At 52.3% G+C, this 230,686-nt stretch carries 234 protein-coding genes, 3 tRNA genes and 1 pseudogene (2 of these 238 only partly in view); 147 read left to right on the top strand and 91 right to left on the bottom strand.

From position 1 onward, the window contains the following. Positions 1-169, bottom strand: partial view of an MBL fold metallo-hydrolase gene (locus DG177_RS05625; protein WP_337658546.1) — the beginning only. It extends 788 nt beyond the left edge of the window; only the first 169 of its 957 coding nucleotides appear in the window; it begins with the start codon at positions 167-169; its stop codon lies beyond the left edge, outside the window. A 58-nt stretch (positions 170-227) separates the two neighbouring features. Then, on the bottom strand, positions 228-2,045 hold the full coding sequence (gene typA / locus DG177_RS05620; RefSeq protein WP_108810590.1) for a translational GTPase TypA: 1,818 nt from the start codon (positions 2,043-2,045) through the stop codon (positions 228-230). A gap of 307 nt (positions 2,046-2,352) precedes the next feature. Between typA and DG177_RS05615 the strand changes: the two genes are divergently transcribed. Continuing rightward, a complete protein-coding gene (locus DG177_RS05615; RefSeq protein WP_108810589.1) occupies positions 2,353-3,312 on the top strand; it encodes a bile acid:sodium symporter in 960 nt (319 codons plus the stop codon). A gap of 10 nt (positions 3,313-3,322) precedes the next feature. Here DG177_RS05615 and DG177_RS05610 read toward each other — a convergent pair whose 3' ends face one another. Beyond that, complete coding sequence (locus DG177_RS05610) at positions 3,323-5,830, bottom strand: FtsX-like permease family protein (protein ID WP_108810588.1); 2,508 nt, start codon at positions 5,828-5,830, stop codon at positions 3,323-3,325. Then, the gene (locus DG177_RS05605; protein ID WP_108810587.1) at positions 5,827-6,552 is read right to left on the bottom strand and encodes an ATP-binding cassette domain-containing protein; all 726 of its coding nucleotides are present in this window, start codon (positions 6,550-6,552) and stop codon (positions 5,827-5,829) included. The genes DG177_RS05610 and DG177_RS05605 overlap by 4 nt, the downstream gene beginning before the upstream one ends. A gap of 33 nt (positions 6,553-6,585) precedes the next feature. On the opposite strand from DG177_RS05605, the gene DG177_RS05600 reads away from it, so the two are divergent. The 3 genes from DG177_RS05600 (at position 6,586) to DG177_RS05590 (ending at position 9,379) form a co-directional block, all read left to right on the top strand. Beyond that, a complete protein-coding gene (locus tag DG177_RS05600; protein ID WP_337658545.1) occupies positions 6,586-7,275 on the top strand; it encodes an arylesterase in 690 nt (229 codons plus the stop codon). A gap of 179 nt (positions 7,276-7,454) precedes the next feature. After that, entirely contained in the window at positions 7,455-8,660 is a 1,206-nt protein-coding gene (locus DG177_RS05595) for a toxic anion resistance protein (protein WP_108810585.1), read from the top strand. Between the two features lie 5 nt (positions 8,661-8,665). Continuing rightward, on the top strand, positions 8,666-9,379 hold the full coding sequence (locus tag DG177_RS05590) for a hypothetical protein (protein WP_108810584.1): 714 nt from the start codon (positions 8,666-8,668) through the stop codon (positions 9,377-9,379). A 24-nt stretch (positions 9,380-9,403) separates the two neighbouring features. Here DG177_RS05590 and DG177_RS05585 read toward each other — a convergent pair whose 3' ends face one another. From DG177_RS05585 to DG177_RS05575, 3 genes are all read right to left on the bottom strand, one after another. Continuing rightward, positions 9,404-9,739 carry a PilZ domain-containing protein gene (locus DG177_RS05585; RefSeq protein ID WP_337658544.1) on the bottom strand — a complete coding sequence of 112 codons (336 nt, stop codon included), beginning with the start codon at positions 9,737-9,739 and terminating at the stop codon, positions 9,404-9,406. Positions 9,740-9,858: 119 nt separating this feature from the next. After that, positions 9,859-10,950: a TIGR03032 family protein gene (locus tag DG177_RS05580; protein ID WP_108810582.1), complete on the bottom strand. Its 1,092-nt coding sequence runs from the start codon at positions 10,948-10,950 to the stop codon at positions 9,859-9,861. 55 nt (positions 10,951-11,005) lie between these two features. Beyond that, a tRNA-Gln gene (locus DG177_RS05575) sits at positions 11,006-11,079 on the bottom strand. 168 nt (positions 11,080-11,247) lie between these two features. On the opposite strand from DG177_RS05575, the gene DG177_RS05570 reads away from it, so the two are divergent. Further along, positions 11,248-12,360 (top strand): Ppx/GppA phosphatase family protein, encoded by a 1,113-nt coding sequence (locus DG177_RS05570; protein ID WP_108810581.1) that lies wholly within the window; start codon positions 11,248-11,250, stop codon positions 12,358-12,360. Beyond that, on the top strand, positions 12,357-13,031 hold the full coding sequence (locus DG177_RS05565) for an SAM-dependent methyltransferase (RefSeq protein WP_108810580.1): 675 nt from the start codon (positions 12,357-12,359) through the stop codon (positions 13,029-13,031). The genes DG177_RS05570 and DG177_RS05565 overlap by 4 nt, the downstream gene beginning before the upstream one ends. Before the next feature lie 195 nt (positions 13,032-13,226). On the opposite strand, the gene DG177_RS05560 is transcribed toward DG177_RS05565, so the two are convergent. The 3 genes from DG177_RS05560 to DG177_RS05550 all read right to left on the bottom strand — a co-directional run bounded on the left by DG177_RS05560 (position 13,227) and on the right by DG177_RS05550 (position 18,359). Continuing rightward, positions 13,227-13,985: a DsbA family protein gene (locus DG177_RS05560; protein ID WP_337658543.1), complete on the bottom strand. Its 759-nt coding sequence runs from the start codon at positions 13,983-13,985 to the stop codon at positions 13,227-13,229. Between the two features lie 120 nt (positions 13,986-14,105). Then, positions 14,106-15,509: a M48 family metalloprotease gene (locus DG177_RS05555; RefSeq protein WP_108810579.1), complete on the bottom strand. Its 1,404-nt coding sequence runs from the start codon at positions 15,507-15,509 to the stop codon at positions 14,106-14,108. Positions 15,510-15,683: 174 nt separating this feature from the next. Then, entirely contained in the window at positions 15,684-18,359 is a 2,676-nt protein-coding gene (locus DG177_RS05550) for an Rne/Rng family ribonuclease (RefSeq protein ID WP_108810578.1), read from the bottom strand. Positions 18,360-18,892: 533 nt separating this feature from the next. On the opposite strand from DG177_RS05550, the gene DG177_RS05545 reads away from it, so the two are divergent. The 5 genes from DG177_RS05545 (at position 18,893) to DG177_RS05525 (ending at position 26,081) form a co-directional block, all read left to right on the top strand. Then, positions 18,893-20,140, top strand: coding sequence for an N-acetylmuramoyl-L-alanine amidase (locus DG177_RS05545; RefSeq protein ID WP_108810577.1), 1,248 nt, complete (start codon positions 18,893-18,895; stop codon positions 20,138-20,140). A gap of 130 nt (positions 20,141-20,270) precedes the next feature. Continuing rightward, positions 20,271-22,808, top strand: a complete 2,538-nt coding sequence (locus DG177_RS05540; RefSeq protein ID WP_108810576.1) for a PBP1A family penicillin-binding protein — start codon at positions 20,271-20,273, stop codon at positions 22,806-22,808. Between the two features lie 243 nt (positions 22,809-23,051). Beyond that, complete coding sequence (locus DG177_RS05535) at positions 23,052-23,837, top strand: outer membrane beta-barrel protein (protein WP_108810575.1); 786 nt, start codon at positions 23,052-23,054, stop codon at positions 23,835-23,837. A 124-nt stretch (positions 23,838-23,961) separates the two neighbouring features. Then, the gene (gene lepA, locus DG177_RS05530; protein WP_108810574.1) at positions 23,962-25,767 is read left to right on the top strand and encodes a translation elongation factor 4; all 1,806 of its coding nucleotides are present in this window, start codon (positions 23,962-23,964) and stop codon (positions 25,765-25,767) included. A gap of 98 nt (positions 25,768-25,865) precedes the next feature. After that, positions 25,866-26,081: a hypothetical protein gene (locus tag DG177_RS05525; RefSeq protein ID WP_108810573.1), complete on the top strand. Its 216-nt coding sequence runs from the start codon at positions 25,866-25,868 to the stop codon at positions 26,079-26,081. Between the two features lie 110 nt (positions 26,082-26,191). On the opposite strand, the gene DG177_RS05520 is transcribed toward DG177_RS05525, so the two are convergent. The 5 genes from DG177_RS05520 to DG177_RS05500 all read right to left on the bottom strand — a co-directional run bounded on the left by DG177_RS05520 (position 26,192) and on the right by DG177_RS05500 (position 31,033). After that, a complete protein-coding gene (locus DG177_RS05520; protein WP_443216407.1) occupies positions 26,192-26,968 on the bottom strand; it encodes a class I SAM-dependent methyltransferase in 777 nt (258 codons plus the stop codon). 163 nt (positions 26,969-27,131) lie between these two features. Further along, a complete protein-coding gene (locus tag DG177_RS05515; RefSeq protein ID WP_337658542.1) occupies positions 27,132-27,695 on the bottom strand; it encodes a DUF7282 domain-containing protein in 564 nt (187 codons plus the stop codon). Positions 27,696-27,815: 120 nt separating this feature from the next. Further along, positions 27,816-28,466 carry an SOS response-associated peptidase family protein gene (locus DG177_RS05510; protein ID WP_108810571.1) on the bottom strand — a complete coding sequence of 217 codons (651 nt, stop codon included), beginning with the start codon at positions 28,464-28,466 and terminating at the stop codon, positions 27,816-27,818. 363 nt (positions 28,467-28,829) lie between these two features. Further along, entirely contained in the window at positions 28,830-29,705 is an 876-nt protein-coding gene (locus DG177_RS05505; RefSeq protein ID WP_108810570.1) for an OmpA family protein, read from the bottom strand. Between the two features lie 563 nt (positions 29,706-30,268). Continuing rightward, a complete protein-coding gene (locus DG177_RS05500) occupies positions 30,269-31,033 on the bottom strand; it encodes an SDR family oxidoreductase (protein ID WP_108810569.1) in 765 nt (254 codons plus the stop codon). A gap of 125 nt (positions 31,034-31,158) precedes the next feature. On the opposite strand from DG177_RS05500, the gene DG177_RS05495 reads away from it, so the two are divergent. The 3 genes from DG177_RS05495 (at position 31,159) to DG177_RS05485 (ending at position 33,487) form a co-directional block, all read left to right on the top strand. Then, on the top strand, positions 31,159-32,025 hold the full coding sequence (locus DG177_RS05495; protein WP_108810568.1) for a LysR family transcriptional regulator: 867 nt from the start codon (positions 31,159-31,161) through the stop codon (positions 32,023-32,025). 201 nt (positions 32,026-32,226) lie between these two features. Continuing rightward, positions 32,227-32,802: a DUF2585 family protein gene (locus DG177_RS05490; RefSeq protein ID WP_108810567.1), complete on the top strand. Its 576-nt coding sequence runs from the start codon at positions 32,227-32,229 to the stop codon at positions 32,800-32,802. Positions 32,803-32,953: 151 nt separating this feature from the next. After that, positions 32,954-33,487, top strand: a complete 534-nt coding sequence (locus DG177_RS05485; protein WP_108810566.1) for an FxDxF family PEP-CTERM protein — start codon at positions 32,954-32,956, stop codon at positions 33,485-33,487. A 50-nt stretch (positions 33,488-33,537) separates the two neighbouring features. Here the strand turns inward: DG177_RS05485 and DG177_RS05480 are convergent, their stop codons facing one another. The 4 genes and pseudogenes from DG177_RS05480 to DG177_RS05465 all read right to left on the bottom strand — a co-directional run bounded on the left by DG177_RS05480 (position 33,538) and on the right by DG177_RS05465 (position 35,956). After that, entirely contained in the window at positions 33,538-33,807 is a 270-nt protein-coding gene (locus DG177_RS05480) for a hypothetical protein (RefSeq protein WP_108810565.1), read from the bottom strand. Positions 33,808-33,812: 5 nt separating this feature from the next. Further along, positions 33,813-34,022, bottom strand: a pseudogene (locus DG177_RS17865) (mechanosensitive ion channel family protein); the annotation flags it as partial. Between the two features lie 43 nt (positions 34,023-34,065). Next, positions 34,066-35,463: a class II fumarate hydratase gene (fumC, locus tag DG177_RS05470; RefSeq protein WP_108810564.1), complete on the bottom strand. Its 1,398-nt coding sequence runs from the start codon at positions 35,461-35,463 to the stop codon at positions 34,066-34,068. 7 nt (positions 35,464-35,470) lie between these two features. Then, the gene (locus DG177_RS05465) at positions 35,471-35,956 is read right to left on the bottom strand and encodes a ClpXP protease specificity-enhancing factor SspB (protein ID WP_108810563.1); all 486 of its coding nucleotides are present in this window, start codon (positions 35,954-35,956) and stop codon (positions 35,471-35,473) included. A 126-nt stretch (positions 35,957-36,082) separates the two neighbouring features. Between DG177_RS05465 and hisB the strand changes: the two genes are divergently transcribed. The 4 genes from hisB (at position 36,083) to hisF (ending at position 38,883) form a co-directional block, all read left to right on the top strand. Then, positions 36,083-36,676 (top strand): imidazoleglycerol-phosphate dehydratase HisB, encoded by a 594-nt coding sequence (hisB, locus tag DG177_RS05460; protein WP_108810562.1) that lies wholly within the window; start codon positions 36,083-36,085, stop codon positions 36,674-36,676. A 94-nt stretch (positions 36,677-36,770) separates the two neighbouring features. Beyond that, on the top strand, positions 36,771-37,391 hold the full coding sequence (gene hisH, locus DG177_RS05455) for an imidazole glycerol phosphate synthase subunit HisH (RefSeq protein WP_108810561.1): 621 nt from the start codon (positions 36,771-36,773) through the stop codon (positions 37,389-37,391). Continuing rightward, entirely contained in the window at positions 37,388-38,113 is a 726-nt protein-coding gene (gene hisA, locus DG177_RS05450; RefSeq protein WP_108810560.1) for a 1-(5-phosphoribosyl)-5-[(5-phosphoribosylamino)methylideneamino]imidazole-4-carboxamide isomerase, read from the top strand. Before hisH ends, hisA begins: the two co-directional genes overlap by 4 nt. 2 nt (positions 38,114-38,115) lie before the next feature. Beyond that, entirely contained in the window at positions 38,116-38,883 is a 768-nt protein-coding gene (gene hisF / locus DG177_RS05445; protein ID WP_108810559.1) for an imidazole glycerol phosphate synthase subunit HisF, read from the top strand. A gap of 322 nt (positions 38,884-39,205) precedes the next feature. Here hisF and DG177_RS05440 read toward each other — a convergent pair whose 3' ends face one another. Then, positions 39,206-39,751, bottom strand: coding sequence for a hypothetical protein (locus tag DG177_RS05440; RefSeq protein WP_108810558.1), 546 nt, complete (start codon positions 39,749-39,751; stop codon positions 39,206-39,208). A gap of 296 nt (positions 39,752-40,047) precedes the next feature. Between DG177_RS05440 and DG177_RS05435 the strand changes: the two genes are divergently transcribed. From DG177_RS05435 to DG177_RS05410, 6 genes are all read left to right on the top strand, one after another. Beyond that, on the top strand, positions 40,048-40,461 hold the full coding sequence (locus DG177_RS05435; RefSeq protein ID WP_108812797.1) for a PEP-CTERM sorting domain-containing protein: 414 nt from the start codon (positions 40,048-40,050) through the stop codon (positions 40,459-40,461). 154 nt (positions 40,462-40,615) lie between these two features. Then, a complete protein-coding gene (locus DG177_RS05430) occupies positions 40,616-40,933 on the top strand; it encodes a phosphoribosyl-ATP diphosphatase (protein WP_108810557.1) in 318 nt (105 codons plus the stop codon). Between the two features lie 3 nt (positions 40,934-40,936). Beyond that, on the top strand, positions 40,937-41,317 hold the full coding sequence (locus DG177_RS05425) for an HIT domain-containing protein (protein ID WP_108810556.1): 381 nt from the start codon (positions 40,937-40,939) through the stop codon (positions 41,315-41,317). A 53-nt stretch (positions 41,318-41,370) separates the two neighbouring features. After that, positions 41,371-42,804 (top strand): sodium-dependent transporter, encoded by a 1,434-nt coding sequence (locus tag DG177_RS05420; protein WP_108810555.1) that lies wholly within the window; start codon positions 41,371-41,373, stop codon positions 42,802-42,804. Positions 42,805-42,807: 3 nt separating this feature from the next. Further along, complete coding sequence (locus tag DG177_RS05415) at positions 42,808-43,011, top strand: DNA gyrase inhibitor YacG (RefSeq protein ID WP_108810554.1); 204 nt, start codon at positions 42,808-42,810, stop codon at positions 43,009-43,011. Between the two features lie 99 nt (positions 43,012-43,110). Beyond that, a tRNA-Phe gene (locus tag DG177_RS05410) sits at positions 43,111-43,186 on the top strand. A 427-nt stretch (positions 43,187-43,613) separates the two neighbouring features. On the opposite strand, the gene DG177_RS05405 is transcribed toward DG177_RS05410, so the two are convergent. Genes DG177_RS05405 through DG177_RS05395 form a run of 3 tightly spaced genes read right to left on the bottom strand, consistent with a single transcriptional unit; the run spans position 43,614 to position 46,119 of the window. Next, entirely contained in the window at positions 43,614-44,396 is a 783-nt protein-coding gene (locus tag DG177_RS05405; RefSeq protein WP_108810553.1) for an SDR family NAD(P)-dependent oxidoreductase, read from the bottom strand. Positions 44,397-44,400: 4 nt separating this feature from the next. After that, a complete protein-coding gene (locus DG177_RS05400; RefSeq protein WP_108810552.1) occupies positions 44,401-44,802 on the bottom strand; it encodes an antibiotic biosynthesis monooxygenase in 402 nt (133 codons plus the stop codon). 9 nt (positions 44,803-44,811) lie between these two features. Beyond that, positions 44,812-46,119, bottom strand: coding sequence for a cytochrome P450 (locus DG177_RS05395; protein WP_337658540.1), 1,308 nt, complete (start codon positions 46,117-46,119; stop codon positions 44,812-44,814). Between the two features lie 109 nt (positions 46,120-46,228). On the opposite strand from DG177_RS05395, the gene DG177_RS05390 reads away from it, so the two are divergent. The 3 genes from DG177_RS05390 to DG177_RS05380 all read left to right on the top strand — a co-directional run bounded on the left by DG177_RS05390 (position 46,229) and on the right by DG177_RS05380 (position 49,695). Next, positions 46,229-46,819 carry a carboxymuconolactone decarboxylase family protein gene (locus tag DG177_RS05390; RefSeq protein ID WP_337658539.1) on the top strand — a complete coding sequence of 197 codons (591 nt, stop codon included), beginning with the start codon at positions 46,229-46,231 and terminating at the stop codon, positions 46,817-46,819. A gap of 18 nt (positions 46,820-46,837) precedes the next feature. Then, entirely contained in the window at positions 46,838-48,109 is a 1,272-nt protein-coding gene (locus tag DG177_RS05385) for a cytochrome P450 (RefSeq protein ID WP_108810551.1), read from the top strand. A 317-nt stretch (positions 48,110-48,426) separates the two neighbouring features. Beyond that, entirely contained in the window at positions 48,427-49,695 is a 1,269-nt protein-coding gene (locus DG177_RS05380) for a cytochrome P450 (RefSeq protein ID WP_108810550.1), read from the top strand. Between the two features lie 234 nt (positions 49,696-49,929). On the opposite strand, the gene DG177_RS05375 is transcribed toward DG177_RS05380, so the two are convergent. The 10 genes from DG177_RS05375 to DG177_RS05330 all read right to left on the bottom strand — a co-directional run bounded on the left by DG177_RS05375 (position 49,930) and on the right by DG177_RS05330 (position 66,081). Further along, the gene (locus DG177_RS05375; RefSeq protein ID WP_337658538.1) at positions 49,930-50,961 is read right to left on the bottom strand and encodes a sugar kinase; all 1,032 of its coding nucleotides are present in this window, start codon (positions 50,959-50,961) and stop codon (positions 49,930-49,932) included. A 2-nt stretch (positions 50,962-50,963) separates the two neighbouring features. Beyond that, the gene (locus DG177_RS05370; RefSeq protein ID WP_108810549.1) at positions 50,964-51,620 is read right to left on the bottom strand and encodes a bifunctional 4-hydroxy-2-oxoglutarate aldolase/2-dehydro-3-deoxy-phosphogluconate aldolase; all 657 of its coding nucleotides are present in this window, start codon (positions 51,618-51,620) and stop codon (positions 50,964-50,966) included. A 23-nt stretch (positions 51,621-51,643) separates the two neighbouring features. After that, the gene (locus DG177_RS05365; protein WP_108810548.1) at positions 51,644-52,399 is read right to left on the bottom strand and encodes a glucose 1-dehydrogenase; all 756 of its coding nucleotides are present in this window, start codon (positions 52,397-52,399) and stop codon (positions 51,644-51,646) included. 32 nt (positions 52,400-52,431) lie between these two features. Continuing rightward, positions 52,432-53,718 (bottom strand): MFS transporter, encoded by a 1,287-nt coding sequence (locus tag DG177_RS05360; RefSeq protein WP_337658537.1) that lies wholly within the window; start codon positions 53,716-53,718, stop codon positions 52,432-52,434. Further along, the gene (locus tag DG177_RS05355; RefSeq protein WP_337658536.1) at positions 53,715-54,089 is read right to left on the bottom strand and encodes a cupin domain-containing protein; all 375 of its coding nucleotides are present in this window, start codon (positions 54,087-54,089) and stop codon (positions 53,715-53,717) included. Before DG177_RS05355 ends, DG177_RS05360 begins: the two co-directional genes overlap by 4 nt. A 1-nt stretch (position 54,090) precedes the next feature. Further along, on the bottom strand, positions 54,091-56,265 hold the full coding sequence (locus tag DG177_RS05350; RefSeq protein ID WP_108810547.1) for a heparinase II/III domain-containing protein: 2,175 nt from the start codon (positions 56,263-56,265) through the stop codon (positions 54,091-54,093). Next, on the bottom strand, positions 56,262-58,511 hold the full coding sequence (locus DG177_RS05345; RefSeq protein WP_108810546.1) for a chondroitinase-B domain-containing protein: 2,250 nt from the start codon (positions 58,509-58,511) through the stop codon (positions 56,262-56,264). Before DG177_RS05345 ends, DG177_RS05350 begins: the two co-directional genes overlap by 4 nt. A 236-nt stretch (positions 58,512-58,747) precedes the next feature. Beyond that, entirely contained in the window at positions 58,748-61,783 is a 3,036-nt protein-coding gene (locus DG177_RS05340; protein ID WP_108810545.1) for a TonB-dependent receptor, read from the bottom strand. A gap of 309 nt (positions 61,784-62,092) precedes the next feature. Continuing rightward, on the bottom strand, positions 62,093-62,833 hold the full coding sequence (locus DG177_RS05335) for an FCD domain-containing protein (RefSeq protein WP_108810544.1): 741 nt from the start codon (positions 62,831-62,833) through the stop codon (positions 62,093-62,095). A 149-nt stretch (positions 62,834-62,982) separates the two neighbouring features. Continuing rightward, complete coding sequence (locus tag DG177_RS05330; RefSeq protein ID WP_108810543.1) at positions 62,983-66,081, bottom strand: TonB-dependent receptor; 3,099 nt, start codon at positions 66,079-66,081, stop codon at positions 62,983-62,985. A 433-nt stretch (positions 66,082-66,514) separates the two neighbouring features. Here DG177_RS05330 and DG177_RS05325 point away from each other — a divergent pair, with 433 nt between their 5' ends. Beyond that, complete coding sequence (locus DG177_RS05325; RefSeq protein WP_108810542.1) at positions 66,515-67,261, top strand: SDR family oxidoreductase; 747 nt, start codon at positions 66,515-66,517, stop codon at positions 67,259-67,261. A gap of 195 nt (positions 67,262-67,456) precedes the next feature. On the opposite strand, the gene DG177_RS05320 is transcribed toward DG177_RS05325, so the two are convergent. Further along, entirely contained in the window at positions 67,457-68,824 is a 1,368-nt protein-coding gene (locus tag DG177_RS05320; protein ID WP_337658535.1) for an alkaline phosphatase PhoX, read from the bottom strand. Between the two features lie 493 nt (positions 68,825-69,317). Here DG177_RS05320 and DG177_RS05315 point away from each other — a divergent pair, with 493 nt between their 5' ends. From DG177_RS05315 to DG177_RS05275, 9 genes are all read left to right on the top strand, one after another. After that, positions 69,318-70,415, top strand: a complete 1,098-nt coding sequence (locus DG177_RS05315; protein ID WP_108810541.1) for an ATP-binding cassette domain-containing protein — start codon at positions 69,318-69,320, stop codon at positions 70,413-70,415. 2 nt (positions 70,416-70,417) lie between these two features. Then, positions 70,418-71,518 (top strand): ATP-binding cassette domain-containing protein, encoded by a 1,101-nt coding sequence (locus DG177_RS05310; RefSeq protein ID WP_108810540.1) that lies wholly within the window; start codon positions 70,418-70,420, stop codon positions 71,516-71,518. Then, positions 71,518-72,393: an ABC transporter permease subunit gene (locus tag DG177_RS05305; protein WP_108810539.1), complete on the top strand. Its 876-nt coding sequence runs from the start codon at positions 71,518-71,520 to the stop codon at positions 72,391-72,393. The genes DG177_RS05310 and DG177_RS05305 overlap by 1 nt, the downstream gene beginning before the upstream one ends. A 71-nt stretch (positions 72,394-72,464) precedes the next feature. Beyond that, complete coding sequence (locus DG177_RS05300; RefSeq protein WP_337658534.1) at positions 72,465-73,241, top strand: carbohydrate ABC transporter permease; 777 nt, start codon at positions 72,465-72,467, stop codon at positions 73,239-73,241. Positions 73,242-73,270: 29 nt separating this feature from the next. Beyond that, the gene (locus DG177_RS05295; RefSeq protein WP_108810538.1) at positions 73,271-73,543 is read left to right on the top strand and encodes a DUF2160 family membrane protein; all 273 of its coding nucleotides are present in this window, start codon (positions 73,271-73,273) and stop codon (positions 73,541-73,543) included. Between the two features lie 24 nt (positions 73,544-73,567). Beyond that, positions 73,568-75,319, top strand: a complete 1,752-nt coding sequence (locus tag DG177_RS05290; protein ID WP_337658533.1) for an ABC transporter substrate-binding protein — start codon at positions 73,568-73,570, stop codon at positions 75,317-75,319. A 178-nt stretch (positions 75,320-75,497) separates the two neighbouring features. Continuing rightward, positions 75,498-75,968, top strand: a complete 471-nt coding sequence (locus tag DG177_RS05285) for a MarR family transcriptional regulator (RefSeq protein WP_108810537.1) — start codon at positions 75,498-75,500, stop codon at positions 75,966-75,968. Beyond that, positions 75,965-76,726, top strand: coding sequence for an enoyl-CoA hydratase-related protein (locus DG177_RS05280; protein WP_108810536.1), 762 nt, complete (start codon positions 75,965-75,967; stop codon positions 76,724-76,726). Before DG177_RS05285 ends, DG177_RS05280 begins: the two co-directional genes overlap by 4 nt. A 330-nt stretch (positions 76,727-77,056) precedes the next feature. Further along, positions 77,057-77,812, top strand: a complete 756-nt coding sequence (locus DG177_RS05275; RefSeq protein WP_108810535.1) for an SDR family oxidoreductase — start codon at positions 77,057-77,059, stop codon at positions 77,810-77,812. 35 nt (positions 77,813-77,847) lie between these two features. On the opposite strand, the gene DG177_RS05270 is transcribed toward DG177_RS05275, so the two are convergent. The 3 genes from DG177_RS05270 to DG177_RS05260 form a co-directional block, all read right to left on the bottom strand. Further along, entirely contained in the window at positions 77,848-78,483 is a 636-nt protein-coding gene (locus tag DG177_RS05270) for a TetR family transcriptional regulator (RefSeq protein ID WP_108812788.1), read from the bottom strand. Positions 78,484-78,550: 67 nt separating this feature from the next. Continuing rightward, complete coding sequence (locus DG177_RS05265) at positions 78,551-79,456, bottom strand: VOC family protein (protein ID WP_337658532.1); 906 nt, start codon at positions 79,454-79,456, stop codon at positions 78,551-78,553. 206 nt (positions 79,457-79,662) lie between these two features. After that, positions 79,663-81,525 carry an outer membrane protein assembly factor BamB family protein gene (locus DG177_RS05260; RefSeq protein ID WP_108810533.1) on the bottom strand — a complete coding sequence of 621 codons (1,863 nt, stop codon included), beginning with the start codon at positions 81,523-81,525 and terminating at the stop codon, positions 79,663-79,665. Positions 81,526-81,662: 137 nt separating this feature from the next. Between DG177_RS05260 and DG177_RS05255 the strand changes: the two genes are divergently transcribed. The 3 genes from DG177_RS05255 (at position 81,663) to DG177_RS05245 (ending at position 87,164) form a co-directional block, all read left to right on the top strand. Beyond that, on the top strand, positions 81,663-82,700 hold the full coding sequence (locus DG177_RS05255; RefSeq protein ID WP_337658531.1) for an alpha/beta fold hydrolase: 1,038 nt from the start codon (positions 81,663-81,665) through the stop codon (positions 82,698-82,700). A gap of 4 nt (positions 82,701-82,704) precedes the next feature. Beyond that, on the top strand, positions 82,705-84,018 hold the full coding sequence (locus tag DG177_RS05250) for a dipeptidase (RefSeq protein WP_337658530.1): 1,314 nt from the start codon (positions 82,705-82,707) through the stop codon (positions 84,016-84,018). Between the two features lie 194 nt (positions 84,019-84,212). Then, complete coding sequence (locus DG177_RS05245) at positions 84,213-87,164, top strand: TonB-dependent receptor domain-containing protein (protein ID WP_108810531.1); 2,952 nt, start codon at positions 84,213-84,215, stop codon at positions 87,162-87,164. Positions 87,165-87,357: 193 nt separating this feature from the next. Here DG177_RS05245 and DG177_RS05240 read toward each other — a convergent pair whose 3' ends face one another. Both DG177_RS05240 and DG177_RS05235 read right to left on the bottom strand, forming a co-directional pair. Further along, positions 87,358-89,064: an N-acyl-D-amino-acid deacylase family protein gene (locus tag DG177_RS05240; RefSeq protein WP_337658529.1), complete on the bottom strand. Its 1,707-nt coding sequence runs from the start codon at positions 89,062-89,064 to the stop codon at positions 87,358-87,360. A gap of 3 nt (positions 89,065-89,067) precedes the next feature. Beyond that, positions 89,068-89,466 (bottom strand): MAPEG family protein, encoded by a 399-nt coding sequence (locus tag DG177_RS05235; RefSeq protein ID WP_108810530.1) that lies wholly within the window; start codon positions 89,464-89,466, stop codon positions 89,068-89,070. 231 nt (positions 89,467-89,697) lie between these two features. Here DG177_RS05235 and DG177_RS05230 point away from each other — a divergent pair, with 231 nt between their 5' ends. The 3 genes from DG177_RS05230 to DG177_RS05220 all read left to right on the top strand — a co-directional run bounded on the left by DG177_RS05230 (position 89,698) and on the right by DG177_RS05220 (position 92,586). Next, positions 89,698-90,975, top strand: a complete 1,278-nt coding sequence (locus tag DG177_RS05230; protein WP_108810529.1) for a membrane dipeptidase — start codon at positions 89,698-89,700, stop codon at positions 90,973-90,975. 184 nt (positions 90,976-91,159) lie between these two features. Further along, a complete protein-coding gene (locus tag DG177_RS05225; protein ID WP_108810528.1) occupies positions 91,160-91,468 on the top strand; it encodes a helix-turn-helix transcriptional regulator in 309 nt (102 codons plus the stop codon). Between the two features lie 197 nt (positions 91,469-91,665). Continuing rightward, entirely contained in the window at positions 91,666-92,586 is a 921-nt protein-coding gene (locus DG177_RS05220; RefSeq protein ID WP_337658528.1) for a hypothetical protein, read from the top strand. Here DG177_RS05220 and DG177_RS05215 read toward each other — a convergent pair. After that, on the bottom strand, positions 92,522-93,499 hold the full coding sequence (locus tag DG177_RS05215; RefSeq protein WP_108810526.1) for an MBL fold metallo-hydrolase: 978 nt from the start codon (positions 93,497-93,499) through the stop codon (positions 92,522-92,524). The two genes, DG177_RS05220 and DG177_RS05215, sit on opposite strands and share 65 nt — an antisense overlap. Before the next feature lie 255 nt (positions 93,500-93,754). On the opposite strand from DG177_RS05215, the gene DG177_RS05210 reads away from it, so the two are divergent. From DG177_RS05210 to gdhA, 32 genes are all read left to right on the top strand, one after another. Next, complete coding sequence (locus tag DG177_RS05210) at positions 93,755-94,156, top strand: DoxX family protein (RefSeq protein WP_337658527.1); 402 nt, start codon at positions 93,755-93,757, stop codon at positions 94,154-94,156. After that, the gene (locus DG177_RS05205) at positions 94,153-94,593 is read left to right on the top strand and encodes a MarR family transcriptional regulator (protein ID WP_108810524.1); all 441 of its coding nucleotides are present in this window, start codon (positions 94,153-94,155) and stop codon (positions 94,591-94,593) included. The genes DG177_RS05210 and DG177_RS05205 overlap by 4 nt, the downstream gene beginning before the upstream one ends. Beyond that, positions 94,590-95,378: an acyl-CoA thioesterase domain-containing protein gene (locus DG177_RS05200; protein ID WP_108810523.1), complete on the top strand. Its 789-nt coding sequence runs from the start codon at positions 94,590-94,592 to the stop codon at positions 95,376-95,378. Before DG177_RS05205 ends, DG177_RS05200 begins: the two co-directional genes overlap by 4 nt. A gap of 307 nt (positions 95,379-95,685) precedes the next feature. Continuing rightward, the gene (rpsL, locus tag DG177_RS05195; RefSeq protein WP_067198316.1) at positions 95,686-96,057 is read left to right on the top strand and encodes a 30S ribosomal protein S12; all 372 of its coding nucleotides are present in this window, start codon (positions 95,686-95,688) and stop codon (positions 96,055-96,057) included. Positions 96,058-96,081: 24 nt separating this feature from the next. Beyond that, positions 96,082-96,552 carry a 30S ribosomal protein S7 gene (rpsG, locus tag DG177_RS05190; protein WP_108810522.1) on the top strand — a complete coding sequence of 157 codons (471 nt, stop codon included), beginning with the start codon at positions 96,082-96,084 and terminating at the stop codon, positions 96,550-96,552. A gap of 151 nt (positions 96,553-96,703) precedes the next feature. Continuing rightward, positions 96,704-98,797 carry an elongation factor G gene (gene fusA, locus DG177_RS05185; protein WP_108810521.1) on the top strand — a complete coding sequence of 698 codons (2,094 nt, stop codon included), beginning with the start codon at positions 96,704-96,706 and terminating at the stop codon, positions 98,795-98,797. Positions 98,798-98,950: 153 nt separating this feature from the next. Then, on the top strand, positions 98,951-100,141 hold the full coding sequence (tuf, locus tag DG177_RS05180; protein WP_108810520.1) for an elongation factor Tu: 1,191 nt from the start codon (positions 98,951-98,953) through the stop codon (positions 100,139-100,141). 125 nt (positions 100,142-100,266) lie between these two features. Then, entirely contained in the window at positions 100,267-100,578 is a 312-nt protein-coding gene (gene rpsJ, locus DG177_RS05175) for a 30S ribosomal protein S10 (RefSeq protein ID WP_108810519.1), read from the top strand. Positions 100,579-100,793: 215 nt separating this feature from the next. Next, the gene (gene rplC / locus DG177_RS05170; RefSeq protein ID WP_108812785.1) at positions 100,794-101,648 is read left to right on the top strand and encodes a 50S ribosomal protein L3; all 855 of its coding nucleotides are present in this window, start codon (positions 100,794-100,796) and stop codon (positions 101,646-101,648) included. Between the two features lie 3 nt (positions 101,649-101,651). Then, positions 101,652-102,278 (top strand): 50S ribosomal protein L4, encoded by a 627-nt coding sequence (gene rplD / locus DG177_RS05165; RefSeq protein ID WP_108810518.1) that lies wholly within the window; start codon positions 101,652-101,654, stop codon positions 102,276-102,278. Further along, a complete protein-coding gene (locus DG177_RS05160) occupies positions 102,271-102,579 on the top strand; it encodes a 50S ribosomal protein L23 (RefSeq protein WP_108810517.1) in 309 nt (102 codons plus the stop codon). The genes rplD and DG177_RS05160 overlap by 8 nt, the downstream gene beginning before the upstream one ends. A 1-nt stretch (position 102,580) precedes the next feature. Then, positions 102,581-103,417, top strand: a complete 837-nt coding sequence (gene rplB, locus DG177_RS05155) for a 50S ribosomal protein L2 (RefSeq protein ID WP_108810516.1) — start codon at positions 102,581-102,583, stop codon at positions 103,415-103,417. A gap of 2 nt (positions 103,418-103,419) precedes the next feature. Further along, the gene (gene rpsS / locus DG177_RS05150; protein WP_108810515.1) at positions 103,420-103,695 is read left to right on the top strand and encodes a 30S ribosomal protein S19; all 276 of its coding nucleotides are present in this window, start codon (positions 103,420-103,422) and stop codon (positions 103,693-103,695) included. Continuing rightward, positions 103,695-104,078 (top strand): 50S ribosomal protein L22, encoded by a 384-nt coding sequence (gene rplV, locus DG177_RS05145; protein WP_108810514.1) that lies wholly within the window; start codon positions 103,695-103,697, stop codon positions 104,076-104,078. Before rpsS ends, rplV begins: the two co-directional genes overlap by 1 nt. Before the next feature lie 3 nt (positions 104,079-104,081). Further along, on the top strand, positions 104,082-104,777 hold the full coding sequence (gene rpsC, locus DG177_RS05140) for a 30S ribosomal protein S3 (RefSeq protein ID WP_108810513.1): 696 nt from the start codon (positions 104,082-104,084) through the stop codon (positions 104,775-104,777). Positions 104,778-104,801: 24 nt separating this feature from the next. Further along, positions 104,802-105,233 carry a 50S ribosomal protein L16 gene (gene rplP, locus DG177_RS05135; protein WP_108810512.1) on the top strand — a complete coding sequence of 144 codons (432 nt, stop codon included), beginning with the start codon at positions 104,802-104,804 and terminating at the stop codon, positions 105,231-105,233. A gap of 4 nt (positions 105,234-105,237) precedes the next feature. Next, positions 105,238-105,450 carry a 50S ribosomal protein L29 gene (rpmC, locus tag DG177_RS05130; protein WP_108810511.1) on the top strand — a complete coding sequence of 71 codons (213 nt, stop codon included), beginning with the start codon at positions 105,238-105,240 and terminating at the stop codon, positions 105,448-105,450. 9 nt (positions 105,451-105,459) lie between these two features. After that, on the top strand, positions 105,460-105,771 hold the full coding sequence (gene rpsQ / locus DG177_RS05125) for a 30S ribosomal protein S17 (RefSeq protein WP_108810510.1): 312 nt from the start codon (positions 105,460-105,462) through the stop codon (positions 105,769-105,771). A gap of 61 nt (positions 105,772-105,832) precedes the next feature. Continuing rightward, positions 105,833-106,201, top strand: coding sequence for a 50S ribosomal protein L14 (gene rplN, locus DG177_RS05120; RefSeq protein ID WP_108810509.1), 369 nt, complete (start codon positions 105,833-105,835; stop codon positions 106,199-106,201). A gap of 2 nt (positions 106,202-106,203) precedes the next feature. Then, positions 106,204-106,527: a 50S ribosomal protein L24 gene (rplX, locus tag DG177_RS05115; RefSeq protein ID WP_108810508.1), complete on the top strand. Its 324-nt coding sequence runs from the start codon at positions 106,204-106,206 to the stop codon at positions 106,525-106,527. After that, complete coding sequence (gene rplE, locus DG177_RS05110) at positions 106,520-107,098, top strand: 50S ribosomal protein L5 (protein ID WP_108810507.1); 579 nt, start codon at positions 106,520-106,522, stop codon at positions 107,096-107,098. The genes rplX and rplE overlap by 8 nt, the downstream gene beginning before the upstream one ends. A gap of 67 nt (positions 107,099-107,165) precedes the next feature. Continuing rightward, complete coding sequence (gene rpsN / locus DG177_RS05105; RefSeq protein WP_108810506.1) at positions 107,166-107,471, top strand: 30S ribosomal protein S14; 306 nt, start codon at positions 107,166-107,168, stop codon at positions 107,469-107,471. A 12-nt stretch (positions 107,472-107,483) separates the two neighbouring features. Continuing rightward, the gene (gene rpsH / locus DG177_RS05100) at positions 107,484-107,879 is read left to right on the top strand and encodes a 30S ribosomal protein S8 (RefSeq protein ID WP_108810505.1); all 396 of its coding nucleotides are present in this window, start codon (positions 107,484-107,486) and stop codon (positions 107,877-107,879) included. Then, a complete protein-coding gene (gene rplF / locus DG177_RS05095; protein ID WP_108810504.1) occupies positions 107,879-108,412 on the top strand; it encodes a 50S ribosomal protein L6 in 534 nt (177 codons plus the stop codon). The genes rpsH and rplF overlap by 1 nt, the downstream gene beginning before the upstream one ends. A 3-nt stretch (positions 108,413-108,415) precedes the next feature. After that, complete coding sequence (gene rplR, locus DG177_RS05090; protein ID WP_108810503.1) at positions 108,416-108,769, top strand: 50S ribosomal protein L18; 354 nt, start codon at positions 108,416-108,418, stop codon at positions 108,767-108,769. Between the two features lie 2 nt (positions 108,770-108,771). Then, positions 108,772-109,509 (top strand): 30S ribosomal protein S5, encoded by a 738-nt coding sequence (gene rpsE / locus DG177_RS05085; protein ID WP_108810502.1) that lies wholly within the window; start codon positions 108,772-108,774, stop codon positions 109,507-109,509. A 6-nt stretch (positions 109,510-109,515) separates the two neighbouring features. Continuing rightward, positions 109,516-109,695: a 50S ribosomal protein L30 gene (gene rpmD / locus DG177_RS05080; RefSeq protein ID WP_108810501.1), complete on the top strand. Its 180-nt coding sequence runs from the start codon at positions 109,516-109,518 to the stop codon at positions 109,693-109,695. A gap of 45 nt (positions 109,696-109,740) precedes the next feature. Beyond that, the gene (gene rplO, locus DG177_RS05075) at positions 109,741-110,295 is read left to right on the top strand and encodes a 50S ribosomal protein L15 (RefSeq protein ID WP_108810500.1); all 555 of its coding nucleotides are present in this window, start codon (positions 109,741-109,743) and stop codon (positions 110,293-110,295) included. 181 nt (positions 110,296-110,476) lie between these two features. Next, on the top strand, positions 110,477-111,850 hold the full coding sequence (gene secY, locus DG177_RS05070) for a preprotein translocase subunit SecY (RefSeq protein WP_108810499.1): 1,374 nt from the start codon (positions 110,477-110,479) through the stop codon (positions 111,848-111,850). Between the two features lie 43 nt (positions 111,851-111,893). Beyond that, positions 111,894-112,544 (top strand): adenylate kinase, encoded by a 651-nt coding sequence (locus DG177_RS05065; RefSeq protein ID WP_108810498.1) that lies wholly within the window; start codon positions 111,894-111,896, stop codon positions 112,542-112,544. Positions 112,545-112,625: 81 nt separating this feature from the next. Beyond that, positions 112,626-113,237 (top strand): polyketide cyclase, encoded by a 612-nt coding sequence (locus DG177_RS05060; RefSeq protein ID WP_108810497.1) that lies wholly within the window; start codon positions 112,626-112,628, stop codon positions 113,235-113,237. A 130-nt stretch (positions 113,238-113,367) separates the two neighbouring features. Further along, positions 113,368-114,723 (top strand): NADP-specific glutamate dehydrogenase, encoded by a 1,356-nt coding sequence (gene gdhA / locus DG177_RS05055; protein ID WP_108810496.1) that lies wholly within the window; start codon positions 113,368-113,370, stop codon positions 114,721-114,723. A gap of 102 nt (positions 114,724-114,825) precedes the next feature. On the opposite strand, the gene DG177_RS05050 is transcribed toward gdhA, so the two are convergent. Beyond that, on the bottom strand, positions 114,826-115,569 hold the full coding sequence (locus DG177_RS05050; protein ID WP_108810495.1) for an autoinducer binding domain-containing protein: 744 nt from the start codon (positions 115,567-115,569) through the stop codon (positions 114,826-114,828). Between the two features lie 4 nt (positions 115,570-115,573). Here DG177_RS05050 and DG177_RS17650 point away from each other — a divergent pair, with 4 nt between their 5' ends. Continuing rightward, positions 115,574-116,461, top strand: a complete 888-nt coding sequence (locus DG177_RS17650; protein ID WP_337658526.1) for a helix-turn-helix transcriptional regulator — start codon at positions 115,574-115,576, stop codon at positions 116,459-116,461. A 193-nt stretch (positions 116,462-116,654) separates the two neighbouring features. Here the strand turns inward: DG177_RS17650 and DG177_RS05035 are convergent, their stop codons facing one another. Further along, entirely contained in the window at positions 116,655-118,109 is a 1,455-nt protein-coding gene (locus tag DG177_RS05035) for a hypothetical protein (RefSeq protein WP_108810493.1), read from the bottom strand. Positions 118,110-118,389: 280 nt separating this feature from the next. Between DG177_RS05035 and rpsM the strand changes: the two genes are divergently transcribed. The 5 genes from rpsM to DG177_RS05010 all read left to right on the top strand — a co-directional run bounded on the left by rpsM (position 118,390) and on the right by DG177_RS05010 (position 123,119). After that, complete coding sequence (gene rpsM, locus DG177_RS05030; protein ID WP_108810492.1) at positions 118,390-118,758, top strand: 30S ribosomal protein S13; 369 nt, start codon at positions 118,390-118,392, stop codon at positions 118,756-118,758. 48 nt (positions 118,759-118,806) lie between these two features. Continuing rightward, a complete protein-coding gene (rpsK, locus tag DG177_RS05025) occupies positions 118,807-119,196 on the top strand; it encodes a 30S ribosomal protein S11 (RefSeq protein ID WP_066745015.1) in 390 nt (129 codons plus the stop codon). Between the two features lie 103 nt (positions 119,197-119,299). Further along, the gene (locus DG177_RS05020; RefSeq protein ID WP_108810491.1) at positions 119,300-120,358 is read left to right on the top strand and encodes a DNA-directed RNA polymerase subunit alpha; all 1,059 of its coding nucleotides are present in this window, start codon (positions 119,300-119,302) and stop codon (positions 120,356-120,358) included. A gap of 82 nt (positions 120,359-120,440) precedes the next feature. After that, a complete protein-coding gene (gene rplQ, locus DG177_RS05015) occupies positions 120,441-120,863 on the top strand; it encodes a 50S ribosomal protein L17 (RefSeq protein ID WP_108810490.1) in 423 nt (140 codons plus the stop codon). A 99-nt stretch (positions 120,864-120,962) separates the two neighbouring features. Beyond that, the gene (locus tag DG177_RS05010; RefSeq protein WP_108810489.1) at positions 120,963-123,119 is read left to right on the top strand and encodes a prolyl oligopeptidase family serine peptidase; all 2,157 of its coding nucleotides are present in this window, start codon (positions 120,963-120,965) and stop codon (positions 123,117-123,119) included. 25 nt (positions 123,120-123,144) lie between these two features. On the opposite strand, the gene gyrB is transcribed toward DG177_RS05010, so the two are convergent. Further along, the gene (gene gyrB / locus DG177_RS05005) at positions 123,145-125,643 is read right to left on the bottom strand and encodes a DNA topoisomerase (ATP-hydrolyzing) subunit B (protein WP_108812783.1); all 2,499 of its coding nucleotides are present in this window, start codon (positions 125,641-125,643) and stop codon (positions 123,145-123,147) included. A 171-nt stretch (positions 125,644-125,814) separates the two neighbouring features. Between gyrB and DG177_RS05000 the strand changes: the two genes are divergently transcribed. The 16 genes from DG177_RS05000 to DG177_RS04925 all read left to right on the top strand — a co-directional run bounded on the left by DG177_RS05000 (position 125,815) and on the right by DG177_RS04925 (position 138,791). Then, positions 125,815-126,249, top strand: a complete 435-nt coding sequence (locus tag DG177_RS05000; RefSeq protein ID WP_108810488.1) for a GxxExxY protein — start codon at positions 125,815-125,817, stop codon at positions 126,247-126,249. 3 nt (positions 126,250-126,252) lie between these two features. Next, a complete protein-coding gene (locus tag DG177_RS04995) occupies positions 126,253-126,654 on the top strand; it encodes a hotdog fold thioesterase (protein ID WP_108810487.1) in 402 nt (133 codons plus the stop codon). A gap of 56 nt (positions 126,655-126,710) precedes the next feature. Further along, positions 126,711-127,226: a hypothetical protein gene (locus DG177_RS04990; RefSeq protein ID WP_337658525.1), complete on the top strand. Its 516-nt coding sequence runs from the start codon at positions 126,711-126,713 to the stop codon at positions 127,224-127,226. 41 nt (positions 127,227-127,267) lie between these two features. Next, entirely contained in the window at positions 127,268-128,848 is a 1,581-nt protein-coding gene (locus DG177_RS04985) for an AMP-binding protein (protein WP_108810485.1), read from the top strand. 213 nt (positions 128,849-129,061) lie between these two features. Beyond that, entirely contained in the window at positions 129,062-129,748 is a 687-nt protein-coding gene (locus DG177_RS04980; protein WP_108810484.1) for a PEP-CTERM sorting domain-containing protein, read from the top strand. 129 nt (positions 129,749-129,877) lie between these two features. After that, a complete protein-coding gene (locus tag DG177_RS04975) occupies positions 129,878-131,524 on the top strand; it encodes a tetratricopeptide repeat protein (protein ID WP_108810483.1) in 1,647 nt (548 codons plus the stop codon). A 73-nt stretch (positions 131,525-131,597) separates the two neighbouring features. Beyond that, the gene (guaA, locus tag DG177_RS04970) at positions 131,598-133,157 is read left to right on the top strand and encodes a glutamine-hydrolyzing GMP synthase (protein ID WP_108810482.1); all 1,560 of its coding nucleotides are present in this window, start codon (positions 131,598-131,600) and stop codon (positions 133,155-133,157) included. 20 nt (positions 133,158-133,177) lie between these two features. Then, positions 133,178-133,570 (top strand): hypothetical protein, encoded by a 393-nt coding sequence (locus DG177_RS04965; protein WP_108810481.1) that lies wholly within the window; start codon positions 133,178-133,180, stop codon positions 133,568-133,570. 30 nt (positions 133,571-133,600) lie between these two features. Then, a complete protein-coding gene (locus DG177_RS04960; RefSeq protein ID WP_108810480.1) occupies positions 133,601-134,608 on the top strand; it encodes a zinc-binding dehydrogenase in 1,008 nt (335 codons plus the stop codon). Next, the gene (locus tag DG177_RS04955; protein WP_337658524.1) at positions 134,598-135,404 is read left to right on the top strand and encodes an endonuclease III domain-containing protein; all 807 of its coding nucleotides are present in this window, start codon (positions 134,598-134,600) and stop codon (positions 135,402-135,404) included. Before DG177_RS04960 ends, DG177_RS04955 begins: the two co-directional genes overlap by 11 nt. Then, entirely contained in the window at positions 135,401-135,814 is a 414-nt protein-coding gene (locus tag DG177_RS04950; RefSeq protein WP_337658523.1) for a GNAT family acetyltransferase, read from the top strand. Before DG177_RS04955 ends, DG177_RS04950 begins: the two co-directional genes overlap by 4 nt. 104 nt (positions 135,815-135,918) lie before the next feature. Then, positions 135,919-136,377 carry an AAC(3)-I family aminoglycoside N-acetyltransferase gene (locus tag DG177_RS04945; protein WP_108810478.1) on the top strand — a complete coding sequence of 153 codons (459 nt, stop codon included), beginning with the start codon at positions 135,919-135,921 and terminating at the stop codon, positions 136,375-136,377. Between the two features lie 114 nt (positions 136,378-136,491). Beyond that, entirely contained in the window at positions 136,492-136,860 is a 369-nt protein-coding gene (locus DG177_RS04940) for an ArsC family reductase (RefSeq protein ID WP_108810477.1), read from the top strand. A 34-nt stretch (positions 136,861-136,894) separates the two neighbouring features. Further along, entirely contained in the window at positions 136,895-137,437 is a 543-nt protein-coding gene (locus DG177_RS04935; protein WP_337658521.1) for a metal-dependent hydrolase, read from the top strand. Beyond that, positions 137,404-137,688: a DUF427 domain-containing protein gene (locus tag DG177_RS04930; protein WP_108810475.1), complete on the top strand. Its 285-nt coding sequence runs from the start codon at positions 137,404-137,406 to the stop codon at positions 137,686-137,688. Before DG177_RS04935 ends, DG177_RS04930 begins: the two co-directional genes overlap by 34 nt. Positions 137,689-137,765: 77 nt before the next feature. Next, the gene (locus DG177_RS04925) at positions 137,766-138,791 is read left to right on the top strand and encodes a glycerophosphodiester phosphodiesterase (RefSeq protein WP_337658520.1); all 1,026 of its coding nucleotides are present in this window, start codon (positions 137,766-137,768) and stop codon (positions 138,789-138,791) included. Here DG177_RS04925 and DG177_RS04920 read toward each other — a convergent pair. Then, positions 138,773-139,999 carry an MFS transporter gene (locus DG177_RS04920; RefSeq protein ID WP_108810473.1) on the bottom strand — a complete coding sequence of 409 codons (1,227 nt, stop codon included), beginning with the start codon at positions 139,997-139,999 and terminating at the stop codon, positions 138,773-138,775. The genes DG177_RS04925 and DG177_RS04920 overlap by 19 nt on opposite strands. 125 nt (positions 140,000-140,124) lie before the next feature. Between DG177_RS04920 and panB the strand changes: the two genes are divergently transcribed. The 5 genes from panB to DG177_RS04895 all read left to right on the top strand — a co-directional run bounded on the left by panB (position 140,125) and on the right by DG177_RS04895 (position 145,273). Next, positions 140,125-140,997 (top strand): 3-methyl-2-oxobutanoate hydroxymethyltransferase, encoded by an 873-nt coding sequence (panB, locus tag DG177_RS04915; RefSeq protein ID WP_108812781.1) that lies wholly within the window; start codon positions 140,125-140,127, stop codon positions 140,995-140,997. A 155-nt stretch (positions 140,998-141,152) separates the two neighbouring features. Beyond that, a complete protein-coding gene (locus tag DG177_RS04910) occupies positions 141,153-141,938 on the top strand; it encodes a tetratricopeptide repeat protein (protein ID WP_337658519.1) in 786 nt (261 codons plus the stop codon). Then, positions 141,938-143,284, top strand: coding sequence for an outer membrane protein assembly factor BamB family protein (locus DG177_RS04905; protein WP_108810472.1), 1,347 nt, complete (start codon positions 141,938-141,940; stop codon positions 143,282-143,284). The genes DG177_RS04910 and DG177_RS04905 overlap by 1 nt, the downstream gene beginning before the upstream one ends. Positions 143,285-143,314: 30 nt before the next feature. Then, entirely contained in the window at positions 143,315-144,706 is a 1,392-nt protein-coding gene (gene der / locus DG177_RS04900; protein WP_108810471.1) for a ribosome biogenesis GTPase Der, read from the top strand. A 129-nt stretch (positions 144,707-144,835) separates the two neighbouring features. Further along, positions 144,836-145,273: an Hpt domain-containing protein gene (locus DG177_RS04895; RefSeq protein ID WP_108810470.1), complete on the top strand. Its 438-nt coding sequence runs from the start codon at positions 144,836-144,838 to the stop codon at positions 145,271-145,273. A 2-nt stretch (positions 145,274-145,275) separates the two neighbouring features. Here DG177_RS04895 and bfr read toward each other — a convergent pair whose 3' ends face one another. From bfr to DG177_RS04875, 4 genes are all read right to left on the bottom strand, one after another. Continuing rightward, on the bottom strand, positions 145,276-145,752 hold the full coding sequence (bfr, locus tag DG177_RS04890) for a bacterioferritin (protein WP_108810469.1): 477 nt from the start codon (positions 145,750-145,752) through the stop codon (positions 145,276-145,278). Positions 145,753-145,870: 118 nt separating this feature from the next. After that, entirely contained in the window at positions 145,871-146,041 is a 171-nt protein-coding gene (locus DG177_RS04885; protein ID WP_108810468.1) for a (2Fe-2S)-binding protein, read from the bottom strand. Positions 146,042-146,107: 66 nt separating this feature from the next. Beyond that, complete coding sequence (locus DG177_RS04880) at positions 146,108-147,358, bottom strand: DUF418 domain-containing protein (protein WP_108810467.1); 1,251 nt, start codon at positions 147,356-147,358, stop codon at positions 146,108-146,110. 42 nt (positions 147,359-147,400) lie between these two features. After that, positions 147,401-148,075 (bottom strand): nitroreductase family protein, encoded by a 675-nt coding sequence (locus DG177_RS04875; protein ID WP_108810466.1) that lies wholly within the window; start codon positions 148,073-148,075, stop codon positions 147,401-147,403. Positions 148,076-148,300: 225 nt separating this feature from the next. Between DG177_RS04875 and DG177_RS04870 the strand changes: the two genes are divergently transcribed. Next, positions 148,301-149,089 (top strand): Coq4 family protein, encoded by a 789-nt coding sequence (locus tag DG177_RS04870; RefSeq protein WP_337658518.1) that lies wholly within the window; start codon positions 148,301-148,303, stop codon positions 149,087-149,089. Positions 149,090-149,103: 14 nt separating this feature from the next. Here the strand turns inward: DG177_RS04870 and DG177_RS04865 are convergent, their stop codons facing one another. Both DG177_RS04865 and DG177_RS04860 read right to left on the bottom strand, forming a co-directional pair. Continuing rightward, complete coding sequence (locus DG177_RS04865; RefSeq protein WP_108810464.1) at positions 149,104-149,526, bottom strand: hypothetical protein; 423 nt, start codon at positions 149,524-149,526, stop codon at positions 149,104-149,106. Between the two features lie 50 nt (positions 149,527-149,576). Next, a complete protein-coding gene (locus DG177_RS04860; protein ID WP_337658517.1) occupies positions 149,577-150,074 on the bottom strand; it encodes a hypothetical protein in 498 nt (165 codons plus the stop codon). Between the two features lie 82 nt (positions 150,075-150,156). On the opposite strand from DG177_RS04860, the gene DG177_RS04855 reads away from it, so the two are divergent. Then, complete coding sequence (locus tag DG177_RS04855) at positions 150,157-150,486, top strand: hypothetical protein (protein WP_337658516.1); 330 nt, start codon at positions 150,157-150,159, stop codon at positions 150,484-150,486. A gap of 29 nt (positions 150,487-150,515) precedes the next feature. Further along, complete coding sequence (locus DG177_RS04850; RefSeq protein WP_108810462.1) at positions 150,516-152,045, top strand: FAD-binding protein; 1,530 nt, start codon at positions 150,516-150,518, stop codon at positions 152,043-152,045. A 4-nt stretch (positions 152,046-152,049) separates the two neighbouring features. Here DG177_RS04850 and purL read toward each other — a convergent pair whose 3' ends face one another. Then, positions 152,050-154,350, bottom strand: a complete 2,301-nt coding sequence (gene purL / locus DG177_RS04845) for a phosphoribosylformylglycinamidine synthase subunit PurL (RefSeq protein WP_108810461.1) — start codon at positions 154,348-154,350, stop codon at positions 152,050-152,052. A gap of 128 nt (positions 154,351-154,478) precedes the next feature. On the opposite strand from purL, the gene DG177_RS04840 reads away from it, so the two are divergent. The 3 genes from DG177_RS04840 (at position 154,479) to DG177_RS04830 (ending at position 156,064) form a co-directional block, all read left to right on the top strand. Next, positions 154,479-155,201, top strand: a complete 723-nt coding sequence (locus DG177_RS04840) for an SDR family NAD(P)-dependent oxidoreductase (protein ID WP_108810460.1) — start codon at positions 154,479-154,481, stop codon at positions 155,199-155,201. Between the two features lie 13 nt (positions 155,202-155,214). Continuing rightward, positions 155,215-155,814, top strand: a complete 600-nt coding sequence (locus tag DG177_RS04835) for a DsbA family protein (RefSeq protein ID WP_108810459.1) — start codon at positions 155,215-155,217, stop codon at positions 155,812-155,814. 70 nt (positions 155,815-155,884) lie between these two features. Next, entirely contained in the window at positions 155,885-156,064 is a 180-nt protein-coding gene (locus DG177_RS04830; RefSeq protein WP_108812778.1) for a DUF1289 domain-containing protein, read from the top strand. A gap of 39 nt (positions 156,065-156,103) precedes the next feature. On the opposite strand, the gene DG177_RS04825 is transcribed toward DG177_RS04830, so the two are convergent. Together DG177_RS04825 and DG177_RS04820 are read right to left on the bottom strand one after the other, a co-directional pair. Further along, positions 156,104-156,511: a DUF2177 family protein gene (locus DG177_RS04825; protein ID WP_108810458.1), complete on the bottom strand. Its 408-nt coding sequence runs from the start codon at positions 156,509-156,511 to the stop codon at positions 156,104-156,106. 28 nt (positions 156,512-156,539) lie between these two features. Continuing rightward, positions 156,540-157,199, bottom strand: a complete 660-nt coding sequence (locus tag DG177_RS04820) for a hypothetical protein (protein ID WP_108810457.1) — start codon at positions 157,197-157,199, stop codon at positions 156,540-156,542. 161 nt (positions 157,200-157,360) lie between these two features. Here DG177_RS04820 and DG177_RS04815 point away from each other — a divergent pair, with 161 nt between their 5' ends. The 5 genes from DG177_RS04815 (at position 157,361) to queA (ending at position 160,870) form a co-directional block, all read left to right on the top strand. Continuing rightward, positions 157,361-157,600 (top strand): exodeoxyribonuclease VII small subunit, encoded by a 240-nt coding sequence (locus DG177_RS04815; RefSeq protein ID WP_443216432.1) that lies wholly within the window; start codon positions 157,361-157,363, stop codon positions 157,598-157,600. A 2-nt stretch (positions 157,601-157,602) separates the two neighbouring features. Then, a complete protein-coding gene (locus tag DG177_RS04810; RefSeq protein ID WP_108810456.1) occupies positions 157,603-158,505 on the top strand; it encodes a farnesyl diphosphate synthase in 903 nt (300 codons plus the stop codon). 36 nt (positions 158,506-158,541) lie between these two features. Then, positions 158,542-159,045, top strand: a complete 504-nt coding sequence (gene coaD / locus DG177_RS04805) for a pantetheine-phosphate adenylyltransferase (protein ID WP_108810455.1) — start codon at positions 158,542-158,544, stop codon at positions 159,043-159,045. 133 nt (positions 159,046-159,178) lie between these two features. Then, positions 159,179-159,832, top strand: a complete 654-nt coding sequence (locus tag DG177_RS04800) for a peptidylprolyl isomerase (RefSeq protein ID WP_108810454.1) — start codon at positions 159,179-159,181, stop codon at positions 159,830-159,832. 9 nt (positions 159,833-159,841) lie between these two features. Continuing rightward, positions 159,842-160,870, top strand: coding sequence for a tRNA preQ1(34) S-adenosylmethionine ribosyltransferase-isomerase QueA (queA, locus tag DG177_RS04795; RefSeq protein ID WP_108810453.1), 1,029 nt, complete (start codon positions 159,842-159,844; stop codon positions 160,868-160,870). Positions 160,871-160,877: 7 nt separating this feature from the next. On the opposite strand, the gene DG177_RS04790 is transcribed toward queA, so the two are convergent. Then, positions 160,878-161,672, bottom strand: coding sequence for a hypothetical protein (locus DG177_RS04790; RefSeq protein WP_337658515.1), 795 nt, complete (start codon positions 161,670-161,672; stop codon positions 160,878-160,880). Between the two features lie 52 nt (positions 161,673-161,724). Next, entirely contained in the window at positions 161,725-162,072 is a 348-nt protein-coding gene (locus DG177_RS04785) for a BufA1 family periplasmic bufferin-type metallophore (protein WP_108810451.1), read from the bottom strand. A gap of 150 nt (positions 162,073-162,222) precedes the next feature. On the opposite strand from DG177_RS04785, the gene tgt reads away from it, so the two are divergent. The 8 genes from tgt to DG177_RS04745 all read left to right on the top strand — a co-directional run bounded on the left by tgt (position 162,223) and on the right by DG177_RS04745 (position 170,302). Then, positions 162,223-163,350, top strand: coding sequence for a tRNA guanosine(34) transglycosylase Tgt (gene tgt / locus DG177_RS04780; protein ID WP_108810450.1), 1,128 nt, complete (start codon positions 162,223-162,225; stop codon positions 163,348-163,350). Further along, the gene (locus DG177_RS04775; protein WP_108810449.1) at positions 163,350-166,076 is read left to right on the top strand and encodes a bifunctional [glutamine synthetase] adenylyltransferase/[glutamine synthetase]-adenylyl-L-tyrosine phosphorylase; all 2,727 of its coding nucleotides are present in this window, start codon (positions 163,350-163,352) and stop codon (positions 166,074-166,076) included. The genes tgt and DG177_RS04775 overlap by 1 nt, the downstream gene beginning before the upstream one ends. Further along, on the top strand, positions 166,073-166,534 hold the full coding sequence (locus DG177_RS04770; protein ID WP_108810448.1) for a redoxin domain-containing protein: 462 nt from the start codon (positions 166,073-166,075) through the stop codon (positions 166,532-166,534). The genes DG177_RS04775 and DG177_RS04770 overlap by 4 nt, the downstream gene beginning before the upstream one ends. 68 nt (positions 166,535-166,602) lie before the next feature. Beyond that, positions 166,603-167,355, top strand: coding sequence for a ferritin-like domain-containing protein (locus DG177_RS04765; protein WP_337658514.1), 753 nt, complete (start codon positions 166,603-166,605; stop codon positions 167,353-167,355). A 146-nt stretch (positions 167,356-167,501) separates the two neighbouring features. Then, a complete protein-coding gene (locus tag DG177_RS04760) occupies positions 167,502-168,173 on the top strand; it encodes a M23 family metallopeptidase (RefSeq protein ID WP_337658513.1) in 672 nt (223 codons plus the stop codon). Between the two features lie 160 nt (positions 168,174-168,333). Then, the gene (erpA, locus tag DG177_RS04755) at positions 168,334-168,687 is read left to right on the top strand and encodes an iron-sulfur cluster insertion protein ErpA (RefSeq protein ID WP_108812775.1); all 354 of its coding nucleotides are present in this window, start codon (positions 168,334-168,336) and stop codon (positions 168,685-168,687) included. Positions 168,688-168,698: 11 nt separating this feature from the next. After that, positions 168,699-169,487 (top strand): exodeoxyribonuclease III, encoded by a 789-nt coding sequence (gene xth, locus DG177_RS04750; RefSeq protein WP_108810446.1) that lies wholly within the window; start codon positions 168,699-168,701, stop codon positions 169,485-169,487. 44 nt (positions 169,488-169,531) lie between these two features. Continuing rightward, positions 169,532-170,302: an alpha/beta hydrolase gene (locus DG177_RS04745; protein ID WP_337658512.1), complete on the top strand. Its 771-nt coding sequence runs from the start codon at positions 169,532-169,534 to the stop codon at positions 170,300-170,302. A 29-nt stretch (positions 170,303-170,331) separates the two neighbouring features. On the opposite strand, the gene DG177_RS04740 is transcribed toward DG177_RS04745, so the two are convergent. Next, positions 170,332-171,486, bottom strand: coding sequence for a GNAT family N-acetyltransferase (locus tag DG177_RS04740; RefSeq protein WP_108810444.1), 1,155 nt, complete (start codon positions 171,484-171,486; stop codon positions 170,332-170,334). Between the two features lie 190 nt (positions 171,487-171,676). Here DG177_RS04740 and DG177_RS04735 point away from each other — a divergent pair, with 190 nt between their 5' ends. Next, the gene (locus tag DG177_RS04735; RefSeq protein WP_108810443.1) at positions 171,677-172,771 is read left to right on the top strand and encodes a fatty acid desaturase; all 1,095 of its coding nucleotides are present in this window, start codon (positions 171,677-171,679) and stop codon (positions 172,769-172,771) included. 2 nt (positions 172,772-172,773) lie between these two features. Here DG177_RS04735 and lptG read toward each other — a convergent pair whose 3' ends face one another. Continuing rightward, positions 172,774-173,862 (bottom strand): LPS export ABC transporter permease LptG, encoded by a 1,089-nt coding sequence (gene lptG, locus DG177_RS04730; protein WP_337658511.1) that lies wholly within the window; start codon positions 173,860-173,862, stop codon positions 172,774-172,776. A gap of 42 nt (positions 173,863-173,904) precedes the next feature. Then, entirely contained in the window at positions 173,905-175,113 is a 1,209-nt protein-coding gene (lptF, locus tag DG177_RS04725) for an LPS export ABC transporter permease LptF (protein WP_108810442.1), read from the bottom strand. A gap of 123 nt (positions 175,114-175,236) precedes the next feature. Here lptF and DG177_RS04720 point away from each other — a divergent pair, with 123 nt between their 5' ends. Genes DG177_RS04720 through DG177_RS04705 form a run of 4 tightly spaced genes read left to right on the top strand, consistent with a single transcriptional unit; the run spans position 175,237 to position 178,079 of the window. Then, positions 175,237-175,719 carry a DUF2141 domain-containing protein gene (locus DG177_RS04720; protein WP_108810441.1) on the top strand — a complete coding sequence of 161 codons (483 nt, stop codon included), beginning with the start codon at positions 175,237-175,239 and terminating at the stop codon, positions 175,717-175,719. A 35-nt stretch (positions 175,720-175,754) separates the two neighbouring features. Beyond that, positions 175,755-176,729, top strand: coding sequence for a diacylglycerol kinase family protein (locus tag DG177_RS04715; protein ID WP_108810440.1), 975 nt, complete (start codon positions 175,755-175,757; stop codon positions 176,727-176,729). A 15-nt stretch (positions 176,730-176,744) separates the two neighbouring features. After that, a complete protein-coding gene (locus DG177_RS04710; RefSeq protein ID WP_108810439.1) occupies positions 176,745-177,647 on the top strand; it encodes a hypothetical protein in 903 nt (300 codons plus the stop codon). 36 nt (positions 177,648-177,683) lie between these two features. Then, positions 177,684-178,079 carry a cupin gene (locus DG177_RS04705; protein ID WP_108810438.1) on the top strand — a complete coding sequence of 132 codons (396 nt, stop codon included), beginning with the start codon at positions 177,684-177,686 and terminating at the stop codon, positions 178,077-178,079. A 10-nt stretch (positions 178,080-178,089) separates the two neighbouring features. Here DG177_RS04705 and DG177_RS04700 read toward each other — a convergent pair whose 3' ends face one another. The 3 genes from DG177_RS04700 to DG177_RS04690 all read right to left on the bottom strand — a co-directional run bounded on the left by DG177_RS04700 (position 178,090) and on the right by DG177_RS04690 (position 180,454). Then, positions 178,090-178,884: an enoyl-CoA hydratase-related protein gene (locus DG177_RS04700; protein ID WP_108810437.1), complete on the bottom strand. Its 795-nt coding sequence runs from the start codon at positions 178,882-178,884 to the stop codon at positions 178,090-178,092. A 21-nt stretch (positions 178,885-178,905) separates the two neighbouring features. Beyond that, positions 178,906-180,105 carry a serine palmitoyltransferase gene (gene spt / locus DG177_RS04695; protein WP_108810436.1) on the bottom strand — a complete coding sequence of 400 codons (1,200 nt, stop codon included), beginning with the start codon at positions 180,103-180,105 and terminating at the stop codon, positions 178,906-178,908. 103 nt (positions 180,106-180,208) lie between these two features. Beyond that, positions 180,209-180,454 (bottom strand): phosphopantetheine-binding protein, encoded by a 246-nt coding sequence (locus DG177_RS04690; RefSeq protein WP_108810435.1) that lies wholly within the window; start codon positions 180,452-180,454, stop codon positions 180,209-180,211. Positions 180,455-180,640: 186 nt separating this feature from the next. Here DG177_RS04690 and DG177_RS04685 point away from each other — a divergent pair, with 186 nt between their 5' ends. Continuing rightward, positions 180,641-181,159, top strand: coding sequence for a Pycsar system effector family protein (locus DG177_RS04685; protein WP_108810434.1), 519 nt, complete (start codon positions 180,641-180,643; stop codon positions 181,157-181,159). A 9-nt stretch (positions 181,160-181,168) separates the two neighbouring features. Here DG177_RS04685 and DG177_RS04680 read toward each other — a convergent pair whose 3' ends face one another. The 5 genes from DG177_RS04680 to DG177_RS04660 form a co-directional block, all read right to left on the bottom strand. Further along, entirely contained in the window at positions 181,169-182,359 is a 1,191-nt protein-coding gene (locus DG177_RS04680) for a cytochrome P450 (RefSeq protein ID WP_108810433.1), read from the bottom strand. A gap of 69 nt (positions 182,360-182,428) precedes the next feature. Beyond that, positions 182,429-183,355, bottom strand: coding sequence for an NAD-dependent epimerase/dehydratase family protein (locus DG177_RS04675; protein WP_337658510.1), 927 nt, complete (start codon positions 183,353-183,355; stop codon positions 182,429-182,431). 24 nt (positions 183,356-183,379) lie between these two features. Next, the gene (gene proB / locus DG177_RS04670) at positions 183,380-184,489 is read right to left on the bottom strand and encodes a glutamate 5-kinase (RefSeq protein WP_337658509.1); all 1,110 of its coding nucleotides are present in this window, start codon (positions 184,487-184,489) and stop codon (positions 183,380-183,382) included. After that, complete coding sequence (obgE, locus tag DG177_RS04665; protein WP_108810431.1) at positions 184,486-185,559, bottom strand: GTPase ObgE; 1,074 nt, start codon at positions 185,557-185,559, stop codon at positions 184,486-184,488. The genes proB and obgE overlap by 4 nt, the downstream gene beginning before the upstream one ends. 84 nt (positions 185,560-185,643) lie before the next feature. After that, a complete protein-coding gene (locus DG177_RS04660; RefSeq protein WP_337658508.1) occupies positions 185,644-186,942 on the bottom strand; it encodes an aromatic ring-hydroxylating oxygenase subunit alpha in 1,299 nt (432 codons plus the stop codon). A gap of 233 nt (positions 186,943-187,175) precedes the next feature. Between DG177_RS04660 and DG177_RS04655 the strand changes: the two genes are divergently transcribed. Further along, on the top strand, positions 187,176-187,574 hold the full coding sequence (locus DG177_RS04655) for a hypothetical protein (protein ID WP_108810430.1): 399 nt from the start codon (positions 187,176-187,178) through the stop codon (positions 187,572-187,574). Between the two features lie 54 nt (positions 187,575-187,628). Here DG177_RS04655 and DG177_RS04650 read toward each other — a convergent pair whose 3' ends face one another. After that, the gene (locus DG177_RS04650; protein WP_108810429.1) at positions 187,629-188,351 is read right to left on the bottom strand and encodes a LuxR C-terminal-related transcriptional regulator; all 723 of its coding nucleotides are present in this window, start codon (positions 188,349-188,351) and stop codon (positions 187,629-187,631) included. Positions 188,352-188,766: 415 nt separating this feature from the next. On the opposite strand from DG177_RS04650, the gene DG177_RS04645 reads away from it, so the two are divergent. Both DG177_RS04645 and DG177_RS04640 read left to right on the top strand, forming a co-directional pair. Next, positions 188,767-190,194: a hypothetical protein gene (locus DG177_RS04645; RefSeq protein WP_337658507.1), complete on the top strand. Its 1,428-nt coding sequence runs from the start codon at positions 188,767-188,769 to the stop codon at positions 190,192-190,194. A 27-nt stretch (positions 190,195-190,221) separates the two neighbouring features. Further along, positions 190,222-190,998 carry a hypothetical protein gene (locus DG177_RS04640; RefSeq protein WP_108810428.1) on the top strand — a complete coding sequence of 259 codons (777 nt, stop codon included), beginning with the start codon at positions 190,222-190,224 and terminating at the stop codon, positions 190,996-190,998. Between the two features lie 4 nt (positions 190,999-191,002). Here DG177_RS04640 and DG177_RS04635 read toward each other — a convergent pair whose 3' ends face one another. The 3 genes from DG177_RS04635 to DG177_RS04625 all read right to left on the bottom strand — a co-directional run bounded on the left by DG177_RS04635 (position 191,003) and on the right by DG177_RS04625 (position 194,318). Further along, a complete protein-coding gene (locus tag DG177_RS04635) occupies positions 191,003-191,407 on the bottom strand; it encodes an antibiotic biosynthesis monooxygenase (protein WP_108810427.1) in 405 nt (134 codons plus the stop codon). Beyond that, positions 191,404-192,015 carry a WHG domain-containing protein gene (locus DG177_RS04630; protein ID WP_108810426.1) on the bottom strand — a complete coding sequence of 204 codons (612 nt, stop codon included), beginning with the start codon at positions 192,013-192,015 and terminating at the stop codon, positions 191,404-191,406. Before DG177_RS04630 ends, DG177_RS04635 begins: the two co-directional genes overlap by 4 nt. 164 nt (positions 192,016-192,179) lie before the next feature. Next, positions 192,180-194,318, bottom strand: coding sequence for a molybdopterin-dependent oxidoreductase (locus DG177_RS04625; RefSeq protein WP_108810425.1), 2,139 nt, complete (start codon positions 194,316-194,318; stop codon positions 192,180-192,182). Positions 194,319-194,473: 155 nt separating this feature from the next. On the opposite strand from DG177_RS04625, the gene DG177_RS04620 reads away from it, so the two are divergent. Continuing rightward, positions 194,474-195,319, top strand: a complete 846-nt coding sequence (locus DG177_RS04620; protein ID WP_108810424.1) for a methyltransferase domain-containing protein — start codon at positions 194,474-194,476, stop codon at positions 195,317-195,319. Between the two features lie 221 nt (positions 195,320-195,540). On the opposite strand, the gene DG177_RS04615 is transcribed toward DG177_RS04620, so the two are convergent. The 7 genes from DG177_RS04615 to DG177_RS04585 all read right to left on the bottom strand — a co-directional run bounded on the left by DG177_RS04615 (position 195,541) and on the right by DG177_RS04585 (position 200,947). After that, a complete protein-coding gene (locus DG177_RS04615; RefSeq protein WP_108810423.1) occupies positions 195,541-195,966 on the bottom strand; it encodes a hypothetical protein in 426 nt (141 codons plus the stop codon). Positions 195,967-196,120: 154 nt separating this feature from the next. After that, complete coding sequence (locus DG177_RS04610; RefSeq protein ID WP_108810422.1) at positions 196,121-196,750, bottom strand: DUF3885 domain-containing protein; 630 nt, start codon at positions 196,748-196,750, stop codon at positions 196,121-196,123. 151 nt (positions 196,751-196,901) lie between these two features. Next, entirely contained in the window at positions 196,902-197,717 is an 816-nt protein-coding gene (locus DG177_RS04605; protein WP_108810421.1) for an alpha/beta fold hydrolase, read from the bottom strand. 520 nt (positions 197,718-198,237) lie between these two features. Further along, the gene (locus DG177_RS04600) at positions 198,238-198,747 is read right to left on the bottom strand and encodes a hypothetical protein (protein ID WP_108810420.1); all 510 of its coding nucleotides are present in this window, start codon (positions 198,745-198,747) and stop codon (positions 198,238-198,240) included. A 169-nt stretch (positions 198,748-198,916) separates the two neighbouring features. Then, positions 198,917-199,573, bottom strand: coding sequence for a TIGR02453 family protein (locus tag DG177_RS04595; RefSeq protein WP_108810419.1), 657 nt, complete (start codon positions 199,571-199,573; stop codon positions 198,917-198,919). A gap of 96 nt (positions 199,574-199,669) precedes the next feature. Then, positions 199,670-200,356, bottom strand: a complete 687-nt coding sequence (locus tag DG177_RS04590) for a hypothetical protein (RefSeq protein ID WP_108810418.1) — start codon at positions 200,354-200,356, stop codon at positions 199,670-199,672. 135 nt (positions 200,357-200,491) lie between these two features. Then, positions 200,492-200,947, bottom strand: a complete 456-nt coding sequence (locus DG177_RS04585; protein WP_108810417.1) for a biopolymer transporter ExbD — start codon at positions 200,945-200,947, stop codon at positions 200,492-200,494. Positions 200,948-201,152: 205 nt separating this feature from the next. On the opposite strand from DG177_RS04585, the gene DG177_RS04580 reads away from it, so the two are divergent. The 4 genes from DG177_RS04580 (at position 201,153) to DG177_RS04565 (ending at position 204,228) form a co-directional block, all read left to right on the top strand. Beyond that, complete coding sequence (locus DG177_RS04580) at positions 201,153-201,905, top strand: TylF/MycF/NovP-related O-methyltransferase (RefSeq protein ID WP_108810416.1); 753 nt, start codon at positions 201,153-201,155, stop codon at positions 201,903-201,905. 190 nt (positions 201,906-202,095) lie between these two features. Beyond that, on the top strand, positions 202,096-202,785 hold the full coding sequence (locus DG177_RS04575; protein ID WP_108810415.1) for a glutathione binding-like protein: 690 nt from the start codon (positions 202,096-202,098) through the stop codon (positions 202,783-202,785). A 2-nt stretch (positions 202,786-202,787) separates the two neighbouring features. Next, the gene (locus tag DG177_RS04570; RefSeq protein ID WP_108810414.1) at positions 202,788-203,417 is read left to right on the top strand and encodes a DsbA family protein; all 630 of its coding nucleotides are present in this window, start codon (positions 202,788-202,790) and stop codon (positions 203,415-203,417) included. Positions 203,418-203,445: 28 nt separating this feature from the next. Then, positions 203,446-204,228 carry a crotonase/enoyl-CoA hydratase family protein gene (locus tag DG177_RS04565; RefSeq protein WP_108810413.1) on the top strand — a complete coding sequence of 261 codons (783 nt, stop codon included), beginning with the start codon at positions 203,446-203,448 and terminating at the stop codon, positions 204,226-204,228. A gap of 3 nt (positions 204,229-204,231) precedes the next feature. Here DG177_RS04565 and DG177_RS04560 read toward each other — a convergent pair whose 3' ends face one another. Both DG177_RS04560 and DG177_RS04555 read right to left on the bottom strand, forming a co-directional pair. After that, complete coding sequence (locus DG177_RS04560) at positions 204,232-204,666, bottom strand: thioesterase family protein (RefSeq protein WP_108810412.1); 435 nt, start codon at positions 204,664-204,666, stop codon at positions 204,232-204,234. Between the two features lie 30 nt (positions 204,667-204,696). After that, positions 204,697-206,124, bottom strand: coding sequence for an MFS transporter (locus tag DG177_RS04555; RefSeq protein WP_108810411.1), 1,428 nt, complete (start codon positions 206,122-206,124; stop codon positions 204,697-204,699). Positions 206,125-206,347: 223 nt separating this feature from the next. On the opposite strand from DG177_RS04555, the gene DG177_RS04550 reads away from it, so the two are divergent. From DG177_RS04550 to DG177_RS04525, 6 genes are all read left to right on the top strand, one after another. Beyond that, positions 206,348-207,775 (top strand): glycosyl transferase family protein, encoded by a 1,428-nt coding sequence (locus DG177_RS04550; RefSeq protein WP_108810410.1) that lies wholly within the window; start codon positions 206,348-206,350, stop codon positions 207,773-207,775. A gap of 5 nt (positions 207,776-207,780) precedes the next feature. Further along, positions 207,781-208,851 carry a hypothetical protein gene (locus DG177_RS04545; protein WP_108810409.1) on the top strand — a complete coding sequence of 357 codons (1,071 nt, stop codon included), beginning with the start codon at positions 207,781-207,783 and terminating at the stop codon, positions 208,849-208,851. Between the two features lie 101 nt (positions 208,852-208,952). Beyond that, entirely contained in the window at positions 208,953-209,867 is a 915-nt protein-coding gene (locus DG177_RS04540; RefSeq protein WP_108810408.1) for a TSUP family transporter, read from the top strand. Beyond that, complete coding sequence (locus DG177_RS04535) at positions 209,864-210,637, top strand: TIGR02186 family protein (RefSeq protein WP_337658506.1); 774 nt, start codon at positions 209,864-209,866, stop codon at positions 210,635-210,637. Before DG177_RS04540 ends, DG177_RS04535 begins: the two co-directional genes overlap by 4 nt. A gap of 110 nt (positions 210,638-210,747) precedes the next feature. Further along, the gene (locus DG177_RS04530; protein WP_108810407.1) at positions 210,748-212,460 is read left to right on the top strand and encodes a helicase HerA domain-containing protein; all 1,713 of its coding nucleotides are present in this window, start codon (positions 210,748-210,750) and stop codon (positions 212,458-212,460) included. Between the two features lie 128 nt (positions 212,461-212,588). Next, positions 212,589-213,026 (top strand): hypothetical protein, encoded by a 438-nt coding sequence (locus DG177_RS04525; RefSeq protein WP_108810406.1) that lies wholly within the window; start codon positions 212,589-212,591, stop codon positions 213,024-213,026. A 346-nt stretch (positions 213,027-213,372) separates the two neighbouring features. Here DG177_RS04525 and DG177_RS04520 read toward each other — a convergent pair whose 3' ends face one another. The 7 genes from DG177_RS04520 to DG177_RS04490 form a co-directional block, all read right to left on the bottom strand. After that, the gene (locus DG177_RS04520; RefSeq protein WP_108810405.1) at positions 213,373-213,777 is read right to left on the bottom strand and encodes a GxxExxY protein; all 405 of its coding nucleotides are present in this window, start codon (positions 213,775-213,777) and stop codon (positions 213,373-213,375) included. A 44-nt stretch (positions 213,778-213,821) separates the two neighbouring features. After that, the gene (locus DG177_RS04515; protein WP_108810404.1) at positions 213,822-216,713 is read right to left on the bottom strand and encodes a valine--tRNA ligase; all 2,892 of its coding nucleotides are present in this window, start codon (positions 216,711-216,713) and stop codon (positions 213,822-213,824) included. Between the two features lie 31 nt (positions 216,714-216,744). Then, positions 216,745-217,416: an enoyl-CoA hydratase/isomerase family protein gene (locus DG177_RS04510; protein WP_337658505.1), complete on the bottom strand. Its 672-nt coding sequence runs from the start codon at positions 217,414-217,416 to the stop codon at positions 216,745-216,747. Beyond that, complete coding sequence (locus tag DG177_RS04505; RefSeq protein WP_337658504.1) at positions 217,413-219,422, bottom strand: S9 family peptidase; 2,010 nt, start codon at positions 219,420-219,422, stop codon at positions 217,413-217,415. Before DG177_RS04505 ends, DG177_RS04510 begins: the two co-directional genes overlap by 4 nt. A 124-nt stretch (positions 219,423-219,546) precedes the next feature. After that, positions 219,547-220,113, bottom strand: coding sequence for a DUF2497 domain-containing protein (locus tag DG177_RS04500; RefSeq protein WP_108810401.1), 567 nt, complete (start codon positions 220,111-220,113; stop codon positions 219,547-219,549). A gap of 97 nt (positions 220,114-220,210) precedes the next feature. After that, the gene (locus tag DG177_RS04495; RefSeq protein ID WP_108810400.1) at positions 220,211-221,674 is read right to left on the bottom strand and encodes a TolC family outer membrane protein; all 1,464 of its coding nucleotides are present in this window, start codon (positions 221,672-221,674) and stop codon (positions 220,211-220,213) included. 43 nt (positions 221,675-221,717) lie between these two features. Beyond that, positions 221,718-222,371 carry a protein-L-isoaspartate O-methyltransferase family protein gene (locus DG177_RS04490; RefSeq protein WP_337658503.1) on the bottom strand — a complete coding sequence of 218 codons (654 nt, stop codon included), beginning with the start codon at positions 222,369-222,371 and terminating at the stop codon, positions 221,718-221,720. Between the two features lie 253 nt (positions 222,372-222,624). Here DG177_RS04490 and DG177_RS04485 point away from each other — a divergent pair. Further along, positions 222,625-222,698: transfer RNA gene (locus DG177_RS04485), tRNA-Cys, on the top strand. A 277-nt stretch (positions 222,699-222,975) separates the two neighbouring features. On the opposite strand, the gene DG177_RS04480 is transcribed toward DG177_RS04485, so the two are convergent. Next, the gene (locus tag DG177_RS04480) at positions 222,976-223,872 is read right to left on the bottom strand and encodes an AraC family transcriptional regulator N-terminal domain-containing protein (protein ID WP_108810399.1); all 897 of its coding nucleotides are present in this window, start codon (positions 223,870-223,872) and stop codon (positions 222,976-222,978) included. A 166-nt stretch (positions 223,873-224,038) separates the two neighbouring features. On the opposite strand from DG177_RS04480, the gene DG177_RS04475 reads away from it, so the two are divergent. From DG177_RS04475 to DG177_RS04465, 4 genes are read left to right on the top strand one after another with little or no spacing between them, the layout of a single operon-like run. Beyond that, positions 224,039-224,773, top strand: a complete 735-nt coding sequence (locus DG177_RS04475; protein ID WP_108812768.1) for an SDR family NAD(P)-dependent oxidoreductase — start codon at positions 224,039-224,041, stop codon at positions 224,771-224,773. Between the two features lie 30 nt (positions 224,774-224,803). Then, complete coding sequence (locus tag DG177_RS17645; protein WP_337658502.1) at positions 224,804-224,956, top strand: hypothetical protein; 153 nt, start codon at positions 224,804-224,806, stop codon at positions 224,954-224,956. After that, entirely contained in the window at positions 224,953-225,417 is a 465-nt protein-coding gene (locus tag DG177_RS04470) for a nuclear transport factor 2 family protein (protein WP_337658501.1), read from the top strand. The genes DG177_RS17645 and DG177_RS04470 overlap by 4 nt, the downstream gene beginning before the upstream one ends. After that, complete coding sequence (locus tag DG177_RS04465; RefSeq protein ID WP_108810398.1) at positions 225,410-226,258, top strand: ergot alkaloid biosynthesis protein; 849 nt, start codon at positions 225,410-225,412, stop codon at positions 226,256-226,258. The genes DG177_RS04470 and DG177_RS04465 overlap by 8 nt, the downstream gene beginning before the upstream one ends. Before the next feature lie 98 nt (positions 226,259-226,356). On the opposite strand, the gene DG177_RS04460 is transcribed toward DG177_RS04465, so the two are convergent. Both DG177_RS04460 and DG177_RS04455 read right to left on the bottom strand, forming a co-directional pair. Beyond that, complete coding sequence (locus DG177_RS04460; protein WP_337658500.1) at positions 226,357-226,869, bottom strand: hypothetical protein; 513 nt, start codon at positions 226,867-226,869, stop codon at positions 226,357-226,359. Positions 226,870-226,927: 58 nt separating this feature from the next. Further along, positions 226,928-229,090, bottom strand: a complete 2,163-nt coding sequence (locus DG177_RS04455; protein WP_108810396.1) for a penicillin acylase family protein — start codon at positions 229,088-229,090, stop codon at positions 226,928-226,930. 338 nt (positions 229,091-229,428) lie between these two features. Here DG177_RS04455 and DG177_RS04445 point away from each other — a divergent pair, with 338 nt between their 5' ends. Further along, on the top strand, positions 229,429-229,716 hold the full coding sequence (locus DG177_RS04445; RefSeq protein ID WP_108810394.1) for a hypothetical protein: 288 nt from the start codon (positions 229,429-229,431) through the stop codon (positions 229,714-229,716). Between the two features lie 76 nt (positions 229,717-229,792). On the opposite strand, the gene DG177_RS04440 is transcribed toward DG177_RS04445, so the two are convergent. Beyond that, a complete protein-coding gene (locus tag DG177_RS04440) occupies positions 229,793-230,560 on the bottom strand; it encodes a glutathione S-transferase N-terminal domain-containing protein (RefSeq protein WP_108810393.1) in 768 nt (255 codons plus the stop codon). Between the two features lie 20 nt (positions 230,561-230,580). Continuing rightward, positions 230,581-230,686 carry the final stretch of an alpha/beta fold hydrolase gene (locus tag DG177_RS04435; protein WP_108810392.1) on the bottom strand. Its footprint extends 938 nt past the window's final position, so the window shows 106 of its 1,044 coding nt (coding positions 939-1,044); its start codon lies beyond the right edge, outside the window; its stop codon occupies positions 230,581-230,583.

Below are 230,686 nucleotides of genomic sequence, written 5' to 3'. Positions count from 1 at the left end.
GATCATCGGCAATCGGACCACCGGAGCCGAGAACTTGCAAGGCAACGGGATTGTCGCGACACGCTTTGTTGTCGGCGACCCTATCCGTGCCGGCAGTTGTGTTGTTGGAGCAGGATATAAGTGCGACTGACGCCGTCAATAAGACGCCCAGATCCAAGAGTTTTTTCATTGTTGCTAACATGTGCTGATGATGATCCATCACAGCGCATGATGCAACAATTGTTGCGCTAAGCTGCTTCCGCCTTGCGTGCCGCTTTCTTGCGATCATTGGGATCGAGATGGCGTTTGCGCAGGCGGATATTTTTAGGTGTCACCTCAACCAGCTCGTCATTGTCGATATAGGCAATTGCCTGTTCGAGCGTCATGATCTTTGGCGGGGTGAGACGTACGGCGTCATCTTTACCGGTTGAGCGGAAATTGGTCAGCTGCTTTGATTTCATTGGGTTGACGTCGAGATCACCCGGTTTCGCATTTTCGCCAATGACCATGCCTTCGTAGACCGGAGTCTGGCCGCCGATGAACAATATGCCGCGTTCTTCCAATGCGTTCAGCGCATAGGACATCGCGGTGCCAGTACCGTTTGAAACCAGCACACCGACAGGACGCCCTTCGATCACGCCTTTATACGGACCGTATTTTTCGAACAGACGGTTCATCAGACCGGTGCCACGTGTGTCGGACAGAAACTCGCCATGATAACCGATCAGACCGCGTGATGGTGCAGAGAAGGTGACGCGAGTTTTGCCGCCGCCGGAAGGACGCTGTTCGGTCAGCTCGGCCTTGCGGCGTTGCATTTTCGAAACGACGGTGCTGCTATGTTCGTCATCGACGTCGATGACCACGGTTTCATAGGGTTCCTGGCGCTCGCCATTTTCTTGACGATAAAGAACACGTGGGCGCGAGATGGAAAGTTCAAAACCCTCGCGGCGCATGGTTTCGATAAGAACGCCCAGCTGCAATTCGCCGCGACCGGCAACTTCAAAGCTATCTTTCTCATCACTTTCGGTGATTTTGATCGCTACGTTGGATTCCGCTTCGCGCAAAAGACGATCGCGGATGATACGGCTGGTCACCTTGTCGCCTTCACGACCGGCCATGGGACTGTCATTAACCGCGAAGTTCATTGAAAGTGTCGGCGGATCAATTGGTTGTGCGGCAATCGGTTCGGTGACCGAGGGATCGCAGATGGTGTTGGCAACCGTTGCTTCGGTGAGGCCGGCCAGCGAGATAATGTCTCCGGCTTTGGCGCTTTCCACGGGGACGCGCTCCAGTCCGCGAAAGGCCATGATCTTGGTCGCGCGACCTGTTTCAACGACATTGCCATCCATATCAATCGCATGAATTGGTGCGTTCAGGTCAATTTTCCCGCTTTCAACCTTACCCGTCAGGATACGGCCAACGAAGTTGTCGCGGTCGAGCAGGGTGACGAGAAATTTAAAGTCCGCATCCGGGTTCACATCCGGCTCTGGCACATGCTCGACAATCTTGTCGAAAAGTGGCGACAGATCACCTTCGCGAACTTCGGGTGTATCACCAGCATAACCATTGCGACCGCTGGCGAATAGTGATGGGAAATCCAGCTGTTCGTCATTGGCATCAAGATTGACGAAGAGATCGAATACTTCATCGAGTACTTCTTCTGCACGGCCATCCGGGCGGTCAATCTTGTTGACGACAACGATGGGTTTCAAACCAAGTGCCAGCGCTTTGCCGGTCACGAATTTCGTCTGCGGCATTGCGCCTTCAGCACTGTCGACGAGCAGAATAACGCCATCAACCATCGAAAGAATACGCTCCACTTCGCCTCCAAAGTCAGCGTGACCCGGCGTATCGACAATATTGATTCGCGTGCCTTTCCACTCGACACTGGTACATTTGGCGAGAATCGTGATGCCGCGTTCTTTTTCCAGATCGTTGCTGTCCATGGCGCGCTCTTCGACCCGTTCATTGTCACGGAATGTACCGGACTGGCGGAAAAGCTGGTCCACAAGGGTTGTTTTCCCATGATCAACGTGCGCGATAATAGCAATATTGCGAAGAGACATATCAAATTCTGCCGTAAGAGAGGAAAGGGGGTTAATGTACCGCGCCTTATATTGGGAGCGCCCTTAACCTGTTTCGTGCTGCGCCGCAACATCAGAAACCGGGTTTGATGCAGTCTATGGTTATAGCACGAGCGATCAGGTATCGAATCCAGTTCCAGGAGCTTATTGGTATGCACTCTCCCATCAGCATTCCTGCCGTTCAGCTATTGAGCAACATTTGGAAAGACGCATCTTCTTGTGATCATTCTCTAATTACCGTTTGTTGGACTTGCGTCCGATTGCCCACTGGCGCATTGGCAGAGGCGCAATGCAAACCATAAGACTGATCCTGAATGATAAGTTTATCTGGCTGCTGGGAGGTTCGGTGCTTCTCGCAACGCTGGTTCCGGTACGCGGATCAGCTGAACCAATCGCGGCTTTTGCTGTGTCTGCTGGAATATTCTGGATATTTTTGCTTCACGGAGTCCGATTGGATCGGCAGGAGGTTGTAGCGGGTTTCCGCAATTGGCGTTTGCAATCTGCCGTTTTCGGATTTGTCTTCGGTGCAATGGTGGTGGCTGGACTTGTCCTGTCGCAAATTCTCGATGGATATATTGCACCGATGATCGCGGTTGGTTTCTTGTATCTCGGCTGTCTTCCCTCAACAATTCAGTCGGCGGCAAGCTATACCGCAATCGCAAAAGGCAATGTGGGAGCATCAGTGGTTGCCGCTGCGACGGTAAATCTGTCTTCCATCGTGATCACACCGGTGTTTTTTGCGTTGCTGGCCAGCTCGGTTGGAATTGTAATTACAGGCGCTTCATTCATAAAAATCATCACCATGTTGCTGCTGCCATTTGTCATCGGGCAGCTCATTCAACGCTGGGCACGGCCGTGGGTGGCCCAATATGGCGGGATAGTGGGGTGGTCCGATAAAATTGCTATCAGTCTGGCAGTCTATGTTGCGTTTTCCGGTGCCGTTGCGGCGGGCATCTGGAATCAGGTTCCAGGCAATCAGTTTCTGATCGTTGCTGTAGCGATTGGTGCGCTGCTTATCTTCGCGTTTGGCGGGGCCTGGCTCCTCGGCGGTATCTCGGCATTTGTGATAAATGACCGAAAGGCGCTGCTGTTTGGCGGCGCACAGAAAAGCATTGCGGTTGGAGCACCGCTGGCTGCCATTTTGTTTCCAGCAGAATCCGCGGGACTACTGCTGATCCCGTTATTATTCTATCATCTGTCCAGCCTTGTCCTGTCGGCTCCCTTGGCGGTGCGCCTTTCGAAGCTCTAGAATCGCAAAACTAGAGTTCACGAAGCGCCCTTGCAGGTTTTGCCGATAAGACGGGTATCGATCCCAACAGTCCAATGCCCAATGTCATAATCGCGCCAATGGCGAGAGTGACCATCACCACCATCCAGTCCGGTTGCCAGGTAAACTCGAAAATCTGCGTGATGACAAACCAGCCCGCGAGCAAACCAAGGCCCAAGGCAACGGCAGATAACAGCAAAGCCAGTACTGCATATTCAATCGCCTGTGCCGACAAAATCTGCGACCGGGTTGCGCCTAGCAGTTTCAGAATGACGCTGTCATAGACGCGGGATTGCCGCGACGCTGCGATCGCGCCGATCAGTACGGCGATACCAGAGAAAATCGCAATCGATGCGGCAGAGGCAATGGCAGTTGCCATCTGATCCAATATCGTGCCGATTTGCGAGGCTATCTCTTTTACTTTGACCATTGAGATGGACGGAAACTCGCGTGGTAAGGAACCCAGCAAACCATCTTCTCTGGCCTGATCGATCTGGATAGTCGCGGCAACATTATGGGGGGTATTAGCCAAAATATTGGGCGGAAAAACCAGTACATAGTTAAATCCGAAATTGCGCCAATTAATGGTCCGCAATGACGCGACCTTGGCCTTTATCTCAACGCCTAGCAGGCTGACAGTCAAACTGTCTCCCACAGCAAGCCCCAATGCCAGCGCTTGTTCTTCATCAACCGAAACCAAAGGTGGTCCATCATAGTCCGACGGCCACCATTCGCCCGCAGCAATCTCGCTGCCTTCTGGTAGCTCAGCGCTATAGGTAAGGCCTCGATCACCGCGCAAGACCCACGCACCTTCCGGCAGTTCATCCAGTTCCGACACGACCTGTCCGCCATATTCAGTGATGATACCGCGCAAGGTTGGAACTATATTTATCTCCGCCTCAGGCGCACTGGCGGTGACCTGGGTCTTAAACTCATCGGCGCGCTCCACGGGAATATCGAGAACAAAGAAATTCGGAGCTTGTTGTGGGACACTCAGCCGGATTTCATTGGTCAGGCTGGTCTGGATCGCGGCAAGTGTGGCGAACAGGGTCAGCCCGAGACCCAAGGCGACAACCAACTGGCCAGTTTGTGAGCCGGGTCGATGAAGGTTTGTGAGCGCCAGTCGTAGCAACGGTTGCTTCGGGCGCGGCGCTTTGCTGGCGAGCCAGCGGATCAATATACCGAGCAGGCTTAGCAGCACCAATATTCCAAGAGCAGCGCCAATAAAGGCGAGCGAGAATATCGGTTCGCGTCCGCTGCCGACGGCAAGTGTTACGATTGCACCAACCGCAAGTGTGACTGCAACCCAAGTCTGCTTGTCAATCTGACGCCATGATCGGCTCTCACCACGAAAAAGACCAGCGGCAGGTATCAGTTTTGCACGCGATAGCGGCGGCAGCGCAAAAATGACCGCAATGAGCAAACCATAGGCGGCGCTGACGAGCAGCGGCAAGGGATAGAGCGCAAATTCCGGTCTGATTGGCAGGACATCTCCTGCCACTTCAATGATGATGAGCGGTGCCAGTGCTCCAATTATCAAGCCTGCGACAATCGCGACCAGCGCCACCGCCAAAATTTGGAACATATAGATGCGAAAGACCATCGCGCTATCTGCGCCCAATATTTTCAGCGTCGCTATCGCTCCCTGTTTGCCGCGAAGATAGGAGGCAACGCCGTTACCGACACCAATGCCTGCGATGACCAGGGATGCGAGTCCGACAAGCGTCAGAAATTGGCCCATACGTTCAATGAAGCGCCGGGTACTCGGTGCGCCATTATCGCGGGTTTTTACTTCCCAGGCGGCATTTTTATAGTCTTTCTCCAACTGCTCACCCAGTTCAGATGGATCAACGGCCTCCAGTAGTTTCAGCCGATATTTGCTCTGAAACAGGCTGCCTGGCTGGATTAGATTGGTCGCACGCAGGCTCTCCAGGGACGTAATCGCTACTGGCCCAAGGGATAGACCCTCGCTCAACCGATCAGGTTCATCACCGATGATCCCGGTCACCGTAAATGTGGCTTCTCCAAATTCGATCTGGTCGCCTGTCTTTAAGGACAGACGCTGAATCAACGCGGGTGTAACGTAAATCTCTCTGGCGCCCAATGGCGGAGCGATTGTCCCGTCTTGTAGCGTGAAATCGCCGTATAGCGGATAGGGCGTGTCAACACCCTTCAGCTCGACCAGCTGGGTATCACTGCCATCCGGCAATCTTGCCATGGCCTGCATACGCAGGGTTTCGGAAAGCTCACCGGCGGACTGAAGTGTCTCCCGCTCCGCTGGTGTCGCTTCGCGCTGGGCGACTGATATTTCAAGATCTCCGCCCAAGATTGACTGGCCACGATTGGCGAGTTCATCCGTGATCGCGCTGGTCAGGCTGCCTATGGCAGCGAGCGTTGCGACGCCAAGAAACAGACAGATGATAAGAAGGCGCAGGCCGACAAACCGGCCTCGCAAATCACGCCTAGCGATAGTCCATGCTTTGGAAAGGCTGGCGCTCACGCTGCGCTGTCTTTCTCGATCATACCGTCACGTAACTCAATAATCCGGTCACAACGCTTGGCGAGCTCCGGGTCGTGCGTGATGATTAGTAAAGTCGCCTGGTTCGCTTTCTGACGTTCGAACAAAAGCTCTATGATTATTTCACCTGTCGCCCCATCCAGATTCCCAGTTGGTTCATCGGCAAAGATAATGGACGGACGCGATGCCATGGCTCTTGCAATGGCAACCCGCTGCTGTTCGCCTCCCGATAGCTGGGTCGGGTAGTGGCCAAGCCGATCACCCAGGCCAACGGCTTCGAGTTCTTTGGCAGCGATTGCAAAGGGATCAGATTGTCCATCCAGTTCCAACGGCACTGCAACATTTTCGAGCGCGCTCATTGTGGGCAACAGATGAAAGGCTTGCAAAACAATCCCGACCCTTCCGCGGCGGGCGATCGCAAGTTCATCCTCGTTCATTGCCCCAAAGTCAGCACCGGCAATGTTGACCGTCCCGCCCGTCGCGCGCTCCAATCCTGACAAAATCGCCATTAATGAGGATTTGCCTGATCCAGATGGTCCTAGCAAGGCCACCGTCGTTCCAGATTCAATCGACAGGTTGATGCCCCCTAGAATATCGACCCTTGCTTCACCTTCACCCAAAGAGAGGGTGACATTATGCGCTTCAATGGCAATATGGGGTTTGGAATTTGTGGCGTCGCTGGCTGCGGCGGTTTTTTGTAACATGGTGGGAAGGTTTATCCAATGTTGAACAGGTTTATGACATATGGGTTTTGCTTTGCAATTCTTCAACTTCTGATTGCATGTGGTTCAGCAGCACCAGAAAATAATGCTTCGGCTGAACCCGAAAAAACAGCTGTTGAAAGTTCTGACCAGCCTGCCACCGAAGCCAAAACGCTGATATTGGCCTTTGGCGACAGTCTATATGCTGGCTATGGATTGGCGCCCAATGAAGGCTTTGCCCCGGAGTTGCAGAAAGCGCTTAATGATACTGGGCAGGATGTAAGAGTGCATAATGCCGGGGTGTCGGGTGATACCACAGCTGCTGGTCTACGGCGGATGGATTTTGTGTTGGATAGTTTGAGCAGGAAGCCGGATCTGGTTCTACTGGGACTGGGTGGCAATGATTTGCTGCGCGGACTGAAACCCTCGGAAACCAGAGCGAATATGGATGCGATGGTGCAAAAGCTCGCGGATCGGGACATTCCGGTAATGCTGACCGGTATGCTGGCGCCACCAAATCTGGGCAAAGAATTCAGTGATCAGTTCAACATAATATATCCAGCGCTTGCAAAAAAATATGAAGCAGACCTCTATCCTTTCTTTATGGATGGGGTCGTGGGCAGGGCCGATCTGATTTTGCCCGATGGTATTCATCCCAATGCTGAGGGTATTGATGTGATCGTTGAGAGGATTGCGCCAAGCGTTGAACTGGCACTGCAAGGCTGATCGACTAAGATCCACTAAGTCACTGGCCAGGCGAATGGAAATACGTGCAGTGTTGGGCGCAATCTTGCAATAACTGTATTATTTTTATAATACAGTAGAGAAACGCTTGAAAAGTGCTGCATTTGCATCCATTTATGAGGTGAGTGCTGCATTGGAGACAGCGACATGGAGACAAGCCGATGGCGATCGAGACAACGACAAAGACCGAAGACCTAACCCTGACACCACCTGAGCCGGTTGTGGCCGTTGCGCCGACAAAGGCCGCCGGGCTGGTTCCGGTTGGTGATGAAGTTAAGTCCAAACTGGAAGAGAAAGTCGACAGCTTTATTGATGATCTCGTGGCTGAGGATGAGAATAGCCCCGAATTCGGTAAGAAAGTCGATCAGATTACCAATATGGGTCGCAAGGAAATTTCCGATGCTGCTGGACAGTCCAATCGCTTTCTGGATCGTCCTATCCGCACAATGGATGAAGAATCCGGCATCGGTGCGGATCTGACTGAACTTAGACGGACAGTAGAAGATCTCGATCCCGGCAAGCGCGGCAATCTTCTGGCACCGCGAAAGCTTTTCGGAATCATCCCTTTCGGCTCCAAGCTGCGCAACTATTTTGACGGCTACAAGAGTGCGCAAGGCCATATTTCATCGATATTGACGCGCTTGCAGGGCGGAAAAGACGAACTGCTGATGGACAATGCCGCGATCGATGTAGAGCGCAAAAATCTCTGGGCAGCGATGGGGCGACTGGAGCAGATGATCCACGTGTCCAAGGTAATGGATCAGCGTCTGGAAGACAAAGCAGCCGAACTGGATGCCAGCGACCCTGCAAAGGCCAAGGCGATCCGGGAAAGTGCGCTTTTCTATGTACGCCAGCGAACGCAGGATTTGCTCACGCAGATGGCGGTGACGGTGCAGGGCTATCTTGCTCTCGATCTGGTCAAGAAAAACAATGTCGAATTGGTCAAAGGTGTGGACCGGGCGAGCACAACAACCGTTAGCGCATTGCGTACGGGTGTGACGGTCGCACAGGCGCTGACCAATCAGAAGCTGGTGCTTGATCAGATCACTTCGCTGAACACGACAACGGCGGGCATAATCGACAGCACAGGCGATATGCTGAAAAACCAAACCGCACAGATTCATGAGCAAGCCGCATCGGCAACAATCCCGCTCGAAACGCTGCAACGGGCGTTCCAGAATGTCTACGACACGATGGACAATATTGACACGTTCAAGATCAAGGCGCTGGAAAATATGAAAACCACTGTCAATTCGCTATCTGGTGAGATTGAGAAATCCAAGGGCTATATTGCCCGCGCCGAAGGGCAAGACAAGGCGGCACTGGAAGCCCCATCCGAAAACCCTTTGAGCGCGCTTGAGGAATAAGGCGAATGAGCGAAAGCAATCAGCAAATTTATGATAATGCCGCGAACTATTATCGCAGCTATAAATTTGCAGAATCCATAGGCGAGCGATCCAAGGGGCTGAAGCGCGGTTATTTTCGCAAGAAGCTGGCGCGCGCTGCACTGCTCACCGCGGGCGTGCTGGTTGGTGCCAGTATTGTCGGCGGAATATTAAATGGCATTGGATTTTGGGGTGTGATGATTTCTGCCGGCCTTATCGCTGGCGGAATCTGGGCCGCAATGAAATTTCCGAAAATGAAAATCCCGACGCCAGAAACGCTGGTGCAATCGGATCTGAAAACACTGGCCGGGAAGACCGAAATCTGGCTTGAAAGCCAACGGCTGGCGTTGCCAAAGCCGGCAGTGAAGATCGTAAACGACATTGGTACCCAGCTTGATATGCTTTCGCCGCAATTGCAAAAGCTCGATGAAGCAGAGCCAGCGGCCTATGAAGTGCGCAAGTTAATGGGTGAGCATCTGCCCGAACTCATCTCTGGCTATCGCGCAATTCCGGCGTCGATGCGGAAGAAGAGCAACGATACCGGCAAATCACCAGACGAGCAGTTAATCAGCGGCCTCTCTTTGATTGAGAAAGAGATTTCTGGCGTTACCCAGCAGATAGCGAAGGGTGATATTGATAATCTTTCAATCCGTGGCCGCTATCTTGAGATGAAGTACGACACAACCGGTGAGGCGGAGTAACGGGTCACCAGCGTCACCGATCGTTCATCCAAATTCGCGGAGCTTATTGACCAAATGTTGCAGCACGGCGGGATGCAGATCATCTTTGAAAGCGCAGCCATAGTCCTCATGATCGGACCATTTTATTGTCGCGCTTAGGGTCTGGATTCCCGGCAATCGGATATAGACAGGCTTCTTCCCGTCAAGTTCAGTGTAACTGTTCATTTTGAAACCGGACACGGACAGATCAGACAAGGTTGCACGGAATAGCTGAGAATCAGACTGTCTCACAAAAATTTCTGCTTCGACAATTTCACGTGCAACTTTTCTGTTGTCAGGCAGTGGCGTGGTAAAACCATCAATGCTTTGTAGTTGTTCCATATTTCCGTTCCCAATCATTGGTCCTGCCAAGTTGGACGGTTGTTTCGCCATTTTTTGAAGGGCTGACGCGAATTTATTGTCGGATTGGATGCCAGTTATCGCAGATCAATAGTACAGCCTTACCAATCCGGTTGTTCAATGGTGATAAAATCACGGATCTCAGCCGACTGCGGACCCAAAGTGATGGGATTAGCGACACCGGGCAGAATACAGATGTCAAACAACTCGGTAATCGCTCCGTCAAAACGCAACCATTGCGCGAGTTCGCCGGTGGCAAGAGACAATATCTGGATGCCGCACCAGGCATCCTGCCCATTTTGCTGCAGTATCTTGTCCAGCGCCAAGCCTTCAAACCGGCCGTTGCGCGGCTTTGACAGGGTCACAAAAGCATGGTCGTTGTGAAAGTCTAATCCGCGTAAAAACCCGGGGAAAGAAGCAACCGGCGTGAACGCATGGTCCGTAGGGTGCAGCCAACCCAGTTCGCCTGTGCCGGAATTCAACAACCATACACGCCCGACATGAAATCGCGGGCTATGGGGCATGGATAATCCATCAGCCAGTATCTTGTTGGTCTCAACATCGATGATAATTCCGCCCGCTTGCCGGTCATCTCGCCATCCGTCTTTCTTGTCGGAACGGCTCACCGCACTGACATATTTGGGTTGGCCATCCACCATCGCCAAACCGTTCAGATGACAGCGGTCTTCTGTCACGATTTCAGAGATAAAATCAGGCTTCCAGATCGGTTTGAAGCTATGGGTGACGCTCGGGATGCTGAGGCAATTGTGCAGCGTATTGACGAAGATGATCTGGCCATCCTGGCGAATACCCAGTTCGTGAATATCGACATTGCCGGTTGTCTGCATATTGCGTGGAACAAACGCTTTGTCATGGGTGTCGTTGACAAGTTGCCCCGGTGGAAGGACATTTTCAAGCCGAATGACCTGGGTTAGAGATCCCAGATATATGCGCTGGGTGTTGGCTGTAACGCCCATGGCTTGCGGATAAAGCGCTTCATGGACTGCCAGCTTTCCATCGCTTCCGCGACCGACCAGATACAACCGGCCAGTCTGGTAGGAAGTGAACCCAATCGAAATGTCATGTGCTGCCAGAAAATCTGCAAGACCAAGGGAAAAACTAATGGTTATATTGTCGGCGTCTTTACCTGCAGGCGCGCTGACAGTATCGGTCCCGTTTTCTGGCTCGCGCATCTGTGTCACTTGGCCAGAACCAGTCTGTTTTCGCCCACAATGATCCCCCGCTTTTTGGATCCCCCGTGAGGATTCGAACCTCAATTAACGGAGTCAGAGTCCGTGGTATTACCATTATACGACAGGGGAGTGCCGGGGGGCGCAATAAGCGCAGGCCAACTATTGGTCAAGGCTTTTCAAATTGGAAATCTGTCCGCTGTTTGACGCTAAACTCTTGCACATCGCAGGGGCTGAGGTTATCTCTATTGGCAAGTACCGGCGGTATTATCCGATCCGGAGAACATAAGAGTAACGGAAATGGCGGATGAATCATCCCCATCGCCGCAACGACAGCAGGACGGAAAATCCGCAAGGGCAGGCCGTCCGAAACATGCGGCGAGATATAAGAACGGGAGCCGTAATGCGTCTCCCTCCCAGCATAATGGCGGCCGTTGGCCCAGACTGCGGTCCTACGCGGCTATCGATTTGGGCACCAATAACTGTCGACTTCTGGTTGCAAAGCCCTCTGCCGACGGCTTCATTGTCACGGATGCTTTCTCGCGCGTTGTGCGTTTGGGTGAAGGACTTGTTGAAACCGGCCGGATCAGCAATCGGGCGATGGATCGGGCGGTTGCGGCATTATCCATCTGTGCGGACAAGCTGAAACGCCGGAATGTTACATTGGCCCGGTCTGTGGCAACCGAAGCCTGTCGACGCGCGAGCAATGGCGAGAAATTCATCGATCGCGTTCGTCAAGAAACCGGCATAGCGCTTGATGTGATCACCGCCGAAGAAGAGGCCCGGCTTGCGGTCTTGGGCTGTCAGATATTACTGGAACCGGGTGACGGACCCGCTCTGATCTTTGATATTGGCGGCGGCTCGACCGAACTGGTTCTGGTCGATACGTCCGGTGCGGCGCCGGAGATTATCGATTGGCTGAGTGCGCCCTGGGGCGTGGTCTCTCTGACCGAAAGTGAGAAATATGACGGTGATGATGCGCAGGCGCGAGAGCAGGCCTTTATCAATATGCGCGCAAGAGTGGCCGAAAGCTTTACGGAGTTTGCCAATCGTCTGCCCGTATTGGAAAATTCAGATTTTCGATTGCTAGGAACCAGTGGGACCGTGACGACACTTGCGAGCCTGCATCTTAAGCTCCCACATTATGACAGGAAAGTGATTGACGGATTGATTGTGCCGGCGGAGTCCATGCGCGATATCAGCGCCATGCTGGCCGCAGCCTCGCCAACCGAGCGTGCTGCAATACCGTGTATCGGCAAAGAGCGTGCGGATCTGGTCGTTGGCGGCTGCGCCATACTCGATTCCATTCTCGACATCTGGCCAGCCAGTCGGGTCGGTGTTGCTGACCGCGGTATTCGGGAAGGTATATTGCGGTCTTTAATGTCCTCTCATGAACGAAAGCGGCCGTCATGAGCCGAGGGCGATCAGGACATAAAGAGCGCGTAAAGACCGCAAAAGGCCGAAAAATCGGTTCGACCCGCTGGTTGGAGCGACAGCTTAACGATCCTTATGTGAAAAAGGCGAAAGCAGATGGCTATCGGTCTCGTGCAGCTTATAAGATTCTAGAACTGGACGAGCGGTTCAAATTTGTTCGCAAGGCTAAGGCCGTGGTCGATCTGGGTATTGCCCCGGGTGGTTGGGCGCAGGTCATTCGGAAATTCGTGCCACAAGCCAAGATTGTCGGCATCGACCTGTTGCCGGTTGACCCGATTGACGGCGTGACCATTTTTGAAATGGATTTCATGGATGACAGCGCACCTGATAAACTAATGGACGCGTTGGGCTGTGCGCCCGATCTGGTTTTGTCCGATATGGCTGCCAATACCGTCGGACACCAACAAACCGATCATCTGCGCACGATGGGGCTGGTTGAAGCCGGCGCTTATTTTGCGATTGAGAACCTGCAGGAAGGCGGGGCGTTTGTCGCCAAAGTGTTAGCTGGCGGAACGGATAACGAGTTGCTGACAATGCTCAAGCAGCATTTCAAGACCGTGAAACATGCCAAGCCGCCTGCCAGTCGCAAAGGTTCGTCCGAATGGTATGTGGTTGCACAGGGTTTTAAAGGGCGGCTAGACGAGTCCTGATCCAGGCGAAGTTGACAAAGTGAACCATCCCCTTTGGTACGTTTCCTTCGATTGATAGCATTCAAAGTTCACACAAATCACACCCTCTTGGCGCGGCGCTGCATGGCCGCGTTTAATATTCAATTCTGAGAAAGAGCCGCACGGATATTATCATCTGTTTGGCTCTGTAGGAAAGCGTGTTGGTTGGCGAGGCGCCTATTTCGAACCTCGCGCCTTGGCAATCATTTCTTTCAATCCATCATAACCGACGGCGCCAACCTCGGTTTGGTTTCCAACAACAAAGGCCGGTGTGCCGGTAAACTGGAGTTTGCGAGCAACCTCTATGTTGCGCTGGACTTCCTGCTGCGCTTCGGGTGAGGTGATAAATTTGCGCGCTGCGTTCATGTCGAGGCCAACCTCTTTGGCGGCGCTCGCAATTGTCGATGGGGTGGGGCGGCCGGTTGCAAACATGGTCTTGTGAAAGGCGTAATATTTACCCTGCTTGGCCGCTGCCAGGGCCATCATCGCAGCGTCATTGCTGGCTTCGCTCAGAATTGGCAGTTCGCGGAAAACAACCTTGATATTCTTATCCTCTTTCAGAACCCTGTCAATATCGGCGGTCGTCTGCTTGCAATAGGGGCAGGCAAAGTCGGAATATTCGACCACGATGACATCGCCATTCGGGTTCCCGGCAAAGGCGGCGCCAGCAAAGGGCGCTTCGATATCTGCACGGACCTCGTCGATAGCCGCAGTTTTCTGACGATTTTGCAGTATCTCAACGGCTTCAGGAATGATTTCGGGATTTTTGAGAATATAGTCGCGAACAATGGCTTCGATGGCCGCCTGTTCCTTACTGTCAATGCCCGCAGCAAACGCCGCTTTTGTTGCTTCATCGCTGGCTGAGGTGCCACTTGTCTGCATGAACCAGACAGTCGCTGCCGCTGCTATGGCCAAACCGCCACCTGCCATAATCATCCACTTCCTGTTACTATTTTCCACATTTCACCATCAAAAAGATTTCAGCTTCCTTGTAGAAGCTTCGTCCGCTTGTCCACAATTGTTACAGAAGCAGGGATAAATTTGTCTGGGAATATCTTAGCGGCGACGCCGGTCTGACCGCTCAAATTCGTTTTTCGCGATCAACGAGATGTCTTGCGCGCGTATCCACTCCGGTGTGTTTTCCTTGATTCCGGCCATTGCGATTTGGGAGCTGCGAATGGCGCTGCTGTAATTACGCTGCAACAGCGCGCTTTCGGCCGTTGCCAGCTGCGCCCGTGCTGTATCTCCCTGCTGGGAATAGACCACGCCCAATTGGTACCACGCAAAGGGATTGCGGTTATCCTTGACAACAGCTGCTTTCAAAACCCGCTGCGCTTCTTCAAAATGGGTCTCATCCTCGGTCGCAATAAGCGCATGGCCAAACAGGCTGGCGATAAGCGGCTGGTTATTGGTCAATCGCACTGCTTTACGCAGGGATGCAATCGCCTCTTCCGGTTTGCCGGATTCCAGCAATATCTGACCGTGCAGCTCCAGAAAATAGGGGTCATTCGGACTGTCTTTCAGGAGATTATTGACCTCCAACAGTGCGCGATCAGGATAGGCGCTCTTGTGCCATGCATAGGCCCGAGCATAGCGTGCTGGAATGCTCTGGTCATATTCGGGAAACTCGCGCAGGGTTGTTGCTGGTTCGTTGGTAAAGCCCAGCAGTTTAGCCTTAACACGTTGAAAACGTTCTTCAATTTTCGGATCAGGTGGTACGTCCCAAGCTGCATCGGCCTGATAGACATCGCGAAGCAAAGTCACACGTTCGCCAGATAGGGGGTGAGTACGGCCGTAGCTGTCCTCTTGCGGTATCCCGAGGCGGAATTCATAATTTTGCAGTTTCTTGAAGAAATCGATCGAGCCGCGCCCGGTAATGCCGGCCGCCGAAAGATAACGCGCACCGGCGGAATCAGCGCTGCGCTCTTGCACCCGGCTAAAGGCCAGGAATTTGCCGGTAGCGGCCTGCTGCCCTGCGGCCAATATACCAGCGCCAGCGTCGCCCGCTCCGGCAGCAATGGCCGCAGCACCGAGGATCAGGCTGAGTATGGTGATGCCGGTCGCTGTCTTGATGCCTTCATCAAACCGGATAATGTGGCCGCCGGTAATATGGCCAAGCTCATGCGCCATGATACCCTGGATTTCGACAGCAGTATCCGCTGCTGCAATCGTGCCGGAATAGAAAAACATGCGTTGTCCGCCAGCAACAAAGGCGTTGATCTGACTGCTGTTGATCAGGATGACCTCGACATCTTTGGCATCCAGTTCGGACACTGCAACCAAGGGTGCGACCATATCGCTGAACAATGCCTCTGTCTCGGCATCGCGAAGTATCGATTGGGCTGCCACTGGTTGTACGGTGATCGCAATCATCGCAAGCAGGGCAGTAAATAGCTGGCCAATGCGAGACAGCGACAAGCGCGCGAATGGCTGATGTCTAGTGTTGTTCAGCGATGACATGAATTTCCTCTGGATGAAGGTCTGGCAATATCGAATGCTATTAGCATAATCAGACTGAACCTGCGATGAAATCTGTCTATTCCTCCGTCAGCATTCATCTACCCGCGTTGCGAATATCTGGCAGTATCAAAGGAGGAGCGCCCCTGTTCGCGCAAGGGCGCTCCCGTTATTCTATCAACCGAAGGTCCGTTGCCACCATCCGCCCCGTGGGGCTTCGGTTTTTTCAGACACGGTTTCGTTTGCTGCGTCATCATCTGCCTTTTTAGCAGCAGACTTCTTGGCCGTTGTTTTCTTGGCCGCTGGTTTTGCAGCAGATTTTTTTGCCGGTTTCTCTGTCGCATCGGCACTATCGGCATCAGCTTTCTTCGCCCTTGAGCGCGGTGCCTTTTTCGCTGCCGGTTTCGCCGCCTTTGCCTCACCGGCTGTGTCATCCGATGCCTCTGAGGGCTCGGCTGCTGCTTTTGCTTTTCGCGGAGCGCGCCGCCGTTTCGGCTTTTCCTCTGCATCGGCTGCAGCGGTTTCGTCGTCCGCACCTTTATCTGATGCAGGAGCATCAGCCTTCTTGCGCGACCGGCTGGCCCTTTTTGGCTTCTCTTCAGGTTTGGAAGCTTCCTCAGTGGCGGTTTCGGTGCCTTCCTCGGCCGCTACCGGGTCGTCCTTAGCTTTGCGAGTGCGCCCGCCACGAGACCGGCGCGCCTTTGGCTTCTCGCCTTCGTCACTCTTGTCAGCCGCATCCTCTCCACTGTTATCTTGTGGTGCGTCTGTAGCTGCTTTCTCGGTATTCTCGCCATCCTTGCTTTCCGCTCGGTCGCCTCCGCGTCCGCGCCGTCCGCGCCGTCTGCGCCGTTTGCGTGGACGGTTTTCGGCTTCGTCATCCTGCTCGGCTGCATCGATGATCTCGTCTTCATCCTCATCGACTATGGGTTCGAACTTGGGCACATTTTTGGGCGCTCCGCCGGAACCCTTGACTTCCATGCGTGCGCCTTCGATTTCGCCATCGGGCGTAATCTGAACCGATACGCCATAGCGTTTCTCGATATCGTCAATCTCATGCCGTTTACTGTTCAACACGTAGATTGTTGCTTCCTGGCTTGCAGTGAGCGTAATTTCTTTTGCTTTGCCTTTGGCCGCTTCTTCCTCGATCAACCGCAGGGCTGAAAGCGCAGAAGAAGAAGCTGTGCGGACGAGACCGGTTCCTTCACAATGCGGGCAAACTTTGGTTGATGCTTCCAGCACGCCGGTGCGCAAGCGCTGGCGGCTCATCTCGAGCAGTCCAAAGCTGGAAATCCGACCGACCTGAATGCGTGCGCGGTCGTTTTTCAACGCATCGCGCATGGCCCGTTCGACTTTGCGAATATTTCCATGACGGTCCATGTCGATAAAATCGATAACCACCAGACCAGCCATATCGCGCAAGCGCAATTGGCGGGCTATTTCTGCAGCGGCTTCCAGATTGGTCTTGACCGCGGTGGCCTCAATACCATGTTCCCGCGTGGAACGGCCGGAGTTGATATCGATGGAGACCAAAGCTTCGGTCGGATTGATGACCAGATAACCGCCGGATTTCAGCTGAACCTCGGGCTGATACATCGCCGAGAGCTGATCTTCCACGCCATAACGCTGGAAGAGCGACACGGGATCGGCATAGCTTTTGACCCGCCGGCTATGGCTTGGCATCAGCAATTTCATGAAACTTTTGGCCGCAGCATAACCGTCTGCGCCTTCAACAAGAACCTCCTCGATCTCGCGGTTGTAGATATCGCGAATGGCCCGTTTTATGAGATCGCTGTCACTGTGGATCAATTTGGGTGCCACTGCACCCAGGGTGTTTTCCCGAACCTCGTCCCATAGCCGGGCGAGATAGTCAAAATCGCGCTTGATCTCGGGTTTGGTGCGGGACAGTCCTGCTGTTCTAACAATACAACCCATGGTGTTGGGCAGTTTCAGGTCAGCGATAATCGATTTCAGTCGTTTGCGATCACCGGCATTGTTGATCTTACGGCTGATGCCACCGCCATGGGAGGTATTTGGCATAAGCACGCAATAGCGTCCGGCGAGGCTCAGATAGGTGGTGAGAGCAGCGCCTTTGTTGCCGCGCTCTTCCTTGACGACCTGCACCAGCACAACTTGACGGCGCTGAATAACGTCCTGAATCTTGTAGCGCTTGCGTAGCGCCATCCGCTTTTGCCGGGCCTGGTCGCTGGCTTTGGCTATATTTTTGCCGCCACGGCCACCGCGTCCACGGTTCCGGCCCTTGCCGCGCCGGTTTCGACCTTTTGTTTCCTTTTCGCCATCGCTGTCGTCAGAGCTGCCTTCACTCTCGGCTTCTTCTGCGTTGTCATCATCGTCAGAATCGTCGTCGCCATCTTCATCATTTGCGTCATCATTGGCTTCTTCTGCCGGGACTTCACCCTCAGTCACATCAATCGTGTCGACGCTCTCGTCTTTTTCCACTTCAACCAGAGCCGTATCGAGCTCTTCGGTGGCTTCGCTGCGCACCATGTCTGCGGGTGCGTCCTCTTCCTCTTCTTCTTTCGCGCGCAGAGCTGCTTCTTCAGCGGCATGCTCTGCTTCTTCGGCGAGCAAACGTTCGCGATCTTCTTTTGGTATCTGGTAATAGTCGGGATGAATTTCGCTAAAGGCCAAGAACCCGTGACGGTTGCCACCATAATCAACAAAAGCCGCTTGTAGCGAGGGTTCCACTCGCGTTACTTTTGCTAGATAAATATTGCCTTTTAGCTGTTTATGTTCCGAAGATTCAAAATCGAATTCCTCAATTTTGTTCCCTTTTACGACCGCCACCCGGGTTTCTTCCTGGTGGCGCGCGTCGATTAACATGCGCGTTGTCATTCAATATACTCCTGGCATGGTGCGGCGGGAATGCTCCCGGCCGGGCCATGCAATATAAAAGGGACGACGTCTTCTTGCGCGCTGCCAAAACAGGGGGAGCGGGCGGCGTCATCCGGTTAAATTCAAATATCTCTGAAAAAAATGTGTCTGCGACAAATGCATGGCCCGGGCCGTTAGCCAGGGTCTTTCCGTCCATAGAAACGCTTCCCTGTGGAAGAGTTCCGGAGCCGGAGATGTCATGCCTCATGTCGCTTCAACCTGTATATACTGGATAAATACCAGCTCTATTTGTGCCGTTTTCATCATTTTCGTCACAGCACGAGAAGAGTGCTAGCACCGCAATCACAAATCGGCAACACAAACTATCACCGCAATGGACCGTCACGGTTTTCGCGCGATGAAACTGGATTCAGCCTAATCCAAACATGGTAAATTTCCTGTTAACCATCTCAATTTACGGGAGATTACGCTTATATGCTTAAGAGGGTCTTTACCGCGTTCTGTGGTGAAAAACCTTAGGTGATACAGCTGATATGAGATTTGACTGGACCAATATGGCAGGTGCATTGCATAAGGCCGCCATGCCGTTCGCTGCCATTTTAGCATCCTCTCTGTTGACGTTAAATCCGGCAAATGCCGGCTCGGTCAGTCGTATTGATACCAGTGATGGTCAAATTACTGTCTCTTTTGATGGTCTGGTTGAGGGCGCATCAGCTTTTTCTCTGATCGGCCCGAACCGTATTGCGGTTGATATCAAGGGCGGTAAGACCGGTGGACGCAGGGGTCGTGCAACCGGCATGATTAAATCCGTACGGCAAGGTCAATATGACCAGAATACAGCGCGTATCGTCTTTGACCTGGCCGGTCCGGCGGTGATAACCGATGGTGCCTTTGCTGCTGACGGCAAGAGCCTGAAGCTGCGTCTGCAATCGGTTGGCGGCGCTGCCATCAATAGAGGGCGTAAATCCTTCCTCCCGCCAGTGCAGTTTCGTGCCGAGCCACCCAAAAACACTTATAGTGTGAAAGTGCCGCTCGGTAAGCCTCAGGATGAGGTGGAGTTACCGAAAATCGAAGGTCCCGACGATGATAGCCGACCGTTGGTCGTTATCGACGCTGGTCATGGCGGACATGATCCCGGTGCCATATCGCCGCATGGCAGCCAGCGGGAAAAAAATATCACCCTCGCAATTTCACGTGCGGTCCGCGATCAATTGGTGGCCAGCGGACGGGTGCGTGTGGCGATGACCCGTGATACCGACAAATATCTGGTGCTCGAAGAGCGTTACGGCATAGCCCGGCGCCTGGATGCCGATCTGTTCATCTCAATCCACGCTGATGCCGCAGGTAATGAATCCGCTGCCGGAGCAACCGTTTATACCCTGTCAGAGGTAGCATCTGACCGGGAAGCTGCAAAACTTGCGGCGAGGGAAAACAGATCAAACATCATCAATGGTGTCAATCTGGGCGGTGCCAATCGCGATGTATCGTCTATTCTCATCGATCTCACTCAGCGGGAGACGATGAACGTGTCCGCCGATTTTGCCAAGCTGCTGATCCGCGAAGGACAGCGAATGATAAAATTCCGGACAAATCCGCATCGGTTTGCGTCGCTGGTGGTGCTGAAAGCGCCCGATACGCCGTCTGTTCTATTTGAAAGCGGTTATCTGACCAACAAGGAAGATGTCGAGTTGCTGAGCTCTCGCGCAGGACAATCCAAGGTCGCAATCGGTATTGCCAATGCGATTGAGGCCCATTTCGCCCGTAAGCTGGCACAGCGCTAATCGTGCAACCAAACTTTGCGCCTATGTGCAGGTGCAATTTTATCTATGTTTCTCGGTCATGCTAAAGCGATTCTATTTTTCGTCGATATTATCTGGAAAATGCCTCTGATAGTGCTAGATAGCGCAGGATATGGTCGAAAATACACCCGATAACTCAGGCGCTGAAGCCTCGGAAAGCCTCGCTTACAAACTGGAGCGTAACACTGGCGGCTTTATCAGCTGGGTTGAAAAGCTGTGGCAAAAGCGCTTGTTCCGGCTGTTTCTCGCTTTTGTCGCGCTTTGTCTTTTGGGCTGGCTGATGATCTGGGTCATTTTTGCGCGTGACTTGCCCGATGCGAAAACGCTGCAGCAATATGAGCCGCCTCTGCCGACCATGGTTCGGGCTTATGATGGCGAACCCGTGCACAGCTATGCGCGCGAACGGCGCGTGCAACTTGAATTTGCGGAATATCCTGCGCTGCTGGTGCGGGCGTATCTTGCGGCAGAAGATCGGACATTCTTTGAACATGGCGGCCTTGACTATCCCGGCATTGCAACCGCGATCGTCACCAATATTTCCAACAGCGGTCGTCCGGTAGGCGCATCGACAATCACACAGCAAGTTGCCAAGAATCTGTTGCTCACCAACGAGGTCTCCTATCGCCGAAAAGTGCGCGAAGCGTTGCTCGCCTATCGTATCGAGGAAGTGCTGACCAAGCAGGAGATTCTGGAACTATATCTCAATCAGATATTTCTCGGCCGTAATGCCTATGGCGTGCAAGCTGCGGCGCAAGCTTATTTTGGCAAGGATGTTGATGAACTGGCGCTTCATGAAATGGCCTATCTGGCGATCCTGCCTAAAGGGCCGTCTAACTACCGCCCGGAAAATAACGAACAGCGGGCCGTGAACCGCCGTGACTGGGCCTTGGGCCGGATGCTGGACAATGACTGGATCACCCAGGAACAGCATGACCGTGCAGTGGCTCAGCCATTGGGAGCGATCCGGTCTCGCGGGGCCCGGTTCCAGCGTGTCGGCGGCTATTTTATTGAAGAAGTTCGTCGCCAGCTGATCGAGCAATTTGGCGAGAATGAGGAGGCAGGCCCCTATAGCGTTTATTCCGGGGGCTTATGGGTGCGCACATCGCTTAACCCTGAATTGCAGGAATATACCAAAGATGCTCTGCGCACCGGATTGTTGCGCTACAGTCGCGGCAAGGCCTGGAGCGGACCGATAAACAAAATCGAGATGGATGATAAATGGGCTCAGCGACTGGCCTCGACTTTCATCAATACCGATTATGCCGACTGGCGGATCGCCGTGGCCTTGCAGCGTCAGGGCAATGGTGCCGAAATCGGGTTTACCGATGGTACGACCGGTCGTCTGGCTAGCGCACCGAGGAAACTGGCTGCCGGAGATATTATTGCGGTTAGTCCAACCGGCAGCAGCTATACGTTGCGCAACGTGCCCAAAGTATCGGGCGGCATGGTTGTCCAAAATCCACGCAACGGACGGATTTGGGCAATGCAGGGCGGCTTTGATGATCGGATGAGCTCATTTAACCGGGCAACTCAGGCCGAGCGCCAACCAGGATCGACAATCAAACCGTTCGTTTATGCCACTGCGCTTGATCAGGGCATGACACCGGCAACCATCATTGTCGACAGTCCTTTCTGTGTTTATCAATCTGCCGCACTTGGCCGCAAATGTTTCCGGAATTTCGGCGGTTCGCGCGGAGCTGGCGAACAAACGCTGCGCTGGGGTGTCGAACAGTCTCGCAACCTGATGACTGTCCGAGCCGCCAATGATGCCGGGATGGACAATGTCGTCGAAACCATCAAGACAATGGGAATTGGTGACTATAAACCATATCTCGCTTTTGCGCTCGGTGCCGGGGACACAACGGTTGAAAAACTGACCAATGCCTATTCCATGCTGGTCAACCATGGACGGGAATTGAACCCGACCGTGATTGATTTTGTCCAGGATCGCCAAGGAAAGGTGATTTTTCGCGCAGACAAGCGGATATGCGAAGATTGCAACCAGGATGACTGGGATGGGGAAACGATGCCGCGCCCAAGACCGGCAGGCAAACAACTGATGGACCCGATGACCGCTTACCAGATGGTCAATATACTTGAAGGCGTTATAACGCGCGGCACAGCGCAAAATCTGAAGAGTCTGAACCGGCCACTTTTCGGTAAGACCGGAACGGCAAGTGGCCCAACCAATGTTTGGTTTGTCGGCGGATCACCGGACATGGTTGCCGGAGTATATATGGGCTTTGACCAACCAGCCAATATGGGTGGTTACGCCCAGGGCGGCACGCTGGCAGCTCCTATTTTCAAGGAATTTGCCCAGAAGGCCATGGCTGGCATGCCTAAAACACCTTTTGTCGCCCCGCGCGGTGTCCGTATGGTCCGGGTAGACCGCAAAAGCGGCAAGCGGGTTTTCGGCGGCTGGCCCTCCGATGATCCGAGATCAGCGGTAATCTGGGATGTGTTCAAACCGGAAACCGAGCCACGGCGCTCGATCCGCAAGGAGGAATTGCTCGCTCGTCTGGAAGCAAAAAAGGCCCAGATCCGGGCAGCGAAACTTGCTGCGCGTAATCGTGACGGAGATAATGGGCGTGGCAACAGGCCTGCGCAGAACGATAATGATTTCCTTCAGGATGAAGGCGGAATCTACTAAAAATTCCGCTGCGGGCTTTGGTAGCCTATTTCGCGAAGTCATATGGATTGCGCCGAGGCAGTCGCTTTTGCGACGGCAGTCAAGTGATGTAAGTTAGTCACAATTTCCAACATTTCGCCATGAAATGGCAGAAATACACCAGTTTTTTGCGACGAACCGAAGCTTGAACATATTGAAAAGGGCTAGCGCGTCCCCAACTCTGTTCGCAGCGGGGCAACACCGAACAGGGGTTTGGAGTTGAATATGCGTAGTTCGTATAAACTATTTGCAGTCCTTGCCGCAGGAACGTCTCTTGCGTTCAGTGGTGCCGCTCATGCCGGAGAGCCTTATGTAGGTGCATCGGCAGGGCTTAACTTACCAAGTGATTCAAAAAATCGAGGAGAATTTGAAGGCGATGTAGCGGCGACAGCCGACTTTGATGCCATTGCAGCCGGTACCGATCTCGATTGGACCACTGAACTGAATAATGGCCTCGACCTCAATTTACTGGCTGGCTACCGTTTTGATAATGGTTTTCGGTTTGAATTGCAGGGCTTCTACAATGAATCCAGCGTGGATTTGCATCGTGATTTAGCGGTTGGCGGAACTGTGATTGATGGCGTGGACTCAGCGGTTTTGACTCGTGGTGCGGCCGATCCGGCCAATCCGACGGTTGGAGCGGTTTTGAGTACCGACGATGGACAGATCAAAAACTATGGTCTGTTTGCCAACGCTTTCTATGATTTCCAGATCAGTGAAACTCTTGTGCCATATGTTGGCGCTGGCGTTGGTTTTACCAGACAGGATGTCGAATATGCACCATCCGGAATCGACGTTGTAGATGATAAGACAACCCGTTTCGCCTATCAGGGCATGGCTGGTATCACCTACAGGTTAAGCCCGTCCTTCGAGCTTTTCGGTCAGTATACCTACCGTGCCACGGATCGCGGTGACTATGACGTTGATCTGTTGCCCGCGACATTGGGCGTGAAAAGCGAACAATCCTTGTTCAACGTTGGCTTCCGCATTCCCCTTGGTGGAGGCAACTAGTCTCGGGTGATATCACTCCGATAATATAGAAATATGCGCGCCGTCTGAACGACTATGTCCAGGCGGCGCGTATTTTACGCGTTTCCCTGCTGACAGCGGTGAAAACCCCTGCTATCGGCGCGCTATGACAGAACGTTCCCATATTCGTAATTTCTCGATCATCGCGCATATTGACCATGGCAAATCCACACTGGCGGATCGCCTGATCCAATATACCGGCGGTTTGACCGAACGCGAGATGAGCGAGCAGGTGCTCGACAATATGGATATCGAACGGGAACGCGGTATCACTATCAAAGCCCAGACAGTGCGGCTGAGTTACACAGCGAAAAATGGCGAGGCCTACGAACTCAACTTGATGGACACACCAGGCCATGTCGACTTTGCTTATGAAGTGTCACGCAGCCTGGCTGCCTGCGAAGGTGCGCTGCTGGTCGTCGATGCGGCGCAGGGCGTAGAAGCGCAGACGCTCGCCAACGTGTATCAGTCAATCGAACATGATCACGAGATCGTGCCTGTGCTGAACAAGGTTGATCTGCCTGCAGCGGAACCGGAAAGGGTTCGTACCGAGATTGAAGAGATTATCGGCCTCGATGCATCCGAAGCGGTTCTGGCCTCGGCCAAGTCGGGCATTGGTATTGAAGACATATTGGAACAGATCGTCGAGAAGATACCGGCGCCCGGAGGGGATCGCGATAAGCCGTTGAAAGCTATGTTGGTGGACAGCTGGTATGATCCTTATCTCGGCGTTGTCATTCTGGTTCGGGTTATTGACGGTGTGCTGACCAAAGGGCAGCGGATCAAGTTCATGGCCCAGGGCACCGAACATCTGGTTGATCGTGTCGGTTGCATGCGGCCAAAGATCGAGCAATTGCCAGAACTGGCGGCCGGTGAAATCGGTTTTATCACTGCGCAGATCAAGGAAGTGTCCCAGACCGCGGTTGGCGATACGATCACCACCGTCAAAGGCGGAGCGGCAGAAGCATTACCAGGATTCAAGGAAGTGCAATCCGTTGTGTTCTGCGGCCTCTTCCCGGTTGATGCGGCGGATTTTGAAAAGCTGCGGGAAAGTATCAGCAAATTGCGTCTGAATGATGCAAGCTTCACCTTTGAGATGGAAACCAGTGCTGCGTTGGGGCAGGGGTTTCGCTGCGGATTTCTGGGCTTGCTGCACCTGGAGATTATTCAGGAACGTCTGACCCGCGAATATGATCTGGACCTGATCACGACAGCGCCGTCTGTCGTTTATCGGATGGTGATGAACGACGGCTCGGAGCAGTTTCTCCATAATCCCGCCGATATGCCGGATGTCGTAAAGATATCCAATATCGACGAACCATGGATTGAAGCAACAATTTACTGCCCGGACGAGTATCTTGGCGGTATCCTGAAACTCTGTCAGGATCGTCGTGGTGTGCAGAAGAACCTGACCTATGTTGGGGATCGCGCTCAGGTTGTTTATGAGTTGCCGCTCAATGAGGTTGTGTTCGATTTTTATGACCGGTTGAAGAGCATTTCTCGTGGCTATGCGAGTTTCGATTATCATCAGGTTGGCCTGCGGACAGGCGATCTCGTCAAGATGAACATATTGGTGAACGGCGATCCGGTCGATGCGCTCAGCATGATTGTTCACCGGGATGCGGCGGAATCACGTGGCCGGCATATGTGCGAAAGGCTCAAGGACCTGATCCCGCGTCATTTGTTCAAGATTCCGGTACAGGCGGCCATTGGTGGTAAGGTCATCGCGCGCGAAACTATTGCAGCGATGCGCAAAGACGTGACCGCCAAATGCTATGGCGGTGATATCAGCCGAAAGAAGAAACTGCTCGACAAGCAGAAAAAGGGCAAGGCCAAGATGCGCGAATATGGCAATGTCAGCATTCCACAGGAAGCCTTTATCGCTGCCCTGAAAATGGGTGATGAAAACTAAGTAAAACCTCGTAAAAATTGTCTTAACAGGTTTTTAGAACCAGCTGATTTCATGTATAAACTTTAGCAGTGGGTCGCACCACAAGGCTGGGGCAAGGCATGCTAACACTGTTTGAATCGAGGGACCGGCGTATAAAAGATGCGCAGGAGGTTAAGCGATTACACACGAAATATGGCGACGAATTGGTCACTGTGCTGAAAGAGCGCAGCCGCGATCGCTCAATGAAAGATCGTGACCGGCGCCACTGGAAGCGGATCCTGCGCAAGGCGCGCAGTTACAACCCGCAGACAGGAAATGGCACTGCCATCCACTAGGATGATCGTCACAGGCGATCTGGGAAAAGAAAGGCGAAACGGCGCCGCCCTCGATAAAGCCTACGCAAAGTGGCTCCTACAGCGCAAATCGTCTTTTGGATCGGGTCTGATTACTGTTCTAATTCGCAAGGTTTAATTTTACCCGGCAAGGGCGCCTTGCCTAACGGCCGGAAGCGCGCGAAATAGCCGCCCAGTTCCGGGCGCTCCATATATCCGATCAGCTGATAGCCGACGGCTTCAAACTCGCAAAATAACTGTTTCGGCCGGATGCCATGCTGCGAAAAGGGCCGGTCGACATCGACCACAATGACTTCACCACCATCATAGCTACCACCATTCTGATCCTCGCGAATGGCGGGACGAAGACGTGAGAGAAATGCATAAGGTTCGCGAACCTCGTGATACATGTGGACCAGAAACACACGGTCAAAGCTATTCTCTGGCAAGCGCGGATCATCGGGCGCGCCCAGCTTAATCGAGACATTATCAAGCGTATCGCGAGCAACCCGATCGGCCAGTCGTTTAATTGCTTCCTCATCGATATCCTGCGCCAATACCCGGCCATCTTCGCCGACTCGATCAGCCAGTCTTACGGTGTAATAACCTTCGCCTGCACCAATGTCGGCAACGGTCATACCGGGCTTCAGTCCGGCCGCTGCCATTATTTCTTCTGCCTCCCCAACTTTGTCACGCGCTGTTTCGGTTGACCATTGATTGCCCGCCAGATCAGAAACGGGCCGTGATGCCGGAGGATAGGCACGGGCTGTTTCTGGTCGATCAGCATCGACATCAGGTACGCGCTTGCAACCAGCAAGCGGAGAAGTAACCATCAACGCGGCGAACGCGATCAACGGCAAGGCAGACTGGTGCGGCTTGAAAATACTCATGAAGCGACAATTAGGCGCTGAGGACGACCGGGGCAATGGTGTTAATGGGGCCGGGATCGGTTTGCTCTGATGGTAGGATATGCTGTGGGGTTTTGCATCGGATGCAGAAGCGGACAACGCCTGTTAAAGCCAGCGACCAAATCCAAAAGGATGAATGGGTCCCCTACTCGGGCAGGCTGATCATATGGGCGATCATGCGATTGCCTTCAAAAACGGCAGTATCTTCAACATTAATTCCATCTTCAACGAAAACAAAGTCAAATACGCGGTCTTGATCAACATCACCGTGCAGCATGACCAAAAACTTGTCCCCGGCACTAGCAGGATGCTGTATCTGGACTTTTACGTTCTCGCTCTGGCCTTGATTCAAATATGCGAAGCCGGAAACGATATCGCCGTCGGGCCGTCCATCGATAACCGGGTGAAGGACAAGCCAACCCGCCTTTTCGATCATCACTTCAGGGAAGGTGATAGCGGTCGTGTTTGCGCGCAAGGTCGATACGTTCGTTCCATCGACGCGGACTTCTGAAACGACCGTTTCTTCGTTCTGGCGGCTTAAGCCTTTCACCTGGATCGCGTTGGCCGTGCCATTGCCCATTGTAATTTGTGATCTTTGGGGTGTTTCCTGCGCCGATGCAGTTCCGGATAAAATTGCCAATGATATAGCAAAAGAAAGTGTGCGCGTGATATGCATGACCAGAACCTCTTCGTTGTATCTCAGGCGCATGCTGTGCCTGCTGGAACTGGTTTTTATAATTGGTTTCATAAACAACACAATAGCCAGCCAGAAAGATGCAGGTTGGTTGATTCTTCCGCACTGAAAAGCCGGCGCCACTCCACCGATCACTCACACCGGCTTCAGAAGCTCAGGATGATTGTTCCTGACATTACCTACATCGTTGGACACGGGCACTGCTTCAATCTCGCCAGCATAGGGTTTTAACATGGCTCCCGCTTCGCTCCACTGGCCCGCCAACCAGGTCTGTACCTGGTCAGGTTCCAAAATTGCTGGCAAGCGATTGTGGATGGGCGCAAAGGACTGCGTCGCATCGGTGGTCACAACGGTATAGGTCGTGGTTTCCAATACTGGATTATCGGCCCAAAGACCGGCCAGAATCATCGGTTTCCCGTCGCTGCGCTGAACCTTGTGGGCCTGCTTTTGCTTGCCATCACGCTTCCACTCGTAAAAGCCGGATACCAGAACAGCACAGCGACATGATTTGAGAAGGTTTCTGAAGGATGGCTTTTCTTTCAGTGTTTCTGACCGGGCATTGGTCATGGCGTAGGATCGCTTGGTATCTTTGGCCCAAGTCGGAATCAGACCCCATTGCATGGGCTTCAAAGACGCGCGTCCGCTTTCCCAGACACAGACGGGCATGATATGGGTTGGCGCGATATTATAATTGGGTTGCAGATTGGATGTCGGCTGGATGATGCTGAGCATCTCGCGATATTCTGCCCACGTCAGTTCTTCGCTCGCATATTTGCGCCCACACATAATGCCCCCCGACAGATTATGTCTGTTCGCATAACCATGTTTGACATTATCAGCCAATAGAAAATGGTGGGACCGTGCGTCGCTGGTCAGTTCTGATCGGACTGTTGCGATGGGCTATGGTTTTGGGAGCTGTGGACTTAGATAATCGGATGTGTCCGATCGGGGCAGGGCAGCCCTTGTCGGGGATACCCAATATATTGGTCGAGAATTAAAAGATAAATGGGATGGGCAGCTGCTTTCGCACATGCTGCCCATCCCATTTCATGTTTTAGTGGACGCGGTCGCGTTTGAAATCAGGTCAAACCTGGTGGGGTGTTCCTGACCGCAATACTCGGAGCGGGCAGAGCGCCCACCCCGCGCGGGTCACAGGCCCTCAACACTCTTGCTGACCATGATGTTCACGGCAACGCGGCGGTTCTGCGCCTTGCCTTCTCTGGTCGTATTATCCGCCATTGGGTCTGCTTCGGCCATTCCGGTCGGTGTCAACATGCGATAGGGTTTCCAACCGCAGGCTTGCTGAATATGATTGACGACGCGGCCCGCTCGCCTTTCGCTGAGGACCTGATTATACTCCTGGCTTCCGACGGAATCGGTATAGCCAACAACCAGCAACAGGGCATTTTCCATCGATTCAGCCTGTGCTGCCGTTTGGCAAAGCTCTTGCTCGGCCTGCTGAGTCAGTCTCCACTTGCCGGTATCGAAGTACACATTTGTCGTGCCTCTGATATTATACTTGTCGATATCACCAACGCGGCCGCGCAGTGCTTCGGTCGCAGCCGTTTGCTCTGCAAAGCCTTGGGCCGTGCCGTTGCGGATCATGCTGGCGGTCTTGAGATCGTTATTACGAAGACTGATTCTGCTCGCTACCAGGCCTTCTCCCCATTGTACGGTTTTGACCGTAACGGGCAGGCCGTTAAGCAGTGAATCGGTTCCAAGTTTGCTACGACCGAGGCCCAGAAAGCCCTTGCTTGCTTTGATTTCGGTAGCTTCAGCAACGATGACTGCGGTGTTGGAGCCGTCGTCGCTCGTGACTTGCATCCGGTCTGCTTTACGCGCGGAAATAAAGCCTTGGACATCTGGTCCTTCAGGAAGTCCTGACAGGTCAGCCGGAGGCAAGCCGGTTACGGTAATGTCGACTTCATCCTGGTCTTGCATCTGCGCATAAACACCGCTCGGTGCCAATATTGCAACCGTGGCAAGAAGAAAGGTGATTCTTGTACTTTTGGTAATATTTTTCATTGGTCTGCTCCTTCAAATTATCGAGCCAGCGGTGCGGATTTCGTGGCTTTCTTCCGACCACCCGTGTGGCGTATCGGGCAGCTTCAATCCCCTTCATCTCGCTATACAAGATGCGCGGCATGAAAACCTTAGTGTTCAGACTATCCTTGCTGGTACATGAACACTGCCAACGACTCTGTTGGTTGTGCGGGTAATCCGAGCGTATCATGCGGCGAACGGTTGCAGACTGTTTTGCACAAGCGTGTAATCGGGTTGCGAAACTCACTCTGACAAATCGACAAGCACTGATTCAGCTGGCGACCATCTATTGGAACGGCGCAAGGCTAAATTAAAGGCTAAGTTGAATGCCCGACTTTCCTTATGCAGTGTTGCGAACGTTTTTTGGCGACCGTCTACTTTCGTGATACTATGATGCTATCGCTTTGCTTCTGCTTTCACAAAGCTGAATACTAGATTCCAGCGCTTTTTGTGCGTTATCGAAGCAGCTAAATGCGGTGCCCATTCTATTCAAATCGAGAACGCCTCGACGAAATCGAGGCGTTCTCGTTGTGATGCAGAGGATATTACATTCTGAATCCGCCGCTTGCTTCAATTCGCTGGCCGCTGATCCATCCGGCATCGTCAGAGGCAAGAAACGCGGTGATGGGACCGATATCCTCTGTCCTGCCGATCCGGCCGAGTGCGGTTTGGCTCGCCAGATAGTCCCGTGCCGCCGGTGCTTTCTCAAAGCGATCGGCATTGAAATCATTATCAATAGCACCGGGCGCGAGGACGTTCACGGTGATGGCGCGTTTGCCGAGATCGGTGGCCAGATAGCGCGTAAACGTCTCAACAGCGGCCTTCATTGCTGCGTAAACGACCATCGGCGAAGATACGACCCGGGTCAGACCTGTTCCCATAGTGATGATCCGGCCGCCATCGTTTATGAGCGGTTCCAGGTTCTGGGTGAGCATCACCAGGCTTTTGAAATTGGTATCATAAAGCTGGTCCAGTTCTTCCTCTGGAATGGCACCGAAGGAATGCTCGCTAGCGATTCCTGCGTTGTTCACCAATATGTCAAACTTGTCGGTGCCCCATGCGGAAAGCTGGTTGATGAATGCCTGTTGGAAATCCTGCAGGCTGGCAACCCCGGTTAAATCAACTTGGATTGCCGCAGCACGAACACCGCGGTTTTGCAGATCCTCAACCGTTTCTTTGGCAGCTGCTTCGTTTCTAACATAGGTGATGATTACGTCGGCAGCGTCGTCGGCTAGATGTTGCGCAGCATTACGACCAAGGCTGCGGCTGCCGCCAGTAACCAGAGCGATTTTGTTTTTGAGATTTGTCATCGATTCATCCTTTCGTGTTGATTGATGATCTCAAGATGCCGTGCGTCTGATCGGTTTGAAATTCTCCGTGATTGCATCGACCCATACAAATTTGTATGGCACATGGGTGAAAAGGAGACCTGCTGTTGGCAAATTGGTCGGACATACACTGGTTTCATGCGGTGATTGAGCATGGCAGCTTTTCCGCAGCAGCACGGGAATTGGGCACGACACAAGCGACTATAAGTCGGCGAGTAAAGGCTCTTGAAGCTGAATTGGGCAGTGCGCTGTTCATCCGTGGCCGCGAAGGCACAACGCTGACGCCGCTGGGGGAGGGCTTACGTGGGCCCGCTATGGAGATGGCACAAGCTGGGCGCAGTTGGGACAGGGCGGTCATTGGTGCGCGTTCAACACGCCGCCAGATCATTGTGACCTGCGGAGAGTTGATCGGCGGCTATTTGTCCAAATATCTAGGGCAGCTGCAAAAAGGCCTTGGCAGTGTGGATATTGAGCTCAGGCCAACAAATGCGATGGTTAATGTAAGCAGCGGTGAGGCCGACCTGGCGCTACGCAACAAGCGTCCCGAGTCTGGACAGCTCAAGGCGCGTCGACTGCATTCCGATAAATATGGTATGTTTTCGGTCTTTGGCGCGAAGACATTTTTCAGCGACAGGGAGATTAATAGTCTTGATGCCCTGCGTGGCTATGCATGGATAGCCCATTCGCGGGCGAACGCGCAGTTACAAAGTGCGCGCTGGATCACCGAGAATATCGGTGAAGAGCAGATTAGATTCCGGATGAATTCGACGGCTCTTGTTCTTGATGCGACACGTCATAATGAGGCGTTGGCCTTGCTGCCCAGGTTTATTGGCCGGCAAGAGCAGCATTTGGCCGAGGTCTTCGGCCCGGTTGATGGTCTCGCCTTCGAAATGTGGATTGTCCGCCGGGACGAAGGTTATCCTGACCCGGTGATGGAACGGTTGATCAAGAATATAGCAGCTGTTTTTAAATAACGCCTGCGTGGATGTTCGGGAATTGATGGACATTTGGAATAGAGTCTTCAGCCCCGCTTCATTGTCTTGGTGCCACGGAAAGTCCAGAATATTGGCGGGCTCCATTTTGCTGTGGCCTTTCGGTCAATTTGACGTGGTGAGGATGCTGCTTGCAATTGTCCGACCATGCTGCTGAATTGCTCGTCAATCTTTGGGGGGTATATGAAGATATTATCACGCAATCATGCACTGGCCGCAGTCGGTTTGGCGATACTCACACTGGCGATATTGTTTGGGATGGATCGGCCACCAATTTGTGAGTGCGGAACGGTGAAGCTTTGGCATGGTGCGGTACAGTCGGCAGAGAATAGCCAGCATCTGGCCGACTGGTATACGTTCAGCCATATCATCCACGGCTTTCTGTTTTATGGGCTTGGCTATTGGCTGTTTCGCAAACAGCCGGAGGCGGCTCGGTTGGGACTGGCACTATGCTTGGCGGTATTCATCGAGGGTTTTTGGGAAATTCTGGAAAACTCACCTCTGATCATCAACCGTTATCGCGAGGCAACCTTTGCCTTTGGCTATGCAGGGGACAGTATTATCAATTCGATGGCCGATATCGGCTGGATGACGCTGGGTTTTTTCGCGGCGCGGCGCATGCCGGTGATGGGGACAGTGGCGGTAGCAGTGATTTTTGAACTGCTGGCCCTCTATGCCATCCGCGACAATCTTACGCTCAATGTCTTAATGCTGACCTTCCCGGTTGAGGCGATCAAGGTCTGGCAGGGCGCAGCATAGCCTTTCGACTACAGCGTCTTTCTGCATATTATATTGCCAGTACGTGCAATTAGGACGACGAAATTACAATAAACCCGCTGTTGTAATATATTGATTTACTGTAAAAGATTCGCGTGGGGCAGTCTTTTTACCCTTTGTGGGAGAGATTGTAATGAAACGTGGTTTTTCTTGTACGCTTGCCATTGCACCAATGTTGGCTTTGGCTGTTCCTGGTTCGGCTAACGCTGCGGTTTTTCTGGACTTTGATGGCAGCGATGGCGTGTTTGGGAATGATGACGTAACGGCTGATACATTTTCTGACGAGTTTATTTTTGACACTGGCGTATCACCGGGACTGTTGTCAGCGACGATTTCGTCAATCGCGTCTTCCGATCCTTCGAGCAATATCGATTTTTCCTCTGTGACCATCAACGGTACAGAATTTGATCTGGTCCAGGCTGGCAGGATTGAGTTTCGCAGCATAGAAGATTTGCTGATACCGGGAGGCCTGCAAACGCTTATCGTCACGGGCACCTCTGGCGGGACTGGTTCTTATTCCGGGACGTTGGCATTCGCCAATGCTACCGCCGTTCCGGAACCCGCTGTCTGGGCATTCATGATATTCGGCTTTGGTGCCATTGGCGGTGCTCTGAGAACAACGCGCCGCCGTCAGCGTAAGGCGAATGTGAAGGTTGGCTACGCCTGAAATCTCTTTAAATGTCTGGGTATGTTTAGCAGCTGAAAGATGTCGATAGTCTAGCTTTCCACTGGTTCGGTCGGTGCGGGTGTACCCACTATGTCGATCACCTGATCAGAAGCAGGAAGTTGCTCATCCTCTTCCTTGGACCGGTCGTAGAGCGCTTTGGCAACCATTGCACCACCGACCAGCAGCGCGCCTGGTAGCGATCTGGTAGCGATACGCGCTGCTAATATACCTACACCGAAGCCCAGCAAGCCATTACCTTTTCCACGCTTTCGCGCCTCATTGCCAACAATGGCGGTGGCGACATTGCGAATGAGCGACATGATTTCTAGTCCTTTGCTGCGAGTGGTACAGGTTCCTTGAATGTATGTGTAACATAAGGAAAGGGAATTTCGATACCCGCTTCTTCCGGTGCGCGTCTGATCGTACGGATACCATTATCGTGGCTTTCATCCATGGCACGGGGTTTGGATCCCGACCACCAGCGGACCTTGAAATCGACAGAGCTGGAGTTGAATTCGCACGCGAAGACGTCAATGCGTACGCCCTGAAACTATCGTTTATTGTTATATCGCAATAACTTATACCATATTATCCGGTTTAACATGGGCGTCATAGGTTTGGGGGTCGACTAGTCCCAATTTCAGGGCAGCCTCGCGCAGGGTCATGCCTGTTTCATGCGCATGTTTGGCGATTTTGGACGCGTTGTCATAGCCGATAACCGGCGCAAGCGCGGTAACCAGCATTAATGATTGATCGACAAGTTCGGCAATGCGGGCGTCATTGGCTTCCAGCCCGTCGACGCAGCGTGCAGCAAAACTCGACATGCCAATCGACGCAATCTCTATCGAGCGCAGGACGTTGGCGCCGATCATCGGTTTGAACACGTTGAGCTCCAGATGACCCTGCATTCCACCGACAGTCACAGCCTGATGATTGCCGATCACTTGCGCCGCCACCATAGTCAGCATTTCGCATTGGGTTGGATTGACCTTACCCGGCATGATCGAGCTGCCGGGTTCATTGGCTGGCAGGATAAGTTCGCCGAGACCGGATCGGGGGCCAGAGCCGAGCAGGCGGATGTCATTGGCAATCTTGGTGAGCGATACAGCGAGCGTATTGAGTGCGCCTGACAGTTCGACCATCGTGTCATGCGCAGCCAGTTCGGCAAATTTATTCTGCGCGGAGGTAAACTTCAATCCGGTGATCTTCGCTATTTCTCGAGCAATATGTGCTCCGAAATTTTCCGGAGCGTTGAGACCAGTACCCACTGCGGTCCCGCCCTGCGCGAGTTGATAGAGTCGCGGCAAGACCGCCTCGATGCGGTCGCGCGCAGCCAGTAATTGTGCGGCATAGCCGGAAAATTCTTGGCCCAGCGTCAGTGGCGTCGCATCTTGCAAATGGGTCCGGCCAATTTTTACGATTGCCTTCCAGTTCTGTGCTTTTTCCGCCAATGCATCATGTAATTGCTCCAGCGCCGGAAACAGCTCAACCTCCAACGCGCGCGCGGCCGCGACATGCATGGCGGTTGGAAAGCTGTCATTGGAAGATTGCCCGCGATTGACGTGATCGTTAGGATGTACCGGGTCTTTGCCGCCGCGGATCCCGGTCAGGCTTTCATTTGCGATGCCCGCAATCACTTCGTTGACGTTCATGTTTGTCTGGGTGCCGGATCCAGTTTGCCAGATTGTTAGCGGAAATTGTGTATCGAAAGCACCCGAGCGCACTTCTTCGGCCGCTTTTGCAATTGCGCCAGCAATTTCCGGGTCGAGTCCATGAATGCCATTTACGCGCGCCGCTGCCTGTTTGACCGTTGCCAGCGCATGTATCAGGCGGATCGGCATACGTTCATGGCGAGGGAATGGAAAATTCTCGATACTGCGCTGCGTTTGCGCACCCCAATAGGCATCCTGCGGGACTTCTATCGGACCAATGCTATCGGTTTCTGTGCGGGTGGTCTTTGGAGAAGGGCCTCGCATCAGGCGATCACTTCTTCTTGCCGAAATCCACCGTTACAACGTTGGAACCATCATCGACTGTCTCGATCGCTTCCTGATCCCCGTCATTTTGTGCGGGTTCATGGCTGTCAAGATCGCCTTCGACCTCATCCACTTGAAATTGCAGAGCAAAATCGACAGCAGGATCAACAAATGAGGTAATCGCAGCGAACGGAATATGCAGCATCGAGCTGATCTGGTTAAAGCTAAGGCCCACTTCAAACCGGTCTTCGCTAACCGACAGATCCCAGTAGCGATTTTGCAGTACAATCGTCATTTCGTCTGGAAATTTCGCAATCAGGTGATCGGGGATATCGACGCCCGGTGCACGGGTCTTGAACGTGATGTAGAAATGATGTTCTCCGGGAAGACCATTGGTCTCTACTTCACCGAGAACCCGGCCAACAACGGCGCGCAGGGCTTCCTGCACAATCTCATCATAAGGAATCAGACTATCGGGGGCACTGTCATTCATAGATACTTGGTGGCGCGAACAGGTGGCAGGGTCAAGGGGATTTGAACAATTTTCGTCAACTGTGATATTTCTGATTTTGCAGTGAAATTCTTGCCTGATGAAATACAGCCTTTATAGGCATCAACCATGAGAACAGCGACAATAGAGCGAAACACCAAGGAAACAGAGATTTTTGTAGAGCTAAATCTCGACGGAACTGGCCAATATGACGTGTCGACCGGCATCGGTTTTCTCGACCATATGATCGAGCAATTTTCCCGCCATTCGCTCATAGATTTGACGCTTAGGGTCAAAGGTGACCTCCATGTCGACCAGCATCACACCACCGAAGACAGCGCTATTGCGGTTGGGCAAGCCATTGGCCAGGCTCTGGGCGACAAGGCTGGCATCGTGCGTTACGGCAGCACCTATTCACCGATGGACGAGACATTGAGCCGTGTCGCGCTGGATATCTCAGGACGCCCCTGGCTGGTCTGGAAGGCCGGATTCACACAGGAACGGCTGGGTGAAATGGACACGGAGCTGTTTAAACATTGGTTTCACAGTGTTGCCGATGCTGCGGGTATCACATTGCATATCGAGCTGCTCTATGGGGAGAATAACCACCATATAGCCGAGAGCATCTTCAAGGGCTTTGCCCGTGCGATGCGCCAGGCGGTTGAGCGTGATCCGCGCAAAGGCGACGCTATTCCTTCGACCAAAGGGCAGCTTGGTGGTTAGTCTCATCGTCATTCCAGCAGAAGCTGGAATCTTAGTCAAATTGCTCGCAACCTATAGGAGATCCCAGCTTTCGCTGGGATGACGGGTTACTGAGATGGCTGAAAAAATTGCTCTAGTCGACTATGGCGCCGGTAACTTACACAGTGTGCACAATGCGTTGATCGCAACCGGTGCATCCGGGGTGGTCGTAACCGCTGATCCGGATGTGGTTGCTGCGGCTGATCGCATTGTTCTGCCCGGTGTGGGCGCCTTTGGCGCGTGCCGCGATGCCTTGGCGGGTATCGACGGAATGATCGCGGCTCTCGATCAACGGGTCCGGCAGGAAGGTGTGCCATTTCTCGGCATCTGTGTCGGGATGCAATTGCTCGCCGATAAAGGCATAGAATTTGGGGAGCATCAGGGACTAGGTTGGATCAGCGGTACGGTACATGCCATCGAAGCAGCATCCGCGGATATCAAAATCCCGCATATGGGCTGGAATGATGTCACGCCTACGACCGGCCATGACCTGCTGGAAGCCGGAGAGGCTTACTATCTTCATGGCTATCATTTTGATGCGGCAGATGCGGACGATATTTTTGCAACCACCTTTCATGGCAAAAAGCTGGTTTCTGCCATTGGCCGTGACAATATTGTCGGGGTGCAATTTCACCCGGAAAAAAGCCAAGCCTACGGGCTGGCTTTCCTCACACGCTTTTTGGAGTGGAAACCATGATCGTTTTTCCTGCCATTGACCTGAAATCCGGCGAAGTCGTTCGCTTGGCCGAGGGTGATATGGATCGCGCGACCGTCTATGGCGATAATCCGGCGGAGCAAGCGGGTCTGTTCGCCACTGCTGGGGCTGAGCATATCCATGTCGTTGATCTGGACGGCGCTTTCGCAGGATCTCCGCGCAATGCTGAAGCCGTCGAAGCCATTATTGCCAGCTTCCCAGGCTATGTGCAGCTGGGCGGCGGTATAAGAAACCGGGAAACCGTCGAACGCTGGTTTGAACTGGGTGTGGCGCGATTGGTCATCGGCACGGCGGCACTGAAGGATCCGGAATTTGTTCGCGATATGGCGAAAGAATATGAAGGTGGCATCGTCGTGGCTGTCGACGCCCGTGAAGGTATGGTCGCGACCGAAGGGTGGGCCGATGTGTCAGAAGTCAGCGTGATCGATATGGCGCGGCGGTTCGAGGATGCCGGAGTGGCCTCTCTGTTGTTCACCGATGTCGGTCGCGATGGCCTGCTCACCGGCTGCAATATTGAAGCAACGGTTGATCTGGCCCGCGCGGTTGATATTCCGGTGATTGCCAGTGGCGGCGTCAAAGGACTGGATGACATTCATATGCTCAGCCAGTTTACCCAAGACGGTATTGAAGGCGTGATTACGGGCCGGGCGCTTTACGATGGGCGGCTTGATCTGGCCACCGCAATCGCGATGGCGAACCGATAAGCATGACCGTCCGTATCCGTATCATACCCTGTCTGGATGTCGCCGATGGCCGCGTGGTCAAAGGCGTCAATTTTGTTGATCTTAAAGATGCCGGTGATCCGGTGGAGCAGGCACGAGCCTATGATGCAGCCGGCGCGGATGAGCTTTGTTTTCTCGATATTGGTGCCAGTCATGAGAATCGTGACACGATTATCGATGTGGTACGGCGGACCGCAGAAGTCTGTTTCATGCCGGTTACTGTGGGCGGCGGCGTCAGAACGGCGAACGATGCCCGCGCGCTGTTGATGGCTGGAGCAGACAAGGTCGCGGTTAACAGTGCCGCTGTGTCTCGCCCTGAAGTGGTCAGCGACATAGCGGGCCGTTTTGGCAGCCAGTGCATGGTCGCCTCGATAGATGCGCGCTGCGTTGAAGAAGGGCGCTGGGAAATCTTCACTCATGGTGGCCGCACGCCAACCGGGATTGATGCCTTGGAACATGCCGTGCGCATGGCGGAATTGGGGGCAGGGGAGTTGCTTGTCACATCGATGGACCGTGATGGCACTCGTAACGGTTATGACCTGTCGCTGACCCGTGCTATTTCTGATGCGGTTGCTATCCCGGTCGTTGCCAGCGGTGGTGTGGGAACGCTTGATCATATGGTGGAAGGTGTCACAAAGGGCGGTGCCAATGCGGTTCTGGCCGCCTCGATTTTTCACTTTGGCCAGCATAGTATTTCAGAAGCACATGATGCGCTTCGTGCAGCAGGGCTGCCGGCGCGCCGTAGCAGTTAAGACATTATCTCAACTTGGTTCAAGATGAGACAGAATGAAAAAACCTTCTGTTAACCATCTATTTTTACAGAATATTAATCTTGTTTTCTCATTAACGTTTTTTAAACTATTTGTTCGCGTTCTCCGTTCATCGCGGTCAAATTTCTGTTTGAAATCGGAAAGGCCCGTCGGGCGAAATGAGGGATGAGATGAAGATTGTTCGCATTGCAATTATTGGCACAGTATCGGCACTGGCGGTGGCAGCCGTCCCGGCCCATGCTATCTATCCAACCCAATCGAAGGACGCGCAATCGCAGGGCGGGAAGCGCGGCGGATCATCTAGCTATGGTGGCAGTTCAGGCAGTTCGGGTAGCTCCGGCAGCTTCAGTTCCACCAGCACCGGCGGGTCCACTTCAACATCGTCCGGTGGATCGTCAACCAGTGGCGGCTCCACCTCTACTTCCACCGGTGGAAGCACTTCGACCAGTGGTGGTTCCACCTCCACGTCGAGCGGCGGTTTCTCCAGCACGTCAACCGGCGGCTCAACGTCAACATCATCCGGCGCAATTTCGACCTCTTCAGGCGGTGTTTCCACCTCAACAGGCGGAGTTTCCACGTCAACAGGAGGTGTTTCCACTTCGACCGGCGGCGTATCAACATCTACCGGCGGCTCATCCAGCTTTGGTGGATCGAGCAGCTCTTCCAGCTCAAGTTCCAGCAGCAGTTCGTCATCCAGCAGTTCCTCGAGTTCTGGCGGATCAACTGGTGGACACCCTGGCGGATCAACCGGTGGGACTCCTGTTCCCGCACCGGGCGTGATGATTCTCTTTGGTCTAGGCGCTGGCGGTCTTGCAGCAGGGCGATTGTATCGGCGTCGGCGTAAGAACAAATAAACAGACTCAATGCCGCATTCAGCGCAGGATTTCTGCTCTCGGAATAACCGATGAGGGGAGGCTGAACAGCCTTACCTCTTGTATTTAGCGCCCAGTTCGACTGATGCTTTGTCCCGTTATGGGACAACTATCTTCAAGGTTAATGTCGACTTAACTTACATTTTTCAGCGCGCGAAAAAGCCGTTAACCACTGTCACCGACTTGCGAGGCGGAAATCCCGTGATTGGCAGGAATATTGCTTCACCAATCCATCAAATATAATGATTTTCTGCCATATCCCCAAGGGTACGTTATGAAACTTGCAAAACTGACCATATTAACCGGAATCGCCATGATCGGCGCTTCGGCCGCGGTTCCAGCCAACGCAACATGGTATCCTCATCATGGAACGTCGCATGGCGGCTGGAGTACATCTGGCAGTTGGGGCGGTTCTGTTTGGGGATCATCAGGATGGAGCAGTTCTGGCTGGGGCTCTTCCGGTTGGGGTTCTTCCGGCGGCTGGGGTTCATCGAGCTACGGTGGGACGACAAGCACATCGACCAGCAGTACGTCTAGCAGCTCGACGTCAACTGGTTCATCGTCAAACGGCTCATCATCTGGCGGTATAACAGTGCCTGAGCCGTCCAACATGGTCATGCTGGCACTCGGCGTTGCTGGTCTGGTTGCCGGACGCATGGCGGCGCGCAAGAAACGCAAGAAATTGTAAAGTTCGTCACCGAATGGATGCGCAGATCTCTGATCTTGCTGCACCATGGAAGGGCCGTCATCGGGGGATTAGACGGCCCTTTCTTATGGGTAATATGGCCTACAGTCTTTCAAAGACTTGACGCCTGTCCCATTGCTCGCGCAAACGGGCATTCATGAATGATATATTGCACAAGCTGGAAGCGACCATCCACCAACGCCGGGATGCAGATCCCGAAGACAGTTATGTTGCCAGCCTGCGCGCAAAAGGGCGCGCGAAGATGGCGGAGAAACTGGGTGAGGAAGCAGTAGAAGCGGTTATCGCAGCGGTGCAGGGTGATGCAGCGGGAATGACAGGCGAGGCGGCCGATATACTGTTTCACCTGATGGTGTTGCTGGCCGATATGGGCCTGTCTGTTGATGATGTGCTGGCCGAACTTGCTCGCCGCGAAGGCCTGTCCGGCATTGCTGAAAAAGCTTCAAGAAAGGACTGAACCATGGCGATCGATGCAACCCAGCCTTATGATGACGAGAATATTTTCGCCAAAATCTTGCGCGGAGAAATCCCGAACCGGACGGTTTACGAAGATGAACATGCACTGGCTTTTCACGACATCAACCCGCAGGCACCGCGCCACATTCTGGTGATCCCCAAAGGCAAATATGTCAGCTGGGATGATTTTTCGGCTACGGCCGGTGAGACTGAAATCGCCGGGTTTGTTCGTGCGGTCGGCCATGTTGCACGGGAAGCTGGAATGGTCGAGCCCGGTTATCGCTTGCTCGCCAATATTGGCCATGACGGACATCAGGAAGTACCGCACCTCCATGTTCACATATTCGCTGGAAAACCACTTGGCCCGATGTTGATGAGAGGCTAGGTACAAGCATTCAGGCCGCTCAGACGGCGCGCGTAGTATATAGGGGAAGTATTATGGCAGGTTCAGTAGCACCGGGTGGAGAAGGCTGGTCGTCGAGATGGGCCTTTGTGCTGGCGGCGGTCGGCGCGGCAGTTGGCCTTGGAAATATCTGGCGGTTTCCCACTCTTGCCGGTGAAAATGGCGGCGGCGCGTTCGTACTTGTCTATATTGGCTGTATCATTCTTATCGGCCTTCCGATGGTTCTTTCTGAAATCCTGATTGGCCGACACGGCCGTAGCGACGCTTATCATAGCGTGGTGAAAGTGGCTGAGGATTCAGGCCGCAGTAAAAATTGGGGCATATTTGGCGGTATCGGGATATTAAACGCCTTTCTGATCCTCACCTTTTACAGCGTCGTTGCCGGTTGGGTCATGTACTATGTCGGCGTAATGAGCGCCGATTTTCTGGGGGCGATATTCTCGGGTAACCCGTTCGCGGGCGCCCTGGCCAGCGAAAATCCGGAAACTATCCCCAGCCGGATGACTGACCTTTTCTCCGACATTCCCATGCTGCTTGGCATGCATACATTGTTCATGATTATTACGATCTGGATTGTTGCGCGCGGTGTGACAGACGGTATCGAGAAAGCGGCAACCTATCTGATGCCGACCTTCTTCGTGCTTCTCATCCTGATCACGCTCTATGGCGCATTTACGGGCGAATTTGGCAAGGCCGTATCCTTCTTGTTCAACCCCGATTTTTCAAAACTATCACCATCAGTTGTGAATGATGCACTAGGGCAGGCGCTGTTCTCCATGAGTGTCGCTTCGGCGGCGCTGATCACCTATGGCGGCTATGTGTCCAGGGAAACCAATCTGGCACCCACGGCAGGTATGATCGCCTTTGCTGATACCGGCGTGGCGCTTCTCGCCGGTCTGATGATTTTCCCAATTGTTTTCGCCGTCGGCCTGGATGCAGCGGCCGGTCCGACATTGGTATTCCAATCCCTCCCGATAGCCTTTCACAATATGCCAGCCGGGTCATTGGTCGGTTTTTTGTTCTTCGTGCTGATATTTTTCGCCGCGCTCACCAGTTCGATATCGCTACTGGAAGGCGTGGTCGCCTGGGCGATGCGCCGGTTTGAATGGAGCAGAGCCTTCGCTGCCTGGCTGGTTGGCGGGGTCATATTCCTGATCGGTGTCGCCTGTGCCTTGTCCCTGAATGTCTGGAGTGACATCCGCCCGCTTGGCTTCATTCCGCTTTTCGAGGAAAAGAATATCTTCGATGCGATTGACGATCTGGTTTCGAAAATATTGCTTCCGGTGACGGCATTCCTGACAGCAGTCTTCATTGGTTGGCGCGCTGATAAGAAGCTTGTCAAAGAAGAAACCGGTCTGGAAGGCACGATGTTCGGATTGTGGCGCTTCCTGATTGCCTGGCTGGCGCCGCTCGCTGTAGCCATGATCTTCGTTTTCGCGGTCTTTCCCAACCTGATTGGCCAGGGATAGACGTTGGCCAGCACGCTCGCCCCCAAATGTCCGGTATGCGGCAAAGCAAAGTCCCAGGACTTCACGCCTTTCTGCAGCGCGGGCTGTAAAGATCGTGATCTGCTGCAATGGTTGGGGGAGGGTTATAAGGTCCCTGGAGCACCTGTTTCACCTGATCAATTGGCGGATCATTTTTCGGGAGATGCAGGCCGTGATGGAGAGTCATGAAGCCGCCAGAAAAAACGGCAATTTTTAGGGTAGACAACCCATGCAAGCCCCGCCTATAGCGGCGCTTCTAAATCGGCAGGATCATTGTTCCTGCCCGTTGCCCGAATAGCTCAGTTGGTAGAGCAAGCGACTGAAAATCGCTGTGTCGGTGGTTCGAATCCGCCTTCGGGCACCACTTTTTTCCCGTTTTTTCAGTGTCTCCGAATTTCGCAGGCTATCCTGAAAATAGTCCCTATATTCCGGTAGGTTAGCATGTGACCCATCCATGTGTTCGCAACCAGAGTCCATTTGTCAGTAGCGATACTGATCTAAAATGACCGATGATCTCGATGGATCGAAACGCTGGCACCAGATGCACTTCTTGATACTAGTGATTTTGGAGTCACTTGGAACCGAGTAACGCGCGGTGATCGGTGCTGCAAAGCGGCAGACTTCCTATGCGGGAGAGTTTGCGTCCGGTAAGGTGAGCAGGCTGTGTTTCATCGATTGTAGAAGAGAGGTTGTCGGGAGCCAGAAGCTGAGCCTGATAGGCTGCTGCAGATGGCCTTTGCTTTATGCTGGAGAATGCACACGATGTTGCCCCGAAGAGTCAATGAACCGAATCAACCTCCAATAACTTCAAGCGCAGCCAATTGTTTCAAGCTCTCTTCTCTTGTCGTTCCGCTGAAACCAAAAAAATATGATTGACCGGTTGCGCCGGCTGGACCTTGATTAACGATCCTAAACACCGCTGTTGCCAGATCATGGGGCTTCATACCCGCTTCTGCCTTCTCTGGTGATACCGCCCTTAACATCGGCGTATCGACTGCACCGAAGCACAGCTCATTCACACGTATCCCGCTGCTTTTCAGTTCCGCCGCCCAAGTCTGGGTTAACCGCCAAAGGCCAAATTTCGCGCAATCATAGCCGGTTGAACCGACAATATAAGACAGGTAGCGCTCTTCATTCATATGCTCGGTATTCATATTGATGATGACGGGATTATTTGCCTTTCCCAGCAAAGGAATGGCAGCCATCGTGCAGCAAAAGGCCGCATGAAGGCATGAATCTATCGCGGTCTGAAAGGCTTTGACCTGGCTATGATAATCCCCGCCGGTGAGCGAACTATCATTCCAGATCGCACTGTTGTTCACGAGCAAGTCGATATGATCGACTTCGCTTTCAATCTGATCGAATATCTCTCGCACCGCGCCGGGATCGCCGGCATTGGCCGTAAAGCTGGTACAATGCCCGCCAGCGTCGGCAACCAACTTATCAGTCTCTTCATTTCCCGACGCATCATGATCAATGTTAAAGATGCGCCCTCCGCGTTCACCAACTGCTTTGGCTATTGCTTGTCCTATGCCGACTGCGCCGCCGGTGATGACTGCTATCGGGTCAGGCATAACTTTATTTCCTTCCGGTCCACCAGCTGGCGATTTCTATGGGATAACGTTCTTGAGCAATCCGTAGATCCTCTTCCATGTCATCGGTCAAAACAGGATCGGCCGTGTGCACCAATCCGCCCCCTGCGCCTTCGACCGGATCGACATATTCCAGTTTGATATCGGCAATTACATCGGCAAAATCATGCCCTTCGTGATGGTCGGACATCTGGTGGCGGTAAAAGGCCCATTTGTCCGCGAACGACAGCAGGCAATAGAAGAAGTTTTCTTCCTGCCCCTTCCAATATTCATAGCGCGTGACACCGGTCTCGGTTTCCAGCGTCTGTTTGACCATATCCTGCGTAATCGCTTCGAATTTTTCGAGCTTATCGGGCTTGATCCGGATATGCGCCAGCAATGTGGTCATGGAGTGCTCCTAAGCTTTGGTGAATGTCAGATTGAGTTTGAGAGTACCGAGCATGATGCCAGGTTGATGCAGAAAATCATTGTCCGGGCCATATTCGATATCATCCAACCGATCGAGCAGATGGTTCCAAGCAATTGTCTGCTCCAACCGTGATAACCCTGCGCCAGGACAAACACGCGGGCCGGCAGAAAAGGCAAGGTGGCGCGTTGCAGCCTTGCGGTCGAGCTTCAACGTCTTCGCGTCTTCAAATTCATCGGGATCGATATTGGCTGCTGCCCACCGCAGATGAAGCGTCGATCCAGCAGGCACTTCCACGCCCTGGAAAACCTCATTTTGACTGGTGATACGCGTCGACAGGCCTTGGGTGGGAGAACGCAGCCGCATACCCTCCTCGATGAAGGTACGGATTAGGCTGCGATCCTGTTTGAGCTCCTGAAACAGTCCCGGCCGTTCGCAGATAAGCTGCGCTTGTTCGGCAAGCGCATATTGAGTGGTCTCCAGCCCCCCGATGAGCATGGCGTAAACAACACCGTTTATCTCATCGTCACTCAGTTTCCGATCAAGTGCCTTATAGTGCACCTGCGTCAAGAAGGAGATCATATCATCCTGTGGATTGGCACGCTTCTCACTCGTTTTCTGACGCACATATTCGCCAAAGCCGTCGAGCAGTCGCGATTTCTCTGCTGTCTGCTCCTCAGTCAGCCTATTATTATGCCCGCAACCGTGCACGAAGGCCAACACTTGCGCATTTCCCCATTTCTCTAGTTGCGGCGTATCTTCCATTGGAAAACCCAATACCGATGCCATAGTTCTTTGCGGCAACGGGCGAGCAAATTGCTTGACGAAATTCAATTCACCATCATCAATCCATTGATTGATCAGATGATCTACATGGCTCGCTATCATATCCCTATTGCGCCCAGCACCAGGCCCAACCCAAGGATCAGTCAACTCCTGTCTGTGCGAGCGCCAAAGCTCTGGAGTAGGGCGGAGCGAGCAGATGGAAATAATCATTGCGTCCAGACCAGGCATTTCCTGCGGAAGCTTCCCCTCCGCTTGAATCTGTTTAACCAATAAAGCCAGTGTTGGTGGAAAACGCTCCCAATCCTTTACTACCCGTGAAATATCCGCATGTTTGGAAAGGATATATGCGTCTTTGTCGGGTGTCAGGCCTTCGCCGGAAATTCGCATTACCGGTGCTTGCTGATGCAGTATATCATAAGCGCTATACCATTGTTCCGGAGCACCTGGCCCGAATAGATCCACATCATCAGGCGTGTGTGGACATTGCATGGGTGATGCACTTTCTTCGGCCACACTGTCCTCCTGACCTGCTTGTTTATTTCGTCAGTTGTTTAGTCAGCATAAAAGAGCATTCTTACTCGAAGCTCCATTGATAAATTGGAGAGGATAGGGAGAGGCGCAGATGAGCCGCATAGAAAAACTACCAGCCGACCAATGGGATCCCCGTATTGTCGCTGCAGTTAAGCCGGAAGAAGCAACCGATCTAGAGCAAGGTCTGACCCGGTTCTTCGCCCATTGTCCGGAACAGGCCCTGGGTTTGATGGGCTTTGGCGGAGCGCTCAAAATAAATCGATCGCTTCCGGATAGATTGGTGGAACTGGTGAGGCTGCGCGTTGCATTTTTCAATCAATGCCGATCATGCATGGCTATCCGTTATAGCGATGCACTGGCGGATGGATTGAATGAAGATCTGGTATGCTCGCTGGAGAAACCTGCGGAAGCTGAGAATCTCAGCGATGCGGAAAAGGTTGCTATCCGATATGGCGAATTGTTCGCTACTGATCATCTGGCAATCAATGACGCCATGCACGACGAGCTGCGCGAACATTTTAGTGAAGCACAGATTGTCGAACTAGGAATGACCGTGGCTTTCTTCGTTGGCTTTGGAAGACTCGCCGCAACATGGAAAATGGTAGAAGAGCTACCGGCCGCTTTTCAAGATACGGACAATCCAATCGCGCCTTGGGGAGAAGAGGCCGTCCACGTTCGTTAAAAATTGGGGAGATAGGAAATGGTTAGTACAGCTCAACCGCAAGTCAATCTGTTCGATGTTGAAACCCAGCAATGTCCCTATGGCGCCTATCAAAAACTGCGCGAAGAGGCTCCGGTTTTCAAGCAACCCGGCACCGACATATACGTTGTTTCGCGATACGAAGATGTGCGGGCGATATTAATGGACCCACATACTTTTCGAAGCGGTGCTGAGGGTACCGCTTATCGGATGAAGACGGGCAATGTCGAACGGCAAAAGAAAGTCGCAGCGCGCTTTGCAGAAAAAGGCTGGGTTCCCGAACCCACGTTGGGCAATCGCGATGATCCCGGTCACAAACAAATGCGTGCGATGTTTAACGAGGCTTTCCGGCCAGCGCGGATCAAAGAAATGGACCCGTTTGTTGAGAAACTTGCGTTTGAATTGATCGACGATTTTATCGACGATGGCCATTGCAATTGGGTGAAGCAATTCTCCGTGCCCCTGCCGCTTTACATTATCGGCGAGCAAATGGGTGCCAAGCGCGAAGATATGTGGAAAATCAAAGGCTGGACTGATGCCTTCTTCCGCCGCATTTCGATGATGCTGGATGAAGAAGCTGAACTGGAAATGGTTGATCGCGAGATTGAAGGTCAGCATTATTTCCAACCTATTTTCGAAGAATTGCGCAAAAATCCAAATGACGGTTTGCTGTGTGCACTTGTGAATACAGAGATTGAGGGGTGGGGCCGAACTCTGACTGACAATGAGCTGCATGCCGAAATGATGGCAGACACTTTTGTTGGCGGCAGTGAGACCACGACCAATGCGATATCCGCAGGTATGAAGTTGCTAATCGAGAATAAGGATGTCTGGCATCAACTGAAATCCGATCCAGATAAATATATGAAGGTCTTCATAGAGGAAGTGTTGCGCCTGGAATCGCCAGTTCAAAGCCTAATGCGCTTTGTAGCCGAAGAGACAGAAATTCAAGGAACCAGAATTCCGGCAGGGTCGCTAATCAACATCCGTTTTGCTGCTGCAAATCGGGATGACGGACAGTTCGAATACCCGGAGAAACTGAATCTGGATCGTGCAAAACCAGGTTCCCATGTCGCCTTTGGTTCCGGCGTACATCATTGTCTTGGTGCACCATTGGCAAGACGCGAACTTATCTGGGGCTTCACCGCAGTGATCGAGAAGTTTGAAGACATGTGGTTTGCGGAAGGCAAGAATGACTTCGCTTTCCACCCACACTTTCTGCTGCGTTCACTCAAAGAGCTTCATATCGAGTTTGAACCGAAGAAATGCTGAAGTAGCGCAACAGCCGACCCAATTTAATCTGTCCCGTCAAGAGATCCTTGGTGTAAATGTTCGAGGGCTGGACGATATTCTCACGGGCGTAATCGACGAGCCAAAGTGGTGCGATATGATTTCATAGTTTGGAGCGAATATATCCTGATTCTACGTCCAGCTTATGATATATTATCAATGCATTTTCTGCTGCTAAGCTCGCACTAGCGGGCATTGGTAATTTGAACTCTTCATTGATGTGTTAGTTGTCAGAATTGGCCCTGGCCGTTACTTCTCGGTGCAACAAAATGTTCTGATTTTTGAAGAGGAAAACATTTGTGGCGTCACCATCGACCATCAACATTTTTGAACCTGAAGTACTGAGCGACCCGTATGAGGCCTATAAGGAACTCCGCGCTGGTCCCGCTTTGCATTTTGTCCCTGAAATGAATGTGCACGTGGCAACGCGCTATGAGATTATTCGAGAAATCATAAGAGATACAACGACATTCTCTAGCGAATATGCGGCTTTTTTCGATCAGCTAAGGGCAGCTGGTATCGCGTCGGCATCGCCAGAGGTTCGCGCCGAACTAGAGCGTCTTGAAAAACTGATTATCCCGCCCGTTCCGACTATGCTGACCTTGGATGAGCCCGGACACACACGCTATCGCTCACTTGTCGGTGCGCTTTTTACGGCCAAGGAAACACGAAAATCGGAAGCGGCGGTACGAACGGTTGTTAATGAAACGATCGCTTCCCTTGATAGCGCGGTATCTATCGAGTTTATGGAGAGCTTTGCGGCACCAATCCCGCTAAGAGTCATAGGCCAGCGACTTGGTATCCCCGACGATGACGTGGCTTTATTCAACCGGGGGGCTACGGCAGCGGCCAGCGGACTGCGCTTGACGCCGCTGACCGGCGATCAAATGATCGAACGCGCAAAGACAGCTGTCGAGCTGCAAGACCTTTTGGTTCGATTGATCGAGGAACGCCGGAGTAATCCGACTGAGGATATGATCTCTATTCTCGCCAACTCGAAACTGGAAGATGAGAATCGGTATCTTGAACATGGAGAAACGCTTAGTATCCTGGGTCAGTTTCTGGTCGCAGGGCATGAGACAACCACAAGCGCATTCGGATGGGCAATGCTGCTGCTTTGCAAAAACCCAGAAATCGAAACCCAGATAGCATCCGACCCAAAAATGCTTGGTACATTTGTAGAGGAAGCCTTGCGTTTGGAGGCGCCAGTTCAAGGATTGCCAAGGCTTGTTACCAAAGACACCCAATTGGAAGGTTATGAGTTAAAGGCCGGAGAGATTGTCTTCTTGCGCTATGGATCGGCAAATCGGGATGAACGCAAATTTGATAATGCGGATAGCTGTGACCTGCATCGCAAAAAGGCCGGAGCCCATTTTGCATTTGGAGGTGGTGTCCATGCGTGCATCGGTGCACCCTTATCCCGACAGGAACTAAACCTTGGCTGGACCGCTCTTTTGCAACATGGCAAGAATTTCCGCCTGTCAGAGGGCAAACCAGAGCCCGAGGCTGAAATGAGCTTTATATTACGGAATTTGCCCGAGCTACATGTAGAATTTGATCTGTGCTGATCGCAGTATAATATTCCCCGTTACTGCAAGCAGCAGGTTTGTGGCTAATGCCCGCAGAAATTGGTGGTTGCGGATGCTTGGTCCGCTAAACCGCCAAACTCACGCGGCACATATTCTTCGAACGGCTATTGCTCACGGGACGGGTTGTCATTCGCGACGCGGCGAAACTGCTCGCTCGGGCGACATTGGTTTTTCCCGACTGACATGGAGAGCCTAGTCATCACAAACCTCTCGCTAACGCTGCACACGGCCCGATCCATCGCCGGACATCAATTTCTCAACCTCGGCTACGTTAACGCGATTAAAGTCGCCGAGAATGGAATGTTTCAAGCAGCTGCCCGCCACGGCAAATTCCAAAGACTGCTGACGATCCTTATAGGCATTCAAGCCATAGATGAGGGCTGAGGCGAAACTGTCGCCGCCGCCGACGCGGTCAATGATGTCGGTGATTTCATAGCGCCGGGACAATTTAAAATCGCTGCCGCGCTCACGCAGGCAAGCGGACCAGCCATTGCGGTCAGCGCTCATGCTTTCGCGCAATGTTATGGCGATCGTGGACATGTCTGGATATAGTTCGAGCACTTTTTCTGAAAGGGCCTCATATTTCTTGGTGTCGAGTTCGCCCGCTTCCACATCGACATCAACGCTGATGCCGAGCGATTTCTGGCAGTCTTCTTCATTGGCGATGCCGACATCGACATGTCTCACCAGCTCGGACATCACCTCGGGCGCGCTCTTTCCATACTTCCAGAGTTTACCGCGATAGTTGAAGTCACAGGATACAGTGATGCCTGCCTTTTTTGCGGCCTGTACGCACTCGATGCTGAGGTCGGCGGAGCCCTGAGTGAGCGCGGGTGTGATGCCGGTGATATGAAGCCATTTTGCGCCATCGAATATCGTCGGCCAATCGAAATCGCCAGTTTTGCATTCGCTGATTGCGCTATGGGCGCGGTCGTAGATGACCTTGGATGGACGTTGATTGGCTCCAGTTTCAAGGAAATAAATGCCTACGCGGTCTCCCGAGCGGCGGATATGGGACGTATCGACACCGAAACGGCGTAGCTCGCCTATGGCAGACGCGCCAACGTCATTGTCGGGCAGGGCCGAGACAAAACCAGCGTTTAGACCATAGTTGCTCAATGCAACTGCGACATTGGCTTCGCCGCCGCCAAATGTGGCTTCAAAACCCGGTGATTGGAAAAAGCGTTCATGACCCGGTGTCTTGAGCCTAAGCATGATTTCACCAAAAGAAAGAAATTCAGCCACTTTTAGTCCTCCGTAGTGCGCGCCTGACGGCCGATGGCGACCGCTTCCTGCGCCAATGTGGTTATCGCATCAAAATTTCCGGCCTCGATCTCAGCGGCAGGCGTGAGCCAGCTACCTCCGCAAGCAACAACTGAAGGCAGTTCAAGGAAATCGCTGAGATTGCTGGCTGATACTCCGCCTGTCGGCATGAAACGCATGTCGCGAAAGACGGAGGACAGTGCTTTCAGCATCGGTACTCCGCCAGCAAGCGATGCCGGAAAAAATTTCACCGTACGCAGGCCCAATGCATAAGCGCGCTGCACTTCTCCAGCGGTCATGGTGCCAGCATAGAGTGGCACAGATTGTTGCAAACAATATTCCGCCACTTCATCAACCAGCCCGGGACAAACAACAAACTGGGCGCCGCGGGAGATAACTTCCTTCGCTTGCGCGACGGTCAGAACAGTTCCTGCGCCTACGATGAGACCAGAGGTCTGTTTGACGATTGCTTCCATGCAATCAACTGCTTGATCAGTACGAAGAACGACCTCGATCACACTGAGGCCACCTTCGTTCAAAGCATTGGCGGTATCCACCGCGACGCCGGTGTCCTTCGCTCCTATGAGCGGCACAACAGGCGCGGCTGCAAGCCGGGCTTCAAGTTGCTGATCTATATCCATGCTTTTTTCGTTACCTCTTCAGATCAGGAGAAAAACAGACCACCGTTGATGTCGATATTGGTGCCCGTGATAAATGAGGCTTCGTCAGACGCCAGATAGGCAGTCGCGTCCGCTGTTTCCTCCGCGACACCTTGCCGGCGTAGTGGAGTTGAGTTGGCGACATTTTCACGCACAGCATCAGCGGTGAACGTATCGTGGAATGATGTCGCTATCATACCTGGGCATAGGGAATTACAGCGAATGCCCTTCGGCCCAAGATCCTTAGCCATTGCCCGCGTGAAGGTCATTACCGCACCCTTTGAGGTCGCATAGGCCGCTGCGCCTGGACCACCGCCATCACGTCCTGCGAGTGAAGCAAAATTAACGATAGCGCCGCCTTTCGGCATGTGGGGAACTACTGCCTTGGTCGCGAGGAAAGTGGATGTAACATTAAGCCGCATGACATGCTCGAAAAACTCCATGTCCATTTCGTCAAGGCCTTTGCGTTGAACCAACCCGCCAGTCACATTGACAAGAATATCAATCTTGTCTCCAAAAGCAGCCTGCGCGACAGCGATCAGACCGTCCACATCCTGAGGCTTCATCATATCGCCTTTGCAGGAAATAGCGGTTCCGCCGACGCCTTCAATTTCAGCAAGCGTTTCATTGGCCTGCTCTTCATTGTTGCAATAGTTCACGACAACCTTGGCGCCTTCACGGGCCAGTTTCACCGAGACAGCGCGACCAATATCCCGGCTACCGCCGGTCACAATTGCTACCTTGTCTTTCAATCTAGTCATGTTTTCCCCTGTCTATAATAATGATGAATCTTTTAGGCGGATTTGGCTTTCAACGGTTTGATGTCGGTGCAGAAAACCAGGACCGACAAAACTGTTAGAATGGCGAGAGCAGCGCCGACCACGAAGGCGGGCGTGTAGCTGTTTACGGTAATGACCGGGATCAGGAAGTTGAGCCCAACCACTGCCAGCTTGGCAGCAGTGCCGGCGAAACCGGCCAATGATGCTACAGATTTTCCGTTGTAGAAATCGCTCGGTAAAGTCTGGATATTGCCCACCGCCGTCTGAAAACCAAAAAGAATGGCTGCCATGAGCAGAACGGCGACTAAGGGTGTCGCAGCTTGCGTTGTCATCAGCAATGAAACCAGCATAATCAAACCGCCGAGGCTGATGACAGCCTTGCGTGTTTTGTTGACCGTCCAACCCGCTTTGATCCGGTTTTGTGCAAGCAGGCCGCCAAACCAGGCTCCAAACATCGCACCAACATAAGGTACCCAGGCATATAGGCCGATTTCCTTAACACCAAAACCATAGGTCTCGTTGAGATAGAGTGGCAACCAGCCGACAAAAAGCCACCAAATGGGGTCGAGAAAGAAGGATGCCATGATTACGCCCCAGCTTTCCTTGCGAGAGAGTATCTCCTTGGAATTGGGCGCATAATCGGCGACTTCACCAGATTCTTCGTTGCGTTGTCCGGTGAGAATATATTGGCGCTCTCCCTCTGAAACCCAAGGATGCGTATCCGGCCCGGATTTATACATGATCAGCCAAGGGACCAGCCAGAGAAAGCCCAGCGCGCCCACTGCGATAAACGTCGCCTGCCAAGTGCCAAGGAAGACAAATAGATAGGCAATAATGGGCGCAGAAACGATCCCACCAATGGCTGCGCCAGAGTTGAAAATCCCTTGCGCCAGTGCACGTTCGTTGATCGGGAACCATTCCGCATTGGCTTTGGTCGCTCCCGGCCAGTTTCCTGCTTCGGACACACCCAAAATGGCACGAAATATTGCAAAACTTGTCAGACCGCTGGCGACGGCATGCAGCATGGTTGCCGCCGACCAGACCACAATTGAAAGCACAAATCCGAGACGGGTTCCGATCCAGTCAAAAATCTTACCAAATAGCGTCTGGCCGAACGCATAGGCGAATGTGAAGACGTTGAGAATGATCGCATAGTCGGTTTTGGAAAGGCCGAGATCGTCCGAAATCTCTGGCCAGAGGAAACCAAGCGCGCCGCGATCAATATAATTGATGATCGTCGCAACCGCGACCAGCGTAACAATGGCCCAGCGGAATTTTCCAATTTTCAGCGCACCGCTCATGATTGATCTCCCTGAGAAAGAAAGTCTTCCCGCACGGGATTGAAGATGTCGAGCAAGGAGCCTGCTTCGATGCAGGTGATGCCATGGTCGGTATCTGGTGTAATAGCGACACTGTCGCCGGCAGTCAGTTCCTGCTCCTTGTCGCCCATCATGGCGCGAAAGCGACCGGATTCAATGTAGCTAATCTGGCTATGCGGATGCTGGTGGACGGTGCCGGCGATCCCGGAATCAAACCACAAGCGGCATAGCATCAAATCAGGACCATAGGTTAGTATTTGACGCTTAATGCCAGGCTCCAGAGTTTCGACCTCTGCTTCTATACCATGAACAAATGTTTCGCTTTGGCGACCCTGCAATGCCATATCACTCATTTCATTCTCCCCCCAACCGAATATGGGCAGCAAAGCCCTTCCAGCTGATTTCCTGGCCATCTACGGTGGCTGTATGTCTTTTATTTTTGTCCTGATCGTAGGAAATGGCGAGTACCGACTGCGCGCCCGCTAGCGTCTTGATCAGCAGCAAATCCGCGTCGTCATGACGCATATGGCGGACTGTCTTGATCTGGCTGTCACTGGCTGTTGTTCGCTCTGCCGCTCCATCATAACGCCCGTGCGCTTCGAGAATGCCAGAGAACACCATGCCTTTGTCGCTGGCCACTCGTTGAATAAGCATTTGTTCGCGGCGTAAATTGAAATTCGGATCATTGGCACCGCTTTCTGCCAGGATCGTCTCGCTGCCCGCCTGAGGCACCCATCTTACGGTGTAAAAACGATCATCCTTAATCCAGGTGACAAAGGCATCGTTGGCGCTAGTTGGTTTGCCTGTGCCGTCTATCCAGATATGCTGATAACCGTTGTCTTCACCCAAAACCGGACGGTCTGCCACATTGGACTTCACGTCAAACCCAACCCGCATGATATGTCCATTATAGTGAAGCGGGAGATCATAAACATGGGCACCTTCGGCATCCACACGCATCACATCGACAACCAACGGTTGGCCGAGGCCTTCCACGTCGAGCAATGCCAAGGTTCGCGTAAACTCAACGCCAGGATAGGCACCGGTCATTTTGGCACTGCTGATCTGGCTACCCATTTCTTCAGAGAAATAGAGTTGCTCGGGCGCCAATTTGTCCGCAGCTTTTCTGTCGCCATTGAAATGGCTTTTCTGATCCACAACCAGACTATTGTGCGCAATGCTCTGCTTCGCCCAACTTTCGTTCTCAGGCAGATAACGCCCACCTTGCTTGGCCTCAATATTCAGGAAACGTGCGGCGCCATAGTCGCTGACGATCTCATTGCCATTGTCATAATATTGCCAGTTCAACTTATCGAAATGGCCATGGCCCATGCCCTGTGAGCTGTTTTTCGCGACCAGCGCTTGGCCGGTCATGCCGTTCCCCTTGCGCATGATCGCAACTGCACCTTGTTGACCTTCTGGCCCATCAGAAAGAAGCAGCGATCGAAAAGGGAAAGACTTTGCCTTACCAGCGGCCAAGTCCTTGGCGACCGTCATGCCATTGTCGGTCAGCACGGTGCGCCCCTGCCACTGCGCGATAGACAGCAGACCGGGATCGCGGGTTTTATTGTATCCCACGGCAACACCGTGATAAAGTTCGTCTGTTTTCAGGCTTTTGTCCCGGATCGCATCGTTGAACGGGAAAAAATATCCATCATAGGTGAGCTGGATTGTTGTACGCAGCGCTTTGAGCAAAATGCCATCGCGATATTCGAAAATCTTGCGCGAGGGATCATTTCTCTCAATCACGCCAGCAAATACAATGAAGGGTTTCAGAGCGAAGCGTTGATAATAAGGACCTTCGGTGTAATAGCCATCAGGTGAAAAGAGCAGTTCGCTCTGGCGTAAAAAACCTGTCTTGCCGCTTTTGTCTAATCCAAGCAGGGCGATATCGACCAGTTCTTTGTCGCGCAAGACATAGCCCGTCATTCCTACGCCGGCGGTCGCCCAGGTCGCATGATTGTGTATCTTGCTGAACGTGACTGCGGAGCCAGTTGAGAGAAAAGCCGCAGCCTTGCGGAAGAGATTGTCGTCAATATTTTTGCGATCTGCTTCTGACAGGCTATTGCGAATTGCTTCATAGCCTTGAATGCTGTCGACCATCCACATCGCATCGTTCAGTACCTGCCAGAAAATCCGGCCCGAACCCTGACTATTCTTGCGCGCTGGATGCTCACCGAGCGTCGGATAGAGTTCGGCATAGGCAAGCAATATATCGCGGACGTAGTCGGCATATTTCTGTTCACCAGTAAGCTTGTAGAGTTGACCACCCTGATAGATGATCTTGAAATTCTGTTTGTGCTGCTCGTGGGTATAACCACCGCCCGGGTCTTTAGGGACCGGAACCACGACACCGGCTTCCATCATCTGATCGACAAACGCCCGCGAACGCTCCAACTCACGTTCGAATAACGGAGCATGATGTTGCGCCGCCGCGGTGGAACCGTTCAGGGAGTATGCGATCGGCCCTGCCGCCGCGGCTGAAGATGCAGCACCCCAGAGTGCGACCGCTAGGATTTTGCCCTTCATGGTTTTGTCGCGCCTTCAAACCGATTGTCGGATAGAGTAGCGCGATGCGTGCCCTCATAGTTTAGTTCCTGCAATATAGGCTCCGGCATATTCTGCGCCTTATTGCCAGAAACAAGGGTTTGCGGCCGGCCAACGGTGTGTACGATCTTGATCGGAGCAGCATCGAGGAAGTTATTGTCGCTAATTGCAGCTTCTTGAACACCATGAAGAACCATGGATGCGCCAGAGATATTATTCTTGCTGCGGCCAACGTTCATGAAATTTGAACCGGTCAGGGAGAAATGCGGCCCAAATGTGCTTTCATCACGGCCACCGCGATAGATATTGAAAATCTCTCCGCCAATATCTTGGAAATTGGAATCAGATATATCGACATATTCGGCATTATACTGGCCATAGTCCTCGGTCTCGGCAGCGGCCTGCAAGACCGAACCTGAGATGTTGATGAAATTGCTGTTTTTAATGCTGACACGATCAGCGAGGGAGCTTTTTCCAAGCGCAATGACATGGAATGACCGGTTCACATCGAGGTTGGTCACGTTTACGCCATCCAGGTCGATCAAAAAGTTCGATTGAATGGGAAATATGGTTGTACGAATAACGGCGTTACCCACAGAATCCGGTGCCATATCACCGTCTATGGTGAGATTAGCGAGGCGAAGACTTCCGCCCTGTTTGATTTCAACGAGCGATGGTCGGGCGAAACGGATCCGTGCGACAACATCCTTTGGTCCCTCAATCGAAATTGTTTTATCCAATGACAAAACCTTGTTCACCAGATATTCGCCCGCGCCAAGGATCAATCGATCACCTTCACTCGCGGCTGCAAATGCCTCGGTTAGACTGTCCTCGCCGGGTGCAACATCAATTGCCTTTCCGGCGCTAAATCGATCTTCAGATGAGGGCTTCGGATACCAACTAACACCGACCTGGTCGCGTGTAATGGGCTTAATATCCCGCGATGCACCGACACTTTCACCTTTTGGATAAAGTAGGCCATTTTTTGCACGGACGAGAGCTACTTCGCGCTCAGCTATGCCAGCAACTGACTGCTCAATCTCGCCGTTGGTCAAAATGTTGTTGGAAAAGGCTATGCCGCCGATATCGTCTTGAATTTTTACGAATGATCTACCGCCAGCGCCGCCAAGCAAATTATTCTTGAAGCGACTATTCACAGGCACCGCGGAACGCTCTTTGTCGGCGCCAGCATTAAAGGTGATGCGGCCGCTGTCGATCACACTGTTATTCTCGATAATCGCGTTATCCACTTGGACATAGCGATTGACGGGCGAATTGGGCACGCCGTTCATCACAGTCAGCGCGCTGGCAAAACCGGTGCCGCGAAGCCCTTCCATATAGTTGTTACGAACAGTCTGGTTACGATTGATAACGCGGATACCGCCAGTATGAGCCTTTCCGCCACCGAGGAAGATGTTATTCTCCACCAGTGTGCCGTCACCATGCCGAAATACCAGCGCACCACGCGATTTGTAGAACAGGTTGCCCCGGAAAACATTGCTTCCGGACTTAGAAGAGATAATTTCCACTTCGCCATCGCATCGGTCAAAATAGTTATTCTCCACCAGAGTGTTCGAATTGAACATGGAGTATTTGCTGGTTCCGATCCGCAGGGTTTCCCCACCATTCGATCCTAAAACTGGCCGCGGCCCGAAATAATTGTAGTCGATGCGGTGATAGTTTTCCTGACTTTCTTTGGAATCAAGACGCACGGCAAAGGTCACACCCTTGTTGGTCTTGCCAATAAGGTGGTTATGATCGAACCGGTTATGCTTGCCGTACATGCCGACCCAGTAATCACTCTCGTAACGATCCGGTTTGCTGAAATGGTCAATTACAACATTGGTGACGCGGCTATAGGAGGCCAAGTCTTTCTTGGAGCGTCGAAATGAAATCACTTCACCGGTTGGGCTGTAGCCGTTTTTGAAAACCAGCCCGGCCACCACCATATATTTGCCGCCTATTCGAAGATTGGACTGGCCGGAAAGGATGACCTTGCCCGCACTTTGCGGGCGTAGGGTTATTGGATTTTTCTGAGTTCCTGGTCCCGAGAATTTGATCTCGAAATCCTGCCAAACGCCGTTGGCCAGGACAATCGTGTCACCCGCATTCAAAACCTTCTCGGCGGCGAAATAGTCTTTCTGGGTTTTGACAAAATATGTTTCTGCAGAAGCCGGAAACACGACTGCGGTGCATATTGCTGCAAACAGGCCAAGCCTGACGATCATCCCCGGAATTCCTCTCTTTTTCTATGGTTGGCGTATCTGGCACTCAATAAATTGTCAACCAATATATATTACCAAAATACCATACCAATTTATCGATCTGTATAAATAGTCACGGTGTTAAGCCAAAAACGGCGCAGCAGGTTCAAGCTCCCGCTGCGCCATCCCCCGTATTGGAGTTCTGGAAGTTTATACTCTCGGATCCGCCGATCCGAGAGTATAAACTCGCTAGGCCTTGGTCAGAAGCTGAGAGTCGCACCAAAAGTGATCCTCCGGTCCGGCAAACCTTGGAAGCACAACTGTGCACCGCTGTTAACACAAGACTGCGTAATCTCGTCCTTCATGAGGTTAACGCCTTCAACCCCGATGTTTAGATAATCGGTCACATCGTAAGTGATGCTTGCATTGAGCTGTCCTCTTGATTCTGTAACCGTTGGAAAACCAAGCGTACTGTTTAGAGAAGCACCACCTGCCGTATCCAGAGTACGGAATGAATCACGCCAGGTGTAGCGCGCCCGAGCCGATAGTCCGTATTTCTCATAGTAGAGAGTGACGTTATAAGCGTGCGGCGAAAAGTCCAGAAGCCCCTGAACGGCTGTAACCGGAACCGTTATATTGGGATTGATTGCTTGGAAGATATCCTCCCCGCGACCGGAGTTTTCGTTTGTAGCTTCGCCACCACCGAAATCCTGGTAGGTATAGTTGGCAATAATACCAAAGCCCGATGCAAAGCCCAGCGTATCCTCAAATTGAGAGAGGTCATACTGGAACGCAATTTCAATGCCCGTTTGCGTGGTGCTTGCCGTGTCATTTATGATTGTTTGAAGAGGGACGCATAGTCCATTACCCAAAACAGGTGACAAGACATTGCGATCAGGGACCGGATTGAAGATCCCACCGCCTTCACAAGGAGGCGTGATGTCCCGGAAGCCATTGGCATCCTCAACAGCATCTTCCACTTGAGTAACAAACAGGTTGGTGCGCTTTTTGTGGAAGAAGCCCACACTTAATACCGACGACGGTGCAAAATACCATGAGAGCGAAGCATCGTAGGACTGCACAGTTTCCGGCGCCAGATTTGGATTGCCAAGTTCTACGGCATTATTGGGGCCGGTGGGGAAAGTGACTGAAAGCGAAAGGTCATCGAAATCGGGACGATTGATATCCTCTCCGTAGCTTGCACGGAAAACAATATCATCGGTCAAGTCGGCGACGACGTTAACGCGCGGCAAGAATTCTTGATAACTCCCACGAGATGTCACCGGTGAAACTACACCATTGGCAACGGTATTACCCAATGAATCAATGGTAGTACTGACCCAGCGCAAGCCGATATTCCCGCGGATCGGACCGGTTTCGAAATTCAACTGACCATAAACCGAGTTGGTTGTTTCATCGATTGCAAAGGACGACGCAAGGTTACTGGCGGCAGTTGGATCGAGATCATTCAGCAATCGACCGCCGCCCGCAATGGCGGCCTGTCCCCCTGGGGTTGAATCAAGAGCACCCTGCAAGGTTGCGAATACTGCATCCCGATCGGAAAAAGACCGATTCGGATCGACGAGAAGGAAGTTGCGGAAAGCCAGTTCTCTCCCATCAAATTCACCAAAATTGTCCGGGCCGGGGACAAGAAGGTCTGCGAACAATGAGCCACTCGGACTATTTGCGATTGCGCCTGTGCCGAAGGTTGAACGGAGCTGGGTGAAATCTGATGAGATTTTATTGTAGCGATAGCCCCAATCAACAGAAGTAATGAATGGTGTCAGATCTTCCGTATCCAGCGTCATATCGAGACGGAATGCGTTTTCCGCGTTTTCAGTACGGTTATTACTCGCCGTCACAGCATCGAGCACCGTATTGTTAGGATCGAGCAATTGATCAACCGTTGGTGCGAATGGAGAGTCGAAATCAATACCGAATGTCAGCGCGCCACCAGAAAGATCATAACGAAATGGAACGCTGTTATCATTGCTGCTGCCATCAAGCGGCGTCAGCGCATTGGGATTAATAAAGTTCAACGTAGTGCTCAGATTGGGGTTTGTCGTGGTTGAAGTTGCCCGCGATGCTTCCGCCCGAACTGAAAAACGACCACTTTCCCATTCACCGCCAAATCTATAAACCTGACTGTCGGTGACACGGGCGCCGGTATCGCTCGAGAAGCGTAGGTTGGGATCGTCATCATCAACAGCCAGATTTGGCTGAATGGTACCGACCAACGCGGCTTCGATGCTGCCCAGATCTACTCCATCCAGCGAACCGTAATTAACCGTTTCGAATTGGTCAGGAACATTGTTGAAGCGCAGCGCGCTTACACCGGAAGCTTGGATGCGGGAACTATCCTGCCTACGCTCTTGGTCGCTTACGATCGTATCGAAATAGAGTTTCAGATTGTCGGACGGAGCCCATTCCAGCGTGCCGGCAAAGTTGATGGTTTCATATTCGAAATTCTCAAGCTCCTGGTTAAGGAACTGAATACCGAGATAATCGAAGCCTGGCCCGGGTGCACCCGCAGCTGTAACACTGGTTCCGGTCAAAACGACTCTGTCGCGGTCAACCCGGGGACGGAAAGACGTGGCTTCCTGTTCGGCATAGCTGCCGCTCAGGACGATCCCAATTTCGCCAATGCCTGTGTCCCAAACATCACCAAAGCTGGCAGAGATCCTCGGCTTAATGCTGTCGGAAAGTTCGCTATATTCGCCCTGTGCGCGAACGCTTAATATCCGATCACTAAGGTCAAGCGGGCGAATTGTGCGCAGGTTGATAGTGCCGCCCACGGCGCCCTCAATGTCTTTTGCCGTTGGTGCCTTAATCACTTCAACGGAAGCGATGATGGCTGCATTAATATCTTCGAAGTTGATGCCGCCGCGGCCAGTCCCGGAACCGAGAGTGGAAACACCATTAATTGCAGTACGGTTATCGTTGGTACCACGGATCTGAACACCAGTACCAACACCGGCCGTTCTGGTGATTTGAACACCGGTAACGTTTTCGAGCACCTCTGCGAGGTTTTGATCAGGCAGTTTACCAATATCTTCCGCTTGAATAACTTCGACAAGGCTATCCGCTTCGCGCTTTTCTGCAAGCGCGCTCGCAAGCGAACTACGAATACCGGAGACGATAATGACGTCCTCTTCCGCTTCCGACGCATCGACCGTCTCATTATTTTGCGCATAAGCTGGAGAAGCAACCATTGCCATGGCCGTCCCCGCTAAAAGTGCTGTCGAAAAATTAAAGCGCGTGACTTTCCCGCGTACAGAAGTACCTGCCTGTTTCATCGAATCCCCTCCCAAAGCTTTTGTTATTGGCCCGGAATCTGACTTGGCATGACAGTTGTGTCAACCTTTAATACACACCTATTACAATTGCTATGTAATACCAATGATAAATACCAATAGAAAATCATTGATTCAGCGATGCTTAAGGTATCTGGCGCGCTGGAACGACAGGGCTAATTCGAATAGAAAATATCAATATGTTACATTTTTGCTACAGATTGGAGGCGCGCAGATATACGAATTTGCCATACCGGAATCCGGTCCAAACCTACCTCAATCTCAGCGTATTAGAATGCGAACAGTCGTTGGTTATCCCATCCGGGCCACATCAAGAAAGCGCTCGCGGCTTTCGATTGCGCGTTGCTGCACTTCGCGCAATGCTTCCTGCTCGGTCACGTCCAACATCGAACCAATGAGCCGCAAGAAATGCTCACGCATCGCACGCCGGGCAGCACCCGGATTGCGGGCCTTCAATGCATCAAGAATCGCCCGGTGCTCCTTGGCACGAGCGGTCGCATCTTCTTCGCAAACCGCGTCATAGCTGTGCTTCACTTCGGGAAGTTCCTCACGCATACGCCACAATGACTCGATGGAATGGACCATGGCCCCATTTCCCGATGATCGCGCAATCATTGCATGGAATTCGCGATCAGCGGCTAGTGACGTTTCTTCGTCGCTGTTGCCCATCGTCTCAATCAACTCGTCCAGTTTCGCCAGATTTTCGTCAGAGATGATCTTTGCAGCGAGCGCCGCTGCCTCCGCTTCAATAAGGGAGCGCGCTTCGGTGACTTCAAACGCACTGACCTCGGGAAGTTGTCCAGGCTGTTGCGGTTGTTCTTCGCTAACATAAACACCGGAACCGGTCTTGATCTCAATATGCCCTATTGCTTGGAGTGCAATTTCAGCTTCGCGAATGGTCACACGGCTAACATCAAAGCGCTCAGCCAGTTCACGTTCACCGGGTAGGCGCGTTCCCGGTGGGAAAACACCTTCATCAATCAATTGCCTGATTTGCTCTGCAACGCGATGATAAAGTCTCTGTTCGGCCATGTGCTCGTGAACTCCGTTCCAACTAATTGCGATCACTAACTCTACTGTCTAGCGCAATCCCCTATAAATTGTCGACCGATTTGGTCTGTCAAAATTGAGGATATTGGTGCGACCGCTGTAAACCCCGGTCGCACCAAACCCTGTTAAACCTAGAACTTAAATCGAACACCCGCAAAATAGCGCGGTCCGTACACCTGGATCGCTCCGAAATCGTCAGGTGCGCCCCTAAAATTGGTCCTTGGCTCATTGAACAGGTTAATTCCCTCGAGCGTGAACTTTACATTCTTGTTCAAGGTATAAGATATGCGGGCTTCAAAGACCCCCACATCATCGACATAGCGCACCCGGCCTGGAGTGGAGACGAACTGCTGGAAATAGTTGCTGCGATATTTGTACACACCCTGGAAATCGAAGTCCCCGATTTCATAATATGCCTGTGCTGACAAAACATGCTTCGAGAAACCGAAGAGATTTGAGGGCGGTATGAGGCCATTGCTGACAGCGGTCGTACCGTCTGCATTTATGGTGGTGATTGCGCCCAGCGAGTCATCCTCAAATTCGAAATTCGAGTCCGCATAGTTATAGCTCAGCTTAAAGCCCAAGCCGTCAAGCGGTTGCGGCAGATAACTGAAACGATGAGCTGCCGTTATTTCGATACCATAGATCGTGCTTGTATCGTCGGTCGTTTGAGTCGTTGTGACCAGCGTCGTGAGATCCTGTCCATCAACTGTGAAAATCTCGTTCTGACCGACAGTCTCGAATCCGCCGTTAAAGCTTTTGTAGTAAGCATTGACCGCAAGGATCGTATCTTCGTTAGGATACCACTCAATACCCGCATCAATGTTCCAGGACAGCAGCGGCTCGGTAAACGGATTACCGGTGGCATTGGCCGTACCAATCGCATCGGCAATTGAGGTGACTGTATCATCGGCCAGTGCATTAAATGTTCGCCCAAAGCTAAGGTCCGAAGGATCTGGCCGCGAAAGAGCGCGATAAACGGCAAAGCGGCCCTGCAGATCAGGCTGAAAATCCGCTACCAAGTTTAGACTGGGAAGGAATTCGGTATAGGAATTTCCTCCGGATACCGCGACCAGTGAGCTGGTGTCTTCGGTAACGACCAATTCGCCGCTCGCATTGAAGGACGCCGATAGCGTACCCCGAAAACCGGTAGACCGGACGTCCGTGTTAATTACGCGCAGACCGACATTACCGCGAACGGGCGTGCTCCCCCAATCACCTGCAAAATTCGCCTGTAAATAACCTGCCCACGTTTTTTCGGTAAGATCCGTGTTTTGAATCGAGTCAAAATCACCCGTTGGGAAAATGACGTTGCCATCTTCGTCAAAATCCAGGCCTGACGGATCCTCGCGCTCCAGAACTCGAGCAATACAGCGCGCGTCAAAGGTTGCATATGTGTTCGATGTTCCGATGACATTGCCCGTTTCATCGACATTGGTGATCAGCGGATTTCCGCCAGACACCGATGAAAGAAAGCCACTTTCCGGGAAGGCCGTACGACATTCCTGATTGGCAACGAAAAGTGCACCGGAGCCATCAGCGTCATCATAGGTATTTTGAAAACGGCTGGTCCCGTTGGAAGCGCCGGGAACATCGCGATACTCAAGCTCCTGGAACCTGATTCCGGCTTGCAACGACGAGAGGAAACCATCCATTTCATATTCGGCGTCGCCTCGGATCGCCCAAACGCTATTGTAGCGATCCTGCTCTAGGTCAGCCCGCAGACGTGGATCGTTGGCGAACAGATTGTGATCGGTGACATCGAAATTCTGAGTAAAGAAATTCAGAGCTTCAGAGCCGTTTTGGCGGATCTGGACTCCGGTTTCGATCCGGTCATTGGTAGAGCTACCATCGCTTTCTACGGCATTAGGGAAAAATGGGTCGCCATTTGCATCCGCATTACCAAATATCGATTCATTATCCTCGGTCCGGAAACGGATCTGGACGGCTTCCTCGATGCGCCGGGTCTGGGAGTAGGATGCGTCAAAGGACAATTTGAGACGGTCATTGGCCTGAACGTCAATCGACAAACCACCTCCATAATATTCCTCGTCACGCTCAAGATATTCGCTCACCGCTTCAATCCGCTGCTCATTGGTGAACTGGCGAAGCGCGCCGGTTTCGGTAAATATCAGATCGAGATCAATGCGATTGGGATCTCCCGGCCCGTCAATTCTGCGGCCTTCTGCGAAATTGAGGTCGCTGCGCTGCTCACGAAACAGGCGCTTTGAATATTGGAAATCTGCGTTAATATCGACATCAGGACTCGGCTTGAACTGAATGGCGCCAAAGAAAGAGTCGCGGGTGTCATCGGTAATATTCGACCGGAACGCATAGCTGTTCCGGGCGATAACAAAATCATTGGTGATGCTTCCGTCACGCAGACCAGCAATAGTGCTACTACTGGTATCACAATTGCCGTCATCGAACACACCATCGCTGGTTGTCGTCGGATCAAGCACACAAGCGCGAATGGTATTGGAGACATTAGCCTCTTGCTCTGGGTTGGTCGTTTCATTTCGCGAATAACCGAGCGAGATACCCAGCTCTGCACCGCCTAAGTCAAACTGATCAACATAGCTGACCGTCGCACGATATCCGAACTTCTGGAACCGCTGGTCAGAATCAATGTCAAGATTGTCAGGATTGGCATTCAGCTTGAAGTCCCCTTGAAACCGGCGTTTTCCGTAATCGAGAGGCCTGATTGTCTCGAGCGCGATCTGGCCAGCAACACCGCCTTCAATATAGCTGGCTGCCTGAGTCTTGTAGATCCCGATCTTGTTGAACAGTTCGGAAGGGAACTGACTGAAGTTAACCGATCGGTCGCCACTACCATTGGTTGCGATGCGACCGTTGATCACCGTCGAACCAAGAAAAGGTCCAAGACCGCGAATTGAGATTTCGGTTGCCCCACCTTGCTCGCGGTGCGAACCGGCGCCGGTCAGCGTTTCGAGCGCCTCACCAATTGATAGTGCCGGTAAATCACCAATTTCCTCGGCTGAAAGGGCATCAAAGACTTCGGTCGCTATCCGCTTTTCTTCGATTGAATTCTGGATTGTGCCCCGGATGCCGGAAACAATGATCAGATCTTCATCGTCGGCATTTACCTCTGAACTCTGATCTTGCGCCTGGGCCGGCATTGCCAAAGCAGCTGTTGCGCATCCAGCCATTAATAGTTTCGTGATTGATGAAAGACGCTGCACCCGCGCGCCACTGTTCTTCCCAAGCATCCTTATTCTCCCTGCTCTTGTTTTTATGCCGGGAAAATGGACATTGGAAATCGGTATGTCAACCTTTTAGATATGCCAATACGAATTAAATATCATACCAATGATATATACCTAAAAATATATTGGCAATTAGAACGAAATTCAGACTGTCAAAATTGCCCAGTTGCAATTGCGAATATGCCGCGGGCAATCGTCATCGACAGACCTACAAATCTCCAGCAATTTCCTCTCGTTATGAGTCCGAACTAGGACTCATAACGAGGCGCAAATCGGTTCACATATTTGATGACCGACTGGCGGCTGAGCTGACGTGTTTCCATCGGTAACCTGACCCAAATCGAGAAACCCGGTTTGACCGCAAGATACGGGATGCACCCATTCAAACTGCCCTCTATCCGATCATCTTCACTACCAACACAAAGGAAACCGCCTCATGTTATCAGGAAAAGTAGCTATAATAACTGGCGCCAGTTCAGGTATTGGTCGTTCGGCGGCACACGCTTTTTCTGCCGCTGGTGCCAAGCTGGTCGTTAACGCTCGTCGAGCAGAACCGTTGGATACACTTGTGAGCGCTATCAGATCCAACGGCGGCGAGGCTATTGCTGTTCCGGGAGATGCAGCAGACGAAGATACGCAAAACACAATGGTTGCAGTGGCTCAGAGCGAATTTGGCGGGCTGGACATTGGATTTAACAATGCGGGAACTATCGGTACAATCAAACCACTGGCACAGATGTCACTGACTGAATGGTCTGACGTTATCGCAGTCAACCTGACCGCGGCTTTTCTTGGCGCGCGCGCTCAAATTCCGGCGATGCTGGAAAGAGGTGGCGGCTCAATAATCTTTACGGGTAGTTTCGTTGGCAACAGTGTCAGTCTTCCTGGAATGACGGCCTATGGAACGTCCAAGGCGGCATTGATGGGGTTGGTTAAAGGAATCACTGCTGACTATGCTGAACACAATATCCGAGCCAACGCGCTACTTCCAGGTGGTACCAATACAGCGATGGCCGGAGATGCTGCACAGCGCGAATGGGCGGCGGGTTTGCATGCCATGAAGCGGATCGCTGAGCCGGAAGAGATAGCCAAGGCTGCGCTTTTCCTGGCAAGTGACATGGCAAGCTTCGTCACCGGCTCCGCTTTGTGGGCTGACGGCGGAAACTCTGCGGTGAAGATTTAGAAAGCAAGGTCAATCGCGACTCTTTTGGTTCTGAAAAGAATCCATGAGACGAGTTGTCGATCAATCGACGCGGTGCGCGCTGCTATCGGCAGATTTGTGGCAAAGCTACAGACTGCTTGGAGCCACCCTTGGATGGCTCGACGGTAGATTAACTTTTCCATTTTGCCGCGATGATTGTGCGTGGGGCAGGTTACATCAAACGCTGATAACCTTATCCCATGGGCCAGTAATGGCGAATGTTGTTGATGGTGAATATAGGTTCACAAACATCGTTGACCCATCCGGTGAAAAACAGGCTCCAGCAAATTCTGTCTGAATGCGGGTTCTGCCAAAAATATATGTTTTACCCTCCGGCGTAACACCACGCAGGTGATTATTGGTAATATCCGTATATTGGTCTTCAGAAACCATCAGATGCCCATTTGGCATGACGCAGATATTGTCGCCCAAATTGTAGATGGTTGCGTCCTGGCTTTCTAAAAACAGTCCAAGCTTCCCTTGCTTGCCTTTCCGGCCTTCTTTCTTGCTGGGCTTGTACCGGAATATCTGGCCATATTTCTTGGCCCCTCCGCTTGTTGAGGTAAAGAAAAGCTGTTGCTCCTTCTCATCCCAGAAAATGCCTTCTCCACGCGCAAATAATGTTGCTCCAAGCTTTGCACCTCGCTCCCGCAATTCGCCTGCGCTTCTTTCGGGGTTTTCCAGCGTGATCCATTCTGCGCGGTGATCGCTGCCGAGGGCAATCTGCTCGCTGTCCCAGTTTCGCGTATCGGAAATGTCCTTCAGTGCAAGGGCTTGAAGAGTTCCACCTTCTGCGAGCTTGCCTTTGACATTGGGAATGAAGCGATAGAAGAGACTGTCACCGCGATCTTCGGTCATGTAGGCAATGCCAGTGCGCGGGTCGATGCAGACCGCTTCATGGACGAAGCAACCCATGGCTTTCAGGGGTACAGGATCAACGAGCCCTTTATGGTTCGCGGGTACCTCAAATATGTAGCCGTGATTTTTGTCTACGCCGTCACCAATTTCAAGAGAGCTTTCTTCGCATGTCAACCAGCTGCCCCAGGGCGTGATCCCGCCCGAACAATTGCGCACAGTGCCGACAAGGCTCAAATATTCTTCGACAACCTTGCCTTGTTTCATGTCATAAACCAGCGTGGTTGTGCCGCCAGGTATGGGCATTTTTGATTTGTTGCTGAGCCGGTCGTAAGCCTTGATTTCAGCGCCGACCTTGCTGCGAAAAGGCCCTTCGCGCAATTGCCGATGATCGAGTTCATGGTTACGGATCAGCGCCACCTTGCCGTCACCAATGTCGATACAGCCCATGCCGTCCGCGGCATTCGGCACAACCATCCCATCATTCATCAAGTTACCAAGCCGTGAAATGACTTTGTAGGAAAAACCCTCTGGAAGATCTAGCAGGCGACCCGGATCGGAAAGCAAATCACCATAGCCGGCCACTTCGTTCTTGCCCGTAAAAGGAAGATTTGCATAGGCGCGAGTGGCAAGGCCGATAAAGGCTGCGCCAAGCATGGTTGCTCCGAACTGGCGACGGGTAAAAATCATATCAACGCTGCTCCTCAAAATTGTTGTCCCGCAAGACACGCTTTCGTTGCTTTCAGCACTATAATGTGCGGCAAATGCTTGCAAATGTTATGTCTGTTTTTTGCGCCTAAATCCGACATAGGCCTTTCACACTCTGTTTCGGCGAAGGTTCGATTTCGGTCCGGTATTAATAGTTCCGCTCCATTAAACCAGCCATCGCGGAGTAAGACACTAGCTGTACTGGCCGCAAATTCAGCCAGACGGGGAAACGTCAGTCCTATCACTAACTTAGTACCCTTACGCTTGTGCGAATATTTACGATCACATTGATGATCCGATTGGGATGGATTTTTTATATGCCTTGTGCTTCATTTGATGCCATAGCTTTATTGTCGACCATTCGTTCGAAATGGCGATACATAATGTTATCGGGAGAAAAGATGTTCAAAATGGCGGTCTATCTGGCGAAAACCGAAATAGGCCAACCTGATAGCGTACCTTCTGGGGAAACCAGATGAGCCTGCGACTTCAGAGCGTTTCAAAAATATCAAATGGCGAGACGCATATTTATCCCACTGACCTGGAATTGCAGAAGGGCACGATGAACGTCCTGCTCGGTCCGACATCGTCCGGCAAAACATCGTTGATGCGTCTCATGGCAGGGCTCGACAGGCCCGATACCGGCAAAATCTTTTGGGAAGGCGCTGATGTTACCAAAAAACGGGTGCAGGATCGTGATATTGCGATGGTTTATCAGCAATTCGTGAATTATCCTTCGATGACGGTATATGACAATATCGCATCGCCGTTGAGGATTCAGAAAAAATCCTCTTCGGAGATTGATGCTAAAGTAAAGGAAATGGCTGAACTGCTTCAGCTAACTTCTATTATCGATAGAAAACCGGACGAAATATCAGGAGGACAGCAACAGCGGTGCGCGATGGCCCGCGCTTTGGCAAAAGATGTGGGCTTGGTCCTAATGGACGAACCTCTCGCAAATCTGGACTATAAGTTGCGAGAGGAGCTGCGCTTTGAAATTCCGCGGTTGTTTGAAGCTTCCGGCAGTATCTTTGTCTATGCAACAACGGAGCCGGAAGAGGCGCTGTTGCTTGGCGGAAATACCGCAACCCTCTGGAATGGACGGGTGACGCAATATGGTCCGTCCATGGATGTTTATCGCGATCCCGTAGATGAAACCACCGCACGGGTTTATTCTGACCCGCCGATGAACTTTGTTTCAGTACAGAAGGATGACGCAGGCGTGCACTTTCCGGATGGGCAATTAACGAAGCTGAATAAGGATTTGGCTAGCTTGCCCAATGGTGAATATCGGGCCGGATTTCGCGCCCATCATCTTGAAATGAGTGACAACCAGTCTGGCTCCATTGAGTTTGGAGCAGAGCTAGTTGTTACAGAGCTTACCGGATCGGACACATATATTCATGTCAATGCAATGGATGAGCGATGGATTGGTCTGATGCCCGGGCTGCAGACATTTGAGGTTGGGCAAGTGTTGAAAATTTGCCTAAACCCCGAAAATATCTTTTTTTTTGATAAGGATGGAAATCTAGTCGCATCACCTGATCACAAACCTGAAAAGTCGGGGATATAGTTTTGGCATCCCTGACACTTAAAAACCTAGCGCATAGCTATCACCCCAATCCAGGTGAAGACACTGACTTTGCACTCAAGGAGGTCAATCATACCTGGGAGGATGGACGAGCTTATGCATTGTTGGGTCCCAGCGGGTGCGGGAAAACAACATTGCTCAACATTATTTCCGGTCTACTTACGCCAACGAGTGGACATGTTCTATTTGACAACAAGGATGTGACGGCATCTTCAACAGCCGAGCGTAACATTGCGCAAGTTTTCCAGTTTCCGGTTGTCTACGACACGATGACGGTTGGGCAGAATTTGGCATTCCCATTGCGCAACCGGGGCATGGAAGCCGACTATATCGCTGGGCGTGTGCAACGTATAGCGCAGATGATCGGACTGGAAGCGGACCTTGATAAGAAGGCACGAGGCCTGACCTCTGACCTGAAGCAGAAAATTTCTCTCGGACGCGGTATGGTTCGGGATGATGTGAACGCGATTCTTTTTGACGAACCTTTGACGGTCATTGACCCTCATCTAAAATGGGAATTGCGGACTCAGCTCAAGACGCTGCACCGCGAATTTGGGCACACAATGATCTATGTGACCCATGATCAAACAGAGGCGTTGACCTTCGCAGAGAAGGTCGTGGTGATGCATGACGGCCGGGTTGTACAGATCGGAACACCGAAAGAGCTTTTCGAAACGCCGGCGCATGTGTTTGTCGGTTATTTTATTGGTTCTCCCGGCATGAACTTCATTCCTGCCTCTGTCGCTGGCAGAAAAGCTCATATAAATGGGGAAACCGTCCATCTCAAGCATGACTATGGTGACCCGCAGGGCGACGTTCTTTTGGGAATACGGCCTGAATTTGTCCGGTTGACCAAAGGGGAGGGGTTGCCGGTTCAGATCAATCACATTCAAGATGCTGGCAGACATAAATTTGTCAATGCAACAGTGTTTGATGTCGAAATCAATATCGCCGCTGATGAAGGTTTCGAAATTGAATCGGACATGATCAGGGTAGAGTTTGCTCCGTCTAATATCAGCATCTTTTGTGACGATTGGCGCTTGAATCCCGAAGCGATTGGTCATGGCAAGGGAGCAATAACCTAGTGGAAAAGACCGTCAATCAACGCGCTTGGCTTCTGGTTCTGCCGGTATTGGTCCTTGTCGCATTTTCATCAATCATTCCGATGATGACAGTGGTCAATTACTCATTCCAGGACAGCTTTGGAGAAAATATCTTTTTTTGGGTCGGACTGGAATGGTACCGAGAACTGCTCCAATCAGAACGGCTATGGGATGCATTTGGACGACAGCTGCTCTTCTCTTTCATCATTCTTATGATCGAGATCCCGCTGGGTATTCTGGTGGCACTGAGCATGCCGAAAAAAGGGCTGTCAGCCTCGATCTGTCTGGTGCTAATGTCGTTGCCATTGCTCATCCCGTACAATGTTGTCGGGACGATCTGGCAGGTATTTGGGCGTGCAGACATTGGCTTGCTTGGTCGTTTACTGTCTGATCTGGGTATCTCCTACAATTATTCCCAGAATGCATTTGATGCTTGGGTTACCGTGATAATTATGGATGTCTGGCACTGGACGTCATTGGTCGCACTTTTGGCCTATGCGGGGCTTCGCTCTATCCCGAAGCCTTATTATCAGGCGGCAATGATAGATCAGGCAAGCCGTTGGAATGTCTTTCGATTCATTGAACTACCGAAAATGCGAGGTGTCTTGATGATTGCGATTTTGCTGCGCTTCATGGACAGCTTCATGATTTATACGGAGCCATTTGTGCTTACGGGAGGTGGGCCCGGGAATGCCACTACATTCCTCTCGATAGACCTAGTGAAAATGGCGCTTGGACAATTTGATCTCGGCCCAGCGGCTGCATTCTCGCTCATGTATTTTCTGGTCATTCTGCTCATTTCCTACGTGTTTTACACGGTCATGATAACCGTTGACAAAGATGAGGCGAAGCCATGAGCGAGGACATGCGCCCAGATACAAAACCTGTCGCAAGATCGAGGCAAAGAGGTCGATTAGGGACCGTCGTGATGGTTGCTTATTTGGTTTTCCTGCTTGTTCCGATCTATTGGCTGATCATCATGAGTTTCAAATCAAACTCTGAAATATTGAGCTCTTTCACGCTTTTTCCCGACAATTTCACACTGAAAAACTACCGTACCATCCTTGAGGATCCGTCATGGTATATGGGTTATGTGAACAGCTTCATATTTGTCTCCCTTAATACGGTAATTTCGCTGCTTGTCGCATTGCCAGCGGCTTACGCCTTTAGTCGCTATCGGTTTTTTGGAGACAATCATCTGTTTTTTTGGCTCCTGACAAACCGCATGGCACCGCCAGCGGTCTTTGCTCTGCCCTTTTTTCAACTCTATTCCAGCGTGTCTTTGTTCGATACCCATATTGCCGTTGCTTTGGCGCATTGTCTGTTCAATGTTCCTCTCGCCGTTTGGATATTGGAAGGGTTTATGCGGGGTGTTCCAAGAGAGATTGACGAAACTGCGTTTATTGACGGCTACAGTTTTCCGAGGTTTTTTACGAGAATCTTCATACCGATGATCGCACCTGGAATCGGCGTGACCGCATTTTTCTGCTTCATGTTTAGCTGGGTTGAGCTTTTGCTGAGCCGCACACTCACGAGCGTGGACGCAAAGCCTATTACCGCAATCATGACGCGGACCGTATCCGCATCAGGACTTGATTGGGGAGTGCTTGCTGCTGCGGGCGTTTTGACCATTATCCCGGGTGCTATTGTGATTTATTTCGTCCGCAATCACATTGCCAAGGGTTTCGCGCTGGGCCGTGTCTAGATAAGATGAAGATGGGAGAGATATCTTAAATGGAATGGATGGCCTGGACACTACCGACCGCAATATTTTTTCTGTCCATTGGCGCCTTGCTGATAGGTATGGGTGTATTGCACATGAAATATCCGAGTACGCCCAGGGTAGGGGTGCTTGGCATTGAAACAATGCGTGGAGACAGACTATTCATCTCGCTGCTGGGCTCTGCTTTCATCAATCTTGCATGGATTGGCTTGCTCGACGTGCCGCAATATGGAGCGCTGATCATTTGCGGTCTGTTTGCAGCAATTGTATTTCGCTGGGTATAAAATAGAAAAGAACGGATCAATAAAATGAGACATATTCGAACAGCCGTAATCCTTTGCATGAGCCTGGCTGCAATATCCTGTTCAGATTCAACTGATGCAGATAATGATGCACGGGCTGATGTGGACATGTCCGATCCATCAGGCGCGGCGAGCCGGTTCCTGGATGAAGAGATTGGAGAACTGTCCAGTCTCAGCCGGGAAGAACAGGAAGCCGAATTGGCCTGGTTCACGGCGGCCGCAAAACCATTTAGAGGCATGGAAATTTCAGTGGTGTCCGAAACGATTGCCACTCATGAATATGAATCCAAAGTTCTTGCTCCTGCTTTTACAGCCATTACCGGAATCCGGGTCACGCATGATCTTATCGGTGAAGGCGATGTGGTTGAGAAGCTGCAAACGCAGATGCAGTCAAACGAGAATATTTACGATGCATATGTCAACGATTCAGATCTGATCGGTACACATTGGCGCTATCAACAGGTTCGCAATCTTACCGATTGGATGGCGGGTGAGGGCAGTGATGTGACCAGTCCGGGACTGGATCTTCCTGATTTTATCGGAACCGACTTCACAACCGGCCCGGACAAAAAACTCTATCAATTGCCAGATCAGCAATTCGCAAATCTATATTGGTTCCGATATGATTGGTTCACCGATCCGAAGATCAAAGCCGAATTCAAAGAGCAATATGGATATGACCTAGGCGTGCCCGTCAACTGGTCAGCTTATGAAGATATTGCCGAATTCTTCACCGGCAAGAAAATTGATGGAAAAACAGTCTACGGCAACATGGACTATGGCAAAAAGGATCCGTCATTGGGGTGGCGTTTTACCGACGCGTGGATGTCGATGGCCGGTATGGGGTCTGTTGGGGAGCCCAATGGACTGCCAGTTGACGAATGGGGCATTCGCGTAAACGATAAGTCACAACCAGTCGGGTCATGTATTGCTCGAGGCGGAGCGACCAATTCGCCGGCTGCTGTCTATGCGCTGGCCAAATATTCCAAATGGCTTGCCGACTACGCACCTCCATCAGCAGCAGGGATGACCTTCTCAGAGGCAGGGCCGGTACCGTCGCAAGGAGCCATCGCGCAACAGATGTTTTGGTACACGACATTCACCGCCAATATGGTCGGCGAAGACGCCTCTGCTGTTCTCTATGAGGACGGCACGCCACGGTGGCGAATGGCGCCCAGTCCTCATGGTGCTTATTGGCAAGATGGTATGAAAGTGGGCTATCAAGATGCTGGTGCTTGGACACTGATGAAATCTACACCGACCAAGCGGGCAAAAGCGGCTTGGCTCTATGCGCAGTTTGTCACCTCGAAAACCGTGGACGTCAAAAAAGCCCATGTCGGACTGACCTTCATACGCCAATCTACCATCCAGCATGACAGTTTTACCGAACGTGCGCCTAAACTGGGCGGGCTTGTGGAGTTTTATCGCTCACCGGCACGTACCCAGTGGTCGCCAACCGGAACAAATGTGCCCGACTATCCTCGCTTGGCACAGCTTTGGTGGCAGAATATTGGCGATGCTTCCTCGGGCACAAAAACACCTCAGGCAGCGCTCGATTCACTGTGTGAGCAGCAAGAACGTGTTCTCAGTCGTCTGGAGCGTTCCGGATTGCAGGGCGATCTCGGACCAAGACTTGGGGCAGAACGAGGGGCAGCCTATTGGTTGAAACAACCTGGATCACCTAAAGCCAAACTGGCGAATGAGAAGCCTGAGCCAGTAACCATCGAATATGATAAATTAATTGCGCAATGGCAGTAGGCTAGATTGGCAGAGTGGAAACGATCTGGAAAAAAGACTGGCTTAGCTTTGGTGGGTTGTTTTGACGAAACAGCAGCAAAGGGTACCTCATATTCTAACTGATTTTATTCAATTTCGCCATTGACGCCATAATTTTATTTCGTATACGTACTATATAGTTCACATACGAAATAAAATTATGCGACAACCGAGAATCTTCTATTTGATGCAAAAGGCGCACAGCGCCTTGTTCCGAGCGGCTGATCGCTTTCTCGGGGAGGAAGTCGGCCTAACGTCATCGCAGCATGCCGTATTGTTGATTCTCGTGAAGCGAGACGGGGTGCCTATCTCAGCAATCGCCAAAGAATTGAACATGGGTAAGTCAAGTCTGACGGGTTTGATTGATCGTATGTCCAAAAAAGGTTTGGTTTCCCGCCAGCAAAGTGCCGCAGATGCGCGGAGCTTTGAAATCCATATTGAAGATCATGGTCGCCAGTTGGTCAACGCTACTCTTCCCGGAACGAAGCAGATCAACAGCAACATTCTCGCGACATTCTCTGCGCAGGAACAATCAACTATCGAAAAATTTCTCGAGCATTTGGCCAACAATGCCGACGATATTGTGGCCACGCAGTCCTTGAAAAAACCTCAGGAAAGAAAAGTGAAATGAATCAAGATATCATCATCTCAACCGAAGACCGGGTCACCACCCTGACTATTTCCCGCACCGATAAGAAGAACGCGATCACTCAGTCAATGTATGCCGCAATGGCTGATGCCATTACCGATTATGGCAACGACGATGACGCGCGGGCCTTTGTCATCACCGGTGATGGCGACATGTTTACCGCAGGCAACGACTTGCAGGATTTCTCCACTGGGGGTGGGAGCAAGGACGAAATACCACCAGTATCTCGCTTTTTATTTGCGGTGAGGGATTGTCCCAAAACCGTTATCGCAGCTGTCAATGGTCCAGCGATCGGCGTTGGTCTTACAATGTTGTTACATTGTGATCTTGTCTATGCGGGCGGAAGCGCGACTTTCAATGCACCCTTTGTCAAACTGGGTCTCGTTCCGGAAGCCGCATCATCATTGTTGCTGCCGGCTGCTGTAGGGATGGCTGTCGCCAATGATATTTTGTTGGCGGGTCGGACACTCGATGCAGAGGAAGCATTGCGTTTCGGGCTGATTGCGAGGATTTACCCGGATGCGGAATTGCAACAAGCAGTCCATCAGATCGCTCTTCATATCGCCAGCTCCGCTCCCAATGCACTCAAACAGTCAAAATTGCTGATCCGCAATCAACGCGAAAAAGTCGCAGATCAAATGCATGCTGAAGGCAAACTATTTGTTGCCCAACTTAACTCGCCGGACTTCGCGGAGAGCGTGGCCGCGATGATGGAAAAGCGAACTCCCGTTTATAGCTAGATTATCGAGTTTGTCGGAAGTTGACATATCATACGGCTCAAAGCCGCGGGTTGCCGTGGACCATATCGCATCGCGGTCACTTCGCTGGCACTGTCGTAGACGCAGATTAGGTCGACGAATTTCTGAGCTCAGCTATTACTCATGTCAGGCGGGAGGAAAGGCTTCGGCCTGACCGAAAGCGCTGGTATCAGGGCAGGGGCATTCGCCTGCAAAACAATCACTATTGACCTTATTTACAATAACGATGAAGCCGTGTAATGCATTGTTTCGTTGGTGATTTTCTCACGGGCTATCGAGGGACTCAGCCAATTCAGCGTGGGGATTGATTTTATGTTTGATTTAACTGGACATGTCGCTTTGGTGACAGGCGGCAATGGCGGCTTGGGATTGGCGATGGCCAAAGGATTGGTGAAAGCTGGTAGCGCCGTTGCAATCTGGGGGCGCAACCCGGAGAAAAATGAGGCGGCATTGAAAGAACTGCTTGATATGGGCGGTGATGCAGCCGTGTTTTCATGCGATGTCACCGATGTTGAGCAAGTTAATGCCGCTTTCGCTGAAACGATAAAGCGATTTCAAAAAGTGGATAGCTGTTTTGCCAATGCAGGTGGCGGATCTGCAGGTATGCTACACCAGACCAGCGAGGAAGCGTGGACAGCGACGGTGGATATGAACCTGACCAGCGTGGTAAACACCTATAAGCCGGTAATTGCGCATCTTCTGGAACGCGGACAAGGCGGCAAGTTAATCGTCACGTCCTCTGCTGCTGCAATAATGGGTATGCCAATGGGCAGCGGTTATTCGACAACTAAGGCAGCGGTCACCGGTTTGACACGTGCTCTGGCAATCGAATTGGGGAAAGCAAATATTCAGGTCAATGCGATCCTGCCCGGGTATATCGAAACGGATATGTCGCTCAATACTCCGCAGATATTCCGGGATGCATGCAAGCGCCGCTCGGCTTCGGGTGAGGTTGGGAAACTTGAAGATATGGAAGGAATCGCTGTCTATCTAGCGTCACAGCAAAGTAATTTTATGACTGGCCAATCGCTCGTCATCGACGGAGGTCATTCCATTCATCCACTTTAATATGTGGATCAGTTCTTTTCGCTAATAGGAGGCCGTCAGAGCTTTCGCTTCAAGGGTTGAAGTCGCGTGCTGTAATCATTCTGCACGGCATTAAGTGATCCCAAAATCATGGTGACCGTTATGTTCTCAACCTCTTCCCTGCTCATATCGCCGTGGAGATAATAGGCTCCCGCAGTTGCCGGGAGGCCGAAGGAGATATCGGTTGCCGCTCTTGCCAAGCTTTTGGGAATGTCAAAATTACGTGCCACAATGTCGGCGATGTAGTTGACCGCATCATCGCGGCTATAGTCTGTTGGATCATGACCGTCGGATACGCTCGGTTCGGCCTGCAATCGCTCGATAATTAGTCCGCGTTCCTCGATATATTTGAGATATTGATGCGTGACGCCGCGTACCAGTTCCTCAAATGTCTGGGCCGCTTCCGCCTCCTGTACTTGAAACCGCCGCAAGCGTTTTAGCTCTCGTCTCAGCAAAGCGCGAAGCAGCTCTGTGAGACTGTCAAAATAGGTGTAGACGAGCGATTTGCTAATCCCGGCCTCTTTGCCAATCAGTTCCATGCTCAGCACTGCCACACCATTATTCGCGACAATTTCCGCCGTATGATCGAGGATCAACGACTTGCGTTTTTCGGGACTGAGGCGCCGCCTTTTGATGGTAGTTTCTTTATTCATTGTTTCAGTTGTTACCATATAATCATTTGTTGATGAACCGCGAAGCCTGTCAGCATAGTGTCGGCTTTCAAAAGGTCGTCGGATCGATCCACATCATATCGTCGATCGATTCCGATTTTGGTGCTGAGACATTCTCCTGAACCGAGATCACATTTCCGTCAGGATCATAGGCGTAATAGATTTTCCAGCCTTTGCTAATTTTGGCCGGACCAACCATTTTAATCCCCAGTCTTGCCAGCCGATCCCGCTCTGCATCGGCATCGGTAACTTCAAATGCGGTCATGCTGTAACCGATCTGATCGACGTCAGCTGGTTCATTGCGATCCGGTGTAGCTGGCTGGACAAATTCCCAAAATTCAAGCTCGAGATTGCGGACCGCAAACCAGGCACTGCGAAGCGCTACGCCATCAATCGCCACGATATTGTCCATGTTCGGAAAGTTTGAATATTCCCCACGTCGCCGTGGGCCATAGCCGATAAACTTGGTGTAGAAATCAGCGATACGGTCCGCATCCGAAGTTGCCCCACCAATATGGGTTATCCAAGCACTGTCTTGCCGGCGGGGTCTATCGACGGTTTCATTTTCAATGATAGTACCGTCAGGGTCTCGGCCATAAGCATAGGTAACGCCATAGCCGCCCAGATCGACAGGCGCATTGCGTGACACCATGTCCAGTCCCTTTTTCTCGAATTTCGTCAGGGCCGGGTTGGTCGCCGGAGATTGGAAGCAGATATGGGTATATCCCGGGCCAATGACCGGTTTAACAAAAGGTGGCGCTTTTGTGTCCGGATCAAAATCAACCAGTTTCACAAAAACCGTCGGGGTTTTGATAAGCGCAACTTCGATATTGCCATATTTCTTGGAGGTCATCTCAGGATGATAGACATCGCTGGCGGCGAGCTGGTACCGACTGACCAGTTCAAACGGAACCGCCTGCTGATAAAAGGCTATGCTCTGATCAATGTCGGACACCGTCTTGCCAATGAACCGCACTCCCTTGATTCTGGTGTCACCTAGACTTGCGGGGCGAAAAAAGGGGGTTTGGACTATTCGCGGCGGGCTGGCTTTAGCGGTGGCAGTTTCAACAGGAGTTGCTTGCATACAAGATGTCAGACTCAGGCTGATGGTCAAGCCTACAAAGATCTTTGAAATTCTCGATTTAGACATGGATAATTTCCTCAATCAGCGCCGTAAACCAGCATTACATTGCCGGGAATCTGCCCGAATTTGTCATAGCCACTATTTACGATTAACAGGCCGCCAGCGACAACAGGACCGGCTGAGTCAATCGAGCCTCCTCGCGCGCTAACACCGTTCAGTGTTTCATATTCCCGGCGAGTATCGGTGCTCCACAATATCTCTCCGCTATCCGCACTATAAGCACGCAGGATACCATTGAGTGCACCAGCGAAAACAACGCCGGGTGTGATGGTTGGAGGAGCGGATAATGCGGTCATGCATTTATGGGCTTTTTCTTCACAGACATTGGGCTCAAATTTGCTCCACAATGCTTTGCCTGTTGCCGGATCATATCCGTGCAAGCCCTGACGTGAGGGGCCAGTCGCAAACCGGTTGCCTGGTGTATCTGCAATACCAACAAACAGCGTTTCACCATCGGTTGCCATGCCCCAGTGAACGCCGCCATTAAAGCCGCCCATTCCGGCGCGCGTCTCCCAAAGAATCTTGCCGTCTGAATCGGGATCCATGCCGAAAAGCATTCCCGATTTTTGCCCGGCGAGAATAATGTCCTTGCCATTGGCCAAGGTCGTCAGAATCGGTGGTGCGCCAAAATCAAAATCGGGACCGTCCTCTTTAGGGCAGTTAACCTGTGACCCATTTCGACCACAGGCGGCGTTCCAGGCGTCGCCCGAAATCGTCTGCTGGACCCATTCAACCGCTCCGGTATCTAGTTTCAGTGCAATGATAGCATCGCTCTTGTCGTTGGCCGGCGATGAATAATTTTCTCCCGTCCCGACATAGAGCAGCTTGCGTTTGGCATCGACCGTCGGGGTCGACCAGATCGGTGCGCCCGATGGTCCATAATTTTGTGCACCCGCCTTATTCTTGCTTGTCTTTTTCGGTTCAGGGACCGTGTAGAATCGCCATACCGGCTCACCCGATTTCGCTTCCAATGCGATCACGCCACCTCGGAAGGTGCAACATTCATAGTCCGGAAGATAGGCATTGATAATTTCAAGTGAGGACATTGGTACGTAGAGACGCCCTTTGTGCAAAGTAATCGAACCGGTAATCGTTCCCACAGGATGATCGCGGATCGAACGAGTCCAGATCAACTCTCCGTTCTTGGCATCGACGGCATAGACATTTGCATCCACATCACCAAAATACAGCGTTTTCGCGTGGCCGTTTCCGTCGGTTGATATGGTCGGTGCGTTCCGTACCTCTGCCTTGGCCTCAAATGTCCACCAGACACAGCCGGTTTCGGAGTCCAGGGCATAGAATAGGCCGCTCTGGCTTCCGGTGAATATTGCTTCCTTTGTAACGGCTGGTTGGGAGCGGGCCCTTGCCGATCCAGGAAAACCAAAAGCCCATTTCAGTTTCAGATTGGATGCATCCGCAGCCGTGATGCCTGCATTGGCGGTGGGCTGGTAACGGACATTGCGTTTGCTGTTACCCCAGCGATTCCAAAGCGGTTTGGATAGATTTAACTGTCCTTCGCACTGATTTTTTTCCGCATTGGCCAATGCGCTTTCGCTGCTTGGACTGGCTAGATAGTCGGCAATGATCCGGATCTCGATTGGAGACATCATCGACGCCTGTTCTTTCATAGTGCCGGTTGAAAGTGACGCCCTGATCGCTTCAACTCCATATAGCTGGATTGCGGCCTTGGTTGGCGCCTCTGCAGTGCCGCCATCATGGCATGCCGCGCAGTGTTTTTGATAAAGTCCCTCGCCAGGATTGCCTTGCGCTTGCGCTTGTTCCGAATCCAAAATTTCGGGATCGGCATCGGTTTTCTGACAGGCTGATAGGCCAATGGTGGTCAGTGTTAGCGCTGCAGTTAGTGACAGAAAACCCCGCATTATGCTTCTTGCGTCCCTCAGATCTGGTGCATCCGGTAAGAAAAGTTTGACAGGTGCAGCCTATTGTTGTTGACTATTAGTACAATAACGAGCCATTCTTATAAATCAATGGCTAAGACGCAGGAGAGGGAGAGACTGTGGCATCTCTAAAGAGCATAGCTGTGCTGATTGGGCTGTTCATCCTTGCAAGCTGCATGGCCGCCAATGTCGATGGAAAGGATATTGCGGCGATAGAATCGATTCAAACTAGCGATGTTCCAGATCCGGCCGTGATCTTCGCCAATGCCAACGGCTCAGGCGATGAAAAATATAAGGAAGGCTATTTTGGTTCTGGCGATACACGGCTGCATTATGTTGAGGCAGGCGAGGGGCCACTGATCATTTTCTACCATGGCTTCCCTTCCTTTTGGTACAGCTGGTTTGATCAGATGGAGGCACTGAAAGGTCGATATCGGGTTGTCGCCGTGGATGCTCTCGGTTCCGGCCTGTCGGCAAAGCCGTTAAATCTGGAGCCTTATAATATCGCCAAACTGGCCGCCCAACTGGATGCGCTTTCCCTCCATTTAGGGGGCGATGAAAAATATATACTGATTGGCCATGACTGGGGGTCGGTGCTCGCACTTTCCTACGCACAGGCCTATCCTGATCGTCTGCATAAAGTTGTCGGAATGAGCGCGCCTCCGCTCAACCTGTTTCTCGGTCATGCAGCAAATGACAAAGAGCAACAGCGCCGAAACCAGTATATGCAACGGTTTCGGGGCACCACTTTGGAAATGCTAAAGTCTAACAATGCAATAGAGACAGCGCGAACCTCCTCCTACAAAGCCCTCGTCAAACGCGGTGATCTTTCCCGAGAAGAATTTGAACTTTTTGAAAACGCGCTCTCGAGTAACGAAATGCTTTACTCTGCAATGAACTGGTATCGCGCAAATATTCCTCCGTTCGAGGAGGTTTCGGATGCTGATCTTTGGCCAGGACCCAATGCCAGGATCACAATGCCTGGGCTGTTTATCTGGGGAGAAGAAGACCAGGTCTTTGTGCCTGAGCTCATTGATAAAGTCGACAATGCAGGAACGGATATGCGAACGATCCGGCTGGAAGGGATTAATCATTGGACGTCGATGCAAGAACCGGAACGGGCGATAAAGGCGATCATTGATTTTCTGGGAGAATAGACTGATGCGAAATATGCTTGTGAGAGGCCCAACACCTAAGCTGCGCGGCGCAATGTCTCTCTTGGCCGCGACATTGCTGTCGGCTTGCGTGCCAAATCAAGTAGAGACGGCAGCCACCCCGACGGTTCCGGAAACCGAAGCTGCCCTGATTGAACGAGCCAGGGATATCCACAGGCAGAGTCTGGTTCTGGACGCCCATGCGGATATTGTTCTGCCATCTACATCCAAAACCTATCTTGGTGCCGATGGTTTATCAAAGGTAGCACCAGCAAAGTTGAGAGCAGGGGGGATTGACGCCGTTGTCATGTCGGTCGCCGTGGGCCCGGGACCGAGGACAAAGGAAGGCCGTGCACTGGCGAGGGCCGAGGCCGACAAGAAGCTGGCAGCTGTTTCAAATTTGGTCGCGCAAGATCAAAACCTGGCTCTGGCACTATCACCGGCAGACGTTGAAAAGCTGCGCAGTGATGGGAAAACTGCGATGCTGTTGGGCTTCCAGAATGCAAGGGCGCTCAATGGCCAAGTCGACGCACTTGATCAATTTTATGCTGCAGGGGTTCGCATATTTGGCTTGAACCATTTGGGGCATAACGACTTTTCGGACAGTTCACGCCCATTATACATCGCCGAGACGCGCTCCTACGAAGCCACCGCACATGGTGGCTTGTCACAATTGGGCGCCGCAGCCGTCCAGCGCATCAATGCGCTAGGAGGCATTATCGATGTTTCGCAAATGTCTAAGTCTGCGACATTACAGGCTGTCAAGCTTTCGCGATCTCCAGTAATTGCCAGCCATTCTAATGTGCGGAAGCTATCTAACGTGTCGCGCAATCTTTCGGACGAAGAGATAGATCTTATTGCGGAAGCGGGCGGGGTGATTCATCTGGCGGCATTTGGTGCCTATCTTGTCGATCTATCCGATCCAGAGTTACTGGCTTCGATATTGAAAGTGCGCCGGAATGCCGGGCTGCCTGATGCCTATTCCTATCCCTACGAACTCTATTGGGAGATACCCGATCTCGAAAAACGCCAAGCATTTTTAAGAGCTATGCGAGATGTGATTGGCCCGGGTTCTGTTGACCGTCTGGTGGATCACATCGACTATATTGTGGGCCGCGTTGGTATCGATCATGTCGGGATTGGGAGTGATTTCAATCATGGCGGCGGGGTAGCCGGTTTTGTGGATGCCAGTGAAGCGCCAAATGTAACCACTGCGTTGGTCAGGCGCGGCTATTCAACCAATCAAATCAAGAAGATCTGGGGTGAGAATTTCCTCAGAGTCTTCCGCGTAGCCCAGAATGCGGCCGATGAAACAAACTAGGAGCCATGATTGGCAGAAGAGAGTGATATAAATATGTCGGAACAGATATCTGGTTTGAAGCTTCTTCAATTGCTGTTGACTAATCGTCTAATTACATTAACTCTTCGTCTTGGAGAGAAAAATTAATCGCCACAAAAAGGGCGCTGGAATCAAATTTCGATGTTTGAGATCCAGAATTTCAGGAGGGGACCATTATGAATAAATCTCTATTGCGTTGCACAAGTGCGCTTAGCGCCGTCATATTGTCGGCTACAGCCGCGCCCAATATTGCACATGCCCAGGACGTGCAAGAAGCCGATGATGATGAAAATATCATTGTCGTAACCGGCAGTTTTATTCGAGGCACACCAGAAGATGCCGCACAACCGGTCGATGTTTTTACCTCGGCGGATCTGGATACCGCAGGGGTCTCTTCTCCGCTTGAGTTCATCAAAGATCTACCTCAAGTTGGCAGTGTACTCGGTGACACCAACCAATTTTCTACTGCTGCTCAAGGTAATCAGGGTCTCGGTTCCATCAACCTGCGTGGTTTAGGACCGCAACGTACATTGGTGCTGTTTAACGGTAGACGAACATTTACGGCACCGGGTGCTGTTGGAGGCGGCTTTGGTGATACAAACTCCGTTCCTCTATTTGCGCTCGAACGCATTGAAATTCTCAAAGACGGTGCGGCGGCGACCTATGGTTCAGATGCTATCGCCGGCGTGGCCAACTTTATCACCAAAAGCGGCTTTGAAGGCGTCGAGATCAAGAGCGACTATGAATTTGTCAACGGTTCCGATGACAATTACACCGCTTCGATTTTGGTCGGTAAAACCTTTGGCGATGTGAACATCCTGGCGGGCTTCGGCTGGCAGCATCGTTCTGAATTGCCTACGACCGAACGCGATTATGCTTCTCAACCTTATGACGTGAATCCGGCTGCTTGGTCTGCTCTGGCCACACCAGGCACATTTACCGTGGTTGGGGCAGGAGGCGCTGTTCCGATCGCACCGGGTGTCGCCTTGCAGCCCGATAGAGGCTGTAACGAACTGGGCGGTGTTGCCGATGGCGTGCTTTGCCGTTTCAGTTTCATTCCGTTTGATAATCTTGTCGAGGAAACAGATCGCTATCAGGGCTATATTCAGGCGGATGTCGATCTTTCGGATACTTTCCGTTTCCGCGGTGAGTTCACCTATGCACAGACCGATCTGGACTCCATCGGTACGTCCCCTGGCTATCCGCCGCTACAGGGACCAGGCGGAGCGCGATTGGGTGGTGGCTTCACGGTTTCTCCCAACAATCCGGGCGTAGCACCATTTGTGGCGCAAAACGGTTTGACAGGGACTCCCGCTGCGATTGGGATTTTCCTTTGGCGACCATTTGGGTGGCTAGGTAATCCTACCGATCCCCGCGGATCAGGGCGTCAATTTGTGAACAGCAAAGCCTATCGGTTTTCCGGTACTTTCGAAAAGGATTTTTCAGAATCATTCCGCGGGCAGTTCTCGCTCACGATGATGAATTATGATCGTCGCGGCGGTTCGCCCGGCATCGTGGGTTCCAGGCTGCAGTCGGCCTTAAACGGTCTTGGCGGACCAAATTGTACAAGCACTACGCCGGGAGACCCTGGATGTTTGTGGTTCAATCCATTTGTCAATGCAGGGCCGCGTAATCCTACTCTCGACCTTGATAACCCCTTCTATGTTCCTGGAAATGAGAATTCTCCAGAGCTGGTAGATTGGCTGACAGAGCCAAACGGCAATGATCAGAGTGAGGACACGGTTGTAGCCGACCTGATTTTCTCTGGTGAACTGGGGCTGGACCTAGGCGGCGGTTCTGTTGGTTGGGCAGCTGGTCTGCAATATCGCAAGACCCGTTTCCGGAACAAGCCATTGAATGAATTCGGTAATCTGGATCTCAATCCATGTCCGATATTGGGCGATCAATCCTGTGTGGGGGGCGCGCTCGAAGGAGCTGGCTCATTCATCTTTCTCGGGGGGCAGCGCAATGCTCGGTTGACACAAGACGTCAAAGCGGTTTTCGCAGAAGTACTTGTTCCGATCACTGACACGCTCGAGATTACTGCAGCGGCCCGCTTCGAAGACTATGGTGGTTCGATTGGTTCGACCTTTAATCCCAAAGGCTCAGTGCGTTGGGAACCGACGGATTGGTTGGTGCTTCGCGGTTCGGTCGGGACGACCTTCCGTGCACCTCTGGCTTCCCAGGTGTCTCCCAATGGCATCACTTCGCTGGCTGGTCTGGCGGCATCGGCCGGTAACTTCAAGGCTGTAGATATTTTCGGTAACCCAGATGATTTGGGGCCAGAAACGGCGTTCACCTACAATGTCGGTGCTATCGTTAACTTCAGCGGTTTCAACTTCTCGGTAGACTATTGGAGTTTCGATTTCGAAGACGAAATCACAACGACTGATGGTCAGGCAATCGCTACTGCGGTTGCTAGCGGGGCACCCGATCCGGCTAACCCTGGGGTTAACTTTGCCGATTGTTCCAGTCCATTTGTCGGGCTGATCACCTTTGACGGCGGTGCCTGTGTACAAGGTACAACCAATGGTCTGAATATCTCACGGGTGTTCACGCAGTGGGTCAATGGTCCAAAAACCAAGACAACCGGACTGGACTTTGCCGCCAGCTACACAACCGATATTGGTAGCGGCGTTCTGACAATAGGTGCAAATGCCAGCCATATTCTGACATATGATGTGGGTGACTTTAATCTAGACGGTGCATTCCTGCGCGCTGGCTTCAGTGCGGTCGGGAAGGCCAATCTGGACCGTAATCCGGGCACCATCGCACCTTGGCGGGCCAATGGTTATGTCAATTTCAACATCAGCGGGTTTAATGCGCGCTATGGTTTGAAATATGTTGATGGCGTTGTTGATGAACGTTGTCCGGCTCTGCCCGCTCCTTGTGCGACCACCAGTTTTGGTCCTACAGATTTTGGTCGGAATATCTCCAGCTTCACGCAACATGACGTTCATCTGGCCTATGACTTGCCGATTTCGTCATTTGATGCACAGCTGCAATTCTCGGTCGAGAACTTCACCAATGCGGATGCGCCATCAGCCAGGGTACCTTTGGGTTACAACCCGTTTACGGGCAACCCACTGGGTCGGGTTTGGAGGCTTGGCGCTAAAGTCGGCTTCTAGCCTGTGGGGACAGGCTAGTCGCGCACTAGTCAGGTTCAATCTCTCTCGATACTGACTAGAAAATCAGGGGTAGGCAGCAATGCTTACCCCTTTTTTTGTGGGTGGTTCCAGATCGCTTCTTTAGTCGCTCTCTGTTAGCGATCTGCATATAGTGGTGATCAGCAGAGACGCAGAGTTTTTCAATCTCTCTAAATCATGCTTCCCTGATCAACCGTCCCGGCCTTGCTCCGGTAGACTGATCAAATCTGCGGATCACCTCTCCAGAAACAATCGTCGCATCATAGCCGGTTGCACGTTGATGCAGACGTTGCCCTCCCGCAGGCAGATCGTGAACGATTTCCGGCAGGTGCAATTTCAGGCCTTGCAGATTGATGACATTGATATCGGCTTTGGCCCCGGGCTTCAGCAAGCCGCGGTTCGGCAGCCCGACCGCTTTGGCGGCTTTGTGGGACAGCATGTGGATTGCTTCAGATAGTTCAAATCTGAGATCTCCGGGATTCTGCACAAACTGGGTCAGCAAGAATGTGGAGTAGCTGGCATCGCATATTGCGCCATAATGCGCGCCGCCATCGCCCAAACCGGGAATGCAATGCGGATGGCTGAGCATTTCGTGTGCGCTATCGAGCGTGGCATCCTCATAATTACCCAGAGCGGCCAGGAACAGCCCTTTGCCTTCGGTTTCTAAAAGCCGGTCATAGGCTATCTCCTGCGGCGAACAGCCTTTTGCCTTGGCCTGTCCCGCCATGCTCATTTCCTTTGGCGGAGCATAGTCTGGCGGATCATCAAGAGGGAAGAGCCAGTTCCAGTCGCGAGCCAGTTCATTAAACGGGTGACCTTTTTCAAAATCCTCAGTGATCAGCGCTTCGCGCAGCTCTGGATCGCGCATGGCCGCAACCTGTTCTTCAACAGACAGATCGGCAATTTTTGACCAGCTTGGGCAAAGCACAAAGGGATGCACGGTCAATTCGAGGCCTGCAATCAAACCGATGGGGCGCGGCATGATCTGTGCCGTGGCCTTTCCGCCATTGGCGTTGGTTTGATCAATCATATCGAGCACCTTGCGCCAGCGCGGTGGCCCGTCATTTCCCGAAGCCAGGGTAAAGGTAGCAGGCCGTCCGCTCGCCTCGACCACCCGCTCGATCACTTTATACTCCTTGTCCCAGCCGACAAAGGCGTCGAGCACGACCTGAAATGTGCCGGTTCCGGCATCTGCCATCCCGCCACATATTGCTTCCAGTTCCTGCACATCCGCTTCAAATGTCGGAATGCTGCCACCATCTGCGGTTTTGTGAATGGACAATCGCGACGTCGCAAAACCCAGCGCACCTGCCTCTATGGCTTCCTTGGATAGCTTGCGCATCAGCGCAAGATCATCGGCATTGGCTGGTTCTCGGGAAGCGCCGCGCTGACCCATGGCGTAAACCCGAAGTGGGGAGTGGGGGAGATAGGCCGCCACATCAATATCGCGTTGGCCTTTCGCCACCGTGTCTAGATATTCAGGGAATGTTTCCCAGTTCCACGGCAGGCCATCGGCCATAACAACCCCGGGTATGTCCTCGACGCCTTCCATGACATTGATCAGCAGATCATGATCCTCCTTGCGGCAGGGTGCGAATCCGACACCGCAATTACCCATTACCGCCGTGGTTACGCCATGTGAGGACGAGGGGCTCATTTCTTCGGCCCAGATGCACTGGCCGTCATAATGAGTATGCACATCGATAAAGCCCGGCGTCACAATCCTGTCGGTCGCATCAATTTCTTCACGCCCTTTGCCGGTTACCTCGCCAATGGCCGTAATCTTGCCATTTGAAACGGCGATATCGCCTTCGATAAGTGCGCCGCCGCTCCCATCGGCAATAGTGCCACCCCGGATTACCAGATCATGTTCCATGTTCATCTCTTATCCTCTGATTGCCTGTACCAAGCCGCCAATCAGCGAACCCAGGACGAATATGTAAATGGGCGGCATGCTGAGATAAATCCACAGCAAACGCTTTTCCGGAGCCTTGTGATATCCCAAAGCATAGCCCACACGCATGAATGGCCAGATCAGACCAATGGCCGCGGCCCAAACCGGATCGACCGTGTAAGCGAACAGCCATAGCCCCGGCAAGAACAACACAAGATGTTCAAGTGTATTGTGATGGGCGCGGACATAACGTTCATATTCCGGCGGCCCGCTGTGGGATGGCGCCTCCACCTTGAACCTGCCGCGCGCCAGGCCCGCCATGAGCAAGGTGAAATAATAGGCGAGCAAAGCCAGCGCGCTGACAATAACAACATAGATATAGTAATCCATCGTAATTTGATTTCCCACATTTTGATCACATGATCATAGACGCTGCGATCCGCATAACCATACTGCATTTGGATAAGGCTTCGCCGATATGTCAGACCGATTAGGACAGTGATTTTTTCGGGTGGTGCAGGGCAGGGCTGCGATCTCGGCCTAATCAAATGGCGGTGATCGATCATCTTGCTTTTCAACTATGGGCTGTCATACGAACCAATCATCAAAGGAGTTATGGGCATGTTTCGAATTGGGTTCGGTGTTGCTATTTCGGCACTATTGGTAAGTACGTCGGCTATCGCTGGTACGTCTGCGGACATAGAGTCCAAAGATCAAACGCATATTTCCAAAGACGTTAAGGATTTTCACAGCAGCATTGCAGTTCTTGATTCTCATCTCGATACACCGCGGCTCTTTCACACAGATGATTATGACTTCAAAGAGCGTGGAAGCTGGAAAGACAATCGTACGCATGTTGATTTGCAGAGGATGAATGAAGGCGGCCTTGATGGTGGTTTTTGGGTTATCTATACGGCGCAGGGTGCTTTAGACAGCGCGGGTTATCAGTCCGCACGAAGCAGTGCTCTTTTGCGTCAAACTGCCATTCGGGAATTTGCGGCCAAATATCACTCCGAAGTTGCTCTCGCATTTAGTGCAGACGATGCTGACCGAATATTGTCTGAGGGCAGAAAGGTTGTTTTCCAAAGCATGGAAAATGCCTATCCTTTGGGTACAGACCTGACTTTGCTGGAGCATTTTTACAAGAGCGGTTTGCGCATGATTGGCCCGGTGCATTTTGCCAACAACCAGTTTGCCGACAGTTCGACGGATAAAGAGCAACTCTTTGACGGGCTGAGTTCGCTGGGTGAAGAATTGATCCGTGAAGCAAATCGTCTGGGGCTCATCGTCGATGGTAGTCATTCCAGCGACGAAGCAACACGGGATATGATCGGCCTTTCCAAAACGCCTATCATTCTTTCGCATACTGGCGCTAACGCGATTTATGATCATCCACGCAATATTCCAGACAAGCTGCTGAAGGAGCTGGCGGCAAGTGGCGGCGTTATTCAAATGAATATCTTTGCTTCATATCTTGAGAAACTGGAACCATCCCCAGAGCGTGTTGCTGCACAGAAAGGCATGGAAACACGGTGGATTGCGCAATTTGGCTCGGTCGAAGCTGTTCCAACCGATGTCGCTCAGGCCGCTCAAGTGCAATTGAATGCACGTCATCCCGCTCCTCGCTCAAGCTATGAAAAATTTCTTGAACATACGTTCCATGTTCTCAAGCTGATCGGCCCAAATCATGTCGGCATCAGCGGTGATTGGGATGGCGGCGGTGGCGTCGATGGCTTGGTTGATGTCTCCATGTTGCAAAGGATCACAAATGATCTTTTGAAAGCGGGATATTCCAAGGCGGATGTCGCAAATATCTGGGGCGGCAACATGATGCGGCTGCTACGCGCCGCCGAAGCAGCAAGAACGATGGAGATCAGCTCGCCAAATGTCCTGAATTAGATTTGGGGGAGGGTGGTTGGCTGTTCCGCAAGATTTCCTTCGGATTCTCGGAATGATTTTTACCGGATAGTTTGGTGAAAAAGTGGACGTCAGAATCATCCAAAAACCGCGTAAAAATTAGTCTTTCAATCCGTTCAATCTAGTAGCATTGACATTAAGTCGATATATATCGATATATGGTAATATGCAAAAAACCAGAACGCCTTCTAAGGCAACCAAGTTAGCTTTGATTTCTCTACTTGATGCGCCTCAGGGAATGTATGGCTATGAGATAATGCAATCGACCGGGATAAAGCCCGGCACACTTTATCCCATGCTAGCAAGGTTGGAAGATCAGAATATTCTTGTTTCTCATTGGCAAGAAGCAAGCGTCGAGGGGCGACCGCCACGACATATCTATAACCTTTCAGAAGCAGGGCGTATTCTAGCGAGGAGTCTGATTGATGACTCTCGTTTGGCATCCACTCCCAAACTAAAATCGAAACCCATATGATGCGTTGCCAACTATTGCGTTTGATAGACTTTCTGACGCCGGACCATCGAAAAAAATGGGCGCAGGCAATGCGCGCTGAAATATTGGCTCTCGACAACGATAGAGACGCTCTAACATTCGCGCTGGGCTGTCTGATCGGCTGCTTTCGCTTTCATCTGGAAGTCAAACTCTCTCCCGGAAAAACATGGAGTAGCATTATGACAGATAGATTCGCTGTTTTGACATTTTTCTCAGGCTTGATGGCATGTCTCATAGGATTGATTTATCTTTTTGTTTCTGGCGCTCCGCTGACCATGATCACTGTTAATGGAGCGGCCTTGCTCATCGGCATTTTGCTTGCAATTGCCGTTAAACTTTCCGTACGGCTTACAAATAGTTTTGTTACCCTGTTCGCAATCATCGGGTCCCTTAGCCTATTTGCCACCGCAACTTTGGGTTACGCTATTGAAGATGCAAGAAGATGGGTGCTGATGGGACCCTTTTTTATCCAAACTAGCCTCATTCTTCTGCCGCTGATCGCTTTAAGCTTTGCGAGGATTCAAAGTTTCTGGACGATGTTGGCGGTCATCGCAGCCAGTTTCGCCATGGCCGTTCAACCTGATCGCGCAATGGCTGCCATGCTGTTCGCGGCCGTTGCCGTTACTTGCTGGATGCGACCAAGCAAGTGGACTTTCACCGCTTCCATTTTTTGTGCAATCGCTTTTTTGGCAACATTGTTTCTCCCCGACCGTCTGCCAGCTGTTCCGTTTGTAGATCATATTCTTTGGACAGCCTTTGATGTAAATATCATGGTCGGATTATCGCTCTGGATTGGCTGCCTGGCACTAATATGTCCGATATTCTTTCTCCCAAGAAACGAACGAACTGTAATTCACTTTACGTTCGCAACCTGCTGGTTCGCACTCATAGCGGCGGCGGCGATGGGTGCTTATCCCACGCCAATCGTTGGATATGGAGCCAGTGCGATTATTGGATATTTCTTGAGTCTGATTTTCGTGCAACCGGCTGCACGAATGCACCCAGCTGTGGACAGTGACACAACGAGATCACCCGTTACTCCTCCTCATCTGGATAGGTTGTTGACCAGTTCTGCAGCCAGCGTGGTTCGGCCTGCATGACGACATCTTCCTTGATCGCGTAGATCCGGGGATAGGAACCTGTACTGCCCAATTCTCCATTTTCGATCCTGACTAACTGATCGCGGAGGATTTCGATATCGGCGCGGGATTTTACGGGTAACTGGCCATCTTCTCCTGCATGCGCACCTCGCAAGGCGATATCGGGATTGCCGGCGGTTGCCCGGATGATTTTACGCGCGGATTGCAGATAATCTCCCATGCTGGCGCCGGGATAATAGGCGGAAATGTTGCCCGCTGACATGAAGTCACCGGTAAACATCATATCATGGGCCTTATCCAGAAGGGATATCGAATTGTCGGTATGGCCGGGGGTATATATCAGGGTCAACTGGCGGTCTCCAAGATCCATTTCCGACCCCGGCTGGACCCATTCGTCAATTTTCCAGGTGGCTGGTTCCAGCCCTTCTGCGACGCCCAGATATTCACCCCAGCTGGGTGTGAACGAGTCTCCCGTTGCACGTTCCCGCAAATGGGGCAGATCGACCAGCGCAATGCGTTCGTAACTGCCTTGTCCAGTATGATCATAATGCAGATGCGAAGGAATGAAGGTGACTGGCAAGTCGGTGAGTTGCTCCACTATCGGCCGGATGTCATAAAAACCCACGCCTGCGTCGAGCAATAATGCACGGCGCGTTCCGGCGATGAGATAGTTGACGTTTCTTGGCCAGGAATAGGGTTCGGCAATGGCAAAAGTGCGCTCATCCAGTTGTACGACATAAAAATAGGCATCCTCGCCAACGGGCTTGCCATTCACTGGAAGACTGGCTTTTTCTGATGGTAATATCCGCTCGCCCGATGTGGCGAGTGGTACCAGAATCCGATGGCGTTGCCAGATCCCGGCGGCAAGCAACAATATGACTACGACTAACGCGATTCCGAATTTTTTTGCCATTACAGTCCCCTTGAAACTGTGGATCGTCTATTCTGATCGCGGCGTCAATCGTGTCAGATCTCCAATGTCCGCTTTGGGTACAAAAGAGGACGTTGGCTTTGGGAAAGTTGCTCCCACTCTGAAAGCCGAAGCGAGACAAAATTTGTACCTACATAAACCCAGCAACCATAGCATAAGAAATTCCACAAACAGGCCTTTCCTTTATACGAATGTCGTATATAAAGAATGTACGAAACTCGTATAAAGGAAATAGCAATGAGATTACTCTTCTCCTTCGCCCCAGCAATGTTGATCGCTGGCCGCATTGGCCTCGCGTCGCTTTTCATACTGGGCGGGATCAACAAAATTCTCAGCTATGGATCTACGCTCGACAATATGCGCAGTGTCGGATTGGAGCCAGCTGGAGTTCTTCTGCCGCTTGTCATTGCACTTGAGCTTGGTGCTGGTGGCCTTGTTGCAATTGGGCGCTGGATGGCACCGATTGCCGCACTTGGATTGGCCGGTTTCACGCTGGCAACCAATCTGGTATTCCATGATTTCTGGACCATGGAGGGAGAACGCGCTGCCTTTGAGCTTTCTCTCTTCTTCAAGAATATTTCTATCGCTGGCGCTCTTATATTTCTTGCAGGCGCGTTATCGAAAGAGGCTTCGGAATGAGCAAACCAGAAGAAGATCTACTTGCAGGTATAAGGGTGCTGCTGCGTATCTTCACAGTCGATGAAACACGGTTCCCACCTGCGGAAGGGCGTATCAAATATAATGCGATAGACTTTCAGGCACTCTATTTTATCGCGGAAAATAGCGATTGCAGCGGTGCTGCACTGGCTGGCTTTCTAGGCGTACCGGCAACAACGGCTCAATCGGTGATCGAGCGTTTGATACATCGTGGCTATGTTGCCCGTCGCTCCGGTACCGGCCGCGCAATTGCGCTTTCATTATCGAAAGAGGGGCAGAGCGTATGTGCAGCGATCCGACGGCAGGATATTTCTAACTGCGGCACGATGCTAGGTGCGCTGCCGGAAGATGAGCGTTCTGATTTTGCGGAGAAGATCCGTCTCATTGCGCAAGCGCTTGAATCGGCAGAAACGGAATGAGCGCGACAGAGATACTGAACCAGCTGATCCCGAAAAAGCATGAGGAAGGTCTTGGTTGGACATTGCCTGTCGATCGGAACCTCTGCCTTGGCCCACCCCAATCCAAACATATGAGCGGCGGGGCTTGTACCGCAGCGATGATTGACGCGATGGAACAGGAAATTGGGAAACCCGTCATCCAGGCTGCGACACAGTTTCTTTCGTCGCCAAAAGCAGAAGAGATAGCCTCCATCTCAGTGAAGGTTGGCAAGACAGGTCGATCAATTTGTCAGGCGCAGGCTAGTTTGTCAGTTGGTTCTGAAACGGCTGCCACGCTGTCAGCCACGCTTGGGGTAAAAAGAGATATCGGTTCATTCGCGTGGGCCAAGTTCGAAAATGCCGACACGCCCAGCAACTGCCCGCGCATTCCATTCGTTCGGGAAGATGAGGGTGACCTGCATTCGCACCTCGACATGCGTCTCGTCGAAACACCCAGCGGCGGGGACATGCGCTTCTGGGTAAAGACACCCGATAACTTTCCCGAAAAGCCGTCGGCCTTTCTGGCTTTGGTCGCAGATTATCTTCCTGAAGCGATACATTTTAACATTGGACGAAGCGCTGGCGCTGTAAGTCTTGATAACTCGGTTCGCATTGTTGGGCGTGAAGCAACAGACTGGTTGTTGTGTCACACGCAATTGCTAAGTATTTCCGACGGCATTTTCCACGGGCAGATGAACCTCTTTGCCGATAATGGAAGTCTTCTTGCGACAGCTTCCCAGTCCGGAGTTGTGCGTTTGTTGGCTTAGGCTCATAACTCTATCCAATAATGAGGGTTTTTAGTGTCCGCTTTTGGACAAAGTTGTCAGTTGATGAAGCCCGTCGAACTGAGAGCTTGCCGCCACGGAAGTGATCTCGCGATCTTCATAGGGCATCGGCCTTCGGTCAAAACGTTTGCGCAACTGTTGACGTTCATCCGAATCCCCGCTAAGGGCCGCGCTTCTGCTCAGGTGTGATCCGTCATACCCGCAGAAGACTTACATAGGCAAAACACTTTCGGCGATTGGGCCGTCAGAGTAACCCTAGTTTATCTAGATCCAATAAGGTGAAGACTTTATGCCAACGATTAATCAGCTCGTCCGTAAAGGGCGGGTGCCACAGAAGACGAAGTCCAAAGTGCCGGCCATGGAAGCCAACCCGCAGAAACGCGGCGTTTGCACCCGTGTCTACACAACGACTCCAAAGAAACCAAACTCCGCTCTGCGTAAGGTTGCCAAGGTTCGCCTGACCAACCAGCGTGAGGTCATCAGCTACATTCCAGGTGAAGGTCATAACCTTCAGGAACATAGTGTTGTTCTCATTCGCGGCGGCCGTGTTCGCGACCTTCCCGGTGTGCGTTACCATGTGCTGCGCGGTGTTCTTGATACGCAAGGCGTTAAGGACCGGAAGCAATCCCGTTCCAAATATGGCGCCAAGCGTCCTAAGTAATCGGTCAGATAGGAGTTATATAATATGGCACGTCGTCGTCGTCCCGAGAAACGGGTAATCCTTCCTGATCCAAAATTTAAGGATCAGGTCCTTTCCAAATTCATGAACAACCTGATGCAGGATGGTAAGAAATCTGTTGCAGAACGCATCGTTTATGGCGCGCTGGATAGCGTAGAAGCCAAAGCGAAAAAAGATCCGCTGCAGATGTTCCATGATGCGCTCAACAACATCAAGCCGGGCATCGAAGTGCGCAGCCGCCGTGTTGGTGGTGCAACCTATCAGGTTCCTGTCGAAGTGCGTCCTGAACGTGCTCAGGCTCTCGCCATCCGCTGGATGATCGGTGCAGCTCGTGCGCGCAGCGAAACCACAATGGCAGCGCGTCTGTCGGGTGAAATTCTTGATGCTTCCAACAATCGCGGCAACGCGGTGAAGAAGCGTGAAGATTCGCACAAAATGGCAGAAGCCAACCGCGCATTTGCACATTACCGCTGGTAACATTATATAAGAGCGCGGGGAGTACAGAACTCTCTGTAAATCCCGCGCTTTCACATTGTTGTATTTGTAACCAATCAGGGCTGGTCATCGCTGGCCCCTTTCACTATATGGGCGGCGCTAATTGGGGCCCCTTAATTCTGGAGTAAAGACTATGGCACGCAGCCATCCGCTCGAACGATATCGCAATATTGGCATTATGGCCCATATTGATGCTGGTAAAACAACCACCACGGAACGCATCCTGTATTATACGGGTAAGTCCTACAAGATTGGCGAAGTGCATGATGGCGCGGCGACGATGGACTGGATGGAGCAAGAGCAAGAGCGTGGTATTACCATTACCTCTGCTGCGACCACCTGTTTCTGGAATGCGGAAGACCGCAAGGGTCCTGAGCACCGGATCAACATCATTGATACCCCGGGCCACGTTGACTTCACCATTGAAGTTGAGCGTTCGCTGCGTGTGCTCGATGGCGCGGTTGCTTGTTTCGACGGCGTTGCTGGCGTTGAGCCACAGTCTGAAACCGTATGGCGTCAGGCTGATAAATATAAGGTGCCGCGGATGTGCTTCATTAACAAGCTCGACCGGACCGGTGCGAATTTTGAATTCTGCGTAAACTCCATCGTTGAGCGCCTCGGCGCGACACCGGCTGTGCTGTATCTGCCTATCGGCATCGAGGCGAGCCTGGTCGGTCTGGTTGACCTGGTTAACCAGCGTTCGATCACCTGGAAAAACGAAGATCTTGGCGCTGAATATTCTTATGGTGAAATTCCAGAGGATATGGCTGACCAAGCTGCTGAATATCGCGAGAAGCTTATCGAGCTTGCTGTTGAGCAGGACGATGATGTGATGGAACAATATCTGGAAGGCAACGAGCCTGATGCAGCGACTTTGAAAGCGCTCATCCGTAAAGGCACGCTGAACCAGAGCTTTGTTCCTGTGCTTTGCGGTTCGGCCTTTAAGAACAAAGGCGTTCAGCCACTGCTCGACGCGGTTGTTGACTATATGCCAAGCCCGCTCGACGTTGACGCCATTAAAGGTGTCGCGATGGACGGTGAAACCGAAGACGTTCGTCCATCCAGCGATGACGAACCATTCTCTGCGCTTGCATTTAAAGTCATGAACGATCCATTTGTGGGTACATTGACCTTCGCGCGCATCTATTCCGGCAAGCTGGAAAAAGGCACCGTACTGAACTCGGTCAAGGACAAGAAAGAGAAAGTCGGCCGTATTTTGGAAATGCACTCCAATGACCGTAAGGACATTGAAGAAGCTTTCGCAGGCGACATTATCGCATTGGCAGGCATGAAGACCACCACAACCGGTGACACGCTTTGTGCAGCTGAAGCACCAATCATTCTCGAGCGGATGGAATTCCCTGATCCGGTTATCGAGCTTTCGGTTGAACCAAAAACCAAGGCTGACCAAGAGAAGATGGGCGTTGCGCTCAATCGTCTGGCTGCTGAAGACCCGTCATTCCGTGTGACGACCGACCATGAATCCGGTCAGACGATCATTAAAGGCATGGGCGAGCTTCACCTCGACATTCTGGTCGACCGTATGAAGCGTGAGTTTAAAGTGGAAGCCAATGTTGGTGCACCGCAGGTTGCTTATCGCGAGTCACTCGGCAAGGCTGTCGACACGGACTATACCCATAAGAAACAGTCCGGTGGTTCTGGACAGTTCGCGCGTATCAAGTTCGAAGTCACTCCCGGTGAGCGCGGTGCAGGCATTACCTTTGAAGACGAAATCAAGGGCGGTAACATTCCGAAGGAATATATCCCGTCTGTTGAAAAAGGTATGCGTGAAACAGCTGAAACCGGTTCTTTGATCGGCTTCCCGATCATCGACTTTAACATTCGTGTTTATGATGGCGCTTACCATGACGTCGACTCCTCGGCGCTGGCTTTTGAAATTGCGGCGCGTGCTGCGATGCGTGAAGCGGCCCAGAAGTCTGGTATCAAGCTGCTTGAGCCCATCATGAAAGTCGAAGTGATTACGCCGGAAGACTATCTTGGTGACGTAATCGGCGATCTCAACTCTCGCCGTGGTCAGATCCAGGGTACCGACACGCGCGGTATCGCTCAGGCCGTTGACGCTATGGTGCCGCTGGCCAATATGTTTGGTTATGTGAACGAGCTGCGCTCTTTCACACAGGGCCGCGCGCAATATTCGATGCAGTTTTCTCACTATGAGCAGGTGCCGAATAATGTAGCGGAAGAATTGAAGGAGAAGATGGCTTAATCGCCGCTTCTCTGAATACGAGTAACCGCGCTTACCTTTTGGTTCTGGCTAAAGAAAAAAGCCTAGAGGTTAAAAGGGTGTTGACAGATTTGGATAGTCTCGCCAAAGCGCGGCACAGACTATCAAGACGATAGAAATTAGAGGTAAGAAAAAATGGCAAAAGCAAAGTTTGAACGCAATAAGCCGCATTGCAATATCGGCACCATCGGTCACGTTGACCACGGTAAAACCACGTTGACCGCAGCGATCACGAAAGTGCTTGCTGAAGCTGGCGGCGGTGAAGCCGTTGACTTCGCGAACATCGATAAGGCGCCTGAAGAGCGTGAGCGCGGCATCACCATTTCAACGGCACACGTTGAATATGAAACCGACGCCCGTCACTATGCGCACGTCGATTGCCCAGGCCACGCTGACTATGTGAAAAACATGATCACCGGTGCTGCTCAGATGGATGGTGCTATCCTGGTTGTGAACGCAGCCGACGGCCCAATGCCACAGACTCGCGAGCACATCCTGCTTGCTCGTCAGGTTGGCGTTCCTGCTCTTGTTGTTTTCATGAACAAAGTTGACCAGGTTGACGACGAAGAGCTGCTTGAGCTCGTCGAAATGGAAATCCGTGAGCTTCTGTCTTCTTACGACTTCCCAGGTGACGATATTCCAATCGTTGCTGGTTCTGCTCTTGCAGCACTGGAAGGCCGTGACGACAATATCGGTAAAGAAAAAATTCTTGAACTGATGAAAGCCGTTGACGAAGCTATTCCTCAGCCAGAGCGTCCAGTGGATCAAGACTTCTTGATGCCAATCGAGGACGTGTTCTCAATTTCCGGTCGTGGTACGGTTGTTACCGGCCGTGTTGAAACCGGTGTTGTGAATGTTGGTGACGAAGTTGAAATCGTTGGTATCAAAGATACCTCGAAAACAACGGTTACCGGTGTTGAAATGTTCCGTAAGTTGCTCGACAGCGGTGAAGCTGGCGATAACATCGGCGCATTGATCCGCGGCGTTGCTCGTGAAGAAGTTGAGCGTGGTCAGGTTCTCTGTAAGCCTGGTTCAATTACACCTCACACCGAGTTCAGTGCCGAAGTTTATGTGTTGTCGAAAGACGAAGGCGGCCGTCACACGCCATTCTTCGCAAACTATCGCCCACAATTCTACTTCCGTACAACGGACGTGACCGGCGAAGTCATTCTGCCAGAAGGCACTGAGATGGTTATGCCTGGTGACAACGTCACAATTAACGTAAAGTTGATTGCTCCAATCGCAATGGACTCAGGTCTCCGCTTCGCAATTCGCGAAGGTGGCCGGACCGTCGGTTCAGGGGTTGTCAGCAACGTAACAAAGTAATATAGGACTGCATCGCCGCCCGGATCACTGATTCGGGCGGCCAGTTTTTCGCCGCTCCGGCTTCTTTTTAAGAGAGAAAATCGGGGCGGTTTATTTTTGGCTCTTTGACATTGGTATAGGTTCTTATGGAAACGCAGAATATTCGCATACGCTTGAAAGCATTCGATCATCGGGTTCTCGATCAGGCGACCGGCGATATCGCTGACACTGCTCGCCGCACTGGCGCGCTTATCCGTGGACCAATCCCAATGCCAACGCGCATCGAAAAATTCACCGTAAACCGCGGCCCGCACGTAGACAAAAAGTCACGCGAGCAGTTTGAGGTCCGGACTTACAAAAGGTTGCTCGATATCGTGCAGCCTACGCCGCAAACCGTTGATGCTTTGATGAAGCTCGACCTTGCTGCTGGTGTGAATGTAGAGATTAAGCTCGCTTAATGTGAGTGAAGACACTGCCAGAGTGATGGCAGTGGTGACATGGGAAACCGCCAGCATATTTGCTGGGTCATGTGTCCCCCGTCTAGTTTGATTGATCTTCGGGTCAGTGAAACGGTTTAGCCCGGACGGGGCGATATTCGAAAAATTTGGGCTGAGTAATTTTAGGCACGCCCGCTGGCAATTCCGCACGTGGGCCTCTGTAAGGAGAAATGATCGTGCGTACTGGCGTGATCGCGAAAAAAATGGGGATGACCCGCTTGTTTCAGGAAGATGGTCGGCATGTGCCGGTAACCGTTCTTTCCCTGGAAGAATGTCAGGTTGTTGGAGCCCGCAAACAGGATCCGGATGGCTATTTTGCTGTTCAGCTTGGTGCAGGTGCCCGTAAAGCGAAAAATGTAAACAAACCACAACGTGAAGCTTTTGCAAAAGCGGAAGTCGAGCCAAAGGCACGTGTTGCCGAATTTCGGGTTGAGAGCGAAGAAGGTTTGCTCCCCGTTGGTGCTCGGATAACGGCTGACCACTTCATTGCGGGTCAGATGGTTGATATTCAAGGTGTGACGCAAGGTAAGGGCTTTGCCGGTGCCATGAAGCGTTGGGGTTTCGGCGGTATGCGCGCAACTCACGGTGTTTCTATCTCTCACCGTGCACATGGTTCTACCGGTCAAAACCAGGATCCTGGTAAAGTCTTCAAAGGTAAGAAGATGGCTGGTCACATGGGTGCGAAAAATCGCACGCAGCAAAATCTGGAAATCGTCCGTACAGACGCCGCTCGCGGTTTGATCTTTGTACGCGGCAGCGTTCCTGGTTCAAAAGGTGGCTGGTTGCTGGTTAAAGATGCTGTGAAAGTGGCTCTTCCTGAAGGCGTTCCATTCCCCGGTGCCATGCGCCGCAATGCGGATGAGACGGCAACGGAAGATGCGCCTGCTGGCATGATCGAGGCGGATGCAGAGCATGAAGCGCCTGCCGGTCCAACTGACGAAGAAATCGCGGCAGCAGCAGCGGAAACGCCAGCTGAGGCTCCAGCAGAAGAGAAATCTGACGCTGCAGATGATGCAGGGAAGGAGGGCTAAGCCATGAAATTGAAAGTGAAAACCCTCGACGCAAAAGCCAAAGGCGACATCGATTTGAATGATGACGTGTTCGGTCTTGAAGCGCGCGCAGACATTCTGCACCGCGTCGTCAACTGGCAACGTGAAAAAGCACGCGGCACGGCTCGTCCAACGCGTGAGCGTAGTGACATTGCCCGTACCGGTAAGAAGTTCGGTAACCAAAAGGGCGGTGGTACCGCTCGTCATGGTGATCGCCGTGCTCCTATCTTCGTTGGTGGTGGTAAAGCCCACGGTGCGCGCAAGCGTGACTTCAACCCGTCGCTGAACAAGAAAGTTCGTGCACTGGGTCTGAAAATGGCGCTGTCCGACAAGGCGAAGAACGACAATTTGATCGTGCTTGAAAATATTGAACTGAAAGAAGCCAAAACACAGGCGCTTTTGGCCAATATCGAAAAGCTCGGTTTCGGTAAATCAGCACTGGTCATGGACGGTGATGCTGTAAATGATGCTTTCACGAAAGCTTCTAACAACATTCCACGCGTCAATGTGATGTCGGCTGCTGGTGCCAATGTTTATGACATTTTGAACCATGAGACTTTGGTGCTGACCCGCGCTGCAGTCGAAAAGCTGGAGGCACGCTTCAATGGCTAAAAAAGAAGCAGTAGACATTCGTCACTATGACGTAATTGTCGGCCCGCACATCACCGAGAAAACAACCTTGCTCAGCGAACATAATGCTGTGGTCTTTAAAGTCGCCAACACCGCGACCAAGCCACAGATTAAAGCCGCTATCGAGGCGCTGTTTGATGTCAAAGTCAAAGGCGTGAACACGATGGTGCAAAAGGGCAAGACCAAGAAGTGGAAGGGTCGTCCCTACACTCGCAACGATGTTAAGAAAGCTGTCGTGACTTTGGCTGAAGGCCAGACCATCGACATCACCACGGGAATTTAAGATGGCTTTAAAATCCTATAAACCAACAAGCCCCGCACGGCGTGGTCTTATCCTGGTCGACAAGAGCGGCCTGTGGAAAGGCAAGCCCGTCAAGAAGCTTGTTGAAGGCAAGCGCAAAACTGGCGGCCGTAATAATAAAGGTCATGTGACCTCTCGCGGAATCGCTGGTGGTCATAAGCAAAAATATCGTCTGGTGGACTTCAAGCGCCGCAAGTTCGATGTTTCGGCAACCGTTGAGCGGATTGAATATGATCCTAACCGGACCGCGTTCATTGCTTTGATCAAATATGACGATGGCGAGCTGAGCTACATCTTGGCACCGCAACGTCTGGCTGTTGGTGACACTGTCATCGCTGGTGAGAAAGTTGACGTGAAGCCAGGTAACGCGATGAAATTGTCGCAAATGCCAATCGGTACGATTATCCACAATGTGGAAATGAAGCCAGGTAAGGGCGGTCAGATTGCTCGCTCTGCTGGTACATATGTCCAGATTGTTGGTCGTGACCGCGGCATGGTTATCGTTCGCCTGAACTCAGGTGAACAGCGTTATATCCGCAGCGATTGCATGGGTACGGTTGGCGCGGTTTCTAACCCCGACAACTCGAACCAGAATTTCGGTAAAGCGGGCCGCACCCGTTGGAAGGGCCGTCGTCCTTTGACACGTGGTGTTGCTAAAAACCCTGTCGATCACCCGCATGGTGGTGGTGAAGGTCGGACCTCCGGTGGTCGTCATCCAGTGACACCATGGGGCAAGCCAACCAAGGGCGCTCGTACCCGTAAGAATAAAACGACCGACAAGATGATCATCCGGTCGCGTCACGCTAAGAAGAAGAGGTAAGCATGGCTCGTTCCATCAAAAAAGGTCCATTTGTTGACCTCCATCTGCTGAAAAAAGCGCAAGACGCTCAGGAAGCTAGCAAGCGTTCGCCGATCAAGACCTGGTCGCGTCGTTCTACGGTTCTCCCTGATTTTGTTGGGCTGACTTTCAACGTTTATAACGGCCAGAAATTCATTCCGGTTTCCGTGAATGAGGACATGGTTGGCCACAAGCTTGGCGAGTTCGCTCCTACGCGTAACTATTACGGCCATGGCGCTGACAAAAAAGGCAAGAAATAATGGGTAAGGCATCATCACCCCGCCGCGTTGGCGACAATGAAGCTTTGGCTGTTGGCAATTCCATTCGTGGTTCTGCCCAAAAGCTAAACCTTGTTGCACAGCTGATCCGCGGCAAGAAAGCGGAAGACGCTTTGAACATCCTGTCCTTCTCCAAGAAGAGCATGGCCAAGGATGTCAGCAAGGTTCTCGCTTCCGCAATCGCCAATGCAGAAAACAACCATAACCTGGATGTTGACGCATTGATCGTTCACGAAGCCAGTGTCGGCAAAGGCCTGACCATGAAGCGCTGGAAAGCCCGCGCACGTGGCCGCTCTGCCAAGATAATCAAGCCATTTAGCCGCGTTCGCATCGTTGTTCGCGAGCACGAAGAAGAAGAGGCGTAAACCATGGGTCAAAAGAGTAATCCTATCGGGCTTCGCCTGCAGATTAACCGGACTTGGGACAGCCGCTGGTATGCGGAAGGTGCCAGCTATGGCGATCTCTTGATGGAAGACATCAAGATGCGCAAATATATCCTGGAAACCGTACCACAGGCTGCGATCTCCAAGGTTGTGATTGAGCGTCCGGCCAAAACCTGCCGCGTTTCCATCTATGCTGCCCGTCCTGGTGTTATCATCGGTAAGAAGGGTGCGGATATTGAAAAGCTGCGCCGCAAGCTCAGTGAAATGTCTTCCAGCGATGTGTCTTTGAACATTGTTGAAATTCGCAAGCCAGAAGTCGACGCACAGTTGGTGGCACAGGGCATTGGTGATCAGCTGATCCGCCGTGTTGCTTTCCGCCGGGCGATGAAGCGTGCGGTTCAGTCCGCTCTGCGTCTGGGCGCTGAAGGTATTAAAATTGTTTGTGGTGGCCGTTTGGGCGGAGCAGAAATTGCTCGCGTTGAATGGTATCGTGAAGGCCGCGTGCCGCTTCATACGCTGCGCGCCAATATCGATTATGCTGAACATGAAGCGCTGACCGCTTACGGCATCATCGGTATCAAGGTCTGGATTTTCAAAGGCGAGATATTGGGTCACGACCCGATGGCTCAGGATCGGTTGATGGTGGAAGCGCAAACTTCCGGCGTTCGCCCCTCTCGTTGATTTTTAGGGAATAGGTAAAGCATCATGCTGCAACCAAAGAAAACAAAATTCCGGAAGGCTCATAAGGGCCGGATTAAAGGAAAGGCGCCAGGCGGCACGTCGCTGAACTTCGGTTCCTATGGTCTGAAAGCCATGGAGCCAGAGCGGATCACCGCGCGTCAGATCGAAGCGGCTCGCCGTGCGATTACCCGTCACATCAAACGGCAAGGTCGTTTGTGGATCCGTATCTTCCCCGACGTACCGGTTTCGAAGAAACCTGCTGAAGTGCGTCAAGGTAAAGGTAAGGGTTCGGTTGAATATTGGGCTTGCCGGGTAAAACCAGGTCGGATCATGTTCGAACTGGATGGCGTTCCTGGCCCAATTGCTGCGGTTGCTTTCGAGCGTGCGGCGATGAAGCTTCCTATCAAGACAAAAGTTGTGGCTCGCCTTGGCGATACGTCACATTTGGAAGGTTAAGGACATGAGCAAGACAGAAGATTTGCGGACCAAGACCGACGATCAGCTTGAAAGCGATCTGGGCGAGTTGAAGCGCGAGGCATTTAACCTGCGTTTTCAGGCTGCGACCAACCAGCTCGAAAAGCCAAGTCGGATGCGTGAAGTGCGCCGCACGATTGCAAAGATTAAAACCCTGCAGAACGAGCGTGCGAAAGCCGCTGTTGCAGAAAAGGCGTAAGGAACCGATATGCCAAAACGTATTCTCACCGGCACGGTAGTGTCAGACAAGGGCGACAAGACTGTTGTCGTGAATGTCGAACGCAAAGTGAAACACCCACTTTACGGAAAAATTATGCGCCGGTCTAAAAAATATCATGCGCATGATGAAAAGAACGAGATGAGCACGGGCGAAACTGTGCGCATTGAGGAAACAAAGCCGATTTCCAAGCTCAAAACTTGGAAAGTGTTGGACCGGGTTGGCGCTGCTGCCGCTCCTGCAACACCTAAGGTTGCTGAAATTACTGCGGAAGACGAAGGCGAAGTCAAAGCCGAAAGCTGAAGCTGACGAAGTTTAACTGTGCTCTGAATATTCGGGGCGGAATGAAGAAGGAATTGGATCAATGATCCAGATGCAATCGAACTTGGAGGTCGCTGACAATAGCGGAGCCAAACGCGTGCAGTGTATCAAGGTGCTGGGCGGTTCCAAGCGCCGGTTTGCTGGCGTTGGTGACATTATTGTTGTGTCGATCAAGGAAGCTGCACCGCGCGGTAAGGTCAAAAAAGGTGATGTTCACCGGGCCGTTATCGTTCGTACCCGCAAAGATATCCGCCGCAAAGACGGTTCGGTTATCCGTTTCGACAGCAATGCTGCTGTTTTGGTCAACAATGCGAAGGAGCCAATCGGCACCCGCATCTTTGGCCCTGTGGTTCGCGAACTGCGCGCCAAGAAGCACATGAAAATCATCAGCCTTGCGCCGGAGGTACTATAATCATGGCCAATGCAAAGATTAAAAAAGGCGACACCGTTGTTGTTCTGTCCGGCAAGGACAAAGGCAAATCCGGTGAAGTGACCAAGGTAATGCCAAAAGACGGTAAGTTGATCGTCGCTGGTGCCAATGTTGCTGTGCGTCACCGCAAACCAACACAGGCTAACCCACAAGGTGGTCTGGAACGCCGCGAAGCACCGATGCACATCAGCAAAGTTGCTTTGGCCGATCCAAAAGATGGCAAGCCAACGCGCGTTCGTTTTGAAAAATCCAAAGACGGTAAAATGCAGCGTGTAGCTGTTAAATCCGGGGAGAAAGTCGATGGCTGATAAAGATTTGCCACGCATGCGCAAAAAATATGACGGCGAAGTCGTCAAAGCGATGCAGGAAAAGTTCAACTATTCCAATCCTATGGAAGTGCCAAAGATCACCAAGATCACACTGAACATGGGTGTTGGCGAAGGTAGTCAGGACAAGAAGAAAACCACGACGGCTGCTGCTGAAATGGAACTGATTGCTGGTCAAAAGCCTGTCATCACCAGAGCGAAAACGTCAATCGCGACGTTCAAGCTGCGTGAAGGCATGCCGATTGGTTGCAAAGTGACATTGCGCCGCGAGCGGATGTACGAATTTCTTGATCGTCTGATCACGGTGGCAATGCCCCGTATTCGTGACTTTCGTGGTCTGAATCCAAAGAGTTTTGATGGTCGTGGCAACTTCGCCATGGGCATTAAAGAGCAGATTATTTTTCCTGAGATTGCCTATGACGACATCGATGTGGTGCGCGGCATGGACATTATCGTGACGACAAGCGCGAAAACGAACGACGAAGCTCGTGAGCTTCTGAAATTATTCGGTTTCCCGTTCCCGCAGGAAGAAGAAGAGCAAGCAGCGGCATAATCCGCGAGAGATAATTTTTAAGCCCCCGGTTTTCGGGGGCACGCAAGAAAGGAAGAGAACTTAAGTCATGGCGAAACTGAGTTCCATTAATAAAAACGAACGTCGCAAGAAGCTGGTGAAGAAATATGCCGGTCGTTATGCGAAGTTGAAGGCGATGGCCAACGATCAGTCTCTTGACGAGACCGAGCGTTTGATGGCGCGTCTTAAAATGGCGGAAATTCCGCGCAACGGTAATCCAACCCGCGTGCGTAACCGCTGCGAAACAACAGGGCGTCCGCGCGGCTATTACCGCAAGTTCCGTCTCTGCCGCATTGAGCTGCGTGATATGGCCAATAAAGGTCTTATCCCCGGCGTAACGAAATCTAGCTGGTAAAGGGAAGATAATATGGCTTTTACCGATCCCTTGGGTGATATGCTCACCCGTATCCGTAACGGACAGCAAGCGCGTAAGGACAGTGTGGTTTCACCTGCTTCCAAATTGCGCGGCGCTGTTCTCGAAGTTCTGCAGCGCGAAGGTTATATTCGCGGCTACAGCGAAGAAGAGGTGAACAAGCACCCCGGTCTTCGTATTGAACTGAAATATTTTGAAGGCGAGCCGGCTATCCGCCACGTGGCCCGCGTTTCAAAGCCTGGTCGCCGTATTTACAGCGGTTCAAGTGAACTGCCGACTGTACGCAATGGCCTGGGCATCACAATTGTTTCGACGCCAAAAGGTGTTTTGTCTGACGCAGAAGCGCGCAGCCAGAATGTCGGCGGCGAAGTACTCGCAGAGGTGTTCTAATGTCTCGTATCGGCAAAAAAGCAGTAAGCATTCCTGATGGCGTTACCGCCACTCTGGATGACGGTCTGGTTAAGGTCAAAGGACCAAAGGGCGAGCTTTCGACCCCTATGGTTGACGACCTGAGCTATGAACTAAGCGATGGTGGTTTGTTGGTGACCCCGGCAAACAAGACCACCCGTGCACGCGCCTATTGGGGCATGCAACGGACGCTGGTTCAAAATCTCGTCGATGGTGTAACCGAAGGTTATAGCAAGGTTCTTGAGATTACCGGTGTTGGTTATCGTGCCGCAGTGAAGGGCAAAGTCCTGAACCTGCAACTTGGTTTCAGCCATGATGTGAATTTCGATATTCCTGAAGGTATTACCATCAAGACGCCGGATCAGACCACGGTCGAGATTTCCGGTATCAATAAACAGCAGGTTGGTCAGGTTGCCGCAGAAATTCGGCGCTGGCGTAAACCGGAGCCTTATAAAGGCAAGGGCATTAAATATCGCGGCGAATATGTTTTCCGCAAAGAAGGGAAGAAGAAATAAGCCATGGCTAATATTTCTCTATTCAAACGGCGTCAGCAACGCGTTCGCACCAAATTGCGGAAGCGCGGGCTCACAAAACCTCGTTTGTCTGTGCATCGCACAGGTCGTCATATCTATGCGCAAGTCATTGATGATGCAGAAGGCACGACCGTTGCTGCTGCTTCGACAATCGACAAGGCGTCCAAGGTGAAGACCGGTGCTGACAGTGCAGCGGCAGCCGATGTTGGCAAGCGCGTTGCAGCAGCAGCGAAAAAAGCTGGCATCAAGGAAGTAATTTTTGACCGTGGCGGTTTCCTGTATCACGGACGTGTGAAGGCTCTGGCCGACGCTGCACGTGAAGGCGGATTGGAGTTTTAAGCATGGCCGAAGAAGAAAAAAAATCAGAAGGCACACCAGCCGCTGCAGCACCAGCTGAAGCTGCTCCTGAAGAAAAGAAATCTGAGCGTCCTAATGAACGTCAAGGTCGCGGCGGAAACCGTGGCGGACGTGACGGCGGACGCGGTGGCCGTGATGGCGGACGCGGTCGTGGCCGTGGTCGTGGTGGCCGGGATCAGGATCAGGGCGAAGAACTGATCGAGAAACTGGTGCACATTAACCGTGTTTCGAAAACTGTTAAGGGCGGTAAACGCTTTGGTTTTGCGGCATTGGTTGTGGTTGGTGACGGCAAAGGCCGTGCTGGTTTCGGTAAAGGTAAAGCACGCGAAGTGCCTGAAGCCATTACCAAAGCAACAGCCGCTGCGAAAAAGAAAATGGTTCGTGTTCCATTGCGCGAAGGCCGCACTCTTCACCATGATGGCAAAGGCCAGTTTGGTGCAGGCAACGTGACACTGCGTTCGGCGCCTCCCGGTACCGGTATCATTGCTGGTGGTCCTATGCGTGCGGTTTTCGAAAGCCTTGGTGTTGCCGATGTGGTTACCAAGTCTAACGGAACATCCAACCCTTATAACATGATCCGGGCGACCTTCGTGGCGCTTGGTGAACAGACCAGCCCCAAGGCTGTGTCCCAGCGGCGTGGCAAGAAAGTTGCCGATCTGCTAGGCCGCGGCGGCGCTTCTGAAGCTGAGGCTGAAGCCGAAGCTGCAGCAGTAACGGAGTAAGGCATAATGGCTAAAGTGAAAATCAAGCAGGTTGGTTCGCCAATCCGTCGCCCCGAAGAACAGCGCAAGACGCTGATCGGACTGGGCCTGAACAAAATGCACCGTGTTTCCGAACTGGAAGACACACCGGAAGTGCGCGGTATGATCCGTAAGGTGCACCATCTTGTAGAGGTTGTTGAAGGCTAAAACCGGAAACAATCGTGCGAATAAAAGCGAAAGCGAGTACACGACATGAAACTGAATGAAATTAGAGATAATGACGGCGCGCGCAAATTGCGCACCCGTATTGGCCGCGGCATTGGTTCCGGCAAAGGTAAAACCGGCGGACGGGGTCAAAAAGGCCAGAAGTCTCGCTCCGGTGTTTCGATCAACGGTTTTGAAGGTGGTCAGATGCCCCTTCACATGCGGCTTCCGAAGCGTGGTTTCAACAACCCGTTCGGTACCGACTATGCTGAAGTCAATCTGGGCATGATCCAGAAGTTCATCGATGCCAAGAAGCTGGCCAATAAAGGCACGCTGGATCAGGCAGCGTTGAATGCCGCTGGACTGACTCGTGGCGGCAAAGACGGCGTTCGTCTGCTGGCCAAGGGTGAAATCAAGGCGAAAATCACCATCGCTGTTGCTGGCGCTTCCAAAGCGGCTATCGAAGCGGTGGAAAAAGCAGGCGGCAAGGTTGAAATTCTTGCTGGCGCAGCGGCTCATCGTCCAAAAGGCGAAAAGAAGGCTACACCTTCCAAGCCAGCAAAAGAGAAAAAGGCCGCCAATAAGGCCAAGAAAAAAGACTAATTTAGTCTAATCATGGCCCCGCCAGGCATTAGGGCCTGGACGGGGCCATTCTTTTTTACCCGTATTGGCGCAGCTTGATGCCCAAGAGCCTTGTTTTTCGGGCAGCAACATCCGATATGGGATCGATGCATTGATTTGAAGGCGAATTGCCTTCATGAACGGCGGGCAAGGAACTACTAAAATGGCATCAAAAGCCGATCAGGTCGCAGCAAATTTGAGCCTGGCAAAATTCGGAGAAGCAACCGAACTCCGCAAACGTATCTGGTTTACGCTGGGTGCATTGGTGGTTTTTCGTCTGCTCAGCTTTGTTCCGCTTCCAGGTGTTGATCCTGTTGTTTTGGCGGATCTGTATGATCAGACGCGCGGCGGTGTTCTTGATATTTTCAATACGTTCTCAGGCGGTTCGCTAGAACGGATGAGCCTAATCGCGCTCGGCGTCATGCCCTATATTACGGCATCGATTGTCGTCCAGTTGGCCGCCGCTTTGTCGCCGACTTTGGCTGCGATCAAGAAAGATGGTGAGGCTGGACGCAAGAAGCTCAACCAATATACCCGCTATGGTACGGTTGGACTGACCGCGATCCAGGGCTATTTCATCGCTGTCGGCCTTGAGAGCTTTGCCTCGCAATCCGGCCTGCAAGCAGTTGTTAACCCCGGTATGGGCTTCCGTATCGGCGCGGTTATCAGTCTTGTCGGCGGTACTTTGTTCCTGATGTGGCTGGGTGAGCAGATTACCAGTCGCGGTATCGGTAATGGTATCTCGCTGATCATTATGGCCGGTATTGTTGCGCAGATGCCAACCTTTGTCAGCAACCTCATGGAAGGTAGTCGCACGGGTTCGATTGGCGCTCTGGTCATCGTCGGCCTGATCGCGATGGTCGTTGGTCTGGTATTATTCATCAGTTTCATGGAACGCGCGCAGCGACGGGTGTTGATTCAATATCCAAAACGCGCCACACAAAATGGCGTTATGCAGGCGGACCGCAGCCACCTTCCATTGAAGGTGAACACTGCGGGCGTTATTCCGCCAATCTTCGCCTCTTCGCTTTTGCTGATGCCGCTAACTGTCAGTCAGTTTGCCGGGAATGCAACGGCGGGTGAGAGTGCGGGTAGCGATTTCATTATCGCGCTGAACCAATATCTCTCGCACGGCCAGCCGCTATATATGGCGCTTTATGCTGCCGGGATTATCTTCTTCTGTTTCTTCTATACTGCGGTTGTTTTTAACCCAGAGGAAACCGCAGATAATCTGAAGAAAAATGGTGGTTTCGTACCTGGTATTCGCCCCGGTAAGAATACTTCTGACTATCTCGACTATGTGTTGACCCGTATCACAGTGGTTGGCGCCGCTTATCTGGCGCTGGTTTGTGTGCTGCCGGAATATGTAATGGCGCAGACCAATCTGCCGCTATTCTTCCTCGGCGGGACAAGCTTGCTGATCATCGTCAACGTCACGGTCGATACTGTGACCCAGATACAGAGCCACTTGCTGGCCCTTCAATATGGTGATCTGCTTAAAAAAGCGAAGCTCAAAGGCGGCCGCCGGAAGCGCTAAAAATATCCCTCGGGATTTACAAGGTTATAGGGGACAGTAACTTATGGACATCATCCTGTTGGGACCACCGGGCGCCGGCAAAGGCACCCAAGCCGGCCTTCTCGAAGACGAACACGGTATGGTCCAACTGTCCACTGGCGACATGCTGCGCGCGGCCGTAAAGGCTGGCACGGAAGTCGGCCTGAAGGCAAAGGCCCTGATGGATGCCGGCGAGCTGGTTCCGGATGAAGTGGTGTCGGGAATTATTGGTGACAGGCTCGATGAACTCGGTCCTGACAAAGGTGTCATTTTCGATGGCTATCCTCGCACCGAAGCACAAGTCTATTCCCTTGACGAGATATTGACTGCGCGCAATCGCAAACTCCATCATGTGATTGAGTTGGCTGTCGATGTTGAGGCATTGGTAGAACGGATCACCGGTCGCTTCACCTGCGGCAAATGTGGCGAGGGCTATCACGACACATTTAAACAAACTGCCAAAGAGGGGGTTTGTGACGTTTGTGGTTCGACAGAATTCAAACGCCGGCCAGATGATAATGAAGAAACCGTCCGGACACGGATGGGCGAATATCGCGCGAAGACACAGCCGATCCTGCCAATCTACGAAGAACGCGGGATTGTGACGAAAGTCGACGGCATGGGCAGCATGGATACAGTCAGCAATGCGATAGAGGCTGTTCTCGCGCTCGATTAAATGCAGCCGCGATAATGGCTGTTAGTCATTGCCACTGACAAGGATGCTTATTAGTCTTCGCTGCAACAGGGGAGACTAAGATTGTTCCGATTCATATTATCACTAGCGGCTATATTCACCGCGACAGCTGTTCAGGCTGAAGTTACCAATACCGCCGAGAATGGCTTCACCGTAAAACATGCCGCAGCGGTCAGTGCTCCGCCAGAAGTCGTGTGGAAAACGATCGTCGCACCGGCGCGCTGGTGGAATGGCGAGCACAGCTTTTCGGGCAATGCGGAAAATTTCTATCTGGTGCCACAGGCGGGCGGTTGTTTTTGCGAGCTGCTCCGCACAACCAGCGAAGACAATATCAAATCGGCGGAAGGCAGTGTTCAGCACATGCGCGTCCTGTTTGCACAAAACAACAAGGCGCTGCGGATGTCCGGTGCGCTTGGGCCATTGCAAGGCGAGGCCGTGACCGGCACGCTTACTATTGGACTAAGGCCTGACGGTGAGAATACGGCTGTATCCTTCGTCTACAAAGTCGGGGGTTACATGGAGTTTCCTGTCGATCAGATCGCGCCTGCGGTCGATGGTGTGATTGGTGAACAGCTCACCAGGCTGGCAGCGCTTTTTGCACCCGAAGAACAAGCCGAAGAAGAAGCCGAAACAGAACCAGAGGGCGAACCGGAAGAAGCCGAACAAGCGGAATAATTAGGGCCAAATATCAAGACTTTACCAATCGGACAAATTGCCGTTAATATGCTGCCCAGATCAAATGCGATTCGAGGACATTGCAGATGATAACGGGCGCGCAGATAATCACCTAAGGGGGAGTATAACGATGGCCGTTTCCGATCATGTAGATTTTCCAACATTCATGGAAGGCGTGAAAAAGCGCAATCCCGGGCAGACCGAATTTATCCAGGCGGTGCAGGAAGTCGCCCAGGATATTTACGGATTTATTGAAGACAAGGAAGAATATCACGCAGCGCAGATCCTGCGCCGTATGGCAGAACCCGACCGGGTGGTGTCGTTCCGTGTCTGCTGGGAAGATGATAATCATAATATCCGCGTACAGCGCGGTTGGCGGGTGCAGAATAACAATGCCATCGGCCCTTATAAGGGCGGCATCCGCTTCCACCCCAGTGTGACCGAAAGCGTGCTGAAGTTTCTCGCCTTTGAACAGACGTTCAAAAATTCGCTGACCGGTCTGCCTATGGGCGGCGGTAAGGGCGGTGCCAATTTCAATCCCAAAGGCAAATCAGACGCTGAGGTTATGCGTTTCTGTCAAAGCTTCATGACTGAGCTATACCGCCACATTGGCCCTGATACGGATGTGCCAGCCGGCGACATAGGCGTGGGCGGCCGTGAAATCGGATATATGTTCGGTCAATATAAGCGGATCACCAATCGCTGGGAAGGTGTGCTGACCGGCAAAGGCCGGGAATATGGCGGCAGTGAAATGCGGCCAGAGGCGACCGGCTATGGTGCGGTCTACTTCATGCAGAATATGCTCGCGCACAAAAAGGACACGATCGAAGGGAAGACGGCGGTTATTTCCGGGTCGGGAAATGTTGCAACCCATGCTGCGGAACAGATTACCAAACAGGGCGGCAAGGTTCTTACACTGTCCGATAGTGGTGGCTTTGTTCATGATCCCGATGGTTTTACCCAAGAGAAGATTGACTGGGTCAAAGATCATAAGACCCACCGCCGCGGACGCATGTCCGAATATGTTGAAGAGTTTAAAAGCGCGACGTTCCACGAAGGCGAGCGCCCATGGAGCGTGGCTTGCGATCTGGCTCTGCCTTGCGCCACACAAAACGAACTCAACGAAGACGAAGCAAAAATGCTGGTCTCCAATGGTGTGAAAGCCGTGTCGGAAGGCGCGAATATGCCAACCACATTGGAAGGCGTTCATGTCTTCCACGACGCCAAGATCATGTATGGTCCGGGCAAGGCGGCCAATGCCGGCGGTGTTGCTGTCTCTGGTCTCGAAATGAGCCAGAATGCAGAGCGCATCAGCTGGAACCATGAGCGGCTCGGCACCATGTTGACAGAGTTGATGGAAGGCATTCACAGCCAGTGCGTCGAATATGGCGATCAGGGCGATGGCTATGTCGACTATGTGAAAGGCGCGAATATCGCAGGCTTCAAGAAAGTTGCCGATGCGATGCTGGCTTACGGGGTAGTTTAAGCACTAGATGAATAACGGCCCGCCGGCATGATCCCGGCGGGCCGCATTTTTTGTAAATAGGTTTTTTTATTTCCAACAGCGGCCAGATATTGGCTCTCACAGCTAGAGGTTAAGGATACCTAGTTCCAAGGCTTTGATGGTCGCGCCAACCCGGTCATTGACCTCAAGTTTCGTAAAAATGCGGCGGACGTAGGTTTCAGCGGTGGTTTGGCTAATTCCCAGTTCGGCAGCAATTATTTTGCTGGAACGTCCATTGCCGATTTGTCTCATCACTTGACCTTCTCGCTCTGATAGATGGACTTTGATATTGTCAGCTTGCTCTAGCACACGACAAATCCTGACATGGGCGGCTAGAGCGATGGTAGAGACTTTTAAAATCAGCTTCTTGTCGAAAAGCATTTCTGTTTGCCGAAATGAAAAGGACGAATATGCTGATCGAACCTTCTGTCCAAATAGTGGAATGCCAACCCCCTCATGCAGTCCAAAAGCCTCTAGCTGTGCAACAAAACTCCTCTCCTGAGGATTGAGTTTGCGCGCCTTTATGGCATCTTGCCAAAGCATCGGTTCACCATGTCGCATGACAATATCCGGAATAGGATCATGCTCACGAAGATGTTCATGCTCGTAAAGTTCAATCCATTTTTTTGGAAAGCCCTCGGCTATCAAGTGGACAGATTCGTCGGTTTGTGAATGAAGCTTTGGTGTCAGATGGTAGCTGATCCGGTTCGCTCCCAGGCTGATCGATGCAGATCGCAATATCCGAAGAATATCGGCAACCCGGTTTTTCTGTTCAATCTCCTCAACGGTTTTGCTCAAAATGATTTCTTGTTTTTCTTGCAAGGTCAAAATATTGGCATCCCGTTATTCCCCATATCCAGCATCTCTGAGCGGGTTCAAAATTTTTTGCAAGATGTCCTCAATCCTTGTGACATCATATTTCTTGGCAATGAGTAAGTCCTCTTCTTCAGAAACATGCTGCATCCCTCAGTTCAAGCCAGGAAAGATTCCAGAATATATGCCAGACAGAGATAGTTGTCTTGATATCTGGCTATGCAATAGCCCACCAGAAATCTGGCAATACTGCTTGCAGAAAAGCCGTGCACTCGGGTTTAAGGTCCTTGTCTATGTGGCACCGCCACCGCACAAAAAGCCGACCGATCGACGAACCATTGCGAGATTCCATGGTATGTCGGTGTCCCAGTTCCAAAAATTTGCCATCATGGGGCTCGTAGGCGAGGGGCATATTACAACAAGGAACAGCATATTTGATGCTAAGCCTTTCCGATGGTCCGACATTGGGCAGTTTACGGCACAGAAAAAGCGATTTGATGCACTCAATATTCTGGCGGGCCAAAATGGACTGACTGATGGCTGGATTGTTCCGGTTTATGGTCCTCAGGGGAGAGTTGCCATGGTCTCGTTCGGGGTTCCTCAGGTTTCTGGTCTCATGGTCGATCAAATGGCCAATGAGCTTCAAGAACTGTCTCAACTGGCCCATCTAAGACTGTGTCAAATCACTCCCTATCTTTTTGAACTGGAGAAACCCCTTTCCAAAAGGGAGACACAAATTATTGCGTGGGCGGCCAAGGGAAAATCCAATAGCGAAATTGGATTGATACTCAATATTTCAGAATATTCGATCGACAGCTATCTGCGCCGTGCGTTCGCCAAATTGGGTGTGAATGATCGGACGTCCGCCGCGGTGAAGGCGATAAGTATGGATCTGATCAGAATTTGAGCCCAGTGCATTAGCATTCCAAGCGCATTGGCGTTCCAACGGTGTGAAATCGGCGGGGTAGTTCAAATACAACAGCCCGGCCAAACTAACGTAAATGATCTTCCCATATCCATTTTGGTGACCAAAGCGGATAAAGCTTGCCCATCTAAACGGGAGCTATTTTGTGGGACTATCAGTATCTGTTGAGGCGATGCTAGCCAATTCTCCCCTTAAGGCGGATGGATAGACTGGTGGCGCCAGAACCCGTATTTGGTGCCATGAAGCCGACCGGGCTTACCCGGATATGGGTGACGGCAGGATCGGTGCCGTCCCCAGAATCTGTTGGGCTATAGCCAAAATTGCTGCCGTCGGTTGAAAAGGAAACCGAGTCCGTGGGATCGCCAAGTCCGCCAAAGCTAAAGCCTAGTCCCGAACCCGGACTGCCATCCTGAAACTGGATGGGGCCGGATCCCGGTGCTGCGAAATCTGTGATGACCAATGCCAGTTCTGGCGGCAGCGCTTCGGTGATGATCACGCTATCGTGATTGGGCGGAGAATTGCCGCTGTTCTGGACCGTGATGAGATATTCAACCGTCGCGCTGGGCAAAGCAAAATCGCCACCGACTTCGTCGAGAAAGGATACGCTTGCTTTGGTGACTGACAGGGCCGGTTCCAGCAAGGCATGAAAGCTTTGGGAAAAAGCGATGATCGAGGCAGATTCATCAATGTGGTTCCGCTCGCTGTCCCTTGCATTGTCTTCGTCGACCGTCAGTCCGATCGATGTACTGCTCAGACTGCACCGGCGTAACCAGCCGCCATCGCCGCCCAAGTGACTGTTTTTCTTGGCGATCACAATCGCATTGGCGCTGGTTTGTCCGAAGCCATTGGTGAAGCAGCCATTTCCCCATCCACGGATATTGACGCCGGTGTTGACGGTACTCCAGTTAATTGGGTTGCTGGATAGATCGGGAAACGTTCCACTGACATCTGCTGGAAAAGCGATCCACCCAACCGTCTCGGCTGAAGGTATTGGGCCGGCATTGGCTTCGCTCCGTTCCAACGCGACTTGGAAACCGCTCGCCGTCAAACTGTCGAGCGTGGCAGTGATGAAGGGTTGGGAGCTTTGGCTGGCAACCGTTCGGGTTTCGCTATTGGCCGTCTGGATTTGTGCAACCACGCTGGGGGTGCCGGTAAGCGTTGATGAAAAGGATACGGATGCCCAGCTTTCCGTGCCGGCAACGCCGCTGCCATGCTGCACGGCCGAGATGCTGGCTGTTCCGGCTTCGACAATCTGCCCATCGGGAAGCACATGGCGGCCCGGTTCAACCGCTAGATAATGGACATTCTGGGAAGCATGAGGACCATCGAAATTGTCCGGCTCCAGGATAAGCTCGTCAAAGCCAGTCGTGGTGATATTGGTAATCCGAATGGCGGCAGCGTCCGACCCATTATTGTCAGACAAGGCCACGACGATCGGGATGGTGTCAAAAGCTTGCAGGAAGTTGACACGTACGACATTGCTGTTGGTGCCAGTATTATGGGCGGTAAAGCTGCCCGCTTCGAACCGTCCGGCCTGGGCAGGGGTGGCAAAAACCATCAGCATACCGAATGCCACAAGCATCGATACCAGCTGCGCTAGGCACGCATTGGTCCATTTTACTACCCACATGCCGACAACTTATCAGAAGCAGGTTAAGGAATTTTTGACTTGCTCGCTGCAACATGTCAGAAATGCTGTCGGCGTTGTTCTGCGAAAAAGCCGTGTCAGTCGCATAAGCCGCTATTGACAGCACCAGCGACTCTCCCTATTTGGGCTTTATTCGAAATCCAACACAACCGGCAACGCTTTCGTGGCGTCCGCTGGTTTTGTGCGTTTTGGATGTGTTTTTAACAGCTTAGCGATGAGATAGAGGCCGGCGAATCGGTCTCTGTGGAGCAGGAGAAAAATATTGGCACGTATTGCCGGGGTAAATATCCCAACAAACAAGCGCGTAATTATCTCGCTTACCTATATTCACGGTATCGGACGCACGAAAGCGGCTGAAATTGTTGAAAAATTGAAAATCGATCCAGCCCGCCGGGTTCAGGACCTTACCGATCAGGAAGTTTTGCAAATTCGTGAAACCATTGATGCGGATCTGACTGTTGAAGGTGACTTGCGTCGTGAGACCGCAATGAACATCAAACGTCTCATGGATCTGGCCTGCTATCGCGGTCTTCGCCATCGTAAAGGACTTCCTGTTCGCGGACAGCGTACGCATACCAATGCGCGCACCCGTAAAGGTAAGCCCAAGGCGATTGCCGGTAAGAAAAAATAAGATCTGTCTACAGACAGTTATCTTTTGGATATTAGGTAGGAATTTCAAATGGCTCGCGAACCACAACGCGTAAAAAAGAGCGCGCGTAAAAATATTTCGGCAGGCGTAGCGCACGTCAACGCCACATTTAACAACACGATGGTCACCATCACCGATGCACAGGGCAATGCGATAAGCTGGTCTTCTGCAGGTATGATGGGTTTTAAAGGCTCTCGTAAATCTACGCCGTACGCGGCGCAGGTTGCAGCGGAAGACGCTGGCAAAAAAGCAGCTGACCACGGTGTTCGCACCCTGGAAGTGGAAGTGAAAGGACCTGGCTCTGGCCGTGAGTCCGCTCTTCGCGCGCTGCAGGCCGTCGGTTTTACCATTACCTCGATCCGCGATGTTACGCCGATCCCGCATAATGGTGTCCGTCCGTCCAAACGTCGTCGCGTTTAAGCCACGCAAGTTTACGGGAGCTATCCGGCCGGTAGTTTCCAATTTTTGGTAATTCGGAGTGGTAACGGTCCAACCCACTCTTTGAACTCACTAGGGGAAGTCCATGACTGTCAATATGAAGAACTGGCAAGAACTCAAAAAGCCCAATGTTCTCGATATAAAATCTGGTGGTGATCCCAAGCGCAAAGCTACTTTTGTAGCGGAACCTCTTGAGCGCGGCTTTGGCTTGACCATTGGTAACGCACTGCGCCGTGTTTTGCTGTCATCGCTGCAAGGCGCTGCAGTAACCTCGATCAAGATCGAAAATGCCCTGCATGAATTTTCATCGCTTCCCGGCGTCCGTGAAGATGTCACCGACATTGTTCTGAACGTCAAACAGATCGCTTTGAAAATGGAAGGCGAAGACGCCAAGCGTTTGCAGCTTTCTGCAACCGGTCCTGCTGAAGTGACTGCAGGCGACATTGCGGTTTCCGGCGACATCGAAGTGATGAACCCTGATCTGGTTATCTGTCACCTTGACGAAGGCGCGTCGTTCAACATGGAACTGACCGTCAACGTTGGTAAAGGCTATGTTCCTGCGGTTGCTAACCGTCCGGCAGATGCACCCATCGGCTTGATCCCGGTAGACTCGCTCTACTCGCCAATCCGTCAGGTTTCTTACAAAGTCGACAATGCCCGCGTTGGTCAGGAGCTTGACTTTGACAAGCTGAACCTCACCATCGATACCGACGGCACCGTGACCCCGGAAGATGCCATTGCTTATGCAGCGCGCATTCTTCAGGACCAGTTGCAGCTGTTCGTGCATTTCGAAGAAGCTTTGGAAAGCGTGTCATCGCCTATCGGCATGGCAGCGGCTCAAAGCCAGCAGGAAAGCGACGCCAACCAGCTCAACCGCTACCTTCTCAAGAAGGTCGACGAGCTGGAACTTTCGGTTCGCTCGGCAAACTGTCTCAAGAACGACAATATCATCTATATTGGCGATCTCGTGCAGAAGACCGAAGCCGAAATGCTGCGTACGCCTAACTTTGGCCGCAAGTCCTTGAATGAGATCAAGGAAGTGCTCTCCAGCATGGGTCTGCGTCTCGGCATGGACATCCCCGGATGGCCGCCTGAAAATATCGAAGAAATGGCGAAAAAGCTTGAACAAGAGCTTTTGGGCTAAACAGGTTTTTGGCGGTGGCCTGAACATCACCGCCCGGATTGGGGTACCTGATACGGCCCCCATACAAACAGGAGTATAGAATATGCGTCATAGAATGAAGGGCCGCCGTATGCAGCGGACCGGTGCTCACCGTCAGGCTTTGCTGAAAAACCTGTCTGCGGCACTGATCAAGCATGAGCAGATCATGACAACCCTGCCTAAAGCCAAAGAAATGCGGCCTTATGTGGAGAAACTGGTCACATTGGCGAAAAAAGGTGGCTTGTCCAACCGTCGTCTGGCGCATGCGCGTTTGATGGACGAGACTCAGGAAAAGAAGCTCTTTGGCGAGTTGGCCGAGCGTTACAGCGACCGTAGTGGCGGTTATACGCGGATCATCAAAGCCGGTTTCCGTGATTCCGATGCTGCTGCAATGGCGGTAATCGAACTGGTTGACCGGAACGAAGAAGCAAAAGGTCAGGACAGCGGTCCAGACCAGAATGCTGAAGAAGATTTCGAAGAGGCGTAAGCCACTTGAGCTGAGTAACAGTTTCAATTGATATAAGAGGCCGTGAGCGATAAGCTCGCGGCCTCTTTTCTTTGTGTTTTACAGTTTTCGGGGAATTTTATGCGTATCACCAGCCTATTTGCTCTGGCACTGGCCAGCAGTTCGGCAATCACCTCCAATCCGGCCTTTGCCCAATCCGAAACACAAGCGAAGGATGATGCTCTGACCTATCCGAAAACCAACACTGTCGATGTTGTTGAAGAACAATTTGGGGAGCCCATTGCTGACCCCTATCGTTGGCTGGAAAATGACGTGCGTGAAGACGCAGATGTCGCCGCCTGGGTCGCAGCGCAAAATGCAGTAACCGACAGCTATCTGGCCACTTTGGAGGGCCGCGAACCGCTGGCTGCAGCTATGACCGCTCTTTTTGACTATGACGAGCTTGAACCACCAGTCAAAGTGGGTGGAAAATATTTCTACGAACGCAAGAGTGGCGGCCAGAATCAGGCCATACTTTACGTCCGGGATGAGGATGCCGGTGAAGAGCGCGTGCTGATCGATCCTGCGGATTGGTCCGAAGATGGCGCAACGGCGCTGGCGGAATGGAAGCCTTCGGAAGATGGCAGTTTGCTTGCTTATGCGGTTCAGGACGGCGGCTCTGACTGGCGCACCTTGAAGGTCATGAATGTCGCAACTGGCGAGATTATGAAGGACACTGTGGAATGGGTGAAATTCAGCGATCTTGCCTGGATGCCGGGCAATAGCGGCTTTCTCTATTCCCGTTTTCCCGAGCCGGAAGAGGGGGAAGCTTTTCAGTCACTGAACAAAAACCACACCATCTATATGCATATGCTCGGCAAGGAACAAAGCCGGGATATCAAGGTTTACGCTACCCCTGAGCAACCTGAATTGAGCCATACTGCTACGGTAACCTCGGACAAGAGATGGGTGGTTATCACATCCTCCTCCGGAACCGATGATCGTTATGAAATTACTCTGGTCAAAGTGGATGCCAATGAAATTGAGCCGCGAAAGCTTGTCAGCGGTTTTGATCACAACTGGTCGCTGATCGATGGCGTTGGCGATACGCTCTATTTTGCGACCAATAAGGATGCACCGCGCCTGCGGGTCATGAAAACTGATGTCAGTGCCGAGACACCGGAATGGATCGAAGTTGTCCCTGAGCATGTCGCGACGATTGACGATGCCATTTTGGTCGGTGACACGCTGGCGGTGGATTATATTGATGATGCCAAAAGCCGGCTCGAGCTATTTGCGCTAGATGGTGCTCCCAAGGGCTTGGTGAATCTGCCAGGGTTGGGACAAGTGAAAGGGCTGGACGGATCGGCAAAGGCATCTGAAGGCTATTTCGCCTTTGAAAGCTTCAACCGGCCTGCGACAATCTATAATTTCAGTGCAGCCGGTGCACCGACTATCTGGGCAAAACCGGATATTCCTTTTGACCCCGAGAGCATTACTGTGTCTCAGCGCTTTTACGAGAGCAAAGATGGCACTAAAATCCCGATGTTCCTGGTCCACAAAAAGGATCTCGACCTAAGTGAGGGCGCGCCAACGCTGTTATACGGTTATGGCGGTTTCAATATTTCGGTCCTGCCGGGATATAGTGCACCGAAATTGGCGTGGATTCAGGCGGGCGGTGTTTATGCCTCTGCCAATCTGCGCGGCGGTGGTGAATATGGCAAAGAGTGGCATGATGGCGGACGCTTGCAAAACAAACAGAACGTGTTTGATGATTTCATTACCGCTGGTGAATATCTGATCGCCGAAGGCATTACACCCAAAGACGGCCTGGCGATTGAAGGCCGTTCCAATGGCGGTCTGCTGGTCGGTGCGGTGATGAATCAGCGCCCGGACCTGTTCACCGCCGGTCATGCTGCTGTCGGCGTGATGGATATGCTGCGCTTCGATCGGTTTACCGCCGGTCGTTATTGGGTCGATGACTATGGTTATCCCAACAAGGAAACGGATTTCCGGAAATTGCTGAGCTATTCGCCCTATCACAATATTCAGGATGGTACGGACTATCCGGCGCTGATGGTCTCAACGGCGGATACCGATGACCGTGTGGTTCCGGGGCATAGCTTCAAATATACCGCACGCCTGCAAGCGCTTAACACCGGTGACAAACCACATTTGATCCGCATCGAAACGCGGGCAGGGCATGGCAGCGGTAAACCGACAGACAAGCTGATCGAGGAATATTCCGATATTTACGGCTTCATGGCCGATGCCATCGGATTGAAAATTGCCGACTAGCTTTCACTAGCCAGGATAAAATCGGTTAAACGTCCAGATTGGCAACGTTCAGCGCGTTATCGACGATAAACTCCCGCCGTGGTTCGACCACGTCGCCCATCAGCTTGGTGAATATTTCGTCGGTGACATCGGCTTGTTCGACCGTAACCTGCAGCAGAGAGCGGACTTCCGGGTCCAGCGTGGTTTCCCATAGCTGTTCGGCATTCATCTCTCCCAGGCCTTTGTAGCGCTGGAAGGATAGCCCTTTGCGGCCAGCGGCCAATATCGCTTCCAGCAGTTCTGACGGACGGGTGATAAGCGTACCTTCGGTTCCTGCACTGCCATCATCTTCACTGTCTTCTGCCGCGCCTTTCACCAGACGGCTACTCTTGGCGTAGGTGGCGCTCTGTTCAGAGGCGAGACTATGCAATTTGCGGGCCTCTGCAGACTCCAGAAATTTGGTTTCGATGATGTGATGGTCGGTCACACCGCGCCAAAGCCGTTCAAACAGATAGCCGTTTTCTTCGGATAGGCTGCCTGACCAACGGCCTTCGTCGTCGACGGCATCCATCCAAGCCGCGGCAGCCTCCACAGCGGCTTGCCGCTCGGCAGGGCCATGTTGCGGATTAAGCGCGCCGGTCAGCGCCATGGCTTCGACAATCGTGCTGTCATAGCGGCGCGGGACATAGGCCATAAGTGCCCGCATGCGCCGGCCATGCTCGACCAGACTGCGTAAATCCTCGCCGGACCGTGCACCTTCACTGGTCTGCAAGATCATGCTCTGCAGACCGGCATCAACCAGATACTGGTCGAGCGCGTTATCGTCTTTCAAATAGACCTCGCTCTTGCCCTTGCCAACTTTGTAGAGCGGCGGCTGTGCGATGTAGAGATGCCCATTTTCAACGATTTCCGGCATTTGCCGATAGAAAAATGTCAGCAGCAAAGTGCGGATATGCGCGCCATCGACATCAGCATCGGTCATGATGACAATCTTGTGATAGCGCAGCTTTTCAATGTTGAAATCTTCTCGGCCGATGCCCGTGCCCATCGCCTGAATCAGCGTGCCGACCTCTTTGGAGGAGAGCATCCGGTCAAAGCGGGCGCGTTCGACGTTGAGGATTTTACCCTTGAGCGGCAGGATTGCCTGATAATGGCGATCGCGGCCCTGTTTGGCAGAGCCACCAGCAGAATCACCCTCCACCAGGAACAGTTCGGATTTTGCCGGATCGCGTTCTTGGCAATCAGCCAGTTTGCCGGGCAGGGAGGCAATATCCATTGCGCCTTTGCGCCGGGTCAGCTCACGCGCCTTCTTGGCCGCTTCCCGAGCCGCAGCAGCGTCGATCACTTTCTGGACAACCATGGCGGCATTTTGCGGATTTTCTTCCAGCCATTCCGCCAGTTTGTCAGCCATCAGGCTTTCCAGAGGCTGGCGGACTTCGGAGGAAACAAGCTTATCCTTGGTTTGTGAACTGAATTTCGGATCAGGCAGTTTGACCGATACAATAGCGGTCAGGCCTTCGCGCATATCATCGCCAGTCAGTTTGACTTTCTCTTTCTTGAGTGCACCAGAGCTTTCGGCATAGTTGTTCAACGTCCGCGTCAGGGCCGATCGGAAGGCTGCCAGATGGGTGCCGCCATCGCGCTGCGGAATGTTGTTGGTGAAGCACAGGACATTTTCATAATAGCTGTCATTCCACTCCAGTGCGACGTCGATGGTTACATCATCGCGATCACCATGGATGGCAATGGGATCCGGCACCAGGGCGGTCTTGTTGCGGTCGAGATATTGCACAAAGGCCGCAATGCCGCCTTCGTAGAACAGATCGATTTCCTTGGCTTCTTCGTGGCGTTCGTCACGCAACAGGATGTGGACGCCGCTATTCAGGAACGCAAGTTCACGGTAACGGTGCTCGAGCTTCTCAAAGTCAAATTCGGTAATCTTGAACGTCTCAGGCGAGGGGAAGAAAGTAACCCGCGTACCCTTTTTATCACCCGCATCACCAATGACTTCCAGGGAGCGCACGGCATCGCCAAATTCAAAGCGCATATTATGCTCTTTGCCATCGCGCCAGATATTGAGTTCGAGCCACTCGGACAGCGCGTTCACAACGGAAACACCAACACCGTGGAGACCGCCGGAGACCTTGTAAGCATTGTCATCCGATGTATTTTCAAATTTACCGCCCGCGTGGAGCTGGGTCATGATGACTTCGGCTGCACTGACACCTTCTTCCTTGTGCATGCCCACAGGAATACCGCGGCCATTATCCTCCACAGATACACTACCATCAGCATTCAAAGTGATCAAAATCAGGTCGCAATGGCCGGCCAGAGCCTCGTCAATCGCGTTATCCGATACTTCAAACACCATGTGATGCAGGCCCGAGCCATCGTCAGTATCACCGATATACATGCCGGGCCGCTTGCGAACCGCATCAAGCCCCTTCAGGACCTTGATGGAGTCAGCGCCATATTCATTTTTGTTGGAACTATCGGAAGCGTTTTCAGTGCCTTCGGGGGTGTCATTTTCTGTGTTTTCACTCATGGATGCAAGATAGCGGTTAGGCACTCTAAACCCAAGCAAATTGTTGGATTTTGGCATATTATTTTACTGGTTTTTCAATTGCTTAACATAAGCGGACAAATAGGATAATTTTCTCGCGCGAGCCGCAGGCCGACCGCAAGGTCAACGCGCGAAGAATGCGAAGAAGTTCCGGTGAAATATTCGGTGGACGAGCTGTCGGCCATTGCTGTGGATTGTGGCTATAAACTGCATGTCAACCTGGGACCTGGGTTGCTTGAAAGTGTCTATGAAGTATTGCTCGCCAAGGCTTTTGAACGCCGCGGGTTAAGAGTCGATCGGCAAAAGCCGATCCGTATAAAATACGAAGATATCCTATTGCGGGAAGGTTTTCGTGCGGACCTAATTGTGGAAAAAAGACTTCTTATCGAGTTAAAGTCAACCGAACGGCATCTGCCGGTCCATGCCAAACAGGTATTGACCTATCTGCGTTTGATGCACTTACCACTCGGTCTTCTCATGAACTTCGGTTCTCCCACCTTTAAAGAGGGTTGCAAGCGTATAGTGAACAACCATAAGAACTTAGCGTCTTCGCGGCTTCGCGTGAACCAAACAAAAAATGGGCCATAGATTATGAGTAACCCCGCCGACATCGTCCCCTTTGCCAAAACCATGGGCATCAAGATCACCGAAATGACCAAGGATAAAATCCTTGGGGAAATGCTGGTACGTCCAGATATCTGCACGGCCGGTAATGGCCGCGGCACGCCGTCCATTCATGGCGGGGCTGTGATGACTTTCGCAGATGTATTGGGTGCTTTTGGCGGCTTTGCTAACTTGCCGGAAGGCTCGAACGGCACGACCACATCCGAGAGCAAGACCAATTTTCTGAACGCCGCGCCAGAAGGACAGATACTCTACGGTGAGGCTGTACCGCTGAAAGTCGGAAGGCGGCAGTCGGTCTGGCAATCACGATTATCGCTAGAAGACGGGACATTGGTTGCGGTGGTCACTCAGACCCAGATTGTGTTGTAGGTCGATTGATCATTCAAATCTTTCCAAAAGCCTGCCTTTTGGTCTAGACCATAGAGATGATGAGAAGTTTGATCCCCGCCGCGATAATCTGTTTTGCAGCCAGCGCCTGTTCTGAAACCACGCAGGTCAGTGATGACTTGCAGGAAAGTCAGACCGATACTGCCAATCCTACTGGCCGGACGGAGCGCGTTGGCGCCAATCCTGGCGAGCGGCCGGTGCGTATCGGCGAAGGTGGCCCGCGCTTTGATGCCTGTCAGGCCATGGGCCGGGTAACCGGCTTGCGCGAGGCGGAACTTGATGTTCTTATCGCACCGTTCGATGCCGCAGAGCGCAAGGATGGACTGCCTGCGGGTCAGTTGGTCCATATCTGTACGCGCAGCCACGATCAGCAATGGCTGGGCATCGTGTATGATGACACGGCAACGGCCGCTGGGCCGGGCAATGACAGCGCTACAACCGGCGGATCGCAGGATTGCGGTGTTTCTTCGCCCGTACGATCCAAACGCAACTATGACGGTCCCTGTAAAAGCGGCTGGGTTGAAAGCACGTTCGTCAGACTGGTCGCCGGCTAATCGGATTGCATTTTTTCGCGTGATGCAGGAAGTAACGGATCATGACAAAAATTGACCCTATCGCCTATCTCGAACAACCTTTTGGCAACTTATCGGATCTCATCAATGCTCATGCTGTCAACCAGCCTGATCGCATTGCTTTGGACGATGGCGAGGAGCGGCTCAACTGGCGGGAAACTGCAGCTTTGGCCAATCGTGTCGCAGCGCAATTGCAGGCCGACGGTTTGCGGAAAGGGCAGGCGGTATCGATCCTCGGGGCGACCACCATCCGCTACGCTATCGCCTATCTTGGCGCCATAATAGCAGGCGGTTGTGCGGCCCCTTTGACAACTTCCGCCACACCCAAGCAGCTCGCCAATATGATGGCCGATAGCGGCGCAATGCATCTATTTGTCGACAGCGCCAAGCGAGCCGAACTTTTCGAAAGCGGTATAGATCTGCCGCCGCTCCAACACATCATGATGGATGCCGCGGAAGAGGACGCCCCGCTGATGCAGGACTGGATGGCAGAGGACGGTGCAACGCCCGCTGATCCCGGCGTCGGGCCCGAAGATCCATTCAACATCATCTATTCAAGCGGCACCACCGGCACACCCAAAGGCATTGTCCATAGCCGTCAAATGCGATGGTATCAGATGGCAGTTGGCGAAAATTCGGGCTATGGGCAGCCGGGCCAGGTCTCCCTGTTTTCCACGCCACTCTATTCGAACACGACTCTCGGTATCTTCGTCGCAACCGTTGCTTATGGCGGGACTTCCATTCTCGTGCGCAAATTTGATTGCCAGCGGTGGCTGGAATTGGCGCAGGAAAACCGCGCGACCCATACAATGCTTGTCCCAGTGCAATATCAGCGGCTGATGGATTTTGATGGATTTGACGATTATGATCTCAGCAATTTCACTCATAAATATTGCACCAGTGCGCCTTTTTCGGCGGAACTGAAGGCGGAGGTCATCGCACGCATGCCCGGCGGCCTTATCGAAATCTATTCAATGACCGAGGGCGGGGTCGTCTGCATTTTACTGGCGCACGCATTTCCCGATAAGCTTCACACGGTTGGTATCGCCTGGGGTGGTAGCGAAGTGATTACAGTGGATGAAGATCTGAACCGCTTGCCTGCCGGCGAGATGGGTGAGCTGGTCGGGCGCTCGCAGACTATGATGAGCGGCTATCAAAACCAGCCGGAAAAAACGGAAGAAGCCAGCTGGTATGACGAAAATGGCGACCGCTGGCAGCGTATGGGCGATATCGGCAAGGTTGATGAAGATGGCTTCATCACCTTGATGGGCCGGTCCAAAGACATGATAATCTCTGGTGGTTTCAACATCTATCCCCGCGACTTGGAAGAAGCGCTAATGATGCAACCGGATGTTGCCGATGCTGCTGTGGTTGGTGTTTCGTCCAAGCAATGGGGAGAAACACCGGTTGGATTTGTCGTTCCAGAAGAAGGCGCATCGCTGGATCTGGAGGCCGTAAAAGCGGCGACCAACGCGGAACTCGGTAAAACTCAGCGCCTGTCAGAACTACACCTAATCGATGAACTGCCGCGCAGCCATATCGGTAAAATCCTGAAAACTGAATTGCGGGACAAAGCGCAGCAGGGGGTTACAGCCGCCGGTTAACCTTATTTCTAAAGGCTTTATTGTCGATATTGATTACATTCATGACATGGTTAATGATAATTTAACCGTGTAAGTATCTGTAAAATATATGCTTCGTAGAAATGGCATGAGGCCTGCTTCTCTGACATGCAAATGGCTTCGAACTGTTCAGTTGTTAACGTTGAATTGTCCGAAGCCGATAGATGAAATGATCAGAAGAACAGGGCAAAACTCATGCGCAAGATTACCATAGCAACATTGACCGCCATTGGCCTCGCTGCCGCTTATGCGACACCGGCATCTGCAGGCGTTATCGATTACGCGGCAACCAACTATACCGGCGGCTCTTGTAAGCATGGTCTCTACACCGGTAATGTCGGTCGAGGTTGCAACCGGCGCTATTCTTTCCAGGACGGCACCACATTCAGCCATGATACTGATGCGCAGACTGCAACACTGACTGGCACCGCAATTAACGGTTCTGGTCAGGTGGCAACGTTGGACCTGAACTTCAGCAATTTTCTCGAGACAATCGCGAATACACCATTTGACTACAAAAACGGCGGTGGCAATTATGATCCGCTAACCGACACGCCAGACATTGACTTTTTCACCAATGGATCCGGAACAATCAGCATTGACGGTGCGGTATATACCTTAAACCCGAACGACCCTTTTGCGGGTAATACAACCTTGCAATTTGGCCCTGGGGCAAATGACAAGAACAGTAATTTCGGCGGTTCGGCATGGTTGAACATCCTTAACCCAAATGGGCATGCGGTTCGGCACTGGGATATCAATTTCAATCTCGAAAAAATCGCATCGGAAGTGCCGGAGCCGGGTGCTCTGGGTCTCCTCGGCCTTGCGGTTGGTGGCCTTTGGGCCGGAACCCGGCGGCGGCGCAAAGCGCTGGCTGCTTAAACAGCCTCACTTATTAACGACTGAAACCGGGTGGCCCAATCAGCGCCCGGTTTCTTTTTGCCCTGCTTTCAGGTTCTTTCAATCGTTGGTTTAGGCTTTTCTAAAGGCTTTTCTGGTTATCAGAGGCAGATGATTCATCTGCCAAAAACCGCGATTACGGCTTCACTTCTTGCCATAGCGCTTTCGCTTGGCGCCTGCACGTTGGGTGAGGGCGATCCAATGGCCGATGCTGAAGCGGCTTTTGCCAAAAATGACTATCGCAGCGCGCGTATACATTTGCTTTCCGCGCTGCAGGAAAACAGCGCTGATCCAGCAGCTAACCTGCTATTTGCGAAAACACAGCTGCGCCTGGGCGACGGTGTTGCGGCAGAGGCAGCGTTGGAGAAGCTGGCCGATAGCGCACAATATAAGGCAGAACTGCCCAGCCTGATGGCGCATGCGTTGCTGCTCCGGGACATGCCGGAACGTGCATTGATGCTGACTGAAAATCCGGATCCAGATCATGTCAGCCTGACCTATTGGGTAAAGGCGCAGGCCCTGCTGCAACTCGACCGTAAAGAGGAAGCTGTGGCAGCACTGTCGGAAGGTCTTGCCGCTGCGCCCAACGACCCAGTATTACTCGCATTGCGTGGCAATTACGAGATTGACAACCGCAATATCAGTGCCGCGAGGCAGACTGCAGCCTTGGCGCTTAAACATGGACCAGATAATCTTGATGCTCTGCTGCTGTCTGGCCAACTGGCTCTGATGCGTCAGGACTTACCAGCTGCAAAAACTGTCTTTGATAAGGCATTGAAGCTCTATCCTGACAGCGTCACTCCGCTCTTTTCAGTCGCTGCGGTAAATGCTGACCTTGGTGACGATAAAGCGGCAAAGGCCGGTCTGAAAAGAGTGCTGGATATTGCCCCAGGGCATCCGATGGCGCTGTTCCTGATGGCAAGGCTGGCATTCAATGACGGCGAAATCGACCGCGCCCACGAACTGGTTCAGGGCGCCGGAGAGACGCTGAATGATGTTCCGGGCGTGGCCTTGTTGCGCGGAGAGATTGCCTATCTGAAAGGCAATCACGAGCAGGCGATTGACCAGTTGCGCAGATTTCTCCTCGATATGCCGGGTCATGTGCAGGGGACAACCGTTCTTGGTCACGCGCTTGCAGCAGCTGGGAATGAACGGGAGGCCTATCAGCTGGTCAAGCCAGCGGCCAACCGAGCAACGGCAACTCCGCAATTGCTCGCTCTGGCGGCCAAGTTGGGCGATCTCCAAGATGATCCGTCAGCAAGCAGTTTTGCCGAACGCGCTAAAGCTCCGGGGGGACGGGATGATATCGCACTGAAAATGACCGAAGCGGGGCAGGCGATCGCCAATAAGGAATGGCAAAAGGCAGATAGCATCTATGCCGATCTGCGGGCATCCGGCCTTAGCAGCAATGCGATCATCATGAACAATAGTGCGCTCGTCCAGCTAGAGCTGGGCAACAAGGCGGAGGCCGTCAAATTCGCCCGCGCCGCTCTTGCTCTGACGCCCGATGACCCCAATGTCATTGACACGCTCGGTTGGACCCTACTGCAATCAGGTCAGGACATTGGTGAAGCGTTACAGCTGCTGCGCCAAGCGTCGGCGCGTGCACCAGGAAATCTGGAGATTCGCTGGCATCTTGCCAATGCGCTTGCTGCCAATGGAAAAAATACCGAAGCAAAGCGGGTCATCTCTGGCCTGAAAGCCTTCGCAGGCAGGGAACAACAAGCACAGATCGACCAACTGCTCGCCCGGCTTTGAATAAAGGTCAAAATCTGTTCAATCCGCGCGACAACCTATAGACTCTCCGGGCGCATCGGATTAAGCGCTCATCATGTCTATTGCCCATGAAGAAACCATCCTGATCGTCGATTTCGGCTCTCAGGTCACGCAGCTTATCGCCCGCCGGGTTCGTGAAGCGGGGGTCTATTCGGAAATCGCCCCGTTCAACAATGCCGAGGAGGCGTTTGCACGGATGAAGCCTAAGGGGATTATCCTCTCTGGCGGTCCGGCAAGTGTCACCGAGGACGGCAGTCCGCGCATTCCGCAAGCGTTTCTCGATGCCGATATTCCGGTTCTCGGAATCTGTTATGGCCAGCAGGTCATGACGACGCAATTGGGCGGTCAGGTTGAGGGCGGCGAAAGCGGCGAGTTTGGCCGGGCCTTTATCGAGATTTCGGAAAGCTGCGTTCTATTTGATGGCCTTTGGAAGGTCGGTGAAAAGCATCAGGTGTGGATGAGTCACGGTGACAAGGTTACCGAGTTTGCTCCCGGCTTTCGGATTGTCGCGACTACGGAAGGCGCGCCGTTTGCGATTATCGCTGATGATGAGAAACGTTTTTACGGCATGCAGTTCCATCCTGAAGTGGTGCATACGCCTGATGGCGGCAAGCTGATCGCCAATTTCGTCCGTCATGTCTGCGGCTGTGCCGGTGACTGGACGATGGCGGAGTTTAAGGCTGCCAAGATCAAGGAAATCCGTGAACAGGTCGGTGACGGTAAAGTTATTTGTGGCCTTTCCGGCGGCGTTGACAGCGCAGTTGCGGCGGTGCTGATTCACGAGGCGATTGGCGAACAGCTAACCTGCGTCTTTGTCGATCACGGATTGATGCGGCAGAGCGAGGCGGATCAGGTTGTGAGCCTGTTCAAAGGTCATTATAATATTCCGCTCGTACATCTCGACGTCGAGACACTATTCCTGAACGGCCTGAAGGGCGAGACGGATCCGGAAAAGAAGCGCAAGTTTATTGGCAAGACCTTTATTGATGTCTTTGAAATCGAGGCAAAAAAAGTCGGCGGCGCAGATTTTCTTGCGCAAGGCACGCTATACCCAGATGTGATCGAGAGCGTATCCTTTACAGGTGGACCGAGCGTGACGATCAAGTCGCACCATAATGTTGGCGGGCTTCCCGAACGCATGAATATGAAACTGGTTGAACCGCTGCGCGAACTGTTCAAGGATGAAGTGCGCGCGCTGGGCCGCGAGCTTGGTCTGCCGGAGATTTTCGTCGGCCGCCATCCATTTCCTGGTCCGGGTCTTGCCATCCGCATCCCCGGAGAAGTGACCAAAGAACGTTGCGACATTTTACGCAAAGCCGATGCTATCTATCTGGAAGAAATCCGAAATGCCGGATTATATGATGCGATCTGGCAAGCTTTTGCAGTATTGCTCCCGGTGAAGACAGTCGGCGTGATGGGCGATCACCGCACCTATGACAGCGTTTGCGGCCTGCGTGCTGTGACCAGTACCGATGGCATGACCGCCGATGTCTATCCCTTTGACGCCAGCTTCCTGACACGGGTTGCGACAAGAATTGTCAATGAGGTGAAGGGAATAAACCGAGTGGTTTACGATTATACCTCGAAGCCACCGGGAACGATTGAGTGGGAGTGAAGCGGAGATATCTATCCCCATTGGCCCGTTTGCTGGCACTACTTATACCAACGATTAGCCTTGTCATTGTATTTGGTACGGTCGAAGAAATGTATCCCGGCTGGCTGGCACAATTCGCTTCAATGAACGGGTCAGACTTGGCTGACTGGTTTTTTGTCGCCCCGGCATTCATCGCTACGCTTGCCGCTTGGAACGTTCCGTCAAGTTGGCTTGCATATTTGATTGCGGTTGAGGCAGCAGTTTTTATCCCAAATGTGGTTCAAATTATTTATATGGCCGAACAAAGCCACTCTCATCCTTGGATTGGTCTGGCTGGCCTTTATCAGCTTATCTGGCTGTTCTGCGCTCTGGTCATAGGGATGGCGGCGCGCTGGCTTTGGAAGATGCATCAGGCCAATAGAGTTGAAAAATAATTATTCTGAAAAATATCTAGGAGAAAACCCATGAAAGCCATCCAACTTCAAGCTCCCGCATCGCTCGATAATCTCAAATTGGTCGATCTCCCAGAACCTGCCGCCCCGGATGCGGGTGAAATTGCGGTGCGGCTGCGGGCTTCTTCGCTCAACTATCATGATTATGCGGTGGTCAAGGGTATGCTGCCGACGGCCGAAAACCGTATTCCTATGTCAGACGGCGCAGGCGAAGTAACTGCGGTGGGTGAGGGGGTTACCGAGTTTAAAGTTGGTGATGCAGTGGTCTCGACCTTCTTTCCCGACTGGATCGATGGCACCCCGCCCGAAGGCGGGTTCCAGCGCGTGCCCGGTGACGGGATTGATGGTTACGCTTGTGAACAGGCGGTTGGCCCGGCCACAGCCTGGACCCATGCGCCTCAGGGCTATAGCGCTGCCGAAGCGGCGACGCTGACCTGCGCGGGGCTCACTGCCTGGCGAGCCCTGTTTGTTGATGGCTCCGTAAAACCGGGCGATACAGTGTTGGTGCAAGGTACCGGCGGCGTTTCGATATTTGCGTTGCAATTTGCCAAAGCGGCAGGCGCGACGGTAATTGCAACGTCTTCATCCGACGAAAAACTGGAGCGGCTCAAGGCGTTAGGCGCGGATTATTTGATCAACTACAAGGACGTCGAGGCCTGGGGACCAAAAGTGCTTGAGCTTACCGGCGGTAAGGGTGTCGATTGCGTGGTTGAAATTGGCGGTCCGGGCACGCTGGACCAATCCATGATGGCTACACGCATTGGCGGGCATATTGCACTGATCGGTGTACTGACCGGATTTGCCGGGCCGGTTCAGACCGGTTTGTTGATGGCCAAGAACCTACGCGTGCAGGGCCTGACCGTCGGAAGCCGCGCGCAGCAGCTTGATATGATTGCGGCGATAAACGTCAATGGCATCAAGCCGGTGCTCGACAAGCATTTCCCGCTATCGGATTTGGCCGACGCCTTCCGTCATCAGGAATCGGGCGCGCATTTCGGAAAAATAGTGGTTGATATCTGACTATCGCGGCTGTCTGTCCGCGACCACCTTGTCATATGCAGGGTCTCAAGGCATCCTGCGTCCCATGCAGGCGACCTTTGACTTCGATTCCCGACCCGCTTTGCTGGATCGGATCCAGCGGCAACTGATCGCACAATTCGGGCGGATTGTGCGTCCGGCGAACAAGCGCCGCGACCCGGTCTGGACATTGGTACAAGGTGTAATTGGCGCACGAACGAAAACGGCGGTGTCCAACGCTTCAACCGATCGCTTGCTGGCGGATCTGGGTAGTTGGGAAGCTGTTGCAGGGCAGCCCTTGGAAGCACTTACAGATTCTCTGGCAAATCAAACTTTTCCGGATCTGTCGGCAAGCCGGTTGCAAGATTGTCTCACCGAAATCATCAGGCAATGCGGGGCGGCTGATCTGCCTCATTTGATGGAAATGGAAACTGCAGAGGCGATGGCATGGCTGGAAACTCTGCCCGGTGTTGCGCGCAAGATCAGTGCTGGTGTGATGACCAACAGTATGTTGGAACGCAAGGCGTTGGTCATCGACACGCATCACCGCCGGGTGGTTCAGCGCATTGGACTGGTGCCTGCCAAAGCGGATACGGCGCGAGTCTATGACATTTTGATGCCTGTTCTGCCACCGGACTGGACAGCAGCGGATGTCGATGAGCATCATCTGCTGGTAAAACGGCTGGGCCAGATCCACTGTCGTCCGTCCCGCCCCGATTGTGCAACTTGTCCAGTCCGTGGTGACTGTCAAACTGGCCAGGATGCTGGAGTGCGGCATCATGAGAGTGCAGCATCGTGAATAGGACGCGTATTGCGGTTGCGGATGATTGCGATGCGGTCTTGTCGCTTTGGGAGGCCTGCGATCTTACTCGCCCGTGGAATGATGCTGCGGCCGATTTTACGCGGGCTGTGGAGAACCCGGCGGCTGATATCCTGTGTCTGGAGAAGGAGGGGCATCTGATGGCAACAGTCATGGTGGGTTATGACGGCCATCGCGGCTGGGTCTATTATCTCGGTGTGGCACCAGACAGCCGTATGCACGGTCTGGGACGAGAGATGATGTTAGCAGCAGAGCATTGGTTGCTTGAACGGCGTGCGCCAAAAATCCAGTTGATGGTGCGGGAGGATAACGAGCAGGCTATCGGGTTTTATGAAGCGCTTGGATATGAGGTGCAGCCGGTCGTGACCATTGGCCGGCGGTTTGAATAAGTGCTGCTGTTGATGCAAACGGGATATTCCAGGTTAGTTTCGTTTAGCATGATCCGTGTTTCTGTTATGTAGGAGTGATCATGCCTGAAGTTTCACCGCCCCCTATGATCCGACAGTTAACCTCAGAAGATACAGAGCTCGCACGCGGCCTGTTAGATATTTTCGGAACGGCATTTGAGGAAGAAGAGACCTATGATTCCGCGGCATCCGGCGACGCCTATCTCCAGAAACTACTGGCCCGTGAGCACTTCATTGCACTTGTCGCGTTAGTAGATGGAGAAGTTGTCGGCGGGATAGCGGCCTATGAATTGGAAAAACTGGAGCAGGAGCGCTCCGAGATCTACATCTACGATCTGGCGGTTCTTGAGAACTTTCGCCGGAAGCATATCGCGACAAAGCTATTCGACGCCGTGCGCAAAATCGCATCGGAGCGAGGTGCTTGGGTGGTCTTTGTACAGGCGGATCATGGGGATGATCCCGCTATTGCCCTCTACACCGGCCTTGGAACGCGTGAAGATGTACTGCACTTTGATATTGCTGTTGAAGATAAAGAGCAGGGCTAGGCTGATCTTCTAGAGATTGGCTCTTGCGCAGCGATTATTTCTGGCTAATCCCTTTGGAGAGTGCGTTGCTGATCCAAATAATGAGCAATGTCAGAAAACAGGATGAGTATAGTCATGGCTAACGAAACAAAAATGTATGGTATTTCCAATTGCGACACGATCAAAAAGGCACGCAACTGGATGGAACGAAACGGTATAAACTATGTCTTCCACGACTATAAAAAGTCTGGGATCACCAAGGACAAGTTGGAACTCTGGGTGATGCAGGTTGGCTGGGAGCCGTTGCTCAACAAGCGCGGTACGACGTTCAAGAAGCTACCAGATATGATGAAAGAAAATATCGATGAAAACAGCGCCATCATGTTGATGGCGGAAAACCCAAGCATGATCAAACGCCCGGTTCTTGAGCATGGCGACGAACTTGTCGTGGGTTTCAAAGCCGCAGATTATGAGGCGGCCGGTCTGTCGGCGCGCAACAGTTAGAATGCTCAGGTAGCGCGGGCTAATGCCGACGATAATGTCACATGCTGCAATTCCGATTGCCGGAGCATTGATGTTGGGACGAGGTCGTCTATCGGTTCCGGTAATCGGGACCGGAATAGTCTTCGCGATGCTGCCCGACGCAGATGTTATCGGCTTTGGCTTGGGGATCGACTATTCCGATAGCTGGGGGCACCGTGGGGCAAGTCACTCACTGTTATTCGCGGCCATTTCCGCTCTGTTGGCAGTCGCGTTGATTCGTCCGGGACGCTATGTCGTTGCCGGAATTTTTCTATTTATTTCTATGGCTTCGCACGGGCTTCTTGATACAATGACTAACGGCGGATTGGGGGCAGCCCTGTTTTGGCCATGGGATGAGACCCGTCATTTCGCACCGCTGACGCCGGTCGCCGTATCGCCTATCGGGATATCGAATTTTATCTCTGCGCGGGGCATGAAAGTGTTACAATCGGAAGCTATATGGATATGGACACCGCTGACTTTGTCGGTCACGATAGTCCTGGTTCTGAAATATTGGAGAATGAGATGGTTACGGCAAAATGGAACGGCGCGACAATAGCAGAAAGCGACGACACAGTAGTGGTTGAAGGCAATCACTATTTTCCTCGTCATGCCGTCAAATCGGATTGGCTAACAGACAGCGAGAAAACCACCTTTTGTCCTTGGAAAGGAACAGCCTCTTATCACACATTGGTCATTGATGGGCAGACCAACCCTGACGCGGCATGGTATTATCCCGAACCAAAAGACGCAGCACACGAGATTAAGGACCGGATCGCTTTCTGGAACGGCGTCGAAGTGTCAGATTGATGTCCGGGCGCGTTCTTCTAACTCTTTCGATACTGGTCTTAGCCAGTGCTTGCAGTGCCCAACCGGAGAGTAGTGACATGCCATTGAAAGATGCTGCTACCCTGTCCGGTAATCCACCTATCGTCATCGCGCATCGCGGAGCTAGCGGGGATACGATTGAACATACATTGGAGGCTTATCAGCGGGGCATCGATCACGGTGCCGAGTTCATCGAACCGGATCTGGTATTGACCAAAGACGGCGTGCTGATTGCTCGGCATGAAAACGAGATTAGTGGTACGACAAATGTTGCGGATAAACCGGAATTTGCCGAACGCAAAACGACCAAGACGATTGACGGACGGGATTATACCGGTTGGTTTACCGAAGATTTCACGCTGGCAGAGCTAAAAACATTGCGTGCAAAAGAGCGACTTCCGGACGTCAGACCTCAAAACACGCCCTATGATGGGCAATTCGGAATCCCGACTTTCGAAGAGGTGCTGCAACTGATCAAAGCACATGAAACGAAAACGGGCGAACGGATTGGTGTTTACCCGGAAACCAAGCATCCATCTTATTTTGCTTCCATTGGCCTGGCTCATGAACAACCGATGCTGGCGTTGCTCAAAGAATATGGTTTTGAAGGTGCCGATGATCCGGTGTTTATTCAGTCTTTCGAGGTTGGAAACTTGCAGGCACTGGACAAAAAAACGGACATCCAGCTGGTACAACTTGTTGCGGATCAAGGCGGACCCCCCGATTTACCGGAAATCCTTTACGCGGATATGGTGACTGAGACCGGGCTCTCAGAAATCGCTAGATATGCGGATGGCATAGGGCCATCCAAAAATCTGATCATTGGTCGCGACGATCAAGATCGTCTGAAGAAGCCGACCAGCCTTGTCGCAGACGCACATGCAGCCGGCCTTTTGGTTCATCCGTGGACCTTCCGTATCGAGAATGTGTTCCTACCCACGGAGTTTCAGGGCGGCTATACGGCATCGGCTATTGGGGATGTGAAGGCTGAAATTAAAACCTATCTGGCAACCGGAATCGACGGACTGTTTAGTGATAACCCGAGAGAGGCAGCTCTAGCTGTTGATCAGTTAGGGGCTGAGTAATAGCGCCGGACCGTGACAATATAGATGAACACCGAAAGCGCCATCAGCGCAGTTCCGACAAGGAAAGGCGCGCCCGGAAAATAAATCCCCTCTGCATCGGCATAGGCGCCAAAAATCATCGTCATGACCACCGGGCCGAATATCGAGGTCAGGCTGATCATGCTGGCAACCGCTCCTTGCAATTCACCCTGAGCGTCTTCACTAATCCGGCTACTCATCATCTGCTGCATGGCAGGGAAAGCAAAGCCGCTCGCCGCTCCTATGATGATGCCGATATAGACAAAGGCATCTGACGGAGCAAAGGCGAAACAAAGATAGGCAGGCATGCCGAACATGAGGCTGATCAAGGCCGTTCGTCGCTCGCCAACCCGTGCAATGACAGGGCCAGTCAGAACACCTTGGACGAGCGCCAACAATATACCGAAGAGGGCAACACTGAGGCCAATTTCCAATTTGCTCCAGTCAAACCGTTCGATCAGCCAATAGGCCCAAACCGCGATCTGCGCCTGTGCTGCGAGCTGAAGCACGAAGATAGCTGACAAAAAGCCAATGACGAGAGGTGTTTTCGACATTTGCATAATGCTGCCCATCGGATTTGCGCGGGAGAGGGAGAAGGCCCGGCGTTTGTCTTCCGGTAATGTTTCTTTCAGGATCACGATGCCAATGGCCGTACCGATTAATGCCAATATAGATGCCGCAATAAAGGGCAGCCGGTCACCATATTCCCCCAATATGCCACCAAGCCCAGGTCCGATAACGAAGCCAAAGGCGCCAGCGCCGCCCAATATACCGAAAAACTTGCCGCGCTCTGCAGGTTTAGCGACATCGGCCACGCAGCTATTGGCCGCCGCCCAGCTTGCGCCCATGATGCCGGATATGATCCGGCCGATAAATAGCCAGACCAGGTCAGGTGCCCACGCCATGATTGCATAGTCGAGTCCGAGGAGAAACAATGTCGTCAGCAAGACGGGGCGTCGTCCAAAACGGTCGCTCAACCCACCAATTACCGGGGCAAACAGGAATTGCATCATTGCGTAGGAGAATAGCAGCCATCCACCAATTTCAGCCGCGCGGTCAATCGATGCGCCGGTGAGGTCGGTGATAAGCGAAGGCATGACAGGCAGTATCAAGCCAATGCCCATCATATCGATGAACACAATGAACGCGACAAACAGCAATATAGACTGCGGCTTTCGGGCCGGTGCCATAAATTATTCCAATGATCTGGAGAATTAAATTGTGGAAGTGAGTCGTGAGATGCCTATTTGATGCCGCATTTTCCGATTAAACGCAACGCTGGCCTTATTGCTTTGCCGGAGTTATGAAACCAGCCATGTCCACAACCTATAAACTAGACACGTCCACAAGTCGTGCCAATCCGACGCCGAAGCCGCTGAAACGGTTGACGGTTCCCGCTATTCAGCGCCGCAAGTTTGAAGGCAAGACAGAAGAGCCTTTGGTAATGCTGACGGCCTATACCGCTCGCACAGCCCAATTGCTGGATGCGCATTGCGACATGTTGCTGGTCGGAGATTCTCTCGGTCAGGTGATATATGGCTTGCCTTCGACGCTGCCAGTCACGCTTGATATGATGTGCAACCATGGCGCCGCTGTTGTGCGGGGCAGTTACCATAGCCTTGTTATTGTTGATATGCCGTTCGGCTCCTACGAAAAATCACCAGAACAAGCCTTTGAATCGGCCAGCAGAATCATGTCGGAAACCGGATGTGCCGCGGTTAAGCTTGAGGGCGGGCAGTCAATGGCTTCCACCATCTCTTTCTTGGCGCAGCGCGGTATTCCGGTGATGGCGCATATTGGTCTGACGCCGCAGGCCGTCAATGCGCTTGGCGGCTATGCTGCACGTGGCCGGAGCCAGGAAGAGCATGAAAAAATTCTTGCTGATGCCAAAGCCGTTGCGGATGCCGGTGCTTTTGCAATGGTGGCTGAAGGCGTGTTGGAACCGATCGCTATCTCTGTAACCAAAACCGTAGATATACCGGTTATCGGCATCGGCGCCTCGCCGCAATGTGATGGCCAAGTCCTCGTGACCGAAGACATGCTGGGCATGTTTGAGCGGACCGCACGTTTTGTAAAACGCTATCACAACATCTCCGAAAATATTGAACAAGCTGCTGCGAGCTATGCTGATGATGTGCGTAATCGCAGTTTTCCAGGACCTGATCAGCTTTATCAGCCGAAAAAATGACCTTAAACCTTTGGTTTTAACAACCAATCGTTCAGCATCTGGAAATGGACGATATACTTGGACTTTCTGCATGTCATCGCTAAAGGACTAGCGAAAGAATTTTGGGAGGCATATCATTGCTTCTCAACGCAGATTAAACATTGAAGGAGGCCAGGTTGGCCAAAGACGACAAAGATACACCTGAAGAACAGCCAGACCGCCAGGAACAGGTGTTCATGCGGGAAGTGGATGATGCTGTTCGGGAGGATGATCTTAAGAACTTCGGACGCCGTTACGGCATCGGGATTGGCGTCGCCGTAGTGGTTGGTCTGGCGTCTCTGGCTGGCTGGATATTCTATAATAACAGTCTCGAGGAAGAGGCTGGCGTACGCAGTGAGGAATATGTCGCTGCGATTGATAGCGTGAAGCGCAACAATCTGGATGGTGCCGCAACGGCTCTCAAGCCTATCGAAGAAGCAAATCAAAAGGGTTATAAAGCTGCGTCAAAGATGATGCAGGCGAATATTGCGCTGGAAAAACAGGACCCCGAATCTGCCATTGCCGGATATAAGGCAATCGTTGCTGATACAGATTTGCCACAGCCTTTTCGTGACCTGGCGCTGATCCGCCAGACGACCGCTGAATTTGACAGCTTGAAGCCTCAGGAGATTGTGGATCGTCTCAAACCGTTTGCTGTGCCAGGCAACCCGTGGTTTGGGAGTGCTGGCGAAATGGTCGCGCTGTCTTATCTGAATTTGGAACAAGCTGATTTGGCCGGACCATTATTTGCTCAGCTTGCCAAGGATGATAGCGTGCCGCCAACCATCCGCTCTCGTGCTTTGCAGATGGCCGGAGTGCAGGGTATTGATGCAGTAGAACTGAATAGCGATGGAGAAGTTGGTCCCGCCGTTGCGGCTGCAGATGCAGCAGGTTCAGGGGCGAGTGAGGGAGAGACAGAGTAATGATTTCGGTTAAGAACAAGCATGTTGCAAAGATTTGCGCTGGACTGATTGCTGTATCCCTTTTGTCTGGCTGTGCCATATTGAACGGTGGTGGTGACAAAAAGAAAGATACGCCAACGCTGGGTAAGCGGACCAATATCCTTACCGGCGAAAGTGGTGCTGAAGTGGATCCCGCATTGGCTGGTATTTCAGTCATTGTGCCGGCACCGCGTGCCAATGCCGATTGGGCGCAATCTGGTGGTAATGCCGGAAAATCGGTCGGTCATGTCGCTTTGGGTTCGGCGTCTTCCCGTATCTGGACAGCGGATGTCAGCGGAACAACCAAGCGGGAACGTTTGGCGGCCGCGCCGGTTGTCTCTGGTGGACGACTCTTTGTCGTCGACACCGAAGCTATGGTCCATGCTTATGATGCGGAGACCGGAGCGAAGGTTTGGTCAACGCGGATTGAGGTCCAGGATGATGGCAAGCCGTCTCGTTTTGGTGGTGGTGTAAGCGCGCAAGGCACCATGGTGTATGCAACCAATGGTGTTGGCGACGTCGTGGCATTGAATGCGTCTGATGGAAGTCAGCTTTGGAAAGTCCGTCCAGCAGGGCCGCTGCGTGGCGCACCAACGATTTCCAATGGTAATGTCTATGTGATGACGCAGGACAATCAGATTTATGCGCTGAGCCAGGCGGATGGATCGGTACAATGGAATGAAGCTGGGACCGTTGGTCTGGCGGGTATTTTTGGCGTTGCGGCTCCCGCGGCAGCGCAAGGTACAGTGATTGCGGGCTATTCATCTGGCGAACTGACCGCTTATCGCTATGAAAATGGCCGTAATCTATGGAATGATGCGTTGGCTCGAACGAGTATTTCAACGTCAGTAGCCACGCTTTCCGATATTGATGCCGATCCGGTTATCGATCGTGGCCGCGTGTTTGCACTGGGGCAGGGTGGCCGGATGGCGGCTTATGAGCTGGTGACCGGGCAGCGTATCTGGGAATTGAATATCGCCGGTATTGCAACCCCCGTGGTCGCCGGCGAATGGGTTTTCGTGCTCACTGATGATGCAAAACTGCTTTGTATTGCCAGACCAACCGGGAAGGTCCGGTGGATCAGCCAGCTGGCGGCCTATCGCAACGAAAGTAAGAAGAAAAATCCGATCAATTGGACGGGGCCGGTCTTGGCGGGCAATCGTCTGATTGTGGCTAGCACGGAGGGAGAAGTCGTCTCCGTTTCGTTGGGCGAAGGAAGCAGCACAACCTTGGTTGATCTGAAGCAAGGTGTCTCGTTACCGCCCATAGTGGCTGGCGGGATGCTTTATATATTGGACAATAGTGGACGCATTTCAGCGTTCCGATAGGGTCATCAAGTAAGGAACGGGAACGGCCATATGCTGCCCAATATTGCAATTGTCGGGCGGCCAAACGTTGGTAAGTCCACCCTTTTCAACCGGCTTGTCGGTAAGAAGCTGGCATTGGTTGACGATCGTCCCGGTGTGACTCGTGATCGTCGCGAAGGCGCGGCGAACTTACTTGGTCTTGAGTTTAATATTATCGATACGGCTGGCTATGAAGATGAAGATGCCAAAAGCCTTCCTGGTCGGATGCGGCGTCAGACGGAGTTGGCGGTTTCCGGAGCCGAATTAGCGCTGTTTGTTATCGACGGCCGTGCAGGTTTAACGCCGCTCGACGAAGAAATTGCGCGCTGGTTACGCGGTTCCAAGACGCCTGTGGTGTTGCTTGTCAACAAGGCGGAAGGAAAGGCGGCGGAGTCCGGTGTGCTCGAAAGCTATGCGCTTGGCTTTGGCGACCCGATCCCGCTAAGTGCAGAACATGGCGACGGTATCGCAGACCTGTTCCAAGCCGTGCGCCCTTACATCGAAGCATTCGAAGCCGCTGCGCAGGATGAACCGGTTGACGAAGCAGCACCTTTGAAATTGGCAATTGTTGGTAGGCCGAATGCCGGGAAATCCACGCTGATCAACAAGATGCTCGACGAGGATCGCCTGATTACTGGGCCTGAAGCAGGCATTACCCGTGACAGTATCGCGGTAGAGTGGGTCTGGCATGACGATGCGCTGACCGAAGACGAAAAGCTTGATGGCATAGAACCAGATCGCAAGGTGCGGCTGATCGATACCGCTGGTATGCGCAAACGCGCCAAGGTGAACGACAAGCTTGAAAAATTGTCGGTGGCTGATGCCAAGCGGGCAATTGATTTTGCCGAAGTCGTGGTGCTGCTGCTGGATGCGACTAAAGGGCTTGAGGCACAGGATTTGCGGATTGCCGATCAAGCGATTCAAGAAGGTCGATGTCTGGTCATAGCGATCAACAAATGGGATGTGGCTGAAGGACCGAGCAAGTTGTTCAATGGCATTCGTGCTGCTCTGGATGACGGCCTTGCGCAGGTTCGAGACGTTCCGTTGATCGCGGTATCGGCTTTTACCGGTAAAGGCATTGATCAGTTAATGAAGGCGGCGTTCAACTCGCGGCGAATTTGGTCCCAGAGGGTCGCAACAGGCAAGCTCAACCGTTGGTTCGAAGATGCCATTGAAGACAATCCGCCGCCAGCGCCAGGCGGCAAACGGATCAAGTTGCGCTACATTACACAAGCCAAGACACGGCCGCCTTCCTTTGTCATTTTCGGTACCCGTGTGGACGATCTTCCAGAAAGCTATCGTCGATATTTGATAAACGGTATCCGCCGGGAGCTAGGCTTCGGCGGCGTACCGGTCCGATTGATAATCCGCGCTCCCAAAAATCCCTATCACGACAAGGAATAGCAAAAACTCGCCAAGCCTTTGAATTAAGGGGTGATTGTTTTTCTTTGTGGTAACAAATTTTTTACGGCTCCGCTGCTATTCTCCTGGCTATGGGTATTTTCTCAGCCATTTCTTCTAGGGGTTTGATCCTTGGCGCAGCTTGATAGTGATCTGATTGACTGGACCGTTTATAGCGAGACAAGGTCCTCGCTCGGCCCCGACTTTGTACGCATATTGGGGTATTTCCGAGAAGATGGGACGCAATCCATCGCAAAGATTGAGGCGGCAATGCGGGCGAAGGACGCAGTGCAAATCATTACACCAGCACATAAGCTAAAGGGCGAGTCCCTGCAATTTGGTGCCGTCCGATTGGCTGCCGTCGCGGAGCTCATCGAAATGACCGCTCGAAAATGCGTAGAACATCAGGAAACACCCGATGAAATTATCGAGCAGGTTGTTGGACTACGGCCGTTGTTTGAAGAAACACTGCCTATATTAGAGCATGAAACCAGCCCCGTTATGCAGCGTCAACCCGTAGGGGAAAGACGCCGCTCAAACGGGTTTAGCAGCCACTTCGACCATCGCTGATTTTATTCGGCTGGTTCCGATTGGAGTTGAACATAGTTTTCAATTCCCATGCGCTCAATCATGTCAAATTGCTTCTCCAGCGTATCGACATGTTCTTCTTCGCTTTCCAGGATTTCAGCAAACAGGTCGCGCGTAACGTAATCGCGCACTTTTTCACAATGTTCGATCCCGTCTTTTAGTGGCGGCAAAGCTTCATGCTCAAGGGCAAGATCGGCTTTGAGGATCTCTTCAACAGACTCTCCAATTTTAAGCCGGCCGAGTAACTGGAAGTTGGGCAGGCCGTCCAGGAAGAGAATGCGTTCGGCCAGCTTATCGGCATGTTTCATCTCATCGATGGATTCTTCATATTCAAACTTGGCGAGTTTGCTGACACCCCAGTTATCGAGCATTTTGCTGTGCAGAAAATACTGGTTGATCGCGGTGAGTTCGTTTTTCAGCGCTTCGTTCAGATAGTCGATTACCTTTGCGTCACCCTTCATGGTGTAATCCTTTTCGATGGGGAATAAGTTACCCTGCGCTATACACGAGCACGGTCATGTAGGAAAGGGCTAGTTCCTAGGAAAAGGCAATTATTTCAGTGACTTGATAAAGAGAATGCTAAGCGGTCGCAACTTCGTTTTCGATAATGGTTCGCGCAAACGATAGGCATTGGCCGCATTTTGGCTTCCGCCCGAGCTCAGCATAGACCTCACTCGGCTTCTCAGATCCGTTACGAACCGCGGCTCGCAGGTCTTTTTCCTTAATCGCATTGCAAACACAAACAACCATATGGGCTCCTTATGCGACTCGTATATAGCTAATGAGAATAGATCGCAATAGCAAAAACACGCCTGTTCACAATCGATTGGTGATTTTTATCGATTGGACCTCCATCCGTGACAGTGATCGCCAGAGCCACTCCAGAGGACCGTAGCGGAAACGCATGAGCCAAGGTTTCGACCATAGCAGCATGATAATCCATGCGCTGGGCACGAACAGATAAAGCTCAGCGCGGTCGATCGTTCCGTAGAGTCCTAAACCCCAACCATAGAAGATGAAGGTCATGAATATGCTGGTGCCGAGATAGTTGGTAAAGGCCGCACGACCGGCTCCAGCTACCCTGTGCAGCAGAGCGCTGTTAGAGAATGTTTGGATAAGTAATATGAGCAGGGCTGCATAGCCGATTGTCATCAATAGTCGCGATGGCGCGGACCAGGCTATGCTTGTGTTAAAGGCAACCAACGGATCAGAAATATTTAAAAACATGAAGATGGCCAATGGGACGAGTAGCAGCAGGCCGATGCCGGTTAAGCGGATGCCGAAGCTCTTGTACCGCTCAATTTCCCATTCACCCGTCATGAAACCGTTTTTATAGAGTGCCATGCCAATCATCATGAACGGCAGTGTTTCGGTGAAATTCAACAAGATTAAACCCAGCGGTCCCCATAGGTGCTCGGCGAATTTGTCGGCAAGAATAGTCGCATAGCTACCTTGATGAATGGCGATATCTTTGGCTAACGCTGCTCCGCTAGTCGCAATGTCTTTCATGGCTTCCTGATATTCTAGATCCATGGACGAACCCGGCCCGGCTTCCAAAGCAAGATATTGCAGGTAAATCAGGCTGCCAGTGAATAACAGATTGATGGCAAATCCTATGGCATAGATTATCAATCCGACACGGATCAGTTTTTTGCTTTCCCAATCGGCCATAAAAAATGCGATGCAACCGACGGTAGCATATAAAAATAATATATCGCCCCACCAGATCAGAAAATAGTGAGCGAGTCCAAAAACGGCAAGCCAGAGCATGCGGGAATAGTGGACCTTTGCAGGGTTTTCTCCCTTCACTGCGGCGCGCTCAATGACCAGCATCATACTGGCCCCGAACAGGATGGTGAAGAGCCCTCGCATTTTGCCATCAACCAGGATGAACGATAACAACCACGCGACAATATCCGGAGTATCGGTGCCGCCATAAATTGCAGGACTGAAATAGGCCATTTCCGGCATCGAGAAGGCGATAATATTCATCAGCAATATGCCCATCACCGCAAAGCCGCGCAGGGCATCAAGAGTAAGGTAGCGCGTGGTCGTGGTGGCGTTCATTTCAGGTCCTTCAATCAGGTAGCGATAGGCGTTTCGGAAAATTCACAACCAGCTTGCAATGGCGTCCAGCGGTTTCTTGATCGTGGCATGAACAGGGATGGTTGCATCTGGTGCCGGCTTTCCGACGACGAGCACCATCATCGGTTTTTCATTGGCCGGCCGTTCGCACAGTTCGTTGAGGAATTTCATCGGATTAGGCGTGTGGGTGAGTGTAGCGAGCCCGGCATCATGCAGGGCGGTAATCAGCATGCCTGTAGCAATACCGACGCTTTCATTGACATAATAGTTCTGCTTCATCTCGCCCGGCAACATGCCGCCCTTTCGCTGGCCAAATATGACAATCAGATAGGGTGCGGTTTCGAGAAACGGCTTGTCTGCATCCGTGCCCAGCGGGCCAAGCGCCTCCAACCATTCATCACTGGCTTTATTCTCGTAAAATTCGCGTTCTTCGGCTTCCGCTGCCTCGCGCAATGCCTTTTTCTTTTCAGGAGATTGGATGACCGCAAAATGCCAAGGTTGGTGATTGGCCCCATTGGGTGCGGTCCCGGCGGCAAGCAGGGCATTCTCGATCACTATCCGCGGTACTGTTTCATCGGTAAAATAGCGGCAGGTGCGACGCACTTTTAAGGCATCATAAAAAGCCTTGGATCGCGCGATGCGTTCCTCGTCAGAATATTCAGGCAGCTGGGTATAGGGCAGAGTATCGTGTGGTTTCATCCCGTTTTTCCTCCACGCCGCGAAGTTTCGGGCGCGTAATATCATTCCAAAGTTCACACAAGTCTCACCCCCTTTTTTCTCTTGTGGAGGTTGAGCAAGTGATCAGGTTTTCTGTTGAACGGCTTAAACGGGAAGCGGTGCGTAGGAAAGCAATTATCTACTATTGACATTGATGTTAGTAATCGATATCAAGTCTTTAACAATAGCCAATTAAGCGATTCCTTTATGACAGTTTCTCCGACAACAATGCCTTTGCTCAATACCAAACATGCGCCGCCGAAAATTCGTCCGATAAAGGCGTTCCGGCATTTCCGCAATTTGATCGCGGACAAGGAAGATACAGCGGAGGTGTTCCACATTATCGAGGCGCTTGCCGGCAAAGCCTTTATCCGTAACGCCAAACGCTTTCTGAAAACTCCCCATGCGCAGGAATTGATGGAGCGCAATGTCGATTTGCCAGCGATGCTGGATGATCATGACAAATTGCGTGAACTTCCAGCCGACAGTCTGGGGCAGGCCTATGTCCGTTTCATGAAGAAGGAAGGCCTGACAGCCGCTGGACTGGTTGCAGAATTTGATCGCTATGGCGAGACATATGAAAAGCGTAACGACATTACCGAATGGTTCGGCAACCGGATGCGGGACACGCATGACTTGCTTCACGTTCTGACCGGCTATGGCCGCGATGCGCTGGGAGAGCAATGTGTGCTGGGCTTTACCTATAGCCAGAACCCCAATCTTGGCGTGTTGTTCATTGCTTATGCAGGTGCGCTGGAAATGAAGAAGCAGGCACCAACGGATGCACCTGTTTTGAAAGCTGTTCGCGAAGGACAAAAACTGGGCAAGGCAGCCAAGCGACTAGCCTATTATGATATCGAGAAGATATTGGCGATGCCACTTGATGAAGCCCGCGCATTTCTGAACATAGGCGAGCCGGTGTACTACAAGCAGGCACATGCAGCCTATGAAGCACAAGGTATTGATCCTTATAATTTGCTGGGTCAGCCAGCATAGGTTTGCAAGCGGCGTTATTGCGCCGCTTCTATTTTTTTTACCAAGACATCATATCCGGTAATGGAGCGATCAATTTCGCTCTTTGCACTGGTCAATTTTTGCGATGACTCTTCCACTTTCTGTTCGAGTTGGCTGGCGCGCCCGCGGATTTGCGGATTGGTTCGCGACCACGTTCTGAGATCGGAAAGTGTCTGATCAACAGCCGCCTGCGCTTCGGCGACTTCGGTTCTCGCTGCTTCTGCCTGATCGCGCATCTCTTTGGCTTGCAATTCCACTTCTACGCCAAAGGCACTGAAGCGACCGATATTTGTTTTGCCGAGCTGTTCTCCAAACTGGATCGGGAAAAACAGGAAAAAGATGACTATACCCAAAACGACCAGATCGCGGATGAGCACGAGCGCATTCTTGCAAATCTCTGTCCAATGTAATTCTGTCATGGCGCTGTCCTGAAATTGAGAAATCCGTAGGATTCCTGAATAACCAGATTTCAGCGCAGTTCTTTGCGAATTGTCAGTTTTAGGCCGGACCAGATCGCATCCACGGCGCAGACCTTGATGTCGACAAAGCCCATCGGCAAACAGACACTGCGAATGGTATCCTCGGTGATATCGGTTTCGACTTTTGATGCCTTTTTCGGCCAACTGACCCAAACCTGACCGGCTGGATCGATCAAGGTGCGGAGTGCGGTGAGATGCTGCTCGAGTAGCGCGCGTTCCTTGACAAAAATATGAGCTGCGTTGAGTCCTTGAAAAGGCGTGTCATGCTCTTCAAATGCCAAGCCATAGGTATCAATCTCGGCGCGGACACTGTCGGGCATCCCTTCAAACCAAACCGTCATACCGTCTTTCAGGCTGAGCTTCTTTGCGAGCGGTGTCCCTGAGTAACCAGCATTTTGTGTTGTAGGCATGATGCAAGCATAGCAGGACAATGACGGCAGGTCATCAAGTGACGCAGCAGCAACACTGGTCTGGCAGAAAACCCCCATTGCGATTATGCTGCGATTCGGCGATAAAGTGGCAGGGTCGCCTGAAATTCGAAGTACCGAGATCCAAGAGGACCGGACTCACATGAAGGAAGGCAATATCTTGCAAAAGCGATTAGGACTGATTTTGATCAGTGCGGTGCTGCTATCGAGCTGCGCCGAACATCGGCTCGTGGTGCAGCGCCCCAATCCCGATGGTGAGCATGCCATAGTGAATAGCAAGGCCTATTTGTTGCCAAGGGGGCAACCCCGCAATGTTGCCGATTGCCAGACCAACTTGATTGACGAAGTGCGCGTCAAAACGAATTTCGGACAGTCATTGATCACGGTATTGTCGCTGGGCTTCTATCAGCCGACCACCATCGAATATTACTGTGCCAAAGTGCCTTCCGATGAAGGTAGCACTGACGAATAGTCCACCGCATTCGGCCGGACGGGAGAAATATGATGCCCCCCAATCAGATCCAGGTGAACAATAATATTGAATGGGTGAACCATCACTTCAATATCAAGATGCCAATTGCCAAACGGCTGCGGGTTCATAATGAAAATCCGACGCGTGCCACGATGTCGGGAATGCGCGAAACGGCGGCGCGTTTGCAAGGGATTATCGCTGATGCGCTGACGGCGGGCGTGCAAATCCGGGCCTGTGGATCGCGCTGGTCCTTTTCCGATATTCCTGCGGTCAAGGACGGCTGGGTCGTGGAAACCGCCAATCTTGACTGGACGTTCAATGTTGGTGCTTCCGATGTCGATCTAGCGAGCGCGACATCGCGAGATGATCTCTATCTGGTGCAATGCGGCACGAATATTTCAAAGATAAACGAGCGATTGGAAACAACATCTCGTCGCCGCGCGCTGCGCACTTCAGGGGCGAGTAATGGTCAGACCATCGCTGGAGCCATTGGAACCGGTGTGCATGGTTCAGCTGTGGATGTTGGTCCGATGGAAAGCGAGGTAGCGGGAATTCAAATCCTGACGGCCACCCAGAACCTATGGATTGAACCGGCCCGAGCCCCGGTGATGAATGCAAATTTTGCCGCCAAGCTCGGTGCAACACTGGTGCGCGATGATGCCAAATTTGATGCGGCGCTTGTCAGCCTGGGCGCATTGGGCATTGTCCACTCAGTGATGTTGCGTGCGACGGGGCGATACCTGCTCAATTCGTCGTTGTTGCATATTCCTTTCGGCCAGCTGCAAGGCGCGCTCAATATGCTCGATTTTCGCGGATCAGGTCTGCCGGATCAGACTCGCAGACCCTATTTCTTTCAGGTGATCCTTGATCCCAACAAGATGGACATTGGTTATACGACGGTGCGCTATAAAGAGCTTTGCCCGCCCGGCTATCGTGCCGACTATAACCTGAAATCCGAGGCCGAACCGGGGACCGATCTGCCAAGGCTAATCGCTTCGGCAATCAAGATGTTTCCCGACTTGCGGAACACAGCGACCAGCCTGCTGATACAGGCAGAGCTGAAAGTGCGATCTGACCGGCCGCATGAATGGCGACTGCCCGGCGAGACCTATAGCTTCACCAGCGCGCGTGAGGGGATTGCGAGCTCTGGTTTTGCTGTACCGATTGCTCAGGTCACAACGGCACTCGAAATCATGCGTCAGGCGTTTCTGGTCCATAAAAATGCGCCGGTTGTATTCACCTGTCGCTATGCGCAAAAATCACCAGGCATGATGGCCTTCACGCGCTATGACCCTAGTTGCGTGATAGATATTGACGGCATCGACACGCCTGCGACGCGCAAGTTGATTACTTTGGCTGGTCAACGGTTGGAGGCAGCAGGCATGCCCTTTACTCAGCATTGGGGAAAAATGCACGACCTCACCAAGGCTCGCGTGCGGCGCGGCTATGGCGGGAGCGTTGATCGCTGGAATCAGGTGCGCAAACTGTTGCTGCCCGATGCGGCGGAACGCGATGCGTTCTCCTCACCGTTTCTGGATAGCGTTGGATTGAACGCTTAAGCGGCTAGTCTTCCATCCAGTCGCGGAAGAAACTGTCACTGGCTTCGCGGAGGTCGGAGAGGGGGATGTCGGCAACTGGCGTATCTTCACCATCGGTCCAGGAAATCGAATCTCCCTGGGTGCCCCCGATCCATGAGGCAGTCACTCCAGCGGATTCAGCCGCCTTCTTGAACTCGGCCCAACTCTCACGATCAGACCATGGTAAAGTGACAATATATCTGCCTTGATCTTCCGAAAATGCGTCTTTGATGATGTTGCCCATGGACAGCACGGAGGCGCCAATTCCGCTGGCGAGGGCCATCTCTGTCAAAGAGACAGCGACACCGCCATCAGAGATGTCATGGACCGCACTGACCTCACCTTCATTTATTAACTTCCGAACAAAATCGCCAACTATACGTTCTTGCTCAAGGTTGACCGCGGGAGGTGAGCCAGCCTCAACTTCACCGAACTGTCGCAGCCATAGGGATTGTCCAAGTTCTTGCCCCAATTCACCAAGGCCGCTATCCACGTCCAACTTTTCCAAAGATGTGGTTCCCAGAACAACAATTGCATGGTCCACGCCCTTGAACCCAAGGGTCATCATCTTGTCGAGATCATCAATCAACCCCACCGCGCCAATAGCGGGTGTCGGTAGAATCGCATGGCTCACGCCATCTGCGCCGGTGGTTTCATTATACAGGCTCACATTGCCAGACACGATTGGCATATCGAGCGCTTCACAGGCTTCGGCCATGCCTTCGATGCAGCCGACAAATTGCGCCATGATATGTGGCTTTTCAGGATTACCGAAATTCATGCAATCGGTTGTCGCGAGCGGTTTTGCTCCAACCGCGCAGAGATTGCGATAGGCTTCGGCAATAGCCTGCTTGCCGCCTTCGACCGGATCGGCTTTGCAATAGCGCGGGGTGCAGTCGGTGGTGATCGCCAAACCTTTGTTGGTGCCGTGGACACGGACGACCGCCGCGTCACCGCCGGAGCGCTGCGCCGTGTCTGCGCCAACCTGGCTATCATATTGCTCCCAGATCCAGCGACGGGAGGCGAGGGCTGGGCTGGCCATCATCTTGAGCAGGTCTGCGCCAATATCGGTGCTTTCGGGTATGTCGCCGAGCGGTTTGGTTGCTACATGCGCTTTATATTCTTCCTGCGTCAGATGAGGCCGGTCGTAAAGCGGTGCGTCGTCGGCGAGCGGGCCAAGCGGAATATCGCAGACGGTTTCGCCTTTGTGCGTCAGCACCATGCGGCGGGTGTCGGTCACTTCGCCAATAACCGCGAAATCCAGTTCCCATTTGGTGAAAATCGCCTCGGCCATTTCCTCGCGGCCGGGTTTCAGGACCATCAGCATGCGTTCCTGGCTTTCGGACAGCATCATCTCGTAAGCGGTCATCTCGGTTTCGCGACACGGAACCTTATCCATGTCGAGAATGATGCCAACTTCGCCGTTGGTTGCCATTTCGACGCTGGAGCTGGTGAGGCCGGCTGCGCCCATATCCTGAATCGCGACAATCGCATCACTGGCCATTAATTCGAGACAGGCCTCGATCAGCAACTTCTCTGTAAACGGATCGCCAACTTGTACCGTGGGACGCTTCTCATCGCTGTCATCATCAAATTCCGCACTCGCCATGGTTGCACCATGAATGCCGTCGCGACCGGTTTTCGAGCCGACATAGACGATGGGGTTGCCAACGCCTGAAGCGGCGGAATAGAAAATCTTGTCCGCATCCGCCACGCCCACGGTCATCGCGTTGACGATGATATTGCCATCATAGGCTTCATGGAAATTGGTTTCGCCGCCAACGGTCGGTACACCGACGCAATTGCCATAGCCGCCAATGCCCGCAACGACGCCTTTGACGAGATGTTTCATCTTGGGATGCTCGGGCCGTCCGAAGCGCAGGGCATTCAAATTCGCCACTGGACGCGCACCCATGGTGAAGACGTCGCGCAAAATACCGCCCACACCGGTTGCTGCGCCCTGATAAGGTTCGATATAAGATGGGTGGTTGTGGCTTTCCATCTTGAAGATCGCTGCCTGACCATCGCCGATGTCAATCACACCGGCATTTTCGCCAGGACCACAGATGACCTGAGGACCCGTGGTGGGGAGTTTCTTCAAGTGCAAACGAGAGCTTTTATAAGAACAATGCTCGGACCACATGACCGAAAAAATGCCAAGCTCTGTGATATTTGGCTCGCGGCCAAGCGCGTTTAAGATGCGCTGATATTCTTCTTCGTTGAGGCCATGTTCGGCAACAATTTCAGGTGTGATTTTTTCAGCGGTGCGCGAGGATGTCTGTGTCATGAAGACCCTTTAACGAGCCGTCCCGATTCCGCCTAGTGTGAATTATCAGTTTTGCAGAGCCCATTGCATTTAGATTCGAAACATGGTTTCATTATGAAACTGAAATTGGTCGATGGCTGGAGCAAATTATGGATAAAGTGGTTTTGGTCGTCGGGGCAGGGGACGCCATCGGCAGCGCAATCATGCGTGCCTTTGCCGACAAAGGCTATATCGTCTGCGGCGCGCGACGCGGCGGAGAAAAGCTTGACCCGCTGGTTGAAGAACTCCGCAGCGCTGGCAAGCAGGCTCATGGATTTTCCTGTGACGCGCGCAAGGAAGACCAGGTTGAAGCTCTGTTTGCCAAAATCGAGGCCGATATCGGCCCGCTGGACTGCGTGGTTTTTAACGTCGGCGCCAATGTACCGATGACGATCCTCGATACCAGCGCACAAAAGTTTCTGAAAATCTGGGAAATGGCAACCCTAGCGGGGTTTCTAACCGGACGCGAAGCGGCGCGCATCATGACCAAACGCGGCCACGGATCAATCCTCTTTACTGGCGCAACGGCTAGCATGCGCGGTGCGGCAGGATTTGGCGCCTTCGCCAGCGCGAAAGCCGCGCTTCGCAATTTGGTGCAAAGCCTTGCGCGCGAAATGGGGCCGCAAAATATTCATGTCGCCCATGTCGTGATTGATGCAGCCGTAGATACCGATTGGATCAAAGGAATGCTGCCAGACTATGAGGAACGCAAAGCCAATGACGGCGTGGTCAATCCTGATGATCTGGCACAAAATTATGTGATGTTACACGAACAGCCACGCAGTGCATGGACATTTGAAATGGACGTGCGGCCATGGGCTGAAAAATGGTGATGAAGGAAAACCAATGACCAAGACGATTGAGCTTATATTCGATTTCGTTAGCCCCAATGCTTATCTGATCTGGCAACCGCTAAAGGCATTGGCCGATAAACATGGCGCGACGATTGAGGTGATACCCGCGTTTTTGGGCGGAATGCATAAGCTGACCGGTAACGCCCCGCCTTTCATTCGTGACGCGGAAGTCAAAGGCAAGAATCCCTATGCGATGCTTGAGATGAATCGCTTCATCACCAAACATAGCCTGACCAAATTCCAGATGAACCCGCATTTTCCTTTCAATACCATAAGTCTGCAACGGATGTTGGTTGCGCTGAAGCCGGAAAAACGTGCCACATTCATCGAAACATTGCTGCCCGCAATATGGGAAGAGCAACTGGACGTGACAGATACCGAAGTTCTCGGCAAAATCCTTCAAGATGGCGGCTTTGATGCGCAAGAGCTATTTGCAAAGACACAGGATCCAGCGGTTAAACAAGAATTGATGGACAATGTCGAGAACGCGGTCGAGCGCGGTGCCTTTGGTATCCCGACCATGTATGTTGATGGAGAAATGTATTTCGGCAAAGAGCGTTTGGGACAAATTGACGAACAGCTGACGTCCTGATCCACACCCATAGAGGCATCTGCAAGCTACGGGTTTGCACCTGATCGATGATTATGCTGTTAAGGGCCTCATGGAATCGCCCTGCAATGATATATGCGCCATAGATCGCCCAACTGGTCTATGTGTCGGATGCGGCCGCACTTTGTCGGAAATAGCGGAATGGGCTTCCTCTACACCAGATCAACGGCGAGAGGTCATGGCGGAGCTGCCCGAAAGGCTGCGGATTCTTAATGCAAAATCAAAGGATTGATATCGATGTGACAGCGCTGTCACACCCATTAAGGTCAATCTAGGTTTTAACGAAACGAAGAACCAGATAGGCCGTCAACGCGGCGGTGACCCCTGTCGCAAACGTCCCCCAGGCAATATCATATAGGGTAATCTTGGTAGACCAGACCTTGAGTACCGCTTGGCTGGTCAAGTCATAGGTCGCGTACGCAATGCCGCCGAAAAGCGCTCCGTTGAGCAAGGCTGTCGTCCATTGTCCGCTAGCCAGTGCTGGTTTGACACCAAACCAGATGATTCCGAACAGATAGATCAAATAAAAGGCGAGGGCGGGTAACTTGCGAAACTCATCCGCCATGATTTCGCCGATCACCGGGCGGTACAAACTGTTCGCCATATTGCTGAGCCACAGAAAGTCCAAAATGCCAAAGATGATGGCGGCTAATATGTAGGCGATCAAAAACTGAGCCATGCTTATTCCTAACTGCTAGCCCTGCTATTCAGGCAAGCTTTAATGTTCTGGTCCTGCTCACAAATGCGGCGGCTAACGCGGCGAGTGCGAAGGCAACCAATGCTGAAATCATCATTGCCATATCGGCTGCCTCGGGTTCCGGTCCGAACCAGTTAATGAGTTGGAACGCGAGCAACAATATGACCAGAAGGACTAATGCCAGTTTAGAGCGCGGTGCCGTTGATCTTGTCCGAAACACAAAAAAAGCGAGCGCGCCAAAGGTCATTATCAGCTCCAGTGGCATAGTGATCGCTGGATAATCCCAAAGTCCGAAGCCCAGTTTGGGCGGGGATCCAGCCAATGTCAGATCCGGTGCGTGGACCAGTAGATCGAGCAGCCAATGGGATAATACGACAGCGCCGCCAATCAGGGCGCCTGTTTTGTTGCGAGTGAATAGCCAAATCAGAAGTGCAAAGCCAAGCGCCCAGACACCGCTGCCGAGGAGACTATGGGTATAGGGCATGTCATAAAGATCGAGGGGGGTCATCACTGTGAAACCAGAGACAATCCGGAAATTTTCGATACCGAAAAGGGCAAGGCCGAAAAAGCCGAAATCAACCAATTGGCCTGCAACAAACAGCGTTCCAAGTCCTGGAGCTTTGGGATGAGTCGCGGCAACCATTGCCGGTGCGAAATGCCCAATGAACATAATATACCTCCCCTTTTTGCGGTTATTTCTAGCCCTGATCTCGGCAAATGACCAGACAATGAGGCCCGGGAATCGAAAACAGACCGATTTGCATTTTCTGGGCCTTGACCGAAACCCAAAGCGACGCCATTGCAATGGGTATGAGTGAAACCGACCAAGATATGTCAGTCGACATAGCAGATCTGAACTTTGAAGACGCGCTGAGACGACTGGAGGACATTGTCAGAAAGCTGGAAAGCGGCGATGTTCCGTTGGATCAGTCCATCGTACTATACGAGCAAGGCGAAAAATTGCGCGGCCTTTGCCAGAAACGTCTCGAAGATGCCCAAGCGAAGATCGAAAAAATCACACTTGATCGCGATGGCAAGCCTCAGGGCGTCACTGCCTTTGATGCTGATTAGAAATGCCGGCCAATAATAATCTGGACCTGCGGCAGGAAATGGCCCGCGTCGCCGAGGCAGTGGATAAGCAGTTTGATCTGTTGCTGACCGTCCCTGAGGATTCTCGTGCACAATTGTTCAAAACCATGCGTCATGCCGCAATCGGAGGCGGCAAACGCCTGCGGCCCTTGTTGGTTATGGCAACCTCTGGTCTGTTCAACGTCGACGAGAACTGCGCCTTACGCGCGGCAACTGCCATGGAAGCATTGCATGTTTACTCGCTTATCCATGACGATCTGCCGTGCATGGATGATGACGATTTACGGCGGGGCAAACCAACGGCGCACAAAGCTTTCGGTGAAGCACAGGCTGTTCTCGCCGGGGATGCGCTTCACGCAATGGCCTTTGAACTGTTGGCGGACGAAGATACCCATACGGATCCGTTTGTGCGCGCTGAGATGGTCGCGTGTCTGGCAAAGGCGGCGGGGCCGTCCGGCATGGCTGGCGGGCAGATGATGGATCTTGTTGCTGAGACAACGACCTTTGATTTGCCAACCGTGACGCGATTGCAGCAGTTGAAGACGGGCGCACTTATCAGCGCTTGTGTCGAGATCGGAGCGATTCTGGGCCGCGTCCCGATTGAAGGGCGGACAGGACTGCGTGGTTATGCCCATGATCTCGGACTCGCTTTTCAGATTGCCGATGATATTCTGGATGTCGAAGGTGATGAGGCGCTGGCTGGAAAAGCGCTGCATAAGGACGAAGCGGCCGGCAAACAGACATTTTTGACACTGATGGGACTGGATCGGGCCAAGGAACAAGCACAAATGCTGGTCGATCAATCCAAATCACATTTGAACGGCTATGGTGAGGAGGCCAATTTGCTTCGCGCCATTGCGGAATATACGGTACAGCGAGACCGTTAAACTTTGTCCGGGCATCTGGCCTATAGGGGGAATATGATGAGAGTTGGTGTTTATCCCGGGACATTCGATCCCGTCACACTGGGGCATATGGATATCATTCAGCGTGGTACGCGTTTGGTAGATAAGTTGGTGATCGGTGTCACCACGAACCCATCGAAATCACCGATGTTTTCATTGGAAGAACGGTTGAACATGGTCCGTCGGGAAACCGCTGATCTTGGTGATGCAGTAGAAGTGGTCGCCTTCAATGCGCTGTTGATGAAATTTGCTCAAAAACAAGGTGCCGGCGTTATCGTCAGGGGCCTTCGCGCTGTGGCCGATTTTGAATATGAATATCAAATGGCTGGAATGAACCAGCAACTGAATGACCAGATCGAAACCGTGTTTCTTATGGCCGACGTATCGCTTCAACCGATTGCTTCACGACTGGTCAAGGAAATCGCGATTTATGGCGGGGAAATACACAAATTTGTCCCACCGACGGTGTGTGAAGAAGTGGTCGCCCGCGTAGCAGAGACCGGCTTGAAGGGTGAACAATAAGCGGGCATTAAGCGCGATTTGAAAAGCAGTTCATTGCGGCGAAAGCATATCTCGTCCAATAGGCGGCATTATTGATGTCAGGTGGATCAACGGAAGCTGCCATGATGACCAACGAACAGGTGAGTAGTTACATATGCTAAGCAAATTCATTGTTTCCCTTTTTGCTGCTGCGATGATCAGCACTGGCGCCACTGCCCAAGAGCAGGCCGAGCCTGCTGAGCCCGCTCCGGCTTCGGTTCCTGAGGAAGAGAATATTCTGCATCTGGACCTCTCTACGGGCGGCCGGGTAACGATTCAGCTTTTTCCTGCGGTTGCGCCCAATCATGTCGAACGGATCAAGACGCTGACACGGCAGGGATTTTATGATGGTGTGATTTTCCACCGCGTTATTGAAGGCTTCATGGCACAGACCGGTGACCCCACGGGCACAGGCACAGGCGGCTCAGAACTACCTGATTTGAAAGCCGAATTTCATCCGTTCCCACATTTGAGAGGGGTTGTATCGATGGCCCGTGCGGAGAGTGAAGACAGTGCGAATAGCCAGTTTTTCATTGTCTTTTACCCGCGATTTGCATTGGATAAAAAATATACAGTTTTCGGACGTGTGACAGCCGGTATGCAACATGTTGATGCGATTAATCGCGGCGAACCTCCTGCGAGTCCGAGCCGGATCTTGCAAGCGTCGGTTGCAATTGATGGTAAAGCGCCTCCAGCACCAAGGTCTTTTGCACCGGTACCAGAACAAGAAATTACGGTTGATGACTTGAACGCGCCAATTAATCCCTAGGTTTACAATATGCGCGTCGATCTTTTTGACTTTGCGCTGCCGCAAGAGAATATCGCGCTAAGGCCCGCTGTGCCGCGAGATAGTGCCCGCATGCTCGGCGTTGCCGGGTCTGGGCAGCTGTCCGATCATATTGTTAAAGATCTTCCGAAGCTGCTGTCGAAGAATGACATATTGGTTTTCAACGACACCAAAGTGATTCCAGCACAGTTGGAGGGGCGTCGCGGAGAGGCCAAAATTGGTGCTACATTGCACAAACGTGTCGACCTTAGACGTTGGCAGGCGTTTATTCGTAACGCAAAAAGGCTGAAAATTGATGATCACATAGATTTTGGTCAAGAGGTCGTTGCCCGAGCCGAAGAAAAATATGCGGACGGCAGCTTCTTGCTCCATTTTCTTGGCGACGAGCCGGTTGAAGTTCTGTTGGGAAGAGCCGGTACCATGCCGCTTCCGCCTTATATTGCCAGCAAGCGTGAAATCGACGAACGCGATGCGGAAGACTATCAGACGATGTTTGCGCGGGAAAAGGGTGCCGTGGCTGCGCCAACAGCGGCGTTACATTTTACCGACGCGTTGATAGCTGCTTTGGATGATGCCGGCGTTGGCCGAGAGACCTTAACCCTTCATGTCGGTGCAGGAACATTTCTGCCGGTGAAGGTGGACGAGACCGATGAGCATCAAATGCACAGCGAATGGGGCAGGATTGAACCGGATGTCGCGGATCGTCTCAATCAGGCACGCCAAAATGGTGGTCGTGTTATTGCCGTTGGTACGACAAGTTTGCGCCTGTTGGAAAGCGCAACCGGAACCGATGGCATTATCCAGCCATTTGAGGGCGATACGGATATTTTTATAACGCCGGGATATCAGTTTCGCGCAATTGATGGCCTGATGACCAATTTTCATTTGCCCAAATCGACATTGTTCATGCTGGTCAGCGCGCTAATGGGGTTGGAGACAATGCAAGGGGCCTATGCCCATGCAATTGAAGAGGGCTATCGGTTTTATAGCTATGGTGATTCCAGTCTGCTGTTACCCTAAGTGGGAACTATGGGGCTTTACTCGTCTGTTTTATCAAACGCTCTCGCTGCTTGTATAGTTGGTCGAGAGTAGCAAATCCCGGTTCAGTTATGCGGGTTGTTTCAAAAATCATGATCGCATCATCGAGATGAACTAACTCCTTGTCATAGTCATTCTGCTTCTGAGCGACGGAAAATTTCATAAGATTTGCAAGAAAGAGCAACATGTCCTGCATCGGATATGTTCGGTCGCCGGCCAGAGTTTCAATTGTTTTGGCCGAACGAATAACATCCGCAAATTCGGCTTGCTGACTGGCCTTAAAATCTTCAGAAGCCCTGTAATCCGGATTGTCCCTGACCATCTTCCAGCGGGCGGTTCTATGGTCCCGTGAGACCCTCTTGGCTTTGAAATAGGTCTGAAAACCCTCCAGCAGCGGCCAGCAATTATGAAGTGCAATCAACATTTCCTCACCTTCTGTGGCGTTACAGCTACTGAGATCACCACGATCCTCAGGCTTGATTTCGATTGTGTCCGGGTCAATTCTCATGATCCGAGTAAGCACGCTTGGTTGCGGGGAATCGGAGGCTTTCTCTTCCTGATCTGAGCTTATGTTGGCATCAGGCGTCACAGCCGGCACCGAAGCCGCCGGCGAGATTGAGAGAGGCGGATCAGTGACGGCATCACCATTGGTTTGAGCGAATGCAGAATTGGCTGAAAAAGCAGCGATAATAAGCAACGCAAACACGACAGGGCGGCGCGTTGCTTTCAGGTAATCGAATATGGCCATCGGTATCAAATAGGAAGGCACTAATGATCTGGCCACAAAAAAGGGCGGCCCAATTGAGCCGCCCCTTCAAAATCTTATGCTTAAGGGCTTAGCCTTCAGCAGCTACTGGCACTGGCGCATCATTGTCAGCCACTTCGGTCAGTGAACCGCCCTGTGGCTCACATTCGCCCGCTTCGGTATATTTCCAGGCATTGCCTTGATAATCTACAACCGATGTACCGGCGCAGCTTGTGCCTTCGCCAGCGGCGCAATCATTTTCGCCCGCTTTGGCGATGCCAAAACATTTTTCTTTTTCAGCAGCGGCAACTTCGGTCGCTTCTTCGCCGCTGGCTTCAGCGCCTTCGGTTGCTTCACCGGCACCACCGGAACAGGCGGAAAGGGCTGCTGCGGCGATCAGCGCGGTTGCTGCTGAACCTAATTTCATTGTCTTCGTCATAAAATACTCCCGATTTGGTCTTTGAAAAACTGTTACCATCCTGCACAGTTAAAGAGGGATTCGTGCAGAACGGCTCTTTGGTACACCATAAGGAAAAAAATTCAAAATTCTTTGTTTTTTCGGGCCTTACTTCTTTGATTGGGACAATTTTTGATGGCTGAGCGTTTTTCTTTTTCGATTGCCGCAACCGACGGCAAGGCGCGCATCGGGAAAATTAGTATGCAGCGCGGGGACATTCGTACACCCGCATTCATGCCGGTTGGAACGGCAGCAACAGTTAAGGCAATGAAACCCGAAACGGTGCGCGCAACCGGGGCGGATATCATTTTGGGAAACACCTATCACCTGATGCTTCGTCCCGGAGCAGAGCGTGTTGCAAAGCTTGGCGGTCTCCATAGATTCATGAACTGGGAACGGCCGATACTGACGGATAGTGGCGGCTATCAGGTAATGAGCCTGTCAGACCTTACCAAGATGAGTGAGGATGGGGTTGAATTTCAAAGCCATCTTGATGGATCGCGGCATATGCTGACGCCAGAACGGTCGATGGAAATCCAACGTCTGCTCGGCAGTGATATTGTTATGGCCTTTGATGAATGCACCAAAAATGGTGCAACCCGGGAAGAAGCGATGCTGTCCATGGAACGATCCATGCGCTGGGCCAAACGATCACGTGATGGTTTCGATAGCGGCGAAGAGCATGCTGTAAAGGCCGCTCTTTTCGGTATTCAACAAGGATCTCTGGACAAGGAGATCCGTGCTTCTTCAGCAGAGGCGTTAATCGAGATTGGTTTTGATGGTTACGCCATTGGCGGATTGGCAGTGGGCGAGGGCCAAGAAGCGATGTTTGACGTGCTCGATTACGCCCCAGATCAATTGCCTGCCGACAAGCCGCGCTATCTTATGGGTGTCGGTAAACCCGATGATCTGGTTGGCGCGGTAGAGCGTGGAGTGGATATGTTCGATTGCGTGCTGCCTAGTCGGTCGGGCCGTAATGGTCAGGCCTTCACCGCCACGGGGCCAATCAATATCCGCAATGCTAAATTTGCCGAAGATCTGGAGCCTCTCGATACGGACTGTTCCTGTTCGGTTTGCCAGACCTATAGCCGCGCCTATCTGCATCACTTGATCCGATCGAAGGAAATATTGGGCGCCATGTTAATGACAGAGCATAATATTGCTTTTTATCAGTCGCTTATGGCTGGAATGCGTGAGGCTATTTCAGCGGGTTCTTTTGCAACCTTTGCCAGCAACTTCCGTGGGAAATATCTTGGATAATGATCAACGGTCTGCCTGAACCGACCAGCCTGAAAGACGCTATCAAGCGCGCGCAAGACCATGCGCCTTATCTGTGCATGGCCATGGAGGTTCAACCGGAACTCACGGCTTTGCTTGATGAAAAAGATTTAAATACCGCTTTGGCATTTGTGCGGGAGGCTGGCGCGGATGCCGAGAATGTTCGCCAACGACTGAGGCGAGAGAAGCGGGCGCTGGCGCTGGCGCTGGCGATTGGTGATCTGGCGGGACAGTTGAGTTTGACCGATGTCGTTACGCAGCTGTCCGATTTTGCTGACCGATCACTGGATGAAGCCTTGGCCGATATCTATGCAACGCGCTATCCGGATGCTGATCCCGCTGGCTTCGCAGTTATCGGCCTGGGAAAACATGGCAGTCGGGAACTAAACTATTCTTCCGATATCGATCCGATTTTCATCTATGATCCCGAGAAGATCCCCATGCGTGGGCGTGAAGAACCGAGCGATGCAGCGCGGCGGATTGGTCAGCAACTCGTTGATGCTCTGAACACGCGGGATGCCGATGGTTATGTTTTTCGTGTCGATATGCGGTTGCGGCCATCGCCGGAAGTCAGTCCTGTGGCCTTGCCCGTAGAAGCTGCAATCAGCTATTATGAATCCAGTGCGCTTGCATGGGAGCAGGCGGCGTTTATCCGATCCCGCTTTGCGGCGGGTGATGCTGATCTGGGCCGCTATTTTCTTGAGACAATCAACCCGTTCATCTGGCGGCGTTCTCTGGACTATGGAGCCATTCGTAATATTGGCGCGGTATCGGTTCAAATACGCGATCATTATACTGCGGGTCAGAAATTCGGGCCTGGGTACGATTTAAAGCGCGGACGGGGCGGTATCCGGGAGGCTGAATTTTACGCACAAATGCACCAGCTTATCTTTGGCGGACGCGAGCCCACACTGCGGGTGCCAGCGACGCGAGAGGCATTAAAGGCATTGGTAGATGCTGGGCGGATTAATCCGGACAAGGCTTCTACATTGTCTGAATCCTATGAGTTTTATCGGATCATTGAACATCGCCTCCAGATGGTCAATGACCAGCAAACCCATAGCCTGCCCGATGACGAGGCCGGATTGGACCGCGTGGCCAAGCTGCATGGTTTAAACAAGGGGGCTGATTTGCTGGCGCTTCTGGAACCACGTGTCGAGGCAGTTGGCGCGATTTATGATGAGCTGATTGATTCCGATGAAAGTATAACTCTGCCACAAGCGGATCAGGCTTTGGTGGTTGCGCTGGAAAAAAGAGGCGTCGTACAAACCGGTGTTTTTATCGAGAAGATCAAACGGTGGCGTAGCGGGAAAGTTACGGCACTGAGGAGCCCCGCGGCAGTCGAATCCTTTGAGGCAGTATTGCCGGACATGATCGAGGCTATTGCCGGATCCCCGGATCCGCAACAGGCCCTTGTCCGATTGGACAGTCTGATCGATAAATTGCCCACCGCAATTAATTTCTTCCGCATGCTGGAGGCCCGTCCGGGACTTCGGGAAATGCTCAGCCGCATTTTGAGCCACGCACCGGTTCTGGCTGATGAATTATCCCGCAGGACCGAATTGTTTGAAGGGTTGATCGATACCACCGCTCTGGATTTGCCGCCATCCGTCGATGAATTGGCAGAGCAGTTTGCTCGGCGGGAAGATGGCGATGATTATCAAATGCTGCTTGACCGGGTGCGGGCGCGGGTAGGGGAGAAGCGCTTTGCCCTTGGCGCGCAGCTTATAGAATCTCGCCACGATCCGCTGGCGATAGCCGCTGGATATGCCCGTGTCGCAGAAGCATCCATTCGTGTGTTGACCGACGCCACCATATCGGAGTTCGAAGAGGTCCATGGCAGGATCCAAGGCAGTGAAATGATAGTTCTTGCGTTGGGCCGTCTAGGCGGCGAAGCGTTGACTCACGCCTCTGACCTGGACCTTATTTTTCTGTTCACCGGAGATCACAGTGTCGAGTCTGACGGTCGGCGACCCTTGGGCGGCACGCAGTATTTTAACCGGCTCGCACAGCGTATTGTTGCAGCTCTGTCGGTACCCACTGCAGCCGGGCCGCTTTATGAAGTAGATACCCGTCTGCGTCCCTCCGGAACGCAGGGTCCAATGGCGGTTACAATAGAAAGTTTCTATAAATATCAACAAGAAAACGCCTGGACCTGGGAGCATATGGCACTAACCAGAGCGCGCCCTGTCTATGGTAGCACAAATGCCTGCGATCAATTGCAGGATCAGATCATAACCATTTTACAGAAAGAGCGAGAACCGGAAACGTTGCGTAAAGCCGTCCGCAAGATGCGGCTGGATATTGTCGAGCACAAACCACCCAAAGGACCGTTAGACACAAAGCTTATGGAGGGCGGTCTGGTGGATTGGGAATTTATCATACACTTCCTTCAGCTCAAAACCGGTGATGCCCTGCACCCGCAATTGGGATTGGCTGCCCGCGGGTTGGCAGGTGGCGGACATTTGAACGAGAATATGATTGCAGCCCATGAACTGATGACCCGCTTGCTGGTGGCGTTGCGATTAATGTCACCGACCTGCGATTATCCGCCCGATTCAAGCCGAGAGCTGATCGCCAAATCGGCGGGTCAGGAAAACTGGGATGCCCTTTTGAACGGCTATGATGCGGCCCGGCAATGCGTTATTGAAGAATGGAATCGGCACTTGCGGCCGGACCCTCATGAAATACTAGGAGACATAATATGATAGAAGTTGGTGAGCAGATGCCGGATATGGATTTGACTGCACCCGATGGCGGCTCGGTGAAACTTTCCGACTATCATGGCAAGAAGCTGGTGCTGTTTTTCTATCCCAAGGCGAGCACACCGGGATGCACGACGGAGTCCAAAGACTTTTCTGCTTTGTTGCCGGAGTTCGAAAAAGCTGGTGCTGCAGTGCTGGGCATGTCCGCAGACAGCCCAAAGCGTCAGCAGAATTTTATCAACAAACAAGAGCTGACGGTCGATATTGCTTCGGATGAAAGCACTGTTTTTCTAGAGAAGATCGGCGTCTGGGCGGAAAAGAAAATGTACGGCAAAACCTATATGGGCATCATTCGTTCAACCTTTCTGATTGGGCCGGACGGAAAGGTTTTGCAGTCTTGGCCAAAAGTAAAGGTCAAAGGGCATGCTGAAGAGGTGCTCGCTGCGGTGCAGGCTGCTTAAGGGTTCTGGCTTTGAACATTGCTACAACCATGAAGCCGTCGGCGGGCGATGCAGTAAGGCGGGTTCTTATGACCTCCGATCCTGCGGCGAAGGTCATGGCGGCGCGGCAAGCTGCCAGAGAATGGCGCAAGGGTAGGTTGAACCAGGATTTTAGCGTCTCAATGCCCGATGTTCCGGCCCGACCTAGTCGGCCTGAACTCCTTCGACCTGGTCAGATGCCCCGGCGAGGCAAAGGGACATCGGTGACGAAACGTATCGCGTTAATCCACGCCTTGGCCCATATTGAATTTGTCGCAATCGACCTGGCTTTCGATATGATCGGGCGATTTGGAGCCGAGTTTCCAGCTGAATTTGCCGACGACTGGTTCCGTGTTGGAGCCGAAGAAGCGATGCATTTCGTGCTTTTGGATCGTAGGCTGCGGGAAATGGGCAGTTTTTATGGCGATCTGCCAGCTCATGACGGCCTTTGGGATACTGCAAAAGAGACGGCCTACAATGCCTCTGCGAGGCTGGCGATTGTCCCGATGGTACTTGAAGCACGGGGGCTGGATATCACACTTGATACGGTTGAGCGCTTCAAGGCTCAGGGTGATATGCTCACGGCGAAGGTGCTGAACCGTATCTATCATGACGAGATAAATCACGTGTTTTTCGGCACGAAATGGTTCGAATATTACTGTGAAAGGGAAAAAACAGACCCCCATCACCACTGGAAAAATCTTGTAAAATCTCACTTTAGAGGCGGGTTAAAGCCTCCATTTAACGACTCAGCCCGCCATGCAGCCGGTTTAACTCAGGAATATTATCTTGGTATTGAATAATTAACCAAAATAAACCTACTTCTAGCTCATACAGAACGGGGGCAGAATTTCTGTCAAAATTTTTGAACCGAGTTGTTCTTCGGTTCGCAGTAGCAGGGCTCGATCAGTTTATGACCGATAGCGTAGTAGGTTTGTATAAAGGAGCTGTGAGCAAAATCACAGCAGTTGCGATCTTCGGATCAGCAATGAGTTTTTCCACCACAGCGATGGCTGCCGAAGCAGAGGATGCGGATGCTAGCCTTCCGGTCGATGTTTTGAAAAACAAGTCATCCGGTTCTGAAAACGTATTGGGTGAGGCTGATCCCGCTTTCCGGCTTCTGTTCAACAAATGGTCCGGACAGGGAAAGAAAACACCTGTTAAGCTAACCATTCCATCCCGCAAGCCAGTAGATTCCTATAGATTGACGAGTTCTTACGGTTTTCGGTCTGATCCATTCAAAGGCCGCCGCGCTCGCCATAAAGGTATCGATATGGCCGGTCCTGTAGGAACACCTATTTATGCAACAGCCGATGGTATCGTAGGCCGCTCGCAATGGGTTCGTGGCTATGGCAATTATATTGAAATCAATCACGGTAACGAGATCCAGACCCGTTACGGACATATGTCCCGCCTTAATGTCAAAGCCAACGCACGCGTCAAAAGCGGCGATTTGATAGGATTCATGGGCTCGACCGGCCGTTCGACGGGAAGCCATCTTCACTATGAAGTGCGCATTGCTGGCGAAGCGGTAAACCCGGTTCCATTCATGCAATCCAACGATTTTCTGCTGGCGCAAAAAGCAACACCCGGCGTTGCTCTTGGTGGACCGGCTGAATAGGCTAAGCTGATATTCCGAAACACCTTTGGGAGAGGGTGCTTTAAAAGGGCTGGTGACGCTGAAACGCTTACCGGCCCTTTTTATTGCCTGACTTACATTTGCGGCCAATTTTCTCGCAGCTTCTTTTGACACTCTGCAGTACAATCCCTATCTTATGCTCATGACCCAGACAGCCGATCAAAAATCCGAACAGGATATCATTCTGACGCCTAATGCTGCGAAACGTGTGGCGGCTATTGCTGAAAAGCAGGAAAAGCCGGCAATCTTGCGCTTGGCGGTTGAAGGTGGCGGATGTTCAGGGTTTCAGTATCGCTTTGGCCTGGCCGAAGAGATTGAGTCCGATGATATTGCGGTCAACGAATCTGGAGTGACTTTGGTGGTTGATGAGATCAGTTTGGATCTGGTGCGCGGTAGCGCCGTCGATTTTGTGGAGTCGCTTGGCGGAAGCGCGTTTCAAGTGACCAATCCCAACGCGGCGTCCGGCTGTGGTTGCGGTTCCAGCTTCTCTGTCTGATCGCCACAGCAGTGAGAATAGCGAGTTTCAACATTAATGGCATAAAGGCGCGCCTGCCGCGTCTATTGGAATGGCTTGAAGAGACCAAACCCGATGTCGCATGTCTGCAGGAAATCAAAAGCCAGGATGAAGGCTTTCCGGCAGCTGAATTTGAAAAGATCGGCTATGGAGCGATCTGGCACGGGCAAAAGAGCTTTAATGGGGTGGCCATTCTAACCCGAGACCAGCAACCGGAAGAGACAAAGCGCGGTCTCGATGGTGAGCCTGAAGACGAACACAGCCGTTATCTTGAAGCCAATGTGAAGAGTACGGATGGGACTTCTGTTCGGGTGGCGAGTATCTATCTCCCTAATGGCAATCCGCAGCCAGGTCCAAAATTTGACTTCAAATTGCGTTGGATGAAGCGCCTACGCAACCGGGCCGCTGAAATCTGGCAGGAGGAAATTCCAGCAGTTCTGGCCGGCGATTATAATGTTATTCCGCGCGATAATGATGTGTTCTCGGTCAAAGCGATGGAAAATGACGCACTGATGCAGCCGGAAAGTCGGCAAGCTTATCAGCGCATAATCAATGATGGCTGGACCGATGCGCTGGGCGTGACCTATCCCGCAGGCAAGATCTGGACTTATTGGGATTATCGCAGCGGTGGTTGGCAGCGCGATCAGGGTTTCCGGATCGATCATCTGCTGCTGAGTCCACTTGCCGCTGACCGGCTTAGCCATTGCGGTGTCGATAAGGACCACCGTGGGCGGGAAAAAGCCAGCGACCATGCACCAACATGGATTGAACTCGATATCTGATGCGTGCCATGCTCGGGAGCTTGGCCATATCTGCGGGGCTTTATTTGGTAATTGTTGCTTTGGCTTACAGCTTTCAGCGCAGCCTGCTTTATTTCCCTGATCAAACGGTTCTGACCGAAATGGAACTGAAAGACGCAGATTTTAGCGCAGTGAATATAGCGGTGAAAGGGTCGGGCGAGCTGCTGTCCTTTTGGCGTGCACCGACCGATCAAACGAAACCTGTTATTCTTCATTTTCATGGCAATGCGGGTTCGCCGGCGTTGCGGTTGCCGATTTACCAGGCTCTGGCGCAAGATGGTGCAGGGGTGCTTGCGGTTGGCTATCCAGGCTATGGCGGAAATCCAGGAGCGCCTAGTGAAGACGCCTTTTATGCTGCAGCACAGGCCCATTATGATTGGTTGATCATCAATGGCCATAGCGCTGAAAAAATTGTGATTGCAGCCCAGTCTCTGGGTACGGGGGTTGCAACATGGTTGGCATCCCGCAACGAGGCAGCCGGTTTGATCCTGGAAGCGGCCTATACGGGCATGGATGACATGGCGCAGCGGCAATTTCCGATTTTACCGGCCAAACTGTTGACCAAGGACCGCTATCGCTCGCTGAACCGGATTGATCAGGTGGATATGCCATTAAGCTGGATCCATGGCACCAATGACGAGCTCATACCGTTCGCGATGGGACAAAAACTGTTCGATGCGGCAAAGGAACCCAAGATATCCCATCCGGTTCAAGGCGGCGGACATAATGATTTATGGATGTATGGTATCGACGCACTGGTGCGAAAGGATGCACAGCGCTTCGTTGAGATCCGTTAGCAGCGCATGTCTGGGGACTATATGTCTCCTCAGATCGCTTTTTCATATAGCGTATAAACCCGATTAATCTTGGACTCGATGGCGTCAGCAATCGCTATCATTCCTTGGTTATCATCCAATACCCAGCCCAGTTCTCCGCGGGTTGCGCCATATTTTGCAACAGCTTCGCGGCGGATATATTCGATCATCATAAATGCCATCTGACTGGCCATCCGACTGTTTTGCAATTCCTTGACGACCCCCATTAGCGGTACACGCATGGTCGGAGATGTTGGAAATTTTAGCCACCAAAGGAGCTTAATCCAGTTAAACGGCAGCAAACTGCCCTTCATTTTTTTCGTTCGATCATTGAGATCGGGCAGGGACATCATGAAGGCCACCGGTTTTCCTTCCAGTTCCGCAATCATGATTAGCTCTTCATATACAATCGGCTTTAATTTGACGCCGACATGGTCAATCTCATGATCTGTCATTGGAACAAATCCCCAATTGTCCGACCATGCATCATTTAAGATATCCATGATGATTTTTGCGTCACGGTCAAAATGTGATTTATCGACTTTGCGGAGTTTCAGCTTGCTGCTGCGTTCTCCCGATTTCACAATTCGTTCAATCAGCGGCGGAAAATCTTCTAAGATGGGCAAATCATAAGTGATAAGCTTTTTTGCGCTCTCATAACCGCTACTTTCAATCCAGCCCCGATATTCCGGCTTGTGATGTCCCATCATCACGGTTGGGCTATGATCATGTCCGGTAGTGAGCAGGCCCGGTTCATCCCATACTGACAGGCTTATCGGCGCGATTATGCGATGCATACCTTGCTCTTTCAGCCATGCCTCAGCTGCTTCGATCAGCGCTCCTGTAGCCTCTCCGTTTTCCGCCTCGAGCAAACCCCAGCTACCGGTACCGGGGCCAAAACCCTGTTCAACAGGTTGTTCCAGCGCCAAATGATCGATATGCGCGCTAATTCTGCCAACGATTTCCCCGCCCTGTTCGGCAAGGAAAAGCTGAACCGTCGCATGCTCAAAAAACGGGTTTTTCTTGGGGCTGAGCAGCGCATAAACTTCGGATTTTAGCGGCGGTACCCAATGCGGATCATCCGCGTTTAAACGATAGGCCAGTTCAACAAAGCTCTTGAGTTGGGCCTTGGTCGTGACGGGTTGAATGACTATATGCGAGGACACTACAGTTTATTGCACCTTTTAAGCATTGAATTGCACTTAGCTTTGCCAAGCTGTGGCGCTAATTAGGCTAGTATGTCAAGCGCTTGAAACGGCCATTGTAATGGCGCGAGGTAGCTTAAGAAACCATAGCAATGCCATCATCTCGCCATGATGTGTTGCTGTAGGCACCAGAACACGAAGACAGGATATTATGAAACATTCCCTTCCTCAGGCGACCGATACCGCAAAAGCGGCGGCTTTTGATGATAACGAATTGATCCGCACGGCTGCCAAAGTCACGCGTGATCTTAATGCCGTTCGTCCGATGATCTACTGGTCGGATCTCGCTGCTTCTGCCGTAATTGGATATGGTGCAATGATCGCAGCGATCATGGTTGATGATATCATTCTGGCGGTGTTGTCCGGAGTTATCTCAGTGCTTGCACTCTATCGTGCGGGGAGTTTCATCCATGAACTGACCCACATACGTCGCGGATCACTTCCGGGATTTCGCTTCGCATGGAACGCGCTTGTCGGTATTCCATTGTTGCTGCCATCTTTCATGTATGAAGGAATCCACAATCTCCATCATGCGCGTACGCGCTATGGAACGGCGGAAGACCCTGAATATCTGCCATTGGCTTTGATGAAGCCTTATACCGTTCCGCTTTTTGTCCTGGTTTCCGCTCTGGCGCCGATTGGATTGTTTATCCGCTATGCGTTACTGGCTCCGCTTTCTGCGCTAATTCCTCCGTTGAGAAAGCTGGTGGTGGAGCGCTATTCCGGTTTGATTATCAATCCCGAATTTCGTCGGCGTCCGCCTGAAGGTGAGTTCAAGAAACAATGGTATGTGCAGGAAATTGCAGCAAGCATCTGGGCAATTGCGTTGCTAACGGCTGTGGCAACCGGGTTTTTGCCAATGAAAGCGTTTCTGATCGTAGTTGCGATCGCTGCCGGTTCGGTTGTGCTCAATCAGATCAGAACTCTGGTGGCACATTTGTGGGAAAATGACGGCGAGGTTATGAGCGTGACCGAGCAGTATCTTGACAGTGTCAACGTACCGCCACCTGCTCTGCTCCCAGCGCTCTGGGCTCCAGTAGGCTTGCGTTATCATGCCTTGCATCATTTGTTGCCCGGCGTTCCGTATCACGGACTTGGCGAGGCGCACCGCCGCATCGCCGAGGCATTGCCAAAAGAGTCGACTTATTACCGTGCCAATCACGAAGGGCTTTGGGGTTTGGTTGCCGGACTGGTGCGAGGCAGCTCTGGCCATGCGGCTTCTGGCCAACCTGACAAAGCGAGCTAACGCTATTCCTCTGTCCGGATAAGCACGGTTTCGCCGATCAGGAAAAACAGGAAAAACGGTGCCCATGCGGCTAAAATCGGCGGGTAAGCCCCGATTGTTCCCATAGCTAGCGAAAAATTATCCGCGACAAAATAGGCAAAGCCAAGTGCCATGCCAAGAACAGCGCGGACGAATAACTGTCCTGACCGCGCCAGACCAAAGGCGGCAACGGCGCCCAATAGCGGCATGAGTACCGCAGATAACGGGCCTGAAATCTTATGCCAGAAACTGGCTTCAAGCCCCATGGTTGGCCGTCCGGCTTCCTTCAGTTCGGCAATAGCGGATCTGAGTTGCCAAAAGGACAGTCCTGCTGCGTTAACATTGGCCAATGTGAATTGATCCGGACGAAGCGTATCGCCGACAATCATACTGTCTTTTTGTTCTTCTGTGCCGGTCAGGACGTTAAATTGGGTAACGCCGGTCATCATCCAGGATGATCCTGTGAACGTTGCTTCCTTGCCTTCCATCAGACTACGTAGGCCGTTGCTTGACCGGTCATATATGGTGATATCTCGCAGGACCACGTCGGTGCCGCGCCCGATTACTGTCTTTGCGTTGACCAGATTACTGCCATCGCGAACCCAAACATTGGTCCGCACATTGCTGGCCGCAGGAATCGGCCCATATTCCACCTTTTCCCAGGCCGACAATCTGGCAGTCGCAGGGGCGACGACCGTCTCGTTAAACAGAAAGGATATGATAGCCACGAACATGCTTGTTATGATCAAGGGAGCAAGAATCTGATGCGCAGAAAGGCCGCCTGCTTTCATCGAAATAACTTCGCTATTCTGGTTTAGCGTTGCCGCTGTGACAATCGTGCCTAACAGAACCGCAAAGGGCAGGAATCGCGCAACCAGCTGTGGTGCGCGCAAGGTGACATAGGTCCAAAGCTCGCCTTGCCCATTGCCTTCCTGCGCCAGGATACGGCCACTTTCACCGAGCAGGTCCAAAGCCTGCAAAACCAGCACGAGCAATGCCAGGACCGCCAGAGTCCGAAGTGTCAGCATTTTCGCCATGTAGAAAGCGAGTGTTCGTGATGGGAAAAAGTTCATGACTGCCCGCCTTCCTCAATAAGGTCGGGGACTGCAAGGCAATTATTTAACATCCGCCCGCTTTCGGTTGAAGTTAAGCAATCCTTTGAAAACGCCACCAAATCTTGAAAAGGCTTTCTCGAGCGCTCCGATCGGTTGTCCTCCGGGTACATGCGCGACCATATGGTACATCCACAATATTAGCCCGCCAAACAGCAGGAACGGGACCCAAAGCGCAATAATCGGATCAACTATACCGAGCGCTCCCAGATCCTCTCCATATTGGTTGACCTTATGATAGGTTACAATCATCACGATCGAGATGAAAACCCCCAATGCTGAATTGGATCTTTTCGGCGGAATCGCAAGCGCCAACGCCAATAGAGGCATCAGCAACATCATGACCACTTCGACCATTCGGTAGTGAAAATTCGCACGACTTTGATTGCGCTCCGCTACGGGACGGGTTTCGTCCAGACCGACTTTTACCAACTCCGGTATAGTATATTCGAGATCTTTACCGCCCCTAGAACGGAAAGCCTCGATATCCGGTAGATCGATCGGCAGATCATGACTGCTGAAGCTTAATATGCGTGGTTTGTCATAATTGGGAGCATCATGAATCAGAACACCTTGAGACAGACGTAATATGATCGTGTCTGGATCGTCCGTCGCAAGAAACTGTCCATTTTCTGCGGTTACCGAGACAATCTGACCGGACTTGCCTTCGGCGCGGACAAACATGCCACTCAATTTTGTGCCATTGTCGCGACTTTCTTCGATGCGCATGGTCATTTTGGAGCCCAAATTGGTGAATTCGCCGACTTTTATAGATGCGCCAAGTGCGCCAGAACGCAGCTCAAAGCGCAACTCCTCGTAATAATATCGGGACAGTGGCTGGATGAAGCCCACAAGAGCCAGATTGACCAACATGAGCGCCACAGCAAACATGTAAGGCACTCTCAAAAGACGGTTATAACCTTGACCAACAGCGCGAAAAACATCCAGTTCCGAGCTCAGTGCCAACTTGCGAAACGCTAGCAAAATCCCCAATATCAAGCCAATCGGAATGCCAAGAGACAGATATTCTGGAATAAGATTGGCGAGCATCCGCCAGACTACACTGACCGGGCCGCCCTCGGCTGCAACAAAATCGAACAGCCTCAACATCTTCTCAAGTACCAGCAACATGGCGGCAATGACCAGCGTGCTGAATAGCGGAACGGCGATCAGACGGGCGATATAGCGATCGGTAGAATTCAGTAATTTCAACTTATCGTCGCCCTCTCACCATGTTTCTGCCGCAAATCATTTTCATAACCCCATCTATATCGGGGCTGATTCTCTATCCGCCGCAGTTTGAACGCGGGTATAACGACTAGGAGTATTTTCGTCATGTTGAAATTTGCAGCGTCTCTTGCGCTTTCAACCGCCGTCTTGGCCATGCCTGCATCGGCAGTAACCGCTGGGCAAAAAATTTCAAATGATATGAGCAAATGCAGGTCTGGCAATGGTCCGGCTGTTCTAGTGAATTTGAGCGGCGTCAAGGCGGCATCCGGAAAGATTCGCGTACAAAGCTATCGCGGAACGAAATCGGAGTGGCTGAAAAAAGGTGCGTGGATTAGCCGCATTGAGGCGCCTGCAAAGAGCGATACTATGACTTTTTGCGTGCCTATGCCTGCCAGCGGTACCTATGGCATCGCCGTACGTCACGATGTGAACGGAAATGGCAAGACTGATATCTCCAAAGATGGTGGCGGTATGTCGAACAACCCGAGCATCAATATCTTTAATTTGGGCAAGCCGAGTTACAAAAAGACCAAATTCACGGTTGGCAATGAAGTGAAATCGATCAACATCAAGATGAAATATCTGTGACGGTCAGATATTTCAGAGAAACGGGCAACTAAATAATGGCCAATGTAGCGCTACTTTCGAATCCAAATTCCACGGGTAATCGTGCGATATTGCCGGAAGTACGCTCTTATTGTGTTAAAAACTGTGATGTTTTCCATTATGAAGTCGATGCCGTGGACGAGATTACCAAAGCGTTGCAGACGATTGCAAAAGTGAAACCCAAAGTGTTGGTGATCAATGGTGGTGACGGCACCGTCCAGGCGGCGCTTACCGAATTGCACCAAGGTGGGCATTTTGGAGATAACCCACCGCCGGTTGCAGTATTGCCTAATGGCAAAACCAATCTGATCGCTCTTGATCTGGGTGCGGAAGGCAATCCGCTGAAAGCACTCGAACGCATCGTGGAAATGGCCAAGCATGATTTGCATGAACATCTTGTAGATCGCGAACTGATTGCGCTGTCCGATGGTCGCAAGGATAGCAAAGTCGTGCTGGGTATGTTCCTTGGCGGAGCGGGCTTATCGGAATTTATTCTATACTGCCGGCATAAAATCTATCCCCTGGGCTTGCCAAATGCGGCATCCCACGTGTTGACAGTTTTTGCTGCTTTGGCTTCGGTACTGTTTGGAATACGCGCAAAATTTCTACCGAACAAACCCTCGCCAATCAGTATTTCTTTGATCAAGAAGGGGCAATATCAGGGTAATTTTGCCATCCTGATCGTGACAACGCTTGAAAAATTGCTGCTGATGCGCCGCTTGACCCAATCACGTGGAAAGCGCGGACGCCTTCAGTTCATGGCAATTGACCAGAAACCGGCGGCACTGCTGCGTTTCATTTTCTCCGTTCTGTTCGGTCGTCTCGGCAAGACAGCGCAAAAAGGTATTCATCTTGAGCAAGGCGATATGATCCGGATCGAAGGCGAAAATAGCAATGTCGTGATGGACGGTGAATTGTTCCGTGCCCAGGAAGGGCGTCCGATTGTTTTGAAATCGACGAAGCCCGTATCTTTCCTTCGCCTCGCTGCTTAGGCTATCATCCGCCGGGTGAGTTATCTGGAACCCCTTGTAGAAGAGGAGCTGGCAGAGCCGGTTGATCCTCGTGTGTCCGCTTTCGCAGCTGCTGTTGCGGCGCAATATGGCGATGCCTCTCGGGCGGTCCTCTTTTATGGCTCTTGTCTCAGGACGACGGAGCTGGAAGGGCAGATGCTGGATTTCTACTTGATCGTGTCCAGCTATGAAGCTGCTTATGGGAAAAGCTGGCTGGTCCGGGCAAACAAGCTCCTGCCGCCAAATGTCTTTCCGGCGGAGCATGACGGATTGGTCGCCAAGATTGCAGTGCTGAGCGAAGAGGATTTCCACAAGCTAAATGGACTAGAGGCCAGTGCAGTAAGTGTTTGGGCGCGCTTTGCGCAGCCGTCACGTCTGGTCTGGTGTGCTGATGATGCAGCGCGCGATAAAGCGGTGGCGGCGATTGCCTGTGCGCCTGTGACCCTGTTTGCACTCGCCTTGCCAGTGTTGGGCATTGAGCCGCAGACGCCGATGCACATCTGGCATCGGGGGTTTGAGCTGACCTATGGAGCCGAACTAAGGGCCGAACGGGCCAACCGTCCCGGCTCAGTGGTTGATGCCGATCCCCAGCGTTACGAACGTTTTGGTCTTGCCACAATGGCTCTTATACAAGAGCAGGATCCATCAGAAACTCGCGAGCTGTCGCTTGCAGAGGCGGAAAAGCGTTGGAAGACCCTGCGGCGCAATGGCAAGCTTTTGACTCTGGCCCGCCTCGCAAAAGCGTCAGGAACCTATGCCGGAGGGATTGATTATCTCGCCTGGAAGATCAACCGCCATGCCGGTACCAACTATGAAATCAAACCCTGGCAGCGGAAATGGCCGATACTGGGCGCGCTTACGATGTTGCCGCGATTAATTGCCGGTGGTGCGATTAAATAGGGTAGGGTGTGCTTCTGAATTTCAGGGAGGCGAACTATGGCTGATAATCTTACCGACAATCCCATTCATCTGGGGCTGGGTGCAACTGCATTTTCCGAACCCCGTTTCACTGGCGATCCGGCCTGGTATCAAGCCTATGGCGAACGCCACGCCAATGATGGAGCAGAGGGACGCCTTGTGTCGCTACACCAGTTTACGGAGCCATGGACCGTTTGGGAAATGCACCCCGTTGGTGCTGAAGTTGTCATGTGCATCAAAGGCGAAATGTCGCTGATTCAGCAAATGGAAGATGGATCAGAGAAACAGATAGCGCTTCAGGAAGGTGAATATGCAATCAATCCACCCGGTGTGTGGCACACCGCGGATATTGAAGCAGAAGCGACAGCACTTTTTATCACGGCAGGGCAGGGCACCGAAAACCGCGATCGTTAGGTGACCCGGGTTAGCGGTCCTTATAGTCCGGCTTACGCTTGCTGAAAAAGGCCTTGGCGGCTTCGCGGCTGTCTTCCGTCAGGCTCAGCATCGCTTGTTGCCGGTCTTCAATCGCCATCGCCGCCTCAAAACTTTGCGCATCGATATTGCGGTTAAGCGCATCTTTGGTCAGGCGCAGGCCCATGGGTGCCGTGTCGAGCATCTCTTCAGCGAGAGAAAGACCGGTGCTGACCAGTTTGTCTTCCTCGACAACTTCACTGATCAACCCCAGTTTCTCAGCGCGTTCAGCATGAATGAACCGGCCGGTCAGGAGCAGTTCGGACGCGAGCGATGATCCGACAAGCCGCGGTAGGAAATAGCTCGACCCCATATCGCAGCCGCCAAGGCCGATTTTGATATAGGCCGCGTTCATTTTCAGACTTGGTGCACCATAGCGGACATCGCTGGCGAGCAGGAGCGAGAAACCGCCACCACAAGCCGCGCCTTGCCCTAGCGCGATAATCGGCTGTGGACATTGCCGCATAAGCTGCATGACCGTCGCAATGCTGCGCTGCGTGCGCCAGATATGCTGGACTTGTCCCCGCGATCCGTCATTTTTCCAGGCGCCGATATCCAGGCCTGCACAAAAAGCCCGTCCTTCTGCGCGAAACAGAACCACCCGAACGTCATGTCGGTCCTGCAGCCCGCGAAAATAATCCTGTAGCGCGAAGATCATGTCTTCGTTCATCGTGTTCAGTTTATCCGGCCGATTGAGCGAGAGAATTTCAATCGCACCGCGTTGTTCGATGAGCAGACTGTTAGTCATTCCTGTCTCCCGCGAGGAGGATTAGATTGCGCCAACCGCTTTGCCTGCTGCTTCAAACATGCCGAGAATTTGATCAACTTGTTCGGTCGTATGCTCGGCACAAAGTGAGCAACGCAGCAAGGTCATGTTTGCCGGCGTTGCTGGTGGCCGCGCCAGATTGACGTAGAGGCCTTCTTCGAGAAGAGCCTGCCACATCATCGCACCGCGTTCCAGATCAGGCATGATCACTGCTATAATCGCGCTTTGCGCGTCCGGAGTGCCCAGCTCAAAGCCCAGATCGCGCAGTCCCTTGTGGAGTTTCTTGCTATTTTCCCACAAATGCGCGCGCTTGTTTCCGCTGTGCATCAGCTTGCGGATCGAGGTGCTCGCGGTTGCCATTACGCTTGGCGGCAGAGAGGCCGTGAACACGTAGGGACGGCAAACCAGCCGCAAGATTTCAAATTTCGGATGGTTGGAGACGCAGAAGCCGCCAACGGTTCCCACCGATTTGCTGAACGTTCCGATGATGAAATCAACATCGTCGATAACGCCCTGGTCCTCAACCACACCGCGGCCATTCTCGCCGATAAAGCCCATGCTATGCGCTTCATCAACCAAGGTCATGGCCCCGTTTTCTTTACAGATCCGGATCATCTCTTTGAGCGGTGCAACATCACCAAGCATCGAATAGACACCTTCGAGTACGACCAGTTTGCCGGCGTCGGCAGGAAGGCGCTTCAGCCGTTTTTCCAGTGCTTCGACATCATTGTGGCGGAAGGCGACAATTTCTGCATTGCCCATAGCGCAGCCATCATAAATGGAGGCATGGCTGTCAATGTCGAGAATGACATAGTCACCTTTGCCAGCTAGCGCGGAAATGATTCCTAGATTGGCCTGATAGCCGGTGGAGAAGACCATTGCATGGTCCATCGCGTAAAATTCTTTGAGCGCTTCTTCGCAATCCTTGTGCGGGCTGTAGGTGCCGTTGAGAACGCGGCTGCCAGTAGTTCCAGAGCCAAAGTCCTTGAGCGCTTGTAGTCCAGCTTGCTGGACATCATCGTCAAAGGTCATGCCCATATAATTATAGGTGCCAAGCAGGATGGTTTCTTTGCCATTACACATGGCGACAGTGGGTGATTTTACTTCTTCCATCACGAGGGAGAAGGGATCTTTGACGCCCGTTGCAAGCAGCGTTTCGCGTTCCTGAATCAGCGGGTCAAATTTACTCAGTAGGTCGGTCATTTGCTTCTCTATTGATCGTCATGCTGAACTTGGATCAGCATCTCTTGGAGACCGTTGTTTCCAATGAGATGCTTGCTCAAGATTGCATTGACGAAATTGTTGTTCAGTTATCCATCAATTTGGCGACAGCGTCAGCAAGCTGACCGACATTTTCGATTTCGGCCTGCATGTTCATGGTGATGATGATATCAAACTCGTCTTCCACCGCAGCAACAAAATCCATAACCGTCAGGCTGTCCCACTCCAGATCGCCGGCAAAGGTGGTATCGTCTTTCAGCTCGACGCCCTTATTGTTAAAGGGTCCAATCAAGGTTTCCACCTTGGCCATAATTTCTTCGCGACTTGCCATGTTTAATTCCCCAATATCCCGGCCTGCTTCATTCTAAGCAACCTTTGCCAATATGAAGTCCCCATTGGCAAGCGAATAAGGCCGAAACAGGGCACAAGGGTGGGCATCTACCCCGTAACTTGCCCAATTGCGCCGATTATGTCACTCTTGCGGCGCATCGGGTCGCGCCTTTGCGGAGGGTCGAGCATGACTGAGGAACGAAAATGGCCGGATGAAGTCATCCAATTGCTGCGTACGACCCAGCAACATCATGTTCAACTCAGTCTGATGGCCGATCACAAAGCTAATATGCTTATTGGCGCAACATTTGTGGTGTTTACTCTGGCTATAGGACAAAGCCATGCCAGCAGCTTCTCTCTGCCTTTGCTGATACTCGCTATTTCAGCGTTTTCTGCGGCCGGTCTGGCCGCGATTGCCGTAATGCCAGCGACCAAGATACGGGCAGGTGCCAATCCCAATATGCTGTTTTTCGGCGCGTTCTCCAAAATATCGGAAGACGAGTTCAAAGATCAGCTTTTGGAGGAGAATTTCGTGGATCAGGAAACGGTTTATCGCACGATGTTGCGTGATATTTATCAAATGGGTGTAGTACTCGAGCGGAAGAAATACCGCTATCTGGGTCTTGCTTACCGAGTATTTCTACTTGGTTTATCAATGACTTTCGTGACATATCTAGCGGAGCAATTTGTGGGTCCGCTGCTTTAAACGGCTGGTCTATTCCCAGCTGAGCCAGAGTTCTTCAATCGCCCAGACCACACCGCCGCGCATGGCTCCTTTCGGTTTATCGGGGTCCAATTGAAACCGGCCAATCTCACGGAACCAGGTTTCATAGAAAATATGCAGCTCCATCCGCGCGAGATGCAGCCCCAGACAGGTGTGGATTCCCGATCCAAAAGCGCCATGGCGATAATGTTTGCGATCAACCGAAACAGTCATCGGATCTTCGTTGAGCTTATCCTCCCATCCGATCATGGCAAGCGGGCAGATAATCTTCTCCCCCTTGGACAATTTCTGATCGCCCAATACCGTATCTTCGTTGATCTGGCGGGGCAGATTGACAAAGCTGTAGCGGCGCAACAATTCTTCGGTGACATCGGGAATACAGGCAGGATCATCGGTAATTCTTGACTGCAGCGCTGTATCTATCGCCAGATGCTTCATGCTGAAACTGAGTGCATTAACAACAGTGTCTAGCCCTGCGAGAAACAGAAGATGCGCGATCGAAAGCAATTCTTCGAATGAAAGAGTGCGTCCGTCAATATCGGATCGGATGATATGACTCATCATATCGTCCTTCGGGTCAGCCTGGCGCTCTTTCACAAATTCCGCCAACATCGCGATAATCTTCTGTTGAACTTGAGCCACTTCGGGCGTGCCAGCTAGTGCAAAATTCTCGTCTACAAGCGCGCGAAACTCATCAAATCGGTCAAGCGGGAGTCCGAGCATTTCCATAAAAACCGATACCGGAAAGCGCGAGCCGACTGCGTCGATAAATTCACACTGCCTGTCGGCCTGGACCGCGCCGATAAGCCTGTCTGCCCATTGCTGGATCCTCTCTTGCAGGGGCGCAATCGCTTTTTTCTCGAAGAACGGTCGCATCATCTGGCGATAGGGTCGATGTTCTGGCGGATCGAGAGATAGCGGGATTGTTTTGGGTATGTTTTCAATATGCGGAATCGAGAAGTTCTCGTTGGAAAAGATATTCGGTTTGCGCAGCAAATCGATCATCAAATCGCCATCGGTGACAATCCAATGGCCACCATTTTGAGGCGTCCAAAACAGGGGAGGGGCTTCGTTTTTCAGGGCCAGAAAGGCATCATGGACATCGACCTTGATCGCCGGTTCGCTATATATGTCGAAATCATGAGTGGGCACGTCATTGCGCACCGCAGCATTGCTTTCCATAACATCATCTCCTAGCTCGTATTTATGCGCCGGTTTGCAGAGAATGGCAGCTAATGATTTTAGGAGGTGTCAGAGCCAGTCGTTCTGACGGTACCATTTTACGGTGTCTTTCAGCCCCTGCCGCGTTTCGATTTGTGGAGTCCACAGTTCGGGTGGCAGACGTTTGGCCGGGTCGACCGTCCAGTCATCATGGCAGAAATAGTTCACTCGATCCTCGGTCAGTTTGGCTTTATCGCGGCGAAAAAAGCGATCGGCCTTTGCGCCCAGTTCCAGCAGAAATCTAGGTGTTGCTATCGGTTTGATTCGCCTGCCAGTCGCCCAACCAACGGCCTTTGCGAAGCTTTTTTGTGTCCATCCGCCAGTCTTACCGTCGTCCACCTCAAAGATCCGGGTGGTCAGCTCTTCATGCTCGGGAATGATTGTCATCAATGCGCGGGACAGGTCATCGACATGAATAGCCGACAGCCGGCCGTCGGCATCTGGGGGCAGGGTGATGAAGCCGGTTTTCGCCATTTTGAAAAGTTCCAGCATTTCCCCATCTCCGGGGCCGTAAATCGCCGGAGGCCGAATGATCGTCCAATCGAGCCCACTTGATGCGACGATCTTTTCCGCTCTGGCCTTGGTGTCACCATAGATTGACAGTTTTGGCAATGTTGCGGCGAGCGATGAGACATGAATGAAGCGTTTGCATCCCGATTTCTTGGCAGCCTCGACCACCGCCAAGGTTCCAGCAACATTGCCCGCTTCAAACTCTTCCCGGGTGGGCGCATTGACCACACCAGCAATGTGAATCACCACATCCGCTCCAGTGCACAACACGCTAAGGCTGGCTGGGTTGTCCAGAGCGCCGCGCACCCACGTGACATTGGGGCGATCATCCTGTGTCTGGCGAGTGAGGGCGCGTACCGGAAAACCGGCGCGTACCGCGAGATTAAGCAGATGACTGCCCACAAAACCGGTCGCACCGGTGATTGCCAGAGTTGGTTTCGTCCGCATGCGGTTACCTGTCCATGTCCCGCTTCATACCAGCACCATCTGATTTCGATGGACGACAGCGCTGCGCGGTGCGTAGCCGAGCAAGGCCTCGAGCTCGGAGCTGCGACGCCTGATAATCTTTGCACAGTCGAGCGCATCATATTCCGCCAGACCCCGCGCGATGACTCGGCCATCGGGATTGGCAATTTCAACAACATCACTGCGTTCAAACTGGCCATCAATAGTCACTATCCCGGCGGCTAGCAGGCTATTTCCTTCGCTTAGTGCTTTAGCAGCACCAGTATCAATCGTGATTGTTCCGGCAGAGGTCAGGCGGCCACCCAACCAGCTTTTGCGGGCATTGGCATTGCCGCTGGCTTTGAACAGGGTGCCGACGTCAGTCAGCGCATAGCGTTCCAATGGATGCTCTTCCCGGCCGGAAATAATCGACAATTCGATCCCGGCCAGATTGGCGATCTGCGCGGCTTCAAGCTTTGACGTCATGCCGCCAGAGCCCAAGCCAGACGATGACGAACCGTCCGCCATCGCCATGATCCGCGCATCCACCTGTTCTACGAGGCCGATAAACTGCCCCTCCGCTGCGCCGCCAGCGGTCCTGTCATACAGGCCGTCGACATCGGACAAGAGGTAGACATGATCAGCAGAGGCCGCTTGGGCGACCCGCGCTGCAAGCCGATCATTGTCGCCAAAACGGATTTCGTCGGTGGCGATGCTATCATTCTCGTTAATCACTGGAACAGAACCGTTCTCCAGCAGTTTTTCAAGCGTGGCCGTTACGTTGAGATAGCGCTTGCGGTCTTCCAGATCGTCCAGCGTCAGCAACATCTGGGCGGCCGTAATGTCATGTTCGGCAAGCAATTCCGACCACAGGCTGCTCAGTGCAATCTGCCCGACGGATGCGGCGGCCTGCGCATCGGACAGATTGGCCCGACCGCCTTTTTCCAGTCCCAGCTTGCGTGCGCCCAATGCTATTGATCCGGAGGATACTATGATGACCGATGCGCCGGCCTGATGGCGTTTTGCAACATCAGAGACCAGTGTCTCAAGCCACCCCCGGCGCAGGGTGCCGTCTTCGCCAATGAGAAGGGACGAACCAATTTTTACGACGATGACTGCATTTGACGTGGCTGTCACAGCGGTGACCAGTCCGCTTTTTCCTCCTCGTCGCCATCGACATCCACACCGCTGGCAATTTGGTCCTGTTTCTCGATCGAGCTGTGGCCGCCGACCGCTTCAAGCACCTTGTCGAGGACGGCATCCATGCCTTTTCCGGTCGCGCCCGACAGGGGTAATACCTCTTCAGCGCCTGCTGCACGAAGATCATCGGCGATAGCAGCCATCAACTCGTCATCAAGCAGATCAGCCTTGTTCAACGCCAGTATCTGAGGCTTCTTGGACAGGCCACCGCCATATTGTTCTAGCTCCTTGGTCACGGTCTTCCAAGCGGCAACAGGGTCGTCACCAGTTGCATCAATCAAGTGGAGCAGTACCTTGCAACGCTCAATATGACCGAGAAACCGATCGCCAATGCCGGCACCTTCCGCGGCGCCGTCAATCAGGCCGGGAATATCCGCCAGAACAAATTCGCGGCTCCGATGCTGGACGACGCCCAACTGCGGGTGAATTGTCGTGAACGGATAAGCACCCACCTTGGCTTTTGAATTGCTGACAAAGTTGATCAGTGTTGACTTACCTGCATTGGGCAATCCGACCAGACCGGCATCCGCAATCAATTTCAGTCGCAGCCATACCGCTGTCTCTTCGCCTGGTTCACCCGGTTGATGCTGTCGCGGTGCGCGATTGGTGGAGCTCTTGTAGCTGGCGTTACCGCGGCCGCCAACACCACCCTCGAGGAACATTTCTTCCTGCCCTTCACGAGTAAAGTCGAGCAGGACATGCTCCTTGTCTTCGGACAGGACCTGCGTTCCCACCGGTATCTTGATGACACGGTCTTCGCCACCGGCACCCGTTCGGTTTCGGCCAGCGCCGCCTTTGCCGCGCTGTGCCTTGATATGCTGTGTATAGCGAAAGTCGATCAAGGTGTTGAGACCTTCAACCGCCCTGAAGATAATATCGCCGCCTTTGCCGCCGTTACCGCCGTCTGGGCCGCCATATTGGATATATTTTTCGCGCCGAAAACTGACAGCACCGGGCCCGCCCTGGCCAGAGCTCACATAAATTTTGGCTTGATCTAAGAAATGCATGATTGTGCATTTAGGGAAGGGCGAAGCGAATAGCTAGGGGCTTGATTACCTAGTCTCATGACCGCCCGCATCATCCGCAGAATTTTACTCCGCTGCCTGCAATTGCTCCATCTCTGCAACACGCGGATCATTGGGATAGACCCATTCCTCGCCGATCACTTGATCAACGGCGAGATGCTCTGGCACATTGTCGAGACCGATCATCTTGTCGCAACTCTGGTGGAAGCTATATATACGCGCTTCTTGATAGCTTAGCGGCACGCTCTTGAAACCATCGCTTTCCATGGATTTCTGGATCATCTCGCCAAATTGCGTGTCTTCCAGGATTATCGGGCTCATATCCCGGCCATTCGGCTTGCTCTCGTCCGGCACGGTCCACAAGTCTGGCGCTGGACCGTTCCCCCAGTCCAGCGCCATCGTGACGAGCTCCAACCGGGTTGTGTTCAGTCCGGTCGGCCAGAAAACCAAAGGCGGTACAAAATAATTGGATAGCGGCGACACCCAGTTGGGGAACATGGTGTAGCTTTGTGTGCAGGTGCGGCCCAATTCGCCGACTGTGTCAATCTCCTGCCACTCTGGTGGTGAGTCGACGGCGCGGACATGTTCGCGGTCTGTTTCTTGCGGGGCAGGGGCCAGCATCCGGGCATGACCATTGGGGTACATCGTGTTTACATTGCGCTTGCTGTCAACCAAAGGTGCGACAGTTTCGGGGTGGATGAAGGGTACGTGATAGACCTCCATATTGGCCTCCATCGCCACCTTCCAGTTGCAGTTCAGATCGAAGCTATGGCGCGCGGCTAGTTTGATCTTGTCGAACTGAAATTCTTCCCAGTCATTCCAGACGGGGCCGAGCCATTGCTTCAACGGCATTGCGTCGTCGTCAAAGTTCACAAAAATCACATTGCCGAGCATTTCGCATTTGACTGGGATCAGGCTACGGCAGGACATGTCGAGTCCGGTAAAATCCTGTTTCTCAGGAACGCCGATTAGTTCGCCATCCGTCTTGTACGTCCAATTATGATAACCGCACATCAGACGTGGTGATCGCCCATTTTCCTCGGTTACCACCGGTGCACCGCGATGGCGACAAGTGTTGTAAAATGCCCTGACTATGCCATCCATACCATGAACGATGATCACCGGCGTGCCGGTGTTTTCCCATTTCATAAAGCAACCTGGCTCCGGGATCTCATCAATATGGGCCGCGAAAAGCCAGCTTTTCTTCCAGATATGCTGCTGTTCCAGATCATAATATTCCTGGGAAGTGTAGCGACCAGCAGGCAGGTCTGGCAGATGCGGAAAGCCCTGCGGCGGGGCTTCTCGCCCGGCTTCCCATTCCATTAGACGTTTAATCTGCGCTATATAGGCTGAATCCATCGGCATTGGTCTATTCTTCTCTCCCAATACAAACAGCATGACATGGCGAAGGCTGCGGGGTCGATTGGCATTTGTGATAGAGGAAAGAACTTGATGCTGTGATATCAAAATAGATAGGTTTAACGGCAGAACCTATGGATATTGGACCTTGCCACGTGGTCCCGTGGCGTGACTGTTAGGCCTGGTATGAAATATGAATTCAGTCGAGGTCGCAATAAATCTTCTGGAGGGAGGACATATTGAACATAAAAAAGGATCTAGAGGGCTTCGTGGAAGGGGAAGGCTCCAACCACTCCGATCTCACCCATCTGCAATTCGCGGCGCATATCGCAGAACAAAACAAGTTACGATCCGAATATTTTAGCGATCTAACGCTTGGTGACCCAGTATGGGATGTTTTGTTGGATGTTTATGTTGCGGAAAAAACCGATCAACCGACCACGATTAATGCTATTTCCAACCGTCTGGAAAAGCCGACTTCTCTGTGTCAAAGATGCATAGATTATCTGTTGGAACGTGATGGAATCTTCGAGAATCGCAATCGATATACGGCACCGCAATTTCTCTATCTTGCCAGCGAAAAAACCAAGCAACAAGTTGCGGCTTGGCTCAACAACTGCCTGGCGTCCGCACCATAAGTTATCTGAGGGCGCAAAAGCGATCTCGATAAAAGAAAATGCGCTAAGACGATTTTAGGTTCTTAGCAGGTCCATGCTGATTGCTTTTACAGATGCAGACGTCCGATCATGGACATCTAGTTTGGCAAATGCCCGCCGCATATAGCTGTCGATAGAGCTTTCGGATAACTCCAATATAGTGCCAATTTCAGCATTGGATTTTCCTTTTGCAGCCCAAGCAATAATCTGCATTTCCCGTTTGGATAGAGATTTTTCTATCCCATAGAGATCAGGGGTTAGCTGGCAAAACCGAAGGTGCGCCATTTGCGCAAAAATGTGGAATTGCAATCCAGTCTTTTTATCCATGAGTTCTGCGTTTAGTGGCTTGCCACAAGAGGCTAATCCGTTGCGAGATTGCGGTCCGAATAACGGGAATATCCAACCTTCATCAATATCTATGCTATTCGCAGCTTGTTTTAATTTTTGGAATTTCTGCTCACTGCTGGTCAAGTCGGCAATCTCTGTCCACCGAAATGCTGCGCCTTTTTGAAGGCTATTATCGGTTGTAAGATGTCCCTGTTTGATCAGCCCTGCGATTACGAATTTTTGGAACTCTTCATCTGAAATACCGGCATATCTGATGATAGTCTCCGGATGTGTTGGCTTTCTGTGTGGGGGTGGGCAGGCGTAGATCGTAGCGCGAAATCCATATTTTCTGGATATCTCCAAAATATATTTCCAGAGTTTCGCGGGGTTGTCGCATTGATCCAATTTCCCAATTTCATCAAAGGTCACCATTGGTCCTCGCTTGTTACAATCTGAAACATATCCGTGAAGCACTGCCTGGTCTGCCACGTGATCACGTGGCGCTTTTCTAGCAGTTTCCACAAGCAATCAGTTGGCCAGATACTGTCCGCTAGCCGCCATAAAACTCACTGTCCGTTGCTCTATTTCGGATTATTTCACAGCATGTTAGAAAGTCTGGTCAAGCTTAAATTTACCAGACAGAACGTTCCGGCACACCGGTGATCGCGTTAGCCCAAACCAATCGGCTAGTTGATTGGAAAACATGCTTCAGGGCCGTGGAACGGGGGCAAAATTCACGTGGTAGTTTTTCCCTAGTAATCGCAAATGTTGACAGGAACGCATCATTGCGGATATAAAGTATCCACTGGATACATATAGGTTCAATGAAAATTTAGAAGGAAAAATCATGTCCCCTCATGAAATGAAAACACGTTTTGGAACGTCGCGGCGCAAGCTGCTTGGTGCATCTATGGTTGGTGCCGGAACAATGCTGGCAGGCGTTGGTGCCAGCGCCTCTGGTGCCACCTTAAAATCAAAAGGCAATATCCTGCTGGACCGTGTTCCGGACCTGCCCAAGGGCCTTGCCGATGCGGTTAACTTCCCGCTGATCGAAGCGATCCACGGCCGACGGTCGCGGCGGTTTGCGCGCGGCGCATCCATCTCGGACGGACCGCTCGCCTACACATCGAAGCAAAAACCGGAACCCCTGTCAGAGCTGGAACAGATGTTGTTGCTGACAACTGTTGCCGGCAATACCGGTTGGTCAAATCTGATTCCGCATAACCCGAATTATCTGCCCCACATCCCTAACTATGCAGGTGCTGCGGGCGGGCGGACTTTTCCGTCATGTGCGGGGTTCCAGATTACCGAGTTTTTCTACACTGACGACAAAGGCGTCTATTTTCTTCCCACCCGCGACATGCCAGCGACCGGTGCGACCAAACCTAATGGCGAGACTGATCTCAAGGCCTATCTGGATGCGCATAAGTCGCGTATCGTCAAGATTGCAGATGGCCGTTTGAACATTCCGACAAAGCCTGAGCATATGGAAATGCACAACGAATGGTGTGCCAATGTGCCGGGAAGTACGATGATCTTTCCGGTCGCGGATCTGGCGCAGCACATCATCATGGCACTATGTTATTTCGTTCAGGGCGGTGTGTGCATCTATGACGATGTGAATAATCGTCCGATCCCCGGTCTGGAGAAATTCAAACATCTCGTTGATCTGGAGAACCCCTATCCCATGACCTATGTCGAGCAAGTTAGCGCGACGGAAGTGACGGTGGAACTGTCCTGTTCTTGCTATGCTGGTGCGCTCATGCTGCAGGCCATGGGGCTAGGCGGCTGGATGTATGACGGCCTCAATCCGTTCAGTGTGCTGGGCGCAAGCGGCGATCCTGCGGTGCCAGGTCTGGGCTTCCGCTTTGACACACTGCCCAACGAACCCCTGCCGCATGTCACCGGATTGGAAGGGATTTTGGAAGGGCATTGTCAGCCGCATTTCAAGGATATGCGCGCTGCAGTTGAAGCGGTGGTGAAACGCAAATTTGGCAAAGATGGGCCGTTCAACAGCAACACGCCCGGTCATTATAAGGAGACCGACGCTGTGCGCAAAAGCGGTGCGCCGATAAATGATGAGTTTATCGATTGCGTGGCGACAATGGCGCAATATGTGCAGGACACTTTTGGACGGTTTCCGGCAAAGGTTCCCGCTATTTTGACCCTGATGTATCTGCAGGCGCACAAGCTCGACACTGGTTTTTACGACACCTATTTCGACCATGGCGCTTATCTTAGGACTCATGCGGACCACCAAAAAAGTTGGTCATAGATTGGTTGCGAACAAAGGAATGCTGTCATGATACGTAAAAGCCTGATGCTGCTTTACGCGCTTGGTGCGTATATCCTGAGTATGGTTGCACTTGTCTATATCATGGGATTTCTCATCAATTTTGGTGTGCCCAAGGGGATAAGCAGTGACACGATAGAGGCGGGCCAGTCCCTTGGGACATGGCCCGCCATATTGATCAACACGGGATTGGTCGCGCTTTTTGGTCTGCACCATTCGATTACCGCGCGAACTTCGTTTAAACGCTGGTGGATCAATATCATTCCAGCGCCAATCGAACGGGCAACCTATCTGTATATGACCGCCGCGATGACGGCATTGCTGATCATGTTCTGGCAGCCTATCCCCATAACCATATGGTATGTGCAGTCCGATCTGGCGGCCGGTTTCATCTATGCCGGATATATCAGTATCTGGACGATGATGGTCGCCGCTACGTTTCACTTTGGCCATTTCGGTTTCCTGGGGCTCACGCAGGCCTGGCAGAATTTTCGAGATACACAACCCGCGCCGTCCAACATGACTGCGCGCTATCTCTATGCACTGGTCCGTCATCCGATCAGTCTCGGTTGGATGCTTGCGCCCTTGATGACACCGCATTTCACTGTCGGGCATCTGGTTTTTGCAGCCGCTGCCTTTGTTTACATTTTACTGGCGACGCCGTTTGAAGAAGCGGATTTGATAGAGGAGATAGGAGAACCCTATCGCAACTATCGTGACCGGGTTCCAACTTTTGTGCCATTCGCCAAACGCCCACTGGTCGATCCAGATCAGCGCCGTAGATAGCTGCTCATGGGATGACAGGATCGACCGTGTAATATCCCATGATCGGCTCGGTCTGCAAAAGGCTTTTGATATGGTCCCAGTCACCCGATGCGACAATGCGATCATAATGTTCACCATGAAGTTCTTTCGTTGCCCATACTTCCTGCAATACGAAGACATTGGGTTGTTCGACATTCCGGTAAACAATCGCCGAGACAAATCCCGGCTCTGAAGCCATGGCCTTGGACACGCCAGCCATTATCTCCGAAAATTCCGTCAGTCCGTCATCGCTCGCCTCGAAGTTGATGATGAGCGTTACAGGAGCTTCAGCATCTGAAGCTGCCGGTGCGTTTGCACAAGCTGCAATTGCGGCGATGGAAAAGACAGCAATAAGATATTTCAACAGGTTCTTCGCTGTATTTTGAATCATTTGGGGGACTCCTTTTTTGTTGACCAAAGCGCTTGCGATGCTTCCTCCGGAGCGGGGCCCAGCCCCACAACTGCAAGCATCTCCTTGATAAAATCTTCGTCCGGACGCGCTTTGAGCGTGCCCGAGCTGTGCAGTCCAACACCGCCATGCACGAGCATCCAATAGCGCATCACAGTTCTGCGCTTTTCATCGTCGCTGCCCTGTTCCGGGGCAAGCACGGCTCTGGATGTAGCGATCATTGCATCTGCACCGGTGCGCAATTCGGGTACGTCTTCAAACTGTACGTAACTGCGGTTCATCATGATGGTGTAAAGGTGACGATGATTGAGCGCGAAAGTTGCATAGGTACGCACAAAGCCCGCCGCATTCTTGGTCTTGGCGAGAAGTCCTGAAAGCTCATGAAAACCACTGGCAGCGACCGCCGAGAGCAATGCATCTTTGTCGGAGAAGTGATTATAGATTGCACGGTGTGCTACGCCGATCTTGGTGGCCAGAGACCGCATGCTAAGCTTCTCAGCGCCTTCCTCATCAATTCGCTGGCGCGCGAGATTGAGAACCGCCTGACGCAAATCTCCGTGATGATAATTGTCGCGGGTCTTATTGGTCACGCTGCCACCTCTGGAAAATGCTCTCGCATAATGTCACACATGATTTCATAACGATCCTTATATATCCATTGGATATATATCGCCAGCGGCTTCTGGATTGTCAATCAGAGACTTGTGTCACCCTTGCGATGAGCCGGTCTCATCCGGTCTCGCGGCAGCGTGGATCAGGCGGCACTCACTCGTACCGGGATAGCGCTTTGAATCGCCTGACCGGTAATCGGATCGAGATGGTCATCGTCGACAATCAACCGATTGGTCGACCCGCCTTTGGTCATCACATCATCCTTGCCCGCCTCGCTGTCGCCAAAGGCATGGCTCATCGAGATCACGCCGGGGCGGACCTTTTCATCCGCTTTGGCCATGCCGAAGATGGATGCAGTCGGGGAGGTGATTTCGATGATCGCGCCATCGCTAATCCCCGCCTTGGCCATGTCATCGGGATTGATGAAAGCCGGATTGGTCGGCATTTTTTCGACCAGTTTCGGGAAAGGATGGCCGTTGCTATTATAGCGATGCTTGGACCGACGCGAGATCAGGCGGAAGTCGAAGCCATCCTTAGCAGGGTCATTGGCCGCATAGTCGAAAAGTTCGCTCGGCATGGCTCCGGCATTCAAGTCAAAACGGTTTTCGCTGTCCGGATCGGCGGGGCCGACAACCGGGTGCAGCTCGTCATAAGTGATCGCCGCTCCCTTGCGGTCCAGCGCCGCTGCATCTGCCTTCGCCTTGCTGGGTTTGAGCAGTGAGCCTTCGGTTATCAGGTCAAGAACAGTCGCCTTATCCGGACATTCTTCCATCGAAACCGGGCCGCCGGGATAGTTCATCTCAATACCCATATGCTTGGCGAGCCACCAGAGCATTTCATATTCGTCCATCGTGTCTCCGGGTGCCGGAACCATCGCTTCGGTATAATGGGCATAGGCTTCCTCGGTGAACGCATCGGAGACGTTGTTGATATCCTCCCGCTCCAGGCACATGCTGGGTGCCAGGATGATGTCGGCACGTTTCGCACTGGCTGACATCCACGGATCAATCTGAATGAAAAGCTCACATTCGTCCAGTGCGCGGCGGACTTTTTGCTGGTCGGGAAAGGCAATTTCGGGATTGCCGCCAATGGAGATCAGCGCTTTGACCTGACCCTCGCCGGGAGTCAGAATTTCATCGGCCAGCACATTGCAGGGCATTTCCTTGCCGAGATGGCCAAGCCCACGAATACGCGATTTGGGAAATCCTTCACCGAACATCGGGGTAGGCGGTGCAACCTGAGCCATTTTGGGCGCGCCGCTCAGCGGATTGAAGACCATCGGGGCGGACACTTTCTCGCCTTCCTGATTGAACCGCGCGCACAGGATGTTGAGTGATGCGACCAGATATTCGGTCAGCGTCCCGTTGCCGGCCATTTCCGGACCGGTGCCAGTGACAACGCGGCCCTTATTGGCGCCTGCAAACATGCGGGCGGCCCTGATCAGCTCGTCCTTGTCCACTCCGGCACGCTGCGCAGCAACCTCTGGTGTCATCGGTTTGACGGCAGCTTCCAGCTCCGCAACGCCATCGACATGGGCAGCGACGAAATTCTGATCATAGAGTTTTTCGGCAAAGATGACATTGAGCATGCCAGCGAGCAGGGCAGGGTCCTCGCCCGGTTTTACCGGCAAGTATACATCCGCAAGGCGTCCCATGTCGCTGACCCGTGGGTCGGCAACGATCACCTTCAGGCCGCGGTCCTTGGCATCACGCAGGCCGCGGGACGGAGACGATGTCGGCATGCCTCCGGAATAATGCGAGACGATCGGATTGTTGCCGACAAACATCGCAACATCGGATTCGGTAAAAGCATTGCCGCCGCCCATCCACATGCCATAGCGCGCGGTGGTGAACACTTTCGCAGGTTGATCCACGGTTACGCTGGTATACCAGTTGCGCGAGCCGATACCCTGCGCAAAGGCATAGGATGTACCCAGTACGGCGCTGTTCTGAAACGCATTGGTACCGCAATAGACGGCGATGCTGTGAGGGCCGTGCTCCGCAACCATTTTTTTCATCTGCGCACCGGCGAGGGCCAGGGCATCTGCCGTTGCAATATCCTTGAACGTACCATCCGGTTGCCGAATTTTGCTGGTGATCATCCGGTCGGGCAGATTGTGCATATCGGTGAGCTGGCGGCCCTTGATGCAAGTATAACCGGTGAACAAATGATCTTCCTTATCGCCGCGTACAGCAACGACCTTATCGTCTTCAACATCCACCAGCATCGCGCAGCTGGCGTGACAAAAACGGCAAAAACTTCTCTTGGTCTGAGCGGCCATGGTAACTCTCCTATGGCCGCGAGTTTATCATCGGTCACAACGGGCGCGACTGACAAAACTGTTTGGACTATCCGGCAGGAAAACTGCCGGTTTCAGCGCGCCTGTTTTCCCAATATCAAATATGTTAGACGAGAACTGAGGGATGGGAGCCGACAATGCCATTGATAAGCGACTTTATTGCGGGGCGAACTCCCCCGGACTTGTATGAAGCCTATTTGTCGGGCGGTTTGTTCATGCCCTGGGCTGACACGCTTATAGAGGCTGTAGCCGCTTCCGGTGCTTGCCTCGACATTGCCTGCGGTACAGGTGTTATTTCCCGCAAACTGTCCGATCTGCCCGAGGTCGCAACACTATCATCAATAGATGTCGCGCCGCCGATGATCGCCAAGGCGAAAGCCTTGCAACAGGAAAAGGGTTATGCGCCACGCGCCGAGTTTCAGGTCGCGAGCGCGCTGGACTTGCCTTTTGATGATGACAGTTTTGATGTCGCCCTGTGTCAGCAGGGGTTGCAGTTTTTTCCGGATAAAGCGCTGGCGTTGCAAGAAGCGGCGCGGGTGCTGAAACCAGGCGGCCGTTTGGGAGCCGCTATCTGGACTTCAGGACATGATGGAAATCCTGTCTTTGGGGAGTTCGAAGATATATTGGCGCGCAATATTGGCCGAGATATTGTCCCGATTGCACCATTTTCCTATGGCGATCCGGATGAAATCCGGTCCGTTGCCGAGCAAGCCGGACTAGACGTGAACGCGGTTGAACGGCGCGAGATGATTACGACCTTACCGGCGGTACGAGACTTTGTGCTGTTCGACGTCATCTTTCTCGGTCGCCCGGGTCCAGATGGCGCGTTGCAGCCGGTTATCGACCCGGAAGATGATACCGCCGACGAACTGATCGAAACAATTATAGCCGAGATGACCGACGCGGTTCGTCAATATGTGCAGGATGACGGAACCGTAAAATCACTGTCCACAACGCATTTTCTTTTGGCACAAAGCCGTTAAAAATCGATCCCCAACATATCGGTGACACAGCCTATAAGCGGCTCCATGTTTAAAACTGTACTTCGACTGCGTCTTCAACGCCCACCAGCATTGTGAAGCTGGCGTGACAAAAACAGTAAGTTTTTATTGGTGTGGGTGTGGGATTTGTACTGTCTGTCCGCTTTATCCCGAAAGCGGACATTAGAATCTTGGCAGATGTACCAATAGGGCTTTCAATATTTTCAATATCGTTCGAAATCCGATGTGACCGAATGCATCGGGTCGGATTTCAAAAGTTGCTGAAATCCGGTTGCCGTGAACGTTATAATTCCAACAATCAGTTCAATTTTAAAGTGATACAACTTCATTTTTTTATTTGGAGTAAGGCTTTCATTCTCAATCTCTACACTGACCAAATCGATGCCTTGAAAGTTTTGGAAGTCCAAGCCGATATTGAGAGCATTTACATTTTCGAATACCAGTTCGGCTTCAGCAATAAGATACCCCTTCGTGCCATGTGCCAACGGCGACTCCAAGATATAGTCTATGTCAAACTTCATTGATCCATGTTTGTTTGGGAAGGCCAAACCGTAGGTGCGGCACTGACTCCATCCAAGTTCACCGATGTCGGCTTGGGTCCATTTTTTGCCTTTTTTATATCCGCTCAAACTTGATCACTCACTTTATCTATTAAACAAGTTTGCTGTTAACATGGATGGCTGATCTCTTTTGCGTTTTCAGACACTAGCACATGCCAACTCTATTTCTGCAACATCCCGAAAGCGGACGCTAGAAATCTCGATATTTGCGCGATACCATTGATCAAGAAAACTTCTGGTCCATTGCTTTACGATCATATTCCAAAAGCCAGCTATTCAAGTCACTATAAAACGGCTTGATGGTTTCCTTGTCCATTGCGATGACATCCATTCCGCGATCATCATAAACATGAACGATCATCTGCTTTTGCAAATCAGCCAGATAGATACTGCCCCATTCAGCATAGGGTTGAACGCCCATATCTTGAGCAACACAATTCCAAAGCAGTTTGTCTATCTCAGGCAGTTCGTTCGACAAATGACAAGAATACCAGTGTTGATAGCGCCAATCCTCGTAGTCATCTTCGCCTTGTTTGATCGCGCCAAGATAATTCAATCGAGCGCTATCAAATCCAATATCATCCAATTGATTTACTGCTCGGTTCATCGCAGGAACGGGCTTCTCGGGGCCAAGCCGTGAGAACAACACGGTGACTTTCTCAGAGTCTGCCAAAAAAGCATGAGTTATGGACTTGGCTCGATCCAATGAATCTAGGAAACGCTCTAAGTGCCTTGTGCCTGTACTCGTACTCACGTTCGACAGATTGAATCGAAGGCCCCACGGAAACTCATAAAACAAACCGTGTGGCAGTTCTTCCACTCCAAACGTGTCTTGAATTACCCGAAATTTCATTCACCATCCCTAAATTGCTCTGCAACATTTGGCAGCAACAATATGAAGATAGGACGTGAGCCCTCTTGTTGCACTAAAATTCTAATGTCCGCTTTTGCGCCCGTAGCAGACACTAGCGTTATGTCCGAAAACTTAAGGCGTGTCGGTTGGCTCACGATAATTTGGCAAATGCCGAAGCCATGATTTCCGGATGAGTCATCATTCCCATTCGTCCAACCGGTACATCAATCCAGTCCCAGCCCGGTTGTTTGGCAGGCCCCCACATTTTAATTGAGGATGGCGCGAACTCCTGTTTCGTGCCGCGCAAATAGGTTCTGGGTAAATCTCTCCATCCGCCATTTTTCAAAATCAGTTTATCTGTCCATGCATCGGCAGGATGAGGTGTTAAGAGCTTTCGCAGTTTTGCCCGCACCTTGGGATATTCATTACCCACAAGCATTTCTATTGGATAATCGTCCCAGAATACCATTTGATACCCATCCAAAAACCTAGAACGGCGCTCTCTGAACTTTTCGGTTTCCGATCCATCTGCATTCATTTCGACGGCAGTCATTCTTCCTTCATGCGGAATCAGCGCCTCAAAAAATCCTATATGCCTGATCTTTTCTTTTCGAACATCCGCAGCACCGGTAATAGCCATGCCAGAAAAGCTGTGCCCGATAAGGATGACATCACTCAATTCTTCATAGTCAATCACGCCTACAATATCATTTATGTGCGTTCCCAGTCCAATATCCGGATTTGTAAGATGATGTCGTTCGCCAACACCAGTCAATGTCGGGGTGAATACTCTATGACCCATTTTACGGAGTGCTTGAGCGACATCCTGCCATATCCAGCCACCGAGCCACGTACCGTGAACAAGTATAAATATTTTTGATTCTGAAGACGCAATAGCAGCGTTGACTAACGAACTGGCGGCAAAAGGCGTAACAGCAGCCAAGTTCAGAAAATCGCGTCGCTCCATATCACATTACCTCTGTTTGCTATGACTAAGAGAGTGAGAAGAATCCTTTTTGACAAAGCGGACGTTACCACACAACCAAAAAGCCCCGTCGACTTGAGGGGTCGAACGGGGCGTTGGAACGGTGGGTCGCTGTAACCATTCCAACAGCACGGATAGCTTAACGCGCTGAGTCTGCATTGTACGAAATGGACTCTTCGGTTGAGTTAGAACAATGATAGCGACTAGGAACTGGATAGCCCTGTGGCAACTTTATCCCGAAAGCGGACAATAGCCCACACTTTTCAGAATGTCCGATTCTGGGGGTGGAAGCTGACACCGTTGCAGTCGCATGCCAATGACTGGAAACGCATTAGAGCGGACCGATATGATGATACCAAATGGAAAATTCCAGACGATATATTGGATTGATGAAAACAATTGAGGGTTTAGCATGCGATTTCCGGTTCATCTTAGCCGTCGCTAAACCCGCTCTCGTCGATTGGCGATGTTAGCCTGACAATGCCGTTCGCGTTTTTGGCAATTAATCGTGCTCACTTTCGCTGTCATGAGCTTTGATCTGCTGTTTATAGTACCGAACGCTGACGACTTTGATCATCAGATACTCTCCGAAAATCATTATAAACCAGTCGGTCAAGATCGCTGCGACGGGCGCGGCTATTAGACCGAGAATTAGGCCTGCAATACCTCGCTCCGCAATGGTGATCCCAAACGTGCCAAGAAACACTAGGGCAGCAAGGAAAGTCGCGACAACCGGCAGCATTGCCTTGCACCAGAACAGGTGCGGAAAGTCCTTGTCCTTATCAATTGCACCCGCCTTTGCGATCTTGCGGAGTTCATCCCCAGCCAATTTCGCGGTATTGATGGGCATTGTGAATATCGAACGGATGAGGATGAAGCAGCCTACTGCAAGCCCCGGTTCGGAAGCTTTGCTCTTTGCTGATGACGGTGCGTCCGCCTTAGTTGATTGCGATGCTTCGCTGCCAGTAGTGCTATCGTCTTGAATCTGTGTACCGGATGATGTGCTGACCATTCTTAGCCCCCTATGACGCTATTCAAGCTAACATAGCCAAAAGTGCGTTCATATGTTCATAAATGTTCGTCTGCATTTTAATCCAGCTTAAGTCATTGTTTTAAAGCCTGCATTGGCGGAGCATCAGATCATTTTGCTACAAAGTCCCCTTCTGCGCCCAAAGCAGCCCTTAAAACTCGACCTCCAAAGCATCGGCAACAAAACCCATAAGCGGCGCCACCTTCTCGAACTGCGCCTCAACCGCGTCTTCAAATTTTGCAGATGTCGCCAGTTTTTCATCGGCATCCTGAAAACTGAAAAAGCTTTTGCGGCGCAGGTCTTCGATCAGCGGATGATCGGCATCGAACCCTTTGGGCGCGCGTACCAGTTGATCGCCGCGCAGGTCTATATCTTCGACGGCTTCTTCCCAGCGGGCAGGTTTGTCGACAATGCGCTGACGAATATTGCGCAGCGCTTCGCCTTGTGGTCCCCACACACCGCCACCGAAAAAAACTTCGCCAGGGCCAAGATGGACATAAAAGCCGGGTGCATGGGCGTCTTTGCCCGCTGCATGGCGAAACTGGCATCCGACATGGGTTTTATAGGGGCTCTTGTCTTTCGAAAAACGCGTGTCGCGATAGATGCGAAAACGGCTGCCGCCATCGGGGCGGGGATCAACTGTTATATGCGGGCTGATGGCTGCGACACGGGGCGCCATGTTGATGATGAAATCAGTGACGGGATCGACAACCTCTGCCTCGTAGCGCTTTTTGTGCGCCTTGAACCATTCGCGGTCATTATTCTGTTCCAATTCCCGTAGAAAGCCGAAAAGTTCCGGGCCAATCATCGCAGTCTCCCAAAAAGAGCCTGAACTTGTCAGTCTTAACTAGGGGAGTCAATTAAGGCCGCCGGGTGATTGTCGCGGGACCGCGCGTCGACCAACCTATCGCGATACCCGGCGCAGGCCGCTATGCGTTCGCGTTACATTATCGTCGAAACTCTTGCCAAGGGCGGACCCGGCAATAGCGATCTTGGAGCTTTTCACATAGGTTCGCCCGTCCGGCGCTCTGGCGCAACTTGTCTTCAGGTTAAACTTGCTGATACGGGCAAAGATGGCCGGCTTGAAAGATTTCGGTGCGCTCAGGCTGTAGGTCAGAATTGCCGGCCTGTTCTTGTCGACTGTAACACGACCGGTGAGATGTTTGACAAATTTCTTGCTGGCCTTTTCGTCGGGGTCGGGCAGAGGCTTAAAGGCGTAGGTCGCGGTACTGGCGGTTTGGCTTATGAGCCGAGCGCTAGCCGGAATGCTTTTCGCCATCTCGCTGCACCAGAAGCCTTTGTAGCGATTATTCTCGATCTCCGTGACGGCTTTCTTGAATTCTTTGGTCCAGGTCGATTTTGCCGGTCTGGAAACTTTGACTCGCTGCCCGACGGGGCGGCTGGGATTGATCCGCCCGGCCGCGTTGATCTCGCTTGTGACATAACTGATATCATAGGAGTAGTTCGGACCGCTTTTGTTTGCAGCGAGCGCGCGCTTTAACGGGGTTTGTGCCAGGGCAGGGGCCGTTACCAGCAAACCGGATGAAATCAGTGCAAGATGAAGGGACAGGGCGCGGAGGGAGAAAGTCATTGCAGCTTTTCCGTTTTTAAACTGAAAGATTGGGATCGCTTGTCCATAGAAACAGGACGATCCTGCAATGTCAAAGCCGCAATCGGTTCACCGATGAATTTCTCGCTCCGCTGGATTTTCCAAATCGGATCGGGATCAGTTTACGCTGCCGTCCCATTTTTCAAATTTCCGGTTTCCGACAAAACCAATGGCTTGAATACCGGAGCGTTTGACCGTGGCTATGGTATGATCAAATATCTCGTAACGCGCATTGGCATCGGTTTGCATGTGGAGTTGCGGATGATCGGGATCTTTGGCCATGGCCAAGAGCAGGTTTTTGAGCTTAGCCTCGTTCACGGCCTCGCCATTCCAAAGGGTCAGGCCCGCGTTATTTATGCGCAACAGATTGACCTTTGGCGGTTCACCTGTTCCGGGGTTTGGCGGTGGTAAGGCAACCTCGACTTTGTGGGTAGCGATGGGGATGGAAAGCATCAGCATGACGAGGAGGACCAGAAGCACATCAATAAGCGGTGTGATGTTCAATTGCGCCATGGGCTGGCTGTCCGAAACCCGAATTCCATGTTGACGAAATGTTGGCCGATAGGTTGGCATTTTATCTCTCCCTTATTGTGACGATCTACTCCGTGCAATAATTGTAATGATATATCATCATATACAAAACGCACAGGACTGTAAACTCATCCGCATATATATCCTGCGGCAGGAACGGTCCGCCGCAGCGGTCGGGTGTTTGTCATTCCGCTAGGTCACAAGGCTTTCAAGGGCATGATAACCAGCGTCAATCGAGGGTTTATACATGGCTGATAGCTTACATGCGCTCCCCACCCAGTTTCGCCAGATGGCGCGCCGCGTGCGCAGTCAGATTGCGCGCAAGGGGCTGTCGCCGCTGGCGCAAGCGGTTTTGCAAGAGCGTTTGACCTATCTTTCGCCAGCCAAGCTTCGGCGCATTGAAGGGGCGGTGCAATCGGTCGAAAATATCGACGGTGATTTTGCCGAATTTGGTGTTGCGCTTGGCGGATCGGCTATCCTGATCGCGAAGCAAATGCAGATGCAGGCGCTAGGCCAAGCCCGGCAGTTTCATGGCTTTGATGTCTTTGGAATGATCCCGGAACCGGTATCTGAAAAAGATGATCCCAAATCCCGATCGCGATATGCAACCATCAAATCGGGTGCATCACACGGGATCGATGGAGAGCTCTATTATGGCTATCGCGATGATCTCCTTTCGGATGTGAAACAGAGCTTCGCTGACCATGGATTAACCGTCGATCAAAACGGTATCTGGCTTTACAAGGGGCTGTTCGAAGAGACATGGCCGACAGCCCGCATTGATGGCCTTGCCTTCGCTCATATCGACTGCGACTGGTATGATCCTGTCGTCTTTTGCCTGAACGCGGTGGCAGGGCATTTAAGTCCCGGCGGGGTCATCGTCATGGATGATTATCACGATTATGGCGGTTGCAGAATAGCGGTGGACGAGTTTCTCGCCGCAAATCCGGCCTATGATTTCGAAGATGGCCCGAACCCGATATTGCGGCGCAGAATATGATCCCAAAGCAGTGGGGCTGATCAATCTATAGTCTTTGAGGCCGAGTGATGGTGTCGCGTGCAAGAGTTGGTGCGTTTTTTGGTCGCTTCGGCATGAAATTTGTATAATCTCATGGAAATGAACATCTTTTTTACGTGGCTTCGGTGTGAAGCTTGGCACCTGCTGCGCAATGATAATGGAAAGCTCTGCGATGATTGATCTCTACTTTGCGCCGACACCCAATGGCTGGAAAATCAGCGTCATGCTCGAGGAATGCGGGCTCGACTATAGCGTCAAATGGGTGAATATTGGCGCAGGTGAACAATTTGAACCGGAGTTTCTGGCAATTAGTCCGAATAACCGGATACCGGCGATAGTGGACCATGATCCCATTGAGGGCGAAGGACCGATCAGTGTTTTCGAAACCGGCGCGATCCTGCTCTATCTGGCCAACAAGGCTGAAAAATTTTTACCGAAGGATCTACCGGGCCAGATTGCCGCAACCGAATGGCTGATGTGGCAGATGGGCGGGCTCGGCCCGATGATGGGGCAACATGGTCATTTCAAACTCTACGCACCCGATCGGATTGCCTATGCCACCGAACGCTATCGCAACGAGGTATTGCGCCTGTTTGGCGTGATGGACCGGCGATTGGCGGAACATCACTATCTGGCGGGCAGTGAATACTCCATCGCCGACATGGCCTGCTTCCCATGGGTGCAGACCTACAAGCGCCAGGAAATCAATCTCTCCGATTTTCCCAATGTGCAGCGTTGGTATGAGATATTGAAACAGCGCGAGGGCTTGCGGCGCGGTATGGCGCTTGGGCGCGACAAGATTAATCGCAACCCGCAAGATGACGCCGAGGTCCGCAAGACGTTATTCGGGATAAAGGAATAAGCATGACCACCACAGTTGATTTTTACTTCGATCTCTCATCCCCGTGGACCTGTCTGGCTTTTCACAATATCCAGCCGATTATTGCGGACGCGGGCGCGCAGATTATCTGGAAGCCGTTCCTTGTCGGCGGCGTCTTCAACGCGGTGAATCAGAGCGTTTATGCAGCTCGGGAGAATCCCGATAATCCGAAATTCGTGCACAGCTTTCGAGTGATGAAAGACTGGGCAGCGCTGGCCGGAATACCGATGAATTTCCCGAGCGAGCATCATCCCGTCAAGTCGGTCCACGCGATGCGCGCCTGTTGCGCGCTGGAGGACGATCAGACGGCGTTGCACAAGTTCGCAACCGCGGCATTCAACGCCTATTATTCCGATCAGCGCAATCTCGATGATCCGTCGGTATTGGCGGCGATTGCCATTGAAATCGGTATGGACGGCGAGGCGCTGGTCGCACGGACGCAGGAGCAAGCAGTGAAAGACAGGCTGCGCGCCAATACCGAAGAAGCGATTGCCCGCGGCGCCTATGGCTCGCCTAGCATTTTTGTACCTTATCAAGGCAGCGAACGGATGTATTTTGGCAATGACCAGTTGCCGTTGGTTAATCGAGCGATTAAACTCGCCACGAAGTCATAAACGAATCCAGCTTTAACGGAGCCTAACCATGTCAGAACGCGTCACTATTTCGGTTGAGAACCATATTGCCGATGTCCGGTTCAACCGGCCGGAAAAGATGAATGCGCTCGACCCCGAGCAGATTGATGCAATTATCGATGCGACCGACAAGCTCGCCGAGATGAAGGATGTCCGAGCGATCGTGCTGTCCGGCAATGGCAAGGGCTTTTGCGCTGGCCTCGACATGGCAAGCTTTACCCAGTCGAGCACGACCGGTAGCCTGACCGACCGCAACTATGGCAACGCGAATAAATATCAGCATGTCGTGCTGCAATGGCGGCGACTTCCTGCGCCCGTGATCGTAGCCATTCACGGTGCCTGTGTCGGCGGCGGCCTGCAATTTGCTTCGGCAGCGGACGTGAGGATCGCTACGCCGGATTCCAAATTATCGATCATGGAAATGCGCTGGGGCCTCATCCCGGATATGGGCAGCTACTCGACCTGGCGCAGCTTTGTACGGGATGATATCCTGCGGGAGCTGACCTACACCAACCGGATTTTCTCTGGTGAAGAAGGCAAAGAACTGGGCTTTGTCTCGCATCTCGCGGATGATCCGCATGCGAAGGCGATGGAGCTGGCGGCGGAAATTGCTGGCAAGAACCCGGATGCGATCAAGGCCGCCAAACGCTTGATGAACCAGCTGCCGGATATGAATGAAGACGAGATCCTGATGATGGAAAGCGTTGAGCAGGATAAGGTGGGCAGGGCGCCCAATCAGAAAGAGGCGGTCATGGCCTTCATGCAGAAACGCGCGGCCAACTTTAACGACTAGAACTTAACCGCGCCGGACCTGCTGCGCTTCGAGCACGGCCCGAAAATCAGTGTCAATCGCCTTTGCACCCTGCGGGTTTGTTAGCACCAGTGTTGTGGTACAGGTCGCAACACATTCGTCATTCTGGAATGCAGCCGACTGGATATCCCAGGACGAATTGCCAATTCGGCCAATACCGCTGCAAATCTCGGCATCGTCGGGAAAATGCGCCTCGCGCAGATAGTTGATCTGCACCGCTGCGATCAGCCAACGGTCACCCTGAGCACGGTTTTCCATTCCCATGGATCGGTTGAAACGGACTCGGCCATTTTCAAACAGATCAGCCATCGCGACATTGTTGATATGGCCGAGCAGGTCCATATCACCAAAGCGCGTCTGGGTGACATTAGAAAAGGGATAGCTAGCCTTTGACAGCTGCCAGGGTTCAGGCTTGGACATGATATGCTCTTTATAGTTGCAATCTGGGAGCTAGTGCATTTTGGCGAGCAGGTCTTTTTGCAGATGCTTGCAGAGCCAGAGATAGGCAAGGCCGGACAGACCATAGATCATGGCTGTGAAGCGCAATGCATCGCGTACCCCTTCGCCCGTTACCTCACGACATGCTTCGAGTGCGGCCTGACTTGCCGCGGCCAAAATGTCCGCATCGGTGCCCTTGCAAAGTTCCAATGTCATCTGGCTGCCCAATACGGCATTGCTACTGACATAGGATGCTGACAAATAGTCGCTAATCGCACCAACAAATAGAGGACCAAGACCATATCCGATCAAGTTGACCACGAATAGTAATATAGCGATCGCGGTCGCTCGTGCTTTCACATCGACCACACCCTGCGCAATCGTATATTGCGAACCCAGATAGGTATAGTGCAGGAATGCCGCTACGATCAGCATGACTAAAGCCGTCGCTTGACTGTTCGTTGAAAAGCCAATCCAATATAGCGGTAGCGATAAGATAAGCGACCAACCGGGAACCCAGGCTACGGCGTTGACGTGGCGACCACTTAGCTTCTCGATCGCATATCCTCCTCCAAAGGTTCCCGCCGCCGCTGAGAGCGACACGGGAAGAACCAGCTGGAGGGCGGCATCGGCAATGCTCAATTCATGCACGCGAACAAAGAACGAAACCTGGAAACTGGAAACCCCGTAACCAACAAAGGCGACAATTGTCGCTGCCAAGGCATTGATCCAATAGCTGCGATTTCCGCTTAGTCTTTTCAGCGTTTCGCCAAAGCCCAGCTTTTCAACCTGTGGTGTACCCGGCGGGTCAGAATAGCCCCGCGGTGGTTCCTTGATGGTGAACAATACGATCAAGCCAATCACTACCCCGGGAAGACCCAATATTATGAACGCCTGACGCCAAGAGAAAATCTCAGCAATAGGGCCTCCGAAAGCCGCTGCCAATGCGCTGCCGAGAGTAACGCCCATCGCATAAATGGCGAGCGCCCGCGCGCGGCTGCGTGGCGGAAAATAGTCGGCGATGATCGAATTGGCTGGCGGCGTGCAGCCTGCTTCACCAATTCCGACACCAACACGAAATACCAATAGTGCAAGAAAGCTTCCTGCGAGCCCGCAGAGTGCAGTCATGATTGACCAGAAGATGACGCTGAATGCGATAATCCGGACGCGATTATATCGTTCTGCAAAACGCGCGATAGGAATGCCGAAAAGCGTATAGGTAAGGGCAAATCCAAAGCCTGAAAGCAAGCCGAATTGCAAGTCCGTGAGTTGAAATTCCTGAATGATTGGTTCCGAAATAACACCAATCAAAGCGCGGTCGATGAAGTTGAGTGTATAAACAACGAGCAATGAAAACAGAACGTAGTTACGATATCCACTGGTACCAAATGCCTGTCCGGTATTTGTGGTGGGCGAGCCCTGGGCCTGGGTTGCGCTCATATCATCTCCTCAAACTGTTTTCTTTGAGTGATGGCCTGATCTGACTTGCAAGTCCAGCACGCATTATCTGGTAGTTCAATAAACTGTCCGGAAAAATGTCTCACATTGTGGCACCAGGATAAATCTCGGTAGGCCGATTTCTGCAGGACCCGATTGCAGTATTGCCGTTTCGAGAGGTGGGCGGGATTGGTAAGACTACCGAAACGACAGAGCGCCTCAACAAATGAATGACTATATTCTGCCTGCTGTGGATGCCGTACAAAAGGAACTGCTTCTTTTTGCGAGCTTGTGTTTCATCATAGGATCCATCGATGACATCATATTTGATGTTATGTGGATGGCGCATAGCGTGAAGCGAAAATTGCTGGTCTACCGCCGATATGAACGGGTTTTGGTAGAAAATCTGCCGCGATCCGATGCTGATCAGCCCCTGGCCGTTTTTGTACCGGCATGGCGCGAAGCACCGGTCATAGGCGCAATGTTGCGACGCTGCTTGGAACAATGGCATCATCAAAACTATCGGATTTATGTCGGTTGTTATCCCAATGACGGAGAGACAATCGCTGCCGTCGCCAACATTGCACAAGGGAACGCCAACATACGGATCATAATCTGCGATGATGATGGTCCGACCTCGAAAGCGGACTGTCTCAACCGGCTCTGGCGCGCCTTGTGCATGGATGAAATTCTCGAATCGAAAAACTATAAAGCCGTAATCCTTCAGGATGCCGAGGATCTGGTGCACCCGCAGGCGCTGGAATTATTTGATTATCTTATCGAGCGCGCTGCGTTGGTGCAGATACCGGTGATCCCACGCCGTGCCGCACGATCGCTTTGGGTTGCAGGTCATTATGGTGATGAGTTTGCCGAATTGCACGGCAAACAAATGGTGCTCAGGGAGGCCCTTGGTGTCGCCATGCCGTCTGCTGGCGTTGGTTGTGCTTTCCGACGTGACGCGCTCGGACGATTGGCTTCGCAAACGCAGGGGAAGCCGTTCGATGCGGCAAGCCTCACCGAGGATTACGAGCTTGGTTTGAAACTCACTGGGCGAGCAGAATCGCGCGGAATTTTTGCGCGTGTCAAAGATCAACACGGCCAATGGGTCGCAACGCAGGAGTTTTTTCCTGAAAGCTTTGAAGATGCGATAAGGCAAAAGAGCCGGTGGATGACCGGTATCGCTCTATCGGGATGGGATCGTCTCGGTTGGAAAAATTGCTGGCGCGAGAACTGGATGCGCCTTCGTGACCGCAAAGCAAGTTTCGCTGCCCTCGTTCTGGCGCTGGCCTATTTGGCGATGCTGCTTACGGCTTTGCTCTATCTTCTTGATCTGACAGGCTTTTATCAACCTGATCCAGTTTCCGATTTGCTTGGAGCGATGCTGGTGATCAATGGACTATTCTTATGCTGGCGTCTTGCGATCAAGGGCTATTTTGTTTTTTCGCTCTATGGTTTGAGAGAGGCGCTATTGTCTGTGCCTCGGACATTTGTAGCCAATGTGATAAACATGCTGGCGGCGAGGCGAGCTCTGTTTCAATATCTTAAAACCCTGTCCGGAAATCCTATTCGATGGGAAAAAACCAACCATTTCTATCCAGATATGGCTGAGGTGAAGAGATTGAAACCCTCTGGTCGCTTGGTCCGGAAACGGTAATCACCATGGCAGTCAATCAAGGCGCGCCGTTAAAGGCGCTATCAACGATCGCTGCCTTTTGGATATTGGGACGAATGGTTTGGCAGAGCGTAAATCCGGTGACGGAAGTGGGGGCGATGCCCATTGATGAGCCAAGGGTGCATCATTCGCAAACTGCTCTTGTTCAAATGCCGATATTGTCTCCGGCTCGATTTGCGCGGGTTCGACCACTGATTGATTCAAAAGAACAAGGGGGTGTTGAGCATAGTATCGCCCAGGACGGTTTTCTGACCAGTGTGGACAGTGTGCAGTCGGTGGAGTCATCGACCGCATCCCGGTTAACAGTTGCAAAGCGCGAAGCTTTGAATTCAGTAGACCCTTTCTCGGTGAAATCACCAGATCGACTACTCAATCCGCAAGCTTTCGCAAAGAATGAGCAAATATCGAACCCGTTTACGGGATATTTCTGGATCTTTGCGCGGGAAGACAGTTTGTCGCCTAAAGCAGCCTTATCGCCAAATGGCCAATATGGGGGCAGTCAGGCCGGCGGGATTTTATCCTATCGTTTCTCTGGCGACGACAGAACCAGTCTGGTTGCTTTTGTCCGAGCGTCGACACCTCTTTCGGCAAGTGGTGATGAAGAGTTGGCGATAGGCATAAAGGCAAAGCCGCTGAATAATCTTCCCATATCGCTTTATGCCGAGCAACGCGTTGGTCCCGGTTCATTTGGCAATCGCGGGACGGCGCTCTATGTCGCTGGCGGAACAGGCCCGGACCTTGTGATCGCCAAAACCAGTTTGGAGACTTATGGTCAAGCCGGTTATCTGTTTTCAGAGGATGACAGCCATTTCTTCGATATGGCAGCGACATTGCAACGAACCATATTAGAACGCGGCAAGTACCGGATGACAATGGGTGCTGGAGGCTGGGCCGGCGGACAGAAAGGTTTGCATCGGATTGATATCGGGCCACGTGCCAATATTCATCTACCAGTTGGCAAGACCGATTTGCGGGTATCGCTGGACTGGCGTCAACGTATTGCTGGCAATGCAGCCCCTGATTCCGGGGTTGCGATCACGGTGAGCAGTGGCTTTTGATCCGCTTTCAGCGCAAACCAGTCCGAATTCTTCGAATTTCTTGATCATTCTGGGGTCAAGTCCCTTTATCCTGTGACGAAAAGGGATTAGTCCTTGGAAATATGGATATTTACCTCCCAATAGCCAATTTGTCGGTTGATGCTTTCGTCATCGTACTGCTTGGCGGGTTGGTTGGTATCCTGTCCGGCATGTTTGGTGTCGGTGGCGGGTTCCTGACAACACCGCTGCTGATCTTCTACGGTATACCGCCAACTGTCGCAGCTGCATCGGCATCAACACAGGTGACGGGCGCTAGTATTTCCGGCGTTGCTGCTCATATGCGCCGGAAAGGGGTCGATTTCCGGATGGGAGCCGTACTCGTCGTTGGCGGTATGTTTGGTACGCTCATTGGCACGGCACTTTTTCAGCTTTTACAAAATCTGGGCCAGATCGATACCGTAATTTCAGTGCTCTATGTTCTGATGCTGGGCAGCATTGGCGGTATGATGGCTAAAGAATCATGGGGCAGCGTGAAAGCGGTTCGATCAGGAAAACCGTTGCCGGCGCGTAAGAGGCGGCATCATCCGCTGGTTGCCAATCTGCCGATGCGGTGGCGATTCTATCGCTCCGGGCTGTATATTTCACCGATCGCTCCTTTCATGCTTGGACTGATGACCGGGATATTGACGATGCTGCTTGGTGTCGGTGGCGGGTTTATCATGGTGCCAGCGATGCTGTATTTGCTTGGCATGGGCGCGCAAGTGGTGGTTGGAACGTCGCTGTTTCAGATATTATTTGTTACGATTGCGTCAACCATGATGCACAGCATGACCACGAGGGCCGTTGATATCGTGCTGGCAGGATTGCTGCTGATTGGCAGTGTCACCGGCGCCCAGCTGGGGGCAAAATTTGCTCAGCGGATGCGGCCTGAATATCTTCGGCTGACGCTGGCCATCATGGTTTTGCTGGTCGCCGTTCGAATGGCCTTGGGACTGGGCTTCCAGCCGGACGAGATCTATACGGTGCAGCTGTTATGATGGCGGTCCGATCCAAATTGATGAGGCTGCTTTGCGGTCTGGGCATATTGTTTTTTGCCACCGCCAATACGCCGGTGCTGGTGCCCGATGTGTCGCAGGACAAGATCAGCATCAAGGGCGATTTCAATGGCGCTCAGCTGCTTTTATTTGGCGCGATCACTTATCCGCCGGGCACACAGAATCGCGAGCAGGCGGATATTGTCGTTGTTCTGAAAGGTCCTACGGAATCGATTGTCGTACGCGAGAAGCAACAGGTAGCGGGCATCTGGATCAACGCGGCGAGCAGCGAGTTTCGATCGGCTCCAGGCTATTATGCGGTTGCCTCTTCGCGGCCGATTGAAGAGATTGTCGATAACAAGACTGCCGATATTTACGAGCTGGGCCTCAACCATCTCCAGCTGTCACCGGCCGGTGCCATTGATAGCAGGGAAATTGGTCGTTTTACCAGCGGTCTGGTGGACCTGAACAGCCGCGGCCGACTATATAAAAACCTCCCGAACAGCGTCGAGATTACCGATTCCGTTCTCTATCAGGCACGGATCAATCTGCCGGCAAGTGTCCCGGTCGGCGAATATTCCGCCGAAACTTTCCTGATCATCGATGGCCGGGTCGAAGCGGCGGAGATAAAGGATATTACGATCGAGAAAATCGGCCTGGGGCGTTTCATTACCAATTTGTCTCAGCAAAATGGCTTTATCTATGGCCTGCTGGCGGTTTTGATCTCGGTCATTCTGGGATGGGCCGCTGGCTATCTGTTCCGCAAAATCTGACGCTTAGCTCTATTCAGGCCGCTCTTTACCTTTTTGTAAGGCCGGTAAATATTCCTTAACCATGATGGCTTAATCCTGCTGCCAGATAAACAACACAGGATTGTGCCTTCATGTCAGATATGGGTTCCCATAATTTTCCAGCGGCCCGGCCGCTTCCGCAGGTTGAAGATGAGCAGGACGCTCCTGCGGCTTCCCATAGTCCTACGGCGACGCCCAAGCGGTCTGAAGGCCATAAGATTGGTGAAGTCATCGAAATTGCCGGATCCGGTTCACGCATCGTCATGGATGCTGCGGTACTGGCGAGCCTGACTGAACATCCCGATGCGACCGTAAAAATGGCCGGACAGGTTGGTAGTCAGGTCAAGATCCGTGTTGGCAAAACCTGGCTGCTCGCCAATATTCGAACACAAAGGCTCTATGAAGGGCAGGGTGGTTTGATCACCGCCGAGATCGATTTTCTTGGCGAAGGCGATGAAGAACGCCTGACCGGTCATATCTATAATTTCCGCCGCGGTGTGACCCGCTATCCGGTTCCCGGATCGCTCATCTATGCGGTAACAACCGCCGACCTGAAGCAGGTTTATGCTTCGGACGGGCGCGCCAATGTTGAAATCGGGACGGTCTATCCCACCGATGATATTCGTGGAGCCCTTTATGTGGACTCGATGCTCGGCAAGCATTTCGCGCTGCTGGGTTCCACCGGTACCGGTAAATCAACATCGGCCGCGCTGATCCTTCACAAGATATGCGATATTGCGCCAGAGGGTCATATCCTGATGATTGACCCTCACGGAGAATATTCAGCCGCATTCAAGACCAATGGCCGCCTGTTCGATGTGAACAACCTGAACCTGCCCTATTGGCTGATGAACTTTCAGGAACATTGTGAAGTATTTGTGCAGTCCACCGGCGATGCCAAACAGATGGATTGCGATATTCTCGCAAAATGCTTGCTGGCTGCCAAATCCAAGAGTCAGGCAGCGCAAGGGGTTGCCAAGCTGACCGTGGATAGTCCGGTGCCTTATCTTTTGTCCGATCTGACAACGATCATTCAGAATGAGATGGGCAAGCTCGATAAATCGACAAACACCGCGCCATTCATGCGGTTGAAGACCAAGATTGACGAGATCAAGGCCGATCCGCGCTATAGTTTCATGTTCTCAGGTATGCTCGTCGGCGACACGATGGCGGACTTCCTGTCAAAAATTTTCCGCCTACCATCGGATGGCAAGCCGATTTCCATTATCGACGTTTCAGCGGTTCCATCAGAAATCACGCCGACGGTTGTTGCAGTCTTGAGCCGACTGGTTTTCGACTATTCCATCTGGGCCAAAAACGAACCCAGCCGGCCCATCCTGTTGGTCTGTGAAGAAGCTCACCGCTACATTCCCAATGATGATGTCGGCGGCGAAAGCAGTGTCCGTGACATATTGAGCCGGATTGCCAAAGAGGGGCGTAAATATGGTGTGTCGCTGGGTCTGATTACGCAGCGTCCTTCGGATTTGGCCGAGGGTGTGTTGTCGCAATGCGGTACGATCCTGTCGATGCGACTGAACAACGACCGAGATCAGGCTTTTGTTAAAGCGGCAATGCCTGAGGGCGCGCGCGGCTTCCTGGATTCCATTCCGGCTCTACGAAACCGTGAGATTATCTGTTGCGGTGAGGGTGTCGCCATTCCGATCCGGGTGTCGCTCGATACACTGGCAGAAGAAAAACGTCCGGCATCCGAAGATCCGCTCTTCTCTGAACTGTGGCGTGAGCATGGTGGCGAAGAAGAGATTATTCAGCGGGTTATCAAGCGCTGGAGAAGCCAGGGGCGCTAATCCCCAAGCCGACATTTGTCTTTGTTCGTAGGTTGTTGGTCGAACACCAATAGCGTCACCATCCATTGCGATTACTTATGTAGTCGAAAGGTGAGGCATATTGCCCGCCCGTTGGATGGAGAAGCAAAATGACAACAAGAAAATTTGCAGGAGTAATGGCTGGACTCGCGGTCATTGCAATGACATCAATTGTTCCTCTTGCCGCCAGCAAGGCGCATGACGGCAAGCATAAATATGACAGGAAGTGGAGCGAAAACCTCGCCAAGAAGATTGAGGCGAAGGTTCAAGCTGGCATGGCCAAAGGCGCAATTGGGATGGAAAAAGGCGCCGACAAAATGCTGCGCGGCGCTGACAAGATGGAAGCCTATGCCGATCGGTTGGAGAGCGATGCAGCTTTTCGTGAATCCGAGGCAGCCAAGCGGAATAAGTGGAACGAAGGGAATATGACGGCAGACGAGCTGTTGAAACAAGCGCCGGAATTTCGCCGTGGTGCCGTGGAGATGCGCGAAGGTGCGGCGGAGATGCGAAGAGCAGCCGAACAGATGCGGCGTGGTGATACCAATTAGGGCTCTGCTTTGTTTCTCTTTCCTGGGGAGAGAGAAGTGACTTGATCTTGGACGGTGTCAGGGGTGTTTTACGCAAAGTGCGCTAGGATTTTGAAGAGGTTAGTGGAAGAATTTGTGGTTGTTGCCCTACTTGATCAGGGGGGGGCGGTCGTTAAACGCTACGCGTTTGAGTTCGTACCCCCGGCGACAGCCGCATCAATTCCCCCACTGGCTCCATCCCCAAGATCAACCACAAAAACCACCCTCTTAAAAACCTTAGCGCCCTTCGCGTAAACCAATTACCCAATCTTAAAAAGTCCGCTTCGCGGAGAAGTTTTACGCAATGCACGCAAAGATTTTTAAGAGGTTAGCGGCTATTTGTTCGGGGTAGGCGGTAATTGTTTGCTACGCGCCTGAGTCCTTCTTTCAATGTGATACCGCCGAAATTGATGAGGAGGCCCAATGGCAGTTTCATGAGCCGTAGGTAGGTTAGTGTCTGACGGGTATGGATTGGAAAAAGCCGTTCCACGGCTTTGATTTCTAGCAGTAGGCTGTCGTCGACCAGTATGTCCGCCCGAAAAGCGCCGGGAAAATCCAAACCATCAATCCGCGTGCCGACGGGCATTTGGCGATCAACCTTCATGCCTAGCTTGCGCAACCGGTTAGCGAGAACCTGCTCATAAACCGATTCCAACAGACCAGGCCCCAAATCAACATGAACGCCCAGTGCCGCATCAATTACCCGGCTTGCTCTATTCTCAAGATCGACCACAAAACTGCCCTCTTGAGAACCTTAGCGCCCTTTGCGTGAAACCCTTACCCCAAACGCGCAAGAGCCGCTTGCAAGCGTTCAGCCTCAGCAGTCTTATCAGCCAAGTCCGCCCGCGCTTTTTCCACTGCTTCCGGTTTGGCTTTCTCGACAAAATTGGCGTTGCCCAGTCGGCCTTCGAGAGACTTGGCTTCCTTGGACACGCCTTCCAGCGCTTTGCCAAGACGCGCTTTTTCCGCATCAATATCAATCGCACCAGCCAGGGGCAGCACATAGGTTGCACCGTCGATAACGATTTGTGCGGTTGCGCCCTCAGGAGCAGGATCAAAGGAGAAACTCTCCAAACGGCCGACCCGATCCAGCGCAGATGCCTGCCGTGCAATCCGTTGCTGCAAGGCATCATCGCCATCGCGAACATGGGCGGTCATCTTGGTGCCCGGCGCGATGTTGAGTTCGACCTTCGCTGTACGGGTTGCAGAGATCAGGCGAATGAGCCAGTCCACTTCCGCCTTGGCTTCCTCGTCAATGTCCGCTTTTGGCTCAGGCCATTTCGCAACAATCAGATCATAGTTCCGGCCACCGGTTTCCGAAGCCATGCTGTGCCATAATTCTTCGGTAATGAACGGCATGAACGGGTGGAGCATGACAATGATCTGGTCGAGCACCCAACCGGCAACCGCGCGGGTTTCATTCGCAGCCGCGGCATCATCGCCTTGCAGAAGCGGTTTGATCAGTTCGAGATACCAGTCGCAGAACCGATCCCAAGTGAAGTGATAAATCGTGTTCGCCGCAGCATCAAAACGCAGGTCGCCCAGCGCCTTGTCGAGTGTCGCCAGGGTTTCGGTGACTTCTGAAATAATCCAGCGGTTGACCGGCAGCTTGGCTTCTGGCGCACGTAGCGTTTTGCTCGCGCCAATGCCATTCACTTCACAGAAGCGCGAGGCATTCCACAGCTTGGTCGCAAAGTTGCGATAGCCCTCAACCCGCTTGTCATCCATCTTGATGTCGCGGCCCTGGCTTTCCATTGCCGCCATGAAGAAGCGCAAAGCATCAGCGCCATATTGATCAATCAGGCCGAGCGGATCGACCACATTGCCCTTGGATTTTGACATTTTCGAACCATCTTCGGCGCGGACCAGCCCGTGCAGATAGAGCCGCTTCCACGGAACATCCTTCATAAATTGAATGCCCTGCATCGCCATGCGCGCATCCCAGAAGAACAGGATATCAAAGCCGGAGATCAGCAGATCATTGGGGTAGTGGCGCTTGAGGTCGTCGGTTTCTTCGGGCCAGCCCAGTGTGCCGAACGGCCAGAGAGCAGAGGAGAACCATGTGTCGAGGACGTCAGGATCTTGCCATACCGGAGCATGAGTAGCCATCTTTTCAGGATTATCTAGTGTGTATGCTACCGCTGCTGTTCTATCTGCAACTACAACAATTTCGCGATTGTAGAATTCTTTGGCAGCATCAATCATACTTCTTTCGGATTCAGAGACAAAGACCTTGTCATTGATTGTCGATCCAGCGTTGCGAAGTTCGTCGTTATCCGGAATGTGAATAGAAAGCCGATTTTCACCGTGCAGTTCGAATCCAAACCAAGCTGGTATCCGATGCCCCCACCATAGCTGGCGCGACACACACCAAGGCTGGATATTTTCCATCCAGTTGAACCAGGTCTTTTCCCAGGTCTTCGGTACGATCTCAATGCTGCCATCGCGGACGGCCTTGATTGCAGGTTGCGCCAAAGTTTCGGCATCAACATACCATTGGTCGGTCAGCCACGGTTCAATCACCACGCCGCCGCGATCACCAAAAGGTGTCGCGATGGTGCGCGGCTCGGCGTCATGTTCTACTTCTTCGCCATCCTTGTTTTTGGTAACGTGCGGGATCAGACAGCCGAGCTCCTTCATCCGTTGCACCACCAGTTCGCGGGCACCACTCACACCATCTTTCTTGAAACGATGCAGGCCAATAAATTCGTCGGGCACCAGGCCGTCAGCGCTCTGGCAAACATTGGCTTCGCCATCGAGCATGTTGAGCATTTCGCCAGCCGCAAAACCGGCGCGCTTGCCGACTTCGAAATCGTTAAAGTCATGGCCCGGTGTGATTTTCACCGCGCCGCTGCCCAATTCAGGATCAGCATGTTCGTCGGCGACGATCTTAAATCTACGCCCAGTAATCGGCTGTTCAATCTCTTTGCCGATCACGCTCTTATAGCGATCGTCGCTAGGGTGCACGGCGACCGCCATATCGGCGAGCATTGTTTCCGGGCGTGTGGTCGCGACCTCAATATAATCTTGCCCGTTATCCAATTTCACACCGTCAGCCAGCGGATATTTGAAATGCCAGAAGCTGCCCTTCATATCGGTGGTTTCAACTTCCAGATCGGAAATCGCGGTTTTCAGCGCTGGATCCCAGTTGACCAGCCGCTTGTCACGGTAAATCAGGCCATCATTATAGAGATCAACAAAGACCTTGAGCACCGCTTCGTTCATGCCTTCGTCCATGGTGAAACGTTCGTTCGACCAGTCCATCGAACAGCCGAGACGGCGGAGCTGACCAGTGATTGTACCACCGGATTCCTCTTTCCATTCCCAGACTTTTTCGACAAATTCTTCACGGGTAAAATCGGTGCGTTTTTGCTGACGCTCGTTCATTTGCCGCTCGACAACCATTTGGGTCGCAATACCCGCATGGTCCATGCCGACAACCCAAAGCGCATCTTTGCCCTTCAGCCGTTCGTGACGGATGATGATATCCTGCAACGTATTGTCGAGTGCGTGACCAATGTGCAAACTTCCGGTAACATTGGGCGGCGGATTGACGATCGTAAACGGCTCCGCATCATCCCGTTCAGGGCGAAACTGGCCGGATTGTTCCCAATGTGCATACCAGCGCGCTTCAATGGCCGCCGGATCGAAATTTTTGTCTAATGTCATGCGCTGCCTTTGCCAGCGCTTGCGCCGTTATTCAACCGTTCAAAATTGCATCTATTTCGGCATTGGCTTTCGCGCGCAACTGACGCTTGCATGCAGCAAATCCCGGTTGCGCGTTCAGCTCTTGCGCCTTTGCCACCGACTTCTCGATTAAATCGCCCGGCATCAGGGTCGCTTCAACCAATCCGGCGCCAATCGCCTCATTGGGTTTCAGCAGCATGCTCGACAGCGCCAGGCGCCGCCGCCATGAGGGCTCCAGCCAATGGTCCAATATCGCCTGCGGAACAGGCGGGAAAGGCAGGCCCGCCTTCGCTTCGGGCAGACCGATTTTGTAATTTCCGGAAGCCGCATAAATCCAATCGGCGCACAGCATCATGATTCCGCCAGCGCCAATGGCGTTTCCATTCACCGCGCAGACAAACGCACAGGGTAGGCGGTGAAGCGATGCGGCAAAAGCGTTGATCGCCGCAATGGCTTGTTTTTGTCCTTCTTCATCGAGTGACGCGGCGATCTTGGTATCCATTCCGCAGGTGAAATGCTCGCCAGCACCGGTAAGCACAACGCCACCCTTAGGTTCATCTTCCGCCAATTTCCGGAAAACTTCGGTGCCCTCATTGAGCAATTCGGTCGACAGCGTGTTACGCGGCGCGTTGGTTAGGGTGACGATAACGGTGTCGCCATCAGTTTCGGTGGGAAAAAAGCTCATTCGCTTTGGCCTTCCTTGGTCCATCGAGCCATCCAGTCGAACACCGTATTGTGCCATTGGACGCTATTTTTTCCCTTCAGTACCCAGTGGTTTTCATCTGCGAAAATCAACAGCTTGGATGGGATATTGCGTTCCTGTGCATAGGTGAACGGCATTAGTGACTGGGTATAGGGTATGCGGAAATCCTTCTCGCCATGGATGAACAAAGTCGGTGTCTTCCATTTGTCGATATGCTGGATCGGATTCCATTTTTCCGGATCAGCACGTTCCCACCACGGGCCGCCATGATCCCATTGATCGAACCACAATTCTTCGGTCGAGAAGGCAAAGCTGCGCAGGTCGAATATACCGGCATGGTTGATGATGCAGTCAAACTGGTCCGGCCATTGGCCAGCAATCCAGTTCATCATATAGCCGCCATAGCTGGCACCCAAGGCGCAGGACCGTGTACCGTCAATCTGCTTGTCAACTTTCAGCGCCGCTGCATGACCGAGTTTCAGGTCTTCGAGCGGCTTGCCCCCCCAATCCTGATTGATGCTATCCATGAATTCCTGACCATAGCCAGCCGAGCCATGGAAATCGATTGTCACGACCGCATAGCCTTGCGACGCCATTACCTTGGGATTCCAACGGGTTGACCAGCTATCACCGAAGCTGCCCTGAGGGCCGCCATGAACCAGGAACGCCATCGGCAGCTTGCCCTTCGCGCCTGCCGGCTTGATGATCTGACCCCAGACCTGATGGCCTCCAGCCCCTTTGAAATTGAACCGTTCCACGGCCACTTCGTCAATCTCCGCCAACGCATTACCGTTGATATTGGTAAGCTGCGTCACCGTCCCATCAGCAGCCCGCCGATAGATATCAACAGGTGCCTGCAGGCTCTTTTTGGTGAAGATCATTGATCCGTCTTTAAGCGGTATGATATTACCGACACTGCCGTTTTTGGTCAGACGTGTCACGCTGCCATCGGCAATATCAACACGAAAGGCGGCATAGTCCAGGACTTCAGAAGCGGTGACGATCAAAGCCTTGCTATCGGGCGTCCAGGTGATTGAACTGACAGAGCGATCCCAGTCACCGGCAAGTACCACCGGTTCTTTCTCGCCCTTGCGGTGCAATTTGATCACTTTCCGGTCGCTCTCATAGCCAGGGCGCTCCATCGCGGCCCATGCCCGCCATTCGTCATCCGGAGAAAAAGCAGGGAGTGTGTCGGTAGCATCGCCATTACCCGGCATTTGCTTGGGCTTACCAGAAGATATGGCAACACCGTAGATATCTAAATCAGTCGACTTGGGTTCATTGCGATCCGCTTTACGCAGAACAAAGGCGAGCCCACGTCCGCTTGGGGACCAGGAAATTTCTTCCCCGCCGCCAAAAGGCTTTGAGGGACTGTCGCCGACGAGATCTCCATCTAGTGGCATGGCTGTGCCGCTGAGTTTTCCATCCTGTAAGTCAAAAGCAAAAATACGGCTGTAAACTCCAGGGGTTTCCCAACTCGACCAGTGACGGACGAAAAGTTCGTCATATTCGCGTCCGGTGCCGGGGCCGGGCAGGGCGCGATTGCCATCATTGTCTTTGATTTCAGCACAACCAAATGTCGGGCAGTCTTTTGCGATATCGCCCCAGACCGCAATCTTATCGCCCTTTGGTGACAATTTGAAACCGGCAATATCGGCCTTGAGATCACTGGCCTGTACCGGCTCTCCGGTTTGCCCCCCTGCGTTTATCGCGACTTGCCAAAGCTGCTCCGATTCGCTGATATCAGAGAGATAATACAGCCGCTTGCCGTCCGCAGAGAATGATGGGCTATGTTCACTGGCATTCGCTTGGTCGGCAATGCGAACCGGACGAGCTTTCGGTGTGCTCAGATCGAGCAAATAGAGCGCCGTTGTTCGTTTATAGCTTTCGGGATTGGTCTCGGTGACGCCAAAGGCTGTCCATTTTTCGTCAGGAGACACGGCAACGGAACCGACTCGTTTTAGCGTCGCTAGGTCTTCCGCAGTCATCGGTCGCGCAGAGGCGATGGGGGTGGTTAGAACGCTGCCCGTTATCAACAGGGCAAGGCATGACAGTTTTGATCGATTTTTCATGAGCAGAGTTTAGCACGGCTCACAATGTTATCAATCGAGATTACTGGTCGTTAAGGCGCTGAATTTCGCGAGCAACCATTTCCTCAACCAGTTGCGGTAAATTCTGATCGAGCCATTCTTTTAGCATCGGCCGCATGAGGTCACGGGTCAGGTCTTCCAAGGATGTCTGCTGGCTGGACTTGGCTGGTTGCGAGCTCTTGGTACCTTCCATGGCTACAAGCGCAGACAGCGATTGGCGCATCGAATCAAGCTTTTGATCGTTGATCAGCCGTTCTTCCTTACGGCGGTCACCAAAAACACCGTGCGCCGAACTTGGGCCGTTGTCCATGACCTCGTTGGTCAATTCAAGCACACCGTCATCATCTGTGGTGTTTACAACAGGCTTTTTGGTGTTTTCTTTTTTGGTGGCTATGTTTTTCGGCAATGGTGCGATCGGTGTCACATTGTCAACGACAGGCTTGAGGCGAGGCGAAGTGGCTTTCGCTTCGGCAGCATCTTCTTCTTTGTCCGCTGGGCGATCGGTCTCAATCGCTTTATCCTCGGCGATGATTCGCTTAATTGATGACAGAATCTCTTCCATGGACGATTCTTTATTTTGTTCCGCCATGTGCAAAACCCCTAAAGCTCAAAAAACTAACGCTGCTATTGGTTGCTTAGCGCATTAACCACATTGTCGGCAACCATTCCCGGCACATCAGATGTGATTAGTCGCGTTGTCCTGTTTCAGGCAGAGGTTCAATATCAGCGGTTTGTGCTGGCGTATCAATCGTACGTGTCGCCTTCGGTTCAGGATCAGGATCCGTCTGAAAATCGTAAAACTGATCCTTTACGCGCTCGTAATTGACTTCGGGATCATAGAGCGGTCCGCCTTCCAACCCGAGATCACGTGCTTCGGCACGGCCCATTGCCGCAAGTAAAGTAAATCCTGCAACATAGCTGTTTCGACGCGCTGTCACCAGTTGGACCTGAGCGTTCAGCAATTCTTGTTCGGCATTCAAAATATCCAATATAGTCCTGTTTCCAACACTATTTTCAGCGCGAACACCTTCCAGAGACAAGGCGCTGGCCGCTACAGCACGTTCAGAAGACTGGATCACCCGTTCGGACGCGCGCCAGCTGGAATAGGCCGCGCGCGTTTGCGCGATGACATCGCGCTCTGCTGCAATGACCTGCTCATAGGCTTGGCCAGACCGCGCTTGTGCTTGGCGGACTTGCGCGGCGGGCCGACCTCCTTGGTAGATTGGCACGGTCAGGCGCACTCCAGCTTCCGCGTTCGATTGTTCCTGAACAACGTTCACTCCCGGAACATTACCGCCCAATGTGTTGAGAAAATTCACATAACTGCCTTGTGCATAGGCTTCGATAGTGGGTTTAACAGCGCCGCGGGCCGCCTTGATATCAATTTCCGATGCTGCGCTTCGTTCTTTGGCGGCGAGCAGATCAGGATTAGATTGCAGAGCGATATCCACTGCTTCGTCAGGCGCTTTCGGGAGATTGGGCAGCGGTGGAGGCGATTGCAATTCGCCGGGAACCTGTCCTACCAAGGCGATATAGTTTTCCTTGCTTGAGATCAGATTAGCCCGAGCCGATTCTAGTTCTCCTTTAGCGACCTCTAGTCGTGATTCGGACTGGGCGACATCGGTCCGGGTCAGGTCACCAATTTCGAAGCGATCACTGGTCGCTTCCAAATTTACGGAAAGCACGCCGACATTCGCACGATTTAGTCGCACCACAGCTTCGTCGCGCATTACATCCATATAGGCTGCGACCACATTGCTGAACAGGCTGGCTTCAGTTCCGCGCAGACTATATTGGCCAGCGGCAACCCGGGTCTTCGCTGCACGCACCGCGTTTTTGACTCTGCCACCAGAATAAATCGGGACATTAAGCTCGCCGCCCGCGCTGACTTGGCGAAGAGGAGCATTAAAACTATTCGAGTTGCGCAGGAAATTTTCCTGAAAAGTAAATCTGGAACCCGAATTCGGTCGTCCATCGGCTTTAGCGATTGCGACATTTTCATCCTCCGCACGCTGCGCTGCCTGAGCGCCGGATAATGTCGGGTTCGTCTTGTATGCCGCGACAAACGCTTCGCGAAGTGTGTCCGCATGCGCTGATGTGGAGAAAGTTGCAATGGCGACAGCGCTAAGCAACATAATGCGCTTACTCATCAAAAAACGTCTCCTGGAATTTATGTGCAGTGCAGACCGCATATTAGAAACTGAAACTTTTCGCTTTTTCGAAGCCGGGCAGGGCAACGCCGCCACAATCCGCGAAATATTGGTATCCGATTGTCTCGCCAACCTTGTGCCCGATCGCAAGTCTTGCAACACCCTTATCCATGATCGCGCCAACCAGACGACCTTCGGGAGCCAGTTGCTTGGCCAATGCTGCCGGAAATTCTTCGACAATACCGTCAATAACGATAACGGAATAAGGACCCTGGGCGGCGAAGCCATCAACATGATTTCTTCTTTCGACCTGCACATTGTCCAGGTCAGCAAGATTAGACTTCGCTTTTGCGGCCAGCTTGGCTGACTGTTCGACTGCGACGACCGAGCCCGCCAGATCTGCGATGACCGCAGCCGTATAGCCGGTCGCTGCACCGATAAGCAGGACCGTATCATTTTTGGTCAGTTCTGCGGTGTTCAGCAATCGACCGGTGGCGAGCGGTGCGTTGAGCGAACGCCCTTCACCAATATTAACACCACGATCAGAATAAGCGATATTGCGGGCGGAGGCTGGAACAAAATTTTCGCGAGCCACATGGCTCATCGCAGCAATAACACGAGGATCGCTGACATCGGTCGTTCGTAATTGGCTGACAACCATCGCTTTGCGCATTTCACTGAAGTTTTCGTGACCCACTATACCACCCTTAAGACGTCCATGTTTTGCCCTAAAAATTCAATTCTCTGAAACGGCTATGCCATCTCTGTATTATTAAGGCAATACAGTATGAATATTTTTCAGGAGCTTCTAGCCTTACTTAGCGGTATCGCCAAGACGGATTTCAGGGTTTTTCTTTCTACCGCGACTTTTGCGTTACATTATCATCGATGTGCATGAGCAGGTTGGGGTTGACATTGGCGGTAAAGCGAAGCAATTGCGCTTCCTCTCCGGCCCGATGGCGGAGTGGTGACGCAGCGGATTGCAAATCCGTGTACGCCGGTTCGATTCCGGCTCGGGCCTCCATTTTTCATTGCAAAGCATTGAAAATGATGGACTATTTTTGGATTGGCCAATTCTGCGGAAGACCATCCTAGCCAAAATGAAAGTTTCAACCAGACTAGAACGTCGATATTTGATGGGCTTTGATGGTCATTCTAATGTCCGCTTTGGGCGCAAAAGCGGACGTTAGAAATCGTAAGTGAGGGACATGCCGGCATGGGAATCTGACAACCGCACGGAATTGGCGTAGTAATTCCGGGCAACTATCGGCTTGACGACTAGGATGTGAAGCAACAAAGTTTTACGCCATGGCAAAATCGGGAGTCGCCCGCAGCCGTTGCGCATCTTGCATCGGCGGCGCGCCAAATATCCGGGAATAGTCACGGCTGAACTGGGACGGGCTTTCATAACCCACCTTGAAACCCGCACTGGCCGCGTCCAGGGCGTCGGAAACCATGATCCTACGGGCTTCCTGCAAGCGAAGGCGAGTCCGATATTGTAGCGGAGTGTAGGTTGTCACAGCCTTGAAATGCTCGTGCAATGACGAGCTACTCATTCCAGCTTCCTGTGCCAGCCGATCAATGCTGAATGGCTTAGCATAATGGTTTTTGATCCAGATAATTGCTCTGCTGATCTGGCTGAGATGACTTTCAGCATTGGCAATATGACGCATCATCTCCCTCTGTTCACCGGTCAACAGCCGGTAAAGAATTTCGCGCTCCGCCAAAGGGGCAAGTGCAGGAATATCTTCTGGCGTGTCGAGTAGACGCAGCAAGCGGACCATCGCGTCGATAAGATCTGGCGTGACGGTACTGAGTGCTATTCCAGGTTTTGATGTGGTCTTGGGTGCACCGGTCCCATGTTCCAGCAACAGTTCACTGAGAACCGTTACATTGAGGTCAAGGCTGATGCATAAATAAGGGCGTTCCTCGCTTGCTTCGATGATGGAACCTTGCAGCGGCAGATCAACGGACGCCACAAGATATTGGGATGCATCATAAACATAGTCCAAATGACCCAGGACCACATGTTTCCGGCCTTGCGCGACAAGGCATAGAGAAGGCTCATAAATTGTCGGCATGGATGCCGTGGTCGTCTTGGATCGTATAAGCTTAACCCGCGGCAATGCGCACGGCTCGATGCCGTCAAAAGTCTGATGACGACCGATGATATCGCTCAATTCCTGCGCTTTGTTCATGACCACTTTATCTCACGGATTTTGCATCCAGACAACCACAAGCCATTCATTCTGGAGGATCAGGCAAGACTTGCGGATTAGCATTCTACCGCCTTCGGACAAGCATCAGCCATATTCAGAATGCCAAGAGACGATGATGTCTCGGATCATGTTTGAGGAGATTGAAATGAAACCAGCAATGGAAAAAGTGGTGCTGATTACCGGTGCCAGCAGCGGGATTGGCGCCGCAACCTGCCGCTTGCTCGGCCAGAGTGGGACCAAGCTCGTTCTCGGCGCACGGCGCACGGAACCATTGGCTTCGCTGTGCGACGAGATTAATGCTGCCGGCGGCAACGCGATTTATCAAAAGGTCGATGTTACCGACCGCGATGAAATGCGCGCCTTTGGTAATGCCGCTATCGACAGATTTGGCTCGATAGACGTGCTTGTCAACAATGCTGGCATCATGCCGGTATCGCCATTGTCCGCTCTAAAGGTCGATGAGTGGGACCGGATGATTGATGTCAATATGCGCGGCGTGTTGAACGGAGTCGCCGCTGTATTGCCGCATTTTATTGCGCGCGGGACAGGTCAGTTCGTCAATATTGCATCGCTTGGAGCACATTATGTTGTGCCAACCGGCGCGGTCTATTGCGCAACAAAATTTGCTGTCTGGGCCATTACCGACGGCATAAGGCAAGAGCATAAGGACATTCGCGCGACGATCATCTCGCCCGGCGTCGTAACCTCCGAATTGGGCGGCGACATAACGGATGGCGCCTCCATTCAAGCCATGGCGGACTTTCGCAAAGTGGCGATCGAACCCGATGCCATTGCCCGCGCGATCCGTTTTGCCATCGAACAACCGGACGATGTCGACGTCAGCGAAGTGATTGTTCGCCCAACCGCGAGTGACTTTTAACTCCCCCCCCCGGCGCGAAAGGAACTATATATGGAACAGCGTAAACTAGGAAATGCAGGACCCACCACCGTTGTTGTTGGCTTAGGCTGTATGGGCATGTCGGATGTCTATGGCAGTGCCGCAGGTGCCCGGTTTCCGGAGTCTCAGCTGGCACATCTGGATAGCGAAAGGAGTGCGGCATGATGACCAATCAACCCGATCAATTTTCCAGCTTCTCCGGTCTGCTGCGGGAAGCGCTTGATGACTTTCTAGTCCCGGATGCTGAAACGTTTCTGGATATGGTAGCCGATGATATCGTCATGGAATTTCCCTATGCACCGCCGGCCGCTGTGCCCCGTGTGGAAGGGAAGGCAGCACTAGTAGAATATCTGCCGGGAGCCGCCTCGCTCATCACGATCGAGTCAATGTCAGAGCCGGTGGTGCATCGCGCACAGAATTCCAATATCATAATATTGGAATTCACCTGCACCGGTCATGGCACCGAAACCGGGATTGCCTACGATCAAACCTATATATCTGTGGTGACCTTGGCGGATGGGCATATCACCCACTATCGCGACTACTGGAACCCCCTGATCGCACTGCGCGCGATGGGCGGCGATGACGCCATTGCCGCAGCATTGAAGGAGGCCGACAATGCTTAATAAAATCCTTGTCACCGGCGGAACCGGCAAGACGGGAAGCCGTCTTGCCAAACAACTGCGCGCAAGCGGGCATAGCCCCCGTATTGCAACCAGAAACCCCGATGGAGCCGATCAGGTCTGGTTTGATTGGGCAGATCAAGGCAGCTACCAAGCGGCACTGGATGAAGTCAAAGCGATATATCTTGTCGCACCTGCGAACGTTCCGGAACCGCTGGCCGCCATGAAACCATTTATCGACCGCGCGATTGACAGTGGTGTGGAGCGCTTTGTGTTGCTCAGCGCCTCCTCGCTCGAGGAAGGCGGTCCGATGATGGGTGCTGTGCACCGTTACCTGCATGAACATGCGCCAGGCTGGTTCGTCTTGCGTCCCACCTGGTTCATGCAGAATTTTTCGGAGCAGCAGCATCTGCCAACCATTCGCGATGAACAGGCGATCTATTCAGCGACAGGAGATGGACGGGTTCCATTCGTTGACGCCGATGATATTGCGGCGGTGGCCGCTGCTGCGCTAACGGACCCTAACATTCCCGACGATGACGCGATTCTGACTGGACCACAGTTGCTTTCCTATGACGAGGTTGCCGAGGTCCTGTCCGATGCTTTGGGTTGTACGATTACCCATCATCATCTGAGTGAACGAGAATTGATAGAGCGCTTCGAAACGGACGGAATGAACAGAACCTATGCGGAGTTACTTGCTGCAATGGATACCGCTATTGCGGTCGGCGGTGAAGCTCAGCTTTCCGGTTCAGTCACGGAGCTGACCGGAATCGCGCCGCAAGACTTCACTGGCTTTGTCGCACGCAATATCGAGCGTTGGAAAGTTCCTCGAAACATCTAAGGAGCATCGTGAGGATCGAGTGCTAGTGTCCGCTTTCGGTATGGAGCGGTCACAATTTTAGCAACCGCTGTTGATTGCTCAATTGCAAGGCGCCACACTCAGAGGCCATATCCGATATCATTTTCCCAGAGCACCAAGTCCCCACAGATCAGTTGAATGCGTTGGTACTTTCCCTGTGCTCGATGACTCACTTTAAGTTGCGTTGGATTGATAGGATCTGCTGTCAGTTTGGGATTGCTCAGATTAACCGGCGAGCGAAATTGTAAATCGAGAATCAGTGTCTGAGCATTGCCCGAAAGGTTTGATTTCCGGCGAACAAAAACGGGTTTGTATCCTTCGTCCGGCAAGATAACTTCTCCTGATAAGAAAAGCCGAGGTGGACCGGGCGGTTCGGCATCACCAATAACCTGCCAGTTGGAATGAGACATCGCAACGCAGGGTTCAGAAGGTAAAGGTCGCGATCCACAACTTGCCATGGTTAGAAGAAGGATCGCCAAGGCCGGAAGAGCTAATTTCATATTTGCTTTCAACAATAAATTGACACACATACGACTGCTTAATCTCGCAACAAAGCAAACTGCACAATTCAGCAATGTAAAGAAATTATCCACGATCTCAAATCCAACGTCCGCTTTCGGGATGAAGCGGACATTGTTCGAATTTCGCTAGTCACTCACGACCGGGACGATAACGCCTAGTTGCCGCCGCCTCAATCTCACCGCGTTCAATTAAGGCAGTACGCCATTTTTCAGCAACAAATAGCTCGGCTTGATCGGCATAATGGGGTGAGTTTTTATCCAACGTGGCGTTGCCAAATTGATGGATAACCCTGGCAGATTGTTTGCCCGACCGATCCCATTCGACCATAGCAATCCAAGTGTCGCCTGCGATTGCATGTAGTTTTCCATCATCGCGCACTTCAGCGGGATAGATAGCGCGTAATGTATCTGATGCCCCGCTGACAGGCAGGCTGAGGTCACCACGAACCAACCGGTTAATCTCTCCCCATTCAGGATCAATGCGGCCATAATGCTTGTTGAGATAATCGACTGCTTGGCGAAACGCATCAAGCGGCTCGGGCGCTGGTATCTTTGTAAACCGCTCGGTGATTTCGTGCACTACGGTCAGGCCGCCAAGCGCTGCGTGCCGATTTTTAATGTCCATCTTGCGATTCCATGCGGCCAGATGTTTCGCCGCTGCAGCCATATCCGGTTCGGCGCTCCAATCGTGTCCCAGAACCGCCGATACGACCTTATCCGCCTGAGAATTCTTCGCGTAGCCGGTATCAAATTTGATCGCGAGGAGCGCTGCGCGGTCCAATTTGGTAATCCCGTCGGTTAGCTCCATGATCCGCAGCGACCGATTGGTCTGATCGGTTTGCAACCCCATGGATTTGGGAAAATCTTCAGGGCGTAAATTGTCCGGGCCATCGGTGGCGTCATAGGGCTGGTTATTGGAATTATAGACAAAACCAGATTTTGGATTGAGCAATATCGGAACCGCGTCATAGGGGCGATAGCCATCCCAGATCAGATCGGAACGGTCGCCGGGCATGTCCTTAGTCCAATCCCAACCCTCGACGCGATTGGGATACTGTCCGTTGTGGATCAGTGCAACAACACCGTCTTTGTCAGCATAGACATAATTGATGCTGGGCAACGCGTTCATAGACATGGCCGCATAAAACTCATCCCAGTTTCTGGCTTTGCTGACTTTCAACCGTTGCTCGGTTTGCCGCATCTCCCCCATGCCGGCGTAGCGGATCGCAAAGCTGCCTTTTTTAGATTGAATCACCGGACCATGTTGGGAGCGCAAGATTTTTTGTTCCGACGTGTAAGCAAATGGGCCAAAAATTTTGATTCTGATCTTTGCAGTTTTGACTTCGAAATTCTCCCATTTACCGTCAAGTCGGTATTGGTTTTCATTCTTCGGATTGATCACGAGTTTATAGACATCGCTAAGATCAGGATTGCTGACCGTATTGGCCCATCCAAGATTGCGATTAAAGCCATGCAAAACCATCGGTGATCCGGGGAACATGCCGCCCTGAATATCCAGGCCCTCTTCCGAAACCAAATGGGCTTCCCACCAGGCAACGGGTCCTGTCATGGGCTGATGGGAATTAATGATCAACCGCGTCACATCATCAGTCGAACGCGATGGCGCGACCGCAAAAGCATTGGAACCGCGCTTTGGCGCCTTGCGGTCGGAGACCATCCATGCGGTTTCGCCGTTGCCGGGATCAAGCGCAATTTCGGCCATCCGGTCATCCGAGAATAGTTCGAGCAAGGTGCCATCCAAACCATAGAAAAATGGCGTCTTAAACAAGGAGCCCGCAATGACATCCTTGGCTTTAAACGGAGCGAGGCCATGCATGATTTTATCGGGGTTCTCCGACGCGTAGAGGTTTAGTCCCGCAACGTAAGCATCGGCTATTGCTTTGACTTCATCGGAGACTTCGCTCTCATATTTAGCATCGACCGTGTCCCAAACATCAAACAACGCCACAATATAATCGGTGGGCGCTCCGTCGCTGCCGTTATACCTTGCCATTAGTCCGCGTGTCGCAGCCACGCTTTCCTGAATGGTCTGAAAATCATCTTCGGCATGGGCATAGCCGACGCCAAAGGTCACATCGGCATCGGTTTTACCAAATATATGCGGGACGCCATAATTGTCCCGGATAATCTCGGCATCATATTTGGATGCATTAGCTGCCAATATTTCCGAAGAGGGATTAGCGGGCAAGGGATCCCACAGGAAAACGCTCGCTGCAATGATCCCAAAGATCATCAGGACGCCGCTCCATTTTAGTCCGCGTTTCCATGGCATTATCTGTTGATCCAAACTCTATTAGTTTCCGTATTGAAAAGCATAGCTATCGTGAAGGAGAGTGCAATGTTCGACTGATCGAAATTTGAGTTAAGCGACAATGTCCGCTGTCGGGATATAGTCGCCGCAACGCTAATGTCCGCATTGGGTGCAAGAGCGGACATTGTATTTGTGACGATCATTATCACCTGATAGCATATCGAAATGACACTTAAATTCATTTTGGCTTTGCCTTTTTTAGTTTGGTTTGCTCCTGCGGAAACTGGACATCAAAATCGTCAGCACAATCTCCGGATGGAAAGGCTGTTGCGAAAGTTTCGGTGATGTTGCGTGGAGCAATGAGCAGCAATCTAACACGTATCAATTTGGAGAACCGAAACGATGGCAAATTGCTGCATCCTGGTATTGCACTGGAAGCAGACGGAGCCATAGTAGATGAGATCGAGTTGGACTGGGTCGGCCCAAATCATCTATTGATCAAAATATGTAATGCCACTGGGTTGAAAGTTCGATCTAGATTCCGTCGTGATCCGATTACGAACCCCGATGGTTCGGAAAATTCAATTTTTATTGATGTTGAGAATTTTCGCTATTCTGATTTCGAACAACGCTGCATCAAGTTGTGATCGTTCAATATATCTTCGCGATACGAAATCGCCAACGTCCGCTAAGGACGCAAAAGCGGACATGAGCTAATCACAATCAACTCAAACCATCAGCAATTGAGTGTACCTGCATAAAATCCGGCGATAGCGTAGGATTGTCGGGCAAATGGACTGCAACGCGCTGCAGCCATGCTTTGATAACTGGATGTGCTGCCGCGCTCAGATGTTCTTCCAATCCGAACATATATCCCCATACCATTTGTGGAAAAATGGCAAAGTCGAGCATGGTTGGCTGATCGAGTGATCCCAGATAGGGGCCATCACCAATATGGCCTACAAGTTCGCCCGCTATCCGAAGCTGCATATCTTGGTAGCTTTCGGTCAAATCCATATGTTTAGCCATATCTTGAATGAACGGTGCTTTTTTCAAAGCTTCGGGCCATAGATGGCGAGCTTGTTCGGGAAGCGGTGTCTGTGCGCTTAGGATCGCGGCTAAACGCCAGCCTGCTTGCCGGAAGCGGTGATTCATTTCACCATCAATCGAATATCTGAAGATGCTCAGAAGAAAAGTATCGCTAACCCATTTGTCGATTTCTTCGATCTTTGCTTTATGCTGTGCAGGGCAAAGAGGCTTTTCCGGAAATAGCTCGTCTAGCCAATGCGCATGGGCAGAAGATTCCAGTCTCCATTCGCCGTCAATTTCCAGCACAGGAACCTGAGTTTGTTCGGTGAATCCAATGGTGGCTTCAGGCTCCATAGGATTGACAGGAACATGTGTAAAATCGATACCTTTATAGTAGAGAAAACAACCAGTTTTCCGGACATAGGGGCTGGTTGAATAACCGAATAGTTTTACTGATTTCATATGCTGGGTTCCATTTGATTCTATTCTTCTGCGACGGGTTGAATTCGGGAGTAAACCCGCAGCACGGCGGAGGCAATTTCTTCAGGTGTTTCTTCCTGCAAAAAATGCCCTCCTTGCGTTTCGGTC

The organism is Sphingorhabdus sp. Alg231-15, from assembly GCF_900149705.1.
Lineage (GTDB): Bacteria > Pseudomonadota > Alphaproteobacteria > Sphingomonadales > Sphingomonadaceae > Parasphingorhabdus.
Note: the sequence above shows the minus strand (reverse complement) of the source record. Positions and strands in the feature narration are given on the sequence as shown.

Bases quoted from the DNA above. Each gene is read 5' to 3' on its own strand.
- DG177_RS04570 (WP_108810414.1), top strand. From the start codon at position 202,788: ATGACCACCACAGTTGATTTTTACTTCGATCTCTCATCCCCGTGGACC.
- DG177_RS04735 (WP_108810443.1), top strand. From the start codon at position 171,677: ATGAAACATTCCCTTCCTCAGGCGACCGATACCGCAAAAGCGGCGGCT.
- DG177_RS04865 (WP_108810464.1), bottom strand. From the start codon at position 149,526: ATGACAGAATTACATTGGACAGAGATTTGCAAGAATGCGCTCGTGCTC.
- DG177_RS05035 (WP_108810493.1), bottom strand. From the start codon at position 118,109: ATGTGGGTAGTAAAATGGACCAATGCGTGCCTAGCGCAGCTGGTATCG.
- DG177_RS04500 (WP_108810401.1), bottom strand. From the start codon at position 220,113: ATGGCGGAACAAAATAAAGAATCGTCCATGGAAGAGATTCTGTCATCA.
- DG177_RS05240 (WP_337658529.1), bottom strand. From the start codon at position 89,064: ATGAACATGGAACATGATCTGGTAATCCGGGGTGGCACTATTGCCGAT.
- DG177_RS04440 (WP_108810393.1), bottom strand. From the start codon at position 230,560: ATGAAATCAGTAAAACTATTCGGTTATTCAACCAGCCCCTATGTCCGG.
- DG177_RS04545 (WP_108810409.1), top strand. From the start codon at position 207,781: ATGGCAGTCAATCAAGGCGCGCCGTTAAAGGCGCTATCAACGATCGCT.
- DG177_RS05570 (WP_108810581.1), top strand. From the start codon at position 11,248: ATGGCGGATGAATCATCCCCATCGCCGCAACGACAGCAGGACGGAAAA.
- DG177_RS05330 (WP_108810543.1), bottom strand. From the start codon at position 66,081: ATGCTTGGGAAGAACAGTGGCGCGCGGGTGCAGCGTCTTTCATCAATC.
- fusA (WP_108810521.1), top strand. From the start codon at position 96,704: ATGGCACGCAGCCATCCGCTCGAACGATATCGCAATATTGGCATTATG.
- DG177_RS04600 (WP_108810420.1), bottom strand. From the start codon at position 198,747: ATGGTCAGCACATCATCCGGTACACAGATTCAAGACGATAGCACTACT.
- tuf (WP_108810520.1), top strand. From the start codon at position 98,951: ATGGCAAAAGCAAAGTTTGAACGCAATAAGCCGCATTGCAATATCGGC.
- rpsE (WP_108810502.1), top strand. From the start codon at position 108,772: ATGGCCGAAGAAGAAAAAAAATCAGAAGGCACACCAGCCGCTGCAGCA.
- DG177_RS05340 (WP_108810545.1), bottom strand. From the start codon at position 61,783: ATGAAACAGGCAGGTACTTCTGTACGCGGGAAAGTCACGCGCTTTAAT.
- DG177_RS04565 (WP_108810413.1), top strand. From the start codon at position 203,446: ATGTCAGAACGCGTCACTATTTCGGTTGAGAACCATATTGCCGATGTC.
- DG177_RS05160 (WP_108810517.1), top strand. From the start codon at position 102,271: ATGGCTAAAAAAGAAGCAGTAGACATTCGTCACTATGACGTAATTGTC.
- DG177_RS04855 (WP_337658516.1), top strand. From the start codon at position 150,157: ATGAAGGAAGGCAATATCTTGCAAAAGCGATTAGGACTGATTTTGATC.
- DG177_RS04830 (WP_108812778.1), top strand. From the start codon at position 155,885: ATGGAATCGCCCTGCAATGATATATGCGCCATAGATCGCCCAACTGGT.
- DG177_RS04620 (WP_108810424.1), top strand. From the start codon at position 194,474: ATGCCATTGATAAGCGACTTTATTGCGGGGCGAACTCCCCCGGACTTG.
- DG177_RS04580 (WP_108810416.1), top strand. From the start codon at position 201,153: ATGGCTGATAGCTTACATGCGCTCCCCACCCAGTTTCGCCAGATGGCG.
- bfr (WP_108810469.1), bottom strand. From the start codon at position 145,752: ATGAAGGGTGACGCAAAGGTAATCGACTATCTGAACGAAGCGCTGAAA.
- DG177_RS04860 (WP_337658517.1), bottom strand. From the start codon at position 150,074: ATGGGGGTTTTCTGCCAGACCAGTGTTGCTGCTGCGTCACTTGATGAC.
- DG177_RS04610 (WP_108810422.1), bottom strand. From the start codon at position 196,750: ATGAAATTTCGGGTAATTCAAGACACGTTTGGAGTGGAAGAACTGCCA.
- DG177_RS04495 (WP_108810400.1), bottom strand. From the start codon at position 221,674: ATGAGTAAGCGCATTATGTTGCTTAGCGCTGTCGCCATTGCAACTTTC.
- rplD (WP_108810518.1), top strand. From the start codon at position 101,652: ATGAAATTGAAAGTGAAAACCCTCGACGCAAAAGCCAAAGGCGACATC.
- DG177_RS05555 (WP_108810579.1), bottom strand. From the start codon at position 15,509: ATGTCATCGCTGAACAACACTAGACATCAGCCATTCGCGCGCTTGTCG.
- DG177_RS04885 (WP_108810468.1), bottom strand. From the start codon at position 146,041: ATGGTTGTTTGTGTTTGCAATGCGATTAAGGAAAAAGACCTGCGAGCC.
- DG177_RS05545 (WP_108810577.1), top strand. From the start codon at position 18,893: ATGAGATTTGACTGGACCAATATGGCAGGTGCATTGCATAAGGCCGCC.
- rplE (WP_108810507.1), top strand. From the start codon at position 106,520: ATGGCTGATAAAGATTTGCCACGCATGCGCAAAAAATATGACGGCGAA.
- DG177_RS05290 (WP_337658533.1), top strand. From the start codon at position 73,568: ATGAGACATATTCGAACAGCCGTAATCCTTTGCATGAGCCTGGCTGCA.
- rplO (WP_108810500.1), top strand. From the start codon at position 109,741: ATGAAACTGAATGAAATTAGAGATAATGACGGCGCGCGCAAATTGCGC.
- DG177_RS04560 (WP_108810412.1), bottom strand. From the start codon at position 204,666: ATGTCCAAGCCTGAACCCTGGCAGCTGTCAAAGGCTAGCTATCCCTTT.
- DG177_RS05205 (WP_108810524.1), top strand. From the start codon at position 94,153: ATGAGCAAACCAGAAGAAGATCTACTTGCAGGTATAAGGGTGCTGCTG.
- DG177_RS05295 (WP_108810538.1), top strand. From the start codon at position 73,271: ATGGAATGGATGGCCTGGACACTACCGACCGCAATATTTTTTCTGTCC.
- DG177_RS04650 (WP_108810429.1), bottom strand. From the start codon at position 188,351: ATGGTGACCTTTGATGAAATTGGGAAATTGGATCAATGCGACAACCCC.
- DG177_RS05315 (WP_108810541.1), top strand. From the start codon at position 69,318: ATGAGCCTGCGACTTCAGAGCGTTTCAAAAATATCAAATGGCGAGACG.
- DG177_RS05615 (WP_108810589.1), top strand. From the start codon at position 2,353: ATGCAAACCATAAGACTGATCCTGAATGATAAGTTTATCTGGCTGCTG.
- DG177_RS04540 (WP_108810408.1), top strand. From the start codon at position 208,953: ATGGATATTTACCTCCCAATAGCCAATTTGTCGGTTGATGCTTTCGTC.
- DG177_RS04875 (WP_108810466.1), bottom strand. From the start codon at position 148,075: ATGAAACCACACGATACTCTGCCCTATACCCAGCTGCCTGAATATTCT.
- DG177_RS05320 (WP_337658535.1), bottom strand. From the start codon at position 68,824: ATGATTTTTACCCGTCGCCAGTTCGGAGCAACCATGCTTGGCGCAGCC.
- DG177_RS04985 (WP_108810485.1), top strand. From the start codon at position 127,268: ATGACAAAAATTGACCCTATCGCCTATCTCGAACAACCTTTTGGCAAC.
- DG177_RS05510 (WP_108810571.1), bottom strand. From the start codon at position 28,466: ATGTGTGGGCGCAAATATGCGAGCGAAGAACTGACGTGGGCAGAATAT.
- DG177_RS04935 (WP_337658521.1), top strand. From the start codon at position 136,895: ATGTCACATGCTGCAATTCCGATTGCCGGAGCATTGATGTTGGGACGA.
- DG177_RS05270 (WP_108812788.1), bottom strand. From the start codon at position 78,483: ATGAATAAAGAAACTACCATCAAAAGGCGGCGCCTCAGTCCCGAAAAA.
- DG177_RS05400 (WP_108810552.1), bottom strand. From the start codon at position 44,802: ATGACCACATTGCTGGCGCATATCCGGATCAAGCCCGATAAGCTCGAA.
- DG177_RS05390 (WP_337658539.1), top strand. From the start codon at position 46,229: ATGAGCCGCATAGAAAAACTACCAGCCGACCAATGGGATCCCCGTATT.
- rpmD (WP_108810501.1), top strand. From the start codon at position 109,516: ATGGCTAAAGTGAAAATCAAGCAGGTTGGTTCGCCAATCCGTCGCCCC.
- DG177_RS05365 (WP_108810548.1), bottom strand. From the start codon at position 52,399: ATGACTAGATTGAAAGACAAGGTAGCAATTGTGACCGGCGGTAGCCGG.
- DG177_RS05010 (WP_108810489.1), top strand. From the start codon at position 120,963: ATGCGTATCACCAGCCTATTTGCTCTGGCACTGGCCAGCAGTTCGGCA.
- DG177_RS05485 (WP_108810566.1), top strand. From the start codon at position 32,954: ATGAAACGTGGTTTTTCTTGTACGCTTGCCATTGCACCAATGTTGGCT.
- guaA (WP_108810482.1), top strand. From the start codon at position 131,598: ATGTCTATTGCCCATGAAGAAACCATCCTGATCGTCGATTTCGGCTCT.
- rpsJ (WP_108810519.1), top strand. From the start codon at position 100,267: ATGGAAACGCAGAATATTCGCATACGCTTGAAAGCATTCGATCATCGG.
- DG177_RS04840 (WP_108810460.1), top strand. From the start codon at position 154,479: ATGGATAAAGTGGTTTTGGTCGTCGGGGCAGGGGACGCCATCGGCAGC.
- DG177_RS04555 (WP_108810411.1), bottom strand. From the start codon at position 206,124: ATGAGCGCAACCCAGGCCCAGGGCTCGCCCACCACAAATACCGGACAG.
- DG177_RS04850 (WP_108810462.1), top strand. From the start codon at position 150,516: ATGATGCCCCCCAATCAGATCCAGGTGAACAATAATATTGAATGGGTG.
- DG177_RS04925 (WP_337658520.1), top strand. From the start codon at position 137,766: ATGCCATTGAAAGATGCTGCTACCCTGTCCGGTAATCCACCTATCGTC.
- rpsN (WP_108810506.1), top strand. From the start codon at position 107,166: ATGGCGAAACTGAGTTCCATTAATAAAAACGAACGTCGCAAGAAGCTG.
- DG177_RS04930 (WP_108810475.1), top strand. From the start codon at position 137,404: ATGGTTACGGCAAAATGGAACGGCGCGACAATAGCAGAAAGCGACGAC.
- DG177_RS05550 (WP_108810578.1), bottom strand. From the start codon at position 18,359: ATGACAACGCGCATGTTAATCGACGCGCGCCACCAGGAAGAAACCCGG.
- DG177_RS05370 (WP_108810549.1), bottom strand. From the start codon at position 51,620: ATGGATATAGATCAGCAACTTGAAGCCCGGCTTGCAGCCGCGCCTGTT.
- DG177_RS05350 (WP_108810547.1), bottom strand. From the start codon at position 56,265: ATGAAGGGCAAAATCCTAGCGGTCGCACTCTGGGGTGCTGCATCTTCA.
- coaD (WP_108810455.1), top strand. From the start codon at position 158,542: ATGAGAGTTGGTGTTTATCCCGGGACATTCGATCCCGTCACACTGGGG.
- rpsG (WP_108810522.1), top strand. From the start codon at position 96,082: ATGGCACGTCGTCGTCGTCCCGAGAAACGGGTAATCCTTCCTGATCCA.
- DG177_RS05275 (WP_108810535.1), top strand. From the start codon at position 77,057: ATGTTTGATTTAACTGGACATGTCGCTTTGGTGACAGGCGGCAATGGC.
- rplN (WP_108810509.1), top strand. From the start codon at position 105,833: ATGATCCAGATGCAATCGAACTTGGAGGTCGCTGACAATAGCGGAGCC.
- DG177_RS04685 (WP_108810434.1), top strand. From the start codon at position 180,641: ATGACTGAGGAACGAAAATGGCCGGATGAAGTCATCCAATTGCTGCGT.
- DG177_RS04635 (WP_108810427.1), bottom strand. From the start codon at position 191,407: ATGATTCAAAATACAGCGAAGAACCTGTTGAAATATCTTATTGCTGTC.
- rpsH (WP_108810505.1), top strand. From the start codon at position 107,484: ATGGCTTTTACCGATCCCTTGGGTGATATGCTCACCCGTATCCGTAAC.
- DG177_RS05405 (WP_108810553.1), bottom strand. From the start codon at position 44,396: ATGCCTGACCCGATAGCAGTCATCACCGGCGGCGCAGTCGGCATAGGA.
- DG177_RS05535 (WP_108810575.1), top strand. From the start codon at position 23,052: ATGCGTAGTTCGTATAAACTATTTGCAGTCCTTGCCGCAGGAACGTCT.
- rplF (WP_108810504.1), top strand. From the start codon at position 107,879: ATGTCTCGTATCGGCAAAAAAGCAGTAAGCATTCCTGATGGCGTTACC.
- gyrB (WP_108812783.1), bottom strand. From the start codon at position 125,643: ATGAGTGAAAACACAGAAAATGACACCCCCGAAGGCACTGAAAACGCT.
- typA (WP_108810590.1), bottom strand. From the start codon at position 2,045: ATGTCTCTTCGCAATATTGCTATTATCGCGCACGTTGATCATGGGAAA.
- rpsL (WP_067198316.1), top strand. From the start codon at position 95,686: ATGCCAACGATTAATCAGCTCGTCCGTAAAGGGCGGGTGCCACAGAAG.
- queA (WP_108810453.1), top strand. From the start codon at position 159,842: ATGCGCGTCGATCTTTTTGACTTTGCGCTGCCGCAAGAGAATATCGCG.
- lptG (WP_337658511.1), bottom strand. From the start codon at position 173,862: ATGAACTTTTTCCCATCACGAACACTCGCTTTCTACATGGCGAAAATG.
- DG177_RS05515 (WP_337658542.1), bottom strand. From the start codon at position 27,695: ATGCGCCTGAGATACAACGAAGAGGTTCTGGTCATGCATATCACGCGC.
- DG177_RS04660 (WP_337658508.1), bottom strand. From the start codon at position 186,942: ATGCCGATGGATTCAGCCTATATAGCGCAGATTAAACGTCTAATGGAA.
- DG177_RS04535 (WP_337658506.1), top strand. From the start codon at position 209,864: ATGATGGCGGTCCGATCCAAATTGATGAGGCTGCTTTGCGGTCTGGGC.
- DG177_RS04800 (WP_108810454.1), top strand. From the start codon at position 159,179: ATGCTAAGCAAATTCATTGTTTCCCTTTTTGCTGCTGCGATGATCAGC.
- DG177_RS04640 (WP_108810428.1), top strand. From the start codon at position 190,222: ATGATACGTAAAAGCCTGATGCTGCTTTACGCGCTTGGTGCGTATATC.
- rplP (WP_108810512.1), top strand. From the start codon at position 104,802: ATGCTGCAACCAAAGAAAACAAAATTCCGGAAGGCTCATAAGGGCCGG.
- DG177_RS04975 (WP_108810483.1), top strand. From the start codon at position 129,878: ATGATTCATCTGCCAAAAACCGCGATTACGGCTTCACTTCTTGCCATA.
- DG177_RS05560 (WP_337658543.1), bottom strand. From the start codon at position 13,985: ATGATTATGGCAGGTGGCGGTTTGGCCATAGCAGCGGCAGCGACTGTC.
- DG177_RS04995 (WP_108810487.1), top strand. From the start codon at position 126,253: ATGAGTAACCCCGCCGACATCGTCCCCTTTGCCAAAACCATGGGCATC.
- rplX (WP_108810508.1), top strand. From the start codon at position 106,204: ATGGCCAATGCAAAGATTAAAAAAGGCGACACCGTTGTTGTTCTGTCC.
- DG177_RS05250 (WP_337658530.1), top strand. From the start codon at position 82,705: ATGCGAAATATGCTTGTGAGAGGCCCAACACCTAAGCTGCGCGGCGCA.
- DG177_RS04605 (WP_108810421.1), bottom strand. From the start codon at position 197,717: ATGGAGCGACGCGATTTTCTGAACTTGGCTGCTGTTACGCCTTTTGCC.
- DG177_RS05465 (WP_108810563.1), bottom strand. From the start codon at position 35,956: ATGAATGACAGTGCCCCCGATAGTCTGATTCCTTATGATGAGATTGTG.
- DG177_RS04825 (WP_108810458.1), bottom strand. From the start codon at position 156,511: ATGGCTCAGTTTTTGATCGCCTACATATTAGCCGCCATCATCTTTGGC.
- erpA (WP_108812775.1), top strand. From the start codon at position 168,334: ATGACCCAGACAGCCGATCAAAAATCCGAACAGGATATCATTCTGACG.
- DG177_RS04820 (WP_108810457.1), bottom strand. From the start codon at position 157,199: ATGTTCATTGGGCATTTCGCACCGGCAATGGTTGCCGCGACTCATCCC.
- DG177_RS05335 (WP_108810544.1), bottom strand. From the start codon at position 62,833: ATGGCCGAACAGAGACTTTATCATCGCGTTGCAGAGCAAATCAGGCAA.
- rpsS (WP_108810515.1), top strand. From the start codon at position 103,420: ATGGCTCGTTCCATCAAAAAAGGTCCATTTGTTGACCTCCATCTGCTG.
- DG177_RS05020 (WP_108810491.1), top strand. From the start codon at position 119,300: ATGACTGTCAATATGAAGAACTGGCAAGAACTCAAAAAGCCCAATGTT.
- DG177_RS05385 (WP_108810551.1), top strand. From the start codon at position 46,838: ATGGTTAGTACAGCTCAACCGCAAGTCAATCTGTTCGATGTTGAAACC.
- obgE (WP_108810431.1), bottom strand. From the start codon at position 185,559: ATGCATTTCTTAGATCAAGCCAAAATTTATGTGAGCTCTGGCCAGGGC.
- der (WP_108810471.1), top strand. From the start codon at position 143,315: ATGCTGCCCAATATTGCAATTGTCGGGCGGCCAAACGTTGGTAAGTCC.
- DG177_RS04700 (WP_108810437.1), bottom strand. From the start codon at position 178,884: ATGACTAACAGTCTGCTCATCGAACAACGCGGTGCGATTGAAATTCTC.
- DG177_RS05285 (WP_108810537.1), top strand. From the start codon at position 75,498: ATGCGACAACCGAGAATCTTCTATTTGATGCAAAAGGCGCACAGCGCC.
- DG177_RS05200 (WP_108810523.1), top strand. From the start codon at position 94,590: ATGAGCGCGACAGAGATACTGAACCAGCTGATCCCGAAAAAGCATGAG.
- DG177_RS05540 (WP_108810576.1), top strand. From the start codon at position 20,271: ATGGTCGAAAATACACCCGATAACTCAGGCGCTGAAGCCTCGGAAAGC.
- DG177_RS04775 (WP_108810449.1), top strand. From the start codon at position 163,350: ATGATCAACGGTCTGCCTGAACCGACCAGCCTGAAAGACGCTATCAAG.
- DG177_RS04765 (WP_337658514.1), top strand. From the start codon at position 166,603: ATGACCTCCGATCCTGCGGCGAAGGTCATGGCGGCGCGGCAAGCTGCC.
- DG177_RS04770 (WP_108810448.1), top strand. From the start codon at position 166,073: ATGATAGAAGTTGGTGAGCAGATGCCGGATATGGATTTGACTGCACCC.
- DG177_RS04445 (WP_108810394.1), top strand. From the start codon at position 229,429: ATGAGCAGCAATCTAACACGTATCAATTTGGAGAACCGAAACGATGGC.
- DG177_RS04470 (WP_337658501.1), top strand. From the start codon at position 224,953: ATGATGACCAATCAACCCGATCAATTTTCCAGCTTCTCCGGTCTGCTG.
- DG177_RS05480 (WP_108810565.1), bottom strand. From the start codon at position 33,807: ATGTCGCTCATTCGCAATGTCGCCACCGCCATTGTTGGCAATGAGGCG.
- DG177_RS05235 (WP_108810530.1), bottom strand. From the start codon at position 89,466: ATGGATTACTATATCTATGTTGTTATTGTCAGCGCGCTGGCTTTGCTC.
- DG177_RS05605 (WP_108810587.1), bottom strand. From the start codon at position 6,552: ATGTTACAAAAAACCGCCGCAGCCAGCGACGCCACAAATTCCAAACCC.
- fumC (WP_108810564.1), bottom strand. From the start codon at position 35,463: ATGCGAGGCCCTTCTCCAAAGACCACCCGCACAGAAACCGATAGCATT.
- DG177_RS05420 (WP_108810555.1), top strand. From the start codon at position 41,371: ATGGCAGGTTCAGTAGCACCGGGTGGAGAAGGCTGGTCGTCGAGATGG.
- DG177_RS04715 (WP_108810440.1), top strand. From the start codon at position 175,755: ATGGCCAATGTAGCGCTACTTTCGAATCCAAATTCCACGGGTAATCGT.
- rplV (WP_108810514.1), top strand. From the start codon at position 103,695: ATGGGTAAGGCATCATCACCCCGCCGCGTTGGCGACAATGAAGCTTTG.
- DG177_RS05580 (WP_108810582.1), bottom strand. From the start codon at position 10,950: ATGCGCGAGCCAGAAAACGGGACCGATACTGTCAGCGCGCCTGCAGGT.
- DG177_RS04530 (WP_108810407.1), top strand. From the start codon at position 210,748: ATGTCAGATATGGGTTCCCATAATTTTCCAGCGGCCCGGCCGCTTCCG.
- DG177_RS05210 (WP_337658527.1), top strand. From the start codon at position 93,755: ATGAGATTACTCTTCTCCTTCGCCCCAGCAATGTTGATCGCTGGCCGC.
- DG177_RS04465 (WP_108810398.1), top strand. From the start codon at position 225,410: ATGCTTAATAAAATCCTTGTCACCGGCGGAACCGGCAAGACGGGAAGC.
- DG177_RS04505 (WP_337658504.1), bottom strand. From the start codon at position 219,422: ATGACTGCGGAAGACCTAGCGACGCTAAAACGAGTCGGTTCCGTTGCC.
- rpsQ (WP_108810510.1), top strand. From the start codon at position 105,460: ATGCCAAAACGTATTCTCACCGGCACGGTAGTGTCAGACAAGGGCGAC.
- DG177_RS04675 (WP_337658510.1), bottom strand. From the start codon at position 183,355: ATGCGGACGAAACCAACTCTGGCAATCACCGGTGCGACCGGTTTTGTG.
- DG177_RS05355 (WP_337658536.1), bottom strand. From the start codon at position 54,089: ATGAGTGATATGGCATTGCAGGGTCGCCAAAGCGAAACATTTGTTCAT.
- DG177_RS04525 (WP_108810406.1), top strand. From the start codon at position 212,589: ATGACAACAAGAAAATTTGCAGGAGTAATGGCTGGACTCGCGGTCATT.
- DG177_RS04980 (WP_108810484.1), top strand. From the start codon at position 129,062: ATGCGCAAGATTACCATAGCAACATTGACCGCCATTGGCCTCGCTGCC.
- DG177_RS05525 (WP_108810573.1), top strand. From the start codon at position 25,866: ATGCTAACACTGTTTGAATCGAGGGACCGGCGTATAAAAGATGCGCAG.
- DG177_RS04480 (WP_108810399.1), bottom strand. From the start codon at position 223,872: ATGAACAAAGCGCAGGAATTGAGCGATATCATCGGTCGTCATCAGACT.
- hisF (WP_108810559.1), top strand. From the start codon at position 38,116: ATGACCGTCCGTATCCGTATCATACCCTGTCTGGATGTCGCCGATGGC.
- DG177_RS04645 (WP_337658507.1), top strand. From the start codon at position 188,767: ATGTCCCCTCATGAAATGAAAACACGTTTTGGAACGTCGCGGCGCAAG.
- DG177_RS04940 (WP_108810477.1), top strand. From the start codon at position 136,492: ATGGCTAACGAAACAAAAATGTATGGTATTTCCAATTGCGACACGATC.
- DG177_RS04815 (WP_443216432.1), top strand. From the start codon at position 157,361: ATGTCAGTCGACATAGCAGATCTGAACTTTGAAGACGCGCTGAGACGA.
- DG177_RS17645 (WP_337658502.1), top strand. From the start codon at position 224,804: ATGGAACAGCGTAAACTAGGAAATGCAGGACCCACCACCGTTGTTGTT.
- hisB (WP_108810562.1), top strand. From the start codon at position 36,083: ATGAGAACAGCGACAATAGAGCGAAACACCAAGGAAACAGAGATTTTT.
- DG177_RS05490 (WP_108810567.1), top strand. From the start codon at position 32,227: ATGAAGATATTATCACGCAATCATGCACTGGCCGCAGTCGGTTTGGCG.
- DG177_RS04870 (WP_337658518.1), top strand. From the start codon at position 148,301: ATGACAGTTTCTCCGACAACAATGCCTTTGCTCAATACCAAACATGCG.
- secY (WP_108810499.1), top strand. From the start codon at position 110,477: ATGGCATCAAAAGCCGATCAGGTCGCAGCAAATTTGAGCCTGGCAAAA.
- DG177_RS04475 (WP_108812768.1), top strand. From the start codon at position 224,039: ATGAAACCAGCAATGGAAAAAGTGGTGCTGATTACCGGTGCCAGCAGC.
- DG177_RS05590 (WP_108810584.1), top strand. From the start codon at position 8,666: ATGAGCGAAAGCAATCAGCAAATTTATGATAATGCCGCGAACTATTAT.
- DG177_RS04585 (WP_108810417.1), bottom strand. From the start codon at position 200,947: ATGCCAACCTATCGGCCAACATTTCGTCAACATGGAATTCGGGTTTCG.
- DG177_RS05325 (WP_108810542.1), top strand. From the start codon at position 66,515: ATGTTATCAGGAAAAGTAGCTATAATAACTGGCGCCAGTTCAGGTATT.
- DG177_RS05260 (WP_108810533.1), bottom strand. From the start codon at position 81,525: ATGCGGGGTTTTCTGTCACTAACTGCAGCGCTAACACTGACCACCATT.
- rpsK (WP_066745015.1), top strand. From the start codon at position 118,807: ATGGCTCGCGAACCACAACGCGTAAAAAAGAGCGCGCGTAAAAATATT.
- DG177_RS04595 (WP_108810419.1), bottom strand. From the start codon at position 199,573: ATGATTGGCCCGGAACTTTTCGGCTTTCTACGGGAATTGGAACAGAAT.
- rplB (WP_108810516.1), top strand. From the start codon at position 102,581: ATGGCTTTAAAATCCTATAAACCAACAAGCCCCGCACGGCGTGGTCTT.
- DG177_RS05500 (WP_108810569.1), bottom strand. From the start codon at position 31,033: ATGACAAATCTCAAAAACAAAATCGCTCTGGTTACTGGCGGCAGCCGC.
- DG177_RS04550 (WP_108810410.1), top strand. From the start codon at position 206,348: ATGAATGACTATATTCTGCCTGCTGTGGATGCCGTACAAAAGGAACTG.
- rpsC (WP_108810513.1), top strand. From the start codon at position 104,082: ATGGGTCAAAAGAGTAATCCTATCGGGCTTCGCCTGCAGATTAACCGG.
- DG177_RS04835 (WP_108810459.1), top strand. From the start codon at position 155,215: ATGACCAAGACGATTGAGCTTATATTCGATTTCGTTAGCCCCAATGCT.
- DG177_RS04510 (WP_337658505.1), bottom strand. From the start codon at position 217,416: ATGAGCTTTTTTCCCACCGAAACTGATGGCGACACCGTTATCGTCACC.
- DG177_RS05565 (WP_108810580.1), top strand. From the start codon at position 12,357: ATGAGCCGAGGGCGATCAGGACATAAAGAGCGCGTAAAGACCGCAAAA.
- DG177_RS04720 (WP_108810441.1), top strand. From the start codon at position 175,237: ATGTTGAAATTTGCAGCGTCTCTTGCGCTTTCAACCGCCGTCTTGGCC.
- hisH (WP_108810561.1), top strand. From the start codon at position 36,771: ATGGCTGAAAAAATTGCTCTAGTCGACTATGGCGCCGGTAACTTACAC.
- DG177_RS04920 (WP_108810473.1), bottom strand. From the start codon at position 139,999: ATGGCACCGGCCCGAAAGCCGCAGTCTATATTGCTGTTTGTCGCGTTC.
- spt (WP_108810436.1), bottom strand. From the start codon at position 180,105: ATGACCGACCTACTGAGTAAATTTGACCCGCTGATTCAGGAACGCGAA.
- DG177_RS05520 (WP_443216407.1), bottom strand. From the start codon at position 26,968: ATGAGTATTTTCAAGCCGCACCAGTCTGCCTTGCCGTTGATCGCGTTC.
- DG177_RS04455 (WP_108810396.1), bottom strand. From the start codon at position 229,090: ATGCCATGGAAACGCGGACTAAAATGGAGCGGCGTCCTGATGATCTTT.
- DG177_RS05215 (WP_108810526.1), bottom strand. From the start codon at position 93,499: ATGGCAAAAAAATTCGGAATCGCGTTAGTCGTAGTCATATTGTTGCTT.
- DG177_RS05360 (WP_337658537.1), bottom strand. From the start codon at position 53,718: ATGAGCGGTGCGCTGAAAATTGGAAAATTCCGCTGGGCCATTGTTACG.
- DG177_RS05280 (WP_108810536.1), top strand. From the start codon at position 75,965: ATGAATCAAGATATCATCATCTCAACCGAAGACCGGGTCACCACCCTG.
- gdhA (WP_108810496.1), top strand. From the start codon at position 113,368: ATGGCCGTTTCCGATCATGTAGATTTTCCAACATTCATGGAAGGCGTG.
- DG177_RS05220 (WP_337658528.1), top strand. From the start codon at position 91,666: ATGACAGATAGATTCGCTGTTTTGACATTTTTCTCAGGCTTGATGGCA.
- DG177_RS05600 (WP_337658545.1), top strand. From the start codon at position 6,586: ATGACATATGGGTTTTGCTTTGCAATTCTTCAACTTCTGATTGCATGT.
- DG177_RS04810 (WP_108810456.1), top strand. From the start codon at position 157,603: ATGCCGGCCAATAATAATCTGGACCTGCGGCAGGAAATGGCCCGCGTC.
- DG177_RS05435 (WP_108812797.1), top strand. From the start codon at position 40,048: ATGAAACTTGCAAAACTGACCATATTAACCGGAATCGCCATGATCGGC.
- DG177_RS05345 (WP_108810546.1), bottom strand. From the start codon at position 58,511: ATGATCGTCAGGCTTGGCCTGTTTGCAGCAATATGCACCGCAGTCGTG.
- DG177_RS04785 (WP_108810451.1), bottom strand. From the start codon at position 162,072: ATGACGAAGACAATGAAATTAGGTTCAGCAGCAACCGCGCTGATCGCC.
- DG177_RS05300 (WP_337658534.1), top strand. From the start codon at position 72,465: ATGGTTGCTTATTTGGTTTTCCTGCTTGTTCCGATCTATTGGCTGATC.
- DG177_RS04575 (WP_108810415.1), top strand. From the start codon at position 202,096: ATGATTGATCTCTACTTTGCGCCGACACCCAATGGCTGGAAAATCAGC.
- DG177_RS04945 (WP_108810478.1), top strand. From the start codon at position 135,919: ATGATCCGACAGTTAACCTCAGAAGATACAGAGCTCGCACGCGGCCTG.
- DG177_RS05245 (WP_108810531.1), top strand. From the start codon at position 84,213: ATGAATAAATCTCTATTGCGTTGCACAAGTGCGCTTAGCGCCGTCATA.
- rplQ (WP_108810490.1), top strand. From the start codon at position 120,441: ATGCGTCATAGAATGAAGGGCCGCCGTATGCAGCGGACCGGTGCTCAC.
- DG177_RS05425 (WP_108810556.1), top strand. From the start codon at position 40,937: ATGGCGATCGATGCAACCCAGCCTTATGATGACGAGAATATTTTCGCC.
- DG177_RS04705 (WP_108810438.1), top strand. From the start codon at position 177,684: ATGGCTGATAATCTTACCGACAATCCCATTCATCTGGGGCTGGGTGCA.
- DG177_RS04590 (WP_108810418.1), bottom strand. From the start codon at position 200,356: ATGACTTTCTCCCTCCGCGCCCTGTCCCTTCATCTTGCACTGATTTCA.
- rplR (WP_108810503.1), top strand. From the start codon at position 108,416: ATGGCTAATATTTCTCTATTCAAACGGCGTCAGCAACGCGTTCGCACC.
- rpmC (WP_108810511.1), top strand. From the start codon at position 105,238: ATGAGCAAGACAGAAGATTTGCGGACCAAGACCGACGATCAGCTTGAA.
- panB (WP_108812781.1), top strand. From the start codon at position 140,125: ATGTCCACAACCTATAAACTAGACACGTCCACAAGTCGTGCCAATCCG.
- DG177_RS04905 (WP_108810472.1), top strand. From the start codon at position 141,938: ATGATTTCGGTTAAGAACAAGCATGTTGCAAAGATTTGCGCTGGACTG.
- lepA (WP_108810574.1), top strand. From the start codon at position 23,962: ATGACAGAACGTTCCCATATTCGTAATTTCTCGATCATCGCGCATATT.
- DG177_RS05595 (WP_108810585.1), top strand. From the start codon at position 7,455: ATGGCGATCGAGACAACGACAAAGACCGAAGACCTAACCCTGACACCA.
- DG177_RS05225 (WP_108810528.1), top strand. From the start codon at position 91,160: ATGCAAAAAACCAGAACGCCTTCTAAGGCAACCAAGTTAGCTTTGATT.
- DG177_RS05505 (WP_108810570.1), bottom strand. From the start codon at position 29,705: ATGAAAAATATTACCAAAAGTACAAGAATCACCTTTCTTCTTGCCACG.
- DG177_RS04690 (WP_108810435.1), bottom strand. From the start codon at position 180,454: ATGGCAAGTCGCGAAGAAATTATGGCCAAGGTGGAAACCTTGATTGGA.
- DG177_RS05065 (WP_108810498.1), top strand. From the start codon at position 111,894: ATGGACATCATCCTGTTGGGACCACCGGGCGCCGGCAAAGGCACCCAA.
- DG177_RS05585 (WP_337658544.1), bottom strand. From the start codon at position 9,739: ATGGAACAACTACAAAGCATTGATGGTTTTACCACGCCACTGCCTGAC.
- hisA (WP_108810560.1), top strand. From the start codon at position 37,388: ATGATCGTTTTTCCTGCCATTGACCTGAAATCCGGCGAAGTCGTTCGC.
- DG177_RS04515 (WP_108810404.1), bottom strand. From the start codon at position 216,713: ATGACATTAGACAAAAATTTCGATCCGGCGGCCATTGAAGCGCGCTGG.
- DG177_RS05430 (WP_108810557.1), top strand. From the start codon at position 40,616: ATGAATGATATATTGCACAAGCTGGAAGCGACCATCCACCAACGCCGG.
- DG177_RS04880 (WP_108810467.1), bottom strand. From the start codon at position 147,358: ATGAACGCCACCACGACCACGCGCTACCTTACTCTTGATGCCCTGCGC.
- purL (WP_108810461.1), bottom strand. From the start codon at position 154,350: ATGACACAGACATCCTCGCGCACCGCTGAAAAAATCACACCTGAAATT.
- DG177_RS05230 (WP_108810529.1), top strand. From the start codon at position 89,698: ATGTTTCGAATTGGGTTCGGTGTTGCTATTTCGGCACTATTGGTAAGT.
- DG177_RS04680 (WP_108810433.1), bottom strand. From the start codon at position 182,359: ATGGAAAGCAATGCTGCGGTGCGCAATGACGTGCCCACTCATGATTTC.
- DG177_RS04625 (WP_108810425.1), bottom strand. From the start codon at position 194,318: ATGGCCGCTCAGACCAAGAGAAGTTTTTGCCGTTTTTGTCACGCCAGC.
- DG177_RS04960 (WP_108810480.1), top strand. From the start codon at position 133,601: ATGAAAGCCATCCAACTTCAAGCTCCCGCATCGCTCGATAATCTCAAA.
- DG177_RS04990 (WP_337658525.1), top strand. From the start codon at position 126,711: ATGATGAGAAGTTTGATCCCCGCCGCGATAATCTGTTTTGCAGCCAGC.